The following is a 230,686-nucleotide window of genomic DNA, read 5'->3' on the forward strand; positions in this document are numbered from 1 at the left end:
CATGGCTGGTGCAAAGCAATGGCTCCTCTCCAACGTGCGCCGCTCAATCGTCCGACGTATCGCGGCCCAATCGGACGACGTAGCAATTCGCCCAGATCGGTCATGGAATGCTCACAGGCACATCGTCTGTTTCCAATGCCTAGGATCGAGGCCGAGGTGTTTTGGGTGTTTCGGGCGGCAAGATGGGATATGTGATCTCCGGTCGCTTTCCGGTCAGCGAATTAAGGTAGGCAACGATCCGATCGATTTCGATATGCGTTAGCTCTTGGCCAAGCTGGGTGGTTCCCATGATAGCGACCGCCTCTCCCAGGTCCCAGACCTTGCCCGAATGAAAGTATGGCGCGGTGACTGCTACATTGCGCAGCGACGGCACGCGGAAGACATAGGAGTCCTCTGGTACATTGGTGACGGCAAATCGTCCCTTGTCGTTTTCCGGCAGAATTTCGGCGGTAGGCTTCTCAACGAGGCCGAATGTATAATAGCCTTCCCCACCAAGATTGACACCGGAATGGCAGGACGAGCAGCCCTTTTCCATAAAAAGGGCCAGGCCCTGTTTCGCTTCGGGGCCAATGGCGGTGTCATCGCCATTGAGGAAGGCGTCGAAGGGGGCCGGCGTGACCAGTGTCGCCTCGTAATCTGCGAGTGCGTTGGCTAGGTTATCGAAGGTGATGGGTTCGGCCTCACCCGGGAAAGCTGAATGGAACCACTCCACATATTGCGGCATCGATTTGAACGTGTCGACCACTTGCTGCGATGTGTTGGCCATCTCGGCACCGGCCTGTATCGGCCCTTTGGCCTGAGCTTTCAGGTCTTCGGCGCGACCGTCCCAAAACTGTGATCTGTTGAAGACAGAGTTAAACACCGTCGGCGCGTTGCGCTGTCCCTTCTGCCAACCATGGCCAATCGAAGTTTCTCGATTGTCGTCGCCTCCGGTGGCCAGGTTATGGCACGAGTTGCAGGAGAAAACGCCTGAGGACGAGAGGCGTGGATCGAAGAACAGGGCCTTGCCGAGGGCAATCTTCTCCGGCGTGCTCGGGCTGTTGGTGACCCCCGGCATAGACGGCAAAGGCTTGAAGATGGCCAGTGCCGTTCCTCTGAGGTCTGGCGGCATGGACTGCTCAGCAAAAGCTGTGGCTGCGACAAGCGCAACAGCTATCGCAGGGGATAGGATTTTCATAGGTGGAGTCCTTAAGATGTGCACGGAATCCATTCTCCACATGCGGCCCGGGAACGCCCTGCGCTAGATCAGCGGATCGAGGGAATCGTGCCTCCGACCAAGCCGATCGAGCGGCGGAACAGTGACTGCAATTCGTCGCCTGACTGCGCGTTCCAATGGTGGGCGCGCGCAATCGCTGTTTGTTCGCCTGAGGGTTTGGTCGGTTCGTGGGCTCTCGCCACATGCTGCCGCAACGACAACCCCTGTGCGCAAGCTGCCCCATCGAGTACACGGCTCATGGTCTACAAGCTTTGTACGTCTTCCCTCTGCGATTCAGACGGACGAGATCGGGACTGAACGGCGGATACGGGCGCATTTATGGAAAGCGATTACCGCGCAGATCAGTGTCACGACTGCGTGAAGTGGGCGCTATAGACCTCACTGTTGGACGAGCAACGAACAATGCTGTCGCGAGATTTGTTGCTTTCATCGGAAATCACCCCTAGAAGCGACCGCTCCGCAGACCAATCCACCGGAGAGTTTCATGCCAGAAGAAGACTTTGAAAACGCCAACAACCTCATCGACCTTACCGCGGATGTTGTGTCAGCCTATGTTTCCAACAATCCGGTTCCGGTGGGCGAACTGTCTGCCCTGATCGGCCAAGTGCACGAAGCTTTGAAACGCACGGCATCCGGTCGCCTCTCGGCACAAGAGCCGACGGTGTTAACGCCGGCTGTCCCGATCAGAAAATCGGTGACGCCGGATTACATTGTCTCCCTTGAGGACGGCAAGAAATTCAAATCGCTGAAGCGCCATCTGTCGACCCACTACGGTCTGACCCCCAATGAATATCGCGCCAAATGGGGCTTGCCGGCCGATTATCCCATGGTCGCGCCGAACTACGCGGCTGCGCGCTCCGCGTTGGCCAAGACAATGGGACTGGGCCGCAAACCTAAAGAGCCTGAGGTCTCGGCGCCCGAGAAGCGGTCTAGAAAGTAGGTGCCAGCGTGACTTCCTCCATCCAGGCCCCTTGCGAGGCTGGCGGCTCGATCATCATGATGTGATCGAAACAGTCGAAAAGGCGGGATCAAATCCCGCCTTTTCCTTGCACGGTGTGATTACACGCGAAGCGAAGCGAAATGCAATTGACATAGCGCAGGGACGCAGGAGACCGCCGCGGTAAAAAGACCCACCTTCAGCTTGGGACAGAAACCGTTGCAGACCTCCATCCTGAAAGAATATCGCGAGGCTCTCCTGCCTTCGCTGGGTTACTCGGCCGACACCTGCAAATCCCTGATCGGTTTCGGGGCGTCCTCTGTCGGGACGGTGAGGGTTACATCCAGAACGAGGTGACACGCGACCTACAGCCTGCGCATAGCAGCTGGCCGCCTGGCAACGTCTAAAGGCTGCCGACTTACAGAAGAAGACCGCGTGCGAGCCGCAATCATCGAGCGGCTCATGTGCGATTTGCAGGCCGAGTTCCGGCAATTTGTGCGGCCCATGGATTTGATCCAACTCGCCTTCTCGATTCGGCTGCTGAACGCCTGACGAAGCTGGCTGAGGATAGTGGACATCGAAAATGGACTCATCCGGGTGCGGCAGGAGCATCGCTACGTAATTCGCGCTGTTGCTGCCTGGACCGGGTTGGCTCGTAAGGACAGCCAAACAGCGTCAAGGAAAGCCAAAGGGATGACCTCTCGTCCCATGTCGTGCTTCGATAAAGCACGGCAAGTGCCGGTGACGGCGTCTTGCGGCTGAGGAAGTGGCTGCATTTCCAAATGGACGAGCGTTGTGGCCTATGAGCGCGTCACAATCGGCGGGATCCATGCCGCCGGCCAAGGATTCCTCTAATTCTGCCCAGGACCATGTATCCTGTTGCATATTTCACTTGGAAAAGCCCTGGCGAACGTCCGCGTTTCTCGATGCCAGCGCGACGCGCAAGCACCGCCCAATCTGTTCTGGCGGTTGCGGCCGATTGGTCCAATAGGGAAGGAGGAGGCCAGTGTGCCCACTGCCCCCTCGACTCGAAGACCAATGAGCCGCGTACGCCACCCCCAGTGGCGCGACAGGTCTTGATTATGGCTCGAACCTAGCAGGGGTGCCAAAGACTAGAGCCAAATCCCAGCTTTTCATTGTAGCCACCGCAGCATCCCAATCTGGTGTGGCCAGAACTCTTGAACCACGGCTGTTGCCCATCAAGAAGTCATCGTCCACCATTCTCGGGAGAGTCTCATTCGGGTCCGACAACTCAGCGCTACCTCGGCCCTCATTTACGACAACGTTAGAAATGCGACACAAACGTTAGAAATGCGACACAGCCGGTTCGATCTGCCTGTATTTAAGCCCCTTTTTTTGGCCCGCATATTGCGTCGGTCATCCGTAAACCCGCCACGAACCAGCGAGGTCGCGCGGAAGATGTCGAAGTGTTGGCACCTTGATTTCGGTGGAGGGACATCCGGCCGTGCTGCCAGAAGGAGACTGCAGATGCAGAAAAGAAAGCGGCCGTGCTCGCCCAGGAGTAGTTCCAGTCAGGACGCCGTTGGCGAGCTTTTCGTTGTGGTTATCAGCGCGTAAGCCAACGTTATAATTCTCACTCGACCAGTTCCTGGACAGTGGCTGCATCGGCGCGCGCTTCCTGCAAAGGAGACGCTCGGCGCCGCTGCAGCGCGATCGAACCAATCCCACAGCAAGTATTCCGAGCCGAAAAGGGTGAACTATATATGCATACGATCGGAGCTTTGACGCTCGCGCTTTTAATTCAGGGCGCATCGGGAGGGCCAATCGGTCAGGCACCGACCAACGGTTCGGATGGTGTACGTCCGCAGCTAGTGCCGGCCGATTTCGAGCGGGCACTAACGATCAACGATCGTTATGGCCAGCTGACTGTCAATGTCCCCGAAGTGCCGTTTTGGCTCAGTGATGCCGACGCGTTCGCCTACCGCCGAACTAGCCACGGCCAGTATCAGTTCATGCTGGTCGATGCTGCCACTGGTGTGAAGCGCCCGGCTTTCGATCATGACTCTCTGGCAGCGGGACTGAGCAGGGCGAGCCACATACAGTATCAGGCCGGCTATCTTCCCTTCGAGCGTTTCGAACTGACCGAGGATGGTCGCAGGCTCGACTTCCTGATTGAGCAGGTCCAGTGGAGCTGCGATCTTGCAAGCTATGAGTGTGACAGCATCACATCGGATGCGTACGACCCGGACAATTGGCAGCTCGGCCACACCTACATGTCGCAGGCGCAGAGCAAACCCGACAAGAGCAGCACGTCGCCCGACGGGAAATGGATGGCTCATATCAAGAACTACAATATCTTCCTGCGCACCAAGGACGGATTGCAGGATGTCCCGCTGAGCAGGGACGGATCCGAAAACAACAGCTACGTCTTTTCCACGCTCAGTTGGTCGCCGGACTCGCGCCACCTCGCTGCTTACCGTGTTCGCCCCGGCTACAAGCGGGAGCTCCACTACCTCGATTCGTCGACGGACCAGTTGCAGCGCAAAGATTCAACACTGGTCTATCCCAAACCGGGTGATGTCCTTCCACTGCCCCAGCCGGTCCTGTTCGAGATCGCCAGCCAGCGCCAAGCCGCGATTGACGACGCCCTGTTCTCGAATCCCTTCGAACTTTCCCCTCTCCTATGGCGGGCGGACAGTCGCAGCTTCACTTTCGAATATAACCAGCGCGGGCATCAGCTCTATCGGCTGATCGAGGTAGAGGCTGCCACGGCCCGTGCGCGCTCGATCATCGACGAGACCAGCAAGACATTTGTCGATTACCATCCTCTGGCGATGGATCAGGAGCATACCGGGAAAACCTTTCGTTACGATGTCGACGACGGGAAGGAGATCATCTGGGCGTCCGAGCGCGATGGGCACGAGCACCTGTATCTGTTCGACGGCCAGACGGGCGCGCTCAAGAACCAAATCACCAGCGGTGAGTGGGTGGTTCGGGCGGTCAACCATGTCGATCCGGTCAAGCGCCAGATCTGGTTCCAGGCGAGCGGGAGGAACCCGGGGGAGGACCCCTATTTCGTCCATGCGTACCGCATCGGCTTCGATGGTGAGGGGCTGACTGAGCTCACGCCCGAGCCGGGCAACCACCATGTCGAGTTCTCCCCGGACGGCCGCTATTATGTCGATCTCTGGTCACGCATCGATGTGCCGCCCCAACTGATACTCTACCGCGCCAGCGACAATGCCAAGCTCACGCAGGTGGAGACCGCCGACGTCTCCGAGCTCGTTGCCGCCGGCTGGCAGCCGCCACTCAGCTTCCATGCCAAGGGGCGCGACGGCAAGACTGATATCTGGGGGGTGATCCACCTGCCCGCCAATTTCGATCCGAAGAAGACCTACCCTGTGGTGGAGAATATCTATGCCGGACCCACCGGCTCCTTCGTCCCAAAATCCTTCTCAGGGCGGACAGAGCCGCTCACGCAGCTGGGCTTCGTCGTTGTGCAGATCGATGGCATGGGTACGAACAACCGCTCGCGCGCCTTTCATGACGTTGCCTGGAAAAATCTGAAGGACGCAGGGTTTCCCGATCGCATCCTATGGCACAAGGCGGCTGCCGCGAGCTATCCGTGGTACGATATCTCCAACGTTGGCATTTTCGGCGGGTCCGCAGGCGGCCAAAACGCGGTGAGCGCTCTGCTCTTTCATCCCGAATTTTACAAGGCTGCGGTCGCCAACAGCGGCGTTTATGACAACCGGATAGGCCAGATCTGGTGGAACGAACTGTGGATGGGGTGGCCGGTCGGCGTTGAATATTCGCAGTCTTCCGCCATCGACAATGCTCATAGGCTGCAGGGCAAGCTTATGATCGTGGTGCCCGAAATGGACGACAATGTCGACCCGTCGGCCTCGTTGCAGCTTGCCGACCGGTTGATAAAGGCGGCAAAAGATTTCGACATGGTCTACGTCCCCGGTGCCAATCATGGCGCGCCGGGCACCTACACCGAACGCAAACTCCTGAACTTTTTCGTTCGCAACATTCTCGGGCAGACCCCGCCCAACTGGAACACCACTCCGACCCAGCTGCAGAAAGAAAAAACTTGACGACGACCGCCGCAGGCCCGGTCACTGCGCCCCTGCGCGGATTGAAGTGTTTGAACCTTCCCGAATGGACGAGCATGCCGCCAATGACGCTTCACCGTCACGACTTGTTTGCAAGATGCCCGGCCGTCACATCTGCGCCTATGAATACTGCCGTTTCGCAGGCAAGAACTGGCGGGGTCGACAAGCTCGTGGGCGCGATGATCTGGTCCATGGCCGCGGCATTATGTGTACGCATCAAGTTCGATGCGGCAGCCCCTAGTTCATCGTGATGAGGATCTACAGTTTTGGAGTTATTGACGGAACTAGCCTGGCCATAGCTAGTAGCGACGTGGGTAGGACCCCAGAATTCTCAGGCCATCAAACTCCGCCAACGCGTCCAACCGCGGGTGAGTCAAAACGTGTCCAGCGACATCGATGACGTATTGATGGGTGTCCAGCTGCTCGCATGTCGGACGCTGATAGACACTTAGAACGGCTAAATCGTCGTTCGAGAACCTGTTCAGGACACAACTGAGATTTTGCTCTGAAACGCGGAGGTGAAGTGTTGTCCGCTCAAATCCTGTCGGCGCAGGGTCCTGCGCCCGAGCATCCACCACCCGTAACGTTATGCAGCCCTTCTTCAATTCCTGTTCGCAATATCTGCAGATTGTCCAGCTTGGCACCAAGCGCAGGACCAATTGCCGCTATGGAGGAAGAATTTTGCTTCGCGACGAAAGCTGTCGCTCCCGTACGGCTCTCTCGCTCGACGTTGGGCATGTTCTCGTCGAGCCACCCGGCCACCTCCTGCAGGGCCACGGGGTGGCCTACCACCTTAGTAATCATCGAGAAACTCGCATCCTTTCTGGCAATAAGGCTGTAGCTCAGGACCTTCGGGTACTCGGCTCTGGTCTTGGGGGACCTCAAGCGCAGGACTTGGTCGAGGCAGGGAGTGTTCCAAACAGAGAGGTCGTGGCTGGGACGCATGCAACGTCGACGCAGCCATTCTCATATGCTTCGAACAATCCGTCGCTTAACTCCAGCGAGGCTTGATGGGTCCAGGTCCCCTCCGGCCCAATGTACCCTGCCCTGTTGATCCCGAAGGTGTCTATGGCTGGAGGCTGGCTGAATAGCTCGTTCATTGCCCAGCCAAGCTCGATCGATAATACGTCAGACCCTCATTCATGAAAATCACACGCACGGGGTTCATGATCGAAACATTTTGGTTACAGATTCGAGGCTCGGCTTTGGCCATTCCCTGGCTTAATCTGTTGGCCAATGCTTTTGCTCCCTTGGTGAGCGTTTGGTTTTGCGGACCCTTTTTTGATCTCGGAGATCTGGGCCTGCTTGCTACATTCGGTCCTGTGCAAGCAACTCGCGATCCCTGCTGTTTTCTTGCTGGCCGGCACGCGTCGACTTCCAGCCTGCCAGATCTCTGATTTTGACACTGGAAGCGCCACTCGCGCCATTGTAGACTGGCTCGCATTCCGTGAAATGCCGAGTCGTTCAGACCTCATCGGCGGAACTATCACCACCGTCGAGGTGGTCGGCTATCTCGTGGTGATGACGAGGTCCATCAGATCGGAACGCTAAGGCTCCGCAAGCCAGCATTTGATCCTGCATAGCGGCTGGACCCGCGAGCAGGTCGCAGCTTTGAAATTCGTTCTGACGCGCGCAGCTGCCAGATACGCATCTGCTGCAGAAAGTAAGAGGGCTGGGACCCGCCCCCTTCACTTGCAAACATCTTGCTTTGGTAGAACTTAGCAGCTTCCCGCAATCCGCGCGGTCAGCGGGAGATCCGTGTTCTTGCCGGCTCCTCGTCGCGGTCAGTGGCACTTCTGCCCGGCTCTTGCCGGGCAAAAGCAGAAAAAGGTCAGCCAGCTTTGCTGAGACTGCCCGCGGAGGACTTGCCGGTACGGCGGTCCTGTTCGACCTCGTAGTTGATCTTCTGTCCCTCATTGAGGGTCGAAAGGCCCGCTCGTTCGACAGCGGAAATGTGGACGAAAACGTCCTGACCTCCGTTGTCAGGCTGGATAAAGCCGAATCCCTTGGTGCTGTTGAACCACTTCACCGTTCCTGTCGCCATGGCGTGTTCCTTTGTAACCATTCAATGTAGGCTGACTATAAGCCAGGTCCGCTTCATATCCGAGATTTCAGGGGCAGCAAAAGCGAAAATAGCAAAAGCCCCGGTCAAATCGCAAATCGGCTCGCAAGCTCCATCGTGACCGCCGTCGCGGCCGCGTCTCTCGCGCTGGCGTTACGATAGTCTGCGACGCATCTTAAATTCCAGAACCGCGCTATCGCTGGTTTGGAGTCCTGTCATGGATCTACAATCGGCCGATGTGAGCAAGAGTACTCTAACGACCAGCAACTACGGGCGTGCTAACGCCACCATGTTCGCCGCTGTCCTGAGGGTATTTTCACGTAGTCACCTGTTTAAGCGGCAAGCGCTCCCCATTCGGCAGTGTCGGATGTCGGACAATGTCGGAGGTACGCAACACGGAGTTCATTGAAACGCATCGTCGAAACGGCTTTCTCATCTGGCACGGTTCCTGCGCGGCCATGCAAATGCGCAGGAGAGACGTCCCATGATCCCCACACAGAAAAATGCCGCCCCAGCTTTCGGCGACCTACTCAAAACTGACATGAGAGCCGGGCTTGGCAGCATCGTGAGGGCTCGTCTGGACCGGTGCTGCTCACCGATACACCGTCTCCCACCGGGGGCGACTGGGGCTCAGCACCTTCAAATTGAGGGACAACTCACTTCCATGCGAACCTTGTCCATCGCCCCGTCACCACAACCGAAGCCACCGTCTGCCTGGCTGCGGGGCGCACTTTTTGCGACCGCGCTGGCATTTCTGACGACCGCGCCGACTCCGGCGGCCGCCAATGACATCAAGGCAGCAAATTTCCTGCTCGACAACGGCATGGAGGTGGTCGTCATACCCGATCACCGCGCGCCCATCGTCACCCATATGGTGTGGTACAAGGCCGGCAGCGCCGATGAGCCTCCGGGCAAATCCGGCATCGCGCATTTCTTCGAGCATTTGATGTTCAAAGGGACGGCCAATCACGGCGCCAGCGAGTTGGACCGCGCGGTGGCTGAGATCGGCGGCTCGCTCAACGCCTTCACCTCTTACGATTACACTGCTTTCTACGAAAGAGTTGCGCCCTCGGCATTGGAGCAGATGATGAGCTTCGAGGCTGATCGCATGCGCAATCTCATCCTCACGGATGACGCTATCAACACCGAGCGGGACGTGGTCCTTGAGGAGCGGCGCTTGAGCGTCGACAACGATCCGGAGCCGGTTCTCGATGAGGAGGTCGTCACGACGCTTTGGCAGAGCCAACCCTACCGAATCCCGGTGATCGGCTGGATGCACGAGATCGAGAAGCTGAACCGCAACGACGCCTTGGCTTTCTATGACAATTACTACCAGCCGAACAACGCAGTGCTGGTGGTGGCAGGGGACGTCGAGCCCGAGGCCGTGAAGGCGCTGGCTGAGAAGACCTATGGCAAGGTCCCGCGTGGACCAGATCTGCCGCCACGCGAACGCCCGTCTGAGCCGGTGCAGAACACCAGGCGCACATTGACGTTAAGCGATGGCCGCGTTTCGGTCCCCATCTTCTCCAGATATTGGGTGGTGCCGTCCTATCGCACCGCCGAGCCCGGCGAAGCCGAGGCTCTGGACCTGCTGGCCCAGATTCTCGCCGGGGGCAACCGCAGCCGGCTGTACCAAGAGCTCGTTGTCAAGCAGGGCATAGCCGCGGCGGCCTCTGCTGATTTCGAGGGCACCATGCTGGATGCTAGCTACTTCAGCATCCGCGGCTCGCCGCGCGGCGACGTCAAGCTCGCGGACATCGAGGCCGCAGTCGACGTTGAGATAGCACGCATCGCCAGGGACGGCGTCACCAGCGACGAACTGGAGAAGACGAAAGACCGCTATATACGCTCGGCCATCTTCGCCCACGACGAGCAGGACTCCGTGGCTAATATGTATGGCGCCACGCTTGCCACGGGCGGCAATGTGAGAGACGTCGAGGAATGGCCGGACCGCATTCGCAAGGTCACCGCCGATCAGGTTAAGGCCGTTGCCGCCCGCTACCTCGTGTCCGACCATTCGACCACCGGCTATCTTCTGCCCAAGGAAAATTGATGTGATGACGAACCCACGCCGCCGCGCCATTTCACAAGTATTGCCCTCTCCTTTTGGAGAAGGGAGGCGCCTCGCCTCTTGGCTGGCTGTCCTTTGCCTTGCTATTTTCTCCCTCCACTTGCTGGCGCTCACCGCGCGTGCTGCCGTGAACATCCAGGAGGTGAAATCTGAAAAGGGGATCACGGCCTGGCTGGTGGAAGATCATACCCGGCCGATGGTCACGCTCGACTTGGTCTTCGACGGCGGCACCAGCCAGGACCCGGGCGGTAAGGAGGGGCTTGCCAATTTGATGACCCGCTTGTTCGACGAGGGCGCCGGCGATTACGACAGCGATACCTTTCAGGTGCAGCTCGATGGAGCCGGAGCTGAGATGAGGTTCTACGCAGAGCGTGACGGAATCCACGCGTCGATGCGCCTGCTTTCCGAGCGCCAGGACGCTGCGTTCGAACTCATCAGGCTCGCTGTGAACAGGCCCCGCTTTGATCAGGAGCCAGTCGAACGCGTCCACGCGCAGCTTCTCTCCGAAATCACGGCCAGGGAGCGCGAACCTCAGACCATCGCCGAGCTCGCATGGCGGCGCAAAATCTACGGCATGCACCCGTATTCGAGGCCGCCCGAGGGTACCAAAGAAAGCCTGGCCCGCATAACGCCCGCCGATCTAAGCGCCTTCCACAAGGCCGCTTTCGCCCGCGACGGGCTGCACGTGGCGGTCGTGGGCGACATAGATACCAAATCCCTGAGTGCAAGACTCGACCAGTTGTTCGGCGATCTGCCCCAGAAACAGGCGCTGGTGCCGGTACCTGATGTCACTCCGAAGCTCGGCCAGTTGAACTTGGTCTCATACGACCTGCCCCAGACTTCGCTCCAGCTGGCTTTTCCGGGCATCGGACGCAGCGACCCGGAACTCTATGCCGCGTTGCTGATGAACGATATACTCGGAGGCTCGCCATTTACCTCACGACTGTGGGGGGCGGTGCGCGAAAAGCGGGGCCTTGCCTACGGTGTGTCCTCTAGCTTGGAAACCTACCAGCATTCCAACACGCTTGTCGTGGCCACGTCGACGCGCGCCGACAAGGCGGGCGAGACGCTCGACTTGATCAGACAAGTAATCAAGGAGCAGGTTAACACGGGGCCAACAGCGGCCGAGCTCGCAAGGAGCAAGAAGTATCTGATCGGCGCCTATGCAATCGACAATCTGGGTTCCTCCAGCTCTATTTCAGCCACCCTTGCCGGAATGCAGCAAGACCAGCTCGGCATAGACTACATCCAGCAGCGCCCTGCCCTCATTGAGGAGGTGACGATCGACCAGGTCAGGGCGGTGGCGAAGAAGCTGCTTTCGGCCGAGCCCGCCATTATGGGTGTTGGCCCGGGGCTTGCCGCTGTCCCGTGACGACGAGCAGTCTCGCGCCCTGCCAAGGTCCGCGCTGATCATCGTCATTTACTGCGCAAATGTGATCGACCAACGTTGGTAAGCATGGATTTCCAACTTTCCCGTAAAACGCGAAAGTTTGGATCTCTGTTCACTTTGGACCCGATCGGCAGATTGAAGAGCGCCTCGCAGGCAAAATAAGGAGCCCGAGGGGCGCAGCGCTTGTGCCGAGGCCAAAGGCCGAGACACGGACCCGGCTGCAAATGGCAGGCAGTCGCCGACGTGCCAGTATAGACCCAGAAGGCGGACACGAGACTCCACGGCCCCGACGAGGAGTGCTGTTTTCCAACTAGAGATCCTCAGCTGCTGGGCCTAAGCGCACCTTGCGGTTGGGTTGAGCCTGCCGGCGTATCCGACATACTCCGCAACCAGCTTTTAAGTATTTTATGGAGTCTTTGATTGGGTAATGCCGCTTGTCTCACCGGTTCAAGGTCATGTGCGGCTGCAGGCAGTGCTCTCCTCGCGCAAGGGTGATGGCGCCAACTTCCGCAAGGAGCAGCGACTTTACTTAGGCTCAAGGACATCACGGCTTTCAACACAAAGCCTCAAACGCGCTGAGAGATGCCCAAAAGAAGCTCGGAAGAAAACCAACTTCTTTGGACAGGACCTTCCGGCCCCAGTTTGTCCAGCGATGTTAAAAATGTCTCACTTATCGTCGCATTCGCGGAGGAGTCCTATCGTGATGCGCAAACCAGGCCGCCTTGGGGAAGCCGATGTCCATTCTTGAGGTTGCAACTGGCGAGAACCGCAATCGCTCGACCAGAACAGTTCAAAATTCTGGCTTCAGGGTGAGCACAATGGTCTACCGACCCTCTGGCCGAGGCCCTATCAGGACCGTCAGGGTGCGCAGTAAACACAAACGCCCTGTCGACCTACATATCAGCCGCATTTTGAGAGGAATACGGTATTGTCCCTGTGCCTGCCGATGATCCGCCACCTGAAATCCCCGGACCTGTTTGGCGCGATCGATAGCCTGCCGGCGCTCGGCACGCCGATTAGCGAGCGGACATTCGAGGTCCTCAATCCGTCGAGCGGTGAAGTCCTGGCGGTGCTTCCCGACATGGGTATGGAGGAGACACGCGCTGCGATCGGCAAGGCCTATGTAGCGCAGCCTGGATGGGCGGGGCTGACCGCCCGAGAACGCAGTGACGTTCTGTGGCGGTGGCATGAGCTGATCATTGAGCACGCCAATGATCTTGCCGCGATACTCACTGCAGAGATGGGCAAGCCGTTTGCCGAAGCCAAGTCGGAGGTTTCGCACGCGGCTGCGTATCTGCAATGGTATGCCGAAGAAGCTAATCGCATCTATGGTGAGACGATCCCCGCACCGTCGACAGACCGTCGCATGCTGGTGATCAAGCAGCCCATTGGTGTGGTCGGCACGATTACGCCTTGGAATTTCCCGGCGTCAATGGTGGCGCGCAAGATCTCGCCGGCTCTGGCGGCGGGCTGCACGATCGTGCTTAAGCCTGCTGAACAGACGCCGCTCGTGGCAGGTGCAATGTTCGCCCTCGCGGACCAAGCCGGCTTTCCCGACGGCGTGGTGAACTTAATTTATGCGTCTGAAGGTGATAGCATTGGACGTGAACTTTGCTCCAACCCGAAGGTCCGAAAGATCAGCTTTACAGGCTCGACTGAGGTTGGCAGGCTGCTCATGCGCCAGTGCTCGGACCAGATCAAGAAGGTCAGCCTCGAGCTCGGCGGCAATGCGCCGTTTATCGTTTTCGACGACGCCGATATCGACGCTGCGGTTGACGGTGCTATCCAGGCGAAGTTCCGCAATGCCGGGCAGACCTGTGTTTCAGCGAACCGTCTTTACGTCCAATCTCACGTTTACGATGAGTTCGTCGAAAAATTCGTGGAGAAAGTCCGGTCCTTGTCGGTTGGCGACGGGTTCGCTCCGGGAGTGGACGTCGGACCGCTCATCGACTTGCATGCTTTGGACAAGATCGAGTCCCACATCGCAGATGCCGTTGCCAAGGGTGGTACAGTTCGATGCGGGGCCGAACGTATCGGCAAGAATGGGACCTTCTTCAGACCCACAGTTCTCACCGAAATTTCCAGCAGCATGGCGGTTGCGCAAGAGGAGACTTTCGGGCCGCTGGCTCCGATCATTCGCTTCCACGATGCGGATCAGGTAGTGCGTGAGGCCAACGACACAATCTACGGCCTCGCCGCCTATTTCTATGCCTCCAATCTGAAGCGTGTCTGGCGCGTTGCCGAGGCATTGGAATACGGCATGGTTGGCATCAACACGGGGCGTATGTCTTCGGAAGCGGCGCCCTTTGGCGGCATCAAGCAGTCCGGCATTGGGCGAGAGGGTTCCCGCCACGGGCTCGAAGACTACCTCGAAATGAAATACCTCTGCATGGGCGGCATCTGATCTCTAGGGGATGGATACCTTAGGCGCAGAATGGACCAAAGGCATGATCGAGCGCTTTGGCGAACCTTCTGGCGGCTTGTTTCCGGGTCGTTCACCGCGACCGTGGGCCTGCGCGCCTTAAGTGAGATCTAGACGCCCAGCTACGTTGAACCGCCTCTACGGCGACGAGGCAAGGCGCCGCTAGCGGATGGTAGGTTACTCATTCTGTCCAGCGCGGCACGTCTCGCGAGGCTAGTGGTTCGCTGTAACTACGCGATTGTCCAGGCGCGCTGACACTGCGAATGTGGTTAAGCGGACGGTCCAGGGCATCCGCACGTGAGCGGGTGCCACCGACACGTTTACGCCGCAGCCTCCTTATTGCCGCACGGCCAACTGAGCGCCCTTCGCGCATCGCTCTCAATCGGTACAGTCGCCGGCATTCTCGCCTGGAGAAGATTCAGTGACACCAGACGTGCCCAGGCCCTGCATGCACGAAGACATTGAGGGTTGAGATCGAATGATTACAGCGCATCTGCTCGACATGGACGGGGTCCTGGTCCGGGGCGGCCAACCGATTGCTGGTTCGGTCGGCTATGTCGCCGGGCTAATCGCCAGGGGTGAGCCGTTTCAGATCTTCACCAATAACTCGCGCTTCACGCCCGAAGATCATGCCGAGCGTCTAAGAGCGGTCGGCTTCGCCGTGCAGCCAGAGCACATCTACACCTCGGCGCTCGCCACGGCGCGGTTCATGGAACTGCAAAAGCAGGGATCATCTGCCTATGTCATCGGCGACCACGGTCTCGTCGAGGCCCTGCGGCAGGCAGGCTGCCGGATAACGGAGGTTGCCCCCGAATTCGTGGTCCTCGGGGACACGATTTCGTACCACTACGAGCAGATCGCAACTGGCGCCGAGTTTGTGGCGAGGGGCGCGCGTTTTCTCGCCACCAATCCGGATGCGACTGGCCCGAACGAGCGGGGCTCCCATCCGGCGTGCGGGGCAGTCGCGGCAATAATCGAGAAGGCCACCGGCCGTCAGCCCTATTTCGTCGGGAAGCCTAACCCGTTCATGATGCGCAACGCGCTCGACCGGCTAGGAGTGCGAGCTGTCGATACCATTATGGTCGGTGACCGCATGGACACCGACGTGCTCGCCGGGCTGGAATCGGGCCTGAAAACAGCCCTTGTGCTTACTGGGGTGACCAAACTGGCTGACATAGAGCGGTTTCCATTCAGACCCGACTACGTGGTCGAGTGCCTTGCCGATCTGGGCCAGATCGTCGGGAACCAATAAGCCGAACGACCCCTACACGAAGACTGAACGCTCCCGCTAGTTTCAGAATGGCGGCCTTTCAACCTCGGCAATTTTCCGGAGGAACAGCTGGCCGCAAAGAAAGTGAAGACAACTTAGTCGAAGTACACCCATGTAGTCCAATGCAGGCCGGTCCTGACCTCTATGAAGCAAGAGTCTTCGGCCGAACACTCTCGTGCGCCGAGTAGGCTGCGTCCAGCGAATGGGTTAGGTTGGATCGAGCCAGATGCGTTCGCTGCGAAACTCACGCCCGACCGTTTCTGTCATGGCTTCGAACAACGAGACGGGTGTCATTCAACCACTCTGGAGTTTTGACTGATTTCGTCGTCGCGTCGCTCCGGAGGCGATCCTACACGTGGAGGCCACGCAGGTTGTTGGTCGTATGCGCATCGCTCTGACAGACGAGTTCGTCGAAGTCGATCTGCTCACCCATTGGCGCATAAATTCCACGGCCCATAAGCCGTGGGGCGCGTTGCACATTAGGGAGGGGTTGCGCCTCGCTTTTTGTGGTGAACAGGAGGACGGGCGACGGCGCGGCCGCTGAACAGCGCAGCCGCCGGCGGACTGGCGAGGAATAGGCGGCTCGGCGGCTGCGGGTAGTGAGCGGCATCAAAGCGCTTCCAACTTGAACGGAGCAATCCGCCTGACGCGGGTATTGGGTTTCAAGCATCGCGCCTTCCAAATACGTGCTCCTTGACCATCCCATGGTGTGACACCGATGCGATGCGCGGAACCTGTCTCTCCACAGGTTCCGCCTGCCGCGCTCACGCTCCGTCGCGTGTGCTGACGAGGATCAGCTATGAGGTGCCAAGACTACGCTGCGAGTGAGCCTTTCCGCATTTACTTCAAAGGCGGATCTCGAGTTGGCAACGGCCGAAATAGTCGTTGCCGTGAACACGGAGCCACAACGACCGCGCTCGAAGTCTGATAATTATTTAGGCCTTGCGCTTCATTCACGTAATCATGTCAGACGCAGCGCCAAGTTCCGCCACCTCAACTTTCGGCACCAAGCCCGCATAGCCGGACGCGAAACATTGCGTCTCTAATTTAAAGTCCTAAACGCAAGCACGGCTGAACCCGCATGCCCGGCAGGAGACTGAGCTCGCTGCCGGGCCGGGTACGCCTTGGGAGGTGGCGTAAGTCCGCGACCTTCGTGGCGGGGGGAACCACTCAGTCCGCGCGTTTTGCTGAGCGTGCATGTACCGTGCCAAGGCAAAAAGCGTTTTAAAACACCCGACGCGATAGCTTTTTTCTCTGTTGCGTACTCGACATTGTCACCTATCGGACAATGTCTAACGTGCCTCTCAGCATCGACCCACGCCTGCACCAGAGCGCACCTGAAAGGCCGTTCCTCTCCAAGTCGACCGGGCGAACTGGCGGTGACCGGTTCTAGCTCCGAACTGTTCGCCGGCTGATGTACCGGTCGGACTGTCCCTTTTCAAAGAAGGAAATCCCTGTACCCTCCATGCATCAGGGCGCGGCCACGAGTGACAGCGCGGCGAATGCGGTCGCGCAGATGATCGCGAGGATCCCTCCAGTCGGCATGGACGCGCCCTTGACCAATCAGCGCTTCAGCGAGCTCGCGATGTGACGCCCCAGCAAGCGATCCGTCGAGCGCACGAAGAACGAAGGTCAAACGGGGACCGCGTTTTTCCGGCGGAAACAACCGGGCGGGCAGGTGTTGACCAAGACTTAGAGCATTGAGGCGCTCGAGCGCCCTCAGACGGGGCTTCGAAAGCATCGCGGGCCAGATCGCCTCGGTGCGGAGGCAAACAGGGCGCAAGATGTCCGCGCCAGAGATGGCGAGTTGGAGCGTATGCTCCGTATCGCGAAGAAGAAGATGCTGGCCCTTGTCGGGCGCCAGCAGGACGGTCGCACGACATGGCAATGCCGAGAGCTCGAACGACGCTGTCGCCGACCAAGCAGACAGCTGTTCTGCAATGACGGGAAGCACATGAGCGCACCATAGCGGAGACCAGAATACGACCGAATTGCGCCCGTAAGACTCGGCGAAACAGGACACCCCACCGTGACAGGTTACCGGTCGACGTGACTACGTCGAGAGAGGGTCCGTAGGACAAAGTATTGGCCTGCTGGCTTGCAGCGATCACGTCACGCTGGAATGCTGGATTGCGACGTAAGAACTCCCAGGCCCACTCGCGCGGCGTCAGACCAGCAGTGTAATCGTATGATCTTTCATCGTGCCAGTCAGCCTCGTCCGCGCCAGTCACGAGAACTGCAGGCATGAGTGTGCTCCCCTGCCCGCCTCCACCGACGTCGAAACGTCACGCCACCTGGCAAAGCGCCGGCGCTGAAGGCACCAGACCTCGACTAGGCCATTTCGTCGAAGCGTGCGCCATTGGCATTGTCGAGGGCGGAAGACGCGCTCAAATAGCAACCAGGTCGTCGAACCCGCGCAGCGGCAAGCAGCGCGGCCTGAGCACGGCAAGGCAATCGAAGTGATAGCGCTGATCAGCTCCTCCATCCTATTCGAGACGTGCCTTGAAGGTGCAGTGGCGTGGCTGTCGATTGCACGCTCAGTGTGGGCAAGTTGTCGTCGTGGCGCGGGCGCTATAGGCTCGGTCATCGGAGGCCTCCTTCGAGGAAATTCCCGCCATTGGAGGCCAAGTTTCACGCTATGGCAGCCTGTATAGGTTTACAGGTTGGGCCGACTGCTCAGCGGACCTCGAAAACTTGGGCATCGCTTTGGGTGGTGTTCACGCTGGGCTTTTTGCGAGCGGAATGGAGGTGGAGCGCAGTGGCCGGGCCTCCCCGTGCCCTGCCACCAATTGATTCCGGATGCGCTCAAGCGCTGTGGCGCGAAGATGTTCCGGTCCAGCCAAGTATGAGGGTCACTGCCGAGTTCTGGACGGCGCCACCGAGCTCGCGCCGGAGGTTGATCCGGTGGGGTCCGCTCGTTGTCGGATTCTCGACGATGTCGGACATGTGACACAGCGCTGCCAGCGCCATCGCATTGTTTCGAAACGCTCTCCCCGGTTGGCACGACAGATGCAGTTCTGAGCGCAAGACCACTGTGACGCCTCGGACTGAGAAGAACCCACCTAATGATCGCGCTTTTCGAACATGCCAGCGCAGCCGCCAACACTTGGGTATTCCCGAGCCGGAAACCATCGCGCCGTCATTCGTCCGGTTGTCGGGACATGACCGAATTCAATTTCCGGCCAACTGTGAATGCACCCGACGATGCCCCCCATCTTTGGCTTGAAGATGTAAAAGGCGAACGGGCACTTGCAAGGAGGGCTGGTCAGTCGGCAAAGACCCTGAAGTGCTTCGGTGGAACGCAGTTCGAGCGCGACCGAGCGGCGCTAACGGCGATTTTCCAGCGCTCCGTTGGGATTCCCCTGGTTACGCGCCGGGGTCAGTACCTCTATAATTTCTGGCGAGATGCCGGAAATCCGCGCGGACTGTGGCGCCGGACCACCCTTGCCGTCTACCTGACGGCGGATTCCCAATGGGAGCTACTGCTCGATCTGGATGCCCTCGCGGCTAACGACGGAGAGGACTGGATCTGGGGCGGGGCGTCCATCGAGCCGGAGAAACGGGAAAGAGCCATTCTGCGGCTCTCGCGCGGCGGCAGCGACGCGGTCGTGCATCGTGAATTCGGCTTAGGGCTGAGCTTTGTCGCTGACGGTTTCAATCTTCCAGAGGCCAAAGGCCACATTCCTTGGCTCGACCCCCGACCCGCTTCTGCTTTCCGGTGCCCTGCGCCATCGGCTGCGGAGAGCGCTCATTGACGACCAGGAACCCGACAAAGCACACGAAAAAACCAGTGACTATAGGTTTTGGCTGCGACAAATATGCAAATGCAAAGCCGCACCTTGACTAAGTGCATGTCGCGATTTTGCGGGTATCAATAAGCATAGTTAATATTCACAACAGTCCACGATTTCTGACAAGAAAAGAGAGAATATTATGGTGACAACGCTAACAAAATTGGGACGCAATGTAATAGCGGCCATCACTACCCTTATCCTGGTCGGACAGCAGGCGGTCGCGGCTGACGTTCCAGAGGTCCCGTGCGACCCCGACGAGGGTGCCTGGGTGCCGGAATGGGCTAACCCTTGGCAGATCCGCCTGCGCGCCTTGGGGGTCATTACTGAGGATTCGGGCTACGTTAGTGCGGTGCCCGGCTCCGGTCTCTCCTATTCGAACACCGTGATTCCGGAACTCGACATCTCGTACTTCTTTACGGACAATATCGCCGCCGAGCTTATCCTCGGTACCACATATGCCAATATCACGGGCCAGGGTTCGATTAGTGGGCTTGGCAACATCGGCAAAGCTTGGCTCCTGCCGCCGACGCTGACATTGCAGTACCATTTTACCGATTTTGGCGCCTTCAAACCCTATGTCGGCGCGGGCGTGAACTATACGATCTTCTATCATCAGCAAGCCGGCAGCGCCGATGATCTCAAGGTTAAGAACACGTTCGGCACCGCACTGCAGGTCGGGTTCGACTACATGGTGGACCAGCATTGGGGCGTCAACTTCGACGTGAAGAAGCTCTTTCTCAAACCAGACTTCGATGTTACGCTGGCCGGCGCCAACCTGACCGGAAAAGCGGCGCTCGATCCATGGCTGATAGGCGCAGGTGTCACCTATCGTTTCTGACGCCTCGCGCGTGCTTTTTACGGTCGTCCCTGCAAGGGAACAAACCGCTGTCGAGAGGGCGGGCACTGTCCTCCGGTGGGCCAAGAACCCTACCCACAGTTAAAGGGGCCTCAACTAGGGTCAGGACTCATTGATCCAGAAGATGAATGTGGCGGCGAAAGCGATAGCGGACAGGAAGGTGTGAGCGCAGCGGTCGTATCGGGTATAAATGCGTCGCCAGTCCTTGAGGCGGGCGAAGGTGTTCTCGATCTTGTGGCGTTGGCGGTAGAGAACCGGATCGTAGTTATGCTTGATGCGGTGCTTTGTATGGGGCGGAATGCACGGAGTGATGCCGCGCTGGACGAGGGCATCGCGGAAGCCGATCGAGCTATAGGCACGGTCGGCGAGCAGATGGCGGGCTGGCGGCAGGTGCTCGAGTAGCGCGGCGGCGGCTTTGTGGTCGTTTGCCTGGCCTTCGGTCAGGTACAGCAGCAGTGGACGACCCTTGCCATCGCAGACCACCTGTAACTTGCTGGTCAGGCCGCCTCGGCTGCGTCCGATACATCGGGGTAGAGCCCCTTTTTGAGCAGGCTGGCGGCGGTGCGATGTGCCTTCAGGTGTGTCGCATCGATCATCAACCGGTCCGGGTCACCGGCCCGAGCCGCCAGTTCGGCCAGGATGCGGTTGAACACGCCCATCCGGCTCCAGCGGATGAATCGGTTGTAGATCGTTTTGTGTGGCCCGTAACCGGCCGGAGCATCCCGCCAGCGCAACCCATTGCGGATGACGAACGGGACTGTCAGGAATTCTGTGCGCGAGGCCATGATGATGGAAAGGAGAGAATCATCACATGGCTATCGAGAAAGAACTGCTGGACCAGCTGCTTGCTGGTCGCGATCCCAATGAGGTGTTTGCCCGAGATGGGCTGCTTGACGATCTGAAGAAGGCGCTTTCGGAGCGCATTTTGAACGCCGAACTCGATGAGCACCTTGAGGACGAGAGCACCGAGGGGAATGCCAATCGCCGTAACGGCCATTCGCGAAAGTCGGTGCTGACGGGCACATCGAAGATGACGCTGACGATCCCGCGTGACCGTGCCGGAACCTTCGATCCGAAGCTGATCGCCAAATATCAGCGCCGCTTCCCAGACTTCGACGACAAGATCATCTCCATGTATGCGCGCGGCATGACGGTGCGCGAGATCCGCGGCCACCTGGAAGAACTCTATGGTATCGACGTATCGCCGGACCTGATCTCGGCTGTCACCGACGCCGTCCTGGAGGAAGTGGCCGAGTGGCAGAACCGGCCGCTGGACGCGGTCTATCCGCTCGTCTTCTTCGATGCCATCCGGGTCAAGATCAGGGACGAGGGCTTCGTCAGGAACAAGGCCGTCTACATCGCGCTCGGCATCCTGCCGGACGGCACGAAGGAGATTCTCGGCATCTGGATCGAGCAGACCGAGGGCGCCAAGTTCTGGCTGCGTGTCATGAACGAGATGAAGAGCCGTGGCGTCGGCGACATCCTCATCGCCGTCGTCGATGGGCTGAAAGGCTTCCCCGAGGCAATCAACGCCGTCTTTCCCCAGACCGTGGTTCAGACCTGCATCGTGCACCTGATCCGTCATTCCCTGGAGTTCGTGTCCTGGAAGGACCGCAAGTCCGTCGTGCCGGCGCTGCGCGCGATCTACCGGGCCAAGGACGCCGAAGCCGGCATGAAGGCCCTTGAGGACTTCGAAGCCAGCTACTGGGGGCAGCGATATCCGGCAATCACGCAAAGCTGGCGGCGCAACTGGCAGCATGTCGTCCCATTCTTTGCTTATCCCGAAAGCGTGCGGCGGATCATCTACACCACGAACGCCATAGAGGCGCTGAACTCGAAACTGCGCCGCGCCGTCCGCACCCGGGGACACTTCCCGAGTGACGATGCGGCCATGAAGCTGTTATACTTGGTCCTGAACCACGCCGCCGAGGAATGGAAACGACCGCCGCGCGAATGGTTCGAGGCCAAGACCCAGTTCGCCGTCGTCTTCGGCGAGAGGTTCGTCAGCCAATGACGAAATCGGCCTCGCGCACAGAATTCCTGACAGTCCCATGACGAACAGGATCCCGCTGAGCACCCGCCGATCATCTACCCGAGGCACGCCGTGCGACAGCGGGAAGTACGGCTCGATCCGCCGCATCTGCTCCGGCGATAACATCAGCAAATCATCCATCGTGGCACCTCCGCCAACAATGAATCAGCCACTCACCATCAACTCAAGCGGATTAATAGGTCCTGACCCTAGCCGCCTGAGATGGAAGTGCTTAGTTGGCGGTCGATCAAGAAAGCTTTTCGTATTGTTGACGAAACGCTGAAGTCAGCCGTTGCCGGCATCGGTCTCCCGAACTTCATGTCTGAGCCTAGGCGCCTGCGCAAGCAAGCACGGACCTCCTCGACACCCACCAGGTGCTTACGTCAGCGAGGTGAGAGCTGCCAGCTCCTTACTGCAGCACCGCTGGCTGGCACCTGGAAAGCATTCTCGGCCGCCTGAGCCACCCTTGCCTTGCCCCGGCACCCACGGAAGGGTGCGAGCTACAGATGGGCAATGATGACGGTCTGTGATCTCCTGGTAGAGCCTAGCGTCAGAGCCCCGCCCTCACCTGTGGCTCCGCTGGCGGTTGGCTCCTGTCTTGCATGCATCATTTTGTCTCAGCTGCTGATCGAGGGGGGCGAGCCGGAAAGGCAGCCGTCCAGACGGAGTGCATCCGAAGAACCGGAACAAAGAGACGGACCCTGAGCGGCGAAGATTGCGGGACGCCTCGGCGGGCCCAGAAGGGGTGCCGCCTGCCTGAAGCCATCGGGAGGCTCAAAAAGAAGAGCTGCGCGCGCCTGCGACCCGCTCCAGGGGGCGGGAGGCGAATACTGGCTGAGACGCCCGGGATTGCGAAGAAAACGGGGGCTGGTAGCCCGGCAACCGGTGGCTCCGGGAGGCGCGTTGGCCCAGCTACGTTCGCAGGCTCAACAGAATCTCGCACGGGTCAGCGTCAAGCACTGCAGTTACGTCGAGAAATTCAATGACATCGAGACGCCGCTCTCCACCCTCGTATTTGGCCACGAAGGATTGGGGACGGCTAAGCTTCTCGGCCAGTTGCTCCTGGGTGAAGCCCTTGGCCTTGCGCAGTGATCTCAGCTGGTCCAGAAACCTCTGGTGGCGGGGAGATCGGAGAGATTTGGGCATCTAGGCGAACCGGACGGATAAAGACCGGCTCAGCCACTAATCCCTGTTCCGGATAATCCCATTTTGGGATATTCTGTCTTGAATCCAGCGATCAACATGCGAGGTTTCGCGGCAGAGATGAATCGATCAACGGGAACGAACGGTACTCAGAGCTCAGCACTGCGCGACGAGGTTCCCTGGTCGGAGAGCCTCACGAGCTATGACCGGGAGCATCTCAACATCTATCTGAGGATTATCGACGCTTGCGCGGACAATGCTAGCATAGAAGAGATGGCAGATCTCATCCTCGGCATCGACCCCGTCCATGAACCGGTACGCGCCCGCAACGCTGTCCGCAGCCATATCGATCGGGCCAACTGGATGGTGACGACCGGCTACAAGGAACTGTTCGCCGCTGGATGAACGAGCTGTGCGCTCCGTCACGCGTCAGGCGAACGTACCAGACCGAGCACGGCTAGATGTTTGATCCCAGGCTTTGATGGGGCATCCTTATCCTCCGAATCGAGGGATGCACTATGGGCCAAGTTCTTCATGGGAGCGCCACGACGACAGAGGCAATCCGTCGAGCGATACAGCATAGTCAAGAGAGCCTGAGGACGCTGGCCAAGCGCTACGGCATCAATCAGAAGACTGTCGCCAAATGGCGGGAGCGGACTTCGGTGACCGATCTGCCGACCGGTCCGAAAGAGCCGAGATCGACGGTTCTATCTGTCGAGGAAGAGGCCGTCATCGTCGCCTTCCGCCGGTACACGCTGCTGCCGCTGGACGATTGCCTCTACGCCTTGCAGCCGACGATCCCGCACCTGACGCGTTCGTCCTTGCATCGCTGCCTGCAACGCCATGGCATCGGCCGGCTGCCGGATGTCGAAGGCGACAAGCCGGCAAGAAAGAAGTTCAAAAGCTACCCGATCGGCTACTTCCACATCGACGTCGCCGAGGTGCGCACCGAACAGGGCAAGCTGCACATGTTCGTCGCCATCGACCGCACCTCCAAGTTCGCTTTCGTCGAGCTGCACGAGAAGGCCACTACCGCTGTCTCTAAAGAGTTTCTGCTCCGGCTGATCGGCGCAGTCCCCTACAAGATACACACTGTACTCACTGACAACGGCATCCAATTCACCACGCCCGGCGCCGGTGGCTCGGCCGTGCCGCTGATCAAGGAAGCAATGGCAAACGGCGAGCTGTTTCGGGCGCACGCCTTCGAATACACGTGCGCCAGGAACGACATCGACCACCGCACGACCAAGGTCAGGCATCCATGGACCAATGGCCAAGTCGAGAGAATGAACCGGACCATCAAGGACGCCACCGTCAAGCGCTTCTACTATGAGAACCACGATCAGCTCCGGCAGCACCTCACCGACTTCGTCGCTGCGTACAACTTCGCCCGCAGGCTCAAGACCCTCAAGGGCCTCACGCCCTACGAGTTCATTTGCAAGGCATGGGCTGCGCAGCCAGAACGCTTCAAGCTTGATCCGCTCCAGCAAATGCCGGGACTAAACATCTAAGCCGGTCGTCAATGGATGCATGTGCCGAGCGCGCCTTCCGTCTGGATGCTGTTGTTTATGACACCAAGCCGCAAAGCTGGTTAAGCGGGGCGACGAGACTGCGAATCCACTTTTGTTCGCTCGTTGGCCAACCAAATAACAGTAGAAGCTTGCCAGAGCGAAGCCGCGCCAGCGGATTCGGGGGCTTTGCAAGGCGTCCGCCTCAATTGCATTCGGCTGGAGACCATCTATCGCCACTGTCGGAAGCACCCGCCCCACCGCCGTGCTTGCCGGTCGTATCGAGAACGGCTTCATCAGTCCCGCTCAAGCTGCCTCAAATCCTCTTCAGTGCAGAGCGACTCATGTTCGCCCCTCTGTGATGAAACCGTGAACTGCCGCTACATAAGTTTATACAAGCTTCATGAGCGCCAATCGCTCGGGGTTATGTGGCCGCAACTCCAGGCCGTCAAAAAGAGGCTGACGCTGCTTGTGCTTGAGCGCCACAGAGCTCTGTCGCTCGTGTATCGCCAAGAAGAGAGTGGAATCATGTCTTTATTGTCACTGCAGCGAGACCCAGTGACAGCGGCGACAAGATCGATCCAATTATTTTCGGCTCAGCGGCTAGTGGTCAAGATTGGCTCGGCACTGCTCGTCGATGAAGTGACCTGCGATAAGCGCATTGGCTGGCTTGAAACGCTGATTGCGGATGTAGTGCGCTTTTTCTCACGTGGGCAGCAGGTGATCATCGTCACGTCCGGTGCAGTCGCGCTTGGATCTGCTCAATTCGACGGTCTGGGCAGACCGCTGCGAATGCAGGAGAAGCAAACGGCCGCCGCGATCGGTCAGGTTCGGCTCATCCTTGCTTACGAACAGAGTTTGAAGCGGCATGGTTTCGCTGTGGGACAGATGTTATTGACCGGCGAAGATATGGAGAACCAGCATCGCCGCCATAACGCATGGTCGACACTTTAACAACTTCTGAAAATTGGCGTTGTACCTGTCATCAACGAGAACGACACCACTGCAACGGCAGAGATCTGCTTTGGCGACAATGACCGGCTGGCGGCACGCGTCGCACAGATGGTAGGCGCCGACCTTCTCGTTCTGCTTTCCAACGTAGATGGCCTGTTCACCGAAGACCCACACGACAATCCGCTGGCTCGTCTGGTTACAGAGGTGCGATGTATTTCCCCCGAGATAGAGGCCATGGCGGGCCATTCCCACACCTGTCATAGTTCGGGTGGCATGGTGACAAAATTGATGGCAGCAAAGATAGCCATGGACGCGGGATGTAGCATGCTCATTGCGAGAGGAAACGAGGCTTACCCACTCGCCGCGATCGAGAACGGTGCGCCATCAACGTCGTTTGTTCCGCTCGCCAGGGCCACACGCGGGGAACATTGATGAAGTCCTCGCCGCTTGAACCATTGCAGCCACTGTCGATCCTTCGATCCGAAGGCAGCTTGCAATCCACCGGACGCAATAAGTTGCATCACAGGCCACAATGACGCCTGGGCTCGGGGCCAGTGTACCAACGCCGAAATGACTTTTGCCCAGCATAGGGCACCCAAGGCAGGTCGGTTTTTAGAGGAAAGATCGTGAGGAGGCCAGCAGCGCCACCGCTTGGTCTTTTGTGCGCACGCCGAGCTTGCTCCTGGCATTTTCCAGATGGAAAGCGACAGTGCGCGACCTGATGCCTAGGATGCAGGCTGTGTCCGAGGCGGACTTGCCGCGGGCCGCCCACTGCAGGCATTCATACTCACGTGGTGTCAGCAGAATGCCGTCCACCATTCGACTGGTCGAGAGCTTGCGTCGGACATGAACGTGAAAGCATGTTGCCATGAATTGGAGCGCCTGCTCATACCGCTCGGCAACGCGCAGCAAACCGGACGGCTCACGCGCGGCAAAGGTCATCGCTGCAGCACGTCCCCTGAGATCAACAATGGGGATCGTCAATCCACAGCAGATGCCGAACTCTGCCGCTTCGACGAAGAGCCTTTGCTGAACCTGCGATATTTCAACGCCACGAAGATCCGAATCCCATAGGAAGGGGCAACCGGCAAGGCGCGCACGCATGATGACGGGATCGACTCGCTGATACTGGTTTCGGAAATAGTGCGCGGTCCAATGGGGCGGATAATTGGAGATCAGCTTGGGCTCGTCGGAAGGTCGCGACGGAAGGGATAAATAAGCGAACGTGAGTAGATCTAGTCCCGAGACAGCGCTGGCCAAGGCTTCCCGGAAATCTGTTTCGTCGACACTTTCCGACAGCTTTTCCAGGAGTGTCTCGAACAACCGCGGTATGCCTTCCGTCATTGTCCTTACTTAAAATTCCAACCTATTACGACCGATAACATCGTGCCGTCTCTTTCTGTCGATCGCGGGCTAGACCACGGAGGCTTCTGCGGCAATAGCGCGGTCGCGGCGTAAGGACAGTAACCTGCGATCATTCGGTCGCTTCCTGCGACATCGCGCGCTCTCCCGCCACGTCAGCCAGCTCTGGCATGCCGTCAGGATGCGCCTCCGCCAATGAAAGAACCGGTGTCACGCAAGCGTCGCTATCCGCGAAGACTTCGCTCCAATCGTCCAGCGTTCGAGCCTTGAAACGCTCGGTCAGGCCTTTTCTTGCCTCCGGCCAGCCTTCCTTCCGCTCCATCAATCCGGTTAGTTCGGGCCAGCCGAGCTTCCGCCCGATCTCCGCAATGAACTTCGGCTCCAGCGCACCGGCCGCGAGCCAGCGGCCGTCAGAGGTAGCATAGGTGTCGTAGGTAGGCATCCCGCCGCTCAAGGATTCACGCCAGGATTCCTCCGGGTGACCGCCGAGCACGGTCGCAGCCGAGATGTCCGACAAAAGATAACGGACGCCGTCCGTCATCGAGAGCCAGATGCGCTGCCCCTGGTCCGTGCGCCCGCGTTCGAGCAATGCGGCCAGGATCGCGCAGACGGTGAGGGTGCCCCCTGCCGCATAATCCCCAATGATGTTCTGGGGGGCGACGGGCTTGCCCTGCCGATCACGGATCATGGAGAGCGCGCCGGCCAACGCTAGATAATTGATGTCGTGGCCTGCCCGCGTCGCATCCGGTGCCTTACTGCCGTAGCCCCTGATTTCGCATAAAATGAGGTGGGGGTTCTCTGAGCCGAGAACGTCCCATCCGAGCCCGAGCGCCTCAAGCTTTCCTGGACGCATCTCGCTGATAAAGACGTCCGCAGTCCGAACGAGTTGCAGGAGGTCGGCACGCCCCTCTTCCGACTTCAGGTCCAGCGGCAGCCGCGGCTTGCCCCTGGCCAACACGTCGTTCGGACCTCCGCGTCCGGCGAGCATCGGGTCGTCGGCGGCTCCCGTATAATCCGGCTTCGTCGCCATCGGGTTCACGACCGCAATGACTTCCGCTCCCATGTCCGCGAGCACCATCGACGCGAACGGTCCAGGCGCGTTGACAGAAATGTCGATAACCTTGATGCCTGTCAGGGCTGTCTTCATCCGCGAGCGTCTCCGGCCCCGATCATGATCTCTTCACCGATCTTGGAGGTGGTGATATGCACGAGGGACACTCGTCCGTGCCGGAGTGGATGACCCGCGGGATCATGGCTATGGCTCCCGCCTCCTTGACACGACGCATTGGCTATTACGTCGCGCCTAGACGGCGATCAGGATGATCGACCTTGTGCACGTGCATGCGATTACCGAGCCATTGGCGGAGTGGACCGGCAGGCCTCCAGTCTATCTTCGGCCGGCTGCTCGCCAAGCCGCTGGAGTGTAGAGCGGCCGGTCGCGATCGCACGCCGGACCTCTGCGGGGCTCCTCGTAGGTCATGAATGGCTCTCGGAATCTGATTGGACAGCTGCTGGATGATCCCTGGCCGAGGCTGTCCCGTCATGCCTGCTGGCTCCCAGAACCACGACGGCATCACCAAGGATCGCCTCGTTAACGCTTTGCCGATCAGTTGATTCAGCTTTCAGCGCGTTCGATCTTCATGTCCCGGTCGATCGGGAAGATCGGCCGCGGCACGTTTCGATAAGGCAACCTCTCTAGATGGGTAGTGCAGAGTGCGCCACTATCGCACAGGATGACCTTGCCGGCGATGGGCGCGAAGGCGGCACGGAAATGCTGCTGGGACTTGAGCGCTACTATGGTTTTGGCGGCGGGGTCGATGCCGAAAGCGCGAAACTGTTGCAAGTCCAGCATCTGTCCGCCCCCGCTCACTACCAGAATCTGGATGCCGCCCACCTGCAGGACCGCGGTTTCGCCAAAGGACATATGCAACCCGCCGATCTGCGGACCGTCGCCGGTGTAAGAGCCGTCGCTGATCAGACGGACCTCTCCTTCGAGTTCCAGCGGTGGGCCGCCAAAGCCCGGATCGGACTTGCCGCCCAGCTTCACTTTCACGAGGTCGCCCGCCTTGTGGCGATGGAGCTGCTTGGCGGTTTCCGGATCGAACATCGGTCCGAAAGCGGCATCAGTGATCCCGGCATCGAGGAGCGCCTTCAGCAGATTAGTTGAGTCGCCATAGGCGCCGGCACCCGGATTGTCGGCGTAATCGGCGATTATAAGAGGACCCTTGTCACTCTTGTAGCCCTTGGCAATCTCGGCCGCCTCCTCGACTGGCATGAAATAATCAATTATGTCGAAGCGTTTTTCCCAAATATCGTCAGCAATTGCCTCGGCGAAGACGCGATGCTTGGCTTCGTTGCCGTCAAAAGTGACGGTGACTGTCGGGCCGACCTCGCGGATATCGGCACAGCCGAATCCAGAATTTATGCTGACGGCAAAGACGCCGGGCTCCTTTTCATAAGCGATGGCTTTGGCTATCCGATCGATCATCGGACCGACATCCGTCCGTCCGCTATTCGCCTCCCGCAGCATCGGCGGATGAACGCGCAAGGTGCGTGGGCGAATCTCGCCCTTCATCGCGCGCTGAAGGATGTCCCCAGCCTGGCGGCCGACTTTGCGCATCTCGACATGAGGGTATGTTTTATCGGATACGACGATAGCGGCGAGTTCGCACATCTTAGGCGTCACGTTGGCGTGAGGATCGAGGGTGATCGCAATAGGAATATCCGGCCCGACTACTGCGCGCAGTCGATCCAAGATCTCACCCTCGCCGTCCTCGCAAAATTCCGTCACCATCGCACCGTGAAGGCCGAGTAGGATTCCATTAAGTTTCGCTTTGTGCTCAGCGGCCGCTGCAACGATGGCCCCGCCCAGGCGATCGAAAGCGTCGCGGGTCACGACGAAACAATTATCGGTAGTAGCGCTGAGCACATGAATTTGTTTCCAGCCGTAGTCGCGCGCGCAATCGCCGAAACCGGCAAGCTCGGTGTTGGCGTGTCCCCGCTCTTTAATAGCATCGTCGCTGAATAAACATTCGAAGGCAGCATAGTCGACGCGATTCTTATTGAATGTGTTAGATTCAGTCGAGAATTCAGCGGTTAAAATAGTGAATGTCATGAGGAAGTGAGTCCTTTTGGCAGGTGAGTACAACGGTTTCTGTCACCGGGAGAAATAGGGTCATCGAAGTAGAGGGCGCGTAGGCTTAGATTTCGCTCAGGCACAGATGACGGCGGAAATCCGGGACATGGAAGGAGTCGCGACGGCTGACATTTCGGTTCGGTTTTACCTTCGAGGAGATTGGCTGGCTGGGCCTCCACGTCTGTGGCCGGGGCGCGCACGTGGCAGGCCACAACGCGCCCATCTGACATCGGCACCAAAGGTGGTACCTCGATGCGGCACCGATTAACCGCGAGTGGACAGCGCGGATGGAACGCGCATCCGCTCGGCGGATTGATAGGGCTTGGCACCTCGCCCTCTACGGACAGCTCCAACCGAACTCGCGTCGGATCCGGCAGCGGAGCTGCCGCAATCAGCGCCTCTGTGTAGGGGTGGACCGGGTTGGCGAACAGCGCCTCGCATTGCGCGAGTTCCACGATCCGCCCCAAATACATGACCGCCACGCGATGACCGATATGCTCGACGACGCCAAGGTCATGTGAGATGAAGACGAAGGCGATGCCCATCTGCTGCTGGAGATCCAGCAGCAGATTCAAGATCTGCGCCTGCACGGAGACGTCGAGGGCCGACACCGCTTCGTCGGCGATGATGAGCGAGGGGTTGAGCGACAGGGCGCGTGCAATGCCGAGCCGCTGGCGCTGACCGCCCGACAATTCAGATGGGAGCCTGTGCATCATCTCCGGCGACATTCCGACCTTTCGGAGGAGGTCTGCGGCGAGTGCCTGGCGCTGCCTTCGGCCGAGGCGCTCAAAGTTCTCGACGGGTTCGGTGATGATCTGGCCGGCGGTGAGGCGCGGGTTCAGCGATGAGTAAGGGTCCTGAAAGACCATCTGCATGCGACGGCGCCAAGCGTGAAGGGCGTCCTTCTTAAGACCTGCGATGTCGGTCCCGTCGATCAGCACGCGACCAGACGTCGGCTCGACGAGTCGCATTAGGAGGCGCGCCACGGTGGACTTGCCGCAGCCCGACTCACCGACGATACAGAGCGTCTCACCCGCCTCGACGGAAAACGACACGTCCTCCACCGCCCGAATCACCGGAATGCTTTTCTTGAAGATTCCCGAGCCAAGCGGATAGTGCTTGGTCAGATTCTCGACTTTCAGCAGAGGAGCGTTCATGCGTTCATCACCTCTTCGGCGCGCCAGCAAGCCGCGGCGTGGCTCGAGCCGACATCACGCAGGGCCGGCGTCTTCTCGCGGCAAATGTCGATCGCGAACGGGCAGCGAGGCGCAAAGCTGCAGCCGACAATGGGCTCGCGCAGACTTGGCACGATACCGGGAATTTCCGGAAGGCGGCGCTGTCGGCCGCGCCGCCGGTCAGGCACCGATCGCATGAGCCCTTGCGTGTAGGGATGCGCCGGACGCGCAAACAGATCGAATACGGTCGCCTGCTCAACGATCCGGCCAGCGTACATCACAATCACGCGTTGGCATGTCTGGGCCACAACACCCAAATCATGCGTGATGAACATCACGGCTGTTCCCGTGCGCTCCTTCAGATCGACGATCAGCCGCAGGATCTGGGCCTGGATGGTGACGTCAAGGGCGGTCGTAGGCTCGTCGGCAATCAATAGCTCTGGCGAGCAGGCCAGGGCCATGGCAATCATGGCGCGCTGGCGCATGCCGCCCGACATTTCGTGGGGATAGTTGTTGACCCGCCGTTCTGGATCCGCGATGCGGACCAGACGCAACATCTCTTCGGCCTTGGACATTGCTTCTGACCGGGAGGCGTTGGCGTGGATCTGCACCGCCTCGGCGATCTGGTGGCCGACCGTATAAACCGGGTTCAGGCTCGTCATCGGGTCCTGGAATATCATGGCAATCCGGTCACCACGGATCTTGCGCATCTCCCGATCGGACAGCTGAAGCAGGTCGCGACCCTGGAAGCGGACCTCGCCGCCAACGGTCCTGGCGCCCGGCTTCGGCAGCAGGCGAAGGATCGACAGCGCCGTTACGCTTTTCCCGCATCCCGATTCGCCGACAACCCCAAGTGTTTCGCCTTTCTTCACTTGGAAGCTAATGCCGTTCAGCGCACGGGTGACGCTGTCTTCGCCAAAGAAATGCGTTTCGAGGTCTCGCACCTCGAGCAGCAAGTGGTTTCCGAGCCTTTGATGCATCTGCATGTCAGCGCCTCTGCCTGGCGCGAGGATCGAACAGGTCGCGCAGGCCATCCCCGAGCAGGTTGACGGCAAGGACGGTGACGGCAAGGCAGATGCCGGGGGCAAAGATCGTCAACGGCGCGATCGCCAGATAGAGCCGCGAGCTGGCGATCATGTTGCCCCAGCTCGGAATCTCGGGCGGCACCCCCACGCCAAGAAAGCTCAGCCCGGCCTCCGTAAGGATCGCACTGGCGCAGACGGTGGCGCCCTGCACCATCAGTGTCGGAACCGTGCTCGGCAGGATATGCCGCCAAAGCACCCTCGGCAGGTGCGCCCCGCCGCACAGCGCGGCCTCGACATAGGGGCGCTCGCGAATCCCCAGCACCACCGAACGGACCAGCCGCGCGACGGCTGGCGTCTCGGGGATCGCGATCGCGACGATCAGGATGCCGAGCCCCGGACCTGTCAAGGATATGAGCGCAATCGCCAGCAGAATCGTCGGGATCGACATCAGCCCGTCCATGACCCGCATGATGACATTGTCGAAGCTGCGGCTGTAACCGGCGATGACACCGATCAGGAGCCCGACCATGGCCGCGCTCGCCGCAGACAGCAGCCCGACCAGGAGCGAGATGCGGGCACCGAAGATCGTTCGCGAAAACACATCCCGCCCCAGATTGTCGCTCCCGAACCACATTTCGGGGGAAGGCGGCTGCAGCCGCTTGAATGGATCCATGTTCCCCGGATCGCCGGCGTAAAGCGGTGCGGCGAGCGCTAGGATGATCAGAAGCCCTAGCAGGCCGCCGCCTGCCATGACCAGCGGGTGACGCCTTGCCAGACGGGGAAGGTCAGAGATTCGCAGGCGCCCCGTCGGGACGTACTCAACTGGTGCGGAGAGGAGCGTCATAATCAGTACCGGATTCGGGGATCGATCAGCGTATAGGCAAGATCGACCGCGAGGTTGATAATGACGTACAGACCCGCAGTCAGGATGAGCACACTCTGGATAATCGGATAGTCGCGCTTACTGATCGCATTGACGACCAGACGACCGACACCGGGTATGTTGAACACCGTTTCCGTGATGACGACACCGCCGATCAGACCTGCGAAACTTAAGCCGATCACGGTGAGGATCGGGACACCCGCATTCTTCAGAGCGTGGTGGAAAAGCATGGCATAGGACGAGGCGCCCTTGGCAGCGGCTGTTCGCATATAGTCTTCCGACAGCACCTCAAGCATGCTCGCCCGCGTAATCCGAGCGATGAATGCAATGTAGCCAAGACTTAACGCCACGGTCGGCAGGATCAGGTGTACCAACCATGGTCCCAGGCCACGGTTGATCGGCACATACCCTTGGATCGGTAGCCAGCGTGCGCTGACAGCGAAGAAGTATATGAAAAAAAAACCGACGACGAATACCGGGACAGAAAAACCAAGTGCCGAGAACGCCGTGAGCGAGCGATCAATAAAACCGCCAGTTCGCCACGCCGCAAGGATACCGAAAGAGATCCCGATCGTGGCCGAAAGGATCATCGTCAAGATCGACAAGGAAATAGTCGGTTCCAGTCGCTGCGAGATGAGTTGGAGGACGGGGGTTCCCGTGAAAACCGAGGTCCCGAAGTCGCCGCTGAGGATGCTGCGAGCCCAATTGACGAACTGAACGGGCAGCGGCTGGTCGAGTCCCAGCTGTTCGCGGATTCCAACGATCATCTCGGGTGTCGCCGCGTCGCCGGCGATTTTAGCCGCTGGGTCTCCGGGCGCCAATCTGAGAAGCAGGAAGATGAAGATGCCGACCATCGCCATGACGGCAATGGCCGAGACCATCCTGCGCAGGATGTAAGCAGCCATTGTCTTCAGGCCTTCTGCATGTTCCACATTGCCAGAAACGAGGGCACGCCGATAAGGCCGGTCAGAGTTTTCCGACGCCCGATTGGATTGACATATTGACCCAAAGGAACTTCGGGGACGTAGTCCCACCAAATCTGTTGCATCTTACGGGCTAATGCCTTGCGCTCTTCGAGCGTATCGACATCCGCCCATTTGAGCCGGAGAGCCTCATATTCATCGTTCTTCGGCCAGCCGAACCACGCACTGTCCCCACTCATTTGCATGCTGAATGAGTTGATAAGATTACCACGGAGGTAGTCACCTGCCGATGATATGAAGATGCTCCAGCCTCCGTCCTCCACGGACCCCTTCTTCGCGCGGCGCGCAACCATCGCGCTCCAGTCGCTCGGCGCAAGTTCGACGTTGACCCCGATCTTGCGCAGCGAGGCCGCGATCAGTTGCGCTCCGTTATTGGACGTCGCCCAGTCCGTAGCTTGGAGAATAACGACCTTTTCGCCGGAATATCCGGCCTCCTTGAATAGTTGCTTGGCTCTTTCCGGGTCGCCGCCCTTCTTGTACCAACCGGTATTGTCGTCATTTGAGGTCGGTGCAGTGTTCCCGAACATCGAAATAACGGGGCGTCCGAATTTCGGATCGGGAGACAAAACTTGGAGGAACGCCTCTTGATCAATCAGATGAAGCATCGCCTGGCGCGCCTTTACGTTGTCGAAAGGCTTCTGCAGGCAATTCATGCGCAGGAACGCGTCCTCGCCCGCACCGTCCAGAACCTGGAGTGCAAGGCTGGAATCGCTCTCAATCGCTGGGAAAAGATCGGCCGGTGGCTGGTAGACAAAATCGATCTCACCCGACTGCAAGGCTGCGAAAGCAGTCTGCTGATCGGACATATTGTCCCAGATGACACGATCGACCTTGACGATCTTCCCGCCGGCCAATAAGTTGGGCAGTTCTTTGCGCGCGACATATTTCTCGTTGCGATCGTAGGTGACGCTCGCACCCGGCTTCGCGAGTGTCTCGTTGAACTTGAACGGTCCCGATCCGATATTCGCGGTAACCTGCTCGGTTGCGGGACGATTTGCGTCCTTCTCGCGCATCATGAATGGGCCTTGGTAAGCCAGAATGTCGAGCAGAACCCCCAAGGGTTCCTTGAGCGTGATCGCAAAAGTCCTATCGTCCGTTTTTGAGATGTCGCTCGCCCGCGCCATGATCAACTTCCCGCCGGGCGCTCCAGGTGCCCAGCGACGGATGGATGCCACACAGTCCGCCGCGGTAACGGAAGTGCCGTCGTGCCATTCCAAGCCATCGCGGAGCTCGAACGTATAGGTCTTCCTGTCCTCGGATAGGCCCCACTTACCCACCATTTGCGGCTGCGGCATAGACTTGGAATCGACCCCGAAAAGCGTGTCGTAGATCGCGAAGCCATGAGACTGGGTGAGGGCATCCGTCGTGACGACCGGATCGAAAACCGTGAGGTCACCCACCACCATTCGGACTGTCTGAGCGTCGGCTGGAGATGTCTGGGCCCTCAAGATCGACGGGATCGATAAAGCCGCTGCACCGGCTATGCCTGCTTTCATGAGGCCACGGCGAGAGATATTGCGTTCAATCGGATTCATTCGAATTCCCCTGTGGTTGCTATTTATCTTCTCACTCCGCCGCTTCGTCGGGGTATCCAACGCCACGTGCCGATTATGCAATACGCATTATTGCATAATGAACCAGAGTGTCAATCGGTTGATGCATACGGTGTCGGTAGAACACGATATGTTCGGTTTAGATCTCGGGGTCCATTGAGGTTTTGAGATGCGTCGGACGGAAGCCCTTCAGGGTGTCGCGTATGATCAAGTTTGTGAGCATTTTGAGCCGCTACGAAGCGGCGGAGTTGAACCAGCTGGAAGCAGCGGAGATACTTGGGGTTGGCGAACGGACGTTCCGACGCATGCCAGCGCTTTTAGGATGACGGATAGCGGGCCTTTTGGATCGCCGACTGGGCAAGGCTTCGGGCAAGCGGGTTCCGGTTGACCGGGCGGACGAGGTCGAAGCGCTCTACCGCACGCGTTACGCCGGCTTCACGGCGAAGCATTTTCACGAATCTGGTGAAGGACCATCAGTTCCACTGGAGCTACACGTGGACTAAGAAATTCCTACACTCGAAGGGTTTGCTGGTGAAGGCCAAGCGGCGCGGCGCGCATCGCCGCAAGCGGGTGCGCCGCCCTCTGCCAGGAATGATGCTGCACCAGAACGGCTCCCGGCACGAATGGCTTGCCGGCCAGCCGGCGCTCGACCTGATCGTCACGCTCGACGATGCGACGGGGTCGCTCTATTCGGCCTTTCTGGTCGAGGAGGGAGGCACGGATTCAACCTTCGGGCACTTGGGGAAGTGTTTGGCCGCCACGGCCTTCCGCTGAGCCTCTACATGGATCGCGGCAGCCATTATTTTCACACGCCGCAGTCGGGCGCAAAGGTGGATCGAAGCAACCTGACGCAGGCCGGTCGGGCGCTCGCTCATCTGAGCATCGAACATATCGCGGCCTATTCGCAGCAGGCGCGCGGGCGCTCAGAACGGGCTTTTCGCACGCTCCAGGACCGGCCGGTCAAGGAACTGGCGCTGGTGGAGATATCGACGGGTCGCGGCCGCCGACGTCTTCATCCGTGATGTCTATATTCCCGCTTACATCGCCCAATTCGCCGTCAAGCCGGAACAGGAAGGCTCGGCTTTCGTGCCTTCGGGCCGCGGCTGGTTGGGTCCGCAGTTTTGCCCATCTCCAATTCCACGGCAGCAAATCATCGATCCGCTGGGCCGGATAGGCGGGCAGTCGAGCGAGGACGTCGGCGAGCAGGCCTGCGGGTCGATTCTGTTCATCTTGGTTATGCCGACACGCCGATCTCCAGGCTGGAGCAATTGCTCCCGTGGAATTGGGTGGCACCGTCAGTACAAGCCGTTGCTGCGTAGGATCAACTGACCGCTCACAAAACCGACAGAGATCAGTCTGACCAAAAACCGAGCTCTTGTCCGCGATATGTTGCTTCGCGATTGGGATCCGATCAGCGTATCTGGCATTCCCGAAGCTAGGACGAATATGACGACTATGCCGACGTCGTGCTCGGGATGGTGGTCAACGAAAACCCGACGGCGGAAGACATCGCCGGCGATCTCTTCAAAATCGCCACCGAGGATATGGCGCTGTCCGATCGCGAGATGGCGAACTCCCATGAACACCTCACGATTGTCACGCTTGAATTTGATGATCATCCCATTCCACGCATTCCCGCGCTTGACGTTTTCGAGATCCTCATCTCCGCGACGACAGCGGATATCCTCAACTGGCCATGCCGTTCTTGCTGGCTGGCGGCACTCATTGTGTTTGGGTGCCACATCATACGACGATCAGCGCGGGAGCTTCATACCAACGTTGATTGCTAAGGCTTTCAGGTAGAATTCGCTGGCAACCACGAGATCAGCCAGAGCGAAGCCAGGGTACAAAAAAAGTATTCGGTCGGTCGCTCCCCGGCGACCCATGACAGTTCCACTCGCAAGTTCCGACAAATCCGCATCGAAGGGTCCAGAATAAGCAAGCGTTATGCGATTGTCAGAATCCTCAGCTTGCGACCGGTCATCTGTCGCATAGTAGTCAAATGATCCAAGACTTTCAGGCAGCCACGAGCGGCCCATATCCACAGCGATAACCAAGCTCCCTGGTCGGAGCTTTCGAGCATCCAGAAACGGACCCATTCCTTTGATGCTGGGGACGGTCGAGATTACGATGTCGCAATTGAGGACTTCGTCGACGTTTTCAGTCGCACGACCTTGGATTCCCATAGTGCCTGCGTGCTTTGCCAGCCTTTCTGATGATTCCGCTCGGCGGTCGAGACACACAACATTGGTAATCTTTGGAAGGACATTATGAAGGGCTGCAACATGTCCAACGGCCTGAGCACCGCAACCGACGAATCCGAGGGAGGCGGAGTTGTGAGCGGCAAGATATTCGGCCCCCAACGCTGACATAGCCGCCGTTCTAAGAATCGTGAGGCGGTTACCGTCTATCACGGCCAGCGGCCTTCCCGTTTCGAACTCACTTAGGATCACGAGGCCGTTGACATTCGTCAACCCTCGTTGGGAGTTAGCACCGTTGAGACCGACCCATTTCACGGCCGCAAACGCCGGTCCCGTGGAGACAGCTGCCATCGCCTGGAAGTAGTGATCCGGCGTGACTTTCAACGTTTGCTTAGGCGGAAGTTTGATATCACTTGAACCATAGTTTCTAAAGCCATCTCGGATCGCGTTCCGGATGATAGAGGGAGCGAGGGTGACTTTGTCTAGGTCAGCGCCGCTCAAGTACAAGATGGGATCGTCCATGGTTTCCTCCTCGTCCTTGCCGCTTCGTTCTCTACTCACGCGCTTGAGGAGAGCGCTTTTGATCGGTCGAAAGCCGCGTTCGTTGTGCGTCGAATGAGAGACAGGAGTTGGTCCTCGGCAGTAAGCTGCGCGAGCGCTGCTTCTGTCGTACCTCTTGGGCTGGTAACCTGTCGTCGAAGGTCCGCCGGCTCGTCATCGGTTTGCATGGCTAGGGCGCCGGCGCCATGAACCGTCTCCTTAACGAGTATCCCGGCGAGTTCCGTCGGCAGACCGAGTTCGTGAGCGGCCGCGGTGAGGCACTCCATAACATAAAAGATATAGGCGGGGCCGGAGCCGCTGATCGCCGTCGCGGCGTCCACTAAAACCTCATTGTCCACCTTGTGTACCCGAGCCTCCCGCAGCAAACAAGAATATCACCTTGTTTAGCGTCACCTCCGGAATACGGTCGCCCGGAAAAACAATCGTTGAGCCCTTACCAGTCGCGGCAGGAGTGTTAGGGATCGCCCGAATCACGCGCGCCCCCTCGAGCAGTGCAACCAACCTGTTGATTGTTACACCGGCTGCAATACTGACGAAAATCGCGTGTTCTGAGAAACGACGATAAACCGGAAGCACTGTTGCCAGTGCCTGGGGCTTTAGAGCGAGAACGACCAGATCGGCCTGATCGGGCAGACTGCCCGGACTCTCATGTGTTGTGACCCCTAATTGTGCCGCCCGGATGCGAAGGCCGACAGCCGGCTCAACCACATGCACGTTCTTCGGATCAACGGCGTTTGCGTCCAGCCAGCCCCTTATCAGCGCATATCCCATATTGCCGCAGCCGACGAGGATCAAACGATCGGTTATTCCGCTGATGCCGTCCCAACCATCTGTCTCTCCTTTCACATGTCACTCTCATCTCGGACGCTGGGTTCTGCGGCACTTTTTCGGATCATGCCGAGGCTGCCCTGTGAAGCTGGGCGAGCCTACACCCGAGCCCGTTCTTGGGCTGCCCATCGATCCCAGCAATCGTCCAAGTCCCTTGGAAGCAGATGCTTCTTGATCCTATGGCTTGGCGTGCGCTCGAAGTCGCTAACAACCGCGATATACCGAGGGTTTTGATAGGACGCGAGACGTTCGGCGAGCCACCAGGACAAATGTACAGGATCAATTGACTTACCGCTCTTTGCCTTCACGAACAGCTTGATGTCCTGCTCGCCAACATCTGCAGCCACTCCGATCATCGCGCAGTCCTCGACCGCAGGATGAGCGGCCGCTACACGCTCAACCTCCCAAGCCGAAACGTTCTCGCCTCTGCATCTAACACTGTCAGTCATGCGCCCGTGGAACCAGAGATTTCCATCCGGATCTAGAGTGCCGGCGTCACCGGTGCGAAGAGCTCCGTCAACAAGAGCCTTGTCGGTTGCCTCCTGATTATTGAGGTATCCTTTGAACAGCGCCCCATCCAATGATGAGCGAACAACAATCTCTCCCCTGTTGCCAGGAGCCACGGGATTGCCGTACTCGTCTTCAACATCAACAGTGTACCAAGGCGTCGGTTTCCCGACTGACCCGACCAGGCCTTCAGTGTTGCAGGTAGTGATGCTCGAGGCTTCGGTCATGCCATAGCACTCTCGGATTTCCACGCCGAAGCGGTCGCGAAATTTTTGCCAAATGTCCTCGGGGCACCCGCCCCCCCACGCAATGCGGACAGCGTGTTGCCGGTCAAGAGGGTTTCGAGGCTGCTTGAGCAGGATTTGCAAAATTCCGCCCAGATAGTGAATGTGTGTGGCACGGAAGCTTCGCACCTGATCCCAAAAGTGGCGCGCACTGAATCGAACGACCAGCGCCAGTTTGACATCTTCGATGATCGGCAAAATCAACAGCTGAGCGCCGCCGATATGAAAGAACGGCTCCCATACAAAAAAAACGTCACCTGGCGCCATAGCCGTCAGTGTGCGCACAGCTTCCCCTGCAAGCCGCAACATCCCATGTGTGACCAGAACGCCCTTCGGTCTTCCGGTGGTCCCGGATGTATACATTATTGCGAACAGGTCATGCACTTCGAGCGGCGAGTCAGTGAAGGTTAATTCCTTCTGCAGAACAGTCTCGAACGAGCGTTGATCAAGCGGCTCACCGATCGTGATCACCGCGCCCAATGAAATCTCCGCACCGCAATCGGCGACTGTCGGGAGAAAATCCCGATCGCAGACAACGAGTTTCGGCTTACTGTGGTCTAGGATGTAGCGTAGCCCCTCGCCTTTCTGTTGAGCATTTATAGGCACCCAAACGGCGCCCGCTCGGGCGATTCCGAAAAGCACGGGCAGAGACAGCCGTGAATTGCGCATCATCACTGCCACACGGTCGCCTGCCTGCAGCCCCCTAAGCCGCAATTCTGCTGCGAATGTCGCCGATTGTTTCTTCAACGTGGCAAAGGTAATTGCTTCGGCGTTGAAGTGAGCAAAAATCTGGGTTGGGTTATGGTCGGATTTCGCAAGGAAGTCCGCAATAAAACCCTTCAGGGTATAAACCATTGCAATGTCACGCCTTTCTGGAGGCGCGCTCTGTCAGGAATTTTTCCATCATCTGAGCTGTCTCACCTGACGCGTAAGCTTCTCGATGGATCGGCACCGCAGCGTCGAGGCACTCCCGGAACCCGATTTCGGTCATCTCGCGAAGCCACTGCTTATCCAGACGCATGGCCACGGGCGGCTTCGCTGCGAGTTCGCGCGCCAACGAGAGAGCGGCCTCTAGTACACCTTCCGCTGGAACAATCTTGTTGATTACTCCGATTGCGTGGCACTCGGTCGCGTCCATTAGACGGCCGCTGAGCGTCAAATCGGTTGTGCGGGCAAGCCCAAGGATTTCCCGCATGATCCACGGTCCAGTAACGCTTGCGATTCCTGAATTGATTTCAGGCTGACCCATCCGAACTCCTGGATGGCCGATCCGGAAGTCGCAAAGGAGCGCAACTTGAAATGCCGAACCGGCGGCAACACCATTTAAGGCCGCAATAAGCGGCTTGGTGAGCGATCGTATCGCGGTATACAGACGCTCCCACTCAGCAATCCATTTGGATCCAGTGTCACCGTCAAACGTCTTCGCTTCGTTTAGATCTTGACCGGCACAGAATGCGCGGTTTCCCGCTCCCGTCAGCACGATCGCCCGGACTGCTTGATCCCCTTCAAGTTCCAAACAGGCATCAACCAGTTGGCTGCGCATTGGCGCGTGCCAAGCATTCAGGATTTCCGGCCTGTGCAGTGTTATGACAGCGACCTCATCTTGCCTGTCGATGAGAATGTAGCGATCCATGGCGCGCCTCCGATACAGATATTGAAATACAATATCTAATATCGCATAATGTGCTGACGTCGCTGACGTAAGTCAACCCCCTTCCGCTCGTTGCAGACGAATCCGGGTCGGCCGACGTGGACGGAGGTCATTGATGATCGACTTCCCACGCGCCGACCCTCAGGAAACCGAGGATGACTACTTGCTTACATACTCGCCTTGGCGCTGCGAGCTCCTGACCTGGATGGCTTCGACAGTACGCTTCCGAATGGAAGTGCCACTTCGGATGCGGTAAACTTAAATTTCAGGCTATGGTCGCCTATACTGCGAAGCGACTTTAGTCATTTGCCGCGCAATCTCAACAGTTATGGGGCTGAGCTCAGCTTCCACCTTCTCAACCGTCCATTTTGCAGCAGAAGCTGCAATGTTAACAGCGGCTACCACTTCGTTGTCATACCCAAAGACTGGCGCAGCCGTTGAAATATCTCCCAGCATCGCCTCCTGATTGGCTATGGCGAATCCCTTTTCGCGTACTTTTTCCAATTCTTCGACAAGCTGTTGTCGATCGGTCACAGTATGCGGAGTGATTGCCGAAAACCTCGATATTTTTAAGATCTGGTCTATCGCTGTGGCGTTGAGGTTCGCTAAGATTGCACGCCCTGGAGCAGTCGCGAATGCTGGAAGACGCGTGCCGATTGTCACGTATGAGCTCATTACGCTCCTGCTAGGCACACGCGAGATGAATATGATATCAGCACCATCAAGTTCCGTGAGATTTACTGTTTCCTGCGATCGCTTGTTCGCCTCTAACAGATACGGATAGGTTGCCTCGACGATCGGATTGCTGCGCAGATAAGCATTCCCAATGTCCATAGCCCGCACCGATAGCGAATATTGCCGCGTCGTTTCGCTATGAGACAGATATCGTAGCGCCCGTAGCGTATATAGGACTCGTTGAGTTGCACTCTTGTTTAGCCCGGATGCTGCCGAGACCTCGGCAAGTGTCATCGGTCGAGGATTGGCACAGAAGGTATCTAGGACAAGCAATCCCTTTTCGATCGTTCCCAAATAGAGCCGCTCGTCAATTGTGGGCTTGTTGAATGACACTGGAGAGTTAACTCCAGTCCTGCTCTTGCCGCTGTTCTCGAGCATCGAGCCCCTCAATTTTCGCCAGGTATGCGGTTCTGCATATTGCTATTCAATGCGCCTGTAAAGCCGCTTTCCGCGGCAGAGCCCATCCTGCATGGCGGAATACGGGTCCTAGTGCACTGGTTCTGGGCTCAGTGTTGACCGCGATGTGGAGCTAGAGCGAACATCCTGTTGGACGCTTGACGCCTGGCAATGCCGGCACTCGGGCTGGCTTTGCGATCGAGCGTCAGGGCGAAGACCGTGGAAATAGCATCAGCCGTACAAGGCGCCGGAACCAAGTGTAGACTGCGTGCCAGTCATCGGAGCATAGCCATGATCACAATTCGATGTTACGTCGAAGGGAGCCTGTTATGGCTCCGAGGGAAGGTCAACGATAATCCAGGAACGCAACCGACGCACATGATCGTGGCTTCTACACGCAATGGGCGGCAACTGGATCTCGTGGCCGGCAGCACTTGACCAGTTCGTGCAAAATGGCGAGGAGAACGTCAGTTCCTCGGTCATCGGCGAAGCTGCGCGCCCTGCGGCTTTTTTACTTATCGCATGCGAAATGGCCCGGCGTACGCATTCAGATTTCCGCCTTAAGCTGGCGGACTTGGTCCGTAGGCAAGCAGCAGTGACCTCCAGACTATGCGAGCACCTTTGCAGTTGACCCGTATTATTTTCCAATGTATGATATTGGATATCGATTTTTGGTATATCGGATGGCGGCGACTCCGATGCAGCTAGCACGGGAAAACGGAGAGAAGGGCGCGGATGAAAGTTGTTGTGCTTGGTGCCGGCGTCGTTGGTAGCGCAACTGCCTATATGCTTGCGAAGGACGGTCACGACGTCACAGTGATTGACCGTTGCGATCGACCAGGAATGGAGACGAGCTTCGCAAATGGTGGTCTAATGAATCCTAGCGATGCCAGCCCTTGGAATTCGCCTGGCACATTCAAGCGCCTTGGGAAAATGCTTTTTTATAGCGACTCGCCTCTGACAATTAAACCGTCGGCGATACCTTCTATTATGGGTTGGGGCCTCAAATTTCTGGCTAACTCAACTCGTGAGCGCCACAAAAGCAACATGATCTCAAATATCAGGCTTGCGAGCCTTAGCTTGGACACACTGCGCAAAATTCGCGCAACAGGTAGGCTCAACTACGATGAGACGACAAGGGGAACAATGCGAGTGTTTCCTCGCGGTGGCCGGATGCCGGAGTTTGTGCAAATGTGCCGCGAAATGCAGGAGTGGGGCGTCCAGTTCGAAATACTCGATCAAATGCAAATTCTCGAGAAAGAACCCTGTCTTACTCCCGTTATCGACCGATACATTGGAGCTGTGTTCTTCCCCGAGGACGAGAGCGGCGACGCTCATAAGTTCACGAATGAAATAGCTCGTCTTGCGACCGAGTTGGGTGCCAAGTTTTTGATGAACACCAGTGTATTGGGAATAACCAAAGCCTCTTCGACACAGATTTCCCATATTGTGACTTCACGCGGAGAGGAACGAGCGGACGCGTTTGTTCTTTCATTTGGTAGTTACAGCCCACTCCTCGCACGTGGTCTTGGTATCAAACTACCGATCGTTCCCGTCAAAGGGTATTCTGTTACCGTATCACTAAATGGCTGGCGAGAGGGTCCCACTCGCCCCGTCATGGACGACGGTTATCACGCAATGATGGTGCCTATGGGAGATCGTCTACGCATGGGCGGGCGAGCCGAATTCGCGGGCTACAACACGCACATAGACGTCAAAGAAGGACGGCGCGTTTTGAACGATATCCTGAAAATCTTACCGGCCTTGAGTTCCCACACCGACCCAAGCGCGGCATTGCATTGGTCTGGCTTGCGCCCGATGACCCCTGGCGGTCCTCCTCTCGTTGGACCCACCCCTTACACTAACCTCTTTCTGAACACCGGACATGGCCCCCTGGGTTGGACGATGGCATGCGGCTCCGCAAAATTAATTACCGATTTCATCACGCGCGGCCGCGGGTCGTGCAATTCGGTCGATCCAGCAAACTATGCACTTTAGCTGCTGATACTTGCTCTGTCCGGCTTGGGCGTGGGCAGAAGTTGCCGCAAAACTCCCCTCAACATCCGGAGTCACAACTCACAGGCTTTATAGCGCGTCGATGTCACCAATTGTGCCGAGTTATCGAGGATCACCAGAGCACGGTAATTCGGTTTGGTCGTAGTGCTTCTAATTTCCAACTTCCGTTTCTTTATAATCCATAACATGTAAATTCTCGATTTTTACAGCTGTCTCTGGAGTAACTTCAAAAATCATCCTCCTCAGGTTACCATAAAATCGGTCCTCGACATAGAAAAACCCGATCTTCTGATTTTTTCGAAGCGAACGCGTGTTTGTTGGGCGGATGACTACGGTCACTTTCTCCAGCTTTAAACGCTCGAAAGCAAATTGGAGTACTGCCCTGCCGGCCTCGACTGCGACCCCCTTTCCCGAGGCCGCAAGGTGGAGGCGGGTTGCCATTTCCACGTAATTTGGACCTTCGGGCAGGTATAGCCCGCTGCACTTCAATCCACAATAGCCAGCGAATTGTCTGGCTTGCTCTACGTTTTTGACGAACACCATCCATAAGCCAAAACGATTGTGCTGCCAATGATTGATGAACTGAAGCAGTGCAGCTTTCGACTGCTCTATCGTCGGGTAGACTCCATCCCCGATGGCATTCACGACGAATGGATCGCTATCAAGTCCATGTAGAAGAGGCTCGTCGCTGTGCGACGGCGGCCTTAGGATCAGGCGCGGCGTTTCCAGGATGTGCATGACCTTCCCTCTAAGCGGCATTTTATAATTGAGCGGAGACTATCACATCACAGAGTGCGCATTCCTTGGGTTAAATTTTTACCAAATTTCCAATAACCCTGTTTCCGGATGCTGAGGTATGAATTTGCTGAGAGGCGCGGGCGTTTCATGCTGACAATGTTACTGAAGTCCCCAAAGGGGGGTTGCATACCTCGCCTGGGCGCTAGAGGATCATGACGCCCATCGTCCAGGTCCACAGGCAAGCAGAATTCTCCCACGGGAGTTGACGGGCAACGCGGTTCAGTCGCTCTGGCGCAAGTTTGCCAGCATGTTGGCGCGGAGATTCATCCACAAGAAGCGCCTGAACATGGGCCACCTTCGCCGGGTCTATGCACGGCGCTGAACGTTTTGGGTGGCCTGAGGTGGTCGCCGTTTTGGTTCATTTAACAAGCTGGTTGGGCGCCGGCGGTGATCCGTCGTGATGGAAAGCGCCGGGGACTGCAGTAGAGGAGGATGCGCTGGTCGGGACAGGATGTCGGCAGGTGCAGGCTGAATTGGGTTTTCATCTCAGCACGACGCGGCGATCTTGATGAGGCGCAGTTGCCGTCGATCTCGCCCTGGTCGGCCACGGGCGCGTCAGGCGCTCAAGCGCCTGCGGCATGCGCACCCGACCAAGCTCTTCCTGATCTGTCGATCGTGGATGGGTGCTTGGTTATCGCGGGCTCCCGCGTCGGCCAGCAAGGCGACGACCTGTGGCCAACTCAAGCTTGCCACACGCTACACCACGGATGAAATAGATAGGCGTGCGGGGCATGGCTCGCCCGAGCTTGCTGATGCGCAAATGCCGGGCGGTACCGAGTCTGACCGACACACAGGCGGGTTGAGGCCGAAACAGCTGACCAGCTGCCGTGGGGATCGGCGGATCCGCTCTTCGAGGCGCGAGAGATCGGCGTATCTGGCGCAAAGGGACGCTGTATTCTAGGCAGCGGACCCGCTTCTGATGTGTCTTCTTTGTCGGGTCCGCGACACAGCCCTATTTACGGATGAAATAGATAGGCGTGCGGGGCATGGCTCGCCCGAGCTTGCTGATGCGCAAATGCCGGGCGGTACCGAGTCTGACCGACACACAGGCGGGTTGAGGCCGAAACAGCTGACCAGCTGCCGTGGGGATTTGAACCGGGCGATATCACGGCGGATCCGCTCTTCGAGGCGCGAGAGATCGGCGTATCTGGCGCAAAGGGACGCTGTATTCTAGGCAGCGGACCCGCTTCTGATGTGTCTTCTTTGTCGGGTCCGCGACACAGCCCTATTTAGCCAATCTGTTGTTTTGGCTGGGACTAAATAGTTGAGACGCAAACAGAAGGGTCTCTTCTTCGGTTGGACCAGCGAAGTTGGCACAAGTTTTGGGAGCCTTCGTTGGAGGGCGGGACTGCCCACCCGGCATCCGTGTCGCGCGTGCATCGCGATTCGATGGGACGAAGGAAGGAAGGCTGCATGCCGCGTCTGCGTCAGATCGCCATCGATGGGAAGGGAGGCATCGGCAAATCCGCCCTCTCCCCGGATTGGCTCGCCGCCCCTGGCTTCAGGCGCAACACCTTTGTCGTTGCCCGCGACCCCCAGGCTGACCCCACCCGCCTGAATCCGACAGGAAGGGGCAGATTACCGTCCTGCCTCTCGCCGCGCGGAATAGCACGGAACGGTCGCTTTCGGTCAATTCATGGTCGCAGCGCCACAACTGCTACATCGACGTGCGCCAGTTGGGCCTCGAAATGCTTCGGAAGCCGCCGAGTCTGGCACGAAACTGGTCTACGACGCGCTCGCAGCCGTCGCCGCTTATTGGATGTGCCGCTGCCCTGTTGGAACAGGTTTTCCAGAAACGGAACATGTCAACCCCCTGAAGAACTTCGAAAGACGGCCCGCAAGCTCAGTCGCGTGCTGGGGTTGCGAAGGCGAAATTGCATAACCTTGCCGAGGACATCCCGGCCGGCCGGACCGAGATCAATGCGGTGGCCGAGAGAACATTTGATGCTCTTGCCAAGCTGGACGCGGCAAAGCGAGAACTCGCAAGTTTGGAAAACGCTCGATGACGATCCCTCTTTCCACCCACGACGGCTCCAGGTGAGTGCAGGAACATCTGACCGATATCAACGGCCCCACGTTGCGGACAGGGCAGCGTCCCATCTTGTTGTCATCGACGATTGTCGCAGCAGCCCGGAAAATGCAGCCCCACCGAGAGATGGCTATTCGCAATGATTACCTCCATCGCGGAATTCAGGTGTGTTTGGTGGCCGTCTGCTACGGCGTCAACAAGTGTTCCCCGGGGTTTGCTGCTCAACGACTCGAGATCGATGTCCGCGGCGACAATGTCTGGTATATCTTCATCTGGTATATCTCCATCGAGGGCATTGCTCGGTTCGAAAGTATCACAAGAAAAAGCACTGCAAGCCATCCAGTCGATCGTATTCTGCTCAGGCGCGGCACCCTATCTCCATGTTGACGATCAGTATCGCTGACATGGGCAGACTTTCTTCTCAAAATGGGAAGCATCCTGTTATTTCCTACTGGCATCGTGTTGCAAACTGCGACGCTTCATCCTTTCGCGAGCGCCCGCTGACTTTAATAAGCCTTGTGAGTCGAGGAGGTCCTGAGATTTCTTCCTGGCCGATCGGGCGTCGCAATCCCAAATAACTGCCCGCAGAAAAATAGTTGAATCGGAGACCTGGTACGATGACCACAACAGCCGCAGTAGACACACGAACCAGCGACTGGGATGACTGGCGTTGGCAACTTGCTAACAGCGTGACCACATTCGAAGCGCTGAAGGACTGGATAAACATAACACCCGATGAAGAAGAAGCTTTCCACAAGGTGGGTGAGCGGTATGTTTTCCGGGTAACGCCGTACTATCTCTCGCTAATGGATAAGAACGATCCGAACGATCCGGTTCGCTTGCAGGCTATTCCTAACATCAAGGAGCTAGATGACGTCTTCCATATTGATCAGCTTCCCTCATTCCACCAATCAGGCGTTGATTCCGAAAACCCTCTCTGGAAGGAGGGAAAGACCGACGTGAGTTGCATCGTCCACAGATATCCGGATCGCGCACTTTTCCATATCACTAATCTGTGTGCGAACTATTGCAGACACTGCTCACGCAAAGTTCACACGGGCCAGGGCTCAATTGTCAGCGATCGAGATCTGATCGACAAGGGCATAGCGTATATTGCCGAGCGACCGGAGATTCGGGACGTACTGTTAAGCGGAGGTGATCCGCTGACGATGGGCGACAACAAGATTGAGTACGTACTGTCACGCCTCCGGCAACTTCAGCACGTTCAAATCATTCGGATCGGCACGCGAACGCCTGTGACCATGCCACAGCGGATCACACCCGAATTCTGCCTAATGATAAGAAAGTATCATCCCATCTGGATCAATACTCACTTTAATCATCCCAATGAGATCACGCCTGCAGCGAAAATTGCTATCGAGCGGTTGCTTGAAGCAGGTGTTCCGGTGGGCAATCAGTCCGTGCTGTTGAAAAACATCAACGACTCGGTCGAGGTTATGAAAGACTTGGTCCGCAAACTCGTTATGGCACGTGTACGACCGTATTATTTGTATCACGCCGATTTGGTGCGAGGCGCTGAGCACTTCAGAACGTCAATTGATACTGGGATGCACATTATGGAGAATTTGCGTGGCCACACCACCGGCTTTGCCGTGCCTCAATATGTAATCTGCACGCCGCTCGGCAAAACACCACTCAATCCGAACTACCTGATAGGATCTGGCCCAGGGTATATTGTCATACGAAACTACGAGTGGAGAATTTGGAAAGACCCAAATATATCTTCCTAATAAGTATCTGAAATATATCTTCACAGCTGCTTTGTCACCTGATATAAACCCGTGCAATTCATATCGAATTTGCAATAGTAAATTTCGTCTGTTCTAGCATGTTAGTTATTCCATTTTCGAATATGGTCTCCGTTGCGCAACATTCATCTTCACTACAAGCTCGCTACGCGCGCGGGCGAAAAGAGAAAGATCGAGAGATTTTATGACACCCACCGAGCCCAGCCTGACAGAGCTCCTGCGCCAGAAGGCCGCCAGTGACCCTTGCGGCCTCTTCGCCATTTTCAACGGAGCGCCGATCACCTTTGCAACCCTTGAGGACCGGGCCAACTCGATGGCCGCCGAGCTTGTGTCACGAGGTCTCAAGAACGGCAAGCGCGTTGCGGTCATGATGCGGAACAGCCCGGAGTTTATGGCTGTCGTGTTCGGCCTCGCCAAAGCCGGCGTTGTTTGGGTGCCCATTAACGCGAAGCAGCGCCGTCAAGGTCTCCGCTACATTCTTGAACACGCATGCCCTTCCCTTGTGATAGCGGATGACGACCTTGCAGACCTCATTTTGGAATCAGGCGCCTCAATTCGGACTGGTCAGGTCGTGGTACATGGCGAGCGTCATTCCTATGCACGCCTTTCCGATTTGCTGAGCACTCGAAGGGGTTTCTGCGGGCAGGCTCCCGCCCCTGAGGCGCCATTCGCGATTATGTACACATCCGGTACGACTGGCTGGCCAAAGGGTGTCATCGTCTCCCATGGCATGATGCGGTTGGCAGGGGAGGGGGTTGGCTTCGTTTCCGCAGCTGGACGGGGCGACATTATGCTGGTCTGGGAGCCTCTCTACCACATCGGAGGCGCACAGCTGTTAGCTTTGCCGATGACGCTTGGAGTCACCCTTGCTATTGTGGATGGCTTCAGCGCGAGCCGCTTCTGGGATCAGGCCCGCGAATACCGAGCAACACACATACACTACCTTGGTGGAATACTGCAGATGCTTCTGAAGCAGCCCACTTCGACCCGTGATCGCGAGCATTGTGTCCGCATCGCCTGGGGCGGGGGTTGCCCAGCCGAGATCTGGACCGAGTTCCAGGAGCGATTCGGCGTCGAGATCAGGGAATGCTACGGCATGACCGAAGCGTCGAGCATAACCACCTTCAATGATAGCGGCGTAGCGGGCTCAGTCGGCAAGCCGGTGCCATGGCAGGCGGTTGAATTGTTAGATCAGGATGGCGCACCGGTTCCGCAAGGTGATCGTGGTGAGATCGTCGTACGGACAAAGATGCCTAACGGAATTTTCCGGGGCTATTTGGATGATCCTGAGACCACGGTCAAGGCTCTGCGCCAAGGGGCATTGCATACGGGCGACCTCGGCTCCTTTGATACTATGGGTAACCTCTTCTTCCACGGGCGCATGACCGACAGCGTACGCTGCCGCGGCGAAAACGTCTCTGCCTGGGAGGTGGAGCATGTCGTCGCCCACCATCCTACAATTGAGGAATGCGCAATGATCGGAGTTGCGGCCGACATCGGTGAGCAGGACATAAAGCTATTCGTAAAGCCACGGAACCGCAATCAGATCGATGTCGCCGACTTGTCGAACTGGCTCACCAGTCGACTGGCCCCATATCAGAGACCCCGCTACATCGTCATTGTCGACGATTTCGAGCGGACGCCAAGCCAGCGCATCATGAAACACAAACTTTCGCGCGCCCTCGATGACTGCTGGGATCGTCTCGCTGAGTGAAATGCTAAACTCTGGTGCGGATTCCGACGAAGCCGGCCATGCACTCGAATCTGAAGCGGACACTTTATGGTCTGCTATTCGGTGGTTTTCGACCGTGTATTGGGTTCAGACGAAGATAAAGTATGCGAAGAACCCGGTGGTGGCATGGAGCGCGTTGTAGCCTCTCCCTGACCTGATTTGTAGACGGCTTCCGCTCCCGGCATCGCAATCTGCCAAAGTGTGGCTGTCGAAAGTCACATGAGGGAGAACCGTCGCTTAAAGAAGATTGCCACAATTGGTCTGGATACGACAAGCCACGGGGGTCAATAACGCTGATGCTGTCGTTGTCCGTCGCAAGCTTCGCCGCGATGACGTCGCCGGTCCAAATCATTGCCGCCGTTCCCAGTTGGAATCGCGACGGGGCACCACTGGGCTTGGGTTACTACGCGAACTCTTGTCAGCCGGGTCGGCAAGCTAGAGCTGCGGGTTCCGCAAGACCGGGCGGCCGCTTCTCTACCGAGCTGTTCGAGCGCTGCCAGCGTTCGGAGCGAACCCGGGTCGTATGCTTGCGAGATCTATGTGCAAGGGGTCTTGACCCGGAAGGTCAAGACGATCACCGAAGAGCGTGCGGCCATGCCTTCTCGGCCTCGTCGATCTCGGTCATCAACAAGCGCCTGGACGAGAGCCTGAAGGCGCTTGGCGAACGCGCGCAGGAAGAACCGTTGCCTAACTCACCCTCCCGTCACGAGAAGGTGCGCGAAGCCGGAACTGCCGTTGAGCCAGGCGGTGCTGATCGCGGTCGGCATCAACTTGGACGGAAGGCGCCAGATCCTGGCCGTGGGGATGGCCAATCGTGAGAGCCGCTTGGCCTGGAACGACCTTCTCGTCGCCTTGAAACGACGCGGCCTCAGGGGTATCGAACTGGTCGTGTCCGAAGACCATGCCGGCCTCGTGGCGGCGATTGGGTGATCCCGAAGGCGGCCTGCTATGTGCATTTGCTCAGGAACGCGCTCGACCACCTGCCGAGAAAGCATGACGACGATTGCCTGCAGTAACTGCGCTGGCTCTATGACCGGCGCGATCTAGCCGAGGCCAAGGCCGATCTCGCCGCATGGCTTTCCAATTGGTCCGCCCGCCAACCGCGGCTGACGATCTGGGCAGGAGATGCCATCGGCAGCACGCTGACCTTCTTGCGCCTGCCACGCCAGCACCGCAAGCACCTGAAGTCCACGGATGACATCGACAAGCGTGATTTCGGCTCTCCTGTGCGTTTCTTTGTTCGGCTTCAGGTGAGCTGTTTTTTCGCCCCCGCCTACAGGATTTCCCGTGCGAGCGTGTCGAGACGCAGTCAAGGCTGGCCGGTGCGATTGGCGGCCGGCTGCGAGGTCTCCAGGCCACGCCTTGACGGATGACATCGACAAGCGTGATTTCGGCTCTCCTGTGCGTTTCTTTGTTCGGCTTCAGGTGAGCTGTTTTTTCGCCCCCGCCTGCCCGCACTTGGCGTGCTCCCGGTGCCCCTGTCCCGGATGGTCGCACCATACGCCGAAAATCGATCATCTCCAGCGGGGATCGGATGGCACCGTCATGATCATACCGGTTACCAACATGCTGGAGCGGCTCCACGAGGAAATCCGCCGCCACACCTGTGTTGTGCGCCACTTCCCAAATTCCCAGAGCTGCCTTCGCCTCGTCCGGGCGCTCGCCGTCGAGACCAATGAAAACTGGATGGAGGCAAACCGCTACATCAAAATGGACGATCTACGAGAGCACAAGAAACTCGCTTTGCGCCAAGCCGCACGACCGACCACCATGGCCGCCCTTTTTTGCAGAACTTGACGCACACAACCGCGGCGGGCCGCTTTCGGCCGGGGTGAGCAGTCGAGAGGATGCCGGTGTGATGACGGGCGGTCAAGGCGGGACAAACCCGCTCAGTGGGTGTCGCGTAAAGCGCGTAGATCTCTCTGGGATTCGGGGCGAGCGCCTGTTCGGTATCAGCAAACGCGGCGATCGCTACCTGCGCACATTGATGATCCATGGCGCTCGCGCTGCGCTTGGTAAAGCAGCCGGCAAGCAAGATCCCCGAAGTCTCTGGCTCGGTAAGCTGCGGCAAAGGCGGCATCCCAATGTCGCGGCTGTCGCGCTCGCCAACAAGAATGCGAGGATCGTGTGGGCCATGCTCTCGGGCAGCACATTCTACGAGCCCGCACCCTCGGTAGAAGCAGCTTGAGGCGAAGCGGCAAACGAAGGAATAACAGAAGGAGGTCTCACCCTGGCAATTGCAGCAAAATGGTAGGAGATGGTGAAACGGTCATTCCGTCGCTTCCCGAACCTGGTGTGTGGACCGGCTTGGCTTCGGCCAATGTCTAGCTAGTGCGCGTCCATAAACGGCTGTTTTCCCGGAGTTTTCAGCGGTCTTTGGCCTGCTGAAGCGATGTTTTTGGGGACGCGTGATGGTACAAGTGCATGGAGGTTGCGGCCGGGGGTCGATCTGGCGGCAATGGGGTCATAGGGGTATCGGCCGGCGCTCGCCGGCGTGCTCCTGAACGCAGCCCGATGACTGGGGTCAGGTCGATCTGAGGCGGGTGAAGAGGGCGAGATTGTAAGCGACCACCGAGGACCAGACGTAAGCCTTGAAGTGGTTGAGCCCGCGCCAGGTGCAGCGGGCCAAGCCATAGGCGCGCTTCAGGCAGGAGATGCTGGCCTCGATACCAGCGCGGAAGTTGCGCAGCTTGCGATAGACCCAGCGGCTGCTGACCATGTCTTCGATCCTGAGGGCGCTCTTCTTGTGGAACGCCATATCGCGCACGCCCCACGCCTTGGCTTGGCGCAGATTGGCGCGGCTGGCATAGCCGCCGTCGGCCGCCGCCTGACGCGGCGGCTCGCCGTAAAACGCGATGTGGCGCTCCAGCATTAGCAGCAGACGCTCGCTGTCGGCTGGGTTGCCCGCTTCGATGACGAGATCGAGGATCAGTCCGCTGCGACCGGTGGTCAGATTGATCTTGTGACCATAATCGACGTCGCGGCTGCCCTTGACGATGATATCGGCATGCGGCTCGAACAGGCTCACCAGCTTCTCGCCGGCCGGGACCGGCTCGCCTGCCAGGACCCGCCGTTCGGTCTGGGCGATGATCCGCTCGATCAGCGGCCGGTAATGGCGGACTTGGGCCTGCCACAGTTCAATGGCCGGGCTCGCCGTCAGGGTCAGCTGCTCAGCCGCCTGATGGAGATAGCCCAAGGTGGTGCGTGTGATCCTGAGCAGCTCGCGGTAGTGCTTCACCCGTTTCGGGCGGCCGCGGGTATATTCGATCGACCGGGACCGCTTCTTCGCCGCGCGGCAGTGATCGTGCCATGGGATGGCGCTGCCCAGTGCATCCGCGTGCTGCAACAGCCGCACCATCACCCGCACAGCGTCCCATAACAGGCTGCTGTCGCTCGGCTCGTGGACGAGTGCGGCGGTGACGGTGCTGTCCACGCGCACGACCTTGCCGCCTTCCAGCTTCTCTCGCCTGGCGCTTGCCAGCAGTACTTTGTTGATTTCTTCCCAGGTCGGCGCCTGGATCGCGCTGATCGTCTTGTGCAGGACTGATTTCTTTGGGCTCCACCCCCATGGCAGCCGGGCAAAAGCCCGGAACGAGGCGGAATCCTCCAAGTGAAAGGCCAGTTCCTGATAGCTTAGTTGGCGGTGCTGCTTGAGCAGCGCGCAGCGCAGCACAGCCTCCGCCGGCAGGCCCTCGCGGCCGGTCTCCTTGAGATCGTGCCGGCGCAGGTCCCGCGTCACCAGGCTCAGAAGCTCGCGATGCTCGTCCAGCCATTGCGACATGGCTTTCAATTCACAGCCGATCTCGTGTCCGGCGAAAAGATCAAATACACTGGATTGGACGGTGCGTTCTTGGCGCATTGTCGGCCCCGGCGGTGGCAGAAACGCTTTGGAATCAGTGGCTTGATCTCGAAGTGTATCTGAACCCGCCGGGCCTTGCCTACCCAAAATCAGGATTCATTCAATAATATCAGCAGCTTGCCGTTTATGGACGCGCACTAGCTAGGGGCCGATGAGGTGGAAGCGCGCGAAAATCCATCGGGGCTCGCGGCGAAGACGTTGTCCAGCCGCATTAGGAAGCCGGATATACGTCAGCAGTTGTGACCAACGATCCTGATCCAGCCGACCTGTTGCAATCGGGCGGGGCCATATACGTCCACACATGCGACTGAACTTCATCCAGTGGCGATTAGACTCAGCCGTTTCTGCTCCGATACTTTCTTTGGACCGCTGGAAGGTAGGGTTCCCGGGCGTTCACGATAAGCGGGCTGGCTTGAGCAACAGATCGGGAACTTGTGCCCGATGGCACAATGCCGGCGCACATCGTTCTCCTTCAGCAGGCAAGCATTGCCAGCTCGGACTGCACGACCTCCAAACGAATGGTCCCACCAGCTTGTCGGGCGATTCCATCTACGCTGTTCTCGATCAGTTCGACGAGGGTATCGAGAACACCACAGGGTTTTCGCCTCTCCCGGCCGCGGTCAAATTTCCCCAGCAGCAGCAAGGCGCAATTTTTGTCGGGTCGGACGCAGAAAACCAAAGCGCCGCCGTCCTCGACTCCCTGGACCAGGAATGCGTCGTTGGAGGCGATGCCGGAAAGCAACTCATACCGCTCGATCAGTCTTGTTCGAATTGTCACATACTCCTCAGGAGTTTCCATGACGCCAGCAAGGGACAGATACGGCAACTTTGTCGAGCTCTGCAGCCACACCTCAGTTCCGTCCGCTTTAAGAAACATCGTGATCTCTATTTAAGGAGTCATGCCGGCGATATGCCTTGACCGCTGTCAGATCTTCTTGCGGCCACCGATCGAGAGGGGATCTTTGCTGTCACAAGGCTCCAGTGGAACCTCTGTTCGCGATCCAATGGAATTCGTGCCGGCGGCTTTCCGGAACCCGAGTTCGACGTGCTCAGCCTAGGTGAGCCCGATGCCGAAGTACCGCGTGTGAGCGACGTCGAGGATACGATTGACCAAGCTCGCGTAGCTGTGTCCGGCAGTCATCGCGGCTCGCACATACGACGAGCTCATTTTGAGCCCCGGATTGGAATTGATCTCCAGGACAAAGGGCTGGCCGGCACGGTCGATCCGGAGGTCGACGCGGGCATAGTCCCGGCACCGGCAGGCACGGAAGGTCGCAACTGAAATATCCCTCAGCACCGTCGCCAGGCTGCTCCCAATTTGCGCCGGGCAAATCTGCGGCGGCATCTCCGCCGCCACATACTTCGCTTCCCAAGTCATAAGACGCGTGTCGCGGTCGCCGAAGTCGTGCTCCACGGGCGGAAACACCTCTAACTCTCCGTTTCCCAGGAGCGCGACGGCGACTTCTCGCCCGTCGATGTATTCTTCCACTAGCGCATCCTGCGCATATTGCGTGACGATCTCTTCCACGGCCTGCCTCAACTGAGCGGGTTCATGTACCAGCTGCAATCCGAAACTACTGTGTTCCCGACAGGGCTTCACCACCACTGGGAATCGCAGGTCGCCGATGTTTTCGGTGCCGCGACACAGCACGCGAAAGTTGGGCGTCGGCACCTGATCGCGCATGAGGGCCTTGGCGACGACCTTGTCGATTGACAGCCCATACCCGAGTGCGCTCGCTCCAGTATACGGTACGCCTGCCATCTCCAGCATGGCAGGAACGTGAATGAAAGGGCACTCGCCCTGAATTCCGTTCGCCCGGTTGAAGACCATTCCGGAAGGGCGGGCTTGTGCGTCTGGGGGCATGAATTGCTCTAGCTTAGCGAGAAGTCCTTTATCGCCTTCATACAGCAGCGTCTCGTGGCCGCTCTCTTGCAATGCCGCCAGCACGCTCTCGGTCTCCTCACGATTGCTGAACTCCTGACTGCGCTGACCAAACCGGTTGATCACGCCCGTATGGTCATGATTCCAGACGACTGCTACCCGCATGAGCTACTCCTTGGAATTTGCCCGTTGTCAGTTCATAGGCTCGGAATCAATCGACTGGTTCATGGGAGCGGACGGGCTAGACCGCGCCTGCACCGTGTCCAATGCAATCGGCGTGCCGCCGAAGAGGTTGTGGAGCAAGAGGAGAAAAACGGTGTTTTCGCACGGCGCAACGGGATACTTGTGCCTCAGCGTGTCGGGTTCCAGACGTAAAGACGTCAACCAGACAAGGCTGAACACGGCCACATGGAGACTGAATGACGACGGCGCCTCTCGTGCCAACTCGAATGTTCGCTCGAGAATCATTCCTAAGCGCATAGGTCGCCTGAATAGTTCTTGGATGTTGAGCCATTGCTTCATCTGATTGCTACCGCCGTGAACGCCAGGAGCAAATCAGACTGAGGGCAAGCCGCGATGCGCCTTACGAAAGGACCGCAGGCGGGCCGTCGGCCGCGGCCGGAGTGGCGCTGTATCACGTTGCGTCGGTGATGCGCTGACGGAACTGTGGGGGGTCTCGCACCGGATGTGCGGGACACGGCTGAAAGCGTTGGCGCGCGGATTTTCCACGAGCCTGCGCAGGTTCATCCGTAGGTCATCGTTGGTCCTTTTGAAATGAGGGCGTCAACAACCAAATCCGACCGGAAAGAGCGCCGATGACCACCGTCGCGCCGCTCACTCGCTACAGCGCTGCTAACGGCGCGCTCGCGCGCGGCTTCGTTTGCCGACCAGCTACACCACCCAATGGGACACGACCCAAGCTGATGACGGCCAGGTAGTTTTCCGCCAGTTTGCCGTAGCCTGTAGATGCGACGGACGTGTTTGACCTAGCTGAAGAATCGCTCTACCAGATTACGCGCCTTGTAGAGGTGTTGGCCGAAGCAGGTCGATCGGTCCTTGCGGGTGGTCAGATCCGCCAGGGCCGCCAATTCTGCAGTTCGACATGACGACCTATCACTACAAGTCCCCGCCCGGAATCACAGCTCGGATCAAGGGAATCCGCGCGGCGCGGCTGCGCTACATGGCAAGCGCCGGGTGCACTTGTGCTCACGCGCGAAGATCCCAACATGAGGCGAATCTGTTAATTTAAAGCTTGGACCTGCAGCTCAGGAACAAGACGCCGAAACAACGCATTAGGGCGAAGCTGCCCCGCTCAAGCCCATTCGGATATCCTCGCGACTATCCAGAGTTTCGTTGGAGATAGGGCGCATAGAATCCCGCCAAGAGCAGTGGATGATCGGGAGGCAGCGTGGAAAACCCTCCGGCTGCTTGTCGGCAATTTACCGCTGCACAAAGACAAACTGGGACCGCTATGCTCTCGAACTCGGAGGTGGCATAGTCCCACGTCAGCTCGGCGCCAGGAGAGATTTCCTGAACAGCGATAAAGTCGTACGCTCGGAACCGGTTCGGCACGATCGCTAGATTGGGATCACAGGAATGGTTTACAAAAATAGCCGGCTCCTCAAATAGAGCATGAACATTCCAATCCATCTGGATCGAGTATATCGTCCGAGCCTTTTCCAAGCGATCAACAAGTCCGATCATCACAACCTCGCCGGGCAGGAAATCCCGAGCGGCGAAAATCCCCCGCCCTTTATCGCCAGCCGTATCGTAGACAGTAACGTTGCGAGCATTGATCCGTCTTGCGCAGCCGACATCGTTATCTAAGATAGAGGCGCCATTCTCTAGTGGATTTAGCACGGTCATTTCCTTCCATGACTAGGGTCCGGAACTTAGTTAGCAAGTTATATTCTATGCACCTTTCATCGTATTCTGAAATTTTTCTTCTGGGCTGACGATCGCATCCCCTGAAAGATACCGCGTAGGCAATTATCCAAACTGGACCGGCGTTCCCTGATCATGGATGATTTTGATCCATCTTTCCCCGTTGAATGAATGCCCTCAAGATTCGTGCCAACTTAGGATTAATTCCAGGCTTGGTGCCCGCGTTTGAATGCTGCTATACATCGGGGTGTGCTTCCAGGCAATTTGCCGCAGTTGGACGGCCTACGGCTCCGAGGCGAATCCCATCCTCGGCACTTTCTTTATCACCATCGAGCGGCTATCCCCATCCGTGGAGCACAAGTCCGGTCCAAGGCCGCATCAGACCTCTCAAGGAAACGGACGGGCGTAACCGCTGTTCTCAGGCCACCGCCTTGAGCGGCATGGGTCTGTAGGCCCAAGGGCAGCGGATCGTCGATCTGGCTTTGTGGATGGCCGGCGACGATCCGGGCGATCACGTCAGCGAGGTAGGTGTGAGGCTCGACGCCGTTGAGCTTGCATGTTTATGCCGACTGCCGAACTATGCCGAGCGCCTCTTCCGATCATGGCGGTATGAAGCGCTTTGCCCGCCATTTCGACCAAGAACTGGTCGTTGACACTCGGCATAGTTCTCATGCTCAAAGCGCGTTCAGGAACTCAAGAAGCCGGTCGTTTGGTCGAAATTTTCGGCCTTTGCGCGTTCGTATGGCTTCAGCTTGGCAAGTGCGGATTCCTTCAGCTCAAGATGTGCGTGAAGATAGGTCAGCGTCGTTTGAGCCAGCCGCGAAGGGAATGTCGGCCAAAGCCGCCGAACTGTTCGAGGAGATCGAGCGGGCTGCCTTGAAGCCGCTGCCGGCAGCACCGTTCGAATACGCCGAGTGGAAGTCGGCGAAGGTGCATCCTGACTACCATTTCGAAGTTGACAAGACCTTCTACTCGGTGCCGCACCGGCTGATCGGGCGCACCGTCGAGGTGCGGCTTACTCATCGAGTGGTCGAGATCTTCCACGATCACCAGCGTGTCGCCAGCCATGTGCGTCGCTCACAGCGTTCCGGCCATATCACCGTCAACGAACACATGCCCAAGGCGCACCAGCGCTACGCCAACACCACGCCGGCCAGCCTGATCAGCCGGGCGGCCGGGATCGGTGCCGCCATTCTGGTCGAGCGCATGATGCGCGACCGGCCGCATCCGGAACCGGGATATCGCTCGGCCATGGGCATCCTGTCGCTGGCGCCGCGCTATGGGCCCGAGCGTCTCAATGCCGCCTGCGAGCGGGCGCTGCTGATCAACGCGATCGCCTACTCCTCCGTCACCGCCATCCTCAAAGCCGGCCTCGACCGAGCCAGCTCCGCAGAACCGGCAAAGCCGACATCCCAGCACGCCAACATCCGCGGCTCCACCTATTACCAGTGAAGGAAAGGAAGAAAGAATGCTGACGAACCCTACCCTCGACCAGATGCAGGACCTCGGTCTGGCCGGCATGGCTGCCGCCTGGCGCGAACTGGCCGAACGGAACAACGCCAACGAGCTCAGCCGTGACGAGTGGCTCGGCCTGATGCTCGACCGTGAGGTCGCCATACGGGCCGACAAGCGCGTCCGGAACCGGCTCGCCTCAGCCAGGCTGCGCTTTCCCGAAGCCTGCATCGAGGACATCGACTTTGCCGCGCCGCGCGGGCTCGGCCGGCGCAGCACCATGGCGCTCGCCCAGGGCGAATGGCTGAAGGCGCCAGTGTCGGCGGCGTGGTCAGCGGAAGCCGCAGCCGCACCTTGCCGGCGACCTCCAGCTCGATCACCGCTGGAGATGCCGCCGGTCGCGAAACGGCGACAGGCTCGTCGAGAGCCACGACAACTTCGGCAAAGCCCGTGTCGCGGGCTCTCACCGTGCGGCGCCACTTGTAGATCAGGCTGGTCGCGACATCGTACTGACGCGCCACCGCCGCCACTGTGGCACCGGGCGCGAATGCCCCGGCCAGTATCCGGCACTGATCCTCTTCACTCCAACGCCGCCGCCGCTCCGGCCCGGTCAATAACGTCACATGGCTCATGCTGTGCTGCTAACTTCGCTCGTAAGGACGACCTTAAGAGCGCAGCCTCGCTACCGTGCCATCTTCTCGCAAGGCGGCCTTCGCCGGAGGGTAACCTCACGCCGCCGACCCGAACCTGTGAAGATCTCAAGCCGACGGACCGGCTCCTCGTCCTTGGACTTAAGCGTAAACTCTGAAATCGTCATATGTCGAAGCCCTCAAAGGCCTCGAACATCGACCCTTACATCCACGCGCGAAAGGTGCCGCCGGGACAGCACTTACGGACGGGCCCGGGTATCTCGCGTCTGATGCCCTCGGCCATAGCATGCCGGTTACACTGGTGACCCATTCATTGAGCGCGGCCTATTCTGTTACATTTGAAATACTGATTTTGCAATAGCAAATTTTACCAGACTATTATTGTTTGCTTTTGTCAGCAAACGTTTTGGTTTGGCGACAATGTTACAGGACAGTGTCAAGCAGTCGAGCACGCAGATGATCAACAGCCTCGGCCGCGAGAGGATCGTCAGCTGCTACTCGAGTGAACCGTCGTCGTTGGTTGGCCACGAGCGTGGCAGCCGAGACGAACTGGACGCTATGCTTCTTGGATCGCCTCGTGCCACAAGCTCATTCCTTCCTAACCGTTCACCCGCTCTTTCCGAGGCGCGCAGCACTTCGATCATCCTGGAGCGCGGTCTGATGTGCGGGATAGTCGAACAACTGCTCCTGCAGCCAAGGCAGGTAGCGCATGGTCCAACTCTTCGTGCGCGCCTAGCTACAACGTACGCCTCCGGCGAAGGCCGCCTTGCGGGAACATGGCACGGTAGCGAAGCTGCGCTCTTAAGGTCGCCCTTACGAGCGTAGTTAGCAGCACAGCATGAGCCATGTGACGTTATTGACCGGACCGGAGCGTCGTCGTCGTTGGCGTGAAGAGGATCAGTACCGGATACTGGCCGCGGCATTCGCGCCCGGGGCCACGGTGACGGCGGTGGCGCGTCAGTACGATGTCGCGACCAGCCTGATCTATAAGTGGCGCCGCACGCTGAGAGCCCGCGAGACGGGCTTTGCCGAAGTTGTCGTGGTTCCCGATGCGCCTGTGGCCGCTTCGGTGCCGGCGGCGCCATCAGCGGTGATCGAGCTGGAGATCGCCGGCAAGGTGCGGCTGCGGATTCCGCTGACCACGCCGCCGACACTGGCGGCGGCGATGGTGAAGGCGCTGGGCGTTTCATGATCCCGGTTCCGAGCCAGGTGCGGATCTGGTTGGCGGTCGGCCGGACCGATATGCGTCGCGGAATGCAAGGCCTCGCTCTGCAGGTTCAGGAGACGTTGGGCCGGGATCCGCATTTATGTGTCGGGCGAGATTATGTGGCGGAGCCGCCCTGACCCCTTTCGGGCCGGCCAAACCCAGCTTGCCTCCGCCACATAATATTCAGATGGAGTTCAGCAGTTGCAGAACGGCATCGGTGGGCCGGAAGCGCGCCCCGTAATTGCCCTCGATGCCCGCCTTCTCGAGTCCATTGCGCATCATCTCGACATCCGCTGTGGCATAGCGGTGGGTCGTGGCGACCTGTGCGTGCCCGAGCCAGGCTTGGATCGTCAAAAGGTCCACGCCGGACTGAAGAAGCTTCATGGCGAGGGAGTGCCGGAAGATGTGCGGCGATATGGGCTTGTCGGCCAAGGCCGGCTTGGTAGGCACGGCCTCGGTGGCCGCACGCCGCACGATATGGGTCGCTCCGAAACGAGTCAGACGCTCGTTGCGGGCGCCGACGAATATCGGTCGCGGCTCGTGATGGGCGATCCCGCGCTCGCTCAACAAGGATGTCAGCGCCCGCGCCAGGTCCTTAGCAATGGGGACGACGCGGTCTCTGCGCCCCTTGCCGCGCAGCAGCACTTGTGGGTGCGGCCGCTCCAACTGAAGGTCGTTTGCGTTGACGCCGGTGGCTTCGGAGACCCGGGCGCCGGTCCGTGCCAAGAAGAGCAGAAAGGCTCGGTCGCGCCGACCACGGGGCGTCTTTGGATCGGGCGCCGCGATGAGGGTGTCCACTTCGGCCTTGGTGAGGTGGTACGTCACCTCAATGTGCGTCCGTTTAATGGGAATCGTCAGCACGCGTTGGGCGACGCCGAAGGACGCCGGGTCGGCGGCAGCGACGTGGTGGAAGAAAGATCGGATCGCGGCCAAGCGGGCGTTGCGCGTGGTGACGGAATTGTTCCGCTTCTCCTCGAGTTCGTCGAGAAAAGCGAGAACGAGGTCTCGATCAAGCTCTTCGAGCGCCAAGGCGGCGGGCTTCTTCCGCAATCGGGCGGCGGCAAAGAGGATCAGCATGCGCAAGGCGTCCCGATAGCTGGCCACGGTCGCGGGAGTCGCGTTCCGCTGCTTGGTCAGGCGCCGGCGGAAATACGACTCCAGGAGCGGCGCTAGGAGCAGGTCTTCGCTCATGCTGCGCCTCCATCGAGGGCGGCACGCTCAGCCGCGATGGCGAGGAGTTCCGCCGAGCCCGTGACGTAGTAGGCCGTGTCGCTGTAACTGGCGTGGCCGAGATATGTGGCGAGCAAAGGCAATAGCGCCTGAACGTCTAAGCGCTGTTGGTGCCAGAGGCTGAGGCGGGTCACGGCAAATCGGTGCCTGAGATCGTGCGGCCTTAACGGCTTACCGCGATCAAAGTCGGCGAGTTTACGGACCTCGGCAAAGCCGTTTTGCAGGCCGGTCGCCGAGAGGCGATTGCCCCGGGAACTGAGGAAGAAGCCCTGATCCTTGGGTATGGGGAAAGCGGCGTCGCGCTCACGGGCATAGCAACCAAGGGCAGCCTGGGTTGTCGTGTGAACTGGAACGAGACGATCCTTGCGGAACTTTGTCTTCCGAACGAGGAGAACCCCGTTGGTGAGATCAACGTCGGATCGATCAAGCCCGACTACTTCGCCCGATCGCAGCCCCGAACTCGCCAACAATCCGATCAGCGTCGCCATCGTCCGCCCTCGCAGAGGAATGCTAGGCGAAATGCGGGCGCATGCGTCGATGAGTGATGCCAACTCGGCCTCGCTGAGAATACGCGGAGGCGGAATCGCTCTGGATCTGGGGAAAGCCCTGCGCTCCAAGACTTCGGTTCGCGCGTCGTAGACGGCGAGATACTCGTAAAACCGGCGGAGCACGCCGTGACGAGTGACGCGGCTGTTGGCGGCACCGCTGAACGACAGCGCGAAATCCAGCGCCAACGTTCGAGTGGCGGGCCCATCGAACTGAGCGCGCTCAACGTACCTCACGAAGGCCCGCAACGTGCCGGCTTGCTTGCTGAAGGCATAGCCGAGGGAGTGGCGTAGCTCGATGTAACACTCGGCCTTCTCGCGGAGGAATCGGGCAAAGGCGGTCATGCCACGCCTCCCGGAAAGGGGAGTGCGACCTCGGCAAGTTGCGAGGTCGCGACCTTTACGTACAGCGCCGTTGTATTGATGCTGCGGTGTCCCAGGAGATCGGCGACCTCGTTGATCGGCCTTCGCTGCTTGACGAGCTGGGTGGCGAGACTGTGGCGCAGGAGATGCGCACCTGCGACCTGCCCGAGTTCAACCCCGCCATGTCGCAACCGCTTCCGCACGATCCTCGAAACAGGCGACGCGCATTTGAACGGTGCCACGGGCGGCGTGAAGGACAGGAACAGATACGGACTATCCACTTTCGGTCGAGCGCGCAGGACGTAGTCGGCGAGCGCAGCGCCAGTCTCCTCGAGCAGCGGCGCCACCCGATCCCGCTTGCCCTTGGTGCGCCGGACAGAAACCTCGCCAGCACGCCAGTCGATATCCTGCAGCTGAATGGCGCGTAGCTCACCGTTGCGAATGCCCGTGGTGGCGAGTAGCAGCAGGACGGCTCGATCGCGGATGTCGACCGGCGTCGTTGCACCGATCGCATCGATTGCCCGCCGAACGTCATCCCATGCAAGGCGCGGCGGCAAATGCGCCAAACGCCAATGAGGCGTCCTTGGGACGACGCGGTCGAGATCCTGATCATGGTGGCCAGCCCAACATAAAAACTGAAGAAATGTTCGGATGTGAGAAGTCGCTGCCGTGCGGGTGCCGGTGGTCGCCGATAGCGACAGCCGATGCTCGACAGCAGCGAGTACGTGCTCAGCCGTCAACGCCTCGAGGTCTTGACCGGGATGGTGATGGCGGAACCAATCCAGAAAGCGGCGGCCTCCCAGAAGAACGCCTTCGCGGGTCTTCAGCTCAAGTCCTCGCACCTTGCGCAAATAGTCGGAAAATGAGGTCAGAAGCGGAGTATCCGGATCATCATCTACCTTGGGAGGGGAAGAAATGAAGCGCTCCGGAGCCACTCGCCGTGCATGTCCCAGCGCCGATGCTGCCCCAATGCGTGGAGAATCCGTAGTAAACGTGCATAAATAGCTGTCGACGACATCTTGATGGATCGGCATCCGACCACAGCGCGTTGCGGCAAACTGGCTAAAGCGCGCAATCCGGCTCAGGTAAATCTTGGCGGACGCTCGCTTATAACCGAGGGTGAAAAAATGCTCCGCGAGGCGATCCATCTCGCCACCGAGTGCACCGCTACGCAGGCGCTTGAGCACCCCACAATAGGAAAAATAGAACTCGAGCATTCTGCCCCTCCGGCGTTGTGGCACAGGGGAATCCCGCGCCATGAGAGAGGCATGAAATATTATGTGGCGGAGGCAAGCTGGGTTTGGCCGGCCCGAAAGGGGTCAGGGCGGCTCCGCCACATAATCTCGCCCGACACATAAGAACGGTTATGTGGCGCGCCACATAACCGTTCGCCGGCGATCTTTATGTCTTCCGCGGCCGCAGCGGCAATCTGATCAAGATTATCTGGCATGATGGACTCGGCATGTCGCTGTATGCAAAACGGCTCGAGAAGGGCCGGTTTCTATGGCCGTCGCCGGCGGACGGCACGGTTTCCATAGCACCGGCGCAGCTCGCCTACATGCTCGACGGGATCGATTGGCGCAACCCGCGCCACACGTTCCGCCCGCAGCGCGCGGGCTGAGTTTTTCTTTGAGTTTGCGCCATTTTCCGCGAGTCAGCGGAGGCGTTTTATGATTCACTCCAGGGCATGGTTGCCACCGCCCAGGATGCTGTTCCGGACGATATCGGCGCGCTGAGAGCAGCGCTGAGCGCGGCGCTGGCCAGAGCCGAAGACGAGGCCGCGCGCGCTGCGCTGGTCGAGGCCGAACTGGCGGTCGCCAGGGCCAAGGCATCGGATGATGCGGCGCTGATCGCACATCAGGATCTGACGATCCGGAAGCTGCAGCGGGCGCTGCATGGTCAGCGTTCTGAACGCTCAGCCCGCCTGCACGACCAGATGGAGCTCACCTTCGAGGAACTCGAGAGCACGGCAACGGAAGACGAGATCGCCGCCGAACAGGCCGCGGCCCGGACCACCGAGGTGGCGCCTTATGTGCGCAAACGACCGGCGCGCCAGCCATTTCCCGAGCATCTGCCGCGCGAACGCGTGGTCGAGCCAGCGCCGACCGCTTGCCACTGCTGCGGCGGTCATCGGCTGCGCAAGCTGGCTGAGGATATCACCGAGACGCTGGAGGTGGTGCCGCGGCAATGGAAGGTGATCCAGCACGTGCGGGAGAAGTTCACCTGCCGCGACTGCGAGGCGATCAGCCAGGCTCCGGCGCCGTTCCACGCCACCCCGCGCGGCTGGGCCGGTCCCGGCCTGCTGGCGATGATCCTGTTCGAGAAGTTCGGACAGCATCAGCCGCTCAACCGCCAGGCTGAACGCTATGCCCGCGAAGGCGTGCCGCTCAGCCTGTCGACGCTCGCCGACCAGGTCGGCGCCGGCGCCGCGGCGCTGATGCCGCTGTTCAAGCGCCTCGAAGCCCATGTGCTGGCCGCTTCACGTCTGCACGGCGACGACACGACGGTGCCGGTCCTGGCCAAGGGCAAGACCGATACCGGCCGATTATGGACCTATGTGCGCGATGACCGACCGTTCGGCGGCGCCGATCCGCCGGCGGCAGTGTTCTACTATTCCCGCGATCGTCGAGGCGAACATCCCGCGGCGCATCTCGCCGGCTGGAGCGGCATTCTGCAGGCCGATGCCTTTGGCGGTTATGGCGATCTCTATGCGGCGGGTCGTCAGCCGGCGCCTGTTCTGGAAGCCAGCTGCTGGGCCCACAGCCGGCGCAAAGTGTTCGAGCTGGCCGATATCGAAGCGGCGGCGCGCAAGAAGGCGCGCGGCGACAAGCCCAACCTGGTCTATCCGCTAGCGGTTGAAGCCGTGAAGCGCATCGATGCCCTGTTCGATATCGAGCGCGCGATCAACGGCCTGTCGCCAGAACAACGCCTCGCCGTGCGCCAGGAGCGGAGCGCGCCGCTGATCACCGAGCTCGAGCGCTGGATGATTGAGACGCGCGACAAGCTCTCGCGCGGGCACGATTTGAGCAAGGCCTTCAACTACATGCTGCGCCGCTGGTCATCCTTCACCCGGTTCCTCGACGATGGGCGCATTTGCCTATCGAACAATGCCGCCGAGCGAGCCCTGCGCGGCATCGCTCTCGGCAGAAAGTCCTGGCTGTTCTGCGGTTCCGATCGCGGCGGACAGCGCGCTGCCGTTCTCTACAGCCTGATCGTCAGCGCCAAGATGAACGATATCGACCCGCAGGCCTGGCTCGCCGACGTCTTCGCCCGACTGCCCGCCTATCCGGCCCATCGGATCGATGATTTGCTGCCGTGGAATTGGATATCCGCAAAACTGCGGACCCAACCGGCGGCGGCCTGATCATGCAGCGCAATAAGGTGCATCACGTCTACACCGTCGAACGTGTCGCCACGGACCTCGGCGTCAGCGAAGCGCTCATCCAGGAACTGACCCTCGGTCTCGAGCCCGAGGACGGCGTCATCTGGGTGTACGGCGCCAACGATGACGACGGGATCTTGGCCTTCACCGATGAAGGCATCGAGGAGGTCAAACTCCTGCTCGAAGAATATCATCGCGTCTCCCCATCAAAATCTTGACCCCAGCACCACGGTGCTCAGGTGCTCATGGCCACCGGATAGGCCAGTCTGCGGTCTTCACCGGATGCGTACGCTACAACCATGACTGAGCATTAATACGAGGGCTTCGCAGACAGGTCCCTGCGATACACCGTCGATCAAAATTTCGGCGGTGATGAGCCTTCGCCGAGGATCAACATGATCGGGAGCGGCAGCCACAAGCATTACGTCGCCTAGCTCCCCAGGTTGCAGCGTAATGCTTTCAGCCTCTCCGTCTGAGGCCCAACCAAATGCCGGATGGAGACGCGCACTGTACACAGCAGATCGCTCCAAGTTATTGCGGACCTTCACAGTGTATACAAGTTTGCTGTTCGGCATAACGTGCGAAAGATAAGGAAGCATTCGCGCCCAGAATAGATCAATGAACTGATCGGCCGGCTCATCTACTATATCACGGAAGGCTGCTTCCTTGCGCTCGATATAATCCGTGTACTCGGTGACCCTCGACGGATGCATCTCAATCAGCTCGCCATGCCCAGGGCACACAAGATGGGGGTTAAGCGCCCGCATTACACTCGCGCAGCGACGATGCATCTCCAACTGAAAGCTGTTGCGAAAGACCGTGCTCTGGACCGCAATCTCCCGGTCAATCCCTCCAGCGCCTGGATTGAAAAGAAAAAGATTGTCGCCGCCAAAAACGACCCGTTTGCCATCGATTTTACTAAGAATCATCGCGTGATACTCGGTTTGACCAGGGGCGTAATGCACCTCGAAATGATATCCTCGCCAACGGAAAGCCTCCCCATCAATCAATTTCCGTTGCACCTCGATTGGTTTGTGGAAGCAGCACGGGGTGCTTGCCCAAGCGGCTGGGTTGGCAATGACCTCTGCAATACAATCTAGTGCCCAGCACTGTGTGCCGAAATGTCGCTGGAGGTATGGGATGCCACAGACGTGGTCATCGTGAATGTGCGTTGGCACGACGAGTTCGATATGCCGGACCCCATGATCATCGCGAAGCTGGTCTATATGATGCTCTACAAAACGCAATGCTTGCAGCCCATCGGAGTCGGCGCCAGAATGGCAATGCCCATATGAAGCTAGCCCGTAGTCAATAAACATCGCGTGGCCGCTTCCACTCAGCACTATGTAGAAGTTTGAGCAGGTGTAAGGCCCGGCCCACAGCAGATGTTCGCTGATCGACTCTAACCTACTCTCTCGGACAACATGTCTTTCGTTGAAATTATTGTCACGGCCCGACGTAAAAAGCCTGCCGATAGTAGAGAGTGTTTCGAGCCTCGACTCGAGCCTTTCGATATCCGCCTTAACCTCGTTGATTGGCGCCCCGTGAGATGGAAAGGCCCTCTCAACCCTTTCCTTTTTTAAGGCGAGGATCGACTGCATAGTAAATTCCACCCCGAGCATATCGCCGTAACCATACTCCATCGCGTGCAATTGGTAGAGCTTCCCGCCGACGGTCATCAAATCGCCTGTAAAGGCCACCTTTTTGCCATCAACATCTACAATTAAACTAATCATTCCGTAAGTGTGACCCTTCGCCGGAAGTACTCTGAATTGGTAATCCTTCCAAACAAAGGTCCCGTAATCTTCAAGAACCGCATCGACTGACATATTCTCGCCCAGCGAGAAGAAGGTATTACTATCATTATAGTTGTCATAGATGCGGCGCGCTTGCCAGTAGGCCTCGACATTGTCGAACAGGTGACGTTCGTATTCCGGCACGGCGATTTTCGCCCCTGCCATTTGAACGACAGGCGTCCCCCAGCACTGATCTCTATGGTGGTGGGTATGTAGAACCCAGTTGACTTGTTCGATCCCTATTGTGTGCAGATGCCGCAAAACAGCACCCGATCCTGCATCTATCAGCAGGCACTCCGAGCCGCTTTTCAGAACGTAGACGGTACACGTATCTTGATAAGCCCAAAGGTGTTCAGAGAGCTGGATGAGAGACATTTGTAATTCCTTCTCAGAGCGCCCACATGCTTGTGCCGAAGACGTTCTTGGTCGCAAGCTGCCCGGCACACACGGCCTTAGTGTTTGCCATCACCTTGGATCCTGCAAGCGCTTCGGCGCCCAGCCCGCCGCCAATGCAAAGTGTTGAAGACGCAGTAACCCGAACCACCTATCGACGGAACGTCGTAGGCGTCTGAATAACCTTAAACGCATTCGTGGCGGACATAGCTCTTAGCCCGGAATGGATACCATAAATACTGCTGGCCTAATGTTGGTAACAGCTTAAGCTCGAAGCTCTTCTGGACTGATGATTCGTACCAAGAATGTTCTCAGGGCATTGACAGTCTGTCCGCCCCGCTCACCATCCGTTGCGAGGTTGCGAAGCCCCTTTGTGGGGCTCTCCGCTCGCTTAGTATTCGGTGGCAATCGTTTGTCCGTCTATGGCGATCGACTGGCCGGAAATGATACGGGCATGAGGACTGCAGAGATACAGGATCATACTTGCGATCTCTTCGACATCCACAAGCCTACGCATCGAGTAGAGTTTAAGCTCACGCTCTTTGATTTCTTCGATAGACACGCCACGCGACTGCGCGGCCATGGCTTGGACCCGCTCCATCCTAGGTGAGTCGACAGACCCAGGGCAAATAGCATTCACATTAATGTTGTGCGGCCCCAACTCCACCGCCATGACCGCAGAAAGGCCTATCACGGCATATTTGGCCGCACAATAAGGCGAGCGGAGCGAATACGGCAGCAAGCCGGCCGTCGACGACATGTTGACAATCGTTCCTCCCCCGGCCGCTTTAATAAGGGGCACAGCCGCTCTGGCACAATAAAACGCGCCGTCTAAATTCACGCCGAGAGTGCTTCTCCAATCTTCATCGCTCACGGCTTCAACCGGCTTCGAAGGCCCAGAGATACCAGCGTTGTTCACAAGGATATCAAGCCCACCGAGACGGACCCCAATCTCCGCAAAGAGCTTGACCACCGCCTCTGACCTCGAAACATCTGCGGCTACTGCACCTATGCCTGTGCCTGGCTGGACACTTTGAAGAGCCCTGGGGTCGACGTCACAGACGAGCACTTTTGCTCCCTCGGCCGCAAAACGCTCCGCTACCGCCCTTCCGATACCGGCAGCGCCCGCTGTCACCAGAACACGTTTGTTCTCTAGCCCCAAATCCATGTCAATCTTCCTTTACATCATGAATCTTGTTCGCAGCCACTCTTCGCGAGTCAATATGTGAATGTACGCGCCCGACGTATCGTAGGCGGCGGGATAGAGCGCCTCGATCAGGTTTCGCATTTTCGAGCAGTGCGGACGTGGAGGGGTCATATATCCGCTGGCAATAGAATTCGTTTGGCATCTGACGGGTCCGCTCTCTTGTTGCCGCTAGCCGGTTTTGAGTCCGGCGAAGGACGCGACGTTATGCTGATGAGTTCCCCAGCTGATGAACATTAAATCCAGTACCTAATCGAAGCGCTTTTGTTCTCCTCAAGTGTGCAATGCCTGTCTCGATTTGACCGAGGCCCAGAGTGTCCCAATAGTCGGCGAATGAGCGTCACTCTACCGCCGCATCCGAACGTCTTAATCATCGTAAAAACCGTGGCTACGCTCCGTTCTGGCATCCCATTGGAATTTGCAATAACCGGATCGTTTCTGCAGTTGAGGATTAAGCCTTGAACCGGAAGCAGCACCGCGAGAACGAACGCGATCGGCCCTTGCGGGGCGAAAGGTAATCAAGGGCCGGATCTAACGGCCCTTCACCTTTGTTATTAAGCCTGCAACCAACACTCGATTAGCGCGCGACCATTGCTCAGTTCCTGCGCCGGGTTGTCGACCCAGCCCTGGACGCCCTTGCCCGTCGCATCGACGAACTGATTGAAGAACGGCACGATCAGCCCGCCTTCGTCGCGCATAATCTCGCCCATGTCGCGGTAGATCTTCTTGCGCTTGACTTGGTCGAGTTCTCCGCGCGCTGCAATTACCATCTTGTCGAAATCAGGCCGCTTAAACCGGGTATCGTTCCAGTCCGCTGTAGAGAGGTAGGCGGTCGAGTACATCTGGTCCTGCGTCGGTCGGCCAGCCCAGAAGGAGAGTGAGAAGGGCTGCTTATTCCAGACTTCAGCCCAGTAGCCGTCGCCGGGTTCGCGCTTGATCTCGATTTTGATGCCGGCCTTCGCGCAGCTCTGCTGATAGAGCTGGGCGGCGTCCACGGCGCCAGGGAAGGCCACATCGGAGGTCCGCAGCAGGATCGAGCCACTATGGCCAGACTTCTTGTAAAACACTGCCGCCCTTTCCGGATCGAACTTGCGCTGCTCGAAATCGCCTGCGAACAGCGGGTATGCCTTGTTGACCGGCATGTCGTTGCCGACCTCGCCGTAGCCCCGCAGGATTTTGGTCAGCATCTCCTCACGGTCCATGGCGAGCTTCAACGCCATTCGTAGATCGTTGTTGTCGAAGGGCGCGGTGTCGCAGAACATGTTGAACGGATAGAAGCCACGGCCCGATGCGGCGCGGATGGTTACGCCGGGCAGCCGCTTGATCAGCTCGACGATCTTCGGCTCGACGCGGTTGATCATGCTGACCTGGCCGCCTTGCAATGCCGCCATCCGTGCCGTGGGGTCATTGATGACAACGATCTCGATCTGGTCGGCATGGCCGTATTTGTCGGGCTGCCAGTAATTCGCGAAACGTTCGCCCCCATGGCGAACACCTGGCTCGTTGTCCAACACCTTGTACGGTCCAGTACCGATTCCGGCGTCAGGCTCGTCCATGCCGCCATTTGGCTGGATAACAAGGTGGTAGTCCGCCATCAGGTAAGGCAGGTCGGCGTTGGGGTCTTTGAGTGTCACAACGACGCTGCCGCCGTCGACCTTCATCGTCTCGATGCCTTTCAGAACGCCGAGCGCTCCAGACTTCGACTTTTCGTCGCTGTGGCGCTTCAACGTGGCAACGACGTCGTCCGGCGTCACTTCCCTGCCGTTGTGAAACTGAATGCCCTGGCGGATTTTCATCGTCCACGTCTTGGCATCCTTGGAGCTGCCGATCTCCTCGGCAATCAGATATTCGATGCCGCCGCCCGGCGCGAGGTCTACGAGCGTCTCACCCCAGCACTTGGAAAACACAAACGGCACTTGGCTAAGCATGATCGCCGGGTCGAGGCTGTTGGTTGACTCCCCTCCCTGAATGCCGGCCTTGAGTATGCCGCCTCGGACCGGACCGGCAGCACTCACAGCGCTTGAAAGTAGCGAGTCGGCAATTATAGCTGTGACACCGAGGGTGGCAGCGCGGCCAAAAAAATCGCGGCGGCTCAGTTTGCCTGAGGCAACGTTGTGGCTAAGGAAATCAAGTTCGTTTTGCACGTAGATTTCTCCCTCGGATGGTTCGATTTGCCCTATCGATTTTCCTACTCACGGCATGAGGGCTTAAGGCTCCTCCCTTTGCCTCATTCGGACAAATACGACTGACCGTCACTCACCGGCCGGCGCTGACCACTAGTTGTACGTCCGTGTCAATAACAATTTGCTGCCTGCCGGCGAGACCTTTTTTTGTTAAACAAGATTGCGCCGTGACAGTGTCGTCGGCAATGCAGTCCGTGGTAGAAGATTAATCGGTGAATCCGATTAGGCCTATAGCCATTAGGCTGGCTAGCCGTTTTGGAGGTCGTATGCAAATCGAGTTGCTCGATACATTCCTCGATCTGGTCGAGACCCGAAATTTCAATAGGTCCGCGGATCGGCTGGGCGTTACTCAGTCCACTGTTTCGAGCCGCATCCGAAGCTTGGAAAGTGCGCTAGGAAAACAACTTTTCATCCGCAACAAAAGTGGCACCGAGCCAACTGTGGCAGGGTTTCGATTTGTGGAACATGCGCGAGCCGTACGGCTAAGTTGGTTGGATGCACAACGTGAAATTCAGGGTGTCGGCAAGTTCGAAAGTCACATCCGGGTTGGCATTCACCCGGACTTGTATCAGCGTGTTCTGCAGGGATGGTTAGAATGGGTGAGAGCGACCATGCCCAAATTGGCGATCTATATTGAAGTCGACTACTCGAACCAGATGATCCAGGACCTCACGACCGGGAGCCTTGACCTCGCGGTACTGTTCTCGCCCCAACATTTCCCCGACATGCATTACCAGCAGATCGCGGAGGAGAGTTTCGTGATGGTCTCGACACGTCGGGTGAGTTTGAAAGGCATTACGCCGACGGACTACATCCGCGCCCATTACTCTGCCTTCTTCGATCAGGCCCACAAACAGATGCTCCCCGAGCTGGAAAATAGTCCCGTCTCAACAGGACATGGCGGCGCGGTGGTCTACCTTCTGAAAAACCAAGGCGGGACAGCATTCGTCACCGAAGCGGTCGCCACGGAGTTGCGCCACGAGGGCGTGGCGGAAACCGTCCCTGACGCCCCAAGAATCTCGCATCCGATTTATTCGGCTGTGCATGTTCGATATAAGCACTCCCATACCCACGCTCGGCTGCTCAAAGGGCTCAAACTTATGACCGAATAATTCCGTCTCGAGCTTAAACTGGCATGAGCCACATCCAGCGCTCCCATTCATTGGACGAGGGCTTGACGATCGGCGCTTTGCCTCATCAGGCAAAATACCTAATCGACCATCGCTGAGATCCGCCCCCCTCCGACGCCTGGTGCGGGCGATCCGGAGCAACTGGCCGAACACACGGATCCCGATCCGGGCCACGGGGCAGCCGACCGGTCATCAATGGTGCCGCGCCAACGATCGACTCCATCCCTCGGGCTAACGCTCGCCACGATGCGGCGCAAGCAGGTCGCGGATCTGGAAGCCAGCTCGCCGGAGCGTTTTGAGGCATCCGCGAAAATGAACAAGATCGGCCGCTTCAAGGAGTTTTTTTGCGGCGGGGCCAGTTGGAGCCTTGCGAACCCAATCAGTCCAGGTTGAGGTTGGTGCCCAAGGGTACTGACACCGCTTCGTCGTCACCGATCTGGCCGGTGGCAAGGTGCTCTACGCGGACCTTTATCGCTGGTGCGGGGCCGAGAACCGCATCAAATCTTGGAAAACGCATGTCGCCGCCGGCGCACATCCTGGACCAGAGCCACAGCCAACCAGTTCCGGCTCTTCCGCATGCCAGCGCCATCTAGCAGGCTTCTCTGATTGGGGTCGTTGAGGTCAAGCTCCTGCTGATATTTTTCCGGACCATGTCGCCCCGCGGGTCACTCGCTTCTCTTCGCGGTCGACGTTAGGCCGCCGCATGATGGGGTCAGTAGAGCGAGGCGGCTCATTCGCTGCTCGTGCTCAGCAAGAAATGGTCGAGCCTCAGAGCGTGGGGCATGAACGTCGCCAAACGGCGCGGTATGGCTCGAGCCCGAGTTGCTGTTGCCCGCAAGCTCGCTGTCATCCTGCATCGCATGTGGAGTGATGCAACAGAATTCCGCTTCGGCAAGGCACCCGGCCGCGTATCGGCATGAAATACGGGATAACGGACCAACCAAGGAGGAGTTGATTCCGCCCGAAAGGGCGTGATCCGGATCGTTCCCGTGGGGACGATGGGCAAGGTGATCTCGTTAGCAGGCACGATCCTGGGCCGAACACAAGGTCGTTCAACAGATTGAGACGTCTCGCTCTACTGACCCCATCATGCGGCGGCCTAACGTCGACCGCGAAGAGAAGCGAGTGACCCGCGGGGCGACATGGTCCGGAAAAATATCAGCAGGAGCTTGACCTCAACGACCCCAATCAGAGAAGCCTGCTAGTGGATGATCTGGTGCCGCGCGCCGCAATGCCGAAGCGCTCGAGCTTTGCGGTCGCCCAGTTCGACACGCTTAGTCTGCGCATCGCAGATCGCCGCGCGTTTAGTCGAGATGAAGACGCAAATCAACCTAAACTGCCGACATCCTGCCCCAACCAGCGCATCCTGCGCATAGCCCTCGATCGATCGCATGCCGTGGCCAGTGACATAGCCGACGCGGCGCCGGCGCCCCGAAAAAACCGCCACCGCATCCGCAAACCCCCGCCTTTCATCACAACGGCTCACAGCCGGAGCCCGAGGTCGGTTAAAAGCACTGCGCGTGCACGATCTTGAGCCCGATCACTACGGGCCGTCCTACTGGTCACCGATAAGGTGGACGAAGCCCTGACGCGAGCGCCGCAGCCTGGTGCGAACACAGACGCGCATGGACGAGAGGAGATGCGATCGGCACAGAACCTCGTCGAGATTCACGACAGGCCTTTCATCCGGCGCTGCTGTGGGGTGCGATCCGCCATAAGCCAATTCCAGCGGGACACGGCCCTCTGATGAAGGAGGCGAAATGCCGCCGGACGCAGCCGAAGCAAAAGCGACCTCGGCGGAGGGTCCGCTGGGCCGAATTTGCTCCCGTTCGCCCTTCGCGCTTAAGACAGTGTGCGATTCGCGACCCAATTGGATTCTTTTTGTAAAAAGCCTGACAAAAAATTGGGCCGTGACGGCCAGGTCCGAAACAGAAAATAACGGCTTTAGTCAAGATTACATCGCTTTCTGCTTGGCATGGCTCTTGCTGATAAACGGTGACGTTTCACAAGGAGCAGGACCGTTCGATGTCCGTACCCATGATTTGCTTTAGAGCCTCACTAGCACGATGTTGGTCGAGCCGTTGTAAGTGGCGGCCATATCCGGGACCCGCGGGTGTTCAATCTGCGGCCTGTCGGCAACACCGGACGACGCGCATTTTGGCTTATGTTTCTACGGCGATGTCCTCAAACTACGCCGTATCCGCTTCCAGCGTTGGGCAGGGGCGCGAGCGGGGGGACAGTCTTCGTTCCGGCCCGTCCTTGCATAACGGCCCTCTTGGCGCGATGGCCTTGCCGCCAAAGAAACAGAATCCCCGCCATCGGCCCGCTCTGGGAGCAAGGCAACTCCCATGATGTGTCTAGGTGTGCATTCCGAGGTCGCCCGTCTGCGAGAAGTACTGGTGCACCGCCCAGGCCTTAGCCTACGCCGCCTCACGCCGCGAAACTGCAAGGGCCTTCTTTTCGACGACGTGCTTTGGGTGGACCGCGCCGGACGGGAGCACGATATGTTCGTGAAGGCCCTGCGTGATCGTGGCGTGTTGGTACACTGGTTGGACAAATTGCTTGCTACAACGGTGGCCTTGCCCGAAGCGCGTCGTTGGCTCCTCGACCGTCGTGTTCATCCTTCCGCTGTGGGGCAAGATATGGTCGATGAACTTCGGGGCTGGCTTGAGGAGATTCCTTCTGGTCAGCTCGCGACCTATCTGATTGGCGGGATTTTGGTTGCGGAAATGCCATTCAAACCGCGCGGCCTGACGGGGCAGACGCTCGCGCCGGAAGATTTCATACTGCCGCCATTGCCAAACCAGCTTTTTACACGTGACAGTTCCTGTTGGATCTATGGGGGCGTCTCGATCAGCGCCATGTATTGGCCCGCAAGACAGCCGGAAGCTGCGAATATCGAGGCGATCTACCGCTTCCATCCGCGGTTTCGCGAGGCCAGCTTTACTTACCTGTCGCCCGATGGGATAGACCCCATTTCCAGTCTCGAGGGCGGAGATGTGATGCCGATTGGCGGCGGCGTTGTGCTGATTGGAATGGGCGAACGAACCACACCGCAGGCAGTCGAGGCTCTGGCACGCCGCCTGTTCAGGACAAAGGATGTGATCAGAGTCATCGCAGGGCTGATGCCGCGCAAACGCAGCTATGTGCATCTTGACACAATCTTCACCTTTTGCGACCGGGACCTCGTGACGGTCTACCCGCCGGCGGTTGAGCTGTTGAAGACGTTTTCGCTGCGACCGCGCAACGCTGACGGTGAGCTCGAAATCACTAAGGAGATTCGACCCTTCTTGTCGGTGGTGGCCGACGCGTTGGGGTTGAAGGCTATCCGCACTGTCGCTACCGGTGGCGATAATTTCGGGGCCGAGCGGGAGCAGTGGGGTGCCGCTAATAATGTGATCGCCGTCGAGCCCGGCGTTGTGATCGGTTACGAACGAAACGTATACACGAACACGCTGTTGAGGCGCGCCGGAGTGGAAGTGATGACCGTCGACGGTGCAGAACTCAGCCGTGCGCGTGGCGGCGCGCACTGCATGACTTGCCCCTTGGTGCGCGATCCAATCTGAGCAGAGGGCATAGCGACTTGACCGCAAGGCAAAGCAACAAGATTGTTCACAATCTTCATGATTTCCGCACCGTCGTCTCCTATAGGTCTACGGAGGGGTCGTGAACCGTACATATCCGCTCCTGCACCTGCCAACCAGACAGCATAGACTCCCAGCGCCATGACTGCACAGCACCAGGCCAGCGCGACGCGGTACTCCCCCTGTTCGACAGCTTCGAAACCAAGACATTTAGGCGTACCTAATAAAAGCGGCTTTCCGGAAAGGAGCTGTTAGCATCTGCGCATTGATCGATGAAGCCACATGAGCGGCCCTTGCGGCGTGCACATTACGCTCACTACCCGTTGGAGTCTTTCCCGTGATAGCATGTTCAGAATTCTCGGTTCAGGCCCCTTCCGCGGTCATTATGGTCCGGCCGCATCATTTTAGGGTCAACAAAGAGACGGCGGCCGATAATCGCTTTCAAACCTGTGACAATGACGCCGGTGATCTTTCGCCACTTGCCTACTTGGAAATCACACGCGCCGCTGCGCTGCTTAGAGAGCAGGGTATAACGGTGCATTTGTTCGAGAGCGAGAGCGGCGACACTCCTGATGCAGTGTTTCCGAACAACTGGTTTTCGACCCACGCAGATGGTTATGTGGCGGTTTTCCCGATGAAAGCCCTGAGCCGTCGGCGCGAGCGTCGGCGCGATATTATTGACATGCTGAAGAGCCGATACAGGGTGCATGAAGTGATCGACTATTCTGGCCTTGAGTTGGACGGGCTTTTCTTGGAAGGTACGGGGTCGATGGTACTGGATCATATCGATCGGGTCGCCTATGCTGTCAGATCTGAGCGTACTGACTCAAGTGTGCTTGCAAGGTTCTGTCGCCAATCAAATTTTGAGCCGATGGTCTTCTCGGCGAAGGACCCAAGCGGGTTCGACATCTATCATACAAACGTGCTGATGTGTGTCGCTACCGATTTCGCAATGATCGGGCTCGACATGATCACCGAGTCCGGGAGACGGCGCGAAATTGTCCATCGGTTCGAACGCACCGGTCGCCGGGTAATCGGGCTCACCAACGCACAGATTGAGAAGTTTGCAGGCAATGCAATTGAGCTCCTGGGCGGCAACGGGCGGATCTTGGCCCTGTCTACGACCGCACTATTGGCATTGAGCAAGGAACAGATTGACATCATCGCCGAGAGCGCTCGGCTGCTGCCGATAGCAATTCCTACAGTTGAGCGGGCCGGCGGTTCCGTGCGATGCACGATGGCTGGCGTGCACCTCACGCCGCGGGATTAGAAGCGGTTCCTGTGCTATGAACATCATTCACGAATCCGGGCTACGCTGCGAAGTTGATCGAGACCGCCTCAGTAGCTAGCTCGGTAGCTCCGCACTTTCAAGCTACAGCAGGATCGTCGCACCGGAAGAGCAAGACGGCAAGGAACAGCAGCGCGTCGCCTTGAACGGTCCAGGGGCTGGCGGCATGTCAAACAACTCTTTGACTCGACCCTATTTACTGAGCGCCGCATGGTCAGAGTTCTGAACCCTCAGCCCGCCTGCACGACCAGGGGAAAAATTTGACAATGTTGCAACAGCCTGCGAAGGCCCGGCGCGTGGAATTGATCGGTGGCAGATTATTCTCGATGGCCGGCGCCCAGTGCCTTCACCATCGCCGCCGCCAGTGTCGACGGCGTGGCCAGCGGAACCCGCAGCAGCACCTTGCCGGGGTTCGCCAGCTCGATCACCTCTGTTGGCGCCCGAAGCGGCCATAGGCTCATCGGAACACGAAAACTTCGGCAAAACCTGTCTCGCGGGCTCTCAGCGTGCGGCGCCACTTATAGATCAGGCGACATCGTACAGACGCGCCACAGTGGACCCGGGCGCGAATGCCACGGCCAGTATGCGACACTGATCGTCTTCACGCCAACGACGACGCTTCGGCCCGGTCAATAACGTCACTCGTTGAGCATGGGTTCGAGGCTTCGGACTGACACTAGCCGGGCGATGGTCGATTCGAACGGTTCAGCACGCTGCTCCTTTCTATCCACTCACTCCATGAGGGGGCCGCCTTTGAGGAGATAATAGGCATCGTTGATCACGAATCCGTCAAGACCAGCGACCCGTGCATACGTCAACAAATCGCTTGCGCGATTGATGAAGCCGGTGCCATTGAAGTTCAGCGATGTATTGCAAAGAACGCCGACTCCGCTTTTCGCCTTGAACGAGGTAAGCAATTGAAAGAGACGCGGGTTCTGCTTTCGCGAAACTGTTTGGGCACGCGCAGTGCCGTCAGCGTGCGTGACAGCCTTCAACCGACTATCGAGAACCTTTTGGAAAAGAAGCATGTGGGGTGACGGTCGTCCCAAGTCAAAGTGGAGTGCAACCTCTTCTTCCAGGCAGACCGGCGCGATCGGGCGGAAACCCTCCCGGTTTTTGATGCGGTTTAGCCGCTTATGGGTTGCGTTTGAAAATGGCGCCGCGAGAATTGACCGGTTGCCCAGCGCCCGCGGCCCGATTTCGCAATTCCCCTGTACCCAGCCGATCACCTTGTCATCGAGCAACGCCGAAGCTACCTGACCGTAGTCGAGTGGATGGATCTCGAGCCCGGTGCGGTCAATTTCGTCATATGTGAAGGGCTGGCCTGAATAGACGTTCCATTTGATTTTTGCGTTGCCTGTGAAATGTCGCATCGCGTCGACTGCGGTCCCGATTGCGGAGCCTGTGTCGTTTGCGCATGGAGGAATGAAAATATCCGAAAAAAGGTTTGTTTCGAGCCATCTGCGGTTCCACTCACAATTTAACCCACACCCACCGGAAATGAGTAACGGGTAGCCCTTTGCCAGATTCTTCTTCGCGAAAGCGTGGAACGAGTCGAAAATGGCATCTGAAACTCTCCTAGCGAGGTTGGTGAATTTCTGATGGGTTACGCCAATGTTGTAGTAAGGCGAGTCCCGCGAATCCTCCTTGCTCAGAGGATACACATCGCTCGGGAGCAGACGATCGATTAGCGCCTGCTCGTCCCTGTCGGGCGATCCGGTCTGCCCATAGGCGCAAAGCGCCATCAGCTTGCCAGCGTCTACCAGACGCGTTGGTCCTGCGCCCGGATCGGCTAGCGCATAAAGGAAAGCATATTTGTGCCCGGGATTGGCCATCACTTTACCCAAATGCGTGATCTGGAGGTACTCATCTATTTCATAAAAATCGCCGCACCATCCTTCCCAGATCAGAGCGTAACAGGGCGTCCCGGCGGGGAACGGCGACATGCCGTAACACCCCCACAGATGGGAGCGCTCGTGCGTCGAGGAATAGAAATGCACCTTGCGGCCAAAGACGGTCCTCTCGCCGACAACATCCGATCCCTGAGTTATGCCATAGTATCCTACCGGGTCGTGGTTGAATCCTGTGTCCCACCCACCGACAGCAAACACATCCGGAATGGCATCCAAGCGCCCAGCGGCTTCTAGGATAGTCATCGGATTAATACTCGAATATCTAGGAAAGCTATCCTTCTCAGCCTCGTAGGAATAAATCAGCTCGGCTGCTGACGCATCCAGCGCTGCGATTGCTCCATCATGGCCAGGTTTCATCGAAATTATATTCACAACAGTACTCCTTCGTATCCACGTTGATTCTATACCTTTGTAACTATACTATATCAAAGTACAACTACTATTCTGTTATTGCAGCGGCGCGACACCTCTACCCGATAGCGCGCGAACTTCGGTCGCCCTTCAGGCGACCGCGGCCGCGATCCTGGCGAAGGCGCTCGCTGAGCTATCCCACAATCTCGACGGGACCCGCGCGGCAATCAAAGCCCACGCACGTTGAGGGTCCGTCGCGAGCGATTGCTTTTGCTAGGCCCCGAGTAATGCGGTGCTTGATCATAGAGAGACGTCCGCTGCTGCGTTCGGGAGGATCCCTGCATCGATCGTGCCAGAGCAGAAGATTTGCAACGCCACGGGTAACAGATTGCGATCCTGTCGGGTATCCGACATTGGGGCCGAAACCTTGCAGGGGCGCCGATTTTGGACGTAGTTGTACTTTTCTGCTTCATAGCGTTGCAGGCGCACTCGGTGCTTCCGCGACGCCCCGCGCCAACAAACTGCCCGTGCGACGTGCAAAGGCCCAGGCCGTCGATGACACGCAGCTGCCAGTTCGTCCACGCTGGCATCAGCATCCAGCCCTCGAGCTGCAGCTCCAGCTATTCAAAAAGCCGGGGCTTTCTGCGAGCGCATTTGGCGGCCGTCGTTGACCAGATCGGGCCGACTCATCAACAAGGCGAGCCCGCGTTTGCCTACACGACTTCTGAGACGACGCACCCGTCGAGCCGCTCGGTGGCGAGATCAAGTCGCGGACATCATCGACCCTCTGCCTGGCTATGGATCGATAATCCCCAGTTGTAGGGCCTTTATAGCAGCCACCGTTCTGCTGGTCGTATCTAACTTACGCTTGACGTTTTTCAAGTGGAAATCTACGGTATTCACTGATCGTCCTAGGATCGTTCCTATCTCCCACGACGATTTCCCTCGTGCAGCCCACAAAATGCATTCGATCTCTTTAGAGGAAAGGTTATGAGCTTGCCTCGAAGCCACGTCACTAGTGAGTTTCGCAACCCTCAGGTGAAACTGGACAGCGGAAATTTGCAGATAAGTGATCGCTCTATCTTGAAATTCGCTGTCCGGTGGTTGGGCAAAACTCATAATAGTAAAGCAGTTACCCGGGCCATGTAATGGCAGGCCGACCCCTGACCTCAAGCCGAACGTCGCCGCTTCGTCTAGAACGCGGCGTTCGTCTTCAGTCGTGCTTTCATCAGAATACGCCTCACTCCACCGAAAGGCCCGCGCCTTCTTTCTACCTTTCTTGACGATTGGGTCTATTCTGGCATAATCCATTTTCGAATAACGCTCCTGCCATTCATCGGGGTAATTCCACATGACCGCTGTGTCCGCTCGGGCCGGTCTCAAAACCATTTGGTCTGGGGCAAGGACGGCATAGGCGGTCCACGGGCAATCGAAGATTTGCGCAAACTCAGACATCAGTTCGAACAGCTGTTCGGATTCGACGACATCAGCGGTCGTTTCGAGGAACAGGCCTAACTCTATAGCAACCCGCGGGAGTTCCATGATCTCTCCTTCAGTTGCGTCATCGGGCGCACTTGCTCAGGCCAGGCGAATCCGAGTCAGCTCCTGCAGGCACCTGAAGGTGGAGCTTCAAGAGTTGTGCCAGCTTGGCAGCAAAGATTTTATTCGATTGTTAAATCGAATAGAATGCCCGAGAGACGAACCAAGGGCAGCGTGTCGCAGAGCGTACAATTCGAGAGTATGAGGTCTATGCTGGTACTAGAAGTATGAAATCAGGACCTAAGACCAGACACTGGCGTTGTACTTGACCGTTGCCTGAGCTCCGATCTGACTGCCCAGCGGTTCTGCGCGTGGGGAGTGAGCGCTTGCAGACCAGCGCTGGTCGCGCCGACGGGATCGGCCGAACTGTCCGCCGGGCGGCGCGCCGAGGGAGGTCGGCTCGTCGGGTCCCAATTTCGCCTCGTAAGGCGATCTCGCGAACGTCTGCGGGCTGTCGGCGGCCATTTGGGGTAGGAAAGGAGCGGGCTCATGCAGCATCGATGTCGCGAAATTGCCCGCCGCCTTTCCGGTACAACGCTGACCCACGTTATGGACCTGTCCGGTACCGTAGGACGTTGAAACGGTAATCTGCCGAGCCATGATTGCCGATCCCGTGGGTGCTCTACGCGCATCTCGGTGGCGCGCCCCGCGATCAAATATGGCCATACTTTTCGCAACGGTTGACTGCCTTCAAGCGGCGCCCACAGACGGATCGCTCTCTTGGTTTCCTCGAATGGAATGCTATAACGCGGAAACGTGTAGTCCTCGAGTAACACTACGTCATCTTCGAGGCTTCCCTTTCGGGCTCGACGAGCATCGCTGTATGTTGGGCAATGCTAAGCACCTGCGTCTTTGTTTTGGCGGGAGTCGCAGAGGCATCTACACCGATCACCTTGCGCTGTCGACCGTCCGCGGCGAACCCGACGATCATGCCGGCATGCGTTGAACCGGTAACCGTGCAAACGACAATGTAGTCGAAGGCAAACCCAAGCTGTTTCCCCTAGATGTTTAGTCCCGGCATTTGCTGGAGCGGATTGAGAGTAAAGCGTTCGGATTGGGAAGCCCAAGTCTTGCAGATGAACTCGTAGGGCGTGAGGCCTTTGAGGGTCTTCAGCCTGCGGCCGAAGTTGTAGGCCGAGACGAAGTCGGCAAGGTGCTGGCGGAGTTGGTCGTGGCTCTCATAGTAGAAGCGCCGGACGGTCGCATCCTTGATGGTCCGGTTCATTCTCTCGACCTGGCCGTTGGTCCACGGATGCCTTGCCTTGGTCGTCCGGTGCTCGATGTCGTTCCTAGCGCAAGCGTACTCGAAGGCATGGGCGCGGAAGAGTTCGCCGTTTGCGATGGCCTCCTTGATCAGTGGCACGGCCGAACCGCCGGCGCCGGGGGTGGTGAACTGGATACCGTAGCACCTACGGAAAGAATGATGAGAGGCAACCGAGACATCGGTGCGCGCAGCTTTTCGCTGCAGGCGCGCACCGATCGAGGTGGCCATAGCCAGTCGAAGGATCTCTAGAATGTGAATGTTCACAACCCATTCCGGAGAGACCGACCATGACCAGCCCAAATGTTATACCCGCCGATGCGGTGTTGGTAGCGATCGATATCGCCAAGGTGCGCAATGAAGTCTTGATTGAAACCCCCGGCCATAAGCGCTGCCGCCGGCTGCCGGTTCTCAACACTCGCGCAGAGCATGACCGGCTGATCGAGATTCTGCAGGCGTATGACCAACCGGTGGTCTGCGGCTTCGAAGCGACCGGGAACTATCACCGGCCGGTAGCATGGCGCCTGGCTGAAGCGGGTTTTGAGGTGCGGCTAGTGTCGTCGCTGGCGCTTGCCCGAACCCGCGAGGCCTTGCACAACAGCTGGGACAAGAACGATCCAAAGGATGCCCAGGTGATCCTGCACATGCTCAGGATCCAGGCGACGCAGGTCTACCATGATCCGCTGCGGGCCGGCATCAACGACGTGCAGGAACTGTCGAAGACACATGAAGCGATCGCCAGGGCCAAGACCGAGATCCAGCACCGCATCCTGACACACTACCTGCCGCTGTATTTTCCCGAGATCGATCGCTTCCGGGGAAACAGCCGCAGCGATTGGTTCTTTGCCTTCCTCCATGCCTTTCCGACCCCAGCAAGCATCACGGCGCTGACGAAGGAGGAGTTTGTGGCGGCAGCTTGGGATGTCGTCGGCCGCAAGGTCAGCAAGACACAGATTCTGATGGATATTTTCGAGACGGCGCGCTCATCGATCGGATTGCCGCTGCCACTCGATGCGCCTGCCATTTGCATGTTCCGGATGGTCATTGACGAAGTACGCAGCCTGATCCGGCAACGCAATGAGATCGAAGCACAGGCCGACGATCTGCTGCGGCACAGCCAGGATTACCAGCTCCTGCGGCAAGTCCCGGGCATCGGACCGATCAACGCATTGACCATCATTGCCGAAGCCGGCGATCTTCGCCGTTTCGGTCATCATCGCCAGTTTCTAAAGTTCTGCTGGCTGGACCTCTCGACACAGAAGTCCGGCCAATATCGAGGCCAGACCCGCCTTTCCAAATTCGGCAATGCTCGTTTGCGCCGCACTCTGTGGATCGCCGGGCAAGTCGCCATCCGACAGCGTGAGAACGGATTCCGGCACAAGTTCGAACGCTACATCGCGAGAGATCGCGACAATCCAGATCTGCGCCGCAAGGCGATGACCGCAATTACCGCCAAGATGGCACGCGTCGTACACGCCGTCGTTAAGAGCGGTTCCGTCTACCGGCCCTTCGTTGAAGGGCGGGTGCCAGGTGGAAGAACCTCTGTCAGCTAGGGCCGTAAGGGCATCGCTTTCGATGACCCTGTAGATAATGCTTGGGTCTTCCACCTGGATCAGAAGCTCGTGTTGAGGACGGTGAGGGCCGCCATCGTGCGTACCCTGTGTTTGCTATGGACGAGACCTTTTCCTTTGCCAGTGGAAGCCGCCTGGTTCGACTATGCAACTTGACGAGCGTCATGCGGCGAGAGCATGCTGACGAACAGAGAGACTTTGACTGTCGCCTCCATTTCCTTCCGCTCTTAGGACGTTGTCGGTGAGCACGGTGTGGATCTTGTAGGGAACAGCCGCGATCAGGCGCAGCAGGAAGTCTCTCGAGACGGCTGTGGTGGCCTTCGATCGATGGCAACGAACATGTGCAGCTTGCCCTGCTCGGTGTGTCATCAGACGCTGGCCTCCGTCCAGCCAGCATCTTGAATCACAAACCGCCTCTTTGGGAATCCTACGATTCTCTCAAGACATGAAACGCTCTAAGCGCGCACCTCCTCGGCTAACCCGACATAGCCGAGGCCGCCGTATTTGTGGACAGAAGCCCCGGCTGGTATCGCATGCCGCCCCTTGCGTTGACATCAGAGAGAGCTTTTTCCCAACTTTGGCGGATGCCGATGTCAAAGCCCTCGTCGACCAGGCGAACCTCTGCCCCCATGATGCGGCTCAAGAGAATATTGCCGACCCGGTCGTAGACGGCATCGTCATGTGGAACCCAGCTCCCCTGAACCAGGAGGCATTTCATGCCGATTTTGGCGGCGACCGCTGCTACCATCCGGGTGTGATTGGACTGCACGCCGCCGACGGTGACGAGCGTGTCGGCATCTGACGCGATCGCATCGGGGATGATGTATTCAAGCTTACGCAGCTTGTTTCCGCCGAATGCGAGACCAGAGTTGCAGTCCTCGCGCTTGGCGTAGATTTCCACCCTGCCGCCCAGATGCTTGCCGAGCCGGTCGAGCTTCTCGACGGGGGTGGGTCCGAAGCTGAGCGGGTAGCGTGCGAACCTTTTCAGCATGTTTTCTCCGGTGGTAAAGTGATCGCGCTGAAACTAGCGGTGCACGAACGCTTCTAAGAGGGCCAGCTGCGTTTCCAAAAGAGCGCCACTTTTGATGCTTTTCGGCGCTTCGTTAGCCGTCGAGACGAACCACCCGGGAGCTGGTGCCCGCGAAAGAATGGGCGAAACTGCGTTCGATGGCAGTGTGACCACCAGAACGCGTCGCATCCGATTGTCTCACGCAATGATCAACTCAATAGGGTGCGCCGAATTTGCAGGAAGCTGTGCTTTATATTGCCACGGCGCATCAAGGGAGGAGCAGCGCTATGCCGAGCATTTGATTGCGCTGGCGCAGATCTGAACGTTCATTCCTAACCTCATCATTATCTGGCGACGGGAATCGAGCTTTCTGGGAGCCACGGAAAAGCTCAGCCGTTTGCTCGCCGCGAACGCCGCTGGACCGCCAGATTAGAATTAGAACGCTCGTGAAATAGGCCACCTGGAGAACCAGCCAAAGGGCCAGCGTCGTGAAGCCGGCCAGACGGATGGAATCCGACGCAAAGTACACCGTCACAGCGTTGCCGCACAGGACCATCCCCAGGAGCCGACAAAAGATGATTAAGCGCAATGCCGTTCTCCTGATTTCTCGCGTCAATCGTGCAGCTCAGGCCGAGATCTGGTCGGCCGCGACATGAGTCTGGCAGTTCTTTGGGCAGACACGGCCGCAGGCTCCGCACCCAATGCATCGGCCAGCATGGTCCACCACCATGATCATGCGATTGAGCTCACCATCGAAATCATCGTCACCGCCGTCGCAGGCGCCGAGGATTTCACCCGTGTCATCTACGCCGTAAAGGTGCATGACCTCCCGCGAGCAGACCTTGAAACAGCGCCCACAGCCGATACAGATCTGGCCATCTATGGTCGTCAGATATTCCGGCATCCATTTGGAGCCGTCGCGGGTGATGAATGCGCTCCTCATTGCGAAGTCTTCATTTTCGCGAGCTCTCTCCTGGCACCGTGCAACTCCGCATAAACGGCGTGCGCCTTCTCGGCCACTTCCTCTATCTCAGTCCATTTCACCGGAAGACCCTCGGCAAGGTCGCGCAGGTTCGTCTTAGCAATTGCTGCGCGCAGTTGAAGCTTTCGGACCTTCTTCACCATCTCATCCAAGCTTGACATGATCCTTCCTTGAAAATCGGTCTTTTCACGCCCGCGCGACATCGCAATAGCTGCAGTCGCATCATCGACCAGTTTGGTTCCGTCCGCGACTTCCCTGGAGCCTCGAAGCCCAGCCGCCGGACGCCTCGACAGAACGAACAACTGCCGTCCGCAAAAAGCACGAGCCAGAGGCCCAGAAACTTTCAATTCTATTGTGGCGTTTCATCACGCCTGGGCTCACCTCGATCGCTATCTCCGCCGGGGTGAAAACATAGTGCCTCCACATCCGGATCCGGATCGCGAATGATCGGATCTTCCGGCGCAGTTCCTTGGACGATGAAGCCGGCCAGCAGCTCGGTCCCCGATTTCCCTTGCATGAGCCCTGGGAGTCCTGAGCATCGGATAGCCGCAGGAGCCATTGGTTAAACACGGGCAAGTCGCTCCTTTTTGACGGCAGACCAGGCGCCGTGAGAAATTTCGTTTCCTCAAATTCCGGTCCTCGTCCGCAACGGAGGATTTCTGCTTTCGGGTACGCCGAGCTCGGGCACACCTGCGCAACCGGCGGCTCGCGTGGGGCACCCCATTCAGGGTAATTGAGGTCTTCATGGCCGATCTCGAACACGTCCTGGACTGAGATGCCTTCAAGGACAAAAACGGCTCGAACTTCTCCTCCACGCCGTGTCCGCTTGTTGGTCACTAATGTCTGAGCCTTTATTTGCAGCAAACGATCCCGCCTCTAATGCTTGGGGCATACTTCCTGCCGGCGCCGCCGCAGAAAATCGACCAGGTTCAATTCCACGTATTCCTTTGTGATCTTTGCTCATCAGGCGGCTGCGGTTTGAGTTTCCGGAGCCTTAGTTTGTGGAACCACGCAGAGATCCGCGTAAGAGGCGTTCTCACCCGTGTAGTTGGCCAAGGCTTGGAGCAAGGGGGTAAGGTAGTACTGTTTGATGTGGTCCGGCATTGGCTCCGGAAGGTCGAGCGATTTCAGCGCAACCTCGATCAGCTCGATCGCGCGAACCTTGTTGCCACACTTATAATGGTACTCAGCGACTGGAACGTACCAAACGAATTTAAGGGGGCCGTCGTTTTCTGGAGGACTCAGGGCCAAGATTTGTTCAGACAGCTCTTTGCCCATCGCGAAGCGCTCAGCAGGGGGAAGATGGGAGTTGTTCGTCGAGGGATCAAAGAGTTGCTTCAGGGCCATTACCATCCAGGACACGGCCTCAAACTTCTTGTCGATAGCGTCTCCGACTAGTTGGCGCATAACTGGCAACCCGGTCTCCATGTCGCGCATCTTGTGAAGCAGAAGATCCACATGAGTATGCCGGAACCCGTAATTGTCTGGCATCAAAGCGAGGCCTTCTTCGACGGCCGAGAGTGCCGCCTTCCATTCCTGCGCCTGCATCGCCGGCTGGAGTTTGGCGTATATCGGTTCGGTCAGCGCCAGTTCGCGCGCTGTGCGCTGGTTCCCATCGATCCGCCCTTTGTCAGCGGCTTTCGCTTCGTCGCTGCTGCGCCAGCTTCCTCCTATAACTCTGGGTAAAATGTCATCGAGTTCCGATAGGTGGCCGATGAATGCGATACGGCCGTCGCGGTCCACCAGGAACGAGGCAGGGATCCCGAGAGAAGAACTCGCCTTCATCCAAAGTCTGTTCATTTCGCCTGTGTAATCGAAGGCAATCCGATAATTTAAATTGGGGAATCTCTGAACCAGCCAAGCATCCAAGTTCGTCCGCGTCTCCTCCGCGGTCGGGCCATCTTCGCTAGCTGCGACTCCGACCACCTCAAATCCGCTGTCCTGATATTTCTCTTGCAGCTGCATCAGATGGGGCATCGCCGCCACACAAGGTCCGCATCCAGTCGCCCAAAACTCAACAAGGTACACCTTGCCGGGTTGAAAGTTCGCGAGGGGCTTGCCACGGAGCCAGTTGCTGACCTTGATCGGAGGAGCCGGGGACTCGATACGCAACACCATCTTGTTCTCCAAAAGCTTCTCGGACCTCGTTGGCGTCCGTAAGCGATCTGGCTCTACCCTCAGGAACGGAACACACGGGAGGCCATCACACCTGTGGCGTGGTCTCATGCGGGTCAACCCACCATCGCCGCCCCTCAACGAGCAAAGGCCGTGCCAGCGCGCCTGGCACGCTGCAAACGCTTTATTGGCTTCGATAAGTCAAACAGAGCCAAGAGGAAGGTTGTTTCCATCCCGACATGTTTTCTGCCGGCTGTCAGGTTTTGGACACGCATCTCTGGTGCGTAAATCGCTTAGAACAGCGAACAGCGCCGGGTCGATGAGGCCGGGCATATCGGGTGCGAGCTGCCGGATAGTGCGTATGCTGTTTCGCTAGACGGCGGATGCCGCATGCACCTTCCATTATTTTCATGACAGAGGTTCGGCAGCGTTGCAGATTCCAGTGCCTCGACCCATGCGTATTTGACCGGCGCTCGGACGGCAATCCCCGCATGCCGGAGCGGTTGCTTAGCGCAGAGCCCACACCGGCATTTGCAGCAGTAAGGACTGGAAGGTCGGCGTCAACGATTCGCTGGTTGAGTTGGCCAATCTGGTCTCAAGAGTTTGGTAGCGGCCTTCGGGCGCCAGCGGCAGCGAGTAAAGACATTGGTCTTTATCGGCTTTGATTGACGCGCACCGCCGGTCGAGGTTCGGGTAGCTCATATGCTCGCTGTTCATTTAGGATTTTCTGACTTGGCATAGAACGCTAGCACGGGTCCGAGATCAAAGATCGTCCCTGGCGCAAGTCGCCGCACGGACGTGGGCCATGTTTCGGTTGAGACGCCATCGATGCATCGCGCTAGCGTTCTGGCAAATCGGGGCATCAGCGGTGCGAGCGTATGCGCAAGGATAGCAGCGGCTGTTGTCTGAAGCGCGAGGGAAGTCCGGGTGCGGGCGGGATAGAGACGTCGCGCCACTGCATAGTCTTGCGCCTGACGATAGATTACGCAATCGCGCACGAAATCGCAGGCCTGCACAGCCGCGCGACGGACCGAGAAGCCATCGTCCGAATAGGCGCGTTCCATCCCCGCGCAATGCATCTCTATCCGAGCAAAGAAAGCGCGATCTGTGGGAGCCCAGTCGCCTGCGTCGGGCACACAGCCGCCAAAGTCTTCCTTGATTTCCCGGTGCAGCATGGCAAGCCAATTCAGCCAGATCCCCTGAAACACCTCATTCTCGGTGCGACGTAGCGCGTCCAGCGTGAAGTTCGTCTGCTCACCTTCCGGGCGTGTCAGGCCCAAATGAAGACGCACGACGTCGACTGTCTTTGGTCCCAGAACCTCCCTGCCCCAGACCGCATGGCGACGGCTGGTCGAGAACTTCTGGCCATCGAGCAGGTAGAACTCATTCACGTGATACCGGACCCGCGGCGTCCAGTGGGAGAACACCTCGGCATAAACAGCGGGGTAGAGTAGCGCGTGGTAGAAGGAATTGTCGAAACCGAAGAAATGGACAATCTGCCAGTCGTTGCTGGGCATCGACGCATTCCAGTCGCGCCCAAGCATGCGAGCTAGAGCCTGGATGTTGTAAAGAAATCCGAAAGCCATCTCCGGCCAAGCCCAGATCACCTGCCCAGGGAGCCCTTCGGCCGGCAGGCCCCAGTTCGAGGGGTGGGTAATAGGCACGGAAAGGTCGGCGCGTTGGCGTAGACGCGCGAACAGGTCCAGGATCCGAACGGGGGCGCCCGAGGCCCTTAAATGCCGGTCTATATTGACGTAGCACCGTTCCAGAGCAAGTTCGGGGCGGCGCACGAAGCCGACCAGCGGCGCCTCGGCCGAGAGCCGCGACCGGACTGCACCCAGGTCGTGGCATAGGTTCGGCGCACCGCATTCCTCGCAGACGTTGCCACCGGCGGAGGCGCCGCAATCGGGACAGAGGCCGCTAACATCCGGTTCGTAAAGGTAATCGCCTGTCACGGCGTCAAACAGCGCAGGGCTCTCGCTCGAATCTACGGCCGTGCTGCTCAGAAGACCACGGAAACACGCGGCTTGAAATTCGCCATAAGCGGCATCACCCATCGTGTGTAGGAAGCTGTGGATCTCGCAGTCAAGAAGACCAAGCGTGATGCGAATCTCGTGCGCGTAGTGGCGAGCCACCCTTGCGGGCGTCGATTGATCGGCATCGGCGCGCGTCGCAACGTAGCTCTGGTAATCGTCGCTCCCAGTCAGGTGGTAGGCTTCGGCCCCTTTCATGCGCAGGAAACGCGTGTAGACATCGGCACCAAAATAAGGACCAGAAAGATGCCCCAGATGCAGATCGCCATTAGGCGTCGGCGGCGCGGAGAAGACGAAGATCGGCCGGCGGGGAGCCGCGACCTGTGCAGCGGCATCGAGGGCGGCCTTGCCGTCACGCCAGTAGACATCGACGAATTCTAGATCTTCGTCCCCATCGTTGCACAGTACATGCGCTTCGAAGGGGTGAAACAGAACGACATCGCCGGCTTTGATCGAGATTTCCCCCAGGTCGGTCCTGACCTTGCCCGCGCCAGACAGGACCACGAAAGCCTCGATTTCGTCGTGCCGATGGGGCTCGGATGTGACGCCCGGTGCCACCTTGCCAAATGAAAATCCGGTGCCCGCGCTTCCCGTTCCAAGGGTGGCCACGTCAATACCGAACGCCCGCGACAGTTCCGTTCGAGAAAACGTGGATTTGCGCACAACGAACCTCAGCTATTCAAGCAGTGGTACCTTCGGCCGCCAACGCAAAGCCTCTGCCGAAAGTCGCGAAGAGAGGCGGCAGCCCGGACCCGTTGGCGCTCCCGCCAGAACAATCCAACTCTAGCCCTAGGCGGGCCGAGACGGGCACGCCAGTACGGCTTTAGACGTCACGGAAGACCGCCCGGCGACCACCCCACAAATCGTCGTGCCAAAGCCTCGTGTGACGGCTGCGGCGCTGCTCCAGCAGCCCACAATCGAAAACGCAATGCTCTCCGCATTTTGAGCAGCCGATCAGTTTCCTGTGCATGCCTCGCCTAGCTGCTTGAGTTCAATCGCGATAGAAAATGCCGTTCGGCGGCTTGAGATTGTCTAGATCGGCCACTTTGCCCTCTGGCGGATTAACGGCGCGCTTAAGCACATTATATTCGGCGCGAGTCGGTCCACCGGTTGAAGCACGCTGGAAGACCAAATAGAGCGTCCGCCGCGAACGGTTGCTTTTGTTCGGTTGCGAGTAATGCGGTGCGTAGTCGTCGAAGATGAAGATGTCGCCAGCCTTCCATATTACGGGTTCCCAGGAGAACGTTTCGGCGACCTCAGGATCAATCACCCCACCGGCATCCATGGGAAATATCCCCCTCTTGTGGTTGCCGGGGCTGAAGAAAAGCCCGCCGTTGCCCGGGTCGGAGTCGTCGATGCCTATCGCAACGACCGCATGCACCATCCGGTCGGGCAGTCCGTGTGGAATGTGATAGATGTCCTGATGCGGGCGATAGCCGCCGCTGTCGGGATAGTGGAAAATCAGCAACTCCTTGAGCCTGCGCGACCGTTCATCGAGCAGTTCCTCGACCGCAGACTCTATGCGCTGATCGTCGAGGAGTAGATGACGCAATGGATCATGGAACTCGAGAATATTCTCGGCTTTAGAGGTGATCTTTCGATTATCCGTCGTCTTCTCGAACCACATGAGCCATTTATCATCGCTGACCTCCCAGCATGATACGTCTTCAACAAAGCTGGAAATGCGTTCCACAGCCGTTGGATCGAAGAACCCTTCGAGCCTGACATAGCCGTCCTTCTGCCACTTTTCTCTTTGTGCATCAGTCAACATGCGGAAAGCCTCCTGTTGGTAGGACGGGGGTCTAACATCCCGGTTGTGGCAGTCGGGCGGGCGAGTCAGGCTGTGCATCGACGCAGACGGTACTCCACGGCATCTGGGACTGCGGTGCTAAGCAACGTTCCGCTCCCGATATGTTGCGGGGGCTTATTGTCCCTCCTCACTGGAGATCGTCGAGGCTTGTAAACGTCCGCGAGCGGTACGTCTGAACGGTAGACAGCCGACCATGCTATTGATGACGCGGCTGTTCGGTAGGCGACCTTTCGGGTGGTCTGACCCAGCGCAAGCCGTGCCCCGCACGAATTTCTGCGACTCGGTCCCATTGAGGCTGGGCAATCAGGGCCGGCACATCCGCGACATGAGCTCCACCGATGAGCCATGACACGCTCGACTACGGGTCGGAACCCTCCGCTGAGCGTCGACCCAGCAATGGCCACCAGGGCCACTGCGCAGTTTCGAGTAAGCGACCTAGAGTGTTTGCGGCCGAAGGGGAAATGCTCGCCCGCGGAGTAATGTGATGGGCCGCTGAGTCCAACCATTTCAGGGATTTCGGAGAAGGCTCCGGCTTTCGCTACGGCGAAGGCCGACATCGTTCCTTGGATGCCACCGCTGATGACCCGCAGTCGGCGGGTCATATCCCGCCGCCCATTTCTGCAACGGGGTCGAACCAGCTGTCGACGGAGGTAGGACTGATGAAGCCGGGATGCTCACATGCGGCGCGCGGCGCGCGCCCCAGAAGGCTGTCGAGGATGCGACGCGCTCGCCAGGCCAGTAGGCTTAGATTCGGATCGGCCAGCCCGCGCTGCCCGAGGCTCGCGTTTTGTACGAAGATGCGTCTGTCAGACGGTCCGTCCCAGTTCACCGAAAAATCGTCGCCAATGGCCAGTTCATTGTCGATCTTTTCCAGCCGGTCCGCCATCGGTTCCAGGAATGCTGGTACCGCGTTCTCGTAACCGGTGGCCAGGATGACGATGTCGGCCGTGACTTCTTCGACATCGCCCAAACCGCGCTGTAGGGTCAGCCTGTGGCCCGCGCCGGCGTTATTGCAGCGCGAAACGTTGCACCCGGGGCGCAAGGCGATGTTACACAGGTCTAGCTCGAGAAATTCGTGGCGATACAGCGCCTGATAGACGGCGCGTACAGTGCGGTCGGAAATGCCGTCGGAGGCAAGCACGAAACGCTGAAGGAACAGCTTGCGCTGCGTCTCGCTCATTGCCGCGAAACGATCCGAAAAGCAGGGCATGAACAACTCGTTTGTGAACGGGCTGTTGTCGATGGGCAGGTAATTCTCTCGCTGCGAAACCCAGGTGATCGAGACGGGCCGCCGTTCTCTCGGGGCACTAAGAAGGTGCAACAGCACCTCGGCTCCCGACTGACCTCCACCCACGACGCATACGTGCTTTTGCTGCACCTCGGGATGGATGTGCAGCAAATCGGATGAATGGAACAGGTTTCGTCCGATCCAACCCTGAAATTGAGATGGAATGTGCGCCTGCTTGCCGATGCCGATTACCAGGTCTTTGCCACTGAAATCAGCGTTGTCTGTCCGCACTCGAAATTCGCCATCATAGCTTATTTCACGCACGGTCTCATCGCCGCGGACGAGTGGGTTCCTGCGGAACGCCCAGTTGAAATAGTGTTCGAACTCAGCCCTGAGCACAGAGTCGAACTGTGCATTCAGGAAGTGATAGAGACGTCCGTTCTCGTGCAGATAGTTTATGAACGTGTAGGCGGACCGTGGATCCACCAGCGTGACCAGATCCTTGAAGTGGCTTACCTGGAGTTCCGAGGACTCGAATGCGCTGCCTGGGTGCCAGCGGAAGTCGACTTGCCGATCCAGGAATAGTGCCCCGTGCCCGATTTGCTCGTGTATCTGACACGCCAGGCTCAGATTGGACGGGCCGGCACCGATGCCAATGCAGGAGAGCTCCAGTGGTCCTGCTCCTAGTGAGGTTTCCTGATCGGACGCTGCGCGCCGCGAACATCGCCCATGGCCGTTGGTCTTATCCGTCCCGCAGGGTTGGTCGGCGCCGCCCGATCTGCAACAGTTTGTCCGCCCGTTTGTGTTGTCAGGTGTGTTCCACGCTGACCGCGGCTCTGCGGTGAAGTCGGCACTCATGCCGGCGCCATGTGGCGCGTAGCTGGCGTGGAGGATCCACCCGCCTCGACGACCCCGGTGTGGCTAGCGAGGCACTTTCGTGGCCTATCCCTCTTGCAATTGGGGGCGGTGGCCCGCCTGGTTCGGTGAGCCGCCCTTCGATCGGCCTGACGACCTGCGAGGGGGCGGCCATGAATTGGGCGACAGCATTTTTCGGTGGATGTCATCATTGAAAGATCCGCTGCTGTGTTTGGGGGGTCCCCCGCATCGAACGTGCCAGAGCAAACAGCAGCAATGCACCGGGCAGCAGCTTTGCGGCCTGTCGGGCATTCGACACTTTGTCCGAAACGTTGCACCGGATTTTGCACGTGGTCGTACTTATACCTCATCGAGTCGCAGCCGGGTGCTTCCAAGATGGATTGTGCTGGTCGAGGAATTGTCGAGGCTGCCTTCAGGCGCATCGAAAGGAGATCGTCTGGGAGGGCGAAGGCGTGGACGAGGTGGACAGTGAACGGATGAGCAGCCAAGCGCTGATCCGCCTCGATAAAAGCTATTTCCAACCGAGGTTGACCTGCTGAGTGGGGTCTTCCAAGGCAGCCGACAAGCTCGGCTGGAAGCCGAAGACCACTTTCAACGAGCTTGTTTCGGAAATGGTCGTGGTCCGCGCCTACGGGATCATGCTTTCGTGACGTGAAATGCGGATGACTTCGCGGGGCATGTCCATCTCGCAACATGCGACCCGCACTCGCAGGCACGCCCTTTCAGGCGATCGGCCGGCCCGATCAGGCGCGGTCGATTGGATCGGCAAACTCACACCTCCTGCAAACCAGAAAGCCATCGACTCATTCATGCGGTCAACGATTTCGCGAAAAGCCGGCTTTTCAAACAGGTCGGCGTAGCCATCGCGTAGAAGGTTGCCCAGGACGTGGCGGCGATCAAAATCCACGGAGCACATGGTAATGTCGCCGTTTGGCAGAGAACTCCGATATTGTCGTTGATCCACGCAGGTCAGCGCTTCAACCACCGGCCGGCGTAGTGCACGCTGTCAGGGTCCACGCTTCCACCCTGCTGCTCGCGGGCCGCGCGTGAATGAGCCTTTCGGCAGCGATGCTGTCAGCCACATCCGGGTGCGGCTCGCCCAAGATCACGAACAGGAGCGAAGGACGTCCGCGTAAGCAAACCGCGATGCTGCGACAAGGCGGCTGTTCCACCATTTCGGTGCAGTCCGAGTTGAGCCAAGGCTCGGAACAAACCGCAAAACCAATGTCGACCGACGTCGGGACGCGCGCCAGACACCGTTTGAAGTCTCAATGCTGAGATGCATGGCATGAGATACTTGTCTTTGCCGATCCGCAAACTTGTCCTGCGGACAATAGGAATATCCAACGTGTATTCGTGGTCGTCGCTATCCTCGAATATCCTGCCGGCAGGGAGTGCTGAGCGACGTTCCCGCGAAGTCATGACTCCGCCCTTTCTTTCCTCCTGCAAGCGGCGGCGTGGTGTGCTTTGGCTCTCTTGACACCACATGTCGGACCCCGCTGGCCATCTACCTTGGTGCCTAAGCAGTCGGGCGCCGCCAATTTCCGAGCCGTCGCTTCACAAAGCGAGCGCATGCCGCAAGGGCGCATCGCTCTGTCTTGCATCAGCCATCTCGAAACATGCAGCCATAGGCATTGATCGCCGGGGCGCCGCCGAGATGCGCGTACAGCACCCTTGATCCGGCCGGAAAGAAGCCTCTCTGGATGAGGTCGATCATGCCTTGCATCGATTTGCCCTCATAGACGGGATCGGTGATCATGCCTTCAAGCCGCGCACACAGGCGGATCGCCTCTTTGGTTTCATCGGATGGAATGCCATAACAGGGGCCGGCGTAGTCCTCGAGCAAAACGACGTCATCCTCGACGATTTCCGTTCCGAGCTCGACGAGCATCGCTGTATGCTGCGCAATGCCAAGCACCTGCGCCTTTGTCTTGGCGGGAGTGGCGGAGGCATCGATACCTATCACGTTGCGCTGTCGACCGTCCGCGGCGAACCCGACGAGCATGCCGGCATGCGTTGAACCGGTAACCGTGCAAATGACAATGTAGTCGAAGGCAAACCCAAGCTGTTTCTCCTGGGCGCGCACCTCCTCGGCGAACCCGACATAGCCGAGGCCGCCGTATTTGTGGACAGAAGCCCCGGCTGGTATCGCATAAGGTCTGCCGCCCCTTGCCTTGAGATCAGAGAGAGCTTTTTCCCAACTTTGGCGGATGCCGATGTCAAAGCCCTCGTCGACCAGGCGAACCTCTGCCCCCATGATGCGGCTCAAGAGAATATTGCCGACCCGGTCGTAGACGGCATCGTCATGTGGGACCCAGCTCCCCTGAACCAGGAGGCATTTCATGCCGATTTTGGCGGCGACCGCTGCTACCATCCGGGTGTGGTTGGACTGCACGCCGCCGACGGTGACGAGCGTATCGGCATCTGACGCGATCGCATCGGGGATGATGTATTCAAGCTTACGCAGCTTGTTTCCGCCGCATGCGAGACCAGAGTTGCAGTCCTCGCGCTTGGCGTAGATTTCCACCCTGCCGCCCAGATGCTGGCCGAGCCGGTCGAGCTTCTCGACGGGGGTGGGTCCGAAGGTGAGCGGGCAACGCTCGAATTTTTCCAGCATACTCTCTCCCGCGATGTCTTTCAGCTGAGTTGGCCACGCAATACTAGTTCCATAAGCGCTGCTTAATTGGTCGGCCGCGCTCTCCGACCACCTGTCAGAGCCTTGGGGATTTCCAGCGCTTTCCTTGCGATTGAGACGAAGCGATCCACCTGTCGGCATGCTGCGATGAGGCGACCATCGCCTCGGAAACGTACGACGGCACCCGATCGACATCTGCGTTTTGCCGGCTTGCGATTGGACCGCGTGGTTTCTGGGGCGAATTCTGTGAAGCGATTTTGTGGCTCTGACGCCTCACAGAAAGTTTAGCTGCTCAATCGCATGCACGTCTACCTGATCGAAACGGGTGCCAGTGCCCTCGAAAGACTAGCCTCCCCGTGACCATAAGTCAGCGCATCGTAGTTGACGAGCGTATCGGTCCTGGCTGTATCCAGCAGCTGATTGGTAATCTGCGTCGGCGTTGCGGACGTGAACTTGCTGCCAAGGATAGCGGCATAGCCTGCAACCACAGATGCCGCGACAGACGTTCCGGATAGGCGAGTCTTGTCCCTCTCGACCCCCACCGTCAGGAAGTGGTTCTGCACCTCCGAATCTGAACCGGCGTAATTCGAATAGGAGGCGAGCTTTGCCTTGTTTTCGGGAGTGCCATTGCGCTCTAGCGCACCCACAAAGATTGCCGATTGCTTCCCAATCAGGTCGAGAGCAAGGAAATCTATATCCCCATCGGCAAGGGTATCTACCGCTACGGAGCCGTTGCCGGCTGCCTTTGTGAAGACCGCAGCACCCGCCCGAGCCGCATCGACAATCGACTGCTCAAGCCGGTACCCGCTCACTGGTTCGTCAAGGCCATAGCTCAGATTAATGACATTGAGGCCCTGCTTCAGCGTGAGCGGAACTTGTTGCGAATAGTCAAGCTTGGTTATGTTTGCGCCAGGCGCGACCATGCCGGCTGCCTGAGCGACCCACTGCCCATGTCGCCGCCATTGGGAGCCATGGCCGAGATCCCCCACCTGTCCCATGTCACCTGTGAAGTCATCTATGATAGTTACCGACACGCCAGACCCATTATAGCCCGAGGCCCATGCTGTGCCGACATCCGGGCTCATCCAGCAAAAGGTGCCATCGGCATTTTGTGGGCAACGCGAGCTGCTGCCCTCCATGGCTGGCCTTGCAGCCGCTCCGTCGCCGGCGAGCCTGGATTGGAGGTCATCGGCGAAACCGGGTGGTGCCGACGTCCATAGGACAAGACTGGCAAGGTACGCCACCGGCAATAATCGCTTTATCTGCATTCAACTCTCCTGTTTGAACTGTTCTTCATCAACAAGACGAAGCATTTCACCCTGGCTAGAACGACCTCTGAACCAGAGACCGATGTTCAGCGGATTCAGATGAGCTTTTGCCAGGTATTTCAACGTGTCCGCCAGCCGGAGCAGCGACGCCACAGACGGCAATTCAAAGCCTGGGCGCCGCGATCCACCCACGCTCGGACGCATGAGGGTAGGATGGCAGTCTAGTGAATCGAAACGGGTGCCAGCGCCCTCGAAAGGCTGGCTTCGCCGCGGCCGGAAGTCGCCGGATTGTAGTTGACGAGCGTATCGGTCCTGGCTGTATCCAGCAGCTGATTGGTAATCTGTGTCGGCGTTGCGGACGTGAACTTGCTGCCCAGGATGGCGGCATAGCCTGCAACCACAGGTGCCGCATGAGACGTGCCGTATAGGCCAGTCTTGTCACCCTCGACACCCACGGTCAGGAACTGGTTCCGCACCTCGAGGTTTGAGCCGGGATAATTCGAGTATCGGGCCAGCCGCGTCTCGTTCCCGGGAGCGCCATTATGGTCGAGCGCACCCACGAAGATTGCCGATGGCGCCCCGATCAGCCCGAAGGTTAGCTCATCGAAATCCCCTTCGTGCGGCAAACCAACCTCTTTGCTGCGGTTGTCGGCACTCTTTGTGACGATGGCAGTGCCCGCCCAGGCGGCATTGACAATCGCCTGCTCGCGCGGATGCTGGCTCAGTGGCTCAATGATGCGGTAGCTCGCATTGATGATATTGAGGCCGTCCTGCAGCCTGATCGAAGACCCCTCGAGATAGTCATACTTGAATATGTTTGCGCCAGGGGCGACCATGCCGGCAATTTCAGCGACCCAGTCTCCATGTCGCTGCCTCTGCGTACCGCGACCGAGGTCTGCATCAAATGGCTGTTCCTTGAAGTCATCTATGACATTTATCGATACGCCGGAACCGATAAAGCCTGATGTCCATGCTTCACCAATATCCCCGCTCATCCAGCAGAATGTGCCGTCGGCATTTTGTGGACAGCCCGAGCTACTGCTTTCCGCGGCTGGAGTACCGGTGGTTCCTTTGCCGTTGACACCGACATCGACATCATCCGCGAAACCGGGTGCAGCCAACAGGCACGCTATAAGACCGACAACGAAACCTGCCGGGAACAATTGTGTTTTGTGCATAATCAACTTCCTGTCTGATTGTTCTTCATCAACGAAAACGGCCTTGCCTTTCACCATCGCTAAAATTCACCCCTGAACCGAAGGTCGAGTTTCCATCGGCTTGGCTCGAGGTGTATCATGTGTTTCAACGTGTCCGAGGGCCGCAGTTGCGAGGCGGCCAGACGGCAATTCACTGCGTGAAAGCCGCCGACGGCGCCATAGTCAGCCGTGCAAGGCCGTTCCGTCAGGTTCCCGCCCAAAATCGAGCTGACGGTGAAAGAAAGCGTCGTGAACGGCGTCGGTCGCTTTTGCAGAATGAAGCCGAGTTTAACACTTGGGTCGATTCGGACCTTTTCGGCGCGTTGACCAGTGCTCGCGCCCCACAGGAGACCGAAATCCTCCGACAGCTGCGTCAACATTACAAATCGCATGTCGATCCATTTGCTGTGGTACCACTTGTCGAAAGACACTTTGGCACCACCCGACAGCACGTATCCGCCTTGTCCCAGATGGTTGGCGGCCGCGGTTAGCTCCGAACCCTGGTAAATGCCAACAAGGCTGGTCTCCTGTCCGTTCGCTGTCATAGCGCTGACGAAGAATGTCATCACGAACAGGACGTAGCTCGCAAACCGTATGCACATCTGCAGCGCCCGTTGTTGGTCCCGCCAGCAAATCATGCAATCGACACGCGCCTTGCAGCCCCACGCCGCATCTTCAAACCGCACGGAGGCTCTAGCCGCAGACGCAGGGCCGCCAGCGGGCAACGTATTCATTCGCAACAAATCTGTGATCCCCCGTCCTTCAATTTTGTCGAGCCCTCTCTTCGCTCTTCGCTGGCAAGCTGCTCCCGCCCCATCTGCGGAATCAAGCAAAATTCATGCCAATCTAGATATCGGCGCAGGAGAAGACAATTGTACTTTGGTTTCAATGGCTTATATAAAAGCGTCCAAGATGCCGGCCAACCAAGGCTATGTCCTCAAACCGACAAAGCCGACACAATTTGACGGATGTCGACGAACACGCTGAGCGTGAACCCACCCGCACGGGCACAGGAACACTCCCTTCGCGCTCCGGCCATTACATCGGAGAGCCCACGAAACGGCCTCCATTCCTCAACGCAATCCTCTTCAGCCGGGCATTGCGCCGCCCATTTTGAAGTTCTGAACGCGAGTCGCCTGAAAAAACATGCCCGGCAGAGACGGAGCTCCTTATGCGCGGCGAGGAGCGCTCGCCGGGCGGAGCTGGTCGGGTTGCGTAGCCCCGGCGTGCGGATTGTTTGTCGGCGGTCGCCGGGGCCGCGTTCCGGCCCTGGCGCTTGCCGAGCAGCTTGCATTTGTCGGCGAAGGTCATCAGCGCGGCGTGCCCAGGAGCAGCGCATGAAGGGCTGGGTGGCGCTCGGCGGCGAAGCCGCCAGCCGATATCCTTCTGGACATGGGCAGGCAGATCGTTGAGCGCGCGGATCGCATTGTTCCTGGTATGAGCCTGCCTGATGGTGACACCGAAGCGCTGAGATTATCGAACATCCTTGAAGCGCAGCGACCGAGGACCATCCCCAAAAACCGCAAATTGGGCGACATGCATGGCTTCGGCGCCGTGCGAAGTCCGCTAAATGCGTCACGTATGTATCGGCGATTTCACGAAAACAGCGTTTCGGTATCCGGATAGATCACGCCAATTCGGAAACATTGCATAGAGACGAATTGAGAGGGCCGGCGTGCTGGCTTTTATTCGGACGGCCGTCATCAGGGGTAGACAGCTGGCCGGCTGCATTGTATTTGCTGCAATGCAGCGTGGGGGCGTGTGCACCGCAGCATAATGCGGTACGGGTCAGGGTTCGTGACGAGCATCCACAGCATCCAATATCTGCGGGGCCTCGCCGCATGCGCGGTGGTTTGCTTTCACGTCAGCGAGCAGTTCGGCGGCCCGTTCGACGTCGGAGCAGTCGGCGTAGACATCTTTTTTGTCATCAGCGGCTTCCTCATGTGGGTGACGACGGCCGGCAGGTCGGCCGATCCGTGGCGCTTCATGGGGCGCCGCATCACCCGCATCGTGCCTCTGTACTGGATCGTCACGTCGCTGACCGCGGCGGGCATCTTGATCAAGCCGCAGTTCTTCTATGGCCATTTCTTCAGTGTCCCGAATTTCGTGGGCTCACTGTTCTTCCTGCCGGTCCTGCAGGAGAACGCGCTGCACCCGATCGTCATACAGGGTTGGACGCTTTGCTATGAAATGATGTTCTATCTGGTTTTCACCCTGGTCCTGTTCCTCGGCGAACGCTGGCGGTTCGGCGTGCTCACCGGCGCCCTCGTGGCCATCGTCGCGCTGCATTTCGTCTTCCCCGCAGGATACGCACGTGCCTTCACCGATCCTGTCGTGCTCGAATTCGCTGCCGGTGTGGTTGTGGCGCGCTTGTGGCTCCAGGGTGCCAGGCTCCCGCTCGCAACAGCGCTGGCGACAATTGGCGCCGGATTTCTTCTCCTCGCGGCCAGCCAGCTGTTCAATGCCGACCTGCCTCGCCCTTTGCGCTGGGGGCTTCCGGCCACACTGATCGTGGCGGGCGCGGTTTTTGCCGAACGGACCCGTCCGTTCAAGCCGGCTGCCTTGCCCAGCTTTCTCGGCGATGCGTCCTATTCGATATATCTATGGCATCTCGTGGCCGGCGTCCTCACGACCGGCGTCGTCTTGAGGATCGGAATCCCGACGGCGTTGCAGCCGGCAACGATCGTTGTCATTTCGCTTGCGTTCTCGGCATTGCTCTATCTGGCCATCGAAAAGCCGTTGATCCGGCTGCTGCACCCGCAGCGCTCCAAGGGCGTCGCGAAGGCCAGAGGTGCCGCGACGGCAGGCGCCGCGGAATGAGGTCGAAAACCTAGAATTGCTCTAGAATGGCTTCGAAGGCGGGGATGCGGGTCGCCAGCGCCGGCCAGATCATCTCTCCAACAGCGGCCAGTCGGGCCCGACATCATGGGGGAATGGAACGGCGGGGCGGTCGCCCTCTTCCTGTTCGGCGCCGCCGGTGATGTGGAGCGAGCATTCCGGTCTGATGTAGATGCCGTCGGATCGACCAGCAGCGGCATGTCGTCATGTCTCTCGCGCGCCTCAAAGATGAAGAGATTGCGCTTGCGCAGTTGCGTCGGCAGCAGCGTTTTTTTGCGTTTTAGAGCACGATCCCGAAAGCCAGTTTTCGCAAAGTTCGTGCTCCAATTCAAACAACCGGCAGAATGATCTCGAAGCACGTAACGCGCTTCCAGGAGGCCAGCACGATGCCGAGGCAGGCATGCCCGTGTCGCGGAAATCACGACATGTGGTGAAGAATGGCTCGAGAATGCCGGCGCCTCGTCATTCACCGGAACAATGCATTGCCGTCCCGTTGCCGCTGTGATTGAAACCAGCGTGGCGCCATGCCTCGCCGAATTGTCCATGAGATTGGCGAGCACGATCGCCGCATTCTCGGCTGGCTGCGTAGGCCGATCCCTCCGCCTGCCTCGACGCGAAGTGCCAGCCTGCCCTGGGGCCGCGCAGTGCCATGCGCACTGCTCGGCGGAAAGGCGAAATGCACCTGGGAACATTCATCGTGCAAATGATGAGCATGACGACAATCTATCACAGCGATGACCCGACTAGCAATATAGGGAGATGTTTCGTCGCGTGGTGGGGGAGAATTGAGATCAAAAAACTCATCCTACAGCTGAAACGGTTTCTCAGCGGTCAACCAGCTTCCGAAACCTTCGGGAACGAGCGTCACGATGTTAGCCTGGATTCTAGTGGCATCGATCGGATCGCCGATTGCGGAGGCGACGACCAATCTTTGACCCTGAAAAGCGATCACGGATCCTACGGCGAAAAGGCATGGGACGAATTCTCCGGTAACAATGGCGGCGACGAACCGCGCATTGTCGGGAGGGACAATGACAAGCTCTGCGGATCCGGCGCAGATGTTCTCTACCTTCGAAGCAGCAAGGATTATTCCACCGCGGGCGTTGACTCACGGCTCCAGGTTCGGATGGGCGGCTTCGACCCGAGGTTCGGGTGGAAGTCGCACGTCATCGCTCTCGTCGATGTCGAACGAGATACCTTCATCTTTCATGAGGTGGGATACTACAGAGACGGTTTGGGCCCGAACTACGGCAAGCCACGTACGGCCTTTGCCTCGGGCGCGCCGGACAGCGGCGCACCACTGCGCACTCCAACCATGCCGGCCGTGGCCGGAGACCAGACGGATTTACCTCCAGCGCTACCTTGCCCCTTTAAACGAGCGTGATTCCGAAGAGTGACAATCGGTGTCGACCATTAGACGAGCTCATCAAAAGTCGTCTTGGGCTTCCCGTGCTTGGTGGTCGCCTTAGCAGCCTCGCCAATCGGCAGGTCCACCTCGGCCTGGGCCGAAATAGCCGCTTCTATCCGGATCAGCGCTGTTTTACTCCTGCGTTCGCAGCCTACCTCGTCAATGTTCCCCTGCCAGACGATCTCCCTCCCAATACCCCTGAAGCCAGCCTCGACAAAGGTGCGGATCGGATGCGTACCGCGGTCGCGAGCACAATCGTCAGCCGTGGTGCTGCAGGATGCGCCAGGAAAGCGAGCGGTTAAATTGAGAGTGTACCCTGGGCATCACAATTTGGAGGACTCCCTTCCACTTTCCGGCTTCTGCATTACTGGAGAGATTTCCTGCGGGCGTCGCCTCCCGAGCAATGCTTTTCATGTTCCATGATTGTTTCGATGGAGCGCATCTACGGTATGTATGCAGGCATCACGGTAGGGCTTCGAACAAATCCGTGCGCTTCGAAACCGTCATCGAGCTAAAAACAGCGGCAATGTCGGCTTTTCAAAAATCCATCGCGTCACGCCGCCAAAGAGCCGCTCACGCAATCCACGGCTGCCATAAGCGCCCATGACGATCATTTCGGCAGACGTGTCGATTGCGTGCTGCGCAAGCACCGTGGCAGCCGATTTGCCGGCACTTGGCAATACGTCAACGGACACCCGAACACCATGTCGAGTGAGATAGGCAGCGATGTCGGCTCCAGGCTCAGCGCCCGTCCCGTTGTAGTTCGCCGGATCAACCAGGGCGACACGAACGTCCTCAGCAACGCAGAGGAGACCCAGCGCTTCCCGAACCGCACGAGAAGCCTCGAGGCGCGAATCCCAACCGACCAGGACACACCGTGGCCACAGGGTCGCCTCAGCCCCCTTCGGCACAACGAGCACAGGCTTTCCCGTATCGAACAAGCAGCCGTTGACTACAGGAGGTCCGAGAGTCTCGTCGTTGAGAAGCCCCGGTCCGATGATCGTGAGGTCGGAACAGCGCGCCCGTTGTCGTACCAATTCACCCAGGCTAGCCGGATCGCAGCAGTCGGTGTCGAGGTCAAATGAGAGCGACATGGATCCCAGCAGCTTCTGGAGATCTTTGGAGCGTCTTTCCAGTCTCGCCATGTCGTGACTAAATCGGTCGATTTCCCGAAAACGATCGTTCAATCGGGCAATTGCCAGTCCACGTCCCACAGGCCACTCGGGGACACCATCTCCGATCGACGGATAATACGACATGAGGAGCATCGGAGGCGGCAGGATTAGCACGGAAAGGTGCGCACCGACTTCGGCACACAAGCCGGCGGCAGTTCTGACGTCCTGATCGGAACCGTCTGCGCCGGTCACACAGAGTAAGCTTTTGAAACCCATTTGCCTGCTTCTTCCCGAGTATTCGTTGAGGGGTGTTCAAGCCGCGAACCGACTCACAGCGAGGAAAGGGCTGTGGGACCAGACCTGGCAGGTGATTTAGCCGTCCGGATTATCGAGCGAGTAGCCGGCCGACCTGACGGTTCGAATGACGCTGCCGGGCGAAGCCGCTTGAAGGGCTTTTCTGATCCGGCTGATATGGACATCGACGGTGCGTGCACCGACATGGATGTTGGGCGGCCAGGCCGCCCGGATAAGTTCGTCCCTGCTGAAGACCTTCCCGGGGGCTTTGATTAAGAGCCGCAGCACGTTGAACTCGATGGGTCCGAGATGAATGTCGTGGCCGTTGCCGCGAACCCGGTGGGCATCGAGCTTCATCTCGAGGCCGCCACAGGAGAGCCAGCCGCCGTTTTCAAGACCATTTTCGCCCCGTAACGGCAGCGCCAGCTTCGCCCGCAGACAGTCCAGCAGCTTGGCCGGCGCGATCGGCCGCACAAAGCTCTCGTCGATGCCGGCCTTGAGGAGGCTGAGGTGCTGGTTCTCGGCGCCGGGCGCGATCAGGGCGATGACGGGCAGCCCGCCGGTCCGGGGTTGCTGTTTGAGCCGGGAGCAGATTGGGGAGCCGGATATGCTCGCTGGCCCGCAGTCCAGCACCACGGCCTGAAATTCCCGTTCGTCCGCCAGTGCAAGCGCTTCCTTTGCGCCGCCTGCCGGCTCACTGTCGAAGCCGTCCGCCTCCAGTATGTGGCTAAGGAACATATAGAGCTCGGCATCTTGCGAACAGATCAGGACGAGTGGCTTCATCGTCGCTGCCTCAAGAGCCCATCGGCCAGGACCGTATCGGCTGAGTAGAGGCCTTCGCGCCGCTCAAGACCTGTCATGAGCTCTTTGCTCAAAACCCGTCTCCATTACGCACGCGCCACCTCGGGATAGGTGTCGATGGCTGCGATTGCCTCGTCGACCAGTTTCGTACCGGCCGCGGCGAGTTTGCAAAACGTCTCGGAGCCGAACCGATGGACGTCACGCAGGGTCTTGGACAGAACGACCAGCCGCCCGGCGGTGAAAAGCACGCGCCCGAAGCCCTCATGGCTCATTTCGATCATAGGCGATGCCATCAGGCCGCAGCGCTCCTCGATTGCAAGGGCGACGGCAGTGTAGAACTTGTCGAGTCTCCACAGCACGTCGGGATCGGGATCGCCGATGATTGGAATCGTACGGCGCTGCTCCTTGCTGACGATGAAGTCGGCCAGCAACTCAGCGTCCGCTTTGCCGTCCCATGACCCGTGGGAATCCTGAGCACGGATTAGCCGCACGAGGCATTTGAGAAATGGGCTGGCAAGCGCCACCTCGTCGCCGGCGACAGCAGGGGTAACCGAAGGGTCGGACATTTCGCCTCCTTATTTCAGTCGTCTTCCTCAAAGGACGGTTTCCGTTTCGCGACGCCGGCTTCAGCCAGGACCTTGCGCAGCCAAGGTGGAGGGCAGGTCCTGAGCATGGTCTGCGTCCGAAACAGCACCTCTTGAATGCTTTGAGGCTGCCGAACCTTGATCGGATGGATTTTTGCCGAAACAAGTTTGGCTGCCGAAGGTCCGCCGATCGCTAGGCAAAACAGGAGGTGGCAACCCTTCAGCGCCTCTACCTTCGGTTTGATGCGGTCGTCCCTCTCGGCCCGATGTCTCCCTTTTTCGTCGGATACGTCGTCGAACTCGATGACTTCCACGAGCTCCCACTCCTCGCGCGTCATATCGTAGATGACAAAGCGCTTGGCCGACCCGAAATGGGCATTGAGGTGCTTGAGGTCCTGAGTAGCGATTGCCACCCGCAAGGCGCCTGCTTGTCGTTCACCCATCGGACCGTGAACCTCGTCGGTGACGAGTGAGAGGCGACGAATCGGGCGCACCTGGCGTTTCCCGCTTGCGGAATGGACCAAGCTCCTCAGGCGTCGGCGCGTGCTGGTCGGCTTGGAAAATGTTGGCGACCTCGAAAACCAGATCACGCGTCCCTTGATAGAGGATCGAGAGTTTGTGCTGGCTGCCGAGCCGGTCGAAGACGGGGAAGCCGATGCGCATGAGCGGAATGCCAAGGCGTTGCGATGCCTGGCGTCCATGCGAATGGGTGACCAGAAGATCAGCGCCGCCAGCATGCGCTTCCAGATCACCGAGATCGCCGACCTGAATCGACTCCGCCGGTACCTTTTCCAGAATTTGCGACATATCGGTCGTCGTGATCGCCGCCGTGATATCGGAGCCCAGGTCGACGAAGAAGGTTGCCAATTGGTAGAGTTGGTCTGGTTCAGCAGCGATCGCAATTTTCTTGCCTCCAAAATGGAAATGTCCGTCGAGCAACGCATCCTGCAATTGCGCCCGCCGGCGGCGGACACTTGCCGGCGCAGGCTGGCCAGAAATAGCAGACAGCAGAGAAACGAGCTGATCGGCGCCCTTCAATCCGGTCAGCGACTGAAACAGCACGTAAGGCACGCCGGTCGCCCTATACAGAACCTCGGCCGGGCGGCGCATATGCTCGCCGATGGCGATGCAGTGCCCAGCCGTGCCGAGCTCGCGGATATCCTCGATGCTCGTACCGCCATAGGTGGTGGAGACCCAGTGGTCTGGCACGGTACCGTCGAGCGAGCTTGAGAGGTCTGGCAAAATCACCGGCCGCAGCCCAAAGCTTTCGATCATCTCGCGCAAATGCTCGATGTCAGCCACAGTGAGGTTCCAGCCGGGCAGGATTGCGATCTTCTTTGACTGGCGCGCCCGTTCGCCAGGTCGCGTAATGCCTTCCATCATCGCGCCAACAGCCTTGGCCCAGCCCTCTTCGAGGGCGCCGGCGAGATCCGGCGTGTTGGCCAGGACGATCTCCGTACCCGCGAGTTCTCCCGCCCGTTTCAGCCGGATGTCGGCGAGGTCGCCTGCGCAATCTTCGCCACGGGTTTCCACCAGGGCCGTGGTGCAGACCCCGATCAGCTTTGGCTTCGTGCGGGTCTTGAGATTGAGGATCGCCTCTTCCAGATTGTCCGAGCCGCCGAGGATGGTTGTTACTTCATCCAGCGCGGTGGTCTGTAGAGGGATCGTTTCCTTGAAATGCCGCACAAGCAGCACGAGGGCGAAGCTGGTGCAGCCCTGGGCGCCGTGGAACAGCGGCACTGCGCCGTCTATGCCGAGAAAGGCCAAGGCTGCACCCAGCGGCTGTGACGATTTCAGCGGGTTGACCGCGGCTGATTTGGTCTGGGGAAGGATACGGGTCATCGCATCTCCTCAACGTCCACCCAATTCGGAGGCGCCTTGCCGGCGGATTCCCGGACGGCGTGCAGGCTCTCGGTTTCGTTGCTTGTGCCCGGCGGTTCGTCCTTCACGTAGGGTGGGCAATCCCACGGAGCGGGCTCGCGCACCTGCGGCCAGATCGGGTTGTGGATTGCGAGGTCGATCTGCCGTACGAGCTCCACCATGCCGTCATAACCGGCATAGGGGTGCTGGCGCTCCTGGTTGATGTCGAGCCAGGGCATCTTGGCCTTGAGCGCGACGAACTGCGTGCGTCCGCCCGACAGCATGATATCGGCCTTGCCTGCAGAGAGCATGGCGTAAAGGTCGCGCGCTGGCATCTGCTCGAATGTGTGCTTGTCGTCCTTGAGGACCTGCTTGATCCGCTCCTTGTCTTCGACGGTCGATTTCTTGACCGAGGTGCCGACGATCTCGATTCCGATCTCCACCAGCGCGTGGACGACCGACCAGGACTTGACACCACCCGTGTTGAGCAGCACGCGCTTGCCTTGAAGGCGGGCTCGGTAGGTCTTGAGCTTCTTCCATGCAATCGCCTCCTGCTCGGCAATCAGCGTCTCTGTGCGGTCCAGGATCTCCGGATCGGCCCCCTTCCTCACCAGCAGCTCAGCGATTTTGCGGAGTGCTTCCGAAGTGTCCGAAATCCCGTAGAAGGAGCCTTCGAAGAAAGGGATGTCCCAGCGCTCGTCCATCTTGCGGGCTAGATTGATGAGGGCCGTCGAACACACCACCATAGCCGCGCGAGCGCAGTGCGCGGAAGCGATGTCGAGATAGCGCGCGTCGCCCGGAATGCAGGCGCGAACCCGGATTCCGAGCCGATCGAGGAGCGGCTTTATCAGCCAGAATTCGCCGGAGAGGTTGAATTCGCCAAGGACGTTGATGTCATACGGCCCGGCGTCATCGGGTTCCACCGTGCCGATGACATGGTCGAGCAGCGCCTCGGCGGCGAGCTTGTTGCCAAGGTTCTTGGAGCCGGCCAGGCCCGGCGCATTGATCGGAACCACGGCCAAGCCGAATCTTTCTGCGGCGCGTTTGCAGACAGCTTCGATATCGTCGCCGATGATTGCCGTCACGCAGGTCGAATAGACAAAGACTGCCGGTGGCGCATACGCTTCCTTGATTTCGCGGATCGCCTTGAAGAGCTTCCGCTCGCCCTGCCCCATCACCACCTCGAGTTCGGTAAGGTCGGTCGTGAAGCTGGTGCGCCACAAGCTTGGCCCGGACGAAGCTGCACCGCGGTTGTCCCAGGAATTGCCCTCGCAGGCGAGCGGCGCATGGACCAAATGCGCAACGTCGGTGATCGGCTGCAGGACGATCTTGGCCCCATCAAAGGCGCAGCCGCCCGCTGCCGCTCCTGGCGTCAGCGGCCTTGTGCAGCCCTGCTTGCGCGCCTTGGCATCCTTGCCACCGTTCTTGTCACAGGCGGGCTCGTCGAAAACGTCCTGGATCTTGGCACTGAGCGAGCTCATCACGTCAGTCCCCAAGCCAATTCAGTAATGAACCGCCTGGGGCGAAAAGCCGGTCGGTGTCTTCTAGCGCGTGAGGTCATAGGAATAGTCCGTCACGCCCGTCTGGCTCGTCTCGCGATCGAGCTTGTCGAAGATCTTGTCGAGGATCGTGGTCAGAACGCGTAATCCGCCCTGATAGCCCATGAGCGCAAAGCGATGGTGGTGGTGCCGGTCGAAGATCGGAAACGCCAGCCGGATCAGCGGCGTGCCGGTGTCGCGCTCCAGATACTTGCCATAGGAATTGCCGATCAGCAGGTCGACCGGCTCGGTGAAGAGCAGCGACCGCATCGCCCAAAGGTCCTTGCCCGCCCAGACCTGAGCATCCTTGCCGAAGGGCGAGGATGCAAGCAGTTCCTGCAACTCCGCTTGCCAGGCCGAGGAGCCGTTGGTGGCCAGGCAATGGGTCGGCTCGCCGCCCGTTTCCATGACGAAGCGGGCCATGGCGTACACGAAGTCCGGATCGCCATAGATCGCGTATTTCTTGCCGTGCAGCCAAGACTGGCTGTCCGCCATGGCATCAACCAGTCGGCCGCGCTCCAGCCGGATTGCCTCGGGGATTTCCTTGCCAGAAAGCGCCGAGACCTTCATCAGCAATTCGTCAGTCGCCTGGACGCCGAGCGGATAATGGAAGGAAGCCGTGGCCTGCCCAACCTGCCCGCAATAGTCCAGCGTTTTTCGGGTGTTGTAGTGTTGCAGCGAAAGCGTCGCCTCGGCGTCGAGTGCCCCCCTCACCTCTTCGATCTTCGTGCCGCCGTCGTACATGCGGTATTCCCCGTCCGACGGCGTGTCGAACTGGTCAGACGCGTCCTGGATGAAGGTGTAGGACACACCCATCACATCGAGCAGACGTTTGAGCTCCCGGTTGTTGCCAACGCAGAAACCGTCGAAGCCCGGAATGACGTTGATGCTCCCCCTGGCCTCCGTTCGCTGCTGGCCCTTCCAGAAGTGCTCCAGAATACCTTTGAGCATGCCGTCATAGCCATCGACATGGCTACCGACGAAGGCTGGCGTGTGGGCAAAGGGCACGTCAAAGTCGGGCGGGACCGAGTTTTCGTCTTTGGCGTTCTGGATGAAGCTGTGCAGGTCGTCGCCTATGACCTCGGCCATACATGTCGTCGACACTGCGATCATCTTCGGGTCGTAAAGCTGGTATGTGTTGGCAAGCCCATCGACCAGGTTCTTCAGGCCGCCGAACACTGCCGCGTCCTCGGTCATCGAGGAGGAAACCGCCGAAGCAGGTTCCTTGAAATGGCGGGACAGGTGCGAGCGGTAATAGGCCACGCAGCCCTGGCTGCCGTGGACGAAGGACATGGTCCGCTCGAAGCCCGCGGCCGCGAACACGGCACCAAGCGGCTGGCAGGCCTTGGCGGGATTGATCACGAGCGCTTCCCGGGCGAGGTTCTTGTCGCGGTATTCCCAGGTCTTGGTAAATTCGCCTTGATCGGTAACGATCTGATCCGGGTGCGGACATTCGAAATTCAGCTTCTTCTCGGCGAGCATTTGCCTGTATTCCGGCTCGCGGAACAGGGGAGCGTGGTCGAGAATCTTTTCGGCCGACTGCGGCATTGGTATTCCTCTTTTTAATCTGGCCCCGGCATTCGGCAGCTCAGATAGTCGAAACGTTTCCAATCCCGAGGCTCATAAGCTCGCGGGGTTCACGGTCTCTCTGGGGAGACCAGGCCAAGGACTGAGCGTCTATTCGGCAGCTATCGCCTGCCCACTACGCGGGCGTTCTTTCCAAGGCGCGTGGTAGAGGTCCCAGACCGGATTGTTGATGGCAAGATCCACGTCACGTGCGAAAATGGCAAAGCCGTCATAGCCGTGATATGGTCCCGAATAGTCCCAGGAGTGCATCTGACGGAACGGAATGCCCATCTTCTGCACCGGGTATTTTTCCTTGATGCCAGAGCCCACGAGGTTGGGGCGAACTCCCTCGATGAACTTCTCCAACTCGTAGCCGGTAACGTCGTCATAGATCAGCGTGCCGTTCTTTACGTAATGACCGGTGCGCTGGTAATCATCGTTGTGGCCGAACTCGTAGCCGGTGCCGACGATGACCATGCCGAGGTCCTCGTAGGCTGTGATTACGTGGCGGGGGCGCAGGCCACCGACGTAGAGCATGACGGTATTGCCTTCGAGGCGCGGCCGGTACTTGGAGAGGACGGCGTCGACAAGCGGTCTGTACTTGGCGATCACCTTCTCGGTTTTCTCCTCGATTTCCGGCCCGAAATGCTTGGCTATGTTGCGCAGGGAGGTTTCGATCTGGGACGGTCCGAAGAAATTGTACTCCATCCAGGCAACGCCATACCTTTCCTCCATATGCCGGCAGATGTAGTTCATCGAGCGGTAGCAGTGGATGAGATTGAGCTTGGCCTTTGGCGCGCGTTCGATCTCGGCCAGTGTTGCGTCGCCCGACCAGTTGCCGACCACGCGCAATCCTATCTCCTCAAGCAAGATGCGCGAGGCCCAGGCGTCTCCGCCAATATTGTAGTCGCCGATCACGTTGACATCATAAGCACCGGCCTCGAAGTCGATGTCCTTCTTGTCGAAGACCCAGTCGCGGATCGCGTCATTGGCGATGTGGTGTCCGAGTGATTGCGAAACGCCGCGGAAGCCCTCGCAGCGGACCGGCACGATGGTCTTTTCGTGCTCCTTGGCCTTCTTGCGAGAAACTGCCTCGGTGTCATCACCAATGAGACCGATCGGGCATTCGGATTGCACGGTGATGCCGTTGTTCAACGGAAACAGCACCTCGATCTCGTCGATGATCTGTTCAAGTTTCTTGTCACCGCCGAAGACAATGTCTTTCTCCTGGAAATCGGAGGTGAACTGCATCGTCCCGAACGTGTCGATGCCCGTTGTGCCCACATAGTAATTGCGGCGCTGTGACCAGGAATATTGGCCACAGCCGACGGGTCCGTGCGAGATATGAACCATATCCTTGACTGGACCCCAGACCACGCCCTTTGAGCCGGCATAGGCGCAGCCACGGATTGTCATCACCCCGGGGATGGACTTGATGTTCGATTTGACGTCGCATTCGGAAAGGATCTCACTTTCCCCGCTAGCCTCATCCCCGCTCTTTGCGATGTTCAGGTGTTTTTTGCGGCGCTTCGCCGCTTTATCGGGATATTGCGATAGCACCTCCTCGATGAGCTTTGCATGGAGAGCACCATCATTCTCGTATTCCAGGCTCATGGGACCCCTTTCAAGGTGTCTGATAACGCCTCACCGACGAGGCGCCGTTCTTGACAGGACGCCCCAACTCGAGAGGCGACCAACCGGTCGTTACTGGGCGGCCGTTTTGGCCGCTTCCTTGGCCTGAAGCTCGGCAAGCATCTGCTCGTCGGTTTTCATGATGCCGAAGTCGAGCAGCATGTCCTCGAGCTCCTCCATGGTGATCGGCGTCGGGATGGTGCCCTGGCCAGAATTGGCATGGATCTTCTCGGCCAGCGCGCGGTACTCCCCGGCCTGCTTGGAATCTGGCGCATACTGGATAACTGACATCTTCCTGAGCTCGGCGTGCTGAACGATGTTGTCGCGCGGCACGAAATGGATGAGCTTGGAATTGAGCCTGGAAGCCAGGGCTTCAGCGAGGTCGAGCTCACGGTCGGTCTGACGTTCGTTGCAGATCAGGCCTCCGAGCCGCACGCCCCCCGAATGGGCGTATTTCAGAATGCCCTTGGCGATGTTGTTGGCGGCATAGAGCGCCATCATCTCCCCGGACATGACGATGTAGATTTCCTGCGCCTTGCCCTCGCGGATTGGCATCGCGAAACCGCCGCAAACCACATCTCCGAGCACGTCGTAGGAGACATAGTCGACATCGTCATAGGCGCCGTTCTCCTCGAGAAAGTTGATTGATGTGATGACGCCTCGGCCGGCGCAGCCAACACCCGGCTCCGGGCCGCCGGACTCCACGCACTTGATGCCTCTGTAGCCAATCTTGAGCACGTCCTGCAGCTCGAGATCTTCCACCGAGCCTTCCTGTGCCGCCAGATGCAGGACAGTATCCTGAGCCTTCGAGTTCAGGATCAGGCGGGTGGAGTCGGCTTTGGGGTCGCAGCCGACGATGAGGATTCTCTGGCCGAGGTCGACCAGGGCGGCGAGCGTGTTTTGGGAGGTGGTGGACTTGCCGATGCCGCCCTTTCCGTAAAAGGCGATCTGACGCAGACCTGACATTATAGATTTCCTTCCTTTTTCATCCGTCGCGGCTGCCCGCAATATGAATACCGATGGGCAGCTTTTGCAGCCTCACACCGAAAGGGTCTCAAGACTCGTGCCAAGTAGACTGGGTTATAACCAACAGGGATTTTTCTTTTGTGCCTCGCGATTTAGCCTGATCTCCAACAAGTGTTTGCTGCCAAGCAAGTTGATTGTCGGAACGAGCCATGTAGCGGACCCGACAATGCCCGACACAAGACGTCACCTTCGAGACCACTCGCGGAAATAGGCTGGGTCTTCGAGCTAAGACCCGAGTTTTGGCACGCCTACAGGCGGCGGCAAAGCGACCGGCTTTCCGTGCCGCCCGTCGCGGGACATCCGACGTGCGTGCAGGTCGCTGGTTGCGCATGGCTGGTTCGAGACTGACCCGCGAAGTCGGCAGGGAACCTGCGTGATGCGGCGCCTTCCAACGATCGCATCCTCGTCCGGCTCGGAGAACCGGCACTGATATTGCAGGCGGCGCTGTCACAACATGTCGGGCAGCGATGAACATTCCCTTCGTGCGACGCCCCGGCAACGGCGTGCTTCTGGCATGAATGGGTCAATGCAGCCAACCCTTGTTGCAGTTGCACGCAAGCTGGCGAGCTTATTCATGACCCAATCCGCGACAGGCTTCATGGAGACTTTTCTGCCCGGCCCAGAAAAGCCGGATCGACGGTCTCGTCCCGCGTGGGGCGCGGTCATATCGCTTGGCCTGGGCACCTTCGGGCTTGTGGCGGCAGAGCTTTTGCCTGCCAGCGTGCTGACGCCGCTCGCGCATGATCTGTATATCACAGAGGGTGCGGCTGGACAGACGATGACAGCGACGGCGATTGCCGCGGCGATTTCGGCGCCGACCATCGCTTTCATAACAAAGCGTCTGGACCGCAGAGTCGTCTTGTGGGCGATGATGCTGCTTCAGATCCTGTCTAACGTTCTGGCGGGGGTGGCCTGGTCGCTGCCGGTTTTCCTGGCGGCACGCGTCGTGCTCGGCATTGCGCTTGGAGGCTTCTGGTCAATTTCGGCGTCGCTGGCGATGCGGCTGGTTCCAAATCACCTTCTGTCGCGGGCGCTATCCATTATCCTCACCGGCGTTTCGGTCGCGATCGTTTGCGCGCCTCCGATCGGCGCCTATGTCGGCGATATCTGGGGATGGCGAGCCACCTTCATGATCGCCGCAGCCGTCAATGCCGTTACGTTGCTGGTGCAACTCGTAGCCATTCCGACGTTGCCGCCTGTCGGAATGGCTGGATTCCGCGGTCTGCTGAATGTGGTCAAGAAGCCAACCATCAAGGTCGCGCTTTTGGTGGTGCTGCTGGTCGCTTCTGGGCACTTCGCCAGCTTCACCTATGTCCGGGCTTATCTCGAGAAGATTCCTGCGCTCGATATCGAGACGATCTCGCTGCTGTTGCTCGTTTCGGGGGTATGCGGATTCTTCGGCAATTTAGCCGGCGCATACCTGGCCAAACACAGCCTCAAGGCAGTCGCGGCGCTGCCGCCGCTGCTCATGGCGATAGCCGCTGTCTCGTTGCTGATGCCTGGAGCATCGGCCTCCGCCTCGGCCATTGCGGTTGCTGTATGGAGCTTTGGCTTCGGTGCGGTGCCGGTGGGGGTACAGACTTGGATGGTGCTGCGCGCCGTTCCCGAGCAGGCCGAAAGCGCCGGTGTGCTGATGACCTCAACGTTCCAAATTGCCATCGCGGCCGGCGCGATCTTCGGCGGAGTGCTTGTGAATAATGCTGGCGTCGCCAGTGTGTTCGCCTACAGCGCGGTTGCCACTTTCCTCGCTGCCCTCACAGTGTTCCTATTCGGCCCGAAACGCGCAACCTAGCCTCTGACGGGCGAGACCTTCAGCCGCGCTTGCGATGCAGCCGCACCAGCCGCGCGGCGCGATCCCGCCCACGACCAGTTGTCGGTCAGGCCTGGTCTCGCCAAGGAAATCCGCCGCAGGAAACGCCGGGCCGGCCCGTAGCTCAACTGTTGCGCCCCGCTTCATCGTGCGCAACAATCGCTGAGAGGGCGGCATTCCCGACAGCACGCCTGCTGATCCGAAAGTCGATTCCAACCCACGATGGGCTGCGCGAGTGCCGAAGGCCAAAGAGAAAGACGCACGCAGGATGCGCGTCGCTCGCCGAAACGAACTTGCAGGGCGTCAACTCACTGTCGGCTCGTTGCACCACCTCTCTTTGAGAGCGACCTGACAAGCCTGCCGTCGAAGGCAAGCGGATGCGATGTACGGTCCATCGGTGGCCCGTCAGCAAGCTTTACCACGCCAGCGGTATGGTCGACCGAGGGCGACAGCTTTGGCAAGCACTTGCGCGCATGGCGTACCTGATCGCAAATGCGAGTTCGTCCTCAGCGTCGGAACGGCGCCTATTCGCTGGTTCAACAAGCTCCGTGGAAATCGACAGGGCTCCTTCGGTCCGAAATTGCGGACTTTGCGCAGATGCATCAAACGCATCGCGCACAAGCGCCAGCATACTCGAATTTCGTCTCGTCAAAGCCTCGCCCAGGGCAATGGTTGCAGGGCTCGGCGTTGCCCCACGATGTACCGAGCAGGCGCGATATTTTAGTTGTCAGCTATGTCGACCCATCGATCAGGTTCGTTTTGTTTGGCGAGCGCATCACAGTCGATCCGAAAGTCGGGGCGATGTGATGTTAGCGGACGTCGCGTTGCCGATCTGCGATCCAACCCATCAGCGCTTCCACCGGTCCTCGCTGGAAGAAGCGCAGCCAAAGCACCGCGAAAACGCTTACAACCACGATAAAGCCAAACAGCGCGGACAGCGAGTGAGGTTCACCAAGCATATATATTCCCTGAATGTGCAGAAGATAGGCCGTCAAAGGCATCGAGCCCACCGATATTATTGGCGAGACCAGGTTTCGCACAAGCGGAAGCGCATCCATGGCAAGCGAGCAAGCTGCCACGACGATCATTGCGCAACCGGCGCTGCCAAAAATCCAGAACGTCGTCTCGGTATGAGGTGAGGCAAGCCATAGCCAATTCGCTGTGAGATCCAAATCCAGCGACCACCAGAACTCGGGAGTTAGGTTAGCCAACTCGGCGCTTACGCCTGGCATCAAATTCAGCGCGAGCGAGGATCCCCCGAAGCCCAACACGGCCAGCCCGACGCCGGCTATACCAAGGCACAAATGCATTGCGCGCGTGCGGAGTTCAAAGCGCGCAATGGCCATGCCTGCGATCAAAAAAGGAACCCAGGTCAAGGCGGGATAAGTACCGCTGACCAGGAGGTTGAACACCTCCGAGTTCGAGCTCTGGGAGCCAAACATTTTGAGAAGGAGGAAACGCACCTGCGGGAGAACCAATGCTGTCCCCGCCGCGAGCAAACCGAGCCGCTGTGCGCTGAGCCCATATAGCGGCAGGACCAACAGGAAGCAGACCCCGTAGTATGCCAGGATGACGTCGACCGGCGCCTGGACATAGGTCAGGATTTCGCCAAGGGCGAGCAGGATAAGGGCGCGAATTGCTACCTTGGCAATGGCTTGTCTACTGGATAGCGCCGATCTCGGCGGGTTGCGGCCGGCAATCAGGATGAGCGAAAAACCCGTTAATAGGGCAAACAAAACGGACGAGCGCCCAAAGGAGAAATCCATCACATGCCCAACCAGGCCTTCGCTGTCGAGGGGACCGACATGGACGGCATACATGCCGAAGACAGCTAAGCCGCGAGCAAGGTCGATGCCGATCAGCCGAGCCGCAGGCCACCGATCTCCTGACCCGCTCTCCAAGATGCGGTGCGGCAGTGCCATGGTGGGTTCCTTCGTTGGTTGTGTCCATCGCGGGACCCGCGGTGTGAAGGGCCTGTCGGCTGCTGCCGCCCTCTCGCCCCGGGCGCAAAGCTCGTGCCAATGGCGGATCAAGCCTATAGCCCGCCCGCAAATCACGGACTTGGGTCCGCCTAGCCTGTGGCGGGGACTCGACAACCGGCACAAGTGTCACGGAGCCGACGTTTTGCACGGATGAGCGGTCCGAGAGATCACTGAAGACGGATTATCCGGCCAGCACGCTGCCGGGCCTCAGTGATCGCGGCCAGCTTCAGCCGTTTGATGAACCGCTGGCCCGACCCACGGTCGCCAGACGACCTTCAAGATTCGCCGAACAGCAGCGGATCGGGTTTCGGCGCCTCCTGGACCTGGGAAGCCGGCGGCGGAAGCGCTTGCGCCTGGTGCGACCGAGGCAAGCACAGCTGGCCGCAATTGAGCCCATCGGCTCACCGGGCCGGTCCCACCTCAGTTGGCATGGGCTACGCCTAGATGGAAGCGTGGTGCTCGACAAGGGATTGCGAGGGAGACTTGCCGGAGGACGCCTGAAGGGCCGCACCTATATCGATGTCCTGATGTTGCAAGGTGTCAGCGCAAGGGATTCACCGTCGCAATTGCCATCGCCGACAGCTTCACAGCATCGAACTCGTCCCACGGGAGGAGCCGACGAGCTTAGGAGATAGGGCGTCTTCTGCTCTTCAATGATCGTTTGAAAGTCAGGAAGCGTACGTGCACACAGTTCGGCGCGAGCCGGCGAGACCGCCAATCATCGGCAAATGCCGAGTCATGGGCTCAGCCGAGGCTCTCGCTCGAATTGCGGACGTCCCACCGACATATCCGCGACCGCAATTTGCGTGCCCAGTTGGCAACCCGTTTGCGTTCCGCGCCTCCCCCTAACCAGCGGCGGCTTGGCGACCTGTCAGTCGGCCTTGTGACAATTCCGGTCCGCTTTGCGACACAGAAGGTTTGAGGGGCGCGCGCGGCGAGATCGTTGGGACGCCAAGCATGTCATCATCGTTGCCGAGCCGAATTCGATTTCATCAACTCTGACCATGGCGGTTGCCGACGTGTGGCCGCCATGGATTGCTGCCAGGCGTGCGTTCGCGTCAGTCATGCCTCTGCGCACACAAAAACACCCTGGGGGCGCACACTTTGCCCTCGCTGCGGTGCCCGAGCCTGCGCCCTCGGCATGGGCTTGCGCTGTGTGCTGCGTCGTTTGCAAGCCAGCGCGGAGCGTAAATATCCGGGCGTTACACGTGACGACTATGGCACGCATCGGCTTGGTGAGCGACGTCGTCCTGAGAGCGAAGCGTTGGTGCGGAGCAGCTTCATTGCAATGGCATGCCGCTTGCTCCTCATGGTCAGAGCCCATCGAACACGATGAAAACGGACAACGAACCATGGCTGGCACGCGAAGCTCTAAACGATCGGCACAGGCGGCCTTGGTTGTCCTCGCTGAAGACCGCGCATCGCCCGGTTTGGAGATCCGAGGATCTGGATCCGGGCCGTTTCCCATACACCCGACGGGGGAAAGAGTGGGAAGCCGCGTAGGCATCGTCTCGCACCCTGGCAGCACCCCAGCGCGGCAATCCACCAGCCTCAGTAAAATCCAGTGCGCCAGTTTCTTCAAAAGGAGCAAGTTGATGACCGGTCGGAAGAAGGTCCCCTTCGTCACGTTTCTCACGCGCGTTCGCGATGATTCCATCCAGGGGCCAAATCCGTACCGTTGGGAAGAAAAAACGTCCGACGACTACTTTGCCGGCAAGCGTGTCATCCTGTTCTCGCTGCCTGGCGCTTTCACCCCGACCTGCTCGACATACCAACTGCCCCATTTCGAGGATCTCTACGAGGATTTCAAGAAACAAGGGGTCGACGCGGTCTACTGCCTCTCGGTCAACGATGCCTTTGTCATGAATGCATGGGGAAAGTCCTTGGGGCTTCAGAAGGTCGAGCTGATCCCGGATGGGTCTGGCGAGTTCACGCGCAAAATGGGCATGCTGGTTGCCAAGGACAATCTGGGTTTCGGAATGCGCTCCTGGCGCTACGCGGCACTGCTCAACAATGGCGTGGTGGAGCAGTGGTTTGAGGAGGAGGGTTTCTCCGACAACTGCGAGACCGACCCCTATGGCGTCTCATCCCCGCAGAACGTCCTTCAATCGTTGAAGGATGCTGCGTGAGCTGGTTCAGATCGACCATCCGCAACTGCCTTTGGACGACGCAAAGGGCGAACCTCTGACGTAGGCCCCGTGAGGTCGTTCAAACGCCAGGCGGCTTAGAAGCGTCGAGCTGCGAGAGACCCATCAGACGGCCAAGAGAGCTTCTTCGACAGGAATACCGGACAGACCATGACATCGTCCTTCAGCCTCCTTCAGAAACAATCCCTTGCGGCATCGCCTCAACTCATCGAGTCGATTCGTCTGCTGCAATTGACGCATGCCGAACTGCATCAGTTCGTGGACCAGGAGCTCGAGAAAAATCCGCTGCTGGAGCATGCGCCAAAAGACGAAAGGCTGACCGGCGAGGTTGAAGGACCAACCTGGGCAGGGTCCACGGACCTGCCCAGGCAAGGGAAATCCCAGCCGAACGCGACAAACGCCACGCCGGGCGAACGTCCTGCCTACGAGGAGTTTGTCGCCCTAGCCGAAACGTTGCACGACCATGTCGCTGGTCTGATCTCCCTAACCGCCTTCACACCGCACGAGCGGATGATTGCTCATCAGCTCGCCGGTCATCTGGATGACACTGGCTATCTTCGGGTGAGCCCTTCGGATCTGGCTGTGACCCTAAACGTCAGGCTGGCTGAAGTGGAACGGGTGCTGGGCGTCTTGCAGGGCCTCGATCCTCCGGGAATCTTCGCACGATCGCTCAGCGAATGTCTCGAGATACAGTTGCGCGAGAAAAACCGCTTCGACCCGGCGATGGCGGTTTTGGTTGCCAACCTTGAGCTGCTTGCGCGACGCGATTTTCAGACATTGAAGCAGCGCTGCGGCGTCGATGAAGAAGATCTTCTCGACATGCTGCAGGAAATCCGCGCGCTTGACCCCAAGCCTGGAAACACATTCCAGTCTGGAACGCCGGAATGCGTCATACCGGACGTATGGGTCCTGCGCGCGCCCGGAGGTGGATGGCTGATCGAACTTGATCCGAACACGCTGCCCAAGGTGCTGATCAACCAAAGCTATGTCGCGGAGGTCTCCTGCCGAGCCGCCAAAAAATCGAAGGACATGACATTTCTCAATGAATGCTTGCAAAACGCGAACTGGTTGATCCGCAGCCTCGATCAGCGCGCCAAGACGATCCTTAAGGTCGCCACCGAAATCGTGCGCCAGCAGGATGCTTTTCTGGAATATGGCGTCGCCCACCTGCGGCCGCTCAACCTCAGGACGGTCGCTGAGGCGATCAACATGCACGAGTCGACTGTCAGCCGAGTGACTTCGAACAAGTACATGGTTACCCCACGCGGTGTGTTCGAGCTCAAATATTTCTTCACTGTCGCGATCGCCTCCTGCGAAGGCGGTGACGCGCACTCCGCTGAAGCTGTCCGCCATCGGATCAGAGCGATGGTCGCCGAAGAATCGCTTGATAACATGCTCTCTGACGACGACATCGCTGACCGGCTCAAGGAATGCGGCATAGATCTCGCTCGCCGCACGGTCGCCAAATATCGCGAGGCGATGAACATCCCCTCCTCCATACAGCGGCGCCGGGAAAAGCGCTTGTGGCGCGACGGCGATCAAGGCCTCAAGGCCTCGTGACCAAGAGTGGCCCCTAAATCAAATGTGATGCGCTCTTCGCGTTCGTCCTCCTCAGGGCCGAAGCAACTGTCGAAATCGCGGCATTCCCGGCAATTGGGCGCAGTACATAGCGAGAGCCCTTCGGCCTCACAGAGTTTGCGGTAAAAGTACTTCTTCCATTTCATGTTTCGGGTGTTGCCGGCCGCGAGCATCGGAAAATGCGTGGCAAGCAGGCGGTTGAGCTCGGCCCGATTGAGAAGTCCAAGATCCTGCCACAGATGGTTATCGTGCATGGCACGCCGGGCGACGATCTTGGCAAAGCGCGCGCTCGCCGGGTCGCTCGACCGGGCGTGCGCCAGCAGCAGGTCGCGCAGAAGTTCTTCCTCCATGCCCGGCTCAGGATCGCTGACCTCTTCCAAGGCCAAGGCTGCCATAGGGGTTGCGGACAAACCCCCGTGCAGGACCTGGCGCAGCTCGGCGAGGGACAGGCCTGTCGACTCCGTCGCAGTCGCTTCCCCAGCCTCGACCTCCTTGAGCGCACCCGAGAGAACGCAGGCAAGAACATGCTCGTCGAACCCCCTCTCCGGCTCGATGGTGGGGCATTGGACGGCGCCAACACATGCGTCTTTCTGGGCGGACATGGTCCCGTTCTCCTGGTTTGTTTTCGCGATGCAGCGGCCCTGCCGAGAGCACATGGGATACCGGGCACACGTCGGCGCGGGCTCAACCCCAATACAGCGGGTTTTGGGTCGACCGCATGACCAGGCCTCGAGCTGCCCTTCGAAATCACCGCGCTAGACCATGACCCATAGCGTTGTTGATGGGGGGATAATCCGGTCTCCCCCGGTTCGGTCTGGCAGCATTGTCCCTTTTCGAAATCTCTCAACTGGGTCCGTAAAGCGATTGGGCCGGTACAGGATCGATGAGGGGCTCTGCCGAGCTCCAGCAAATGCCACGGCGTCCTCGGTGCGCTCACGGTTCCACACCAGAGCGTTGCCGCTCTCACGCCGGGGTTCCTGCCGGCCCATCTTTCCCTTGCAGATGTCGCGGTGGCGTTGGAAGTTTCACAGTCCGCAGTCATACTGATCCGGTTCCGAGACGCTTCCCGAGCGCATAGACCGGATCGTCAGGATACGGTGCTCCAATCGGCTGTCGCGTGCCGAAGCGTTCTGCCTCCAGGACCAAGGATGGGATCTGCTCCTCCAGCCAGTCATAGACAACGGTCCGTTCGGCAATCCGCCACTCCCCTTCTCGCTTTTGAAACAGATCGCAGTAGCGCCCGCATAGAAACATCTGACGCACTTCTCCGTCTTTGTCCGGTCCGCGTTGCAGCGCGGTGAAATAGCTTTCGACTTTGGCCTCCGCCGCGTCGATGAATTCGATCAGGATGTTCGTGATCTGATGGATGTTGCGGGGTCGGGTCTTGAAGACATCGAGCGCAAACCGGATGAAGCCCTCGGCCGGACCCCGATACTGTCCGTGGCTGTCATGGGCGTCCGGCCAGTACGCGCTGCGCAGCACCGCCTCATCGGCACGGTCTGTCCCGCGGCAATACCGATAGAGGCAGTCGCGGATCGCCTCACGGTCGAGCAGTTCGACGATTCTTGCGTGGCCCGACGGGTCTGTCGCAGATTCGGCGGTTCCGACGTGTTCCGGGACCTCTGTCTTCGGTTTGAGGGTAGCCTCCGAAGCGGTTCGCGCAGCGGATTGATCGTCGATTTCCAGCGCAAGTTCGGGGCAGGATCGCACCCCATGCGACGCAAGCAGTTGCTCCGCGTCCGCAACTTCAATGTCACCGGGCAGGATGTAACCCGCCTCGTCCAGCTTGAAGACTGCCGGCGCTCGCGCCGCGCATTGCGCATGACCCTGACATCTGGCTTGGTGAACGATGATGCGCAAGGCGACCTCCAACGTCTGTGCCCCGTCTCAGGCCGGGCTATGTTTAGCCCCACTCCAGGATCAGATTTTCAATCCCGAACAGTTGGCCGCCATGGGTGATGGGTGCTGTTCCCTCCTTGATCCGAAAGGGCGGCAGGCGCGCCAGCCACTCCTCCAGGCCAATGACAATCTCGCGGCGGGCAAGATGTGAGCCAAGGCAACGGTGGGGACCATAGCCAAAGGCGGCGTGGCGGATGCCTTCTCGGGTCAGATCAATCGTGTTGGGAGATTCGAATTCCGCCGGGTCACGATTAGCAATCATGGTGGCACAGGAAACAAAGTCCCCCTTGCGGATCGGCGCGCCTTCGAAGTCGATATCTCTTCGTGCCACACGGATTAGATGGACGGTCGGAAAGGCGCGCAGCAGTTCTTCGGCTGCGCGCACGATCCGGTCCGGTTCTTTTCGGAGCAATTCCTGATCTTCCACATTTCGCGCGAGATAGGCCAAGTCAAAGCCTATGGCTGTAGCGACCGTGTCGAGCCCGGCCACCAAAACCAGCACGCCAATGCCACGCACCTCCTGGTCTGTCAGCCTGCGGCCCTCGACCTGCGCCTGCACAATGAAGCTCATGAAATCGTCCACGGGCTTTTTGCGGCGCATCGCCGCCAGCTCGTCTATGAACGCTACAATCGTCCGAGCCGCCGCCGGCCTTCTCACATTATCGCCGTGGAGCAGATCTCTCGCCCAGGCAACAAACGTCTCAAGACGGTGCTCCGGCAGTCCGACGAAGCGAAGGAAGATGCTGACCGCGAAAGGAAAGGCGAAATCCTTCATGACATCGCAGCTTGTGCCCGACGAGGCGATCCTCGTGATGAGCGCTATCGCTCGGTCGCGGATGGCGGGCTCCAGTTCCGTTACACGCTTAGGCGAAAAGAGCGGATTGAGCAAAGAGCGAAAGACTGCATGCGAAGGGGGATCGAGTTCGAGCGGGATCGTCGGCCAATCTTCGCCCAGTGCGGATGCGAAGACGTTGCGATGACTGGAAAAGTTTTCGGTCTCCTGCAGTACCCGGCGCTGATCTGCGGCGCGAGTGATGACCCAAGCACCGTGCCCGGTACGCGTGTTCCAGGGCGAATAAAAGATTCGCGGTCCGGCATGCACGCAAGCGATTGCTGCGTGCGGGTCGCCGTTGGGCGCCGGAGACATGCCTGGCGAGGAGAAGAGGCTGAAGTCGCCTACCATTTCTGGCGGGACATGATCTGGAACTGGGTTGGTCGCCATTTGGTTCTCCTGAGTTCAGGCGTTTACGCTCGGTTGAGATCGCAAGGCTGTTCGCCATCGCTGGGCTCCGCGACGCACCGCCCGACACGCCTCCGATGACAAAATCGAGCAAGTTGCGTGCCGAGCAGGCGCACCATCGGCACCCCACTCATTCTGCGTTGCGGCGGTCCTATGAGGCTACCATTTGGCGGGCATCAGACATTCTTGTCCGTTCCAGACACGACAGGATGGCGCATGAAGATCGACGGGGAGCCTAGTGACCGGGCCGAGTATCGATCGAGGTCACCTGCCACTCCGGACGCAGCTCGGCGGCAGAAAAGCCGCTCGCCGCGCGCCCCCCACAAGCGCCGTAGCGAGCGAGCGGCTTTGCGTCGTCGTCGACACTTGCTCGATAACTCGGATTGCTGAGACCAATCCGAGGGAGGCTCGAGGACCGACCTCGAGACGCACATTGCTGGCTGAGGTCAAATTAATAGGGCAACCCGTCAGGCTCGCGACGCTATTTCCCAGCTACTGCGGTCAGCCGCGCGGCCTAACGAAAAGCAAGCCGTCTGATTTTTATACCCCATTCTAACGCCGCAGACGCGGGACATCTGCACCGAACTCGGCATTAATTTTCTGGATTTCGAGGGAAATTGCCACCTGACGGGATCTTTGTCGAAGGCATCGTGCCAACAAACCCCAATTTGGTGAAATGCCGTCTACAGAATTTCATTATAATGCCGGCTTTCGGCATTTGCTGAAAACACGTACAGCAGTGAAATACTAGGCGGAGGGGCGCAGTTTGGATGAGGAACTGCCTGCCCGCCGGAGGCGATGATCTCCATCGCGAACTCGTCAGGCACGAGTTCCGCGTGAAATGCGCCCGCAAGCTCCGATAACCAGTCTCTGACAAAAACGGTTTACCCAATTCAACGGCATTGGCGCTGAAATTCATCCACCAGCTGTAACGCGCACCGGTTCCGAACATGCCGTCCATATCGATGCGAACGCGCATCTAACCGGGGGGTAATGCGAACGACCCAGACGCTCATAGCAAGTACCATGTGGAACACCTCGTGTGTGTGTGGCACTCGGGCCGGCCTAAGCCCAATTTGCTTGGCCAGAGGCGGAAGAAGACCTATGCCGGGCCGCGCATAAGCATCCGGACGCTAGACTAAGACTAGCTGTTCGAGCTCGGCATCAGCCGCCGGGATCCCTGCTGCTGATGGAAAATTCGAGGATGCCTTTGTGGAGGCCGTCCTCTGGAAATTTGACCCAGCCGCCAATCGACTTCACCTGGATCAATTCCTGCCGCCGCTGCCGTACATGACGGGCACCCGAAAAATTGACTGACACATACCCGCCGGCGGCCAGCGGACACGTTTGCCTGCATTGAGCAGGTTTACCGCGGGGTTCGGGTTGGGGCTCACCGCAATGGCAGCGATGGCGGCGATTCTCGCCAAACGCGGAAACGTCGTGGGAATGGAGCCTGTGCCTCGAGGCGATCCGCGGCGGACCCCAATCGCAGCTGTGCCCTGGTTGGCGTTCGAGGCACAGCGATGGCAGCAAAGTTAGCGGCCCGCACACCGCGGGAGAACGGAAATCAAGACGCATCGGTGTTGCCTCAAGCAGCGGTCGAACGGGGAATGCGCGGGAGGTTCTCGGCTAGTAATCTCCAGTCATCGCGCTCGGGTGCGCCTTCCTCGCGCATCCCAAAGAACTGGATGATCATCTTGCCGTCAGCGCCATAGGCTTCAAGTGACGTGAGGTGGCCATCCCGGGTCGGCTTGCGCACGGCCCAAACCTCGCGGATGTGGTGGGTCCTGAGATGCAGGCGGAAGGTCTTGTCGAGCACATTGATCCACGACCCGATCTGCTTGATCGTCTTGATTGGGCCGGAATGGATCTGGATGCAGCCACGATTGCCGACGAAGCACATGATGGGCATCTCGTCTTCGGCCGCACGATGGAACATGGAGCCAAGCGCAGCATGGTCGAGCAGCCAGGCGTAGTCCTCGCCGACCATGCGCACCGCCTGGCGGCGGCTGAGATTGAGCGCCTTCAGCATGCCAAAGAACTGGTGCACGTCGGTCAGCTGACTCCAGTGCTCGCGCAGATCCTCGACCGTAGCGGCTGGGTTCGGAATCTTTGCGTCGTTGTCGGCCGACCTCGTTTCAACCGAGATGATCGGCTCCTGGTTGGAGGATTGGAGCTCGTCTATCAGTTTTCGATAGGCATGGAGGTTTGAGGACGGTCTCAGATATACCTTGTGCACTGCCTCGCCTGCCGCGTCGAAGAACAGCAGCCCGCGGCGGACTTCCTCGGCTTCGCGTGTCTCCACGGCAAAGCTATGCGTCCACACCTTCGGGAAGATGCGCAAATCAATGTCATTGCCGAGCACCATGGCGCGATGGTTGCCGGTGAACACCTTGTCGTAGATGCCTATCTTCTCATGCATGGCACTGTCATTGCGAGTCAGCGCCATCACCTCGCCGACGGCCTCGAGACCGGTAAGCACATCATTGACGCGCGGCTCGATACGCAGCGCGCCGAAACCGCAATGTGCCGCGTAGAGCTCCGCTTCCGAAATGCCCAGTTTGCCGGCGAGATCGCGGCCGCGGATGGTGGGACAGTCTTTGCGTGCACGCCGGATTGTCTCCGGCGAAGGTTTCTGGCGCTGGTGCATGTTTTAACCCCTGCGTTGCGCATAGTGTCGGTGTTGAGAGACTTCTCAAAAGGCGTACCAATTCCTGGAATCATCCCGGAAACCTCGCCTGCATGCAGTTCGACGAGGAACTCGGGTCCATGCAGGTGTGGCGGAACCGACAAATCCGACAATACGCGTCGATGCTCGACGTATATGCGGCAATTCCGAAAGCGGACTCCTGGGGGTGTTGGGGATGTCCGCTGTTCGAAAACGGCTTTTCCCATTGGCACGGTCCATGCACGGTAATCCGCAATTCGTCCGCATCGAGGAGAAACGAGCCATGATCACGCTCACCGACAAGGCCGTTGCCGCCGTCAAGACCGCTCTGTCCGCCGCTAGTGAGCCCGCAGACGGCTTTCGCATCATGGTTGAGGCCGGCGGCTGCTCCGGCTTCAAATATTCATTGGGCCTTGAGAGCGTCCCGCGCGAGGGCGACGCCATTGTCGAGACAGATGGGATCAAGGTGTTTGTTGACGCCGACTCCCAACCGCATGTCGCTGGCATGGCCGTCGACTTCATCACGGGTCTCGAATCCTCCGGCTTTGTTTTCGACAATCCTAACGCTCGGGAAAAGTGCTCCTGCGGCAAGTCATTCGGCTGATCGTCGAAGAAGGAGAGAGGGCGCCTTCGGTGAGCTTGGCGGTGGCCCTGGTCCCGGGCCTGCGTTCAATCTGTGGAGACTTGCGCAGACTCTGGATCGCACTCTCAACGGCGCAGGCTCGATGCGATCAGGCCGCGTTTAACGGCATTCCGCTCGATGGGAGACCCCCGATGACAGTTGTCTATCTCGACAACAACGCAACGACCCGGGTCGATCCCGCGGTCGTTGAAGCGATGTTGCCGTTCCTTACCGATCAATTCGGCAACCCTTCGTCGGCGCACCGTTTTGGGGCATTTGCCGGCGCTGCGTTGGCAAAGGCGCGCCGTCAGTTGCAGGCGCTGATCGGCGCGCAGTTCGATGATGAGATCACCTTCACCTCGGGTGGAACGGAAAGCGACAATGCGGCCATTCTTTCGGCGCTCGAGGTGATGCCGGACCGAACGGAGATCGTGACTTCCGCTGTCGAACATCCGGCTGTGCTGACCCTGTGCGCTCATCTTGAGGAGACGCGGCGCGCTAAGGTGCACAGGATCCCGGTGGACCGCCATGGCCGGCTGAACGTCGACGCTTACCGGGCCGCGCTTACCCCAAACGTGGCGGTCGTCTCGATCATGTGGGCCAACAACGAGAGTGGTACGATCTTCCCCGTCGCCAAGTTCGCCGAATTGGCCAAGGAAGTCGGCGCCCTTTTCCACACTGATGCAGTGCAGGCAGTCGGCAAGCTCCCGATCGACCTGAAGTCAACCGCTATCGACATGCTGTCGCTCTCCGGCCACAAATTTCATGGGCCAAAAGGGATAGGCGCACTTTTCGTCAAGCGCGGCGTGCCGTTCCACGCTCTGATCAAGGGCGGTCACCAAGAGAGCGACCGGCGTGCGGGCACCGAAAACACGCCCGGCATAGTCGGGCTCGGCATGGCCGCCGAACTTGCCTTGAAATTCATGGATGACGAGACCCCGCGGATAAAATGCCTCCGCGACCGACTGGAGACCGGGCTTATCCAGCGTGTCCCAAACAGCTTCGTCAACGGCGATCCCCTGGAGCGTTTGCCGAACACCGCAAACATCGCCTTCGAACGTATTGAAGGGCAGGGAATCCTGCATCTCCTAGACCGCGAGGGTATCATCTGTTCCTCGGGGTCCGCCTGCACATCGGGCTGTGCGGAGCCCAGCCATGTCCTGGGGGCAATGGAAATGCCACATGGGGCGGTCCGCTTCTCTTTCGCGCGTGAGAACGGACAAGAAGACGTGGACCGGGTGCTCGAGGTCTTGCCTTCGATCGTGGAGAAGCTGCGCCACGCCCACAGTTCCGGGTCGAATAGAAGCCGCGCATAGGCTCTCCAATGCGTTCCAGGTCTCAGCGGCAGAAGCACCGGCGTCCATTCGTGAGCAGCCGGGTGTTCTCGAGGATGCCACCCTGCGCGGGGTCGAGCAGGCACCGCGTTGCCTCGAGGTTGGCGGAAAGCTTGCGACCGCCCTGCTTGCGGCAGCCGGCTTGCCTGGATGGAGATCGGCACGCGATCATGGGGACTGACAGGTTCGAAGCAATTTGCGCCGTGGTCGCACGGAGTGTCTCGGTGCGGCCCAGGGCATCGTGCCAGATGACCTCGCATGATCTCCATGTGTCCGTTCGAGAGCGGCGTCTGCGGCTTTCAATTTATCGTCCATCGGAAATGTGGAGCTGCCACCAAGCTGGCTTGGGGGAAGCAGCGCTACAGCTCATCGAGCATGTCGGGCGCGCGGCCGCCAGCGGCTCAAGGGTCCGGCCTCTCCTGTCACTGGTGCTCGCGCCAGACCTCGGTCGAGCCGAGCGCCAGGCGCCGGATAGACAGTCGAGTCGACGAGGCGATTGCCAGCGCGTTCGTCATCAAACTGCGGATACGGGGCTTTCTTCGGGGCCTCATGTCCAATGTGCGACGAACGCACCAGAACCACCGTTTCCGACAAGGGAGAATGCAATGAATTGTTACGCTGACAACAGTCCCATCGACGTCACCAACATCCTCGAGCGCCTGAAAGGCTTGTCATCCGCCGAGGAGTTCTTCGCTGTCCTTGGCGTCACGTATGATCCGAAGGTGCTCAATGTCTCACGGCTGCATATCCTCAAGCGTGTGGGCCAATACCTTGCCGATGAAGACTTCTCCGGCCTGCCCGACCAGGTGATTGCCGCGCGCGTGCGCGCCATGCTGCAACGCGCCTACGAGGAGTTCGCGGCTTCCTCGCCGCTCGCGCAGCGGGTTTTCAAGGTGCTCAAAGACCATGATCCGGACAAACCTCACACGCCAGGCCGCACATTCGTTCCGTTCGACTTGGTCCTGAAGCGGTTTGGCGAATAAGCCACATAGTTGCGACGCGACAATGTCGACAATCCGACAATTCGGACGTCAAAACCGGAGGCTTCAGAAATGATCAATGGAATTACAAGGCACGGGCGCCCGCAAAACGCCTGGCACGAATGATGCAAACAAGAACGCGCACCGCCAGCCCGCATCGGGATAACGCAGAGAACGCCAATGCATATCGTCGTCAGCATCAAGCAGGTGCCGGACTCAGCACAGATACGGGTCCATCCGGTGACGAACACCATCATGCGCCAGGGTGTGCCGACCATCATCAACCCTTACGATCTGTTCGCCCTCGAAGAAGCACTCAGGCTACGCGACGCCTATGGTGGGGAGGTCACCGTGCTGACCATGGGTCCACCTATGGCCGAGGACTCCCTGCGCAAGGCGCTCGGCTACGGCGCCGATCGCGCGGTGCTTTTGACCGACCGCTACTTTGCCGGTTCCGACACGCTGGCCACCTCTTTTGCTCTTTCCCAGGCAATCGCGAAGATCGGGGAGACGTTCGGCACGCCGGACGTGGTCTTCACGGGCAAACAGACGATCGACGGCGACACCGCCCAGGTGGGGCCCGGCATCGCCAAGCGTCTCGATCTGCTCCAACTCACCTATGTCGCGAAAATCGGCTCCATTGATCTTGCTGCAGGCGAGATCACGGTCGAGCGCCGCTGCGAGGGCGGCACCCAGAAGCTGAAGAGCAGGCTGCCGTGCCTCATCACCATGCTGGAAGGCACAAACGAGATGCGCCGGGGCTCGATCGAAGACGCGCTTTGCGCCGCGCGCAGCCAGATTGTGAAATGGAGCGCGGCCGAGGCCGGCATTGAAGATCTCACCAAATGCGGCTTGCGTGGCTCGCCGACGGTCGTCAAACGCGTTTTTGCCCCTAGCGCCCGGTCGGAAAAGGCCGCGCAAATTGAGACCGCGGAGAAGACGCTGCGCAATGTCGCCGACGAACTGATCGGTGCAATCTTCACCCGCCAGCCGGCGCTGGAACCGGAACTCGCCTTCGAGGGCGCGTGACGGCAAGGAGCAGACCATATGTCGAGCACGAACTCAGACGCCCCTCGCCAGCCCCCCGGCCGTGCCGGGATGAAGAAAGAGCTTCCCGAGCGCTTCAGGGACTATCGGCATGTCTGGGTTTTCATCGAGCTCGAACGCGGCCATGTCCACCCGGTATCCTTCGAGCTGCTGGGCGAGGGCCGCAAGCTGGCGGACGAACTTGGCGTCCAGCTCGCGGGTGCTGTGCTCGGACCCCCGGGAGATGCCACCCAGAACGCAGTCGCCGAGGCCTTCGCCTATGGCGCCGATCTCGTCTACCTCGTTGAGGCGCCGCTGCTCGCCGACTATCGCAATGAGCCTTTCACCAAGGCGATGACGGATCTGGTTGATACTTACAAACCCGAGATCCTGCTTCTGGGCGCAACCACGCTCGGCAGGGACCTCGCCGGGTCCGTCGCAACCACCTTGCTGACAGGACTAACCGCCGACTGCACCGAACTCGACGTGGATGCTGACGGTTCGCTCGCCGCGACCCGCCCGACTTTTGGCGGTTCCTTGCTATGCACGATCTACACGCTCAACTACAGGCCGCAGATGGCGACGGTGCGACCGAGGGTCATGCCCATGCCGCAGCGGACCGACAGAGCGATCGGGCGTGTCATCCCGCACAAGCTGTCGCTCGCCGAGGACGACATCGTCACCAAGGTGCTGGGATTCCTTCCGGATAGCCAGTCGGGCATCGCCAATCTCGCCTATGCGGACGTGGTGGTTGCGGGAGGGCTTGGTCTCGGCGGAGCGGAGAACCTGCAGCTTATAAAGAGTCTCGCGCGCGTGATAGGCGCCGAATTCGGCTGTTCGCGGCCGCTGGTTCAAAAGGGCTGGATGTCGGCCGATCGGCAGATCGGCCAAACAGGCAAGACAATCCGGCCAAAGCTTTACATAGCGGCCGGCATTTCCGGCGCCATCCAGCACCGTGTTGGAGTTGAGGGAGCCGATCTTATCGTGGCCATCAACACCGACCCGAACGCGCCGATTTTCGATTTCGCTCACCTCGGGATCGTCACCGACGCGGTGCGCTTCCTGCCGGCTTTGATCGAGGCCTTCACCCGGCGGCTGTCACCGCACAGTCGCGACAAGCTTGCGAGCTAAGGCAGATGCAGATGATCAAGGAAGAGTTCGACGCCATTGTCATCGGCGCCGGAATGGCCGGGAACGCAGCCGCCTACACTATGGCAAGCGACGGCTTGAATGTGCTCCAGTTGGAGCGAGGTGAATATCCGGGTTCTAAGAATGTCCAGGGTGCTATCATGTACGCGAACATGTTGGAGAAGATCATTCCGGATTTCCGCGATGATGCACCTCTCGAGCGGCACCTGGTTGAACAGCGGCTATGGGTTATGGACGACACCTCCCACACCGGAATTCACTACCGGTCTGACGATTTTAACGAGGTGAAGCCCAATCGCTATACGATCATCCGTGCCCAGTTTGATAAATGGTTTTCGCGCAGGGTGCGGGAGGCCGGTGCGACCGTTTTGTGCGAGACCACGGTGACGGACCTCGTGCGTGACAGCAAGGGCAAGGTGATCGGCGTCCGCACGGATCGGGCTGGCGGAGTGATCTACGCGGACGTGGTTGTTCTTGCAGAGGGTGTCTGCGGACTGCTTGGGACACGGGGCGGCCTGCGCAAGATGCTGAAGCCGCAATCCGTTGCGCTCGCAGTCAAGGAAATGCATTTCCTGCCCGAAGAGGTCATTGAGCAGCGGTTCGGCGTGAAAGGGGGTGAAGGCTGTGTGATTGAGGCAGTCGGCACGATATCCCACGGCATGGCCGGGCTCGGGTTCCTCTATACCAACAAGGAATCGATCTCACTGGGCATCGGCTGCCTCGTCTCGGATTTCGCCGCCAAGAGGGAGAGCCCGTACGACCTTCTCGACGCATTCAAAAACCATCCTTCGGTCCGGCCGCTGATTGCCGGTTCGGAGGTGAAAGAATATGCGGCGCATCTCATTCCTGAAGGCGGCTACAAGGCTATTCCGCAGCTCTTTGGCGACGGCTGGGTGGTTGTCGGCGATGCCGCGCAATTGAACAACGCCGTTCACCGCGAGGGCTCCAACCTTGCCATGACCTCGGGCCGCATGGCGGCGGAGGCTATCATCCAGGTCAAGAGACGCAACGATCCTATGACCAAGCGCAACCTCGCCCTTTACAAGGCAATGCTGGACAAATCATTCGTGATCAAAGACCTGCGGAAATACAAAGACATGCCGGCTTTGCTCCACACGAACGCCTCCAATTTCTTCACGACATACCCTGGGTTGATGTCGCAAGCTGCGCAGAATTTCATGCGTGTCGACGGCACGCCAAAGATCGAGAAGGAAAAGGCGACCACGGCAGCTTTCATCAAGGCGCGCTCGCGCTGGGGGCTGATCAGCGACGCGGTTCGCTTGGCATTGGCGTGGCGGTGAGGCACTGACGACATGACGAACCCGGTGACGAAATTACGTGTCGAAGACAAGCTTTACCAGAACCGTTATTTAGTGGACCCCGGCCGTGCGCATATAAAGGTGCGGCCGCACGAGCAACCGAGCGCAAGTCTGCTCGCACTGACCCACGTCTGTCCCGCGAAATGCTATGAGCTGAACGACAAAGGTCAGGTCGAAATAACCGCCGATGGCTGCATGGAGTGCGGCACCTGCCGCGTTTTGTGCGAGGCCAGCGGCGAGATCGAATGGAACTATCCGCGTGGTGGCTTTGGCGTGCTCTTCAAGTTCGGATGATCGGCCTTGGCACCGGTTCAGGGCAGCTGTGCACTCCCAAAGTTATGACAAAGCGCAATCTTGCCGGCACCATCGCGCCAAGTGCGGAGGGAGTGAACGTCCTGAACTGATGAAAAGGCGCTTGGGAGGAGCACCCCTGACCACAACCGCTGAGGTCTTTCCATGGCTCACATATCCCCGGATCGGGTCAACGAAGCAGGACGTCGAGACACATTCCGCAAACCCGCCAGTGAGAGGAACGAAGCAGATGACTGGCACAGGGGAATCTATGAGGTCTCGAAGGCGCTGATGGCTCCCGCTCGGCTGGAGGTTACGCTCACCAACGTCGTGAGCACTCTCCCGTCCTTCCTCCAACTGCGTTATGGAGCAATCTTTGTCCTCGGCTCTGAAGGTGAGCCGGAGATCGCTGCGAGTGCAGGCAGCGCAGGCACTCACCCCATCATACCAAAGGCCGCAATAAATCAAATCCTCGCAACGGGCACGCGGCTCGTCATCGCGGACCTCAGGACGTCCGAGTTTTTTCAGAGCGACCTTCAAACTCGTCCTGGCGTCAATCCCCTCCCGATGGCCTTTATCGGCGTCCCGGTTAAGGCCGAGGACAGGGTCCTTGGGACGTTGTCGATCGTAAGAGACAACGACTACGGGTCCCGCTACGATGAGGACATCTGCTTCCTGACGATGGTTGCCGACCTCGTCGGCCGGGCTATTCGCCTGCATCGCGCCTTGACTGCCGATCGTGAGCGGCGCGTCGATGAGCACTGGCCTGCGGAGAATTCGTCCAACGAGGACCGGACCGGCCCCGTCGCGCACGCGCCTGTCAAGATGGATGGGATCATCGGGGAGAGCCCCGCACTCAAGCAGGTGCTCAAAACCGTCTCCATTGTAGCAAGGACGAATTCCACCGTGCTTCTGAGGGGCGAAAGCGGCACGGGCAAGGAGTTTTTTGCGCAAGCCATTCACAAGCTCTCGCGCCGGCGGACGAAGTCTTTCGTCAAGTTGAACTGCGCCGCACTGTCGGAAAGCGTTCTGGAGTCGGAGCTTTTCGGACATGAAAAAGGTGCCTTCACAGGGGCAATTTCCCAGCGCGCCGGCCGTTTTGAACTGGCAAACGGGGGAACGCTGCTGCTGGACGAAATCGGCGAGATCTCGCCTGCCTTCCAAGCCAAGCTGTTGCGCGTCTTGCAGGAAGGCGAACTGGAGCGTGTCGGCGGTAGCAAGACGCTGCAGGTCGACGTGCGACTCATATGCGCCACCAACAGGGATCTCGAGTCGGCTGTCGTAAACGGGGATTTCAGGGCCGACCTCTATTTTCGCATCAATGTGGTGCCAATCATCCTGCCTCCGCTCAGGGAGCGGCCGGGGGACATTCCTCGCCTTGCGAACGCCTTCCTCAAACGATTCAACAAGGAGAACCATCTCGAACTCGCCTTCTCGCCGTCGGCGCTCGAGTTTATCTCGCAATGCTACTTCCCTGGTAACGTCCGCGAATTGGAGAACTGCGTACAAAGGACGGCCACTTTAGCGCCCTCGAGGACAATCACTGCATCGGATTTTGCCTGCAACAATAACCAATGCCTGTCTTGGCTCCTTTGGAAAAGAGCTGATCATTTGCACAGCGGCAATCCCGGCAACCAGCGCTTTCGAAGCACTATGATGCCCGGCGGATTGGCGATGCCGGGCGGGCGTTTCGGCGCCCCGCAGGACAACGTGCGACCCCATACTGCCGACCCTGCAAAGGAGGATTCCGCTCTCCCCCCAATAGGCCCGCGCCTGACGGAACGCGACCGGCTGATCGATGTGATGGAGAAGGTCGGCTGGGTTCAGGCCAAGGCCGCCCGTGTCCTCGGCGTCACGCCGCGACAAGTCGGATACGCTTTGCGCCGACACGGCATCGAGGTGAAGAAATTTTAGCATTCTCATGACGTGAAGAACGAGAACCCAGCGACAGCTGCGCGAACTGTGTCGGAGCCCAGGCCGAAGTTGCGCGAGCGTGTGATGCTGTCACACCCCCTTCATACATCTGCGTCTTGCCGATCGCAGAAAGGAGTTCCCCACCCTCCTGAATCGGAACCCTTCAGACCCAGTTGAGCAGTGCCAACTTCACCACGGACGAATGCGCCTGGCCGAGGGCCGGCTGAGCGGTCGACGCGCGTGATCGCCCTCGGCACAGCTGCCGACGGTCTTCCGACGAGGATGTTGTCTTTCTTGAACTGATTGTCCGGCCGCAGTCGTCTTCCTCACGTTCTAAGTGTGCCCCTGTAAGAAGTCCGACAAGCTATGTCGGAGCAACTCCATGATATCCGACGGCGAAGCCAATTGGGTGAGCTAGCGCCACCTTTTCAGTTGGCATCGCTCTTGCGCTTCGAACGGCGACATTAACCCGTAACGGAGCCGTTCAATGGCCGCACCGGCTACTTCAGTTGAGAGCCTGACCGGCGCGAGGGTCTCGGACCAGTTGCTGGTGAGCGCCAAGTCGGATGGCTGCGCATCTTCCCCCTGCGGAGCGTCGACAGGGCTGGACGATGTGGATCCGGCCATCTGGGGCAAGATCAAGGACCACCCGTGCTTTTCAGAAGAGGCGCACCACTATTTCGCGCGTATGCACGTCGCTGTCGCTCCGGCCTGCAATGTCCAGTGTAACTACTGCAATCGCAAATATGACTGCGCCAACGAAAGCCGGCCCGGGGTTGTCTCGGAAAGACTGACGCCCGATCAGGCAGTCCGCAAGGTGATCGCGGTCGCCAATGAGGTGCCGCAGCTTTCGGTGCTTGGCATCGCCGGGCCGGGTGATGCCTGCTACGACTGGGAGAAGACGAAGGCCACGTTCGAACGCGTAGTCAGGGAAATCCCCGACCTCAGGCTTTGCGTCTCCACGAACGGGCTCGCGCTGCCGGAACATGTCGACGAGCTTGCCGACATGAATGTCGATCACGTGACGATCACAATCAACATGGTCGATCCGGAAATCGGTGCGAAAATCTATCCCTGGATCTTTTACGGTCACCGCCGCTATTGCGGCGTCGAAGGCGCCAGTATCCTGCACGAGCGGCAGATGCTCGGGTTGGAGATGCTCAGCGCACGCGGCATCCTCACCAAAATCAATTCGGTCATGATACCCGGAGTGAATGACCAGCACCTGATTGAGGTGAACAAGTGGGTCAAGCAGCGCGGCGCGTTCCTCCATAACGTCATGCCTCTGATCTCGGACCCGGCGCACGGCACCCACTATGGATTGACTGGGCAGCGTGGCCCAAATGCAATGGAGATGAAGGCTCTTCAGGATCGTCTCGAAGGCGGCGCCAAGTTGATGCGCCACTGCCGGCAGTGCCGGGCAGATGCCGTCGGCCTGCTGGGTGAGGATCGTGGCCAGGAATTCACGCTCGACCACATCCCCGGTGAGCTCACCTACGATGCCAGCAAACGCGAAGCCTACCGTGGGTTGGTCGCGGACGAGCGCCGCGATCACCTGGCGGCCAGGAGCGAAGCGATCGGAGTGGTGAAGACATCGAGTTCCGGAAAGTCCCTTCTCATCGGGGTGGCGACTAAAGGCGGCGGTCGCGTCAACGAACACTTCGGCCATGCCAAGGAATTCCAGATGTATGAAGCCTCGGCGCGGGGGATCAACTTTGTCGGTCACCGCAAGGTTGAGCAGTATTGCCTCGGGGGTTGGGGCGAGAACGCCACTCTCGACGGGGTCATCGCCGCGCTGGAAGGCGTAGACTTCGTGCTTTGCGTCAAAATCGGAGATTGCCCCAAGGATCAGCTCGCGGCCGCCGGTATCCGAGCAACCGACGCTTACGGCCATGACTACATCGAAACGGCAATCGGCGTGATTTACGCCGCCGAGTTCGGCGTCCCGGCACGCGCGGCAACGGCCTGACCTATCTCACTACTCGAATCAGGAGTCAAAATGGCTTTCAAGATCATCGCATCCCAATGCACACAATGCGGCGCCTGCGAATTCGAGTGTCCCTCGGGTGCGATCAAGTTCAAAGGCGAGAGCTACGTGGTCGAGCTGCAGAAGTGCACCGAATGCGAGGGAACTTTCGAAACGCAGCAATGTGCTTCGGTGTGTCCTGTGCCGAAGACCTGCGTTCCTGCCTGAGTCCACTGGTTACCCGCACAACTGGCTGCTCCGGGGGAATGCCTGCGCGCCTCATCAATGACAGTGGCCAAAGAGAACCAAGGATCCGCCATGTGGCTTGCACGCGAACAGGAGGTGGAAGTCCGCAGACCTCCTCAATTTCAGCCGGGAGAGCGGGTTCGTGCGACTCGTCACGTTAGGAATGACGGCACCTATCCTGGCAGGGAGATCGGCGAAAATCTCGTGCGCAAGGGCGAAGACGGTTATGTGCGCGACGTCGGCACTTTTCTCCAGCAGTTCTTCATCTACGCAGTCGAATGGATCGACCGCGGGACGGTCGTGGGCATGCGAGCGCGTGAATTGATGAGCCTCGACAAACCCGACCCTCTCTTCAACGCCGAAGAAAACGCCAAACAAGGAACGGCCGGATGAAAGTAATGATCCGCAGGATCGATTCGGGGCTGTCGGCGTATGTCCCCAAAAAGGACCTCGAAGAGCCGATCATCAAATTCGAGAACCAAGGCCTCTGGGGCGGGGTCGTAACGCTCAGGAACGGGTGGCGGCTCCTCCTACCCGATCTTCCGCCACATACGCGCCTGCCAATCACCGTCGAGGCAAGGAAGCTTCCCAGCGAGGACTGATGCTACCCCTCGATGAGAGGATCAAGAGGAAAAGAGCATGAACACGATCCCGACCTCCGGCCACCTCGTCGTCGTGCGGGACAGTTTCGCCCGAAAGCTGCTTGAGCTGGCTAGACAAGCGCTTGTCTCGGATCAGGTGATCCCATATCTCGGTCCGGGTCTCCTCCGGCTAAGCTCAGGGGAGTCGCCTGTACCGTGTACCCCGGAGGCCGTCGCCGCCGCACTCAATACGCGGGCGCCGGCCCCCTCGAAGATCCGCACCAACATGTGGTCCGTCGCGCAATTCATCGAGCAGCGCCGGCATCGCCGCACACTTCAAACCTGGATGACAGATATATTCGCGGGGCCGACGACGCCGACCCTCCTCCACAACTGGCTCGCAAAGCTCCCGCTCTCGCTCATCATCGACAGCTGGTACGAAGGCGCCATGAGGGCGGCGCTGGCTGAGGCCGGGCGAACCGACGTCGCCGAGATACAAGGCGTCACGCGGGCGAACGAAGTTCGCGACATCTGGACCAGAACCTACGACTTGTTCGGAAGGGAGCTTGAGGCCGGAGCAGCGACAGAGACGGTTCTCTATGCGCCTCACGGCAGTATCAGGCCGGCCGGAAATTTCCTCATCGCCGATTCCGATTATGTCGAAGCCCTGACTGAGATCGATATCCAGACGCCCATTCCTCACGTGGTCAAGGAACGACGTGTCCACCGAGGGTTTTTCTTCGTTGGCTGCCGCTTCAACGATCAAATGCTGCGCACTTACGCCAGGCAGATCATGAAGCGCTCGGGAGGCCCCCGTTACGCGATCATGGATGGTCAAACGCTGACAAGAAACGAAGCCCGTTTCCTGGCGGCAAGCGGAATCACGGTGATCGACATGCCAGCGAGCGAAGCCGTCGCACAACTCGCCGGATCAGCGTCTTGAGCCGATGGCGGCCCGGATCACCTTGGAGGGCGTCTTTGGTGTGAGTCGACCGGCTCGGTTCCGAAGGCACAAAATTCAGTCGGGGACATTCTGTGGGCAGTGATGCTGTTGGCACTACCCTTCTCAAATCTTCCGCGCATTTGAAAGCGGCCGGGTGGGGTCGGGGCTTAAACATACTACTGCGCATTACGCGCATCAATTTGAGGCACCCGTGGCAGGTCGCACTTGCTATCGGTTCGACCATCATAGCCGTGGTCCTGCAGTTGCTAATTCCGTGGCTTCTCGGCTGGGCTGTCGACCAGACCCAGGTGGCAATCGGGAGGGATCTCACGGGGAAAGCTGCAGAACAAAAGCTCTGGATTCTGGCTCTCCTGCTGCTGGTAGCGAGTTTGCTGCGCGGCCTCTTCACCATGGCGCAAAACTATTTTGCCGAAGCCGTCGGGCATCACGCCGCGTACGAACTGCGACTGGCTTGTTATGAGAAAGTCCAGCGCCTGAGCTTTTCCTTTCACGACCGGGTGCATTCAGCCGACCTGATCACTCTCGGCATTCTCGATCTCGACGGCGTGCGCATGTATTTTTCCACCGCTCTGGTTCGGTTGCTTATGCTCATCATGCTGATTGGGATCGGCGCCTGCATGATGATTTCTACCGACCCGGTGCTCGGTCTCATCGCCCTGAGCTTCATGCCTTTCGTGGCCTGGCGGTCGTCGGTCACACAGCTCAAGCTACGTGCCATCTGGCTGGATCTGCAGGAGCGGCTTTCCGTCTTGGGTCGCGTGATGGAGGAAAATCTCGCAGGCATCCGCGTTGTCCGGGCGTTTTCGGCGCAAGCCTATGAAATGGTAAAGTTCGACCGCGCCTCGAAAAATGCGCTCAAACTCGCCCACGAGCAGGTTAACGTTTACGTGACCAATACGTCGGCAATGACCCTGGCCTTCTTTTTCGCCATGGGGTTGGTCCTCTGGATCGGTTGCAACAAGCTCATCGCCGGCCAGATCAGCGTTGGCACTCTCACGATGTTCCTGACGTTCATGACCATACTGCAAATGCCCGTCCGCCAGATCGGGCTGATGGTGAACGGCTTCGCCCGCGCTTACACTTGCGGTTCGCGCGTCTTCGGTCTGCTCGACCAGGACACCACGATAAGGGATGCTTCCGGTGCAAGACCACTCGAAATCGGCGAAGGCACCCTGCGGTTCGACAATGTCTCGTTTGCATATCCCGGCGCCGAAAACCGCGTTATTCTGAAGAACATCACGTTTAGCGCCCATAGGGGCGAGACGATCGCGATCGTGGGTCCGCCGGGTTCGGGAAAATCGACAATCGCTCACTTAATTCCTCGCTTTTATGACGTCACTGGCGGCACCATCATGCTTGACGGGCAGGACGTCCGCGGGGTGACCTTGGCTACGCTTCGCAAGGCGGTCGCCATCGTACAGCAGGATGCATACCTGTTCACCACCACGATCGAGAACAACATCGCTTATGGCGACCCCTGGGCGAAGGAACAGCGGATTGAACACGCCAGCGAAGCCGCCCAGTTGCACAATTACATCCTTGGCCTGCCCGCGGGCTACAAGACGGTCGTTGGCGAACGTGGTGGATCTCTCTCTGGTGGGCAGCGTCAGCGTCTCACCATAGCTCGCACGATGATGTTGCGCCCCTCAATCGTCGTTTTCGACGACTCAACGGCCGCGATCGACGCCGCCACAGAGCAGCGCATCCGCGCGGCGATAGGGCATTTCGCCAAAGATAGGGTGACAATCATTATCGCGCACCGGCTGAGTTCCCTCAAGCACGCCAGCCAGATCCTGTTTGTCGACAACGGCGAGATCGTGGAACGCGGCACTCATCAAGAGCTTTTGGCCAAGCGAGGACGCTATAAGGCCCTTTATGATCTTCAGTTGCGCCCTGGACATGACTTTGCGGCCACGTTTGGAGGTGCGCCCTGATGGCCAAGCAGCACGCCGACGAGCTCAAAATCGAACCGAATGATAGCGGTAGGCGTCCTCCGCGCGCGGTCGTCGGGTCCCCTCGCATCGAGGAGGAGATCTTTGGCCGAGCTTTCGACAAGAACATCATTCGCCGCATATGGGCCTTCGTTCATCCCTACCGAACCATGGCGGGCGTCTCACTTGCCGCATTGCTAATTTTCACTGGCACGCAGCTTCTCATCCCGCTGATCATCCGCTACGCCATCGACCACGCCATAACCCCGGCAGGCGCTGATGCCTCCGCCCTGCTTGAGGCCGCAGTCGCGTTTGCGCTTGCCATTCTGGTTTATTTCGGCGCGGCGTACGCGCTGGAAACCGTGGTAGGGAAAATGGCCGAGAACGTCCTTTTCGACATCCGCCGCGCCATGTTTGCCCATCTGCAGAAGGTATCGCTCTCCTTCATGGACAGGACCGAGGTAGGACGCCTGATGTCTCGCCTTCAGGGCGACGTCAACTCTATCCACGAATTTCTCGAAAACTCGATCTACTCCGTAGGCGACATTGCGCTTCTCTTCGGCATCATTTTCGTAATGCTGTCGGTCAACTTCAGCCTCGGCTTTCTGACGCTTTCGGTCTTACCGGCCCTGTTGATTATTCGAATCGTGTGGCTGCCGCGTGCTCGCGAAGCCTTCATGGCTGCGCAGGAGACCAATTCAGTCGTCAACGGCGCATTGGCCGAAGCGATTCAGGGCGTGCGCACCGTCCAGTCCATGGACCGCCAGTGCGTAAACTTCGTATTGTATGACGAAAAGGCACGTGCCGATCTCAGGACTCACCTGACTGCTGCCAGGTATGCACAGGTCATGGTCCCGATCGTCGATGGCCTCACCGGTCTCGCCATGGCGGTCGTTATTGTGGTCGGCGGCTCCATGATTATGAATGGCCGCATCGGTGTAGGCGTATTGGTGGCATACATATTCTATATTCAACGCTTCTTTGATCCAATTCGCTCCCTTACCCTGCAGTATTCGGTCATGCAGCGCGCGATGGCCTCCGGCAAGCGCCTGATCGATGTGCTCGACGTCAAGGTCGAAGTCCAGGACAAGCCAGATGCGAGGGTCCTTTCGCCGGAAGTTGACTGCTCGGTCGAGTTCAGGAACGTTACGTTCGGCTACGAGCCCAACCATCCGGTGCTGAAAAACGTCTCCTTCCGGGTCAATCCCGGCGAGACGGTCGCATTAGTCGGACCGACCGGCTCTGGCAAATCGAGCGCGATGGCCCTCGTCCACCGTTTCTATGAAGCTCAGCAAGGCCAAGTGATGGTCGGCGGACATGATGTGCGCGATCTCACACAGGACTCCCTCGGCAACCAGATCGCCATGGTGCTGCAGGAGCCGTTTCTGTTTACCGGGACGATCTTCGAGAACATCCGCTACCACAAGACGGAAGCTACACGGGACAAAGTGATCGGGGCGGCCAAGGTAGTCGGAGCCCACGATTTCATCATGAGCCTTCCCGGCAGGTATGAAACTCAACTCGGCGAACGCGGCGGCAATCTTTCTCTCGGCCAGCGCCAGCTTGTCAGTTTCGCCCGCGCTCTCGTCGCCGACGCCAAGATCCTTGTTCTAGACGAGGCCACCGCCAGCATCGACAGCTACACGGAAATGGTGATCCAAAAGGCTCTCCGAAAGCTCCTCGAAGGCCGGACTGCACTTGTCATCGCCCACCGTCTCGCCACAATCCGTGGTGCCGATCGCATTATCGTGCTTCAGAATGGCCAGCTTCTTGAGAGCGGCAACCATGGCAAGCTGATGGCGAGGGGCGGGCTCTATTCCAAACTCTACGATCTGAACTACTCGTCGTTCGACGACATTCCCGAAGAGGATGTCGATCCTACCGGACACACCGCCTCTAGTACCTGATGCTCCTTGCGAGCCATATCCAGCCGTCCACTCGTCTGAGGGGCACCTAGCCGCGGACGAACCGTTCAACAAGCATCTCGGGTGATTACGAGCAGGATGGCCCCGTATTTCGGTCAGCCAGCCTCTGTACCTCAAGCGAGACCGAAGCATTTCTCACCAGGCGACGTCATTGCTTCGATGCCTGCATCAGAGACTTTTTTGGCTCATCCCGTCACGGTGTTTCCAGTAATTCGCGGACAGCCTTTGCGCTTTAGCCGAACGGCGCATGAAACCTGACCATCACTGGCCAGACCGGAACGGGCTGGCCTCGCCTCGGCCAACCGGCCCGGTTCGAGAAAACTTGGGAAGTAGCTTCCCCTCCTGGTCGCGATAGCCGTTGCCCTGGGCCGTGTGCAACAGGTTCTGGTCCCAGGAGTCCTCCGTCTCCTGGAGGCCCTCGTCAACCCGTTCATCGATCGCGGACCCCTCGCTAAGCGAATATAGATATGGCGCACTTTGTTGACCGCACTCGTAGGTACTCTTCGACATGCACTCATCAGACGAGCAAGAACGTCTCGAATTCTTCCATTTCATGCCGGGGGGTGCCAATGCTTTTTACGCTTGTACCCGATGCGAGTCGACGGGAAGAAAGCCTCATGATGGCTCGGCCAGCTCCCATCAATCTCGCAGGCTGACAAGTCGACCAAAGACGCCCATTCGACGTGATCTGGATCAGCGACACGAGGACCAGAAACAGCCCAGATCGACGTGCAATGGTTCACGACACCAGACGTTCAGGTGCGGAGCTCCGGACGGCCTTGCGCCGCGCCGGGTGGCGGTGCGAAATAGAGCCCCTGCACCGGCAGCGGGCGTGAGCGGAGATAGCGCAAGACCACCCTCCCCATGAACCTCAGAAAAGCCCCGCGCGAGGCGCGTATTGCTACCGACCATGAGCCGCCTCATGATTATTTCGCCTGAGCATCCGGCAGATCGACAAGGGTGTGGAGATGATGCTGCACGAAGTCATCGCCAAAGCTGGCAAACATCACCAGGAACGCGCAGCAGCTAAGACAGAAACATCGACTTGTGTCGCTCTCGCGAGTTGCCCACTCCCATGACAAGCCCGGTATTGGTTAGGCGCGTCTGCCCGCGAGGTTAGGCAATATAGCGGCGAGATCGGATGCACGCCCAGCCCGGCGTGACGAGCCGTTTCAGCCAGCACCGCTTCGCCTGATCTCGACAATTCGTTGAACCAAATGACGAGATGCAGTCCAGCTTCCCCTTTCAATGGTGATGCGATCGCCGAAACGCCGCTGCAACGAGCTCAGCAATGCCTGCCGGCGGCCGACCTCCTCCAGGGCACGCGCGAGATCACAGGCAGGACATATGGATCAATCTCATCTTGCTTCACCGCCAAGTCGCCAAGGGCACATTGGTGATGGCGACCTGCGTTCTCCTGCTCAGCTTGCACTCAATCATCCAATCACATCGGGCCATCTCCGACGCAACGAGCTCACTCGTAGTTATAGTGCTCTGAGGGCTTCTCTAGGCTTGACATCCACCGAGACGGCCTCCTGAACCGGCTTTCTCGCGGATACATATGGCGGCCGTTCTCTCCATTGATGAAGGCTAGAATCGGTTTTCATGCTGTTTTTTTCCTCACAGCCATCCAGTTCCAGGGTGATTGAGAATTCATTGGAGGACGCCCCTTGCAACGGAAGCTGCCGCGCCGGACCGTTATTTGCGCCCCGCTGGGGGTTTAACTCAGGGAAACGCGCCCTTGAACGCAAACCCTCGCAAAGCCCCTCGGCGAGCTTGGTAACGAAGCCTGGAGTCGGGGCGGTGGTCGGCGAAACAGGTTTGGCATCGCCGGCCTCGGCTGGCAGCGCTGTGGTGAGCAGTACGCACAGCACCGGCGCGAGCGACGAGCGAAGATAAAAATCAGGAAGCATCGGTGTTACCTCATGCGGCTGTGGGGATTGGGATACGCGGCAGGCTCTCGGTTAAAAACGCCGGTCGCTGCGCTCGCCTCAGCCTGCACGGCGAGCACTGAATAGCTGGATGATAATGCTTCGTCGGGGCCATACGCTTCAAACGACGTCCACATGGCCGTCCGATTTTGGTTTGCGCACGGCCCAGAGCTCGCGGTCGTGTTGTCTTGAGATGCAGATGGAAATTCGGGTCAAGCACATTGGTTCGAGGCGCGATGCGCTTGGGGGTTCAAAATCTTCAACACGTCGAAAAATGGATGCGGATCGCGCAGCCGAATCCGATGCTCGCGCAGGTTCTCGACCGTGGCCGCTTGGACGGCACTCCTTGCCTCACTCTCCTTGTCGCTCTGCTTGAGCCAAACCTTGGGGAAAATCCGCAATTCGATGCCGTCGCCGAGCATCATGGCACGCTGGTTGCCTGTCGCTACCCTGTCGTAAACGCCGACTTTCCAGTGCACTGCATTGCCATTATGGGTTTGCGCCATGGCCTCGCCTACCGCTTCGAGGCGGTCAACAAACGTGGACACGCGGCTAGAGATCCCGGTATTCGCCATTCTGTTTTGATGATGGAAAACGATTGGCTAGGACTTCGCATGTTGGTTTGCTCCCCCGGGGCATCGATTTGGACAGGGTGTCAGGCAGCTGTTTTTCCTGCCTAAGGTACGCAACAAAAGTCGTGCCAGACGAGTTCAAGCAATCGCAAAGAGCATCTTGAGCAGGCTATTCAAGGTCTGCAGCGGCAAAGTAAGCACTCGCCCAAAACGCCTTGCGTCGCTCATCTGACAAATCTAACAGGACGTGTCGGTAACACGACGTTCTTCCAACGGCTACCAGGTCAGAGCGATTGCGAGATGCCACACTGTACATGGATGGAAGACGATTTCGCCGGTCTGCCCGATCCGGCGATCACCTAGCGGATGCGTACTACGCTGGAACGCGCATACGGAGACTTCGTTATGTCCTCGCCCCTGACGCGACGGTGTTTAAGGTGCTCAGGGGAAACCCGATGTGCTGGGCCGCGCCAAATCTTTCAGACGCATGAGCCTTAACCAAGCAGAGTTGCCTCGCTGTACGGGCAAGAAACGGTCCGATGAGAGTGTGATCCATAGGACGGGTGCCGGTTCTTCGGCATATAGCCCAGTAAGGTTTTTGAAGAGCCGGTTGTCAAACTCGACAATTAAGATTCGTGGGGTGGGGACAAGGACGGCTCTGCGCGCCCGAGGCTAAGTAGATCCGGGGATCACGTCTCGGGGCGAGCCCTAGCCTCAGAGGAGCGAGCCGCTTTTCGGCGAAACTGTCCTGAGCGACCATCAGGTGGTTCATGCTCGTTCACCCTCCGCGAGCCTTGTCACGCAACCACGGTTTTCCTGTAGGTGCAGCTGCGGCCTGCTCATCTCACAGACCGGCAAAGCGGATGCTGGCCTGTGCTAAAATGTCGTGGCTTTGATGGTGAGCTGTAGCTAGCGCATTCTTGGCCTGAGACCATACCGATGAGCAGCAATGCTGTTGGGGTCGGCTGGCTTTCCTTACAGGCCGGAATCCGGTGCCGCGGCACTCAACGAGCGAGCGCATTGTGGAAGGGAAATGGGCTGGCTGATGGAAGTCTATGAGTTCATATGTTCTCCGGCAGGTGGATGTCAAACGGCAGGATTGTCTGTCCGGGTGTATTCGAAGCTCCAGTCTCGATCGCCCTGGCCATCAACGTCACCAGCTCCTCACAAAGCCGGCGCAGTGGTGTACCAACCGCCATCGTTATGATGTTGTCTTTGAGCGCCGCCCTTGATTCATGTGTGATTTCATTAACAATGGCCACGAGGTTCTGGTCTGTGCCCTGCTCGCGGAGCGCCAAGATGGCGCCTTCCATACCACCGCCGGCTACATACAAGCCAACGAGCTCAGGTTGCCGCTGCACTAGGTTCAGCGTCTTCTCGTATGTGATCTCCCGCTTGTCGAGATTTACAAGTGTTTCGAGCACCTCGAACCCGGGAGCATTCTCACGAAAATAGGAGCGAAAGCCGAGTTCGCGGCGCTTCTGCCCCAGGAACCGGTGGCTGCCGACCATTACCGCCACTTTGCCAGGTCGCTTTGCGGCCCTGGAGAATATCCAAGCAGCCGTTCGCCCGACCTTGCGATTGTTGAGGCCGACGTAGCCCTCGCGCACGCCGGCCGCAAAGTCGGAAAGTAGCGAGAAAACCGGGATGCCCCTCGCCTTGAGCTCCTCGACCGCCGCTGTTATTTTCGGGTGGTCCGGCGCAACCATGGCGAGAGCATGGCAGCGTCCGCCAAAGTCCTTCAAGAGACTGACGGTTTCTTCTGGCATGTTTGACGAGGTATATTCGATGCGTGCAACGCCATGGAAGGACTGGGCCAAACTGACCGCCGATTCGACTTCGCGCGCGAAATCTTGATAGAAGAGGTGGTTGGGTTTTCTCAAAACGAACCCCAGCCGATATTGCGGCAGATGATGTTGGAGGCGTTGTTTGATCAGACCGGTGCCATGATACCCGATGGCGAGGGCGGCGTCGTAAACGCGACGCGCAGTTTCCTCCCGGACCGGCTGGCGAGCATTGAGAACCCGATCGACTGTAGTCACACTCACCCTGGCTTCTCGGGCGAGATCGGCAATTGTGGGACGCTTTTCCATGTTCCAATTCTATCTTCACAGAGTAGATGCTTGCCCAGCGCTGCAGGGCCTGCGCTGCACGAGAGCGAATACGCGAACAGCGCGCCTGCTGCGTTTCACCCCGAGAAGTTAGGCCTCTGATTCTCAGGCTGCGGAATGTTCTTTGGAGCTTGAATGTTGAGATGTTCCGATGAAAATTTCCCGTTTAATTAGCCGGCGCACAGCGGATCTGCTTGGCGCCGGCTCTATGTTTTAATGGACGAGCCAGGGCTGTCGGAGCACATCCCCAACACCAGTAGCAGCTCTCGCGTGAGTAGCGGAGGAAGAAAATAGAGAATCCGTTAATGGCCCGACTGCTCCAACAATGGATGTTCACAACTCGGTTTTCAAGCTCAATGCCATTCTGATGAAAGCCGCACCGATCCTCCAAGTGGACGGAGGCGTCGGCGATCTGGTCAAAAGCCCATGTGTAAGAGCGGCAGGTCAGCCGGCTGTGCGAATAGATCGACGGCGGGCTTACAAGGTTGCTTGGAGGCCCAATTGAGGGCTACCGGCAATATCTGTGGACCGACCGATCGGCCGCGGGCGCGGCGTCGGGATGGTTCGTCGCTGTCGGCGTGAACGCGGACGGACCGGTGCGAGGCGCTGGTATGGGATTGGCACGTCCGAGGCCGAGCTGATCTGGACGGAGCTCCTGGGCAACACGTCGCGGCCTGCGTGACGTCAAGCTGTGTCTCCGCTACCCATGAAGGCATTAACGCACAGATGCCCTCCAGATGTGCAGGGGTGTGGCACCACCTGCGTCTTAACAGCATGTAGGATCTGGTGTTCCGGGATCGAACATTCCGGAGCTCGGTCGCGCAGCTGGCCGAAATTGCCAGGTCGGATGATTTCAGGTTGAACGATGGCCAATTTTTCGAAATAGTTGGCGAACCGGTTGCGGTGACGGTGCCGAGGTTCACCTCTTCGCTGTCAGAAATATCAGCGGTTCGCGGCGCGGCCCCCGAGATGAACTCTTTGTTACGCTGCCATTACAAAGCAGCTGGCACCGATAGCCGAGCCGGCGCCGTGGGAAAAGGCGGCACCCTCACATGTTGAAAACGCTCGCCTTAGATAGCGCACCTCAATATGCCATGTCGGATCAGATCGAGGCTGGCGGCAAATGGACCTGCGAAGTCATCAAGCGCATGGACTTCTTCGACAAGCTCAACTGAGAAGGGTCCTGAATAGCCGCCGTCAAGCAGGGCCTGGATTTGACTGCCATTATCAAAACCTCCTAGGAGGCGATCCGGGTAGATCCAGAACGTCGGATCGTTTACCGCTGATATGTGCACCAGACCTGTCAGGTCGGAGAAGAAGAATGTCTCCCCGGCCAGCGTGTGGTGAAACGTGTTGTGCACGATGCGGAAAACGGACCGGGAATCAACAGCGGTAATGGCCTTGGCCGCTTCTTGCTTCGATCGAAGCGAGGAAGTCTGGAAGCCCAGCGGTTCGATGAGTCCGATCAGACCCCGCGCCTCAAGGATCGGCTTGAGCGCCTTCAAGGCGGCGCGAAGATTGTCCTGGCGCTTATCGTTGGCAGGGCACGAGCCATCGTTGACAGGCATTAGCATGAGCGCCTTGGCTCCACAGGCCGCCGCATAATCGGCCAGTTTGCACGCCTCGGCCTTGCGGGCGGGAGTCCAGTCATTGAAGCGCTGTAAGGCATTGACGGAGATAATCGTAACCCCCGCTTCAATGGCGGCAGAGCTGATCTCGGCTGTCGACATGCCGCGAGCACTTGCGTTGGTGCAGAGATCACGCCGGATTTGAACCTCGGTCAAACCGAGCTCGCGGGCGAGCGCGAAGAACGACATGACGCCCAATCCGGGCGCCGCCATTTGGTCGAGTGCAAAGCTGAGTGGTGCCTGGCGCATGGCGTCGCTTTCCTTCTATGAAGTCCGGCCGTCGTTCCGACTGACAGGCTTGTTCTGTGGGTTCATTTATGAGCCGAAATGATCGGCATGCCGGGGCAAGTCAATTGAACTTGCCCCGGTTCTGTTCACACTATTTTTCGTTCATTTATCAGAAGCTTAGGCTAACGGGGCCGCGGCGCCGGCTGAAACATGATAGCACCGGCGCAGGGCTTAACGCTGCCAGTTTCCCACAGATAAACGGGCCTCGATGGGAGCTGCCCACGGGCCGATCATTATGTAGCAGGGCGCTAGGATAGGGCGAGGCCCACGCCGAGCGCGACCGCGCCGCCGAATATTAGGAACTCCTTGCGCTGCAAGTCACATACTGGCGGTCTGGCTTGCTGCAAACAGCCAGTTTAGAGCGATTTATGTGGTCCAGCATTGAAAAAAGGACATGATCCCCGGACATCACGACTGAAGAGCACATCCACAAGGGAGCCGGGACGGGCCTGGGCTGCCCAGCTGAGTGGGGGTCCTGCCATGTAGCCAGCTCACCGCCGGAGCAGCTGAGCCCCCCGCAACGCCGCCCCGCAGTAGCCCAAATTGCTCGATACTCCAGCTATGCTGATGCCCTTCAGTCTGTTGAGTCGACCACTCTCAGATCCCGCATAAATCTTGCGGGCCGGCGGTAGAGCAACCATCCGGTTTACGCATTCCAGGGGCGGCCCGTGACGGCGGGTTTACGGTGGCTGACTCCGATGAGCCCAATAGGATGATCGGACCACAGTGGCTGCTTTACATCCCGCAGAAGTGAACGGCACGCGCTCGCCAAGGACGAGTGAGGCAGCCGACCGCTCCCTAGGTGAACCGACTGTCTCGTGACTATATCTGCCCGAATGCCAGAACTGCGTTCGTGCCTCCCATTGCGAAGGCGTTGCTCAGAGCTGTGCGCACCTTGCGCTCGCGTGCTACATTGGGGGTGATGTCGAGATCGCAATCAGGATCGTGCTCGCGGTAATTCGCCGTCGGCGGCACGACATTCTCGCAGATCGCCATCACACAGGCGATCATTTCAATCGCGCTCGCTGCGCCGAGGCAATGCCCATGCATGGACTTGGTCGAGGAAATGGAGAGTGTACGTGCATGCTCGCCGAAGACGCGCTTAATCGCCGCCGTCTCGACGAGGTCGTTTGCATTGGTCCCAGTGCCATGCGCGTTGAGGTAGTCGACGTCCTCGGCGTTCAGTTTGGCATCGGCAAGGCAGGCGCGCATCGCCATCTCAGGTCCTTCTACAGCTGGCGCAGCGATGTGGAAGGCGTCGGCGGAAAGGCCGATACCGACGATCTCGGCGAGTATGGTCGCACCGCGCGCCCTCGCGTGCTCATAGCGTTCCAGAACGGCTATGCCCGCACCCTCACCTAGTACCAGACCTTTCCTGTCGGCGGAGAAGGGCCGACAGGTGTCCGACGCAAGCACGCGCAGCGCCTCCCAAGCCTTCACGACGCCCCAGATCAAGGGCGCTTCCGCGCCGCCGGCAAGCATCACGTCGGCGCGACCGAGCTTGATTTGATCCACTGCGGAGGCGATCGCATGATTTGCGGAAGCACAAGCTGAGGTGACGCCAAAGACCGGCCCTTTCAGGCCGAGGCTCATGCTGACATGGGCGGCAGCTGCGCTTGGCATCACCTTTACCGCAGTTAATGTTTCAGCACGGAACGCATTGCCCAGAAAGAAGGCGCGGTAGTTTTCCTCGATCGCATCCCATCCGCATACGCCGACTCCCACTGCCGCCCCGAAGCGAAGGGCATTTCCTGCCTCGCAGGAAAGTCCGGCCTGTTTCATGGCTTCGCGCGCTGCTAGCACAGCCAGGAGGCTGAAGCGGTCCATGGATATGAGCTGCCTAGGGTTGATGTCGTGTTCCGGCAGCGCTTTTATTTCGGCGCCTATAACCCCCTTCAGTTCATGAAGCTCGGATTTTAGGACCGGGCCGATGGCGGAGCGACCTTCACGCATTCCCGTCCAAATGGAGGCAACGTCGGATCCCAGTCCGCACAGTCCGCCCATTCCGGTGATGACGACACGGCCGTCCATTCAAGCCTCCCCCGGCAGCAAGCCGCGGACAGCTTTCACCACGTCTCCTACACTCTGTAGATCTGCCCAGGCATCGGCCGTGTTCATTTCGATTTTGATACCGTAGGCTTGCTCTAAGTCCCAGAGCATGTCAGCCATTGCCAGTGAATCAAGGCCAAGCGAAGTCAGCAACGTGGCACTCGTCATCTCCTTGCCCCCTGGCGCGGGCGTGATCCCCTCCGATGCGGCCCGTTTTTTGATCATCGCGATGATTTCGGCTGTGAGTTGATCTGTCATTTTGTTCCTTTCCAGCTTGCATTCGACGTAGCGGGTGGCCAGTACCTCTCGCCTTGCAACCACACGATGATAGATACGGATGAATCGCCGCCGGTCAGCCGAGTGGGCACAGCCCTACAGCAGCCGACGCGGACCAGCAGATCGAGAATTTGCGAAGTGTAAAAAGGCTTGGGACGTCAAATAGACCTCGGACTGCCTGTCCCATAACCGTAGGGTGCCTGCAGTTCGCTAACGTGGTCGAGATATTTCATAGCTCCGGGCCATTCCGGTCTATCAGGGTTCCGGATGGCCACTCGCTGATGGGCCGTGAGATCGGCATGACCACGACGAGGACGTCCTCAACGCGCGTGGGCGGCAGGTCGAGATATACTTCAGGCTGGGTCGAACGTACGTGAACCCCTGGCATTATGGTCGCAAGGCCGCCTCGGCAGAGCCTGTCAAAATGGTTCCGCATCGCGTGCCGAACCGTGCCGAACGCGAATGGAACGTCAAGTTGGCGCAGTACTGGGTGCATGGCCCGCAATGAAAAGCTGATACCGAGTCCCTCAAGATCCGGGCGCACGCCGTACAGTCCGAGTTCGCCGACCAGGAGATCAGCTTCACCAATCCTGATGAAGCGGCGCAACAATCCGATGTGGGCCGCTACCCCTTGGGAGTCGTAGCCGATTGCCCGCAGTTCGGGCCTTGCCCGAGCCCAACTACGAGCGCCTTGGAATAGCTTTCCGTTCGAGGCCCCGGTCGGTTGATACGTGTTTCGGAAAAATTCAGCGAGTTCGACATGGTCGGCCAGCTCCAACTCATTTTCCCAACATAACCTCCAGCGCAATTGAGAGATTTCCTTCTTCGAGCTCTTATTAAGGCACTCTTCACGCAGTGGAAGCGATCTGTGCACGTCAGACTCGTCCATTGCGAGATTCTGGGAAATCGGTAAAATTGATTTCTTGCATGTAGCGCATTCACTCTATGGATATTAGAAAATATGCGTTTCAGAGGGCTTGATCTAAACCTTCTCGTCGTGCTTGACGCACTGTTGAGCGAGCGCAACCTCACGGCAGCGGCAGACCGCATTAATCTGAGTCAGCCGGCCATGAGTGCGGCCGTCGCCCGATTGCGCCATTATTTCCACGATGAACTGTTTACGATGAGGGGCCGCGAACGTGCTCTAACGCCGCGAGCGGAAGCACTCGCCCCCGCAGTCCGCGAGGCTCTCTTGCACATCGAGTGCTCGATCATTTCTTCGGATCCGTTCAACCCAGCTCAATCCGAGCGCCGATTCAGGATTTTTCTTTCCGATTACGTCACGCTCGTGTTTCTGGAAAAGGTCGTGGAGCGTGTTTCACGCGAAGCACCCGCCGTTAGCTTTGAATTGCTGCCTCTTGACGATGCCCCCGATGAGCTTCTCCGGCGCGGTGATATCGATTTTCTAATCATTCCGGAATCGTTAATGTCGAGTGCCCACCCAAAAGTGGCGCTGTTCGACGACACGCTCGTGTGCGTGGGCTGCCCTACGAACAAGCAGCTGCCGGCCCAGCTTTCATTCGAACGATATCTGTCGATGAAGCACGTCGCGGCCAGGGTCGGGCGGACGCTGAGGCCCTCCCTCGAGGAGTGGTTTTTGCTTGAGCATGGTCTCAAGCGACGTGTGGAGGTCTTCGTACAGGCCTATGGCATGATCCCGCCAATGGTATCAGGCACAGCTCGCATAGCGACGATGCCCTTCCGGCTGGTCAAGCATTTCGAAACACGGTTCCCTCTGCAGATCGTCGAACTTCCGCTGCCACTTCCCGCATTCACTGAGGTCGTCCAGTGGCCGGCCGTTCACAACGGCGATCCAGCGAGTACCTGGATGCGGGACATAATGTTGCAGGAAGCCTCTCTCATGGCCACTCCGCGCAAACCGGGCGGTCGACGCTCCTAGCAAGCTGTTGAAAGCGCCCGCCAGACGAGGTGACCATTGGCGTACGGTCGAAATGGTATCTGAGACATGGATTCCTGGACTTCGTTGAAGAAGCGCATCTGACGTTCAAAGGCGTGGCGGACGGCGAGATCAACTTCTCCGCTACGGCGCGCGAGACGGCTCCTAGGCCGAGTTCTCGTGGGGAAGGTCACGACGAAAGCGATTCCGCGGGGGGACGGGCGATGATCGGCACCGCGGATCGCCTCTCTGGCCAGTTCTGCATCCACAATGCCGACGACTCACGTTCATCTACGAACGCGCTGACATCTGTGGCCCGACAATCTATTGCGCCGTCGAGTGCCTGCGATTGAGACCGCCCATGACAGAAATGTGCTCCAGGCGGTCAGAAAGAATAAGACCTCCCGGCAAAGGTGTGGTGGAATGGCTCGTGCACGAGGCGGAACACAGAGTGGTTCCCATCCCGGGATCACGGTCGTGTGTTCTGCAAAGCCACAAAGCGCGATCATGACCGGTTGGTGATGCTCAATGTCACGTGATCGCGCCCAAGACAGAAGATAAATTCGCCGCCGCCAAAAGATGTGCTGCAAAGCCCGACCGGTAGCGCGAATTCGTCCGAATGGATGCGGGATGTCCGCGAGGCGGAGATTGACGAAGCGCGCAGGGGTGGGAAATTTTGTCTGGCGCTGGACTACAGTTCAGGGCTTCCACCAGGTGGTAGTCCCTTGGAAGATTAGGGTTCTGTATGTGCGCGCGAAGCCTCTTAGCAGAGGCGCTTATTGGTCCAGGCGCATCGACTGATTCCATGTGGGAAAGCCTGCTCGATTCTTCGAGGTCGGATGGGTAAGGCGCCGAGTACCCTGTCGCGGCGGGTCAATTGGGACATGTTGGTCTGGATAGTCTTAACGGTCCGGATTTGCATCGGGCGCCATAGGCTATAACCCTTTGGAAAAATCGCTGCGTACGATGCCGTGCCGCTGCAGCTTGTCGTAGAAGGTCTTGCGCGGGATACCGAGTGCCTCGATCGTGCGCCGGACATCGCCATCTTGCGGCCAAGTGTCTCGCGGATCACACGGCCTCATAGCGCTCCAGCCGTTCCGGCAGCGAACCGGCGTCTTCCATTTCCGCCGATGCGGAAGGTGGCACCTGACCAACTTCCTCCAGTGACTCACTGGCTCACCTACGAGCAGTCTATGAGCGCCTGAGACGTCCTGAGGGGTCACAGGGAGATATCCGGGAGGCCTCTTCTAACAATGTCTGTCTCATCCAGATACTTGCCGGATCACTATTGTGAAGTGACGGCCATTGAACGGCCTCGGTGAATACGGGCAGCGGCAGCGGGAGCTCTACGATGCGCAAGGGGAAGTTTTTTTTGAAATGGTCAACCAGCCGAAAGGGTATTGTCCCTATTCTAGGGGTGCCCGAGACCATCGGCGGAATCATGCTAAACCCCTGCACAGCCACCTCGACACGTCTCTTTAGGCCATGCTCAACGAGAAACCGTTCTTCAATCGAGGGTTTGAATGTCCGGCCAAACGTGACCGCAACGTGTCTCATTGACATGTATCTCTCGAATGTAAGCTGCCTCGGCAGTTTCTTGTTGGTCGGGCAGCCCACGCACACGAGTGTGTCCTCGAACAAGGCTGCTCTTGGATGAGCCTCCGACATGAACAATTCCGGAATGATAAGAAAGTCGACGTCACCACGGCGGAGTAGCTCGTTAGGGTCATCGTCCAGTGGGGATACCTCGAAGCTGATGGCGGGTGCCTCACGTGCAACACGCTCCACTACCTTTTCCAAAAACACGAGCGTAACGAAATCGGAAAGAAGAATCCTGAAGCGGCGATCGGATTGAGCGGGGGTGAACGGATCCCAAGAAATGATTGAGCACTGGATGTGCAGAAGTGCATCCCGAACGGCAGGGGCGAGTGTTTCCGCGCGTGGCGTCAGTACCCGTTCGCGGCCGCTCATCGCAAACAGTTCATCATTAAAGAAATGGCGAAGCCGGGCGACTGCCGCGCTCATAGCCGGCTGACTCAGATTAATGCGGGTCGCCGCCGCCGTGAGGTTTCGCTCAGTCAGCAGTGCGTCGAGCACGACGAGAAGGTTCAGATCAAGGCCCTTGAAACGCATCGGTCATACATATCCGCAACCTGAATGCCTGTCATTGAAACAATCGATTTCACAGACTTTGCGAAACGTCGCATAGGGAGGAGGTCCAGATGCAGCGGTGGGGCACAGTCCATGTATGGCTTTGACCGAGAGGCAATTTCTGTCGCTCGCGGCCGGTTGCCTGGAACAAGCGATCAGCATATCGCTTGCAGTCATGGGGTCCGTCGATGCGGGGAGCGAACGCACGGGTTTGAAAGCGCAAATTGCGCCTTTAGCCTAGGAAAGATTTAGAAGATGAGGTTCATGCCTTTTAGAGTGGACATTGTGCGGACACCACTCGCAAAAAGCTAAGCCTTTTCGGCCCTCCCAGATGCCCCAATCGGACAGGTTCAAGCTAAGGCCGCAGGCTTTTTCCAGCGCTTGTTCTGCTCCTTGGGAAGGTGACCGCTCGGTACGTGACGAAGGCGAACGCCGCTAAATGCCGCAAACACGTAAGGCGAACCTTGAATATGGCTGGACAATCTCGGCTACGCTTGGTGGGGAACGCCAAACTCGTTGAGTGGAGTGCAGGGACCCGTGAGTTCTTTCTCCGCAGCGGGAAACCCGTAGGTAGATACTGAACGGCGCACTCTGGTATCCGTGCGCCTTGACTGTGCTGAATTTGCATGTGGCGCGGCACTGCAGTCGCGTTTCATGCAAATTTTGCGCTGAATGAGTCGTTGCAATGGTCTTACCTTCGGCGAAGCCTGCAAAGGCGGGGCACATATACAGCAGCACGTCGGAATGCATCCCGTGGAACTGCGCCGCTCGACGAATATTTGGAGTTCTGATTTGCACCTTAGAGAAGCCGAACCAGCTCAACGTCTACCGCGCCATGTAAGCGCCAGGGATCAGCGCCTCGATTTCGCAAAGTCTGTGTTAATGGTGCTGGTTATTGTGGGTCACCTTCTGCAAAGCGTCGTATATAGAAGCGATGCCTACTTCTGGTACTCCCCATATTTCAAAGCTATATATATGTTTCACATGCCGCTATTCATGGCCATAAGTGGATATTTAGCCTCTGGCTCAATATTACGGAAGACTTTTTTCGGGAGCGTTGTCAGCCGTGCAATGCAATTGTTGCCGCCGATGGTATTTTGGTGCGGCGTAGTGGCACTAATTCGGCTCGTCGCAAATCATAATTCGCGCAGTGCGGCTGGTGGTCTAGTTGTCTTTTTGTCGGAAGAAATCATTGGGACCTACTGGTTCATATGGGCCACATTTATTTCCTTTGCCCTCGTCAAGGCCTTAATGTCATTCGGCCGTCTTTCGCCGTGGCTCGTTGTAGGGTCCGCCTTTATATTTGCGTTGTTGCCAATCACATCCTCCATAGCCCCCCTGGTGAGATACACTTATCCGTTCTTCTGCGTGGGATTTCTGTTCGCGTGGAAAGGTGATTCGGTGCGCCATGTCGTGACGGAACGGTACTACATCTGGACACTCCTAACTGGCATTGTCACGGTGTTGTGCTTTATCGCCTGGGATCGGGAGACTTACGCATACATTAATGCAGTTTCGATTCATGACTTGGCTTCAGCAAAAAAAGTTCTTGTCATGTTTTCCGGATCAGCGGCAGCTTCCGCACTGGCGCTGGCGGCAATCTTGGAGATATGGAGGCGTACTGGCTCATCTCGAATTGCTCGGTTTTTAGCCGTTGAAATTGGTCAGGGCACGCTTCTGCTTTACCTGGTGCAGGGTGCCGTTTTCCGCATCATGGACTGGGTAGTATTAGGGCAGCTTTGGGGTATCACGAACAGAATCGCGGTCGCGGGCATGCTCGGCGCGGTCACGGTTATGACAGCCATTGTGGTTAGGAGCGCAGTGAACGACCTTGGGTCCGTGGCGCGGACTATTGTTGGAGCGGCGCCACGAGCAGATCAGTCGCTCGTTACAGCGAGTCCCGGACGACGCCGCTGATCATGGACAGCCTGCGAGCTTCACAGAAATGTCCTGACGTGAATGCGGTACACTTGTGCGATCGTCCGAGTTTAATACTCCGCGATCAGACGACTCATTGGTTCCGCATCGCTGTCCTGTCGGAGCGGCCTCGTGAGCTAGTGGTCCCAGAGGTGAATGCGCCGCTAGGGTAAGGGCCGGCGGGCGGCCGGCTCCTCCTTGCCAACTGGATCGCGTCATTGCTTCAAGCTTGGCAGCCTGACGCAAGGAGTTTACAATATACGCCCGGCCGCCGTCCAAGGCGAGGCAAGGATGTCCTTGCCCTAATCTGCGCGATGCGGTTGACAAACTTCGTCCCCACCGACGAAGCGCTAACTTCAGAACTCCGATGATCGGCTCTCGCAACGGCTTCGTTTGTCTTGGTCCTCTGATGGGCGGAACGAACTTCAAGCCGGATTACATCGCAGGGTCGGCGCCGGCCCCGGAGAAGGCGGCATTGCTGACCCGGAGTCATCCGGCCCAGAAAAATGGTGGAATGCCATCTGCGGTGCCGAGTTTCCTTTCATAGATGGAAGGTTGCCTCGATTGACTATCCCCCCTCGCTCCGGAATGTTCCCGACGTGCCATGCGCTTGGGCAGAGGACTGAAAACAGCTGGTCGGTTGAGGAGGAAGCCAAGACATTCGTCAAGCAGCCCGATTGGCATTTGACCATGCGCCGCTCCAACTTCACGTCAGAGGGTTTTCGCGCTTCTCTGCGACGCCGCAGGTGCACCCTGCCAGGTTTTAATTAGGCGCGGCATCGAGGATGACATGCACCACAACATCGGCAAGTTGGGACAAAGCACCAAGCAGACGAAACCATACCAAGCATTACTTGGAGTTGCGAACGGAAATGTCATTAAGTCCGAGACGGAAGGCGCGGTCTCTGCTGTTCCGCCTTACGAAAGCGCGCTTACCGGGATTTTAGAGATATCCAAAGTTGTCACCGCCTCTTATCGCCTAGAAGTCGCATTCACTAAAATAGTCGCTCAACTACGCTCATTTTTGCCAATGCGGCACTGCATCATCTCGGTCTTCCGTGCTGACGGCGCACTTGACATCGCCATAGGCAGCGACTGGGACGAGAGCAGCGGCGAGTCCGACCGAAAACGCCTGCCGCGGCATGCAATCGACCAGATCGTGGCGACCGGCACCCCGATCGTAGCCGAAAACGCAGCCGTAGATTCGGCGTTCAGTGCCGCCGACTTGGACATTCTCGGAGCTTCTGACTCCGCAGGAGTGTCGTTCATCGGCATTCCCATTCGCGTCGATGCGAACGTGGTGGGGACGTTGACCCTCGACCGTATGCTCGACCCTATGTCAAAGTGTGCCCTCGATTTCGATGTCCAAGTACTCACTCTAGTTGCCATCTTGGTGGCAAAAATAGTCAAGTCACATCGTTTGCCGGCCGGCGACGACAAGCCACCGATGTGGGAGAGGGAGCGGCTGCAAAGGCGGGCTGCGCGGGAACCTTGCAGGGTGGCCGTCAAGGGGATGGTCGGCGAGAGTCCGGCCTTCCACTCCCTCCTTAAAAAGATCGCCGTTGTAGCCCAGACGAAGACGACGGTTCTGCTGCGGGGCGAATCGGGTACTGGGAAGGAGCTTGTTGCCAAGGCGCTTCACGAGCTGTCGTCTCGCGCCAAGCGGCCTTTCGTCAAACTCAATTGCGCTGCGCTGCCCGAAACAGTTCTAGAATCCGAATTGTTCGGACATGAGAAAGGTGCCTTCACCAGCGCGTTCAACTCACGCAAGGGACGCTTCGAGCTCGCCGACAAGGGAACGTTGTTTTTGGACGAGATCGGCGAGATCTCGGCCTCGTTTCAGGCAAAGCTGCTGCGGGTTCTGCAGGAGCAGGAATTCGAGCGCGTCGGCAGTAACCAAACACTCAAGGTCGATGTGCGCGTGATTGCCGCCACCAACAAGAACTTGGAAGAGGCGGTTGTAAGAAACGAATTCCGAGCTGACCTTTATTATCGCCTTAGCGTGGTCCCGTTGCTGGTCCCGGCGTTACGCGAAAGGCGCAGTGATATTCCACTGCTCGCCGATCAGTTTCTCAGGAATTTCAATGAAGAGAACGGTCGCACGTTGACGTTCGATCCGGGCGCCATTGACGCCATGATGAACTGTGATTTTCCGGGCAACATCAGAGAGCTCGAAAATTGCGTTCAGCGGGCGGCCGTCTTGGCGGCGGGTCCATCAATCGCCAGGTGTGACCTTGCCTGCTATGGGAATGAGGGCTGTGCCGCCGCACTGTGGAAGAGTGGATCAGGTAAGATCGCGCAGCCGCCTGGGCTAACCCCTACGGCAAGCACGTCGGCCGCTGCACTTCCGTCTGGTCTCGGCGAGCAGGCGCCGTTGTTTCCTACTGGCGCACCTTACGTCAATGGCGCTAGACTGACCGATGCCGACCGTGTCATTGAAGCCATGGAAAGATCTGGCTGGGTGCAGGCAAAGGCAGCGCGTCTGCTCGGATTGACACCGCGGCAGATTGGCTACGTTCTCAGGAAATACAACATCCAGATCAAGCGTCTGTGAAAGGACGACTGAGGCGAATATCTAAATACAACAGCGTTGTTGATGACCGCCCCTTGGCCGGACGCCTTCACGCGCACCCGGCGTCGGCGTTCAGTTTGATCGAGGAGGAGAGCTTCTCAAACCTCTGACAGTCGGCGCTCCTAAGGTAATCGAAGCCTAACACAGATATGGCCTAATCGTCGTCTCGGCTTACGATCGTGTATGGGCTCAATGCAAATGTCCGCCCGGCCATGAAAAGCCGAATGATCTTTTGGATCGTTCTGCCGAATAGCAACCTGCTGCGGCGACCAAATGTCAGTACCTCGGCACGGCGACAACATCAGCCTGAGGCAAGCGGCCCTCAGAGAGCCGACGCGTTTCGCCAAGGATTACATGATTGCCGGAAGAGACTCTACCGGACCTCCCCTGCCCCGGGGCGATCGTGTGCCGATGATGCTTTGTGGCGAGTATGTAGAGCGCACTCTGATAATTGCTGCACAATCGCGTAACCTGGGGGCCACCAAATTGAGTTTGTAGCGACTGGCGGAGTTTTCCAGCCGGCCCCGCCCGCGAATGGCGGCGAGCCGTTCAGCTTGCCAGCGCCCCTCGTTCAGCCAGTCAGCCCACGCATACCGTATCCAGCGGTTGTCCTTGAGCTTTCCGAATTGGACAGCGCCTGAAGCTCGGCATTTGCGTGGAGGTTCTGTTTTGTAAGCGTGCAGCGGCAGCTGCAAAGCCAGTAAGATCGAGTGGATCAACGTCACCATGGGTGTATTCGCGCCTAGGACGCTGGACCAGCATCGCGACAAGCCCACGCACACTTTATTGCTTTCGGCGGCAACCAGCATCATGAAGCGATCCTTCGCCGACTTTGTGTCAGGGCGTCCGGAGATTTCTTTTGATAGAAGAAGCCAACATTAACATCGACGACCTCATTGAGCTCACCGCCAAGGTCGTCTCCGCCTGTCTCCAACAATCCAGTTCCCGCGGGGGATCGCTCTACCCTGATAAGTCAGGTGCATACGGCCCTTAAAGGCACCGCCGGAAGCACCGCCGTAGAGGAATCTGTCGCCACAAAACTTGCCGTTCCGATCAGGAAGTCGGTGATACCGGACTACATCGTCTCCCTTGAGGACGGAAAGAAGTTCAAATCGCTAAAACGCCATCTGTGGACTCATTATGGGCTGACTCCGGACGAATACCGATCCAAGTGGGGTCTGCCGGCGGATTATCCTAGGTCGCGCACCGAACTAAGCAGCGGCGCGATCAGCCTTGGCCAAGATGATGGGGCTCGGCTGCAAACCGACAGAGCCCGCAACACGGGCGCCGGCGAAGCGATCCTGCAAGAAGGCCCACCCTTGAGTTCATTAGACACGTCTGCAGCTGCCATTGGCGGAGTTCACGCAGAGTAAGAAAGGTGGGACAGGCCCTAATACCCTTCACTTACTCAGACCCAAGCCGGAACTGGTAGGCCCTACCGGACAGGATGGAGATTCGTTTCCATCCTGTTCGTGTTTTTGACATGCCAGATCGCATGGGACATACAGCCGATTTGTCGGGCCTTTCGGGTGCAATTGATTCCGAATGCAGGTGGTGGCACGTTGATCTGGTGCTGCCCGATGAGATCAACCCGATATTGGCAAGAGTGCCTTGACGTAGGCCCGGCAGCGCTGAATTTAGGCTAGGCCTGCTGCCCCGCAACAATAAATTGGTTCCACTGGGGCAGGCCGCAGGCTCCCTGCGGGTTTGTGCCGGCTCATTCGGAACGTCGCTGGAACCTCAGCCGAAGCCTAGGATGAAGCGACGATTGGGCGAACGTATGGGCCTGGCGTTCAACGGATAGAGCTCGGTAAAACGCTGTATATCTGCTGGGTCGACCTCGACCGGCTCCATGGCCACCATCCAGTCAACGTTTTCCGTGCAGGGCGGGGTTGTCAAAGATCCTTCATAGCTCCAGTACGCAAGCGAGGGAGGCAGTAGTCCATTGGGATCGACGTCCTCCACGCCCGTCTCCTCGCCTGGGCGCCCGGGAAAGGCTGCGGCAAAGCCAGCAAAGCTAGCATTTGTCGCGCCTGGCGCCAGAAAGACACCGAGCACAGCCAACGTCTCGCCTCCTGCGTCTTTATGGACGAAATGCACTTCCATGGGAAACTTCTTGCCCGCCACATGGTGTTCGCTCGGCGCATGAAAATGAAACTGTATCAGTTCGTACACACGATCCCCGCGGGTCAACGTGCTGCCTTGTGGCATATTGACTTGAATGGTGTGGCCGTTGTTCACCATCCTGCCGCCACCCCTGTGCCAAGCGATGCCAATCTGCGGAATGTCCGCCCTGATCGGACTCTTGATATCGACCGGTGATTGCTGCGTGCCGGCGGAACAGACGAAATTTTTCTTATCCTGTTCACCCCAGTGCTCCGGTCCTTTCGGACCCGCGTATCCCCAATGAATGCTTGCCGCACGCGCGGCTTGAGCGCAGATCGGGCATGTGCCGAGGGTGACTAGCCCTTTCATCAGATTCCGACGGTCCATATTGATTTGACTCCTTAATGCGAGGTGCGGGTATGCGAAATTCCCGAGCTTGTTCCATGCCCTGTGCGCCCAAACCAGCCGCGAGCGATTGGTCGAGCGCGGCTCGAAGCCGCGGGCTGCCGCGGCAGAAGGCGGGTCCCTTTCAAAACGTATGCAAGTGGTGGCCCGATAGGCCGCCCTTCATGTAGGCTTTTCAGCGATCGGCGCGGCCGCACGCGTTTCGCTTGAGCCACATTCGAAATTATGAGGACTCTGGCAGCAACCAATCTGCCTCTTCCGGCATGTTCTCCCCTGCCAGAGCGAATTTTGCTGGCCGAACTGATGCGGCGTGACGCAGACGATGTCGCTCCGAAATGTGCTCGCCCGTTCTGCGTTGATTGTCTCTTGATAAATCGCGGATTTTTTAGCTTATCATGCCGAGACTTCAACAGAGTTCCATCTGCCAACGTCTACGAATTAGAGCAAAGCAGATCCGCAGCAGCCTTACTGCTGTTCGGGTCGGGCGTTGTCCTAGAGGCGTGGCCACTGCTATCCCAATTTACGCCCCGGAAGATGCAGCTTGTTCTAATCTGCTTTTGGAACTTCAGAATGAGCCGCATCATCTGGTCCAGCACGTCATCGGTTAGAAAGTGAGGTTTCAGACCCAATTCGACCAAACCAGTATGTGCAGGATTATAGTAATGCTCCTCCAACTCCATCCTCGGATTTGGCAGATTATCTATCTGTACTTCGAAACCCATGCGGCTGCCTGACTTTTGCACCATACTGGCAAGCTGATTCACCGAGAATGTTTCGACGAACTGGTTAAAGATACGGAGTTCACCCGCGCAGGCTGGATTTTCAATAGAAAGACGCACGCATTGCAAGGTGTCTTTGATGTTTAGATATCCGCGTGTTTGCCCGCCTTTCCCATAGACGGTCAGTGGGCAACCGGCCACAGCCTGAACCATAAACCGATTGATCACCGTGCCCCACAGTTCGTCGTAGCTAAGGAACGGATACAGTTCCTCGCATCCGGCGTTCTCGTCGGTCTCCAGGCCGTAGACAGGACCTTGCATGAGATCGGTAACCCGCAGTCCCCAGGCTCTAACGTAAAACCAAAGAAGATCGGTATCCAGGACTTTGGTCGTATGGTAGAGACTCCCGCCAGCCCGAGGGAATAGGAATTTTTGTTTGCGAGCTTTATGTTCTACTTCTAGCCAACCCTCTTCAATGTCTATATTTGGCGTACCATATTCCCCCATTGTTCCAAGCTTGACAATATGGCACTCGGGGGTGAATTCATGAACTGCTTGAATGACATTAAATGTTGTTGTGAGATTGTTCTTGAATGTTATAGTGGCTGACTTACGATTTTTCATTGAATAGGGCGCTGACGGCTGCTCAGCAAAGTGGATCACCGCTTGCGGCTGATGCACGCAAAACAGCTCGGCGACGAAATCCCACTCGCAAAGGTCCCCTATGGCAACCCTGATGTCTCTGCCACTCTTTGCCTTCCAAAGCTGCGTTCGCCGATCGAGATTCGGTACTTCAAACAGTGGCTCCGAATCCTCTTGGCGACTCAACTGGCGCCTCAAATAGTTGTCCGCAACTGTCACTTCATGGCCATGCTCAGATAGGTGCATTGCCGTTGGCCACCCGAGGTAACCGTCTCCGCCTAGAACGAGAATTCTCATGCCGCCTCGCTCTGCGAACGTCGGACCCTGGGGAGCACCATGGCTCGCACTTCACTCGGCAAAACACCATCGAGCAGAAGGAAGTCGACGATTTCAGCCTTGGACAATTTGGGCTCGGTGTGGCTGTTGTAGACACGGACCGACCGCTTCAATTTCAACGCCTCGTATGTGCCTTCAACACCGGCCCCTGCAATCTTATCAGCTGGCAGAACACACAAGTAGCGACCTCCTTCCAGGAGCCGACGACTTTCTTCGTCTGTACTTAACTCCTCCCAAAGCTTTTCACCCGGCCGCGCGCCGACCATTTTGATGTCGATTTCATCTGACACATAACCGAATACCGGACCCAACATATCGACGAGAACTTCAGCCAGGTCAGCAATTCGCAAGGCCGGCATCTTTGTTATGAACGTGTCTCCGCCTTGCGCGTGAACCATGCTTTCGACCAACAGTTCGGCGGCTTCTTTCAAGCTCATGAAGAACCGAGTCATCCGCTCATCGGTCAGAGTAAGCGGACCTCCGCACTGCAACTGGGTGCAAAAAAGAGGAACTACGGAGCCCCTGGTGCCCGCCACGTTACCAAAACGTGTATTGGCAAACACTGTGCCATTGTTGGGACCAACAGCCATATGATTGGCAGCACCGACGAGGCGTTCACCCAACAATTTGGATGCACCCATCACGTTTGTGGGGCTTACGGCTTTGTCAGATGACGCAAAGAGCACTTTTTTTACGTGGTTGCTTTGTGACGATCGAATCACGGACTTGATACCGTTGATATTGGTGTCAATCGCGCTAAAGGGATTTCTTTCGCAAGAGGGGACATGCTTAAGTGCCGCAAGATGAAATACATAGTCTACTCCCGAAAAAACCCTGAGGGTTTCCCATTCGTTCGTAATGTCACCTTGGAAGGCCTTGAACCGCGGTTCTTTTGCGTACTTTTGTTCGGCTTCAAACAGCGCTGACTCATTATGGTCTAGCACTCTTACTTCGGCGACATCCATCTCCAACAGTTGAGCCACGAGTTCGGTACCAACACTTCCGACCCCCCCCGTGACTGCGACCACTGAGTTATTATAAAATTTGCTGACCATGTTTCGACTTGCGACGCTATCGTTTCGGCCTAGATCGGACAGTTTGAAGCTCATAAGCGCTACCTTCACAGGCTCCATGCCGATAGGCACAGAGGGACCCTCTCGAGCGATCTCTTTCACGCCATTCATTCATCGTAAAATCGATTGTTCTGATGCCCCGCATCCAGACGATGGATACTCCGACTATATGTCGACACCAGGGTAGCTCCGGATATCGGCCGAAACCGGGCTTCAATTGTGTGCAGGGACGATAAGGAGGGACCGGCCGCGCTCTAGTCAACGCGGCTTTCTGTTGGGATTGTGCTCTCCGCAGGATTACGCAGGCAAGGGATGTTGAGCATCACAGCTGTGGAATTCTCCGGCAAGCCCCTCCGGCACAGGGGAGCACTGGCAGGATTAAGTAACGTTTGCCCTAAAGCGGAAATCCACGGTGTCACAATCGAGCGCCTCGTTTAACGAGCGCAAGCGGACGAGCTTTGCGCGAGTTCAGGAGCCGGCCTCCAGTCCCGGCCGAGGCGCCACTCACAACCATCTATATCGCAGCTGCGCGACTGATTGCCGGCTAGTTGAGCGGAGCCGTGCTTGGTGTTGCTCCCACAGGAGGCTTATAGATGTCCAAAATCAGCCCTTTCCTGCAAATTCTATCGAAATGGCGGCAATCGTGATGGCAAGCCCACTTGCGACCGCAAATCTGGTCGTGGCGCAGAATTCCTCAAAGCTGTCTCAAATGTGGTGCGAAAGACGGTATCCGCGACCCTGGCGGACAGCGAACTCCTCTGGCCGAGCCCTTAGACCCGACAGCAACCGCTCGCTCCACATATTAGCACATGGTCTGGCGCGTTTTATCAATCAAGATTAAACGCGCCGGATCGTTCAATTTGAACTCGATTACGCGTGGCACGAAGAGCCGGGCATAGCGCGAGAAGGCGCTAGTGGGCGGGAAACGGATCACGGTGTCACATCGTCCAAGCAGATACATTTCGACCAAAGCAGAAAAACCACCCTCAATCCCAAGTGCTGCACTATGTAAGGCGCCGCCCCGATCCGGCAGTAGGCGCTTTGGAATCGTGAACAGGTCGGGAAACCGGCCTGACAGATATTCAACCACTTGCGCATTGTCGGTACACAGCAACACCCGCACTGGTTTCGAATACGATAGTACTTTGGCCTTCTCAATCGCTGCACATACCTGTCCCAGCGCCAGTTCCGTGTCAGCCCAATAGGGCGTGTGCTCCATAATATCTTCACCGTTGCCGTGCCGGACGTGTACCCCGATTATGCTGTGCTCCTTGAAGTACTCCTGGTACAAAGCTTCAATCCGTGCCTGAACCTCAGGCCTCGGCTTGATAGTCTGAAAGACCTGCCGTTCGGCATCCTCCCCGCAGCGCCACATCATGCACGCATCGCACACCACGGTGTTAGCGTCACTGTCATTTTGCCCTTCGAAGAGTTCCTGGAGCTCCTCCCGCTCCCGTAGAATCTGTTCATCTGGGCGGTAAACGCAGTCCATCGCTGGCCTATTCCACCACGGGGGGAAGAAAGGCGAAGGAAATGAGAGCTCGTTTAGCTGATCGTCGCAGATGACTCGTACGCCAGCGATCTCCTGAATTGGCTCGAAGAAAACCGGAAAAGCATTCTTTAGAGGTTCATCAAGGTAGCAGGAGCCGCGCCAATCTATTGCGAGTGTCCGATCAGTCCGCTGCGCGTAGGACCAAGCAGCCGCCAAAGACCACAGGCAATCACCGAAGCCGGTGCGCCGTCGAGACACGACGAATCGGTCCATTATTGAGTCACCCAAAAGCATGTTGCATCTCGTCCGAATAATAAGGGAGCAGCAGATGCGAACATCGACGGCTTAGCTTGATCCAATCGTGAGAGGTCGCGATTCTGGCCAATGCACCGAGACAACTCTTAGGAAGACCGGATGGAACGGAAATAGTCATTTACGGACCGGTTATGCTTCGTCACGAGATTTATCGAGATCGTGACGGTCGCGAGCAGCTTGTGAGGGATGCAAGCGAACACAGCGCTGTTCCCATAATTGCCTCAGCTCCTTGACGAGGCCTTCATGCTTAATCCGATCCGACGTGGATGAATTGAGGAGATCCTCAAGCAAGGCTTCGCCCTCGATGAGCATCAGCAGGTCGAACAGGTCCTCCGAGACACGCATACCCTCACTAGCGGACTGGGTCATACGGATCTCGCAGATTGTCTCCTGGCGATCTCGCGCCGTGTAAGTACGGGCCTGATGGAGGGATACATAGGGCGGCAATGAAACCGCCAGCGCGGTCCAATCTTCCAACGTTGCAGCCCGTTTCTTGACTAGGAACGGTCCGACAACAAGCCCGTCCAACTCGGTCGTGAGAAATGCGGCAACCGAATCCGCAACGGAATCCACAATCGGCTCGGCGTTGTTGTTAAAGGACGTATTAAGCAACATCGGGACACCCGTACGCTCTTTGAAGGCGTTGATGACGTCCCAGTAAGCCGGATTAACCTTGCGCGATACTGTTTGAAGCCGAGCTGTACCATCGACGTGCGTAATGGCACCCAGCAAATCACGCTTGCAGTCGCGCACGCGAACCACAAAATTCATGAAAGGATATTCGCACGAGCTATTCGGGAGCTCGAAAAACTCGTGGGCATCCTCCTCCAGCACCGATGGCGCGAACGGTCGATAGCCTTCACGCTTTTTAACCATTGCATTGATCCGGTCCTTGTTCGTGGCGGGTCTAGGGTCGGCAAGAATGCTGCGGTTGCCAAGCGCACGTGGCCCAAACTCCGAACGACCTTGCACCCATCCGATCACCGCGCCGCTAGCCATCCAGTCGGCTGCATCGCTTGCCACGTCATCACTGCGCTTGACGTCGAGATGCCCGGCCCATGCATCCAGTTCCTGCTGCACGATTCGGTCGCTCCCGAGATCAGGACCCCAATAGACTTCCTGCAATCGCTTGCGCGGCGCGGGGCAGCCCAGTTCATTAGATACGATCAGTGCTGCGCCCAATGCGCACCCAGCGTCATGCGCCGCAGGTTGTACGAAGATGTCTTCGAAAAGCCCTGAATACAGTAGTTTGCCATTCATGGAACAGTTGTGGGCTACCCCTCCAGCCAGGCACAGCCGCTGCATGCCGGTGGCCTCACGATGATGCTGCAGAACGTGAAACACAATCCGCTCCAGCGCTTCCTGCAGCGAGGCACTCACATCTCGATGCTGCTGTGTAAACGGCATTCCCTTTCGCCTAACCTGGATGTGGTGGAGCAACGTTGGACCGATGCGGTCCAGGTGGAGGCGGTAGCCACCGTTCGGGCAGAGCTCGTAGAACTGCTCAAACAGCTCGCGATAGGGAACCGGGTCACCGTAGGGGGAAAGCCCCATCACCTTGTATTCATCGAACAAGCCGTAGCCAAGGTACCGGATCGTCTCGATATAGAACCGCCCGAGAGAATTATCCTCTGAGAACGTCGCCAGTTGCGAAATGTCGGTGCCAGATCCTACCGCCAAGAGGCCTGAGAGGAAATCACCAGAGCCATCAATAGCGAAGATCAGGCTTTGTTCGAAGCCCGACATTGCGAATGCGCTCACGGCATGCGCCTGATGGTGACTTACGAAGGAGATGCGCGAACCGTCGAGTTCGGTACCGAACTCCTGCCCTATCAGCTTCTGCACCAGCAATTTAGCATCCAGCGGAATGGCAGCATCTGGCTGGTCAACAAGCATGTTTTTGAGCATGGCGTTGCAATAGTCTTCAGTAGCATAGAAGGCTATATGATCGATGTCTTTGAGCTGAACCCCAGCGGCTGAAAGGCAGTATTGAACCGCCCCGATTGGGAGTTTGTTAGAGTGTTTGATCCGATTGAGGCGCTCCTCTTCAACGGCCGCTATTACTTGTCCGTCTCGGACGAGCACCGCAGCGCCATCGTGCATAAATGTGTCCGGAACCGCGAATCGGTTTTCATAAACTTTGTCTAATCCGCCGCTCACTCCTAGGCACAACATCTCGTTCTCCTTTTTGATTATGACAGGAAGAGGAATAGGGCCTGGCTCGAGGCCGCTCCAACTAACAGGGTGCGTTATTGTTCGCTGCTGCGAACCCGATCAGAAATCGTAATCTCAAAGAAACTCTCATAGGTCGGCCGTCATCAGCATGAGATCCGTCGATCAAGGGCCGGTGTTTCGTCACTTGCAGAGAGATCGCCCTACCGAACGGCCATCATTGGCATGCTGACTTCCATGCTGGCGATCTCGCTTTTCGCTTGCACCCTGAAGTACCGCCTCCGAAGGTGCTTGCTCTGACCGATCGGCTGCTTGCGATAGCGCACATGTCGCATCCTTCGTTACTGCAGGACGTCGCATCAGCGCATGAGGCGCCGCCCGAACAGCGCCATCGAGACAAAGAATGGCAACACCGCGTAAAGGCAAAGCGTACCGATATGAATCGCGATGCCGCCGACCGGGCGGTCAAGCATCGCCGGACGAATGAGGTCGATCGAATGTGCCAGCGGCAAAAAGTGCGACACCTGCTGAAAAGCGCTGGGCAATTGGGTGACCGGGAAAACCGCGCCGGATAGGAACAGCATGGGTGTGAGGAAGAGCGTCTGATAGAACACAAAATAGTCGTAGCTGGGCGCGAGCGCCGCGACGATCATCGCTAGGCTCGCAAATGCCAACCCAGTAAGAGCGATCACTGGCAGTGCGTACAGCGCCGAGGGCCAGATCGCGTAGCCAAGCACGGTGGCGACAATCGTGATTGCCGTACCAGCCAGAAAGGCCCTGGTGGCGGCCCAAGCCAACTCACCGAGAATGATGTCGCCTAGGGTAAGTTGTGTGAACAAAATTGCTTCCCAAGTGCGCTGATCGCGCATGCGAGCGAAAGCCGCATAAATGGTTTCGAAGGTCGCCGCCGTCATTGCGCTTGTCGCGACCATCCCGGCTGCCAAAAAGGCAATGTACGAGGTACCATCAACGCGACCTAACATTATACCGAGCCCAGAGCCGAGCCCAAAAAGGTAGATCATCGGATCGGCGAGGTTACCGAGAATTGACGCAAGTGCGACCTTCTTCCATGCCAGATAGTTGCGGCGCCATACCGCAGCCCAGTTCCACGCGTTGGCGGGTAGAGCCGCTGCAAAACCTTCACCCATCGTTCACTTCTCCATCTCGCGCCCGGTCAGCCGCAAGAAAACGTCCTCCAGATTAGGTGGACGCTGCAGAATGCGCAGACCCGCGTACTCGCGTAGCCGCACGTGCACCTGCTCCGGGTCAGGTGCATAGCAAAAGAGCGTCTCGCCGCTCACCTCGACGTGCTGAACGTATGGGCTGATCAGCGAACGCAACTCATGTGGGTTGCCGCCGAAGATCTCAATCACGTGGCACCCGATATACTTCTCAATCAGAGCGTGAGGGCTGCCTTCGGCGATATTGCGTCCATGCTCAAGTACGCACAGCCGATGGCACAGCCGCTCAGCCTCTTCCATAAAGTGGGTTGTCAAAATGATGGTCATGCCACGCGCCAGCAGGAGACGCAGACGCTCCCAGATTAGGTGGCGGGCGTGCGGGTCGAGGCCGGTGGTCGGTTCGTCCATCACGAGTAGCTGCGGGTCGTTGATCAGGGCACGCGCCAATGTCAGGCGCCGCTTCATGCCGCCAGATAATTCGGCAACCCGTGCATTCGCCTTGCTCTCAAGGCGGGCGAACTGGAGGAGCGATGGGATGACGGCTTCAAGCTTGCGGGCGCTCATGCCAAAATAGCGTCCGAAGACCATCAGATTTTCGCGCGCTGTGAACTCGAGATCAAGGTTGTCGAATTGCGGGACTACGCCGACGCGCGTTCGGGCCACGCGAGCACGTGACGGGACGGGTTCACCAAGAACCGAAATCTTGCCCGCGTCAGGAGACACCATGCCGAGCATCATGCGTGTGATTGTGCTTTTGCCCGCGCCATTCGGCCCCAGGATGCCGAAGCACTCTCCTGGCGCAACGGTGAACGACAGCCCGTCGACAACGATTTTGTCGCCGTAGGACTTTTTTACTGCGGTAAGTTCGATTGCGACTGCAGACATGGGCTTTCGTCAGCCTTAAGTTAGCGGCCGACCTATCTCCGTTGCGAGGTTGTGTAACGCTAAGTTATCGGGCGCGTATCCCCGTCGTCGGTGTGATTGCAGCAGGAATGCCGAACAGGGCATCAGTCTTCGGCGGAAACCGCATCAGACGTCACCAGCCTCGCTGAAGCCCGTGGAAGATCCGTTCTGTGGATTGGTCCGGTAATTGGCGAGCCTGCAGTAGTATTTGTATCTTCCACGAGGCTTGGAAAACCGAATTTGTTGCTCTCCCCGTCAGATTTCGCAGGAATCTTTCGTGACAGCCAATCACTGTTGCTCAAGGTAAACAGCGCGTAAACCTTCACTGGAATTATCAGGAAAATATGTAGAAATGTGTGCAGTGCAAAACCCAGGAACCGAGGCTCACGAGCACGAAGCGCAGCGACGCTGCAGCGGATCAAGGTCATTGATGCAATGATCAAAAATGTCCACCATGGGAAAGTGCCCGTGAATGCGAGCTGCGCCATCCCAGTTAGTACCGAAAGGGCGAGCAATAGCGGACCGAAATTCTGTCCGACTACGTCCAACGTGAGGTAGCGATCGAGACTGGGCAGTAGGTGCAGCCCTAGCAAGGTATCCCGAAACGTGCTGCGCGCCCACCGGAGCTGTTGCCGCAGATAAGGCACTAGCCTATCCGGAACTACTGTCGCGGCGATGGCGTCCGCAACATATTCGGTTTGAAAGCCTGCCTTCAGCATGAGGATCGTAAGGTGACGATCCTCACCGAAGTCACTTGGCTGCCCCCGAAACAGTTGCGTCTCGTACTGATCAAGCAGCGAAACGAGCGCGGTACGACGGTACATCGCACAGGGCCCGCAACAGCACATAACCGCGCCGAAACGTGCCTGGGCCGCCCGTTCCTCATTGCAAGCGAGCCAGTACTCCATGTCGATCAACCGGGTTAACCAGGTGTCTCTCCGGTTGCTGGCGGTTAACTGCCCCATCGAGGCGCCGATCGCTGGATTTCGCATCTTGGATGCAAGTTTGCTGATGACGTCGGATGCAATTGTCGTGTCGGAGTCGATGTTAAGCACCAAATCTCCGGATGAGCGGCGTATCGCAGTGATCTGCGCTTTGCGTTTCCCGACGTTTTTTGGAAGAACAATGAAGCTGAATCTCGGATCTCCAGCAAAAGCGTTATGTACGGGGAGGACAGCTTCGCGATTGCCAGAACCGTCGTCAATTACATACACTCGCAGTTTTCCAACGTATTGTTGACTTGCTATGGAAGCAAGGCACGCCGAGAGCGTGTGCGGGTCCTCATTATAACAGGGGACGATGACATCTACGCTCGGCCAAGGCTCAGAGCCGATCAGTTGGTCCGATGCCGACGAAACGTTCGATTGCAGGGCATAAACCGCCTGCAGGCCTTTATAGGCTGCGGAAAACAGCGCATAGGCGGAGACGACAAAGGTACTGGCTGGGGTAAGCAGATCCATGGGTTCTCGTATGCTTTCAGTGATATTGTGGAAGGGGGCGAAATTCGTATCCGGAAGCATGTAACGCCGGGATCAGGTAGGACAGCGCCGTGGCCGTCTGGTCGCGCCTACCGGCGAGGTCTCCCCGTCTAAAGACTTCGGGAGGACACCCGTCGTGCAAGAGCACGATTGCGCCCGGCCGGACAGAGGTGAGCACTTCATCGACTATCGCGCCCACGCCAGGGCGAGACCAGTCTCGCGGGTCTACCGACCAATGAACTGCCGCCAGTCCAGCGATTTCTGAGGCGGTGAACACTTCTTCGCTCCACGCCCCATACGGCGCGCGAATGTGGCGTACCGAGGCTTGGGGGCACGCCGCCATGATGGCGCCGTTCGCCTCAAATATCTCTCGCTGCACTTCGTCGAGGCTGCATTCGGACAGATCCGGATGAGTCATCGTGTGGTTGCCCACCTCGTGGCCTTCCGCGATCAGACGCCGGACGAGTTCCGGCTGCTCTACAGCACAGGCACCGACGACGAAGAATGTCGCCGGCACCCGATGTTGGGCCAGCACATCCAGAATTTGCGGTGTGTAAATAGGGTTGGGACCGTCATCAAACGTCAGATAAATGCTGCGACTGCCGGCGCCGTGCCCCCACTCTGTTTGCAGTTCGCATATGTGATCGAGATATTTCATAGCTCCGGGCCATTCCTGTCTATCAGAGTGCCGGATGGCCACTCGCTGATGGGCCGCGAAATCGGCATGACCACGAGGAGGACGTCCTGAATGAGCGTGGGCGGTAGGTCGAGATATACTTCAGCCTGGGTTGAACGTACGCGAACCCCTGGCATTATGGCCCCTAAGCCGCCTCGGCAGAGCCTGTCAAAATGGCTCCGCAGCGCGTGCCGAACCGTGCCGAACGCGAATGGGACGTCAAGTTGGTGCAGAACTGAACGCATAGGTCGCAATGAAAAGCTGATACCGAGTCCTTCAAGATCCTGACGCACGCCGTACAGTCCGAGTTCGCCGACCAGGAGATCGACTTCGCCAATCCTGATGAAGCGGCGCAACAAACCCACATGGGCCGCTATCCCCTGGGAGTCGTAGGCGATTGCGCGCAGTTCTGGTCTTGCCCGAGCCCAACTACGAGCGGATGGGAACAGCTTTCCGTTAGCGGCGCCGGTCGGTTCGTACGTGTTTCGGAAAAAGTCAGCGAGTTCGACATGGTCGGCCAACTCCAACTCATTTTCCCAACATAACCTCCACTGCACTTGAGAGCGCATGGGCGGACCTCACCTTTGTTGTTGTTGTTTGAGGCCTACGCGATCTGGAGCTTGTCGATGCAGCTTGCGCAGATCACCTGCGGATCTTGACCGTGAACATGCGACCGCTCATCTTCGGCGCAAACCAGTCGGACGTCCCTCGGAGCCAACGCAAACATCAAATTTCCCTTACCGGCTGCATTCAGAAGGTGTTCCTATGCAAGGTTCCAAAATCGGTAAAATCGTTTGTTTCAATGAAACGCATCCACGCCATGGATTAGTCGAAGACGCGCGTTTCAAGGGCTGGCTTTGATCTGAATCTTCGTACTCGACGCACTGGCGTGCCGAGCGCAACCTCATGACGGCGGCAACCCGCATCAATCTGAGTCAGCCGGCCATGAATGCGGCCGTCTCCCGATTGCGCCAGCATTTCGACGATGAACTGTTAACGACGAGCGGCCGCGAACGTGTTTTAACACCGCGTGCGGAAGCACTCGCTCCGGCAGTTCGCGAGGCTCTCCTGCACATCCGTTAATCCGGCTCAATCCGATCGCCGCCTCAGGATCATCATATTCCGATTTCAACACACTCAGGGTTTTGGAAAACGTCGTGGAGCGTGTTGCCTGCGAAGCCCCCTCAGTCAGCTTCGAGGCGCTGTCCGCTGTGCTGTCTGGCTTCCTGAGGCCCTGAGAAGCGGCCGTATGAGGATCTCGACGGCGCGGCCGGCGATTCTCATCGACCGGGATCCAATGTGGCTCTGTCGAGGAAGATGCAGATCAGGCGCGGGCGGCGTACGACCCCGATAACCCCTATCGATGTTGACCTGCGCCTCTCGCATGAGCCGGCGGTCATGCACAATTCCAATCAGAAACCGGCGAGCATCAGTCGGACCCGCAACCTCAGATCAATACCAGGGCGGCCATTCTCAGTGCAGTAAGGGCTCGCCACCTCGTCACCCAGCCAGGACAGATCAGCACACGAACGACCCGCGCGAGGATATGATGATTAGGAACAAGCTGTCACAATGAGCCAGCCATGAATAGCTGGAGCTGATCGCGCTCCTTGGGTCCCCCATCGCGAGCCCCCTCCCGAGAATCAACTACATCCTAATTGAATCAGTGGGAGGAGACTTCTTCAACCCTTCGCTCGACACTACCGAGGAGGCACGGCGACGACTGGCTCCAGGAGGTACGTCGACCCTAGACCGGCGCGATCTTGCCGAGGCCAAGTTCGATCTCGCCGCATGGCTTGCCAAATTGGGCGGGCCGCCTATCCGCGGCTGACGACCGTGGTTGGGGGAGACCATCAAGTACACGCTGACCTTCTCCGCCTGCCGCGTCAGCACCATAGGGGGCGTCATTGCCGTGGCTTCAGGTTCTTCCTTGCAAACGGCTGGCATCCACACAAGGACTTGATGCACACAACCTTAGTAGCCAAGCCGCCCCAAGTGACCACTGCATTCACTAGGCCAAGTTCGACGGCTGCCGCTCGCAGATCGACGTCAAACTCAATCCCTTAGGGTCAGCTGGAGCGGTAGCGCGAATCGAAGCCGCGCGTTCAGCTTGGGAAGCTGACAGTACCCGCGCAGCGGCCCCGAACCACGCAGGCCGGCGTCCGGGCAATGGTTAAGCGTGCACTCGTGCCTTGCCGGCCTCCGGCCGTTATTTCGTCGTGGCAACGGCCTTGTCTGTGCCAAAAGCCGGCCAGTATTTCGAAACCGCCAGAATGGCCCCGATTGAGGAGAAATGGCCATAGTCGAAATAAAGGAACTGGCCTGCGTCGGCGTAGGAGCAGCGTCCTGCACTACAGAGGAAATTGAGCGGATCGATAAAGGTGGCGCCTTTGGTAAATGCGCGCACACGGTTGTTGATGTCGGGATCCATGGCCATTGGCCAGGACGTATCATCGAGATTTTCGCGCTTTGCGAAGAACGCGATTTTCCGAACGTCGGTTATGAACTGTGGAGACTGGCCGATGACAAACACGCGCACACCCAGACCACGAAGCGTATCGATCGTTTGCTGGAGACCGTCGAAACGTCTGGCCTCGTAGTCGGTCCACCGACCGCTGAGTACAACCGTCTTGATGCCGGCGTCCTGGACGATCTTCACGGCATGCTGATTGAACCGCATGCAATCCGGGCGTGCATAGGAGAAGTAAGAGAGGATCGGGGGACAGCCTGCGTAGGTGTACTCCACGATGTTGGCCTGGAGCTGATTTATGTTGGCGTCCAAGCCTGAAACATAGTGGGCGGCGAACGAGTCGCCCCACAATAAAACGGTTGTAGGGAAGCCGCGAGTGCGCGTGCAATCCTCGATATTCCAGCTTTCGATCCGGCTGGAGCCCTCGTTGAAACAGGTGCCATTGCCCCAGTCCCCGACAGGAATCCGCTGTAGGGAATAGTCCGGAAACCTTTGCGGAAAGCCGTTGCCGAGCGCCCCGGCCGCCCCGGCAACGCAAAGAAGAGCGATCGCGCCCGCTGAAAAGGCGAAGATGGGCACCGGGGCGGTGAAGCTCCTTTTCTGCCGAAACGGCTGCTCGATGTACTTCCACGAAAATGCAGCCAATGCGAAGCTTGCAACCGTCATCGCAACGGTCATCGACGGGTCGAGTTTTTGTAACGAAAGATAGTGCGCGAACGCATTGATCGGCCAGTGAACAAGATACAGCGAATAGGAGATGAGGCCGATCCAGACCAGCGGCCGAACTTCGAGTATACGGCTGGCGATCGTCGAGGGGCTGTTTTGGCCGACATAGATAAGGAGGGCCGTTCCGAGGCACGGATACAAAGCGTTGTAGCCTGGGAAGGGATCGCTCTCCGAGATCGCAAAGAACCCGATGGCGAGAAGGCTAAATCCGGCCAGCCCGACCAGTTCCATGAGGAACCGGTTGCTCAACGGCGGGGGCCGTTTCAGCATGAGCACCGCGCCTAGCATGAGTTCCCAGACTCGTGTCGGCAGCAGATAGAATCCTGCGGTTGGCGCCAGCGATGTCGCCATGACCGCCAGCGCGAAGCTGCCAAGAATGATCGGCAGGAGTATCGTCAGCCAGCGCCCGCCAAAATAACGATAGATCAGGAACATCAGGATTGGGGCAAAGATATAGTACTGCTCCTCGACCGAAAGCGACCATGTATGCAACAGCGGTCGGAGCGCGGCGTCGATTGAGAAGTAATTTGACGTTTTCCAAAAATAGATGTTCGACCAGAAGGTCGAGGCCGCAATGACGCTAAGGCTGAATTCGTGCAAGTCTGACGGCAGAAGAATGAACAATGCCGCAATGCACGTGAGAAGCATGACAAAGATCAGAGCCGGCAGAATGCGCCGGGCACGGCGCCAGTAGAAGCTGACGATCGAAAACCTACCGCGTTCAAGGTCGTCCAGAAGGCTTCCACTGATCAGGTAGCCGGAAATGACGAAGAAGATGTCGACGCCGGTAAAGCCGCCGGGAATTGCCGAGATTCCGAAATGGAAGAGTACGACCGGCAGTACCGCAATGGCGCGAAGGCCATCGATATCGCGCCTGTATTTCATTCAATAAGTCCTGTGTCCGCAGGTCACGGTGAGACGAAGCAGTCCGTCCATAGCTGGGCGATACGCGTGAGTCTGGCAGATCGATATCAACTGGGCACCCACAAAACGAGGCCGTCCCCTCTATGACCGAACAATGTTTGCAAGGCCATGAATATCGATGTCTGGGGTCGGGCACGCAGCCAGATTAGGTGCTACATTGGAGCCGTGGACAAAGCTGGCGTCATCCGACAGGAGAAAGATGACGGGTCCAACAGCTTCGTCGCACAGGTCGATGGGCCTGATAAAACGGCCCACCTCCCGCTCAACTGGTTCTCGGCCGCGCCTTGTGAAGAGATCCCCGAGTATGTGCAAGTCAGGTTCAGGCGCCACCGTGTTCATGCGGACGCCCCGCCGCATGTAAAGGTCGAAGCTCGCGCTGGCCGACCATACGATCAATGCCTCCTTGAAATACTGGTAGCAGGTTTCCTGTGGCACTGGATGCGCGGCGAGCCAAGTTAGTCCATCTCCAAAACTCTGAACGTTGGCGAGATCCTTATGCAGATGAAGGCGGTTGGGCCACTCGGTTTCAGAGAGGGAGGCGAAATTCACGATCGAAGCGCCCTTGGGCATGCGGCAAAGAAGTGCATGTGACAAATGGCGTATCCCGAGATAATTCACACGTGCAACAATGTCACGATCCAGCATGGCGGGGACGCTGGCGGCGTTCACAAGTCCGTCTATGCGTCCAGGAAATTGGGTAAGCGCTGCGTTAATGTCTTCGGGCGCACTCAGGTCGATCTGAATGAAGCCGTCCAGCGTGGCCATAGCGTAACCTTCATCGACGCCGATGACCAGCGCGCCTTCGAGCCGGGCGAGACGGGCGACTTCGCTGCCTACGCGGGAGGAGACACCGGTTACGACAATGGTTTTACCTGTAAGTTTCATGGGACTTTCCAAGTTGACGGCCGAGCACGGCGCTCTCGTCGAGTAGACGTCCCAAACCAGTTGGGCTGTTAAGGCGTCGCGTTCCCTAACCCAAGCCGCCGCCTCGCCGATGAAGTCCTAACTGGCCTCCACGCCCGCCCCGCGCGTGCCAAGTTAGGCAAGCGCGATCGAAGCCGCGGCAATCGACGCATGTTAGGCGCTTTCGTTTATGAAGCGTCGGGCGAGATTGACATAATTGATTGTTTCTATGGCGACCATCCGTGTTATGGATGCATGCGTAAAGCCGCTTTAACTTCAATCTCCGTCAAAGACAGCCTCTGAGCCGTCCGGTGCCATTGCCGAGATGTGCAGGCCTCAAAATCCCGATGGAAGAGACCCATGTCTGCCAATGATAAGTGAGCAGTCGTTTACAAAGGAGTAGACTCGATCCACCCGAGGCGATTGTCGCCTCCCTCGCAAGGTGCGCCCCTTGGCCGCGAATCGTTTTGGAACCGGCCGTTGACGCCGACGATGGACCGGCAGTCCCTTGCCTGGCGGTCGTCTGCATCGACAGAGGGGATGTCTCAGGTCCTGAAGGGGCATTTGCTCCCGCACCGATCTCTTCAAGCCGGCACTGAAATGAACTGCGGCGTGTGCCGTTCACGCGCTGTGCCTCAGGAAGCTGGTCGTGCAACGGATCATGCTCGATAATCAGGTCCGCGGTCTTGTCGTATTGTTCGGTGTCCGCCTGCCGCGGAGGCAGCGCTCTAGCGGGGGGTAGCCGGAGTGTCCTTCAGACATGGCCTATGGGACGGCCGACTGCGATTCAAGCGAAGCGCTCCACACGAGCTTTACTCACCAAGTGCAAAGTGAGCACGGCAACACGGTATACGGCGCCCCCCGGAACGGTAGGCAATTTAATGGAGTTCCGCACTCGGCCAGAGCTGTTGCTATGCGGACGTGGCTGCCAAGCATATCTTTGACCCATTCAATTGGAGCATCTTCCACATTTGACGGCAGCCCGTACAGATCCGAACGAACAGCGACGTCCCGCTATAGTGGCTGATCTGGTCGCGACACAGCAGAAGACTGCCGCCATGAGAAGCGAACAGATATGCACATGTAGCCGATCCGTAAGAATGACCTTGCCACGGTCAAATCTGCCGAATGCCGCGTAGGAAGCGGTTATTGGCCGCAGCATCCAGTTTACGCAACCGCACTTCGGAGGGGCTGAGATGCAGCAATGCAGATGCCGCACCAAGCGCCTTTACAACGCGCACCTTCGAGTGGTGCTCGGTAATCCAGTCCTACTTGGGATATCGGAATAGGCAGAGAAATCGATCGTTCCGACCTGCTCTTTGTCCTGGCGAAGCATCGCTAGCACGGGAAATTGCGGCGCATCAGGCTTCACGCTGCCTATACAGAAAAGCCATGTCCGGGCAGAGATACACCTGGCAATCAAACTTTTCCGGGGCGAACTGACGAGATTCCTCGTCGCGCACCAGCAGCACGAAGTTCTTATGTTTGCTGATGGCGCGTCTGCTTTGCTCAAGCGGTGCCGGAGACTTGTAATGGATCGATTGCGGAAACTGTACAATCTGCCGGTCGGGAGACAGCCCCATTATGTGTTCCCGGAAATCCTGGTGAGACACCCACACGTCGCCGAAATTGCCGCCCCCGCAAATGAATATAGGACCACTTGGTAGCACCCCCTTGAGTTCATCAGGCGAAAAATCGTCGATAGTGCAAACATATGAAGGCCTCTTTGCGTAACGGTCCTTCGATTAGGAAATCTCTCCCATCTATATTGCCGAGTCCCCACAGTGTCTTGATATCAGGAAAGTCCAAGATTGCTATCGGCTCATCGGGCCTGACGAACTTTTTAAGCAATCGTGAGTTACTTCCTGCAGCGTAGCGATAAGTTCTAGTTCCTGAGAACTCGGCATCGTACCTCTCTTTTGAGATTGAAAACGAGCTAGCGATCACGCATGGCTGACTTTGGACAGCACCTTGAAAGCGAGCTTTCTCACTTCGGTCTCAGGGCCATCTGGACGACCCATGATGATCCAGAGAAAGAGACTAAAGCCGCAATAGAGAAGTCCGCCGAGGCAGATGAGGAGGGCGAGTTGTAGAACCAGTCCGGCCTGCGTGGTCTCAACGCCAAAGTAATGATCGGCGAGCGTGACACCCGTGGCCAGAACGGCCGAGCTGGCGAGTGCCCTGAAATTTGCCAACAACTGAGCCCTGACCGAGACATTGATGAGGCGCTCCACCAAGACCATGTTGACGACAGCGCTGAAGAGACCGGTGAGCACGCGGCTGAATATCAGCCCCGGAAGTCCCCAGAATACCAAACCGATCGTAATCACCGGAATTCGGACGACAAGCATCTGCGTGTCGCGCATGAAGAGGGTCCGGGTCTGCCCCAGCGCCATGCCGAGAGGCTGATTGAGAGAGCCCAATGTCTGTAGCGCGTAAACTGACGCGAGCGCCTGGATGATGAAAATAACGGGAGTCCATTTTTCGCCGAGCACCAGTCTCACGAGGGGATCTGCGATGACAGCCATTCCTATGCCGGCGGGCAATGCAGCCGCCGTCAGCAACGCCTGCGTTCGCGAATAGGCTGCCGCCAGACGCTGAGAATCATGCCGCACATTGGCGAAGGCGGGATAGATGGTTGCGGTCAGTGGCGCAGTTGCTTCACGGGTGGCCATCATCGCGAGCTGTCCACCAAGCGAATAATATCCAAGGGCAGAGCCATCTAGCAGCTTTCCTATAAGCAGATAATCGAAACGCCAATTGAGCGTGTTCACGATCTGCCCGGCAGTAATCCAAAGCGAAAACGAAAAGAATTCCCGCACATGGGAGAAGGTCACGCGGGGACGAAATGGCATGACAAGGTACGACGTCACAACATTTGTCGCCTGCATCACCAAAGTGCCGACCACAAGCGCCCAATAACTTTGGTAGACGACCACCACGCCGATGGTAGCTACGAATCCGGCCACTTTCTGAGCGACATTCAATACGAACTCTTGCCAGAAAATCAGCTCGCGCTGGAGAATGATTTTTCGCGGGTTAACGAGTCCGCCGATAGCGAGGCTAAGGCTCAAAGCGAGTAGAACGCCCAACAGGCGCGGCTCATTGTAAATGAGGGAAGCGGGATAGGCGAACGCCGCGAATAAAAAGCATAGTATCAGGCCCCGCGTCGCACCCAACGTCCATGCCGCGCTGAAATGCGATTCTCCCGGTGCTTCATGACGGATGAGCGCTTCATTCAGGGAAAGATCGGTAATCGACGTCACGACCGCCAGCATTGTCGTCGCTAGTGCCACCACGCCAAAGTCCGAAGGCAAAAGATACCAGGCCAGGATAATCGTACTGATCGTTGAGAGCCCGTTGACGATTATTCTTGAAAGAGTGACCCAGAGACTTCCCGCTACCAGCCGGTCAGCGATGCTCATGGCTGACCTCCGCGCAAGTGCTCGGATAATTGCTGTCGCCAGTGACGCGCTTCCAGAGCATCCAGGCACCAACCGGCAACGGATAGTGGCCGCAAAATATCCAGAAACTCAGGCTTCCGCTGCCCGCCAATTTCCGGCCCACCTTCGTCCGGATCAGCAGTCAGCATTGGTCTCCGGTGCACGAGAAAGGCCAGAAGCGGCGACAGGAGGATGCAAACGAGCAAGTCGCGTAGGAAATGGAGGGGGACATTAACTGGCAAGCCCTCCAGCGCAAGCGCCTGTCGCAGCAACTCCCGTGGCGAAGCAGACCACAGATCTGGGAAATCACGAACACCAATGCTCAGGCCCTGAAGCAGCAGCCCAGCTGGGGACAAACTCAGATTCCAGAGGAGGAAAGATGCCAACAGGGTCATGAAGTTGGAGCGCAAAGTTCGTTGATAGTTGAAATCCCGACGACCGCGCTGGAACAGGAGATAGCGCTCAGGCAGGGAACGCACATTAGGAACAGGCTACCCCCGAGGAATATCCTCAGCCAATCAAACCAAATGAACTCGCCGCCAAAGGGACTGGTCTGGTGGTGTAATGGCACGTGAACAAACACGATCCCAGATATCAGGAAGATACGTGTCAGGTTGATGCGGGAGGATAAGTTCTGATCGACTGCCAACAGAGTCTACCCTATTTTCGGCCGAGCCTGTCTCGCTGCCATAACGTCAAAGCTACGTCGCACTAAAAGGTCGTCAGGTCCTTGGGCGGATGTCCCGCCCAAGGCACCTTTTCGCCAAGCCTCAGCAACAATTGGAGTTCCAGGAATTTCTGCCCGGTTCACTACAATCGCTGAGTTTCTATCACGGCGGGTCTGTTCAATCGCGCGACCTCGTTTTGGGGAGCAACATGCCCGGCACAGTTTCAGTACCTGCTGGAGGGTCGCGTCGTTTAAAGGTAGTCTTTGCGGATATCGTTCAGAACCTCCTGGAAGCGACTTTTTAACCCATCAAGGGAGCCATCGGGACTAAGTTGCGGTTCCCGGCGGCTCGCTTGCAACAGACCAGCGGCGGATGGTATAGCCAGAAATTTCTTGATCTTCGATCGAACTGCGGTCTGGGATGTCACCGGGAGTGCCGGACCCTCCGTTGGGACCGGGCCGATCATCATTGATTGCGAGCGGTCGCCAGTGAATTTGAGACCCCAAAAGCGCTTCCCTTTCGCAGCGGCTTCCGCCCGCGAGGACACGGGTATGAAGTGGGGCATGTAAGTCGCGCCGACACTAATCGCCCAGTCGTTCCACTTGAAGTCATTGATGGAGGCCGATGTGGCCACCGCGACCCAAGGAACTCGAAAGGCATCGGCGATAATCGCGCCGTGCATCGATTCCGCGACGATTAGCTCCGATTGCGCGATATGGCGGATGACCACCTTCGCGTCACCGCGCGGATCCAGATAGGTCAGTCCAGCCAGCTCGCAGGCGGCTCGCCACATGCCGGATTCGGCGGATTCCCAGTGCGGAACGAAGGTCCTCTTGTACCGCTTCGGCAGCTTGTGGAATTCCGGCATCTCAGCAATCATGACGGCTGGATCCACGATACCCTTGTTGCTAGCAAGACCAAGCCGCTCCGCTGTTTTCGGCCCTCGCACGCAACGAATGTCCCATTCCAGGCTGTCGCTGATATCGGGCGGTATGCCGTACCCATACCCGCTTCCGACAACCAGCTTGTGCACACCGCGCGGCAGAAGGGCGGGATTCAGGACAGTGCCGACGCCCACGAGCATGGTGCCTTGGTGTACCTCCCGAAATCCCGGCAGCAGAAAGTCCCAGAGCCAGAGATTGAGGTCATCGCCAAAATTGCCGTGGTGAGATTCCCAGTGATATGGCTTCATTCCGACTCCGCAGGACGCACGAGAACAGGCGAATTTGGCACTATTTCCCGCCCGCAAACTTAGCTGTCCCGAGTTCTCTCAGTGTGCATAGCAACTCGGGGTCACGCCACGCCCAACGCGCGAGTAGGCCGAGGTTTGGCACTTTGCCGCTGCGAAGAAGTCCGACCTGGCCCCACAGCGCCTGGCGACGCGCTCTGCCCTTATAGGCGGCGATTGACGCGATTTCGTGTGGCCTTCGGGCAAAACAAGTTTGGAGCGCGTCGAGCGCTACCCAGACGTTGAATTGCTGCTGCAGGAATTGGCGCGATTTACTGTCGATGCTGTGGAAGATATTAAGGCCCAATCCGCGTACGACACCCGGATCATCGCAGAGGAGGCTGCGCCGAGAGGCCAGGATGCAATCGCAGAAAAAAAGCACGTCCTCTGCGGCGCGGCGAAGAGTGGCGTCGAAACGGATTTTTTGGAAGATGGTGCGGCTGATGATCATTCCGGAAAGATGGAGAAAGCTCCAGTCCTTCAACATTGCGCTTGCAAGATCAGGTACTTCGATAACAAGTGGCTGTTCCGACAGTCGAATGGCCCCGTCCGTCTCGAGGAGTTTAGATATGGGGGCGTGGTAATGGAATTCTTCGCTCGCCTGAATCGAAGCCCAATAACAGTCTCCTCCAAAGCGCAACATGCTCTCAAGCGCGTTGTGCAGATGATTTGGAAGCCACATGTCGTCTGAATCGAGAAAAGCGACAAAACGGGTCGAAGAAGAAACGTTCTCCAGTCCAGTGTTGCGAGCGCCACCCGGTCCGGCGTTAGCCTGCCTTATCACGGTGATCCGCGATCTCTGATCGCTCTCAAGCGACTCCAGCTCGACATCGGCTGAAAGCGGGGACCCATCGTCAATGACCACGACGTCGAAGTCCTTGTGTGTTTGGCTAAACACGGACTGAAGCGCCCGACGCAGAATGCCCGCTTCTCTCTGGTAAAATGGGATTACTACTGTGAACTTAGCCAATTCTCACCGTCTTTTGAAAATTTGGGTTGCTCATTCAAACCCCGATTAGCGCATTCCGTGCGGATTAGCCCAAGTGATTGTTTGGATGGAGACCCATTTACGGTATGGATGCCTTAAGGGTCTGGGTAAAACCGTCGAACTGACGCATTTGAAGGAGTTAAAGGTCGAAACCGGCGACGGGGAGTTCGTCAGCAGCCGGAGCTGTCTAGGCACTGGCCGTTTGTCGTTTGCTTCGGAATTGATAATCTTCACAATGACATTTGACCGGATTCTCGTTGACGGGCAGCTCAAGATAAACGCCGTCATCCACCGCGACGGAGCGACCTGACGAGTGCCGATGAAGCGCAGATGGGGTTTGATCGTTTCAAGACTGATGGCACGTTCCATTTGGTGACATCAGGTTGCGACGTGGAGCATAAGCGCGCAGCCGTAGCCGCATCGAGGGGAGTTGAACTATGGCGAGAAAGTTCTCGGCCAACTTGTCGGATCGAGTGGCGATGCGGCGGAAGTGCTTCGACTTGGAAAAGAAGCGATCGACAAGGTTGCGCTAACGGTAGAGCCATGGGGTTCGAAGCGACTTGGCCCGCTCACCCTCCTCGAGTTGGGAAAGACCTTTTTCTTAGTGTCTGCAATTTCCGACGATCCAGTCAGGCTCTTGGTGAGATGCTGGTGGACTTGAGCCGGAGGCAGCGGACCGATCGCGCGATCCAGTGCCCGCCGCATCGCCTCAAAACACTGGGAGGGAGATCCGCATGAATCGGGAACCGAAGAGGTAGTCCCATGAAACAGGGCATCGGCTGAACGAACTTGGCCTTGGGTCCGCTCACCTGCGCAGACAGCCACCCAAGCAGCGGGTTTCTCATGCCGGCCATTCAGCTTTCCAGCAGCCACACCTGCATCGCGCCTTTCGCCCGATTGTTCCAGAGGTAATATGGCAGGGCGGTTAGCCGGCAGTCCGAGGCGATGGGGGGCGCATTCCGGTACAGGCTATCTCCCCAGCCTTGGTCTTCGACGCGCTGCGCGGAAGCGGTTAGCGTGACCACGCCATCGAAAAGATCGCCCGTTCCACCATTTCGATCTTAGCCTCTCGCGGCAACTTGATCTGCTGCACGCGCGCCCCGGGATTGTCGACCTCTTCAACGCAATAAACCAACGGCCCGCGCTTGAGCGACACGCGGCCGATATCCTGCTTGAGCGAGGGATGAGCATAGATGCGCTCAGGAGGCATCGGTAGCTCGAGGGCGATCATGTCTCCTGGAGTCCATAGCCGCCAGATCGAAAGGTAGCCATTTCTGGTGCATGCTGCCACGTCGACCACATGTCCACCGACCGAGGCTTTGGCTTCATGCGCCCAGGCAGGAATGCGCAGTTTGACGGTAAACTCGGCCGGCGCCTCAGGGCTGACCTCTATCCTGATCGAGCCGTATAGTGGATAGGCGCTGGTTTCCCGCAGGAACACATTTGACGCCGCGAGTTGGATGTTCGTCGAAATGCCGCCGTAGAGATGGAAGGCGATTGCGTCTTCGCTAGCCGAGACGAAATAGCCTCCGACCGAAGCAATGAGACGAGACAAATTCATCGTGCAGCATGGGCATGTATGCCAGGCCCATCGGCTGTGTCGCCCATCGCTGTCCAGCGGATTGGTATAAAAATAGTGCTGGCCATCGCGCGACAGGCCGGTCAGCGCCGTTGAACAACGCCTGTTCCATAACGTCGGCGTAGCGGCCGTCGAGATCGAAATGCAGCATGCGATGCGCCCAGAAGATCAGCGCTATCGAAGCGCAGGTCTCCGCTTAGGCGGTATCGTTGGGCAGGTCGTAGTCCTCGGTAAAGCCTTCAATCCCGCCAGCCGAACCCAACCCGGAGGTGAGATAGATCTTCGAGGACGTGGCGTCGGCCCAGAGCACCTCGCATGCTTTCTTGAGGCTGTCGTCATTCAGTTCCGCCGCGAGGTCGGCCATGGCAGAAAACATGTACATCGCGCGGACGGCATGTCCGACCACAATGGTCTGCTCGCGCACCGGCCTGTGCGATTGGCTGTACTCAAATCTCTCCGCCCAGAAATCCTGGGGGCTCTCCCCGCGCGCGACCGCTTCCTGATCGAAGTAGTGCGGCTGGCGCCCCCGCTCGTTGATGAAATAGGCTGCGAGGTCGAGATGCTTTCTCTCTCCCGTCAAGCGATAGAGCTTAACAAGAGCCAGCTCGATCTCCTGATGGCCGCAATAGCCGCGCTTCTGGCCGGGGTTCGGGCCGAAGGTCTTGCTCACATGGTCGACATAGCGCTCGAGGATACCAAGGAGCCGGCGCCGGCCTGTCGCGACGAAGTAGGCGATGCCGCCCTCAAGCAGATGTCCAAGATTGTAGAGTTCGTGATTGTCGCGCAGGTTGGTCCAGCGCTTGTCTGGCTCGCGCTGCAAGTACCAGCAGTTCAGATAACCGTCGGGAGCCTGCGCCTTTTCGAGATCGTCGACGTTCTTTTCGATGCCGGCCATGATGTCGGCGTCGCTCCTATGCGACAGCGCATAGGATGCCGCTTCGATCCACTTGCCAACGGTTCGGCAGGGTCAGGGATTGCAAAATACCGTGCTTGCCAAGCTGGGCGTGCTGGCTGGGGATGGTCCTTGTCAGCACCGTCTCCAGCCGCTCGCGCCAAAATTGCCCCTCCAGCGCCACATCGACGAACCGAACTGGCTTGAACTCGTTCATTCGAATGCATCCTTTCCTGCAACGAAGTGCACTGGCGTGCTCATGGCTACGACGATGCCCGCCAGGACCAGCGAACACGGCCAGCGGGTGACACCGCTCAGCAAGCCCACGCATGTACTAGCGGGCAATCAAGCGCAGCGGGTCGGACGCCCCGGACGATCTGATCGTTGCCGCAGAGGATCGCGGTCAGGGTTTGCTCCCAAGAATTCGGCCGGCGCTCGCGCACCCGCGCCTCGGCTCACCTTTGGCTTTGGCCGTTCTTCGTGTGGGCATTGATGCAGACCGACCGCCGATTTGGATCGGCGGGCGATTCATCGACGCAGGCTTCCCCTTGAAAAACTGGCCGATGAAACCACACCGATGAGGAGATAACCGTGATCTGGGTCAACTGGCGCGACGAATCCGGCGAAGATTGTGTGCGTCAAGTTCTTGTGTGGATGCCAGCCGTTTTACAAGGAAGAACCTGAAGCACATGTGATTAGTGCTGTCATGTGTCAGGAGGGGTTTGTCGTTGGAGAACCAGCCGACTTGGTTAGCGCCCACTGCACAAACAATTGGGCGGCGAGCGTCGAGACGGCGAGATAAAAGCCGCGCAGCCGCAGACTCGGCAAGCCGAACAGGATGCCGATGCCGGCGGCCGAAATCCCGGCCAGGATCATGATCGCCACCAGCGGGAGTCCTTCGACCCGCAGGGCGAAATTGTAGGCGGCGAAAGCGCCAACCGCCATGAAGGCGGAGGAGCCAAGGGCAAGCTGGCCGCAGTAGCCAGTCAAGAGGTTGAAGCCAACCGCCGCCAGGCTGAGCGCCAGGAACGGCAGCAGGATTGCCTCGACCAGATAGCTCGACGCATAGGCGGGATCAGGCCGTACGCGACGGCGATCAGCACGGCCGGCACCGTCAAAGCCTTCAGCACTATCAACGACAGCGAGAACTGGACGCCGAGGCGCGCCCCTCAGCAGCCCCTCAGCAGCCCCGCGACCAGCGCCACGAACCCCGCGGCCGGCCACACCGCTGCCCATATCCGGCCATTGCCCGGAAGCCAATGCAGCAGGGTTCAGGCGTTGGGCGGAGCGGGCCTACCAAAAAACTCCTGCTTTGTAGTCTCGCCGACCAGCCGGAGCTTGGCCAGACTGCGAAGCATGCGTCTTGGCCGCTTGAGCGCCTGCCAGCTCAGGAAATACGTGACCAGGAGGCTGGGAGCCTTGCTGTGCGACCCTCTGTGGGCGACGCGGTAGACGGCGCCGCGAAATGGCAGCGGCGTCAGCGGCGCGCCACGCTCGGCGAGGATATTGGCGATGCGGACATGACTGCCGAGCATCGACTTAATCCAATCGAGGGACGCGTCCTCGAAGCGCTCCGGCAGGCCATAAAGATCCGATCGGATGATCAATGATGTTCCGCAGAGATGGTCGAAATCGTCATACCCCAGCAAGAGATTGCCGCTGTCGTCCCATATATACCCGCGATTAATCGCCCATCCGTTCGCATCGGGATTTTCCGACACGTATTGGACGATCCTGGCGCTTACGAAATCATCGTCGTCGACGATCATGAAAAAGCGGCTGTCGCGGGCGCTGAGCATTCCCTTCAGCACGCGGCGTCCCTTGTCGGCGCGGAAGGCGTCGTAGACGTCCTCGATGCTGCCTGACTTGCCGATCTCGTGCCTGTCGTTTGGGGGAAAGGCGACGCGCTCGACGCTGAAGCGTTCGGGCAGGTCTGGGAGATCGGCGCCCTCGTTCGCCACGATGATGCCTCGCCAGTGGTCGTTCGTCTGGTTCGAGATCGAGGCGATGGTTTGGGTCAGATTTGCCCTGAGAAGGTTCCAGTCGCGGGCATTGTCCTGATGGCGGACGGGAATGATGAAGGTGACGAGCGTCATCGAATCCCGCCTCCGCGAACGCCTGTTTGCATTGGCAGCCGCCTCATGCGGCGGCTCCCATGCTGGCCTGATGGCGCGCCCAGGCGATCCCGTCGTCGAGCGACGCCGCTTTGTAGGACAGGTCGGTTCCGCCGGAAAACGCGGCCATGAATCGCCGCACCTTGCCGTAGCTGTTGTCGAGCACGGCGTGCGGCCGTCCGAGCAGCAGCGCACAGATGTGGACGTGCAGGCGGTCGGTCACGATCGCGCGCCCGCGCGAAATCTGCCTTATGCCTCGCCGGAAGCGGTTGTGCGCCGCAGCATCGAGCTTGGCGCTCCTGATCCGCTCGGGATTGAGCGAAACGGCCACCTTCGCCGCGCCGAGCGCCTTGGCGATGCGGACGGCAGTACGGGATTCGCTGATCCAGTCCTCCGCCGGTACGTCGGGATAGGCGGAGAAATCATAGTGCGAGGCCTTTTCCTGATCCGCCCGCAGCATGGCCAGCACCGGAAATTGCGAGGCCGCCAATGGTTGGCTCGGGCCGATGCAGAACGCCATGTCCGGACAGAGATGCACCCGGCAATCGAAGTGCTTTTCAGCGAATTCCTTCGATTCCTCGTCGCGCACGAGCAGGACGAAGTTCTTGTGGCGCGCGATCGCCCGCGCCATCCGGTCGGCGTGTACTTGCGACTTGTAATGGATAGACTGCGGCAGTTGTACCACCAGACGGCCGGGCCAGCGCTCCAGAATGCTCTCGCGAAGCTCCTGGTGTCCTGGCCAGATGTCCCCGAACGTTCCTCCCCCGGTTATGAGGATCGGCCCGTACGACATCGCCTCGTCGAGCTTGTCGTGCGAATGGTCCTGCAACGACGAGATGTATGACGGGTCCTTTTTGAACCGGGATGAAAGGTAGGCTATCTGGCCTAGCCAGATAGCGGAATCGCCGACATTTTTGTAGTCTGGGAAATCGACCATCGCCACCGGCTCGTCGCCGGAGACATAGTCTTTCAGGCAGTCGTGTATGACGGTCTGCAATCTGGCGATCACATCCAAATTTGATTCTGCAGGCATTTTTCTCTTCTCCATCTGGCTGGTAGCGCGGGTCCGCGGCGGCAGGAATTGCCCTTTAGTCGTGAAGCTGTGCGAACTTTGGACAGGATTTGCCCAATATCTTCTGGATCTCCGTTTCGGGTCCGGCCGGGCGCCTCACCATATCCAGAGCAGCAAAGTCGACCCCCAATAGAGGACGGCGCCCAGCGCAACCAGGATCGTCAGTTGCTCCGCCAGCATGATTTTCTCGGTGGTATGGGGCAGACAGCGGGACGCGAGCGACACGCCTGCCGCCATTACCGCGATGCTCGTCAGCGCCCGCATATTGGCCGAGAGTTTCTTCAATACTGTGACGCCGATGAATCGCCGCACAAGGATCATTTTGACCAACGCGCTGAACAGCCCGGTGACCACACGGCCGATGATCGTTGCGAATGCTGGAGAAGCCGGGATAGATCGTCTGCACAAGCGGCGCGGTCGCCTCGCGCGTCGGCATCATGGCGAGGTTGGAGCCGACCGAATAATAGCCGAGCGGCGTGCCGCCGAGCATCTTGCCGACCAGCAGAAAATCGAAACGCCAGTTGAGCGTGTGATCTGGCCGGCCGTCAGCCATGCGGAGAAGGAAAAGAACTCTCGTACGTGCTGGAAGGTGAGCCTGGGCCGGAACGGCAGCACGAGATAGGAGATGATGACGGTTGTGGCTTGGGTCACCAGCGTTCCGAGCACCAGCGCCCAATAGCTCTGATAGATTATCGCGATCGCCACCGCGGATGAGGCCGGTCAGCTTCTGAGAGATGCTGAGCACGAACTCCTGCGAGAAGATCAACTCGCGCTGAGGCATGATCAGGCGCGGCTTGATTAGGCCGCCCAGCGGCATGCTGATGCCCGGTGCAACCAGCTTCGGCTCCTCGAACAGCCTGGACGCCGGATAGGCGCAGGCCGCAAAGAGAAGGCAAAGGAGCAGTCCGCGTGTGGCGTTGAGCGTCCAGGCGGCGCTGAAATGCGATTCCGTGGGCGCCTCGTGACGGATCAGCGCCTGGGTGAGCGAGAGCTCGGTGCTGACGATCAGCAGCATGGACGTGCCAGCGCGACGACGCCGAAATCGGCGGGCGCCAGATACCACGCCAGCACGATCGTGCTCAGCGTCGCCAGCCCGTTCACAATGGCGGGGACAGGCTTAGCCAAATGCTTTCCCTTGATTAGCCGGCCGCTGATGCTGGTCATACGAAGGGGATGGCCTTGTTGCTGATCACACCGACAGCAGCGCGGACCACCGAGAGAACGGCTTTAGTCCTTAAGTCGACATTCATGAGAGGGATGTCCGCTGCGCCAAATCGTACTCCAATCGGAACGTGATCCGACGGCAATCCGCACGCCCGGAATTCCTGCACTCCCCTGATAGCGCCTACCGACCACGCCGCTGACCGAAGCTGCCGCGAACTTAATTGCGCCTATGCTGCACTGCAATAGGAATGAGATCACGGTTCGTTTCAGGTGTTTTCGATAGCTCTAATATCGATTGCGACCGTGACCTTGAGCGATGGACAGCGACTGCTCGCCGACATTGGCCAAGCCGGTGGTGGCCTGCCGAACGGCGAACTGATGCGCCGAACCGATGCTTACCTTGCGCGGCATCTCGAAGAACTTTGGTGACGTCGAAGCTCTAAGCGAGTCGACGTCACTATACGCTGAAGCGGTTGCAGCGGGACCGCGCCATCACCATGGTTCTCGTCTCCCACGATCTCGGTGTAATCCGGACATGGCCGATCGCGTCATGGTTATGCGTCGCGGCAAGGTCGTGGCGCATCAGATCTTCCAGGACCCCCGGCACGCTTACACCCAGCAGCTCGTCCACGCCAAGCTTTGAGAGTGTCAGACATGATTATCGAGGTTTCTATCCCCAAGAGGCCGGCGCCAGTGTTGCGCGTCGAGGGCATTACCAAGCAGTTTGAAATGCACCACCTCAAGCGCACGCTGTTTGCCTTGGGCAATATTGATTTTGAACTTCGTGGGGGCGAGTTCATTCTGCTTAGGGTGAGAACGGCGCCGGCAAGTCAACGCTGCTGCGGCCCCTCAATGCTATAGGAGTAAAATCGAAAGACGCTCTCTGCGCCATGCCAGGCAAAGACGAAAGGTCAAGTTTGAAAACGGTCGATTGAAAGCAATATTCCCACGGGGTAGCGGCGGTGCACCTTCGACTCGATCCCGGCGCTATATGCGTGATCGAGGAAACCGATCTGGTCCTTGGCTACGGTTAATGAGAAGAGCGATCAGGTTCTGAGTGGGGATGCGGGTGCATTTCATTTGCAATGGTCGGGAACCGAACCAATCCACAGAAATATTCTGTTGGTATTTCTGTTGATTGGCCTGTCGGTGCGCGAGTTCCAAGCATTTGAAAACAAAAACAGATTTTTTTGATTTGGATTCCGCCTCTGGGCACCATCCCCTCCTGGTCCGTTCTGGGCACCCCCGTCGCGTCGCCGCCTGCATCGCCAAGTGGAATCACTTTGCGCACATTAGCCCGCCGGCGGATTTAATTTGCTTGGCCACCCCTCAACCCTAGGGCAAACTGCCCGTTGGGGCTGCAGGAGGTGAAATGAGAGCACGCGCAGCAACGCTTGGGGATCTGGAGGATGTCTTTCGCGGTCTGTCCAAGCGGATGTCGGACGAATACGTCGCTGCCGGCAAGGACAGCAAGATCGCCTACGACAACCTTATGATGAATTTGAAGGAGGGCCGCGCGCACGCGCTTGTCGAGGGCGACAAGGCCGTGGCGATCATCGCCTGGCATGAGAACAGCGACGCCGCCGACACGCTGTTCGCCGCACGGGAGGACTTCTTCCGGGCCACGACCGTCCGTTTCTGCAAGCGGCATATCAGGCATATCCAGGCGCTCGCCGGCAACCTCGCCATCCATTCGCGCAGTTGGCTCCAGGGGCCGGATGTCGCAAGATGGTTCGGCGTCATCGGCTATGTCGAGCGCGGCCGGGAGAACGGCGCCACTTTGTTCGAGCTGCCGCCGGCTCGCATCGGCTAGGAAACCCTGGGCTGGTCAAGATCCCTTGCCGCAAACACCGCCACCCTCTCGCGATCGCCCGCACAGGTTCGTCGATGCGGGTCACCGTCTTCGGCTCCGGGATCCCTTGCTCGGCGGCCTTCTGAACTGCCTTAGCAAGCGGCTTGCGCCGGGCGCCGATTGGCGGGATGTTATGGGAGGGCAACCGGGGGCAAACCGGCACGCCGAGACAGATATGGCTGCTGGAAATGTCACGAGCTTGCTTCGCCTTTCTTGCCTTTGTTGCCTTGGTGAGGCCGGTAGGGGCAGGCGAGTGGACGTCTCATCTGCTTGACCGCCCAAGCCTGGCAACCGCCTATTTTCGCCAAGCCGATCTTGTGACTGCATACGCGACCGCAATGGCGCGCTTCCGTCTGCAGCTCGCAGGGCGTGCCGGCGAAAACAACCTTGCGGTCCCTCTCGAACCACTGCTTTTGCGGGCGGAATTCCGTGCGCGGACATGGCGCTCGGCGGACGGCAGCCTGTTGCAAGGCTTCGCCGGCAAGGGCGGCTTCCGGCTGACTATCGGCAACTGCCTGGCGCGCATCTGCGCTGCCAGCGAATGCAGCGATGCCGGTTGGCCGGTTTACGCCTGCAGCGACGGAGGCAAGCGCAAGATGTCCGTCACGGATTTTGTGACGGCAAACTTCGGCGGCGTCTCCTACCGCCGATTGAGCGCCTCCCCTTCACAGGAATGACAGCGCCGACCGTCTTGCTGCGGCGTTCAGCAAAGGGCGGTGTCCCTCCTCACCGCAAACGCCGCCTGCACCGCGCGATTGACGGTGACCGGCAGGATCGACATGTGGTTCTCGCCGGCATGCAGTTCGAAACTGGCGCGCACGCCCGGGAGCGCGTCAAGACGCTGCGCCATTGCCCGCGCGAATGCGTCGGTGCGTGTCACCTTTTTCTGCTTCAGGCGCTTTTCCTCGTCCTCGGCGCCAATCTGGAACGGCGCCAGCTTCTCGGTCTCGTACTCGCCGGCCGACAGGATCATGGTCGCCGCCAGACCATCGGGAATGGCGGCCTCGAAGGCTTCGAGAAAGCGGTCGATGGCACGGTCTTCCCAATAGATGGCGGGGCTCGCCGCGATCCAGGTCTGAAAGGAAGAAGGCCGCGTGAACAGGGCGTAGAGCGCAAACAGGCCACCGAAAGAATGGCCGTAAAGCGCCTGGCGGCTGGCATCGACCGTGACCCGGCTGGCGACCCACGGCTTCAGCTCATCCTCGATGAAAGCAAGGAATTTCCCTGCCCCACCGGTCCGGACTTCGGACGTGCCTTCGTGGAAGGGCGGGTAGGTCTTGCCTGGCGGCGGGCCGAGATCCCATGAGCGGCGCAGCGGATCATAGGCGCCGTCGACGGGATAGCCGATGGCGACGATGACGCCCCAGCCGACATTGGTGCCCGTGGGATAGAAGGCCTGCGCGCGCATGGCGTCGACCGCCGTGCCGATGACGGCGTTGCCGTCGGTCATGTAGAGGACCGGCCAGCCGGCCTCGGGCACCGGCCCGGACGGCACATGCAGGAATATCCGCCAGGGCGCGCCGCCCTGCGCCGGAACAAGATCGTGGACCGCCGTGTTGGCGATCAGGGCTGGCGTCGCGTTGGACATGGATATCTTGGACATGGATATCTCCAGGCAAAACGGTCAGCGGCGGCGCAGCAGCCACATCAGCACCGGGCCGCCGATCAACGTGGCGACGAGACCGGCCGGGATCTGGCGCGGGAAGATGGCGATCCGGCCCACCCAGTCGGCGGCGACCATGATCAGCGCGCCGGCGAGCACCGCGCCAATGGCCTGCGGCAGCGCACGGGAAAGGCCAAGGCGACGAGCAAGATGCGGCGCCATAAGGCCGATGAAGGTCAGCGGACCGACGATCAACGTCGAAGCCGCGGTGAGTGCCGCGACGGCCAGCAGCACGAGAAGCCGCGCCCTCTTCAGGTTGATGCCAAGGCCCTGAACGGCGGCGGAGCCGAGCGGCAGGATGTTTAGCCAGCGCACGAAGAAAGGCGCGAGCGCGAAGAGGCAGACCGCGATACCACCGGTCAGCAGGGCGTCACCGACATCGACGCCATAGGTCGAACCGGTCAGCCAGTTGAGCAGCAGCATGGCGCGAGGATCGCCGGTCGCGGTGAGCACCAGGATCAGCGCGTCGAACAAGGCCGTCAGGGCAACGCCGGCAAGCAGCAGCCGCTCCGGCGCATAGGCGGCACGACGGCCGATCGCCAGCGTCACCAGCAAAGCGGCGAAGGCGCCGATCGTTGCCGCCGCCGTCTGAACCGGGCGCCCGGCATCGACGAGCGCAAACAGCGCCACCATCATGCCAAGGGCGGCACCGGCACTGATGCCCAGCACTTCGGGGCTGGCCATCGGATTGCCGGTCAGCCGCTGCATCATCAGCCCGGCAAGCGCCAGCATCGCCCCGGCACTCAGCGCGGCAAGCACGCGGGGCCACCGCCACGACAGCAAAGGCTGCAGCTCGTCGCCGAAGGCGAAGGTCCAGCCATGCGGACCCGGTCCATAGAGCAGGGCCAGCCCGAGCAGCAGAAGCAGAGCCAGGCCGAGTGCCATCAGAACAAGGCCGGGCCGGCTTGCGCGCGGCAGGCGCACGGCCATCAAGGTCGGGGCTTCCGAGCCAAGCGCAAGGCGCGGCAGCAGCCAGAGCAGCAGCGGCGCACCGAGAAGTGCTGTGATCGCTCCGGTCGGCAGCAGGTCGCCTTGCGGCCCGGTGGCGATCTGCACGCCTTGATCGGCGGCCCACAGCAACGCGCCGCCGATCAGCGGCGCCATCACCAGCTGTTGGCCAAGCCGCCGGCCACCGCCGATGCGCGCGAGCGTCGCCGCGGCCAGGCCGACGAAGCCGATGACGCCGACAGCGGCAACGACAAAGGCGATCAGCGCGACGGCGGCCGCCAGTCCGGCGAAGCGATAGGCGCCGAGCGGCACGCCAAGGCTGCGCGCGCCTTCATCGTCGAGGCCAAGCAGGGTCAGGGGCCGCACCATGAAGAAGATCGCCAGCGCCGCTGCGCCGATGCGGGGCAAAAGCCACAGCGTCGTCGACCAGTCCTGCTGGCCGAGCGAACCGGCGCCCCAGATGAACAGGCTGGCCAGCCATTCGTGCCGCAGCACGATGAGAGCGGCACCGATGGCGCCGGCATAGAGGCTGACCACAAGCCCGGCCAGCACCACCGAAAGCGGCGACAGGCCCTTGTGCCAGGACAGAGCGATGACGGCGGCAAGGGCCATAAATGCGCCGGCCAGCGCCACCCATTCGCGGCCGAAGGCAAGCAGGGACGGTGACAGAAGCGTCGCCAGTGCCAGCGCCAGATAGGCACCGGCCGAGACGCCGACGGTTTCAGGCGAGGCGAGCGGGTTGCGCAGAACCTGCTGCAGGACAGTTCCGGCAAGCCCGAGCGCCGCACCGCACAAAAGGCTGATCGCAAGACGGGGCAGGAAGGCATAGTGGACGAGCACCTGCCGCATGTCAGCGATGTCGGGAGCGGCGAGCGATTGGAGCCAGAGCGCCGATGGCAGTTGCACGGTGAGGTTCGAGACGGTTGCCGCTGCCGCAGCCGCGAGCAGCACCGCGCAAAGCAGGATCGCGCCTACCGGCTGATTGCTGGAAAAGCTCCACACGGGAGCCCGGCCGGCCGACGCAGGCTTCCCCCTTTGGGCAATGGCAGCATCCTCAGCCATGGGCGGCCTCCGCGGTCATCGCCGATGCCAGGACCCGGGCAAAACGGCTCGCGGATGGAAGCGCGCCAAACATCAGGACGGCAGGAAGGCGCATGATCGAGCGGTTGCGCACGAAGGGCATGGCATTCCAGACCGGACTTTCGGTCAGCGTGCCGCCGGCGCCCTCAGGCAAGGGTTCGAGATAGGCGAGGCGCGCATCGCTGGATGTCGCCAGCCCGTCGATGCCGACGGTCGAAAACCCCCAATAGTTGGTCTCGGCCGTCCACGCGTTGCTGAGCCCGATGCGGTCGAACACCTCCTGAAACAGGCTCTTTGCGCCGTAGACGCGCACATTGCGCGGGTCCAGGAAGCTGACGACATAGATCGGCCGTGCCGAAAGCGGCGCCAACTGCTGGCGAACCTCCAAAAAATACGCGTCTGTCGCCGCGATCAGCGCCTCGCCTTCGCTTTCCTTGCCGACAAGCCCGGCGAGCTGGCGCGTCGCCTCGAGCGCGCGCCGATAGGGCTGCCCGGCCTCGGTATAGAGCCCGATCGTCGTCACTGGAGCCACCCGTTCGAGCAGCGGCTTGATGCCCTCGAGATACGGCATGGACAGGATGATGTCGGGCCTGAGCTGCTGCAGGAATTCGAGATTGGGCTCGAGCAGCGTGCCGAGATCGGCGACGTCGGGCGGCAGCCGCGGCTCGACCACCCATTTCTCCCAGACCTCCCGATCGGCAATGGCGACCGGGCTGACACCGAGCATGAGCAAGGTCTCGGTCAACCCGTCATCCAGGCAGACGATGCGCAACGGACGGGCTTCAGCCGTGGAGGACCCCATGCCGGCGAACGGCAGCGAAAAAAGCCCGAGCGCCTGGCGCCGGGTCATTCGGCTGCGCAAATGATCGGGCGCGGCTCTCGACTGGGGCTCTTGGTCTCTCTGCAATGCGGCCGGCCCTGCTTTTCGGGGGTTGGTCTCCAGTGACCACTGCCCGGTGACTATGAAACATGAGTATACTAGTCAACATTTAAGATGCCTGCCCAGTCAACTTTCACGCAACCGCATGCCAAGCGCAGACGCCCACTGGCCGCAAGGCGATTCGCCCGTACAACAACCCTGTGCGACGTCACCGTCCGAATCACGGTTTGCGAAGCCCAATCCGCGCCCCGCATCATTTTTCCTCCACGAATGCATTCCATGATAGAGGGAGCTACGGTCGCCTTTGGGCAGCCGTTTCCTGGATTGCCTGAGAGACCAAAGACGGCCAAGAACCAAAAGCCGGCAGCAAGCCGCCACCTGAAGACGTCAAGGACCGGTCGAACGCATCAAGGCAGCGTGATCGGGTTGCACTCGGCAAGGCTTGATGATTTGTTGCCGCTATACGGAGAACGAATGATGCGAGAGCCTGCCGGTCAAGACGAATACGGGTCGACGAACCCTTTCGATCCGGACGACCTGCCAACCTTGAACGCAATCGGCCCGAGCATGGGAAGCGGCAATGATTTCGAGAGATATGCCGTTGCCGTGATCATCGTGTTCGGTGCGCTGATCATCGGCGGGCTGATGGCCGCATCGATGGTCTTCGGGCACCGCAACGGCTTCCTCTTCGCGCTTGGCGGCGCCACATCCGCCTGGATCTCCGGAAATGCGCTGCTGCTCGACCGGCCGCGCATCTATGCGCTGTTCGTCGGCATTGCCGCCTTGATGCTGGTTGCGTCCACCCTCACGCTCGTCTTGTGACGGTCAAGTCGGTGTGAGCCGATCCACTTGAGCAGCGGGCGATCAACCCGAATCGCCACGCTGCTCCAAGCTGTCAGTATCCGAGCGCCTCGCCAGAGGCCGCGCGGCTGTCGATGGCGCCGTTGTAGCGCGCGCCGCCGCCTTTCTCGATTTCCGCCAGGCTCTTGCCGCCGACCAGGATGCCGGCGGCCTGACCCCAGGTCTGGTCGGCGAGATCGAGGTGATATCCCATGCCGGCCAGCAGCTTTTCTGTGTCCGGCGACAGGCCGAACGGCTCGACATACACCTTGTCGGGCAGCCATTGATGGTGGATGCGCGGCGCGTCGATCGCCTCCTGGATGTTCATGCCGTGGTCGATGACATTGACGATCGCTTCCAGCGTGATGGTGATGATGCGCGAACCACCGGGGCTGCCGATGACCATGAACGGCTTGCCGTCCTTGGCGACCACGGTCGGGCTCATCGACGACAGCGGCGTCTTCTTCGGCTGGATGGTGTTGGCCTCCCCCTGGACCAGGCCATAGAGGTTGGGCACGCCGGGTTTCTGGGTGAAATCGTCCATTTCGTTGTTGAGCAGGATGCCGGTGCCGTCGGCGACGACGCCGGCTCCAAAGGAACCGTTCAACGTGTAGGTGACCGCGACCGCATTGCCCGCATCGTCGATGATCGAATAATGCGTCGTCTCCTTGCTCTCGCCAAAGCCCTTCGGCATCAAATCCTGCGACACGCCGGCCCGGAACGGGTCGATCTTGTCGCGGATATCCTTAGCATAGGCCTTATCAAGCAGTTTCGAGACCGGGTTGTCGACGAAATCGGGATCGCCGAGCGCTGAATTGCGGTCGACATAGGCGTAGCGCATCGCCCCGACCATGACGTGGACCGTCTCGGCGGAACCTGCGCCGAGATAGGACAGCGGATAGCCCTCCAGCACGTTGAGGATTTCGCAGATGATGATGCCGCCGGAGCTGGGCGGCGGCGAGGAGGTGATCTCGTAGCCGCGATAGGTACAGGTCACGGGCTTGAGCTCACGCACCGCATATTGCTCGAAATCCGGCTTGGCGAGAATGCCGCCCTTGGCGCCGCTCGCCTTGATGATGGCGTCAGCGATGGCGCCTTTATAGAAGGCATCCGTACCCTTTTCGGAAATGGCGGCGAGCGAGGCGGCGAGGTCGGGCTGGACCAGCCGCTCGCCGATGCCATAGGGCTTGCCGTCGGGTTTCAGGAATATGGCGGCGGCCGCGGGGTCCTTCGCCAGCCTGTCGGCACTGCCGGCAAACGAGGCAGCGTCGCCCTGGTTGAGGATGAACCCGTTCTTGGCGTAGCCGATTGCCGGCGCCATCAGATCCTGGCGGGACAATTTGCCGTATTTTTCACGGGCCATCTCGAAGCCAGCCACAGAGCCCGGTACGCCGACGGCGAGATAGCCGTCGAGGCTGGCGCCCTTCACCGGGTTGCCGTCCTTGTCGAGATACATGGTTTTTGTCGCCGCCAGCGGCGCCCGCTCGCGGAAATCGAGAAAGGTCGATTTGCCGTCCTTGAAGCGGATGGTCATGAAGCCGCCGCCGCCGATATTGCCGGCATTGGGGTAGACGACGGCGAGCGCATAGCCGACGGCAACCGCCGCGTCGACAGCATTGCCGCCCTTCTTCAACACCTCGATGCCGACTTCGGACGCCAGATGCTGGGCCGTCACCACCATGCCGTGCTCGCCCTTGGCCGGCGCCGGCGAGGCGGCGAAGACACTCGTCAACGGCGCCAGGACAAAGGTGATGGAAAGACTGGCGGCGATCAGTGTCCGACGGTTGAGAGGCATGGCGGTTCTCCGGGCGGGGGGATGCCTAGAAGACCGTGTTGGACGGATCGAGTCCACTAACAATTAAGGGAGCACGAGAAAGAGCCCCCTCACCCGGATTGCCAACCGAATTGCGAAGGGCAATTCGGGGCAATCCGACCTCTCCCCGAGGGGAGAGGAGGTGTCAGCGCTGACGCCAGTCTCTTCTCCCCTGCGGGGGTGAGGCGTGGTCCGCGCAGCGGGCGAAAAGCCAACTGCTTGGCTTTTCGAACAACGAACGCCCGGAGGGCGGTGGCCCGCAAAGCGGCCGGATGAGGGGGCCGGCTCGGCCTCAGACAATCCCGCCCGAACCGCCAGCGACTGCAGGGCGTTCCGCTGCAACCTTGGCGCGGTAACCCGCCGCTCGATAGGCGGCGACCGGGTCGATGGCGCCGCCGGTCTTCAGCCGCGCCATGGCGAGGATCGGCTCGACATCGGTGCGGTAGGCCGCTTTCAGCGTCTGCGTCGCCATCAGCGCGTCATTGCTATCCTGAAAAACTTCCAACGCCTTGCGATCGACCAGCAGCGCCTGCGCATAGGCGCGCTGCACCTCGACTGCCGACAGCATCAGGCTTTCGATCGGATCGGTGACGTTGTGGCTCTGGTCGAGCATGTGGGCCGGGTCGAACCCCTCGGCGCCGGAAAGTTCGGCATCGACCAGTTCGTTGAAGACGAGAAACAGCCGGTAAGGATCGATCGAACCGGCGTCGAGATCGTCGTCGCCATATTTCGAATCGTTGAAGTGGAAGCCGCCGAGTTTTTTGAACTGGATCAGCCGCGACACGATCATCTCGATGTTGACGTTTGGGGCATGGTGGCCGAGGTCGACGAGACAGAACGCCTTGTCGCCCAGCTCCTGCGCGATCATGTAGTTGGTGCCCCAGTCCTGCACGACGGTGGAATAGAAGGCCGGCTCGTACATCTTGTGCTCGCTGAACAGCTTCCAGTCGGCGGGCAGTCCGGCGTAGAGCTCTTTCATGGCGTCGAGATAGCGCTCGAATGCCTTGGCGAAATTGACCTGGCCGGGAAAGTTCGAACCGTCGCCGATCCACACCGTCAGCGCCTTGGAGCCGAGCGTCTTGCCGATCTCGATGCATTCGAGATTGTGCTCGACCGCTTGCCGGCGCGTGCCGGCGTCGGCATGCGACAGCGAGCCGAATTTGTAGGAGAGCTTCTGGTCCTTGGCGTCGGAAAAGGTGTTGGAGTTCATGGCGTCGAAGCCGAGGCCAAAGCGCGAGGCCGCTTGCTTCAGCCGGTTCGGATCGGCCTTATCCCACGGAATGTGCAGGGAAACGGTCGGCGTCGCCTGCGTCAATTGCTGGATGACGGCGCAATCCTCGATCTTGTCGAAGATATCGCGTGGCTCGCCGGCACCGGGAAAGCGGGCAAAGCGCGTGCCGCCGGTGCCGACGCCCCAGGACGGGATCGCCACCGCGAATTTCTCGACCTTGTCTCTGATAGCGTCGATGGCGATGCCGCGACGGTCGAGCCGCTCGCCGAGCGAGGCGTAGTCGCGCTCGAGGTTTGCCTTGCGCGCGGCGTTGTCCTTGTCGACGAGGCCGGCGGAGATGATGTGTTCCATCGTCCCCTCCGCTCAGCGCGTGAACGACTGGGCGTTGCCCGCGTCGACATTGATGATGTTGCCGGTCGACTTGGCCGACATGTCGGACGCCAGGAAATAGATCGCCTCTGCGATGTCTTCCGGGAAGACCGAGCGCTTCAGCATCGAACGCGAGCGATAGTGCTCCTCCAGATCGTCGGTCGACATCTTGTAGGCGGCGGCGCGCTGTTCCTTCCACTCGCCGGTCCAGATCTTCGAGCCGCGCAACACCGCGTCCGGGTTGACGACATTGACCCTGATCTGCGCCTCCGCGCCCTCCAGCGCCAGGCAGCGGGCGAGATGGATCTCGGCAGCCTTGGCGGTGCAATAGGCGGCGGCGTTCGGCGATGCGGCAAGGCCGTTCTTGGAGGCGACGAAGACGACGTTGCCGCCAATCTTCTGCGCGCGGAACAGCCGGAACGCTTCCCGCGAGACCAGGAAATAACCGGTCGACAGGATGTCCATGTTCTTGTTCCACAGCGCCAGCGTCGTCTCCTCGATCGGCGCCGAGGAGGCCAGCCCTGCATTCGATACCAGAATGTCGATGCCGCCGAACTCGGCCGCTGTCTCGGCAAAGCCCGAAATGACCTGCTCCTCCGAGGTGACATTGATCAGCACCGGCCGCACGAAGTCCCTGCCGTAGACTTTCGCCAGTTCGTCATTGGCGCTGGCCAGTGCTGTCTCGTCGATGTCGGCCAGCACCACGCAGGCGCCTTCGCGCAGCAGGCGGTTGGCCGTGGCGCGGCCGATGCCGCCGGCGCCACCCGTGACCAGGGCGATCTGGCCGGCAAGCGACTTCGGCTTCGGCATACGCTGCAGCTTCAGGTCTTCGAGCAGCCAGTACTCGATGTCGAAGGCTTCCTGTGCAGGCAGGCCGACATAAGACGACACGGTGGAGGCGCCGCGCATGACGTTGATGGCGTTGACATAGAATTCGCCCGAGATGCGCGCCGTCGCCTTGTCGCCGGCGAAGGTGAACATGCCGACGCCGGGCATCAGGTAGACGACGGCATTGGGATCGCGGATGGCGGGCGAGTCCGGATGCTTGCAGCTGTCGTAATAGGCCTGGTAGCCAACGCGATATTCGGCGATGTCGTCGGCAAGACGCGCGATGACGGCATCGACATCGGGCTTTGCCGGATCGAATTCGATGACCAGCGGGCGGATCTTGGTGCGCAGGAAATGGTCGGGGCATGAGGTGCCGAGTGCCGCCAGCGGGCGCAGATCCCTGGAGTTGACGAATTCGAGCACAGCAGTGGAATCGTCGAAATGGCCTGTTTTGTGGCTCCTTTCCGAGATCAGGCCGCGAATCCTCGGCATCAGTTTGGCCGCGATGGCACGGCGCTCAGTGGCGTCGAGCGACTTGACCGCTTCACCGCCGAAGATAGCGACACCCTCGGAGCGGCGCTCGAACCATTCGATCGCCTGGTTGATCACCGAGATCGTCGTCTCGTAGCATTCCCTGGGGGTGTCGCCCCAGGTGAACAGGCCGTGGCTTTCCAGGATGACGCCCTTGGCGGCCGGGTGTTCGAGGCAGAATTTCTCCAGCCACAGGCCAAGTTCGAAGCCAGGGCGCTTCCACGGCAGCCAGCCGATGGCCTCGCCGAAGATTTCTTTGGTCAGCGCCTTCGAATCCTTCGCCGCGGCAATGGCGATGATGGCATCGGGATGCATGTGGTCGACAAAGGGCTTCGGCACGTAGGCATGCAGCGGCGTGTCGATAGAGGCCGCGCGCGGATTGAGGTTGAAGGTGCAGTGCGGCAGGAAGCCGACCATCTCGTCTTCGTGCTCGACGCCGCGATAGAGGCCTTTGAGCGCGCGCAGCTTGTCCATGTAGAGCGTGGCAAAGCCGTCCAGCTTGATCGAGGCGCTGTCGCCGCCCGATCCCTTGACCCACAGCACTTCGACATCCTCGCCGGTGAGCGGGTCTTTCTGCCAGATCTTCGACGACGTGTTGCCGCCGCCATAGTTGGTGACCCGCTTGTCGGAACCAAGTGTGTTCGAACGGTAGACCAGAAGTTCCGGCCCGCTCATGGCGTGAGCCTTGGCCTCGTCCCACAGATTGGCGAGGCGCGCGCCGGTGCGCTTGTCGAGCATAAGAAATCCTCCCGAAGGCACGCAAAAGGCGCGGCCATTTGGCCCCGAATTTCCACGGAAGCGGTCGGCTTGTCAATCACAAACGATCAATATCGATCATATTGCACTGCACAATGAAATTATATGATCGGAAATGATTGACACTGCGCGTTTTGGGTGCCTAGATGCCCGGGCAGGGAGGAACCATGCACGAAAAAGAGCGCCACAGGATCATTCTGTCCGCCGTCCAGGAAAAGCCTGTGGTGACGGTGCAGGAGATGGTCGACCTGACGGAGTCCTCCGAGGCGACGATCCGGCGCGATATCGCGGCTCTCCACGTCCAGAAGCGCCTGCGCCGCGTGCGCGGCGGCGCCGAGGCAATCTCGCCGCCGCAGTTCATCGGGCTGGCCGGCCGGCCCTTTTCCGTCAACGAAACCATCAACGCCTCGCAGAAGCGGGCGATTGCGCGTGAAGCGGTCGAGCTGTGCAACGACGGCGAACCGATCATCATCAATGGCGGCACCACCACCTTCCAGATGGTGCATTTCCTGACCGGCCGCCGCATGCCGATCTTCACCAATTCGTTCCCCATCGCCGAGCACCTGCTCAAGCACTCCAAGAATACGGTGATGCTGTCGGGCGGCACCATTTATCGCGAGCAGAACATCATCCTGTCGCCCTTCGACAACGACGTGACGCGCAATTTCTATGCGCGCCGCATGTTCATGGGTGCGCAGGGTCTGGGGCCGCTCGGCCTGATGGAGGGCGATCCGCTCTTGATCCAGGCGGAGCAGAAACTGATCGACCAGGCCGACGAGTTGGTGGTGCTGGTCGATTCCTCGAAATTCCGCAAACGCTCCAGCCTCATCCTGTGCGGCCTGTCGCGCATCGCCACCGTCATCACCGATGACGGCATCGAGGATCGTGAAGCCAAGATGCTGGAGACCGCCGGCGTGACGCTGATCGTCGCCCGCACATCCGCAACCAACAAGGAAGAATCTTCACTGCAGGCCTGAGGCCAACTCGCGCTCGCAGCGGCGATGGAATGCAACGCTCAAGGGAGGAAATTCGATGAGCTTCTTGAAGAAATTGATGGTGACGGCTGCATTCTCAGCCGCCATGTTCGTGAATGCCGCCTATGCCGAAAACGTCAAGATCGCGCTGGTGGTGAAGTCGCTCGGCAACGGCTTCTTCGATGCCGCCAACAAGGGCGCCGAAGAGGCGGCCAAGGAACTCGGCGATGTCGACATCATATACACCGGCCCGACCAAGGCGACCGCCGAAGCGCAGATCGAAGTGGTCAATTCGCTGATCGCGCAGAAGGTCAACGCCATCGCCATTTCGGCCAATGACGCCGACGCTCTGGTGCCGGTGCTGAAGAAGGCCATGGAACGCGGCATCACCGTCATCTCGTGGGATTCGGGCGTCGCCAAGGAAGGTCGCCAGCTTCACCTCAACCCGTCCGACACCGGCCTGATCGGCGAGACCATCATCAAGCTCGCCGCCGACCACCTGCCGGAAGGCGGCGAGGTCGCCATCCTGTCGGCCTCCTCGACCGCGACCAACCAGAACGCCTGGATCGACGCGGCCAAGAAGATCCTGCCGGAGAAGTTCCCCAAGATCAAACTCGTCGCCACCGTCTACGGCGATGACGATTCGGCCAAGAGCACCGACGAAGCCAAGGGCCTGTTGAAGTCCTATCCGAACCTGAAGGCGATCATCGCGCCGACCACCGTCGGCGTCGTTGCCGCCGCCCAGGTCGTCACTGACGAGAACCTGATCGGCAAGGTCAATGTCACCGGTCTCGCACTGCCGTCCGAGTTCAAGAAGTTCATCGACAACGGTTCCAGCCAGGCGGTTGCGCTGTGGAACCCGATCGACCTCGGCTACTCGGCCGTCTACCTCGCCCATGATCTGGCGGTGAAGAAGGAAGAGGCCAAGCCCGGCGCCACGCTGTCGATCGGCCGCGTCGGCAAGGTCACGCTCGACGACACCAACTCGGCTGCAATGGCTCCGCCCTTCCAGTTCGACAAGTCGAACATCGAAAAGTTCTCCAAGATCTATTGATCTGGAGTTCTCTAGAGCTGACGCGGCGGGGCTCACGTCCCGCCGCGGCTTTAAACGAACCTTGTTTCAGGGCTTGATACGACTATGGACACGACAGCCCAACACGGCGCGGTGAAGGAGCGGCCTCCGGCCCCGGCTCCACGCCTGACGCTGTCCGGCATCTCCAAGAGCTTTCCCGGCGTGCGCGCGTTGCACAATGTCAGCCTGTCGCTCTATCCGGGCCAGGTGACGGCGCTGATCGGCGAGAACGGCGCCGGCAAGTCGACGCTGGTCAAGATCATGACCGGCATCTACCAGCCCGACGGGGGCACGATCAGCATAGACGGCCACGCCGTCACCCTGCCCAGCGCGCATGCCGCCTTCGGCCATGGCGTCACCGCCATCCACCAGGAAACCGTGCTGTTCGACGATCTGAGCGTCGCCGAAAACATCTTTCTCGGCCACGCGCCACGCACGCGTTTCGGCACCATCGACTGGCGCACGATGCGCAAGAACGCGCGCGAAGTGCTGGACACCATGCATGCCGGCCATATCGACGCCGACGCGCGGCTGAAGGACCTCGGCATCGCCAACAAGCATCTGGTCGCGGTTGCGCGTGCCATGTCGATCGACGCGCAGATCGTCATCATGGATGAGCCGACCGCCGCGCTTTCCATGAAGGAGATCGAGGAGCTCTTTTTGCTGATCGAGTTCCTCAAGAGCGACGGCAAGGCGATCCTGTTCATCAGCCACAAGTTCGACGAGATCTACCGCATCGCCGACCGCTACACGGTATTCCGCGATGGCGAGATGGTCGGCGAAGGCCTGATCAAGGATGCCGGCCAGAGCCAGATCGTGCGCCTCATGGTCGGCCGCGCGGTCGATCACATCTTCCCGCAGCGCAAGGCCGAGATCGGCGCACCGGTGCTCTCCGTTTCCGGCCTGTCGCATCCGACCGAATTCAACGATATCGGCTTCGAACTGCACAAGGGCGAGATCCTCGGCTTTTACGGCCTTGTCGGCGCCGGCCGCAGCGAGGTGATGCAGGCGATATCGGGCATCACCCGCACCTCAGCCGGCACGATCACGCTGGAAGGCAAGACGATCGCGCCGAAATCGGCTGCGGATTCGATCGATGCCGGCATCGTCTACGTACCGGAAGAACGCGGCAAGCAAGGCGTGGTGATCGGCCTGCCGATCTTCCAGAACGTCTCGCTGCCTTCGCTCAAGCGCACGTCGAAGTCCGGCCTGCTGCGGCTGTCGGAGGAGTTCGATCTGGCCCGCTCCTACACCGAGCGACTCGACCTCAGGGCCTCTTCGCTCAGCCAGGATGTCGGCACGCTGTCGGGCGGCAACCAGCAGAAGATCGTCATCGCCAAATGGCTGGCGACGTCGCCCAAGGTGATCATCCTGGACGAGCCGACCAAGGGCATCGACATCGGCTCGAAGGCCGCCGTGCACGGCTTCATGGCCGAGTTGGTGGCGCAAGGCCTGTCGGTGATCATGGTGTCGTCCGAGCTGCCCGAAATCCTCGGCATGTCCGACCGTGTCGTGGTCATGCGCGAGGGGCTTGTCGCGGCGGTCTACGACAACAAGGAGCTGGACGCCGAGACGCTGGTTCGGACGGCAGCAGGGATCGCGGCATGAAGGCTTTCCTCAAATACCGCGAAATCTGGCTGGCTGCTGCCATCATCGTCTTGATCGGGCTGATCTCGACGCGTTTTCCGGCCTTCGCCGATCCGGCCAATCTGCGTCAGGTGTTCAACGACACCTCGATCCTGGTGATCCTGGCGCTCGGCCAGATGGTGGTCATCCTGACCCGGTCGATCGATCTGTCGATGGCGTCCAACCTCTGCTTCACCGGCATGGTGGTGGCGATGCTGAACGCAGCACATCCGGCGATCCCGATCCCGCTGCTGATCGTCGTCGCACTGCTGGTCGGCCTTGTGCTCGGCGCCATCAACGGCCTTTTGGTCTGGCGGCTGAACATTCCCTCGATCGTGGTGACGTTGGGCACGCTGACCATCTATCGCGGCGCGACCTTCGTCCTGTCCGGTGGCGCCTGGGTCAATGCCGACAAGATGAGCCCGGACTTCATCGGCTTCCAGCGCGCGGCCTTCCTCGGCATTCCGGTGCTGTCGTGGATCGCCATCCTGGTCATTGCGCTGTTCTTCGTTGTGATGACACGCACCGCGCTCGGCCGCTCGATCTACGCAATCGGCGTCAACCCGACGGCGTCGGTCTATGCCGGCATCGATGTCGGCCGGACGAAATTCATCGTCTTCTGCATCTCCGGCATGATTGGCGGCCTGTCGGGCTATCTCTGGATCTCGCGCTACGTGATCGCCTCGGTCGAGGTCGCCAATGGCTATGAGCTCAACATCATCGCCGCCTGCGTCATCGGCGGCATCTCGATCGCCGGCGGCATCGGCTCGGTCGGCGGCGCGGTATTAGGGGCGCTGTTCCTCGGCATCATCTCCAACGCGCTGCCGGTCATCAACATCTCACCCTTCTGGCAGATGGCGATTTCGGGCAGCGCAATCATTCTGGCCGTCGTGCTCAATGCGCGCGGCGAGCGCCAGCAAGGCCGCATCATCCTCAGAAAGGTGGAGGCGTGACCGACATCCCTGCCCCGCGCCACATTCCCGACCGGCTCGACAAGCCGCTGCGTTCGGCGATCTTTTCCTGGGAAGCGCTGCTGGTCGTGGTGGCCGTCGCCATCTTCGCCATCAACAGCTTCGCCTCGCCCTATTTCCTCGATCCGTACTCGCTGTCCGATCTGACCTTCAATTTCACCGAGAAGGGCCTGATCGCCTTCGCCATGGCGCTGCTGATCATCTCGGGCGAGATCGATCTGTCGGTGGCCGCCATCATCGCGCTGGCGTCGACCATGATGGGCATGGCGGTGCAGGCCGGCGCCGGCACGCCCGTGCTGGTGCTGATCGGCATCGTTGTCGGGCTCGGCTGCGGCGCCTTCAACGGTCTGCTGGTGACAAGGCTCGGCCTGCCCTCGATCGTCGTCACCATCGGCACGATGAGCCTGTTTCGCGGCATCGCCTTCATCATCCTCGGCGACCAGGCCTACAAAGGCTATCCCTCAAGCTTCGCCTTCTTCGGCCAGGGCTATGTCTGGTGGGTGGTGTCGTTCGAGCTGGTGCTGTTCCTGATCGCGGCTGTCGTCTACTGGTTCCTCTTGCACCGCACGAGTTTCGGCCGACGCGTCTTCGCCATCGGCAACAATCCGGTCGCTGCGCAATTTTCCGGCGTGCGCGTCGGCCGCACCAAGTTCATCCTGTTTTGCCTGACCGGGCTGATGTCGGGCATCGCCTCGGTGCTGATCACCTCGCGCCTCGGTTCGACGCGGCCCTCAATCGCGCAGGGTTATGAACTCGAAGTCATCACCATGGTGGTGCTCGGCGGCGTCAGTATCCTCGGTGGCGCCGGCAGCATTCTGGGCGTCGTGCTCGCCGCCTTCATCATGGGGCTGGTGACCTTCGGGCTCGGCCTGCTCAATGTGCCGGGCATCGTCATGTCGATCTTCATCGGCCTGCTGCTGATCATCGTCATTGCCTTGCCGATCGTCTGGCGGCGGCTGCGCGGAGGGCGTTGATGGCCGAGAAATACGCGTTCAAGATGAAGCTGAAGCCCGGCATGAAGGCAGAGTACAAGAAGCGCCATGACGAGATCGGGCCGTCGCTGGTCGCGCTGCTGAAGCAGGCCGGCGTCTCCGATTATTCCATCCATCTCGACGAGGAGACCAATATCCTGTTCGGTGTGCTGTGGCGGCAAGACGACCACCGCATGGACGAATTGCCCGGGCATTCGGTGATGCAGCGCTGGTGGGCCCACATGGCCGACATCATGGAGACCAGGCCGGACAACGAGCCGGTGGCCGTGAAGCTGGAAACAATGTTCCACATGGCATGAGTGCGATGCGCCACATCGCCGTCATCGACATCGGCAAGACCAACGCCAAGGTGGCGCTGGTCGACCTCGCTGCGTTGAGCGAGGTGGCGCTGCGCCGCATGGCGAATGCGCCGGTGCGGCAGGCGCCTTACCCACATCACGATGTCGAGGCACTGTGGGCATTCATCCTCGAAAGCCTTGCCGGCCTCGACCGCGAACAGCGCATCGACGCCATTTCGATCACCACCCATGGCGCGACCGGCGTGCTGGTCGACGCGGCGGGTGAACTGGTGCTGCCGGTGCTCGACTATGAGTTCGACGGCCCCGACGGGATGGCCGAGGATTACGACGCGATCCGCCCGCCTTTTGCCGAGACCGGCACGCCGCGCCTGCCGCTCGGCCTCAATCTCGGTGCTCAATTCTTCTGGCAGCAGAAGAGCTTTCCGGCGGAATTCGCCAGGGCCGCGGCGCTGCTGATGTACCCGCAATACTGGGCCTTGCGCCTGACCGGCATCGCCGCCAACGAGGTCACTTCGCTCGGCTGCCACACCGATCTGTGGAACCCGTGGACGGCGGATTTTTCATCCCTGGTCGACAGGCTGGAGTGGCGGAGCCTGATGGCGCCGGTGCGGCCGGCCAGCGATCGCCTCGGCCCGATCCTGCCCACCGTTGCTGTGCGAACCGGACTGGATCCGCACACGCCGGTGTTCTGCGGCCTGCATGATTCCAACGCCTCGCTGCTGCCGCATTTTCTCTCCGACAAGCCGCCTTTCTCCGTCGTCTCGACCGGCACCTGGGTGGTATCGATGGCGGTCGGCGGCAAACAGATTGCGCTGGATGCCGCGCGCGACACGCTGGTCAATGTCAACGCGCTCGGCGATCCCGTTCCCTCTGCGCGCTTCATGGGTGGCCGCGAGTTTTCGGTGCTGACAAAGGATCAGCCGGAGCCGTGGACCGAAGCCGATGTCGGCGCCGTGCTGGCGCGAAAGATGCTGCTGCTGCCGTCGACCCAGCAAGGTTCGGGGCCGTTCCCGCACCATGCCGCGGCATGGCTCAACGCCGACGGCATCAACAAAGGCCAGCGCTTTGCCGCCATCTCATTCTATCTGGCCCTGATGACGGCGACCTGCCTCGACTTGATCGGTGCCGACGGCCCGACCACGGTCGAAGGCCCCTTTGCCCGCAACCGGCTCTTTGCCGGCATGCTGGCGGCAGCCACGGCGCGCGCCGTGGTTGCGTCCGAGGCCGCCACCGGCACCAGCATCGGCGCGGCGCTGCTGGCATGCGATCGGCCGGCGACGCACGGCAAGGGCGAAAGAATAGAACGGCCTATAGACCCAGCCTGGGTCGACTACGTCAGCGCATGGCGGGCGGCAGTGGAAGTGCAGGGCTGATCAGAGAATCCGTTTGCCGAAGGCAGACATGACGAAGTTGACCGCGTCGGTGCCGATCCGCGGCTCCAGATCCGCCGTCAGGCCCGAAACATCCATCGACAGCAAGCCGCCGGAGAGCGCGATCGCCTCCATCGCCTGATGTGTTTCGCGCACGGTCAGCCCACCGGAGCCCGCAGCCCAGCCGGCGAATTCGGTCGCGGTCGGCGAATAGCTGACATGAAAGCCTTGCGTGCCTGATGTGGCGATACGGATCGCTTCATGCATCAGGTCGCGCATGCCCATGGCGTCGATGTCGGTCATGGTGAAGGCGGAGACGCGCGAATCCTTCAGCACCCGCGCCTCGGCCGGATCGGCGTGGCGCAGGCCGACGATGACGACATTCTCCGGCGACAGCTGCGGCTGCAGCGCGCCCGCCTTGTGATCGAGGCCGAGGGTGCGCGCCAGGACCGAGCCTTCCGGCAGGTCGATGCCGTCCTCGTCCTCCGGCATCAGGGCGGCGATGGAATCGATCCAGATCAGGCCGAAGGAATGCGTGGCTCGCGCCGTCGCGGTCAGCGCCTTGTGCGCGACGCAACGATCGGCGCCGGCGGTCAGCCGGACCAGTCCCGATGGCGGCCGCTCGATATCGGCCAATTCGACGACGTCGAAATTCATCGCCTCCAGCCGCGCGCCGGTGCCTTCCCGGGCCAGGATGCCGGCGGCTCCAGGTTCGGCCGTGATCTGCACCATCTTGCGGCCGGAAAAATCCTCGACGTCGTGCATCGGGGCCTTCTCGACATATTCCGAGGTCATTGCCAAAAGCATGGCGCCATAGCTCATGCGGAAGGCGACGCGGTCGCCGACGGCCAGCGGCGGGTCGGCATCGGCGACGTCCAAAAGCAGATGGTCGCTGGAGGCGCCCAGCACCCGGATCCCCCTGGCGATCGGCGTCAGCCCCTCGACCAGCACGTCCTCGCGGCCGATATTGGCGATGGCGCGCAGCCTGTCGCCTTCGTCGGGGAAGACCGGCTGGTTGCCGAAGGCGTCGTAGCCCGATTGGCCGATCGGCCGTGACGGCTTGAGCTTGACCTCGATAATGTCGCTGGTCAGCCGGCAGGCATCGGGTTCGAGCTCGGCCCACGGCGCATCGCGGAAGGTCTCGACGCCACCTTGCAGGATCGCCTCGCCGACGCGCAGATTGTTGATGCCGGCCGGCAGCCTGCCTTCGAGCAGCAGCGGCAGCGACGACGAGGCGCCGCCGGAAATCACGTCGAGGCTTTTGCCGGACAGGCGCTCGGTCTTGTAGGCATGGGCGACGAGCTGCCCAAGGTTTTCCGGCGTCGGCATGATGGCGCCGAAGCAGCCGAGATTGGTGCCGATGCCGGCGATGCGCACGCCCTTGAACTGCAGGATCTGCTCAACCGTGGGGATCAGGTCGTTCGGCCAGATGCCTTCGCGGAGATCGCCGAGATCGATCATCAGCATGATGTCGTGGACGCGGCCCATGCGCTCGGCGATGCGCGAAATTTCGCGGATGGTGGCGAGTTCCGATTGCAGGCTGATGTCGACGGTGCGCACCACCTCCTCGACCCGCGCCATCGGCGGGCTGCGCAGCAGCATGATCGGTGCGTTGATGCCGCTGTCGCGCAGCCGGCGGATGTTCTCGAAACGCGATTCGGCGATGCCGGCGACGCCGCCGCGCAGCATGGCGCGTGCCACTTGCGGCATGCCGCAAGTGCCCTTGGTGACGCCGAACACTTTTATGCCCGACAGCGCGCAGCGCTCGACGATGGTGCGCGCGTTGCGCTCGATGCGGCCAAGGTCGATGGCGACTTGCGGTCCCGACATCCTAGCCCCCGTAGACCAGCCCCTGCGGGTCGATCTCCGGCTTGCGGCCCGAAACGAGGTCGGCGAGGAATTTTCCCGAACCGCAGGCCATGGTCCAGCCGACATGGCCGTGGCCGGTGTCGAGATAGAGATTCTTGTAGCGCGCCTGGCCGATGACCGGCACCGAGTTCGGCATCATCGGGCGCAGACCCGCCCAGAACACAGCCTTCTTCTCGTCGAAGGCACCCGGGAAAAGATCCTTGCCGGTGCTGATGATCGTCTTGAAATCGGCGGGCTTGAAAGTGCGGTCGAAGCCGGTGAATTCGGCCGTCGAGGACATCCGCAAGCGGTTGCCCAGCCTGGAATAGCCGATCAGCCGGTCCTCGTCGGCGCCGCCCATGGTCGGTCCCTTGCTTTCGTCCTCCAGGGGAATCGTCGCGGTATAGCCTTTTACCGGATAGACAGGCAGGTCGATGCCGTAACGGCGCCCGAGCAGGCCGCTTTCCGGCCCCATCGAGATGACAACCGCATCGCCGGCGACCGGGCCGGCCGAAGTCATCACCGCGCGCACCCGGTCGCCCTCGATGTCGAGGCCTTCGACTGTCGTGCCGAACAGGAATTTGACGCCGAGCTTCTCGGCCGCATAGGCGGCCAGCCTGTCGACAAACTGCTTGGAATCTCCGGTCTGGTCGGTTGGCGAATAGACGCCGCCGGCAATCTTGTCCTTGACGCCGGCAAGGCCCGGTTCCAGCTCGACCAGCCGGTCGCGGCCGACGATTTCGATCGGCAGGCCGTGCTTGGCAAGATAACGGTAATTGTCGGTGCCGGTGTCGAGGCTCTTTTGCGAGCGGAAGAAATAGAGAATGCCCTTCTTGCGCTCGTCGTAATGGATGCCGGTCGCTTCCGAAAGCGCATTGATGCAGTCGCGCGAATAGAGCGCGAGCCTGAGCTTGATGTCGGTGTTGGCGCGCAGGCGCGCCACCGTGCACTGGCGCAGGAAACGCAGGCTCCAGGCGAGGAAATAGGGATCAAGGCGCAGCCTGACCTTGATGCCGAGATCATGGTTGTAGAGCCCGCGCAGGAAGGTCTTCAAAGCCGCCGGCGAGGCCCAGGCTGTGGCGTCACCCGGTGACACCAGGCCGGCATTGGACTGGCTGGTGCCTTGTGCCGCCGCCGGATGGCGCTCGATCACCGTCACCTCATGGCCGTCGCTGGCCAGATAATAGGCGGCCGCCGTACCGACGACACCGGCCCCGAGCACCGTTATTTTCATGCCATTCCCCCAAGATCTCCTCGCGGCGCCGCGCCTCCGCGCCTTGCCGCGAACGCCTTCAATAGCGCTTCGCTGCCCGCCTTGCGAGCCCTTGGGAGAACCCGGCTCAGCCGCGCGCGGAGTTCTTGCCGGTCAGGATGCGCTCCCAGGCGAGCGCGTCGGCGACGATCTGGTCGAGATCGTCGCGTTGCGGGGTCCAGCCGAGCTCGGCGCGGGCGAGATCCGAATTGGCGACCACCGCCGCGGCATCGCCAGGGCGGCGATCACCCATCTTCACCTCGAAATCATGGCCAAAGGCGCGGCGCACGCTGTCGATGACCTCCAGCACCGAATAGCCATGGCTGTAGCCGCAATTGGCGACGAGGCTCTGTCCCCCGGCGCGCAGCCGCTGCAAAGCCAGGCGATGCGCCGCCGCCAGGTCGCTGACATGGATGTAGTCGCGCATGCAGGTGCCGTCCGGCGTCGGATAATCGGTGCCGAACACCTGCATGAACGACCGCTTGCCGAGTGCCGTCTCGCAGGCGACCTTGATCAGATGGGTTGCGCCCGGTGTCGACTGGCCGGTGCGGCCCTTCGGGTCGGCGCCGGCGACGTTGAAGTAGCGCAGCGCGGTATAGCGCAGGCCATGCGCGATCGATGCGTCGCGCAGCATCCACTCACTCATCAGCTTGGACAGGCCATAGGGCGATTCCGGCGCCAGGCGGGCGTCCTCGCGCACCGGCTCCAGCCCGGCGCCGCCATAGACGGCAGCGGTCGAGGAAAAGATGAAATTGGGCACGCCTTCGCGCACCGCGGTTTCGATCAGCGTGCGCGTCTTCGAGGTGTTGTTCTCATAATAGCTGAGCGGGTCGGCGACCGATTCCGGAACCACGATCGAGCCGGCGAAATGAATGATCGCGTCGACCTTGTTCTCCCTGATGACCGCGCCGACCAATTCCTTGTCGGCGACATCGCCGACGACCAGCTTGGCCTCCGGCGCCACCGCCCATTCGAAACCGGTGGAAAGACGGTCGAGAACGACCACGCTTTCGCCGGCATCCAGCAGCTCCCAGACCATATGGCTGCCGATGTAACCGGCGCCGCCTGTCACCAAAACTGTCATCCGCGTCCTCGCTTATCCAAGATTTATCGGAAACTGTCTCAACCCCGCTCTACTGGAAAGCCCGCCGCATGGCCATTGGACCCCTGGTAACCGGCATTGCCGGCCAGTGGCATTGTCCTGAAACAAAGTTCATCCACATCAAGGGAATAGGCCACGATCCGCGGTCGTTAGGAACAGGTCCGGGGCGTGGCATTTTGACCAAAAAGGCCAGGTGGACGACCAACAGGCCAATGATTATGATCCCGCGCAAAAATTGGGAAGTCGACATGAACTATCAGCGGTTCTTCGAGGAAGCGATCGACCAGCTCCATGCCGAGCGTCGCTACCGCGTTTTCGCCGACCTCGAGCGGATCGCGGGCAAGTTCCCGCGCGCCATCTGGCGTTCCAATGGCCGTGCCGAGGAAATCACCGTCTGGTGCTCCAACGACTATCTCGGCATGGGCCAGCATCCCGACGTCATCGCCGCGTTCCAGAATACCGCTGGCAAGATGGGTTCGGGCGCCGGCGGCACCCGCAACATTTCCGGCACCTCGAACCCGCTGGTAGAGCTCGAGGTGGAGCTTGCCGATCTGCACGACAAGGAAGCGGCACTGGTCTTCACCTCCGGTTTCGTCTCCAACGAAGCCTCGATCTCGACCATCGCGAAGCTTTTGCCCAACTGCCTGATCATCTCGGACGAATTGAACCACGCCTCGATGATCGAAGGCGTGCGGCGTTCCGGCGCCGAGAAGAAGATCTTCCGCCACAATGACGTGGCGCATCTGGAAAGCCTTTTGCAGGCGGCGGGGCGCGAACGCGCCAAGCTGATCGTCTTCGAAAGCGTCTATTCGATGGATGGCGACATCGCGCCGATCAAAGAGATCGTCGAACTCGCCGAGCGCTACAACGCCATGACCTATATCGACGAGGTCCATGCCGTTGGTATGTACGGGCCGCGCGGCGGCGGCATCACCGAGCGCGAAGGCCTGGCCGACCGCATCGACATCATCGAAGGCACGCTGGCCAAGGCATTCGGCACGCTGGGCGGCTACATCACCGGCACCAGCGCTGTGATCGACGCCGTGCGCTCCTATGCGCCGGGCTTCATCTTCACCACGGCACTGCCGCCGGCGATCGCTGCCGCCGCGACCGCGTCGATCCGCCATCTCAAGCGCTCGCAGGCCGAGCGCGACGCCCAGCAGCAGCAGGCCGCGAGAACCAAACACATCCTGTCGGCCGCCGGCCTGCCGGTGATGGATTCGCCGACGCACATCGTGCCGCTGCTGGTCGGCGATCCCGAGGCCTGCAAGATGGCCAGCGACCGCCTGCTCGGCGTGCACGGCATCTACATCCAGCCGATCAACTACCCGACCGTGCCGCGCGGCACCGAGCGGCTGCGCATCACGCCAACGCCGTTCCATTCCGATGCGCTGATCGCCGAATTGCAGGATGCGCTGGTCGAGACCTGGGATGCGCTCGGCATCCCCTATGGTTCGGCAGGTCGGCCTTCGGTGGCCAAGAGCGACCGCATCATTCCCCTGCTGGTGCCCAAGTCAGGCGGCTGATGCCGTTTGGAACTCTACTCCGGCCGCCATCTGGCTCGCCGGAGCGATTTCAATTCGGGCTTCGTCAGCGGCTCAGGCGTTCTTCATCCACTTCGCCAGCCGGTGTGCCGCTTCCTCGATCTGGTCGAGACGGCGGTGGAAGCACAGCCGCAAAAACGCCTCGCCGCCGGGGCCGAAAGCGGTGCCTGGCGCCAGGCCGACATTGGCCTTGTCAACGATGTCGAAGGCAGCGGTGCGTGAATCGGTGATGCCCTCGACGGTGAAAAACAGATAGAACGCGCCCTGCGGCACCGTAAACCCAGCGCGGCCGGTGGCGCCGAGGATGCCGCAGACAAGGTCGCGCGCCTTGCGCGCCCGCTCCACCTGTTCGGCAACGAAGGCGTCGCCCTCGTCAAGGGCGGCGACCGCACCGCGCTGCATGAACTGGGCGACGCCGGAGCTCGAATACTGGATCAGGTTCTCGAACACCTGCTGCAAGCTCGGATGCGTCTTGATCCAGCCGACGCGCCAGCCGGTCATCGCCCAGTTCTTGGAAAAGGAGTTGACGTACAGGATACGGTCTTCCGCCGACGCTATGTCGAGGAAGGACGGCGCGCGGCCGTGGCCATAGTGGAACAGTGAATAGATCTCGTCGGCGATGATCCAGAGGTTCTTCGCGCGCGCCAGAGCGAGGATCGCCTGCAAGGTCTCGTGATCGGCGGTCCAGCCGGTCGGATTCGACGGCGTGTTGATGAACAGCGCCTTTGTGCGCGGCGTGATCGAAGCGGCGATCTTCTCGACGTCGCAGGACCAGCCATTGCCGGAATGATCGAGCGTGACCGCGACTGGAACGGCTCCCGCTATCCCTGCTGCGGCATCGAAATTCGGCCAGGCCGGCGACAGGTAGACCACCTCGTCGCCGGCGCCGGCGAGCGCGTCGAGCGCCAGCTGGATGGCATGCATGCCGGAGCCGGTGACGATGAATTCTTCCTCCGGGAAATTCTTGCCGAAATGCCTGGCATAGTAACGGGAGAGTGCCTGCCTGAGATCGGGGATGCCCCTTTGCCAGGTGTAGAATGTCTCGCCGCCGGCCAGCGCCTTCGACGCGGCATCGGTGATGAAGGCTGGCGTCGGCAGGTCGCCTTCGCCGGCCCAGAGCGGAATCATGCCTTCGCGCAGGCGGCCGTAATTGACGACGGCGACAATGCCACTTTCGGGTGCTGCACGGGCCTCGGTGCGCAAGCTGTCGATCAGGGTCATGGGCGGATCCGTTTTTGGTCTGCGGTTTTCGTCAGCGGTCCTTACCAGATGCGAAAACAGAAAACCCCGGCCGCCAACGACCGGGGTTTTGGTCCAGCAAATGCTGCCCGTGGTCAGCGCCTGGCGAGCAGATCGCGAATTTCGGTGAGCAGCGCGACGTCGGCGGGCGGCGGAGCCGCCGGTGCAGCGGGCTTCTCGCGCTCAAGCCGCTTGCGCATGTTGTTCACCGCCTTGACCATCAGGAAAATGATGAAAGCGAGGATGAGGAAGTTCAACGCGACAGTGATGAAGCTGCCGTAGGCAAAGACCGCGCCTTGCTTCTTGGCGTCGGCCAGCGAGGTGGCGTTGACGGCCGAGGAGAGGCCAAGGAAATAATTGTTGAAGTCCAAGCCGCCGAAAATCGCGCCGACGATCGGCATGATGATATCGTTAACAAGGGAATCGACGATCTTGCCGAAGGCCGCGCCGATGATGACGCCGACCGCAAGGTCCATCACATTGCCCTTGGAAATAAATTCCTGGAATTCTTTCAGCATTCGACCCTCCTTGTCGTGACTGGCCGAGCTGCCGTTTCCGTCCTTGCGGCATCGACCTGAGGCAACATAACAAAAACCTCCTGACGCAACATGGGTAAAAGGGAGAAAACAACCGCTTTCTCCTTACCTTACGGCACTTTGGGCGGCAGCTCTGCCGAATTTGACGCGTTGCGTACAAGGGCGTGAAATTTCATATCCCCGCGATGCAAATCGACACAGATGCCGCCGAATCACTGCAAAACGACCACGCTGGACCAGATTGCCGCCGAGCACGGCATGGGCCCCTGGTTGTTGACGCGAGCGATCAATCGCTCTTTGCAAGGTTTCCCGCATTGACGGCACGGCAAAGCCAGCATTGAATTTCTGGAAATTATAGGCGTTTTCGCCTATAATGTTCTCATGAACATGCTCGAAACCATCAGCATTGATGTTTATCCGTGGGCGGCTCCAACAAAGGAGCAGCGCGCTTGGTTTGACGCGCTTTCGCCCGACGAGAAGCGGAAAGCGATTCAGGCGGCGATCAACGAAGGTTTTGAGAGCCCGGTCAGCGAAAAGTCGATCGACGACATTATTCGGAAAGCGCGTGCCGAACTCCCGCATGCGCCATAGGATAACGCATCGCGCCGAACGCGATCTGAAAGACATTTACCGACACACCTTCGAAAACTTCGGCCACACTCAGGCCGAAAAGTAACTGCGCGAACTCGACGCGGTGTTTGAGTTGCTCGGCGACTATCCGAGTATGGGCCGGCTCTATGAAGGCAGGACCCATCAGTTCGTCCACGGCAAGCACATCATCCTCTATCGCATGGGTTTGGAGGAGGTCGTCATTGGCCGTATTTTCCACGGCGCTCAGCGGCGATCTTCACCATAACGACACCGACGCGCCGCCCTGATAGCCGTCCTGCACAGCTCTGCAATGGACTCGGACGCCAAGCTGTGGTTGCGTCCGGGCAAGCCGGATAGAAAGACGGCAGAGGAGGAAAGTCCAATCGTGCAGGGCTTGTTCATCGTCATCATCGCGGTCGCCTATGTGACGCTGCTGTTTGCCATCGCCAGCCTCGGCGACCGCCGCTCGGCCATCTCCGAGCCGAGCCGGGGGCGGCCTTTCATCTATGCGCTCAGCCTCGCGATCTACTGCACATCCTGGACTTTCTTCGGCTCGGTCGGTCTCTCTTCCGAACGCGGCCTCGAATTCCTCGGCATCTATACGGGCCCGGTGCTCGTCTTCGTCTTCGGCTTCCCGCTGCTCAACCGTATCGTGCGGCTGGCCAAGACCGAGAAGATCACCTCGATCGCGGATTTCCTCGGCGCACGCTACGGCAAGAGTTTCACCGTCGCGGCGATCGCCACGCTTATCGCCACCATCGGCGCGGTGCCCTATATCGCGCTGCAGTTGAAGGCGATATCCGGTTCGGTCAGCCTGATGGTCGAGCACTATACGGGATCGCCGCCTTCGTTCGATCCCTTCGTCAGCGACATCTCGCTGGTCGTCGCCATGCTGTTGGCGCTGTTCGCGGTGCTGTTTGGAACCCGTCACGCCGACGCCACCGAACACCAGGACGGGCTGGTGCTGGCGGTGGCGGTCGAAACCGTCGTCAAGCTCGCCGCCTTCCTGGCGATCGGCCTGATGGTCACCTTCCTGATCTTCGGCGGCCCGGGCGACATGTTCGACAAGCTCGCCGAGAACGCGCAGGTCCGGCAGGCGATGAGCTACAACACCTCGCTCGCCACCTGGCTGGTGCTGACGTGCCTCAGCGGCTTTGCCATCATCATGCTGCCGCGGCAGTTCTACGTCACCATCGTCGAAAACCGCGGCGAGGCCGAACTGCGCACCGCGACATGGGTGTTCCCGCTCTACCTCGTGGCGATCAACCTGTTCGTGCTGCCGATCGCCTTCGCCGGCCTGTCGCTGGTCGGCACCGGAACCAGCAGCGATCTCTATGTGCTGTCGCTGCCCCTGTTCAGCGGCCATGATGTGCTGGCGATGGCGGCTTTCATCGGCGGCCTGTCGGCGGCGACGGCGATGGTGATCGTCGAAAGCGTGGCGCTGTCGATCATGATCTCCAACGATCTCGTCATTCCGCTGTTCGTGCGCCGCCTGCTCAAGACCTCGACCTCCGAGACCGAGGATTGGTCGACGCTGATCCTCAATGTGCGGCGCGGGGCGATCTTCATCCTGTTGTTCATCGCCTTCCTCTACTACCGCGAGAGCACCAACAGCGCGCGCCTGTCGTCGATCGGCCTGATGTCGTTCGCGGCCATCGCCCAGTTCGCCCCCGCCCTGATCGGCGGGCTGATCTGGCGCGGCGCCAACGGCCGGGGTGCGGCACTCGGCATGGTCGCCGGCATCCTCGTCTGGGGCTACACACTGCTCCTGCCGTCGCTTGCCGCGGCCGATACCGGCATCATCGTGCACGGGCTGTTCGGCTTCGAGGCGCTGCGGCCGCAGGCCCTGTTCGGCACCGTCGCCGAACCGCTGAACCACGGCGTGTTGTGGAGCCTGTCGATCAATGCGGTGTTTTTCGTGCTTGGCTCGCTGTCGCGCGCGTCGGTGCCGCTGGAACGCATCCAGGCGTCGATCTTCGTGCCGCGCGATGCCGGCCCGATGCCCAGCCTGCGCCGTTTCCGCACCGCCATCACCGTCAACGACCTGAAGGACACGATCGGGCGCTATCTCGGCGTCGAGCGCACCGAGCGCTCTTTCCAGTCGTTCGAAAAGACCAACGGAACCTCGCTGCACGGCAACGAACAGGCGAGCATGGACGTCATCCGCTTTTCCGAGCAGCTGCTGGCCAGCGCCGTCGGCTCCTCCTCGGCACGGCTGATCCTGTCGCTGCTGTTTCGGCGCCACGACCGCGAATCCCGAGATGCCTTCCGCTTGCTCGACGACGCCACCGAGGCGCTGCAGCACAACCGCGACCTCTTGCAGATCGCGCTCGACCAGATGGAACAGGGCATCACCGTCTTCGATCGCGATTTCCGCCTGATCTGCTGGAACCGCCAGTACCGGGCGCTGTTCGACCTGCCCGACGAGATGGGCCAGGTCGGCGTCTCGCTCGACCGCATCCTGCGCCATCTCGCCGAGCGCGGCGACATCCCTGCCGATCAGCGTGTGGCCATGCTCAACCGGCTGACCAGCTTCGTCAGTCCGTGGCAGATGGAGCTGAAAACCTCGGGCCGCATCCTGGAACTGCGTTCCAACCCGATGCCGGACGGCGGCATCGTCGCCACCTATGCCGACATTTCCGGGCGCGTCGAGCAGGACCTGGCACTGAAGCGTGCCAATGAATCGCTGGAGCAGCGCGTCAAGACGCGCACCATCGAGCTGACCCGGGTCAATGAGGAACTGGCGCAGGCACAGATGCTGGCCGAGGAGGCCAATCTCGGCAAGACGCGCTTCCTCGCCGCCGCCGGCCACGACATCCTGCAGCCGCTGAACGCCGCCCGGCTCTATTGCTCCTCGCTGATCGAGAAGGCCGGCAAGGGACCTGCCGGCAAGGCGGCCGTGAACATCGAATCCTCGCTGGAATCGGTCGAGACGATTCTCGGCGCCGTGCTCGACATCTCCCGCCTCGATGCCGGCGCGATGAAGCCGGATGACACCGCCTTCAACCTCGACGGATTGCTGCGCCAGATCGGCAACGACTTCCGCCCGCTCGCCGCCGAAAAGAAGCTCGAGCTGACCATCATGCCGTCATCGCTGACGGTGACGACGGACCGCAATTTGCTGCGCCGCCTGATCCAGAATCTCGTCTCCAACGCCATCAAATACACGCGCCGCGGCCGCGTGCTGGTTGGCGTCAGGCGGCGCGGCGATTTGGCCGAGATCCAGGTGATCGACACCGGCATCGGCATCGCCGGCGACAAGCTGAACACCGTCTTTCGCGAATTCACCCGGCTCGACGAGGGCGCGCGCGAGGCCGAGGGCCTCGGTCTCGGCCTCTCCATCGTCGACCGCATCGCCCGGGTGTTGCGCCTGGAGATCCGCATCTTTTCCAGTCCGGGCAAGGGCACGCGATTCTCCGTTATCCTGCCCGTCGCGGCCGTGCAGGCACGACGCGAGATCGAAGCCAGGGCTCCCGCCCGCGCGACGGCCTCGCTGGCCGGTCTGCACGTGCTGTGCATCGACAACGACGCCCGCATCCTCGAAGGCATGCGGCTCCTGCTCGAAGGCTGGGGTTGCAACGTCGACACCGCGTCCGGTTCAAAGGATCTGGAGACCGCGAAGATACACCGCCCGGACATCGTCCTTGCCGACTACCATCTCGACGGCGAAACCGGCCTCGAACTCGTCGTCAGGCTGCGTGCGATCCATGGCGACACTCTGCCGGCCGTGCTGGTCACCGCCGACCGCTCCAACGAGGTGCGCACGGCCGCCGGCGGGCTCGAGATTGCGGTGATCAACAAACCGCTCAAACCAGCGGTACTGCGCTCGATGATGGCCAGGGTCAGGCCGCTGGCGCCGGCGGCGGAATAGGGGTCTAACCCGCCGGCTGCAGCGGGTCGCTGCCGATCTTGGACAGCAGGATCACCGCCTGGGTGCGGCTGTCGACGCCGAGCTTCTGCAGGATGGCGGAGACATGCGCCTTGATGGTGGCCTCGGAGACGCCGAGTTCATAGGCGATCTGCTTGTTGAGCAGGCCCTCGGCCAGCATGCCGAGCACCCGGGTCTGCTGCGGCGTCAACGCCTGCAGCCGCTTGATCAGGTCGGATATTTCAGGGTCGCGCTCGATGCCGAGATCGACGCCGACGGGTGCTGCAATATCGCCGGCAAGCACCGATTGCACGGCGCTGCGGATTTCTTCCATGCTGGCCGATTTGGAGATGAAGCCGGAAGCGCCGAGGTCGAGCGCCCGCCTGATGGTCGCCGGATCGTCATGCGCCGACACCACGACCAGCGGCACCGCCGGATGGATGCCACGCAGCGAGATCAGGCCGGAGAGGCCGCTGGCGCCCGGCATCGACAGGTCGAGCAGCACCAGATCGACGTCCTCGTTGGCCACGACCAGCGCCTTGGCGCTCTCGAAATCGCCGGCTTCATGGATGGCGGCGACATTGCCGATGCCGGCGAGCGCTTCGCGCAGCGCACCGCGAAACAGCGGGTGATCGTCGGCGATGACGAAAGAATAGCCTGCCGGCAAATGTCCCTCCCCGAATCCCCGATGATTTTTGGCTTTTCGGGTTCAACTGGACGATTATGAGCGGCTGCGCGCTGTTTTCAAGCGGCAAAGCCAGTGCGCCGCCTCCCGTGGTTGAAACGCTCAGGTCTTCTGCGAATTGGGCTGGGCGCCGTTGTCCTTGTCCATATCCCTGACGATGCCCATGAAGCCGCGCAGGAAGCGCTCCATGTAGCCCATCGTCTTGTTGAAATCCTCTTCGCTCGGCAGTTTCGATTCGAGGCGGGCGGAGAGCGAATTCTCGAGCTTGGTGACGCGCTCGTCCATCGCCTTCATCGAGGTCTGCAAGCGGTCGACCTCGTCCTGGAAAGCGGCGCGTTCGTCGGCCGCCATCTTGCAGACGAGCTGGCCGGAGCGTTCGTCGCAGATCGACATGGCGCCGGTCTGGGTGTCCATGCGGATATAGCCGGTGGCCGACTTTTCCAGCCGGTAGCGGTCGGTTTCTTCCGAATAAGCTGAAGCCGCGACCAGCGAAACGAGCGCGGCGGGGATCAAGATGTGCTGCAGACGCATGTTGTCCTCCATGGCAAAGGCCTCAGATATCGCATGTTTGCGCCGGAAATGGGGAAGACCCTTGGCGTGGCCTTTCCCGAATGGCTGGTTCGGAATCTTTTGAAGCAATTCCCAAGGGAAAGCGCTATGCGCTTTTCCCAGGAAAACCGTTTCACACTTTTCCTGGAACTGCTCTATAGCGCAACCATGTCTCAGATTGTCTACAAGATAACCCCGCAGGCGCTTTGGCGCGAGGCCGAAACGCATGGCCGCTTCACCGGCGCGCCGATTGATGTCGCAGACGGCTTCATCCACTTCTCCACGGCGGCGCAGGTCAAGGAAACGGCGGCAAAGCACTTTGCCGGCCAGACCGACCTTCTGCTGGTCGCCATCGACGGCGCCAGCCTGGGTGCTGCGCTGAGATACGAGGTCTCGCGCGGTGGTGCGCTGTTTCCGCATCTTTATGGTCCGCTCGGCCTCAAGGCTGTGCTGTGGGTCCAGCCACTGCCGCTTGGCTCCGATGGTGTGCACCAGTTCCCGGCACTGGAGGGGCAATGAGCGTGCTCGACCGGCTCGGCCAGAAGCTGCTGTTCGCCTTCGATCCGGAAACCGCGCATGGCCTGTCGATCGCGGCCTTGCGATGCGGCGTTCCGGTTGGTGCACCAGCGATCCGCGACCACAGGCTGACGGTCAGCATCTGCGGCCTCGATTTCCCCAATCCGCTCGGCATGGCGGCCGGCTATGACAAGAACGCCGAAGTGCCCGACGCGCTGCTTGGCCTGGGCTTCGGCTTTGCCGAGGTCGGCACGATCACGCCGCTGGCGCAGGCCGGCAATCCGAAGCCGCGCATTTTCCGGCTGACGGCCGACGATGCGGTGATCAACCGATTGGGCTTCAACAATGAAGGCCATGCGGCGGCCGAAAAGCGCCTTGCCGCGCGCAAGGGGCGTGGCGGCATCGTCGGCGTCAACATCGGCGCCAACAAGGACAGCAGCGACCGCATCGGCGACTATGAGCGCGGCGTCGCCCGGTTTGCGCAATACGCCAGCTATCTGACCGTCAACATCTCCTCGCCCAACACGCCGGGCCTGCGCAACATGCAGGCGCGTGAGCAGCTTGGCGAGCTCTTGTCGCGGATCATGGCCGCGCGCGCCACGGCAACCGCCCAGCCGCCGGTGTTCCTGAAGATCGCGCCGGATCTGGTCGAGGCAGAGCTGGAGGACATCGCCGCCGAAGTCACGGAAAAGCGGGTGGACGGCGTCATCGTCTCCAACACCACCATCTCCCGACCGCCACTGCGCAGCGGCGACACCGCGCGCGAGAGCGGGGGGCTCTCCGGCAAGCCGCTGTTCGAGCGTTCGACCATCGTGCTGGCGAAGATGCGCAAACTGCTCGGGCCGGAGCTTGCCATCGTCGGCGTCGGCGGCGTCGATTCCGCCGATACGGCGCTGGACAAGATCCGTGCGGGTGCCGATCTGGTGCAGCTCTACACCGGCATGATCTATGCCGGGCCTTCGCTGCCAGGCCGTATTCTTTCCGGAATGGCCCGTTTCGTCGAAAAAGAACGGCTGAAGTCGATTTGCGAGTTGCGCGACAGCCGCCTCGACTTCTGGGCGTCCAGGCAACTCTGAACTGCTCTCAGGAGCGCAGGTCGCGGCTGACGGCCCGCTCGCAGATGGTGCAACGAACTCGGGTCGACGGGTTCCTTCGGAGCTTTCGCCGGGCGTTGGCTGACGGCGCATCAAACAAAAAAACCGCCAGTGCGGCGGGTCATTGGCGCAAATCAGCACCATGGGCAAAAATGTACCATAGCTGAGATCACCGAGTCAAGAAAAAATTCCTATCGCGAGAGCTGGCGTTCGGTGTCCTGAACGGCGCAGGGCCTTCCGGGGGCACGTCTAAAACGCCGTCCGTACCCTGAGCCGCAGGATCGTCAGCAGGCTGAAGCCTCGCACCAGCAGGAAGACGTGCAGCGCCGCCCACAGTCCATTGTTGCCGAAGGCGGGCGCAAGGGTCAGCAGCGCGGCCGCGAAAACCAGGAACGACAGCAGCATCATGTTGCGCATGTCGCGGGACCAGGTCGCACCGATGAAGACGCCATCCATCTGGAACGCCAGCACACCGCTCAGCGCCGTGAATGCCGCCCATGGCAGGTAGATGTCGGCCACCGAACGAACGTCCTCCGATGTCGTCACGAGGGCGACCAGATTGGCGCCACCAAACAGCATTACCAGCGTCGCGGCTCCCGCCAGCCCGAAACCCCAGAACAGCGTCAGCCGCACGGCCTGACGGAACGGTGCGGCGGCACGTGCGCCGACGGCACGGCCCGCCAGCTGTTCGGCGGCGGTGGCAAAGCCATCGAGGAAATAGCCGGCGACGAGGAAGAAATTCATCAGCACGGCGTTGGCGGCCAGCGTCACCGTGCCGAACTGCGCGCCCTGGCGGGTGAACAATGCAAAGGCGGCGAGCAGCGAGAACGAACGGATCATGATGTCGCGGTTGAGCGACAGCATGCGCAGGAAGGCGGTCATGTCGAGCAGGCGATGGCGCGGCAAGGGCGGGGCCGCGCGAAACCGGCGGATCACGATGGCCAGGCCGAGCAGCATGGCCAGGAACTCACCGGTGACGGTCGCCCAGGCAACGCCGGCGACGCCCCAGCCAAGTTCCAGCCCAAGCAGGAAGCACAGCGCGATGTTGATGCCGTTCAGCACCAATTGCAGCACCAGTCCAAGCCCGCCCTCGCCGCGCCCCAGCACGTAGCCGAGGATGGCGTAGTTGATCAGCGAAAAGGGGGCTGCAAGCAGCCTGATCCTGATGTAGACGCCCATCGCCTCGCTGACGCGCGGTTCGGCGCCCATGAATTTTTGCCCGGCGATGGCGACCAGCGGCGCAAGGGCAGCGAGCACGATGCCGGCGATAACCGCGATCAGCACGGCGCGCCAGA

The 230,686-nt window shown here is 59.3% G+C and carries 174 protein-coding genes and 31 pseudogenes (1 of these 205 running past the window's edge); 81 read left to right on the top strand and 124 right to left on the bottom strand.

Translation table 11 applies throughout. The annotated features are described in order from the left end of the window. Positions 1 to 139: 139 nt before the first annotated feature. Positions 140 to 1,177 carry a cytochrome-c peroxidase gene (locus tag AC0NIL_RS29125; RefSeq protein ID WP_473574283.1) on the bottom strand — a complete coding sequence of 346 codons (1,038 nt, stop codon included), beginning with the start codon at positions 1,175 to 1,177 and terminating at the stop codon, positions 140 to 142. Between the two features lie 523 nt (positions 1,178 to 1,700). Between AC0NIL_RS29125 and AC0NIL_RS29130 the strand changes: the two genes are divergently transcribed. From AC0NIL_RS29130 to AC0NIL_RS29140, 3 genes and pseudogenes are all read left to right on the top strand, one after another. Then, positions 1,701 to 2,156 (top strand): Ros/MucR family transcriptional regulator, encoded by a 456-nt coding sequence (locus AC0NIL_RS29130; protein WP_473574284.1) that lies wholly within the window; start codon positions 1,701 to 1,703, stop codon positions 2,154 to 2,156. 261 nt (positions 2,157 to 2,417) lie between these two features. Next, positions 2,418 to 2,792, top strand: a pseudogene (locus tag AC0NIL_RS29135) (coproporphyrinogen III oxidase); the annotation flags it as partial. 1,085 nt (positions 2,793 to 3,877) lie between these two features. Further along, entirely contained in the window at positions 3,878 to 6,214 is a 2,337-nt protein-coding gene (locus tag AC0NIL_RS29140) for a S9 family peptidase (protein ID WP_473574285.1), read from the top strand. 552 nt (positions 6,215 to 6,766) lie between these two features. Here AC0NIL_RS29140 and AC0NIL_RS29145 read toward each other — a convergent pair. Together AC0NIL_RS29145 and AC0NIL_RS29150 are read right to left on the bottom strand one after the other, a co-directional pair. Further along, positions 6,767 to 7,177 carry a prephenate dehydratase domain-containing protein gene (locus AC0NIL_RS29145; protein WP_473574286.1) on the bottom strand — a complete coding sequence of 137 codons (411 nt, stop codon included), beginning with the start codon at positions 7,175 to 7,177 and terminating at the stop codon, positions 6,767 to 6,769. An 886-nt stretch (positions 7,178 to 8,063) separates the two neighbouring features. After that, entirely contained in the window at positions 8,064 to 8,276 is a 213-nt protein-coding gene (locus tag AC0NIL_RS29150) for a cold-shock protein (protein ID WP_008874821.1), read from the bottom strand. 682 nt (positions 8,277 to 8,958) lie between these two features. Between AC0NIL_RS29150 and AC0NIL_RS29155 the strand changes: the two genes are divergently transcribed. From AC0NIL_RS29155 to AC0NIL_RS29170, 4 genes are all read left to right on the top strand, one after another. After that, positions 8,959 to 10,347, top strand: a complete 1,389-nt coding sequence (locus AC0NIL_RS29155; RefSeq protein ID WP_473574287.1) for a M16 family metallopeptidase — start codon at positions 8,959 to 8,961, stop codon at positions 10,345 to 10,347. 4 nt (positions 10,348 to 10,351) lie between these two features. Continuing rightward, positions 10,352 to 11,737 carry a M16 family metallopeptidase gene (locus tag AC0NIL_RS29160; RefSeq protein ID WP_473574289.1) on the top strand — a complete coding sequence of 462 codons (1,386 nt, stop codon included), beginning with the start codon at positions 10,352 to 10,354 and terminating at the stop codon, positions 11,735 to 11,737. 946 nt (positions 11,738 to 12,683) lie between these two features. Beyond that, a complete protein-coding gene (locus tag AC0NIL_RS29165; protein ID WP_473574291.1) occupies positions 12,684 to 14,159 on the top strand; it encodes an NAD-dependent succinate-semialdehyde dehydrogenase in 1,476 nt (491 codons plus the stop codon). A gap of 496 nt (positions 14,160 to 14,655) precedes the next feature. Beyond that, positions 14,656 to 15,429, top strand: a complete 774-nt coding sequence (locus AC0NIL_RS29170) for an HAD-IIA family hydrolase (protein ID WP_473574292.1) — start codon at positions 14,656 to 14,658, stop codon at positions 15,427 to 15,429. A gap of 1,456 nt (positions 15,430 to 16,885) precedes the next feature. On the opposite strand, the gene AC0NIL_RS29175 is transcribed toward AC0NIL_RS29170, so the two are convergent. Together AC0NIL_RS29175 and AC0NIL_RS29180 are read right to left on the bottom strand one after the other, a co-directional pair. Next, positions 16,886 to 17,401: a DUF2285 domain-containing protein gene (locus AC0NIL_RS29175; RefSeq protein WP_473574294.1), complete on the bottom strand. Its 516-nt coding sequence runs from the start codon at positions 17,399 to 17,401 to the stop codon at positions 16,886 to 16,888. Between the two features lie 115 nt (positions 17,402 to 17,516). Further along, positions 17,517 to 17,693 (bottom strand): annotated as a pseudogene (locus tag AC0NIL_RS29180) (transcriptional regulator domain-containing protein); the annotation flags it as partial. A 915-nt stretch (positions 17,694 to 18,608) separates the two neighbouring features. Here AC0NIL_RS29180 and AC0NIL_RS29185 point away from each other — a divergent pair. Together AC0NIL_RS29185 and AC0NIL_RS29190 are read left to right on the top strand one after the other, a co-directional pair. Continuing rightward, positions 18,609 to 19,173: pseudogene (locus tag AC0NIL_RS29185) on the top strand (prolyl oligopeptidase family serine peptidase); the annotation flags it as partial. Positions 19,174 to 19,380: 207 nt separating this feature from the next. Next, entirely contained in the window at positions 19,381 to 20,079 is a 699-nt protein-coding gene (locus AC0NIL_RS29190; RefSeq protein WP_473574295.1) for an OmpW/AlkL family protein, read from the top strand. A 120-nt stretch (positions 20,080 to 20,199) separates the two neighbouring features. Here the strand turns inward: AC0NIL_RS29190 and AC0NIL_RS29195 are convergent, their stop codons facing one another. Beyond that, positions 20,200 to 20,619: an IS5 family transposase gene (locus tag AC0NIL_RS29195; RefSeq protein ID WP_473574302.1), complete on the bottom strand. Its 420-nt coding sequence runs from the start codon at positions 20,617 to 20,619 to the stop codon at positions 20,200 to 20,202. Next, positions 20,595 to 20,882 (bottom strand): transposase, encoded by a 288-nt coding sequence (locus AC0NIL_RS29200; RefSeq protein ID WP_473574297.1) that lies wholly within the window; start codon positions 20,880 to 20,882, stop codon positions 20,595 to 20,597. Before AC0NIL_RS29200 ends, AC0NIL_RS29195 begins: the two co-directional genes overlap by 25 nt. A 26-nt stretch (positions 20,883 to 20,908) precedes the next feature. Between AC0NIL_RS29200 and AC0NIL_RS29205 the strand changes: the two genes are divergently transcribed. Then, positions 20,909 to 22,111, top strand: a complete 1,203-nt coding sequence (locus tag AC0NIL_RS29205; RefSeq protein ID WP_473574299.1) for an IS256 family transposase — start codon at positions 20,909 to 20,911, stop codon at positions 22,109 to 22,111. Between the two features lie 39 nt (positions 22,112 to 22,150). Here the strand turns inward: AC0NIL_RS29205 and AC0NIL_RS29210 are convergent. Both AC0NIL_RS29210 and AC0NIL_RS29215 read right to left on the bottom strand, forming a co-directional pair. Beyond that, a pseudogene (locus AC0NIL_RS29210) lies at positions 22,151 to 22,270 on the bottom strand (IS5/IS1182 family transposase); the annotation flags it as partial. Positions 22,271 to 23,041: 771 nt separating this feature from the next. Beyond that, positions 23,042 to 23,275, bottom strand: a complete 234-nt coding sequence (locus AC0NIL_RS29215) for a helix-turn-helix domain-containing protein (protein ID WP_473574301.1) — start codon at positions 23,273 to 23,275, stop codon at positions 23,042 to 23,044. Positions 23,276 to 23,392: 117 nt separating this feature from the next. Here AC0NIL_RS29215 and AC0NIL_RS29220 point away from each other — a divergent pair, with 117 nt between their 5' ends. The 3 genes and pseudogenes from AC0NIL_RS29220 to proB all read left to right on the top strand — a co-directional run bounded on the left by AC0NIL_RS29220 (position 23,393) and on the right by proB (position 26,166). Then, a complete protein-coding gene (locus AC0NIL_RS29220) occupies positions 23,393 to 23,677 on the top strand; it encodes a DNA -binding domain-containing protein (RefSeq protein WP_473574304.1) in 285 nt (94 codons plus the stop codon). 113 nt (positions 23,678 to 23,790) lie between these two features. Then, a complete protein-coding gene (locus AC0NIL_RS29225; protein ID WP_474048309.1) occupies positions 23,791 to 24,783 on the top strand; it encodes an IS481 family transposase in 993 nt (330 codons plus the stop codon). Between the two features lie 525 nt (positions 24,784 to 25,308). Beyond that, positions 25,309 to 26,166 (top strand): annotated as a pseudogene (gene proB, locus AC0NIL_RS29230) (glutamate 5-kinase). A 180-nt stretch (positions 26,167 to 26,346) separates the two neighbouring features. Here the strand turns inward: proB and AC0NIL_RS29235 are convergent. From AC0NIL_RS29235 to AC0NIL_RS29270, 8 genes are all read right to left on the bottom strand, one after another. Beyond that, entirely contained in the window at positions 26,347 to 27,078 is a 732-nt protein-coding gene (locus AC0NIL_RS29235; protein ID WP_473574244.1) for a LuxR family transcriptional regulator, read from the bottom strand. A 130-nt stretch (positions 27,079 to 27,208) separates the two neighbouring features. After that, a complete protein-coding gene (locus tag AC0NIL_RS29240) occupies positions 27,209 to 28,243 on the bottom strand; it encodes a CaiB/BaiF CoA transferase family protein (RefSeq protein ID WP_473574245.1) in 1,035 nt (344 codons plus the stop codon). A 468-nt stretch (positions 28,244 to 28,711) separates the two neighbouring features. Further along, on the bottom strand, positions 28,712 to 30,211 hold the full coding sequence (locus tag AC0NIL_RS29245) for a M81 family metallopeptidase (RefSeq protein WP_473574246.1): 1,500 nt from the start codon (positions 30,209 to 30,211) through the stop codon (positions 28,712 to 28,714). Continuing rightward, positions 30,208 to 31,389, bottom strand: coding sequence for an ABC transporter ATP-binding protein (locus tag AC0NIL_RS29250; RefSeq protein WP_473574247.1), 1,182 nt, complete (start codon positions 31,387 to 31,389; stop codon positions 30,208 to 30,210). Before AC0NIL_RS29250 ends, AC0NIL_RS29245 begins: the two co-directional genes overlap by 4 nt. Further along, a complete protein-coding gene (locus tag AC0NIL_RS29255; protein ID WP_473574248.1) occupies positions 31,386 to 32,393 on the bottom strand; it encodes an ABC transporter ATP-binding protein in 1,008 nt (335 codons plus the stop codon). The genes AC0NIL_RS29250 and AC0NIL_RS29255 overlap by 4 nt, the downstream gene beginning before the upstream one ends. 1 nt (position 32,394) lies before the next feature. After that, on the bottom strand, positions 32,395 to 33,276 hold the full coding sequence (locus AC0NIL_RS29260) for an ABC transporter permease (protein ID WP_473574249.1): 882 nt from the start codon (positions 33,274 to 33,276) through the stop codon (positions 32,395 to 32,397). 2 nt (positions 33,277 to 33,278) lie between these two features. Continuing rightward, the gene (locus AC0NIL_RS29265; RefSeq protein WP_473574251.1) at positions 33,279 to 34,220 is read right to left on the bottom strand and encodes an ABC transporter permease; all 942 of its coding nucleotides are present in this window, start codon (positions 34,218 to 34,220) and stop codon (positions 33,279 to 33,281) included. A gap of 5 nt (positions 34,221 to 34,225) precedes the next feature. After that, complete coding sequence (locus AC0NIL_RS29270) at positions 34,226 to 35,833, bottom strand: ABC transporter substrate-binding protein (RefSeq protein ID WP_473574252.1); 1,608 nt, start codon at positions 35,831 to 35,833, stop codon at positions 34,226 to 34,228. A 480-nt stretch (positions 35,834 to 36,313) separates the two neighbouring features. Between AC0NIL_RS29270 and AC0NIL_RS29275 the strand changes: the two genes are divergently transcribed. After that, the gene (locus AC0NIL_RS29275; RefSeq protein WP_473574253.1) at positions 36,314 to 36,625 is read left to right on the top strand and encodes a hypothetical protein; all 312 of its coding nucleotides are present in this window, start codon (positions 36,314 to 36,316) and stop codon (positions 36,623 to 36,625) included. 8 nt (positions 36,626 to 36,633) lie between these two features. Beyond that, on the top strand, positions 36,634 to 36,873 hold the full coding sequence (locus tag AC0NIL_RS29280; protein ID WP_473574254.1) for a hypothetical protein: 240 nt from the start codon (positions 36,634 to 36,636) through the stop codon (positions 36,871 to 36,873). 73 nt (positions 36,874 to 36,946) lie between these two features. Here the strand turns inward: AC0NIL_RS29280 and AC0NIL_RS29285 are convergent. Beyond that, positions 36,947 to 37,083, bottom strand: a pseudogene (locus AC0NIL_RS29285) (transposase domain-containing protein); the annotation flags it as partial. 243 nt (positions 37,084 to 37,326) lie between these two features. Here AC0NIL_RS29285 and AC0NIL_RS29290 point away from each other — a divergent pair. Then, a complete protein-coding gene (locus AC0NIL_RS29290) occupies positions 37,327 to 37,641 on the top strand; it encodes a hypothetical protein (RefSeq protein ID WP_473574256.1) in 315 nt (104 codons plus the stop codon). On the opposite strand, the gene AC0NIL_RS29295 is transcribed toward AC0NIL_RS29290, so the two are convergent. The 6 genes from AC0NIL_RS29295 to AC0NIL_RS29320 form a co-directional block, all read right to left on the bottom strand. Then, positions 37,606 to 38,574, bottom strand: a complete 969-nt coding sequence (locus AC0NIL_RS29295; protein ID WP_473574257.1) for an ornithine cyclodeaminase family protein — start codon at positions 38,572 to 38,574, stop codon at positions 37,606 to 37,608. The genes AC0NIL_RS29290 and AC0NIL_RS29295 overlap by 36 nt on opposite strands. Before the next feature lie 35 nt (positions 38,575 to 38,609). Continuing rightward, on the bottom strand, positions 38,610 to 38,951 hold the full coding sequence (locus tag AC0NIL_RS29300; RefSeq protein ID WP_473574259.1) for a pyrroline-5-carboxylate reductase family protein: 342 nt from the start codon (positions 38,949 to 38,951) through the stop codon (positions 38,610 to 38,612). Then, positions 38,941 to 39,459: a pyrroline-5-carboxylate reductase family protein gene (locus AC0NIL_RS29305; protein WP_473574261.1), complete on the bottom strand. Its 519-nt coding sequence runs from the start codon at positions 39,457 to 39,459 to the stop codon at positions 38,941 to 38,943. Before AC0NIL_RS29305 ends, AC0NIL_RS29300 begins: the two co-directional genes overlap by 11 nt. A gap of 80 nt (positions 39,460 to 39,539) precedes the next feature. Further along, the gene (locus AC0NIL_RS29310; RefSeq protein ID WP_473574262.1) at positions 39,540 to 41,087 is read right to left on the bottom strand and encodes a class I adenylate-forming enzyme family protein; all 1,548 of its coding nucleotides are present in this window, start codon (positions 41,085 to 41,087) and stop codon (positions 39,540 to 39,542) included. Positions 41,088 to 41,094: 7 nt separating this feature from the next. Continuing rightward, the gene (locus AC0NIL_RS29315; RefSeq protein WP_473574263.1) at positions 41,095 to 41,865 is read right to left on the bottom strand and encodes an enoyl-CoA hydratase/isomerase family protein; all 771 of its coding nucleotides are present in this window, start codon (positions 41,863 to 41,865) and stop codon (positions 41,095 to 41,097) included. A 288-nt stretch (positions 41,866 to 42,153) separates the two neighbouring features. Next, the gene (locus AC0NIL_RS29320) at positions 42,154 to 42,996 is read right to left on the bottom strand and encodes an IclR family transcriptional regulator (RefSeq protein ID WP_473574265.1); all 843 of its coding nucleotides are present in this window, start codon (positions 42,994 to 42,996) and stop codon (positions 42,154 to 42,156) included. Between the two features lie 753 nt (positions 42,997 to 43,749). On the opposite strand from AC0NIL_RS29320, the gene AC0NIL_RS29325 reads away from it, so the two are divergent. After that, complete coding sequence (locus AC0NIL_RS29325) at positions 43,750 to 45,012, top strand: D-amino acid dehydrogenase (RefSeq protein ID WP_473574266.1); 1,263 nt, start codon at positions 43,750 to 43,752, stop codon at positions 45,010 to 45,012. 168 nt (positions 45,013 to 45,180) lie between these two features. Here the strand turns inward: AC0NIL_RS29325 and AC0NIL_RS29330 are convergent, their stop codons facing one another. Further along, a complete protein-coding gene (locus AC0NIL_RS29330) occupies positions 45,181 to 45,768 on the bottom strand; it encodes a GNAT family N-acetyltransferase (RefSeq protein ID WP_473574268.1) in 588 nt (195 codons plus the stop codon). Positions 45,769 to 47,702: 1,934 nt separating this feature from the next. Here AC0NIL_RS29330 and AC0NIL_RS29335 point away from each other — a divergent pair. The 10 genes and pseudogenes from AC0NIL_RS29335 to AC0NIL_RS29380 all read left to right on the top strand — a co-directional run. After that, on the top strand, positions 47,703 to 47,834 hold the full coding sequence (locus AC0NIL_RS29335; protein ID WP_473574269.1) for a CCE_0567 family metalloprotein: 132 nt from the start codon (positions 47,703 to 47,705) through the stop codon (positions 47,832 to 47,834). Between the two features lie 35 nt (positions 47,835 to 47,869). Then, positions 47,870 to 48,244: a hypothetical protein gene (locus AC0NIL_RS29340; RefSeq protein ID WP_473574270.1), complete on the top strand. Its 375-nt coding sequence runs from the start codon at positions 47,870 to 47,872 to the stop codon at positions 48,242 to 48,244. Between the two features lie 230 nt (positions 48,245 to 48,474). Further along, on the top strand, positions 48,475 to 49,608 hold the full coding sequence (locus tag AC0NIL_RS29345) for a KamA family radical SAM protein (protein WP_473574272.1): 1,134 nt from the start codon (positions 48,475 to 48,477) through the stop codon (positions 49,606 to 49,608). A gap of 202 nt (positions 49,609 to 49,810) precedes the next feature. Beyond that, entirely contained in the window at positions 49,811 to 51,340 is a 1,530-nt protein-coding gene (locus AC0NIL_RS29350) for an AMP-binding protein (protein WP_473574274.1), read from the top strand. A gap of 369 nt (positions 51,341 to 51,709) precedes the next feature. Beyond that, positions 51,710 to 51,796 (top strand): annotated as a pseudogene (locus AC0NIL_RS29355) (hypothetical protein); the annotation flags it as partial. A gap of 44 nt (positions 51,797 to 51,840) precedes the next feature. Beyond that, entirely contained in the window at positions 51,841 to 52,176 is a 336-nt protein-coding gene (locus AC0NIL_RS29360) for a transposase (protein WP_473574276.1), read from the top strand. After that, the gene (locus tag AC0NIL_RS29365) at positions 52,094 to 52,288 is read left to right on the top strand and encodes a transposase (protein WP_473574275.1); all 195 of its coding nucleotides are present in this window, start codon (positions 52,094 to 52,096) and stop codon (positions 52,286 to 52,288) included. The genes AC0NIL_RS29360 and AC0NIL_RS29365 overlap by 83 nt, the downstream gene beginning before the upstream one ends. A gap of 86 nt (positions 52,289 to 52,374) precedes the next feature. Further along, positions 52,375 to 52,731 (top strand): transposase, encoded by a 357-nt coding sequence (locus AC0NIL_RS29370; protein WP_473574278.1) that lies wholly within the window; start codon positions 52,375 to 52,377, stop codon positions 52,729 to 52,731. After that, positions 52,721 to 53,155, top strand: coding sequence for a transposase (locus AC0NIL_RS29375; protein WP_474048313.1), 435 nt, complete (start codon positions 52,721 to 52,723; stop codon positions 53,153 to 53,155). Before AC0NIL_RS29370 ends, AC0NIL_RS29375 begins: the two co-directional genes overlap by 11 nt. A gap of 139 nt (positions 53,156 to 53,294) precedes the next feature. Beyond that, positions 53,295 to 53,546: pseudogene (locus AC0NIL_RS29380) on the top strand (IS110 family transposase); the annotation flags it as partial. Between the two features lie 336 nt (positions 53,547 to 53,882). On the opposite strand, the gene AC0NIL_RS29385 reads toward AC0NIL_RS29380, so the two are convergent. The 5 genes and pseudogenes from AC0NIL_RS29385 to AC0NIL_RS29405 form a co-directional block, all read right to left on the bottom strand. Then, positions 53,883 to 55,217, bottom strand: a complete 1,335-nt coding sequence (locus AC0NIL_RS29385) for an ISNCY-like element ISMlo5 family transposase (protein ID WP_473574393.1) — start codon at positions 55,215 to 55,217, stop codon at positions 53,883 to 53,885. Positions 55,218 to 55,689: 472 nt separating this feature from the next. Continuing rightward, positions 55,690 to 56,094, bottom strand: a complete 405-nt coding sequence (locus tag AC0NIL_RS29390) for a hypothetical protein (RefSeq protein WP_473574376.1) — start codon at positions 56,092 to 56,094, stop codon at positions 55,690 to 55,692. A 177-nt stretch (positions 56,095 to 56,271) separates the two neighbouring features. Then, positions 56,272 to 57,264 carry a D-alanine--D-alanine ligase family protein gene (locus AC0NIL_RS29395; protein ID WP_473574374.1) on the bottom strand — a complete coding sequence of 331 codons (993 nt, stop codon included), beginning with the start codon at positions 57,262 to 57,264 and terminating at the stop codon, positions 56,272 to 56,274. Positions 57,265 to 58,437: 1,173 nt separating this feature from the next. Further along, a complete protein-coding gene (locus tag AC0NIL_RS29400) occupies positions 58,438 to 58,965 on the bottom strand; it encodes an SET domain-containing protein-lysine N-methyltransferase (RefSeq protein ID WP_473574372.1) in 528 nt (175 codons plus the stop codon). Between the two features lie 476 nt (positions 58,966 to 59,441). Then, positions 59,442 to 59,543 (bottom strand): annotated as a pseudogene (locus AC0NIL_RS29405) (transposase domain-containing protein); the annotation flags it as partial. A gap of 286 nt (positions 59,544 to 59,829) precedes the next feature. On the opposite strand from AC0NIL_RS29405, the pseudogene AC0NIL_RS29410 reads away from it, so the two are divergent. Then, positions 59,830 to 60,435, top strand: a pseudogene (locus AC0NIL_RS29410) (Mu transposase domain-containing protein); the annotation flags it as partial. 67 nt (positions 60,436 to 60,502) lie between these two features. Continuing rightward, positions 60,503 to 60,685: pseudogene (locus AC0NIL_RS29415) on the top strand (ATP-binding protein); the annotation flags it as partial. A 127-nt stretch (positions 60,686 to 60,812) separates the two neighbouring features. Here AC0NIL_RS29415 and AC0NIL_RS29420 read toward each other — a convergent pair. Beyond that, positions 60,813 to 61,067: pseudogene (locus tag AC0NIL_RS29420) on the bottom strand (transposase); the annotation flags it as partial. 856 nt (positions 61,068 to 61,923) lie between these two features. Here AC0NIL_RS29420 and tnpA point away from each other — a divergent pair. Both tnpA and AC0NIL_RS29430 read left to right on the top strand, forming a co-directional pair. Then, a complete protein-coding gene (gene tnpA / locus AC0NIL_RS29425; RefSeq protein ID WP_473574370.1) occupies positions 61,924 to 62,277 on the top strand; it encodes an IS66-like element accessory protein TnpA in 354 nt (117 codons plus the stop codon). 62 nt (positions 62,278 to 62,339) lie between these two features. After that, positions 62,340 to 62,429, top strand: coding sequence for a hypothetical protein (locus tag AC0NIL_RS29430; protein WP_455707831.1), 90 nt, complete (start codon positions 62,340 to 62,342; stop codon positions 62,427 to 62,429). Positions 62,430 to 62,475: 46 nt separating this feature from the next. Here the strand turns inward: AC0NIL_RS29430 and AC0NIL_RS29435 are convergent, their stop codons facing one another. From AC0NIL_RS29435 to AC0NIL_RS29445, 3 genes are read right to left on the bottom strand one after another with little or no spacing between them, the layout of a single operon-like run. After that, on the bottom strand, positions 62,476 to 63,483 hold the full coding sequence (locus AC0NIL_RS29435) for a tyrosine-type recombinase/integrase (protein WP_064987198.1): 1,008 nt from the start codon (positions 63,481 to 63,483) through the stop codon (positions 62,476 to 62,478). Then, positions 63,480 to 64,412, bottom strand: a complete 933-nt coding sequence (locus tag AC0NIL_RS29440; protein WP_473574368.1) for a tyrosine-type recombinase/integrase — start codon at positions 64,410 to 64,412, stop codon at positions 63,480 to 63,482. The genes AC0NIL_RS29435 and AC0NIL_RS29440 overlap by 4 nt, the downstream gene beginning before the upstream one ends. Beyond that, entirely contained in the window at positions 64,409 to 65,647 is a 1,239-nt protein-coding gene (locus AC0NIL_RS29445) for a site-specific integrase (RefSeq protein ID WP_474048315.1), read from the bottom strand. Before AC0NIL_RS29445 ends, AC0NIL_RS29440 begins: the two co-directional genes overlap by 4 nt. A 224-nt stretch (positions 65,648 to 65,871) precedes the next feature. Between AC0NIL_RS29445 and tnpB the strand changes: the two genes are divergently transcribed. The 3 genes from tnpB to AC0NIL_RS29460 all read left to right on the top strand — a co-directional run bounded on the left by tnpB (position 65,872) and on the right by AC0NIL_RS29460 (position 68,030). Further along, positions 65,872 to 66,051 (top strand): IS66 family insertion sequence element accessory protein TnpB, encoded by a 180-nt coding sequence (gene tnpB, locus AC0NIL_RS29450; protein ID WP_474048818.1) that lies wholly within the window; start codon positions 65,872 to 65,874, stop codon positions 66,049 to 66,051. 66 nt (positions 66,052 to 66,117) lie between these two features. Further along, positions 66,118 to 67,794, top strand: coding sequence for an IS66 family transposase (gene tnpC / locus AC0NIL_RS29455; RefSeq protein WP_473573950.1), 1,677 nt, complete (start codon positions 66,118 to 66,120; stop codon positions 67,792 to 67,794). Continuing rightward, positions 67,746 to 68,030 (top strand): hypothetical protein, encoded by a 285-nt coding sequence (locus AC0NIL_RS29460; RefSeq protein WP_473573949.1) that lies wholly within the window; start codon positions 67,746 to 67,748, stop codon positions 68,028 to 68,030. The genes tnpC and AC0NIL_RS29460 overlap by 49 nt, the downstream gene beginning before the upstream one ends. A gap of 57 nt (positions 68,031 to 68,087) precedes the next feature. Here the strand turns inward: AC0NIL_RS29460 and AC0NIL_RS29465 are convergent, their stop codons facing one another. From AC0NIL_RS29465 to AC0NIL_RS29475, 3 genes are all read right to left on the bottom strand, one after another. Then, positions 68,088 to 69,983, bottom strand: coding sequence for an MBL fold metallo-hydrolase (locus tag AC0NIL_RS29465; protein WP_473573948.1), 1,896 nt, complete (start codon positions 69,981 to 69,983; stop codon positions 68,088 to 68,090). Between the two features lie 409 nt (positions 69,984 to 70,392). Then, complete coding sequence (locus AC0NIL_RS29470) at positions 70,393 to 71,169, bottom strand: SDR family oxidoreductase (protein ID WP_473573947.1); 777 nt, start codon at positions 71,167 to 71,169, stop codon at positions 70,393 to 70,395. Between the two features lie 590 nt (positions 71,170 to 71,759). Further along, entirely contained in the window at positions 71,760 to 73,349 is a 1,590-nt protein-coding gene (locus AC0NIL_RS29475; protein WP_473573946.1) for an ABC transporter substrate-binding protein, read from the bottom strand. 305 nt (positions 73,350 to 73,654) lie between these two features. On the opposite strand from AC0NIL_RS29475, the gene AC0NIL_RS29480 reads away from it, so the two are divergent. The 5 genes and pseudogenes from AC0NIL_RS29480 (at position 73,655) to ctlX (ending at position 79,372) form a co-directional block, all read left to right on the top strand. After that, positions 73,655 to 74,500 carry a LysR family transcriptional regulator gene (locus tag AC0NIL_RS29480; RefSeq protein WP_473573945.1) on the top strand — a complete coding sequence of 282 codons (846 nt, stop codon included), beginning with the start codon at positions 73,655 to 73,657 and terminating at the stop codon, positions 74,498 to 74,500. 740 nt (positions 74,501 to 75,240) lie between these two features. Beyond that, positions 75,241 to 75,438, top strand: a pseudogene (locus tag AC0NIL_RS29485) (IS110 family transposase); the annotation flags it as partial. A 302-nt stretch (positions 75,439 to 75,740) separates the two neighbouring features. Continuing rightward, a pseudogene (locus tag AC0NIL_RS29490) lies at positions 75,741 to 75,894 on the top strand (IS1380 family transposase); the annotation flags it as partial. 972 nt (positions 75,895 to 76,866) lie between these two features. Further along, on the top strand, positions 76,867 to 78,084 hold the full coding sequence (locus AC0NIL_RS29495; RefSeq protein ID WP_473573944.1) for an arginine deiminase: 1,218 nt from the start codon (positions 76,867 to 76,869) through the stop codon (positions 78,082 to 78,084). Positions 78,085 to 78,487: 403 nt separating this feature from the next. Then, positions 78,488 to 79,372, top strand: coding sequence for a citrulline utilization hydrolase CtlX (gene ctlX, locus AC0NIL_RS29500; protein WP_473573957.1), 885 nt, complete (start codon positions 78,488 to 78,490; stop codon positions 79,370 to 79,372). A gap of 749 nt (positions 79,373 to 80,121) precedes the next feature. Here the strand turns inward: ctlX and AC0NIL_RS29505 are convergent. From AC0NIL_RS29505 to AC0NIL_RS29520, 4 genes and pseudogenes are all read right to left on the bottom strand, one after another. Then, on the bottom strand, positions 80,122 to 81,675 hold the full coding sequence (locus AC0NIL_RS29505; protein WP_473573943.1) for a carbamoyltransferase C-terminal domain-containing protein: 1,554 nt from the start codon (positions 81,673 to 81,675) through the stop codon (positions 80,122 to 80,124). Positions 81,676 to 82,449: 774 nt separating this feature from the next. Next, the gene (locus tag AC0NIL_RS29510; protein ID WP_473573942.1) at positions 82,450 to 83,196 is read right to left on the bottom strand and encodes a LuxR family transcriptional regulator; all 747 of its coding nucleotides are present in this window, start codon (positions 83,194 to 83,196) and stop codon (positions 82,450 to 82,452) included. 683 nt (positions 83,197 to 83,879) lie between these two features. Then, positions 83,880 to 84,190, bottom strand: a pseudogene (locus AC0NIL_RS29515) (pyridoxal-phosphate dependent enzyme); the annotation flags it as partial. Positions 84,191 to 84,193: 3 nt separating this feature from the next. Then, positions 84,194 to 84,508, bottom strand: a pseudogene (locus AC0NIL_RS29520) (integrase core domain-containing protein); the annotation flags it as partial. Positions 84,509 to 84,744: 236 nt separating this feature from the next. Between AC0NIL_RS29520 and AC0NIL_RS29525 the strand changes: the two are divergent. Beyond that, a pseudogene (locus AC0NIL_RS29525) lies at positions 84,745 to 86,041 on the top strand (IS110 family RNA-guided transposase). A 218-nt stretch (positions 86,042 to 86,259) separates the two neighbouring features. On the opposite strand, the pseudogene AC0NIL_RS29530 reads toward AC0NIL_RS29525, so the two are convergent. From AC0NIL_RS29530 to AC0NIL_RS29600, 15 genes and pseudogenes are all read right to left on the bottom strand, one after another. Beyond that, positions 86,260 to 86,387, bottom strand: a pseudogene (locus AC0NIL_RS29530) (IS481 family transposase); the annotation flags it as partial. Positions 86,388 to 86,483: 96 nt separating this feature from the next. Beyond that, positions 86,484 to 87,016 (bottom strand): annotated as a pseudogene (locus AC0NIL_RS29535) (pyridoxal-phosphate dependent enzyme); the annotation flags it as partial. Positions 87,017 to 87,302: 286 nt separating this feature from the next. Further along, positions 87,303 to 87,623 carry an exopolysaccharide production repressor protein gene (locus AC0NIL_RS29540; RefSeq protein ID WP_473573941.1) on the bottom strand — a complete coding sequence of 107 codons (321 nt, stop codon included), beginning with the start codon at positions 87,621 to 87,623 and terminating at the stop codon, positions 87,303 to 87,305. A gap of 36 nt (positions 87,624 to 87,659) precedes the next feature. Then, the gene (gene fdxB / locus AC0NIL_RS29545; RefSeq protein WP_473573940.1) at positions 87,660 to 87,977 is read right to left on the bottom strand and encodes a ferredoxin III, nif-specific; all 318 of its coding nucleotides are present in this window, start codon (positions 87,975 to 87,977) and stop codon (positions 87,660 to 87,662) included. Next, positions 87,974 to 88,318: a CCE_0567 family metalloprotein gene (locus AC0NIL_RS29550; RefSeq protein ID WP_473573939.1), complete on the bottom strand. Its 345-nt coding sequence runs from the start codon at positions 88,316 to 88,318 to the stop codon at positions 87,974 to 87,976. The genes fdxB and AC0NIL_RS29550 overlap by 4 nt, the downstream gene beginning before the upstream one ends. 661 nt (positions 88,319 to 88,979) lie before the next feature. Continuing rightward, positions 88,980 to 90,134 carry a TlpA disulfide reductase family protein gene (locus AC0NIL_RS29555; protein WP_473573938.1) on the bottom strand — a complete coding sequence of 385 codons (1,155 nt, stop codon included), beginning with the start codon at positions 90,132 to 90,134 and terminating at the stop codon, positions 88,980 to 88,982. 504 nt (positions 90,135 to 90,638) lie between these two features. Beyond that, positions 90,639 to 90,848, bottom strand: a complete 210-nt coding sequence (locus AC0NIL_RS29560; RefSeq protein ID WP_473573937.1) for a hypothetical protein — start codon at positions 90,846 to 90,848, stop codon at positions 90,639 to 90,641. Further along, a complete protein-coding gene (locus AC0NIL_RS29565) occupies positions 90,845 to 92,827 on the bottom strand; it encodes a class I tRNA ligase family protein (RefSeq protein WP_473573936.1) in 1,983 nt (660 codons plus the stop codon). Before AC0NIL_RS29565 ends, AC0NIL_RS29560 begins: the two co-directional genes overlap by 4 nt. Positions 92,828 to 93,155: 328 nt before the next feature. Then, the gene (locus AC0NIL_RS29570; RefSeq protein ID WP_473573935.1) at positions 93,156 to 93,935 is read right to left on the bottom strand and encodes a phytanoyl-CoA dioxygenase family protein; all 780 of its coding nucleotides are present in this window, start codon (positions 93,933 to 93,935) and stop codon (positions 93,156 to 93,158) included. A 637-nt stretch (positions 93,936 to 94,572) separates the two neighbouring features. Further along, positions 94,573 to 95,874, bottom strand: a complete 1,302-nt coding sequence (locus AC0NIL_RS29575; protein ID WP_473573956.1) for a lysine N(6)-hydroxylase/L-ornithine N(5)-oxygenase family protein — start codon at positions 95,872 to 95,874, stop codon at positions 94,573 to 94,575. A gap of 832 nt (positions 95,875 to 96,706) precedes the next feature. Further along, a complete protein-coding gene (locus AC0NIL_RS29580) occupies positions 96,707 to 97,063 on the bottom strand; it encodes an SPASM domain-containing protein (RefSeq protein WP_473573934.1) in 357 nt (118 codons plus the stop codon). Between the two features lie 618 nt (positions 97,064 to 97,681). After that, complete coding sequence (locus AC0NIL_RS29585; protein ID WP_473573933.1) at positions 97,682 to 98,695, bottom strand: 1-aminocyclopropane-1-carboxylate deaminase; 1,014 nt, start codon at positions 98,693 to 98,695, stop codon at positions 97,682 to 97,684. 326 nt (positions 98,696 to 99,021) lie between these two features. Then, on the bottom strand, positions 99,022 to 99,981 hold the full coding sequence (locus AC0NIL_RS29590; protein ID WP_473573932.1) for a S8/S53 family peptidase: 960 nt from the start codon (positions 99,979 to 99,981) through the stop codon (positions 99,022 to 99,024). 221 nt (positions 99,982 to 100,202) lie between these two features. Then, positions 100,203 to 101,216 carry a S8/S53 family peptidase gene (locus AC0NIL_RS29595; RefSeq protein WP_473573931.1) on the bottom strand — a complete coding sequence of 338 codons (1,014 nt, stop codon included), beginning with the start codon at positions 101,214 to 101,216 and terminating at the stop codon, positions 100,203 to 100,205. Positions 101,217 to 101,218: 2 nt separating this feature from the next. Next, positions 101,219 to 101,815, bottom strand: a complete 597-nt coding sequence (locus AC0NIL_RS29600) for a hypothetical protein (RefSeq protein ID WP_473573955.1) — start codon at positions 101,813 to 101,815, stop codon at positions 101,219 to 101,221. Between the two features lie 1,159 nt (positions 101,816 to 102,974). Here AC0NIL_RS29600 and AC0NIL_RS29605 point away from each other — a divergent pair. Beyond that, a complete protein-coding gene (locus AC0NIL_RS29605; RefSeq protein ID WP_473573930.1) occupies positions 102,975 to 103,997 on the top strand; it encodes an acyltransferase family protein in 1,023 nt (340 codons plus the stop codon). Between the two features lie 25 nt (positions 103,998 to 104,022). Here AC0NIL_RS29605 and AC0NIL_RS29610 read toward each other — a convergent pair. Continuing rightward, positions 104,023 to 104,278, bottom strand: a pseudogene (locus AC0NIL_RS29610) (FAD-dependent oxidoreductase); the annotation flags it as partial. Positions 104,279 to 104,691: 413 nt separating this feature from the next. Between AC0NIL_RS29610 and AC0NIL_RS29615 the strand changes: the two are divergent. Beyond that, complete coding sequence (locus AC0NIL_RS29615; protein ID WP_473573929.1) at positions 104,692 to 105,399, top strand: hypothetical protein; 708 nt, start codon at positions 104,692 to 104,694, stop codon at positions 105,397 to 105,399. 29 nt (positions 105,400 to 105,428) lie between these two features. Here the strand turns inward: AC0NIL_RS29615 and AC0NIL_RS29620 are convergent, their stop codons facing one another. The 10 genes from AC0NIL_RS29620 to nifH all read right to left on the bottom strand — a co-directional run bounded on the left by AC0NIL_RS29620 (position 105,429) and on the right by nifH (position 115,779). Then, positions 105,429 to 105,650 carry a GDP-mannose 4,6-dehydratase gene (locus AC0NIL_RS29620; RefSeq protein ID WP_473575063.1) on the bottom strand — a complete coding sequence of 74 codons (222 nt, stop codon included), beginning with the start codon at positions 105,648 to 105,650 and terminating at the stop codon, positions 105,429 to 105,431. Positions 105,651 to 105,926: 276 nt separating this feature from the next. Then, complete coding sequence (locus AC0NIL_RS29625; protein WP_473573928.1) at positions 105,927 to 106,814, bottom strand: universal stress protein; 888 nt, start codon at positions 106,812 to 106,814, stop codon at positions 105,927 to 105,929. A gap of 96 nt (positions 106,815 to 106,910) precedes the next feature. Then, on the bottom strand, positions 106,911 to 107,615 hold the full coding sequence (locus AC0NIL_RS29630) for a response regulator transcription factor (RefSeq protein WP_473467630.1): 705 nt from the start codon (positions 107,613 to 107,615) through the stop codon (positions 106,911 to 106,913). A 104-nt stretch (positions 107,616 to 107,719) separates the two neighbouring features. Beyond that, positions 107,720 to 108,199: a NifX-associated nitrogen fixation protein gene (locus AC0NIL_RS29635; RefSeq protein WP_473573927.1), complete on the bottom strand. Its 480-nt coding sequence runs from the start codon at positions 108,197 to 108,199 to the stop codon at positions 107,720 to 107,722. Between the two features lie 14 nt (positions 108,200 to 108,213). Continuing rightward, on the bottom strand, positions 108,214 to 108,711 hold the full coding sequence (gene nifX, locus AC0NIL_RS29640) for a nitrogen fixation protein NifX (protein WP_473573926.1): 498 nt from the start codon (positions 108,709 to 108,711) through the stop codon (positions 108,214 to 108,216). Continuing rightward, on the bottom strand, positions 108,653 to 110,059 hold the full coding sequence (nifN, locus tag AC0NIL_RS29645) for a nitrogenase iron-molybdenum cofactor biosynthesis protein NifN (RefSeq protein ID WP_473573925.1): 1,407 nt from the start codon (positions 110,057 to 110,059) through the stop codon (positions 108,653 to 108,655). The genes nifX and nifN overlap by 59 nt, the downstream gene beginning before the upstream one ends. Beyond that, the gene (gene nifE, locus AC0NIL_RS29650) at positions 110,056 to 111,558 is read right to left on the bottom strand and encodes a nitrogenase iron-molybdenum cofactor biosynthesis protein NifE (RefSeq protein ID WP_473573924.1); all 1,503 of its coding nucleotides are present in this window, start codon (positions 111,556 to 111,558) and stop codon (positions 110,056 to 110,058) included. The genes nifN and nifE overlap by 4 nt, the downstream gene beginning before the upstream one ends. A gap of 63 nt (positions 111,559 to 111,621) precedes the next feature. Continuing rightward, entirely contained in the window at positions 111,622 to 113,163 is a 1,542-nt protein-coding gene (nifK, locus tag AC0NIL_RS29655; protein WP_473573923.1) for a nitrogenase molybdenum-iron protein subunit beta, read from the bottom strand. 129 nt (positions 113,164 to 113,292) lie between these two features. Continuing rightward, complete coding sequence (gene nifD / locus AC0NIL_RS29660; RefSeq protein ID WP_473573922.1) at positions 113,293 to 114,795, bottom strand: nitrogenase molybdenum-iron protein alpha chain; 1,503 nt, start codon at positions 114,793 to 114,795, stop codon at positions 113,293 to 113,295. A 90-nt stretch (positions 114,796 to 114,885) separates the two neighbouring features. Then, positions 114,886 to 115,779 carry a nitrogenase iron protein gene (nifH, locus tag AC0NIL_RS29665; RefSeq protein WP_404926324.1) on the bottom strand — a complete coding sequence of 298 codons (894 nt, stop codon included), beginning with the start codon at positions 115,777 to 115,779 and terminating at the stop codon, positions 114,886 to 114,888. 634 nt (positions 115,780 to 116,413) lie between these two features. Here nifH and AC0NIL_RS29670 point away from each other — a divergent pair. Next, a complete protein-coding gene (locus AC0NIL_RS29670; RefSeq protein ID WP_473573953.1) occupies positions 116,414 to 117,631 on the top strand; it encodes an MFS transporter in 1,218 nt (405 codons plus the stop codon). Between the two features lie 827 nt (positions 117,632 to 118,458). On the opposite strand, the gene AC0NIL_RS29675 is transcribed toward AC0NIL_RS29670, so the two are convergent. Next, on the bottom strand, positions 118,459 to 119,571 hold the full coding sequence (locus tag AC0NIL_RS29675) for a DUF418 domain-containing protein (RefSeq protein WP_473573921.1): 1,113 nt from the start codon (positions 119,569 to 119,571) through the stop codon (positions 118,459 to 118,461). Positions 119,572 to 121,226: 1,655 nt separating this feature from the next. On the opposite strand from AC0NIL_RS29675, the gene AC0NIL_RS29680 reads away from it, so the two are divergent. Both AC0NIL_RS29680 and rpoN read left to right on the top strand, forming a co-directional pair. Then, positions 121,227 to 121,760, top strand: a complete 534-nt coding sequence (locus AC0NIL_RS29680) for a redoxin family protein (protein WP_473573920.1) — start codon at positions 121,227 to 121,229, stop codon at positions 121,758 to 121,760. A 168-nt stretch (positions 121,761 to 121,928) separates the two neighbouring features. Next, positions 121,929 to 123,338 (top strand): RNA polymerase factor sigma-54, encoded by a 1,410-nt coding sequence (rpoN, locus tag AC0NIL_RS29685; RefSeq protein ID WP_473573919.1) that lies wholly within the window; start codon positions 121,929 to 121,931, stop codon positions 123,336 to 123,338. Here rpoN and AC0NIL_RS29690 read toward each other — a convergent pair. From AC0NIL_RS29690 to AC0NIL_RS29710, 5 genes and pseudogenes are all read right to left on the bottom strand, one after another. Further along, a complete protein-coding gene (locus AC0NIL_RS29690) occupies positions 123,317 to 123,958 on the bottom strand; it encodes a nitrogen fixation protein NifQ (RefSeq protein ID WP_473573918.1) in 642 nt (213 codons plus the stop codon). The two genes, rpoN and AC0NIL_RS29690, sit on opposite strands and share 22 nt — an antisense overlap. Positions 123,959 to 124,394: 436 nt before the next feature. Beyond that, positions 124,395 to 124,919, bottom strand: a complete 525-nt coding sequence (locus AC0NIL_RS29695) for a nuclear transport factor 2 family protein (RefSeq protein WP_473573952.1) — start codon at positions 124,917 to 124,919, stop codon at positions 124,395 to 124,397. Between the two features lie 174 nt (positions 124,920 to 125,093). Continuing rightward, a pseudogene (locus AC0NIL_RS29700) lies at positions 125,094 to 125,228 on the bottom strand (ferredoxin); the annotation flags it as partial. 31 nt (positions 125,229 to 125,259) lie between these two features. After that, positions 125,260 to 126,477, bottom strand: a complete 1,218-nt coding sequence (locus AC0NIL_RS29705; RefSeq protein ID WP_473573917.1) for a cytochrome P450 — start codon at positions 126,475 to 126,477, stop codon at positions 125,260 to 125,262. A gap of 1,606 nt (positions 126,478 to 128,083) precedes the next feature. Further along, positions 128,084 to 129,145: a hemin-degrading factor gene (locus AC0NIL_RS29710; protein WP_473573916.1), complete on the bottom strand. Its 1,062-nt coding sequence runs from the start codon at positions 129,143 to 129,145 to the stop codon at positions 128,084 to 128,086. Between the two features lie 301 nt (positions 129,146 to 129,446). Here AC0NIL_RS29710 and AC0NIL_RS29715 point away from each other — a divergent pair, with 301 nt between their 5' ends. The 15 genes from AC0NIL_RS29715 to AC0NIL_RS29785 all read left to right on the top strand — a co-directional run bounded on the left by AC0NIL_RS29715 (position 129,447) and on the right by AC0NIL_RS29785 (position 145,393). Beyond that, positions 129,447 to 129,767: a HesB/IscA family protein gene (locus AC0NIL_RS29715; protein ID WP_473467606.1), complete on the top strand. Its 321-nt coding sequence runs from the start codon at positions 129,447 to 129,449 to the stop codon at positions 129,765 to 129,767. Between the two features lie 170 nt (positions 129,768 to 129,937). Further along, positions 129,938 to 131,101, top strand: coding sequence for a cysteine desulfurase NifS (gene nifS, locus AC0NIL_RS29720; RefSeq protein WP_473573915.1), 1,164 nt, complete (start codon positions 129,938 to 129,940; stop codon positions 131,099 to 131,101). Positions 131,102 to 131,724: 623 nt separating this feature from the next. Next, positions 131,725 to 132,102 (top strand): nitrogenase stabilizing/protective protein NifW, encoded by a 378-nt coding sequence (gene nifW / locus AC0NIL_RS29725; protein WP_473573914.1) that lies wholly within the window; start codon positions 131,725 to 131,727, stop codon positions 132,100 to 132,102. A gap of 177 nt (positions 132,103 to 132,279) precedes the next feature. After that, positions 132,280 to 133,128 (top strand): electron transfer flavoprotein subunit beta/FixA family protein, encoded by an 849-nt coding sequence (locus AC0NIL_RS29730; protein WP_473573913.1) that lies wholly within the window; start codon positions 132,280 to 132,282, stop codon positions 133,126 to 133,128. Between the two features lie 18 nt (positions 133,129 to 133,146). Further along, complete coding sequence (locus tag AC0NIL_RS29735; RefSeq protein WP_473573912.1) at positions 133,147 to 134,256, top strand: electron transfer flavoprotein subunit alpha/FixB family protein; 1,110 nt, start codon at positions 133,147 to 133,149, stop codon at positions 134,254 to 134,256. A gap of 11 nt (positions 134,257 to 134,267) precedes the next feature. Next, the gene (locus tag AC0NIL_RS29740; protein ID WP_473573951.1) at positions 134,268 to 135,575 is read left to right on the top strand and encodes an FAD-binding protein; all 1,308 of its coding nucleotides are present in this window, start codon (positions 134,268 to 134,270) and stop codon (positions 135,573 to 135,575) included. A 12-nt stretch (positions 135,576 to 135,587) separates the two neighbouring features. After that, the gene (locus AC0NIL_RS29745) at positions 135,588 to 135,887 is read left to right on the top strand and encodes a ferredoxin family protein (protein ID WP_473573911.1); all 300 of its coding nucleotides are present in this window, start codon (positions 135,588 to 135,590) and stop codon (positions 135,885 to 135,887) included. Positions 135,888 to 136,049: 162 nt separating this feature from the next. Beyond that, positions 136,050 to 137,798, top strand: a complete 1,749-nt coding sequence (gene nifA / locus AC0NIL_RS29750; RefSeq protein ID WP_473573910.1) for a nif-specific transcriptional activator NifA — start codon at positions 136,050 to 136,052, stop codon at positions 137,796 to 137,798. A 487-nt stretch (positions 137,799 to 138,285) separates the two neighbouring features. Further along, on the top strand, positions 138,286 to 139,767 hold the full coding sequence (gene nifB / locus AC0NIL_RS29755; RefSeq protein WP_473573909.1) for a nitrogenase cofactor biosynthesis protein NifB: 1,482 nt from the start codon (positions 138,286 to 138,288) through the stop codon (positions 139,765 to 139,767). 30 nt (positions 139,768 to 139,797) lie between these two features. After that, positions 139,798 to 139,992 (top strand): 4Fe-4S dicluster domain-containing protein, encoded by a 195-nt coding sequence (locus tag AC0NIL_RS29760; protein ID WP_473573908.1) that lies wholly within the window; start codon positions 139,798 to 139,800, stop codon positions 139,990 to 139,992. A 90-nt stretch (positions 139,993 to 140,082) separates the two neighbouring features. Continuing rightward, positions 140,083 to 140,403 (top strand): nitrogen fixation protein NifZ, encoded by a 321-nt coding sequence (locus tag AC0NIL_RS29765; RefSeq protein ID WP_473573907.1) that lies wholly within the window; start codon positions 140,083 to 140,085, stop codon positions 140,401 to 140,403. Next, complete coding sequence (nifT, locus tag AC0NIL_RS29770) at positions 140,400 to 140,612, top strand: putative nitrogen fixation protein NifT (RefSeq protein WP_473573906.1); 213 nt, start codon at positions 140,400 to 140,402, stop codon at positions 140,610 to 140,612. The genes AC0NIL_RS29765 and nifT overlap by 4 nt, the downstream gene beginning before the upstream one ends. Positions 140,613 to 140,649: 37 nt before the next feature. Next, a complete protein-coding gene (locus AC0NIL_RS29775) occupies positions 140,650 to 141,534 on the top strand; it encodes an SIR2 family NAD-dependent protein deacylase (RefSeq protein ID WP_473573905.1) in 885 nt (294 codons plus the stop codon). Positions 141,535 to 141,626: 92 nt separating this feature from the next. After that, positions 141,627 to 143,489 carry an ABC transporter ATP-binding protein gene (locus AC0NIL_RS29780; RefSeq protein ID WP_473573904.1) on the top strand — a complete coding sequence of 621 codons (1,863 nt, stop codon included), beginning with the start codon at positions 141,627 to 141,629 and terminating at the stop codon, positions 143,487 to 143,489. After that, on the top strand, positions 143,489 to 145,393 hold the full coding sequence (locus tag AC0NIL_RS29785; RefSeq protein ID WP_473573903.1) for an ABC transporter ATP-binding protein: 1,905 nt from the start codon (positions 143,489 to 143,491) through the stop codon (positions 145,391 to 145,393). Before AC0NIL_RS29780 ends, AC0NIL_RS29785 begins: the two co-directional genes overlap by 1 nt. A gap of 1,502 nt (positions 145,394 to 146,895) precedes the next feature. On the opposite strand, the gene AC0NIL_RS29790 is transcribed toward AC0NIL_RS29785, so the two are convergent. From AC0NIL_RS29790 to AC0NIL_RS29820, 7 genes are all read right to left on the bottom strand, one after another. Next, positions 146,896 to 147,324 (bottom strand): hypothetical protein, encoded by a 429-nt coding sequence (locus tag AC0NIL_RS29790; RefSeq protein WP_473573902.1) that lies wholly within the window; start codon positions 147,322 to 147,324, stop codon positions 146,896 to 146,898. Between the two features lie 230 nt (positions 147,325 to 147,554). Next, on the bottom strand, positions 147,555 to 147,917 hold the full coding sequence (locus AC0NIL_RS29795; protein ID WP_473573901.1) for a ChuX/HutX family heme-like substrate-binding protein: 363 nt from the start codon (positions 147,915 to 147,917) through the stop codon (positions 147,555 to 147,557). Positions 147,918 to 148,975: 1,058 nt separating this feature from the next. Then, the gene (locus AC0NIL_RS29800) at positions 148,976 to 150,007 is read right to left on the bottom strand and encodes a LacI family DNA-binding transcriptional regulator (protein WP_473573900.1); all 1,032 of its coding nucleotides are present in this window, start codon (positions 150,005 to 150,007) and stop codon (positions 148,976 to 148,978) included. Between the two features lie 1,088 nt (positions 150,008 to 151,095). After that, the gene (locus AC0NIL_RS29805; RefSeq protein WP_473573899.1) at positions 151,096 to 151,902 is read right to left on the bottom strand and encodes a TIM barrel protein; all 807 of its coding nucleotides are present in this window, start codon (positions 151,900 to 151,902) and stop codon (positions 151,096 to 151,098) included. An 861-nt stretch (positions 151,903 to 152,763) separates the two neighbouring features. Continuing rightward, positions 152,764 to 153,972, bottom strand: a complete 1,209-nt coding sequence (locus AC0NIL_RS29810; protein ID WP_473573898.1) for a beta-ketoacyl-[acyl-carrier-protein] synthase family protein — start codon at positions 153,970 to 153,972, stop codon at positions 152,764 to 152,766. Continuing rightward, positions 153,973 to 154,248, bottom strand: coding sequence for an acyl carrier protein (locus AC0NIL_RS29815; RefSeq protein WP_473573897.1), 276 nt, complete (start codon positions 154,246 to 154,248; stop codon positions 153,973 to 153,975). It abuts the gene before it with no gap. Between the two features lie 247 nt (positions 154,249 to 154,495). After that, a complete protein-coding gene (locus AC0NIL_RS29820) occupies positions 154,496 to 155,155 on the bottom strand; it encodes a NodA family N-acyltransferase (protein ID WP_473573896.1) in 660 nt (219 codons plus the stop codon). A 72-nt stretch (positions 155,156 to 155,227) separates the two neighbouring features. Here AC0NIL_RS29820 and AC0NIL_RS29825 point away from each other — a divergent pair, with 72 nt between their 5' ends. Then, positions 155,228 to 156,166 (top strand): LysR family transcriptional regulator, encoded by a 939-nt coding sequence (locus AC0NIL_RS29825; RefSeq protein ID WP_473573895.1) that lies wholly within the window; start codon positions 155,228 to 155,230, stop codon positions 156,164 to 156,166. 932 nt (positions 156,167 to 157,098) lie between these two features. On the opposite strand, the pseudogene AC0NIL_RS29830 reads toward AC0NIL_RS29825, so the two are convergent. Both AC0NIL_RS29830 and AC0NIL_RS29835 read right to left on the bottom strand, forming a co-directional pair. Then, positions 157,099 to 157,273: pseudogene (locus AC0NIL_RS29830) on the bottom strand (helix-turn-helix domain-containing protein); the annotation flags it as partial. An 81-nt stretch (positions 157,274 to 157,354) separates the two neighbouring features. Next, entirely contained in the window at positions 157,355 to 158,296 is a 942-nt protein-coding gene (locus AC0NIL_RS29835; RefSeq protein ID WP_473573894.1) for a LysR family transcriptional regulator, read from the bottom strand. A gap of 810 nt (positions 158,297 to 159,106) precedes the next feature. Here AC0NIL_RS29835 and nolL point away from each other — a divergent pair. From nolL to AC0NIL_RS29850, 3 genes and pseudogenes are all read left to right on the top strand, one after another. Continuing rightward, positions 159,107 to 160,231 (top strand): nodulation factor fucose acetyltransferase NolL, encoded by a 1,125-nt coding sequence (gene nolL, locus AC0NIL_RS29840; protein ID WP_473575064.1) that lies wholly within the window; start codon positions 159,107 to 159,109, stop codon positions 160,229 to 160,231. 790 nt (positions 160,232 to 161,021) lie between these two features. Then, the gene (gene nifA, locus AC0NIL_RS29845; protein WP_473574382.1) at positions 161,022 to 162,785 is read left to right on the top strand and encodes a nif-specific transcriptional activator NifA; all 1,764 of its coding nucleotides are present in this window, start codon (positions 161,022 to 161,024) and stop codon (positions 162,783 to 162,785) included. A gap of 877 nt (positions 162,786 to 163,662) precedes the next feature. Next, positions 163,663 to 164,126, top strand: a pseudogene (locus tag AC0NIL_RS29850) (Ros/MucR family transcriptional regulator). Positions 164,127 to 164,543: 417 nt separating this feature from the next. Here AC0NIL_RS29850 and AC0NIL_RS29855 read toward each other — a convergent pair. The 10 genes from AC0NIL_RS29855 to AC0NIL_RS29900 form a co-directional block, all read right to left on the bottom strand. Then, complete coding sequence (locus tag AC0NIL_RS29855; RefSeq protein ID WP_473574384.1) at positions 164,544 to 165,296, bottom strand: carbonic anhydrase; 753 nt, start codon at positions 165,294 to 165,296, stop codon at positions 164,544 to 164,546. Positions 165,297 to 165,745: 449 nt separating this feature from the next. Continuing rightward, on the bottom strand, positions 165,746 to 166,972 hold the full coding sequence (locus AC0NIL_RS29860; protein ID WP_473574385.1) for an NAD-dependent epimerase/dehydratase family protein: 1,227 nt from the start codon (positions 166,970 to 166,972) through the stop codon (positions 165,746 to 165,748). Beyond that, entirely contained in the window at positions 166,969 to 168,120 is a 1,152-nt protein-coding gene (locus tag AC0NIL_RS29865) for a polysaccharide biosynthesis protein (RefSeq protein WP_473575058.1), read from the bottom strand. The genes AC0NIL_RS29860 and AC0NIL_RS29865 overlap by 4 nt, the downstream gene beginning before the upstream one ends. A 766-nt stretch (positions 168,121 to 168,886) precedes the next feature. Then, on the bottom strand, positions 168,887 to 169,870 hold the full coding sequence (locus AC0NIL_RS29870) for a nodulation protein NodZ (protein WP_473573180.1): 984 nt from the start codon (positions 169,868 to 169,870) through the stop codon (positions 168,887 to 168,889). A gap of 150 nt (positions 169,871 to 170,020) precedes the next feature. Next, the gene (locus tag AC0NIL_RS29875) at positions 170,021 to 172,066 is read right to left on the bottom strand and encodes a carbamoyltransferase family protein (RefSeq protein ID WP_473573181.1); all 2,046 of its coding nucleotides are present in this window, start codon (positions 172,064 to 172,066) and stop codon (positions 170,021 to 170,023) included. A 356-nt stretch (positions 172,067 to 172,422) separates the two neighbouring features. Beyond that, entirely contained in the window at positions 172,423 to 173,211 is a 789-nt protein-coding gene (locus tag AC0NIL_RS29880; protein WP_473469175.1) for an ABC transporter permease, read from the bottom strand. Between the two features lie 3 nt (positions 173,212 to 173,214). Then, the gene (gene nodI, locus AC0NIL_RS29885) at positions 173,215 to 174,129 is read right to left on the bottom strand and encodes a nodulation factor ABC transporter ATP-binding protein NodI (protein WP_473469173.1); all 915 of its coding nucleotides are present in this window, start codon (positions 174,127 to 174,129) and stop codon (positions 173,215 to 173,217) included. A gap of 122 nt (positions 174,130 to 174,251) precedes the next feature. Further along, the gene (gene nodC, locus AC0NIL_RS29890) at positions 174,252 to 175,607 is read right to left on the bottom strand and encodes a chitooligosaccharide synthase NodC (RefSeq protein WP_473573182.1); all 1,356 of its coding nucleotides are present in this window, start codon (positions 175,605 to 175,607) and stop codon (positions 174,252 to 174,254) included. A gap of 16 nt (positions 175,608 to 175,623) precedes the next feature. Further along, a complete protein-coding gene (gene nodB / locus AC0NIL_RS29895) occupies positions 175,624 to 176,283 on the bottom strand; it encodes a chitooligosaccharide deacetylase NodB (RefSeq protein WP_473573184.1) in 660 nt (219 codons plus the stop codon). Further along, positions 176,280 to 176,870: a NodA family N-acyltransferase gene (locus AC0NIL_RS29900; RefSeq protein WP_473573186.1), complete on the bottom strand. Its 591-nt coding sequence runs from the start codon at positions 176,868 to 176,870 to the stop codon at positions 176,280 to 176,282. The genes nodB and AC0NIL_RS29900 overlap by 4 nt, the downstream gene beginning before the upstream one ends. A 325-nt stretch (positions 176,871 to 177,195) precedes the next feature. On the opposite strand from AC0NIL_RS29900, the pseudogene AC0NIL_RS29905 reads away from it, so the two are divergent. Then, a pseudogene (locus AC0NIL_RS29905) lies at positions 177,196 to 177,506 on the top strand (LysR family transcriptional regulator); the annotation flags it as partial. A gap of 157 nt (positions 177,507 to 177,663) precedes the next feature. Here the strand turns inward: AC0NIL_RS29905 and AC0NIL_RS29910 are convergent. The 18 genes and pseudogenes from AC0NIL_RS29910 to AC0NIL_RS29995 form a co-directional block, all read right to left on the bottom strand. Then, positions 177,664 to 177,886, bottom strand: a pseudogene (locus AC0NIL_RS29910) (transposase); the annotation flags it as partial. 624 nt (positions 177,887 to 178,510) lie between these two features. Beyond that, positions 178,511 to 180,382, bottom strand: coding sequence for an acyltransferase family protein (locus AC0NIL_RS29915; RefSeq protein ID WP_473573188.1), 1,872 nt, complete (start codon positions 180,380 to 180,382; stop codon positions 178,511 to 178,513). Positions 180,383 to 180,502: 120 nt separating this feature from the next. Next, positions 180,503 to 181,306, bottom strand: a complete 804-nt coding sequence (locus AC0NIL_RS29920) for a coniferyl-alcohol dehydrogenase (protein ID WP_473573189.1) — start codon at positions 181,304 to 181,306, stop codon at positions 180,503 to 180,505. Between the two features lie 1,075 nt (positions 181,307 to 182,381). Further along, a pseudogene (locus AC0NIL_RS29925) lies at positions 182,382 to 183,231 on the bottom strand (polysaccharide pyruvyl transferase family protein); the annotation flags it as partial. Between the two features lie 36 nt (positions 183,232 to 183,267). After that, the gene (locus AC0NIL_RS29930) at positions 183,268 to 184,749 is read right to left on the bottom strand and encodes a lipopolysaccharide biosynthesis protein (RefSeq protein WP_473573191.1); all 1,482 of its coding nucleotides are present in this window, start codon (positions 184,747 to 184,749) and stop codon (positions 183,268 to 183,270) included. Continuing rightward, positions 184,746 to 185,246 carry an acyltransferase family protein gene (locus AC0NIL_RS29935; protein WP_473573193.1) on the bottom strand — a complete coding sequence of 167 codons (501 nt, stop codon included), beginning with the start codon at positions 185,244 to 185,246 and terminating at the stop codon, positions 184,746 to 184,748. The genes AC0NIL_RS29930 and AC0NIL_RS29935 overlap by 4 nt, the downstream gene beginning before the upstream one ends. 439 nt (positions 185,247 to 185,685) lie before the next feature. After that, positions 185,686 to 186,627 carry a polysaccharide pyruvyl transferase family protein gene (locus AC0NIL_RS29940; RefSeq protein WP_473573194.1) on the bottom strand — a complete coding sequence of 314 codons (942 nt, stop codon included), beginning with the start codon at positions 186,625 to 186,627 and terminating at the stop codon, positions 185,686 to 185,688. 40 nt (positions 186,628 to 186,667) lie between these two features. Next, positions 186,668 to 187,633, bottom strand: coding sequence for a glycosyltransferase family 2 protein (locus AC0NIL_RS29945; protein WP_473573196.1), 966 nt, complete (start codon positions 187,631 to 187,633; stop codon positions 186,668 to 186,670). 364 nt (positions 187,634 to 187,997) lie between these two features. After that, a pseudogene (locus AC0NIL_RS29950) lies at positions 187,998 to 188,180 on the bottom strand (hypothetical protein); the annotation flags it as partial. Positions 188,181 to 188,505: 325 nt separating this feature from the next. After that, complete coding sequence (locus AC0NIL_RS29955) at positions 188,506 to 188,676, bottom strand: hypothetical protein (RefSeq protein ID WP_473573197.1); 171 nt, start codon at positions 188,674 to 188,676, stop codon at positions 188,506 to 188,508. After that, a complete protein-coding gene (locus tag AC0NIL_RS29960) occupies positions 188,664 to 189,212 on the bottom strand; it encodes a hypothetical protein (RefSeq protein ID WP_473575065.1) in 549 nt (182 codons plus the stop codon). Before AC0NIL_RS29960 ends, AC0NIL_RS29955 begins: the two co-directional genes overlap by 13 nt. A gap of 27 nt (positions 189,213 to 189,239) precedes the next feature. Then, positions 189,240 to 190,173, bottom strand: a pseudogene (locus AC0NIL_RS29965) (glycoside hydrolase family 127 protein); the annotation flags it as partial. Next, the gene (locus tag AC0NIL_RS29970) at positions 190,142 to 190,339 is read right to left on the bottom strand and encodes a hypothetical protein (protein WP_473573199.1); all 198 of its coding nucleotides are present in this window, start codon (positions 190,337 to 190,339) and stop codon (positions 190,142 to 190,144) included. The pseudogene AC0NIL_RS29965 and the gene AC0NIL_RS29970, both read right to left, overlap by 32 nt. 507 nt (positions 190,340 to 190,846) lie before the next feature. Beyond that, positions 190,847 to 191,240 (bottom strand): annotated as a pseudogene (locus AC0NIL_RS29975) (ABC transporter permease subunit); the annotation flags it as partial. Next, positions 191,232 to 191,363, bottom strand: a pseudogene (locus AC0NIL_RS29980) (branched-chain amino acid ABC transporter permease); the annotation flags it as partial. The pseudogenes AC0NIL_RS29980 and AC0NIL_RS29975, both read right to left, overlap by 9 nt. Positions 191,364 to 191,393: 30 nt before the next feature. Next, positions 191,394 to 192,218 carry a galactosyl transferase gene (locus AC0NIL_RS29985; RefSeq protein ID WP_473573201.1) on the bottom strand — a complete coding sequence of 275 codons (825 nt, stop codon included), beginning with the start codon at positions 192,216 to 192,218 and terminating at the stop codon, positions 191,394 to 191,396. A 43-nt stretch (positions 192,219 to 192,261) separates the two neighbouring features. Then, complete coding sequence (locus tag AC0NIL_RS29990) at positions 192,262 to 193,269, bottom strand: polysaccharide pyruvyl transferase family protein (protein WP_473573289.1); 1,008 nt, start codon at positions 193,267 to 193,269, stop codon at positions 192,262 to 192,264. Between the two features lie 55 nt (positions 193,270 to 193,324). Beyond that, a pseudogene (locus AC0NIL_RS29995) lies at positions 193,325 to 194,472 on the bottom strand (oligosaccharide flippase family protein). Positions 194,473 to 195,844: 1,372 nt separating this feature from the next. Here AC0NIL_RS29995 and AC0NIL_RS30000 point away from each other — a divergent pair. Both AC0NIL_RS30000 and AC0NIL_RS30005 read left to right on the top strand, forming a co-directional pair. Next, complete coding sequence (locus AC0NIL_RS30000; protein WP_013533589.1) at positions 195,845 to 196,285, top strand: hypothetical protein; 441 nt, start codon at positions 195,845 to 195,847, stop codon at positions 196,283 to 196,285. A gap of 503 nt (positions 196,286 to 196,788) precedes the next feature. Next, positions 196,789 to 197,001, top strand: coding sequence for a hypothetical protein (locus AC0NIL_RS30005; protein WP_245463562.1), 213 nt, complete (start codon positions 196,789 to 196,791; stop codon positions 196,999 to 197,001). Positions 197,002 to 197,027: 26 nt separating this feature from the next. Here AC0NIL_RS30005 and AC0NIL_RS30010 read toward each other — a convergent pair whose 3' ends face one another. Genes AC0NIL_RS30010 through AC0NIL_RS30020 form a run of 3 tightly spaced genes read right to left on the bottom strand, consistent with a single transcriptional unit; the run spans position 197,028 to position 200,865 of the window. Beyond that, positions 197,028 to 197,927: an alpha/beta hydrolase gene (locus tag AC0NIL_RS30010; RefSeq protein WP_275954028.1), complete on the bottom strand. Its 900-nt coding sequence runs from the start codon at positions 197,925 to 197,927 to the stop codon at positions 197,028 to 197,030. A gap of 21 nt (positions 197,928 to 197,948) precedes the next feature. Next, positions 197,949 to 199,997, bottom strand: coding sequence for a Fe(3+)-hydroxamate ABC transporter permease FhuB (gene fhuB, locus AC0NIL_RS30015; protein WP_275954029.1), 2,049 nt, complete (start codon positions 199,995 to 199,997; stop codon positions 197,949 to 197,951). Next, positions 199,990 to 200,865, bottom strand: coding sequence for an ABC transporter substrate-binding protein (locus AC0NIL_RS30020; protein WP_275954030.1), 876 nt, complete (start codon positions 200,863 to 200,865; stop codon positions 199,990 to 199,992). The genes fhuB and AC0NIL_RS30020 overlap by 8 nt, the downstream gene beginning before the upstream one ends. 504 nt (positions 200,866 to 201,369) lie before the next feature. On the opposite strand from AC0NIL_RS30020, the gene AC0NIL_RS30025 reads away from it, so the two are divergent. Next, on the top strand, positions 201,370 to 201,717 hold the full coding sequence (locus AC0NIL_RS30025; RefSeq protein WP_032808338.1) for a hypothetical protein: 348 nt from the start codon (positions 201,370 to 201,372) through the stop codon (positions 201,715 to 201,717). 73 nt (positions 201,718 to 201,790) lie between these two features. Here AC0NIL_RS30025 and ggt read toward each other — a convergent pair whose 3' ends face one another. The 3 genes from ggt to AC0NIL_RS30040 form a co-directional block, all read right to left on the bottom strand. Then, the gene (gene ggt, locus AC0NIL_RS30030; protein ID WP_275954031.1) at positions 201,791 to 203,530 is read right to left on the bottom strand and encodes a gamma-glutamyltransferase; all 1,740 of its coding nucleotides are present in this window, start codon (positions 203,528 to 203,530) and stop codon (positions 201,791 to 201,793) included. Positions 203,531 to 203,840: 310 nt separating this feature from the next. Then, positions 203,841 to 205,130, bottom strand: coding sequence for an L-rhamnose catabolism isomerase (gene rhaI, locus AC0NIL_RS30035; RefSeq protein WP_275954032.1), 1,290 nt, complete (start codon positions 205,128 to 205,130; stop codon positions 203,841 to 203,843). A 12-nt stretch (positions 205,131 to 205,142) separates the two neighbouring features. Beyond that, positions 205,143 to 207,245, bottom strand: a complete 2,103-nt coding sequence (locus AC0NIL_RS30040; protein ID WP_275954033.1) for a bifunctional rhamnulose-1-phosphate aldolase/short-chain dehydrogenase — start codon at positions 207,243 to 207,245, stop codon at positions 205,143 to 205,145. 185 nt (positions 207,246 to 207,430) lie between these two features. On the opposite strand from AC0NIL_RS30040, the gene AC0NIL_RS30045 reads away from it, so the two are divergent. The 7 genes from AC0NIL_RS30045 (at position 207,431) to AC0NIL_RS30075 (ending at position 214,570) form a co-directional block, all read left to right on the top strand. After that, positions 207,431 to 208,240 (top strand): DeoR/GlpR family DNA-binding transcription regulator, encoded by an 810-nt coding sequence (locus AC0NIL_RS30045; protein WP_013533598.1) that lies wholly within the window; start codon positions 207,431 to 207,433, stop codon positions 208,238 to 208,240. Between the two features lie 55 nt (positions 208,241 to 208,295). Further along, on the top strand, positions 208,296 to 209,291 hold the full coding sequence (gene rhaS / locus AC0NIL_RS30050) for a rhamnose ABC transporter substrate-binding protein (protein ID WP_013533599.1): 996 nt from the start codon (positions 208,296 to 208,298) through the stop codon (positions 209,289 to 209,291). An 84-nt stretch (positions 209,292 to 209,375) separates the two neighbouring features. After that, entirely contained in the window at positions 209,376 to 210,917 is a 1,542-nt protein-coding gene (locus AC0NIL_RS30055; protein WP_024503128.1) for a sugar ABC transporter ATP-binding protein, read from the top strand. Continuing rightward, entirely contained in the window at positions 210,914 to 211,888 is a 975-nt protein-coding gene (locus AC0NIL_RS30060) for an ABC transporter permease (protein WP_473573205.1), read from the top strand. Before AC0NIL_RS30055 ends, AC0NIL_RS30060 begins: the two co-directional genes overlap by 4 nt. Continuing rightward, the gene (locus AC0NIL_RS30065) at positions 211,885 to 212,880 is read left to right on the top strand and encodes an ABC transporter permease (protein WP_127368687.1); all 996 of its coding nucleotides are present in this window, start codon (positions 211,885 to 211,887) and stop codon (positions 212,878 to 212,880) included. Before AC0NIL_RS30060 ends, AC0NIL_RS30065 begins: the two co-directional genes overlap by 4 nt. Beyond that, complete coding sequence (gene rhaM, locus AC0NIL_RS30070) at positions 212,880 to 213,197, top strand: L-rhamnose mutarotase (protein ID WP_473573207.1); 318 nt, start codon at positions 212,880 to 212,882, stop codon at positions 213,195 to 213,197. The genes AC0NIL_RS30065 and rhaM overlap by 1 nt, the downstream gene beginning before the upstream one ends. Beyond that, on the top strand, positions 213,194 to 214,570 hold the full coding sequence (locus AC0NIL_RS30075; protein WP_473573209.1) for an FGGY-family carbohydrate kinase: 1,377 nt from the start codon (positions 213,194 to 213,196) through the stop codon (positions 214,568 to 214,570). The genes rhaM and AC0NIL_RS30075 overlap by 4 nt, the downstream gene beginning before the upstream one ends. Here AC0NIL_RS30075 and AC0NIL_RS30080 read toward each other — a convergent pair whose 3' ends face one another. The 3 genes from AC0NIL_RS30080 to galE all read right to left on the bottom strand — a co-directional run bounded on the left by AC0NIL_RS30080 (position 214,571) and on the right by galE (position 218,751). Further along, positions 214,571 to 216,397 carry an alanine racemase gene (locus AC0NIL_RS30080; protein WP_473573211.1) on the bottom strand — a complete coding sequence of 609 codons (1,827 nt, stop codon included), beginning with the start codon at positions 216,395 to 216,397 and terminating at the stop codon, positions 214,571 to 214,573. It abuts the gene before it with no gap. 1 nt (position 216,398) lies between these two features. Then, on the bottom strand, positions 216,399 to 217,649 hold the full coding sequence (locus AC0NIL_RS30085) for a D-amino acid dehydrogenase (RefSeq protein WP_027161704.1): 1,251 nt from the start codon (positions 217,647 to 217,649) through the stop codon (positions 216,399 to 216,401). Between the two features lie 106 nt (positions 217,650 to 217,755). Beyond that, entirely contained in the window at positions 217,756 to 218,751 is a 996-nt protein-coding gene (galE, locus tag AC0NIL_RS30090) for a UDP-glucose 4-epimerase GalE (RefSeq protein ID WP_224618614.1), read from the bottom strand. 266 nt (positions 218,752 to 219,017) lie between these two features. Here galE and hemA point away from each other — a divergent pair, with 266 nt between their 5' ends. Further along, complete coding sequence (hemA, locus tag AC0NIL_RS30095; RefSeq protein ID WP_024503135.1) at positions 219,018 to 220,295, top strand: 5-aminolevulinate synthase; 1,278 nt, start codon at positions 219,018 to 219,020, stop codon at positions 220,293 to 220,295. Positions 220,296 to 220,367: 72 nt separating this feature from the next. On the opposite strand, the gene AC0NIL_RS30100 is transcribed toward hemA, so the two are convergent. Both AC0NIL_RS30100 and mscL read right to left on the bottom strand, forming a co-directional pair. Further along, positions 220,368 to 221,534: a pyridoxal phosphate-dependent aminotransferase gene (locus AC0NIL_RS30100; protein ID WP_013533609.1), complete on the bottom strand. Its 1,167-nt coding sequence runs from the start codon at positions 221,532 to 221,534 to the stop codon at positions 220,368 to 220,370. A 113-nt stretch (positions 221,535 to 221,647) separates the two neighbouring features. Further along, positions 221,648 to 222,070 (bottom strand): large conductance mechanosensitive channel protein MscL, encoded by a 423-nt coding sequence (gene mscL, locus AC0NIL_RS30105; RefSeq protein WP_013533610.1) that lies wholly within the window; start codon positions 222,068 to 222,070, stop codon positions 221,648 to 221,650. Positions 222,071 to 222,469: 399 nt separating this feature from the next. Here mscL and AC0NIL_RS30110 point away from each other — a divergent pair, with 399 nt between their 5' ends. From AC0NIL_RS30110 to AC0NIL_RS30120, 3 genes are all read left to right on the top strand, one after another. Next, a complete protein-coding gene (locus tag AC0NIL_RS30110) occupies positions 222,470 to 222,679 on the top strand; it encodes a hypothetical protein (protein WP_473540720.1) in 210 nt (69 codons plus the stop codon). Positions 222,680 to 222,812: 133 nt separating this feature from the next. Then, positions 222,813 to 222,944 (top strand): hypothetical protein, encoded by a 132-nt coding sequence (locus tag AC0NIL_RS30115; RefSeq protein ID WP_411970034.1) that lies wholly within the window; start codon positions 222,813 to 222,815, stop codon positions 222,942 to 222,944. 120 nt (positions 222,945 to 223,064) lie between these two features. Beyond that, on the top strand, positions 223,065 to 226,550 hold the full coding sequence (locus AC0NIL_RS30120) for a PAS domain-containing hybrid sensor histidine kinase/response regulator (RefSeq protein WP_337122825.1): 3,486 nt from the start codon (positions 223,065 to 223,067) through the stop codon (positions 226,548 to 226,550). Between the two features lie 4 nt (positions 226,551 to 226,554). Here the strand turns inward: AC0NIL_RS30120 and AC0NIL_RS30125 are convergent, their stop codons facing one another. Next, a complete protein-coding gene (locus tag AC0NIL_RS30125; protein ID WP_024503139.1) occupies positions 226,555 to 227,214 on the bottom strand; it encodes a response regulator transcription factor in 660 nt (219 codons plus the stop codon). 120 nt (positions 227,215 to 227,334) lie between these two features. After that, the gene (locus tag AC0NIL_RS30130; RefSeq protein WP_013533615.1) at positions 227,335 to 227,763 is read right to left on the bottom strand and encodes a hypothetical protein; all 429 of its coding nucleotides are present in this window, start codon (positions 227,761 to 227,763) and stop codon (positions 227,335 to 227,337) included. 186 nt (positions 227,764 to 227,949) lie between these two features. Here AC0NIL_RS30130 and AC0NIL_RS30135 point away from each other — a divergent pair, with 186 nt between their 5' ends. Then, positions 227,950 to 228,300, top strand: a complete 351-nt coding sequence (locus AC0NIL_RS30135; RefSeq protein ID WP_473573291.1) for a DUF952 domain-containing protein — start codon at positions 227,950 to 227,952, stop codon at positions 228,298 to 228,300. Then, positions 228,297 to 229,373 (top strand): quinone-dependent dihydroorotate dehydrogenase, encoded by a 1,077-nt coding sequence (locus tag AC0NIL_RS30140; protein ID WP_473573214.1) that lies wholly within the window; start codon positions 228,297 to 228,299, stop codon positions 229,371 to 229,373. Before AC0NIL_RS30135 ends, AC0NIL_RS30140 begins: the two co-directional genes overlap by 4 nt. 267 nt (positions 229,374 to 229,640) lie before the next feature. On the opposite strand, the gene AC0NIL_RS30145 is transcribed toward AC0NIL_RS30140, so the two are convergent. After that, positions 229,641 to 230,686, bottom strand: partial view of an MATE family efflux transporter gene (locus AC0NIL_RS30145; RefSeq protein WP_084652617.1) — the 3' portion only. Its footprint extends 328 nt past the window's final position; only the last 1,046 of its 1,374 coding nucleotides appear in the window; the start codon falls outside the window, past its right edge; the stop codon is at positions 229,641 to 229,643.

It is taken from the genome of Mesorhizobium sp. WSM1343 (assembly GCF_055901535.1).

What these genes read in the sequence shown, in the direction of transcription:
- AC0NIL_RS29125 (WP_473574283.1), bottom strand. Translation starts at nt 1,177, where the DNA reads ATGAAAATCCTATCCCCTGCGATAGCTGTTGCGCTTGTCGCAGCCACA.
- AC0NIL_RS29130 (WP_473574284.1), top strand. Translation starts at nt 1,701, where the DNA reads ATGCCAGAAGAAGACTTTGAAAACGCCAACAACCTCATCGACCTTACC.
- AC0NIL_RS29140 (WP_473574285.1), top strand. Translation starts at nt 3,878, where the DNA reads ATGCATACGATCGGAGCTTTGACGCTCGCGCTTTTAATTCAGGGCGCA.
- AC0NIL_RS29145 (WP_473574286.1), bottom strand. Translation starts at nt 7,177, where the DNA reads ATGCGTCCCAGCCACGACCTCTCTGTTTGGAACACTCCCTGCCTCGAC.
- AC0NIL_RS29150 (WP_008874821.1), bottom strand. Translation starts at nt 8,276, where the DNA reads ATGGCGACAGGAACGGTGAAGTGGTTCAACAGCACCAAGGGATTCGGC.
- AC0NIL_RS29155 (WP_473574287.1), top strand. Translation starts at nt 8,959, where the DNA reads ATGCGAACCTTGTCCATCGCCCCGTCACCACAACCGAAGCCACCGTCT.
- AC0NIL_RS29160 (WP_473574289.1), top strand. Translation starts at nt 10,352, where the DNA reads ATGACGAACCCACGCCGCCGCGCCATTTCACAAGTATTGCCCTCTCCT.
- AC0NIL_RS29170 (WP_473574292.1), top strand. Translation starts at nt 14,656, where the DNA reads ATGATTACAGCGCATCTGCTCGACATGGACGGGGTCCTGGTCCGGGGC.
- AC0NIL_RS29190 (WP_473574295.1), top strand. Translation starts at nt 19,381, where the DNA reads ATGGTGACAACGCTAACAAAATTGGGACGCAATGTAATAGCGGCCATC.
- AC0NIL_RS29200 (WP_473574297.1), bottom strand. Translation starts at nt 20,882, where the DNA reads ATGGCCTCGCGCACAGAATTCCTGACAGTCCCGTTCGTCATCCGCAAT.
- AC0NIL_RS29205 (WP_473574299.1), top strand. Translation starts at nt 20,909, where the DNA reads ATGGCTATCGAGAAAGAACTGCTGGACCAGCTGCTTGCTGGTCGCGAT.
- AC0NIL_RS29215 (WP_473574301.1), bottom strand. Translation starts at nt 23,275, where the DNA reads ATGCCCAAATCTCTCCGATCTCCCCGCCACCAGAGGTTTCTGGACCAG.
- AC0NIL_RS29220 (WP_473574304.1), top strand. Translation starts at nt 23,393, where the DNA reads ATGAATCGATCAACGGGAACGAACGGTACTCAGAGCTCAGCACTGCGC.
- AC0NIL_RS29225 (WP_474048309.1), top strand. Translation starts at nt 23,791, where the DNA reads ATGGGCCAAGTTCTTCATGGGAGCGCCACGACGACAGAGGCAATCCGT.
- AC0NIL_RS29235 (WP_473574244.1), bottom strand. Translation starts at nt 27,078, where the DNA reads ATGACGGAAGGCATACCGCGGTTGTTCGAGACACTCCTGGAAAAGCTG.
- AC0NIL_RS29240 (WP_473574245.1), bottom strand. Translation starts at nt 28,243, where the DNA reads ATGAAGACAGCCCTGACAGGCATCAAGGTTATCGACATTTCTGTCAAC.
- AC0NIL_RS29245 (WP_473574246.1), bottom strand. Translation starts at nt 30,211, where the DNA reads ATGACATTCACTATTTTAACCGCTGAATTCTCGACTGAATCTAACACA.
- AC0NIL_RS29250 (WP_473574247.1), bottom strand. Translation starts at nt 31,389, where the DNA reads ATGAACGCTCCTCTGCTGAAAGTCGAGAATCTGACCAAGCACTATCCG.
- AC0NIL_RS29255 (WP_473574248.1), bottom strand. Translation starts at nt 32,393, where the DNA reads ATGCAGATGCATCAAAGGCTCGGAAACCACTTGCTGCTCGAGGTGCGA.
- AC0NIL_RS29260 (WP_473574249.1), bottom strand. Translation starts at nt 33,276, where the DNA reads ATGACGCTCCTCTCCGCACCAGTTGAGTACGTCCCGACGGGGCGCCTG.
- AC0NIL_RS29265 (WP_473574251.1), bottom strand. Translation starts at nt 34,220, where the DNA reads ATGGCTGCTTACATCCTGCGCAGGATGGTCTCGGCCATTGCCGTCATG.
- AC0NIL_RS29270 (WP_473574252.1), bottom strand. Translation starts at nt 35,833, where the DNA reads ATGAATCCGATTGAACGCAATATCTCTCGCCGTGGCCTCATGAAAGCA.
- AC0NIL_RS29280 (WP_473574254.1), top strand. Translation starts at nt 36,634, where the DNA reads ATGGATCGCGGCAGCCATTATTTTCACACGCCGCAGTCGGGCGCAAAG.
- AC0NIL_RS29290 (WP_473574256.1), top strand. Translation starts at nt 37,327, where the DNA reads ATGGTGGTCAACGAAAACCCGACGGCGGAAGACATCGCCGGCGATCTC.
- AC0NIL_RS29295 (WP_473574257.1), bottom strand. Translation starts at nt 38,574, where the DNA reads ATGGACGATCCCATCTTGTACTTGAGCGGCGCTGACCTAGACAAAGTC.
- AC0NIL_RS29310 (WP_473574262.1), bottom strand. Translation starts at nt 41,087, where the DNA reads ATGGTTTATACCCTGAAGGGTTTTATTGCGGACTTCCTTGCGAAATCC.
- AC0NIL_RS29315 (WP_473574263.1), bottom strand. Translation starts at nt 41,865, where the DNA reads ATGGATCGCTACATTCTCATCGACAGGCAAGATGAGGTCGCTGTCATA.
- AC0NIL_RS29320 (WP_473574265.1), bottom strand. Translation starts at nt 42,996, where the DNA reads ATGCTCGAGAACAGCGGCAAGAGCAGGACTGGAGTTAACTCTCCAGTG.
- AC0NIL_RS29325 (WP_473574266.1), top strand. Translation starts at nt 43,750, where the DNA reads ATGAAAGTTGTTGTGCTTGGTGCCGGCGTCGTTGGTAGCGCAACTGCC.
- AC0NIL_RS29330 (WP_473574268.1), bottom strand. Translation starts at nt 45,768, where the DNA reads ATGCACATCCTGGAAACGCCGCGCCTGATCCTAAGGCCGCCGTCGCAC.
- AC0NIL_RS29345 (WP_473574272.1), top strand. Translation starts at nt 48,475, where the DNA reads ATGACCACAACAGCCGCAGTAGACACACGAACCAGCGACTGGGATGAC.
- AC0NIL_RS29350 (WP_473574274.1), top strand. Translation starts at nt 49,811, where the DNA reads ATGACACCCACCGAGCCCAGCCTGACAGAGCTCCTGCGCCAGAAGGCC.
- AC0NIL_RS29385 (WP_473574393.1), bottom strand. Translation starts at nt 55,217, where the DNA reads ATGCGCCAAGAACGCACCGTCCAATCCAGTGTATTTGATCTTTTCGCC.
- AC0NIL_RS29390 (WP_473574376.1), bottom strand. Translation starts at nt 56,094, where the DNA reads ATGTTTCTTAAAGCGGACGGAACTGAGGTGTGGCTGCAGAGCTCGACA.
- AC0NIL_RS29395 (WP_473574374.1), bottom strand. Translation starts at nt 57,264, where the DNA reads ATGCGGGTAGCAGTCGTCTGGAATCATGACCATACGGGCGTGATCAAC.
- AC0NIL_RS29400 (WP_473574372.1), bottom strand. Translation starts at nt 58,965, where the DNA reads ATGACCGTGCTAAATCCACTAGAGAATGGCGCCTCTATCTTAGATAAC.
- tnpA (WP_473574370.1), top strand. Translation starts at nt 61,924, where the DNA reads ATGAGCCATGTGACGTTATTGACCGGACCGGAGCGTCGTCGTCGTTGG.
- AC0NIL_RS29430 (WP_455707831.1), top strand. Translation starts at nt 62,340, where the DNA reads ATGCAAGGCCTCGCTCTGCAGGTTCAGGAGACGTTGGGCCGGGATCCG.
- AC0NIL_RS29435 (WP_064987198.1), bottom strand. Translation starts at nt 63,483, where the DNA reads ATGAGCGAAGACCTGCTCCTAGCGCCGCTCCTGGAGTCGTATTTCCGC.
- AC0NIL_RS29440 (WP_473574368.1), bottom strand. Translation starts at nt 64,412, where the DNA reads ATGACCGCCTTTGCCCGATTCCTCCGCGAGAAGGCCGAGTGTTACATC.
- AC0NIL_RS29445 (WP_474048315.1), bottom strand. Translation starts at nt 65,647, where the DNA reads ATGCTCGAGTTCTATTTTTCCTATTGTGGGGTGCTCAAGCGCCTGCGT.
- tnpC (WP_473573950.1), top strand. Translation starts at nt 66,118, where the DNA reads ATGGTTGCCACCGCCCAGGATGCTGTTCCGGACGATATCGGCGCGCTG.
- AC0NIL_RS29465 (WP_473573948.1), bottom strand. Translation starts at nt 69,983, where the DNA reads ATGTCTCTCATCCAGCTCTCTGAACACCTTTGGGCTTATCAAGATACG.
- AC0NIL_RS29470 (WP_473573947.1), bottom strand. Translation starts at nt 71,169, where the DNA reads ATGGATTTGGGGCTAGAGAACAAACGTGTTCTGGTGACAGCGGGCGCT.
- AC0NIL_RS29480 (WP_473573945.1), top strand. Translation starts at nt 73,655, where the DNA reads ATGCAAATCGAGTTGCTCGATACATTCCTCGATCTGGTCGAGACCCGA.
- AC0NIL_RS29495 (WP_473573944.1), top strand. Translation starts at nt 76,867, where the DNA reads ATGATGTGTCTAGGTGTGCATTCCGAGGTCGCCCGTCTGCGAGAAGTA.
- ctlX (WP_473573957.1), top strand. Translation starts at nt 78,488, where the DNA reads ATGGTCCGGCCGCATCATTTTAGGGTCAACAAAGAGACGGCGGCCGAT.
- AC0NIL_RS29510 (WP_473573942.1), bottom strand. Translation starts at nt 83,196, where the DNA reads ATGGAACTCCCGCGGGTTGCTATAGAGTTAGGCCTGTTCCTCGAAACG.
- fdxB (WP_473573940.1), bottom strand. Translation starts at nt 87,977, where the DNA reads ATGAGGAGCGCATTCATCACCCGCGACGGCTCCAAATGGATGCCGGAA.
- AC0NIL_RS29555 (WP_473573938.1), bottom strand. Translation starts at nt 90,134, where the DNA reads ATGGTGTTGCGTATCGAGTCCCCGGCTCCTCCGATCAAGGTCAGCAAC.
- AC0NIL_RS29560 (WP_473573937.1), bottom strand. Translation starts at nt 90,848, where the DNA reads ATGAACAGCGAGCATATGAGCTACCCGAACCTCGACCGGCGGTGCGCG.
- AC0NIL_RS29570 (WP_473573935.1), bottom strand. Translation starts at nt 93,935, where the DNA reads ATGTTGACTGATGCACAAAGAGAAAAGTGGCAGAAGGACGGCTATGTC.
- AC0NIL_RS29585 (WP_473573933.1), bottom strand. Translation starts at nt 98,695, where the DNA reads ATGCTGGAAAAATTCGAGCGTTGCCCGCTCACCTTCGGACCCACCCCC.
- AC0NIL_RS29590 (WP_473573932.1), bottom strand. Translation starts at nt 99,981, where the DNA reads ATGCAGATAAAGCGATTATTGCCGGTGGCGTACCTTGCCAGTCTTGTC.
- AC0NIL_RS29595 (WP_473573931.1), bottom strand. Translation starts at nt 101,216, where the DNA reads ATGGTGAAAGGCAAGGCCGTTTTCGTTGATGAAGAACAATCAGACAGG.
- AC0NIL_RS29600 (WP_473573955.1), bottom strand. Translation starts at nt 101,815, where the DNA reads ATGATTTGCTGGCGGGACCAACAACGGGCGCTGCAGATGTGCATACGG.
- AC0NIL_RS29615 (WP_473573929.1), top strand. Translation starts at nt 104,692, where the DNA reads ATGCACCTGGGAACATTCATCGTGCAAATGATGAGCATGACGACAATC.
- AC0NIL_RS29625 (WP_473573928.1), bottom strand. Translation starts at nt 106,814, where the DNA reads ATGGGTTTCAAAAGCTTACTCTGTGTGACCGGCGCAGACGGTTCCGAT.
- AC0NIL_RS29630 (WP_473467630.1), bottom strand. Translation starts at nt 107,615, where the DNA reads ATGAAGCCACTCGTCCTGATCTGTTCGCAAGATGCCGAGCTCTATATG.
- AC0NIL_RS29635 (WP_473573927.1), bottom strand. Translation starts at nt 108,199, where the DNA reads ATGTCCGACCCTTCGGTTACCCCTGCTGTCGCCGGCGACGAGGTGGCG.
- nifN (WP_473573925.1), bottom strand. Translation starts at nt 110,059, where the DNA reads ATGACCCGTATCCTTCCCCAGACCAAATCAGCCGCGGTCAACCCGCTG.
- nifE (WP_473573924.1), bottom strand. Translation starts at nt 111,558, where the DNA reads ATGAGCTCGCTCAGTGCCAAGATCCAGGACGTTTTCGACGAGCCCGCC.
- nifK (WP_473573923.1), bottom strand. Translation starts at nt 113,163, where the DNA reads ATGCCGCAGTCGGCCGAAAAGATTCTCGACCACGCTCCCCTGTTCCGC.
- nifD (WP_473573922.1), bottom strand. Translation starts at nt 114,795, where the DNA reads ATGAGCCTGGAATACGAGAATGATGGTGCTCTCCATGCAAAGCTCATC.
- nifH (WP_404926324.1), bottom strand. Translation starts at nt 115,779, where the DNA reads ATGTCAGGTCTGCGTCAGATCGCCTTTTACGGAAAGGGCGGCATCGGC.
- AC0NIL_RS29670 (WP_473573953.1), top strand. Translation starts at nt 116,414, where the DNA reads ATGACCCAATCCGCGACAGGCTTCATGGAGACTTTTCTGCCCGGCCCA.
- AC0NIL_RS29675 (WP_473573921.1), bottom strand. Translation starts at nt 119,571, where the DNA reads ATGGCACTGCCGCACCGCATCTTGGAGAGCGGGTCAGGAGATCGGTGG.
- AC0NIL_RS29680 (WP_473573920.1), top strand. Translation starts at nt 121,227, where the DNA reads ATGACCGGTCGGAAGAAGGTCCCCTTCGTCACGTTTCTCACGCGCGTT.
- rpoN (WP_473573919.1), top strand. Translation starts at nt 121,929, where the DNA reads ATGACATCGTCCTTCAGCCTCCTTCAGAAACAATCCCTTGCGGCATCG.
- AC0NIL_RS29690 (WP_473573918.1), bottom strand. Translation starts at nt 123,958, where the DNA reads ATGTCCGCCCAGAAAGACGCATGTGTTGGCGCCGTCCAATGCCCCACC.
- AC0NIL_RS29705 (WP_473573917.1), bottom strand. Translation starts at nt 126,477, where the DNA reads ATGGCGACCAACCCAGTTCCAGATCATGTCCCGCCAGAAATGGTAGGC.
- AC0NIL_RS29710 (WP_473573916.1), bottom strand. Translation starts at nt 129,145, where the DNA reads ATGCACCAGCGCCAGAAACCTTCGCCGGAGACAATCCGGCGTGCACGC.
- AC0NIL_RS29715 (WP_473467606.1), top strand. Translation starts at nt 129,447, where the DNA reads ATGATCACGCTCACCGACAAGGCCGTTGCCGCCGTCAAGACCGCTCTG.
- nifS (WP_473573915.1), top strand. Translation starts at nt 129,938, where the DNA reads ATGACAGTTGTCTATCTCGACAACAACGCAACGACCCGGGTCGATCCC.
- nifW (WP_473573914.1), top strand. Translation starts at nt 131,725, where the DNA reads ATGAATTGTTACGCTGACAACAGTCCCATCGACGTCACCAACATCCTC.
- AC0NIL_RS29730 (WP_473573913.1), top strand. Translation starts at nt 132,280, where the DNA reads ATGCATATCGTCGTCAGCATCAAGCAGGTGCCGGACTCAGCACAGATA.
- AC0NIL_RS29735 (WP_473573912.1), top strand. Translation starts at nt 133,147, where the DNA reads ATGTCGAGCACGAACTCAGACGCCCCTCGCCAGCCCCCCGGCCGTGCC.
- AC0NIL_RS29740 (WP_473573951.1), top strand. Translation starts at nt 134,268, where the DNA reads ATGATCAAGGAAGAGTTCGACGCCATTGTCATCGGCGCCGGAATGGCC.
- AC0NIL_RS29745 (WP_473573911.1), top strand. Translation starts at nt 135,588, where the DNA reads ATGACGAACCCGGTGACGAAATTACGTGTCGAAGACAAGCTTTACCAG.
- nifA (WP_473573910.1), top strand. Translation starts at nt 136,050, where the DNA reads ATGGCTCACATATCCCCGGATCGGGTCAACGAAGCAGGACGTCGAGAC.
- nifB (WP_473573909.1), top strand. Translation starts at nt 138,286, where the DNA reads ATGGCCGCACCGGCTACTTCAGTTGAGAGCCTGACCGGCGCGAGGGTC.
- AC0NIL_RS29760 (WP_473573908.1), top strand. Translation starts at nt 139,798, where the DNA reads ATGGCTTTCAAGATCATCGCATCCCAATGCACACAATGCGGCGCCTGC.
- AC0NIL_RS29765 (WP_473573907.1), top strand. Translation starts at nt 140,083, where the DNA reads ATGTGGCTTGCACGCGAACAGGAGGTGGAAGTCCGCAGACCTCCTCAA.
- nifT (WP_473573906.1), top strand. Translation starts at nt 140,400, where the DNA reads ATGAAAGTAATGATCCGCAGGATCGATTCGGGGCTGTCGGCGTATGTC.
- AC0NIL_RS29775 (WP_473573905.1), top strand. Translation starts at nt 140,650, where the DNA reads ATGAACACGATCCCGACCTCCGGCCACCTCGTCGTCGTGCGGGACAGT.
- AC0NIL_RS29785 (WP_473573903.1), top strand. Translation starts at nt 143,489, where the DNA reads ATGGCCAAGCAGCACGCCGACGAGCTCAAAATCGAACCGAATGATAGC.
- AC0NIL_RS29790 (WP_473573902.1), bottom strand. Translation starts at nt 147,324, where the DNA reads ATGCTTCCTGATTTTTATCTTCGCTCGTCGCTCGCGCCGGTGCTGTGC.
- AC0NIL_RS29795 (WP_473573901.1), bottom strand. Translation starts at nt 147,917, where the DNA reads ATGGCGAATACCGGGATCTCTAGCCGCGTGTCCACGTTTGTTGACCGC.
- AC0NIL_RS29800 (WP_473573900.1), bottom strand. Translation starts at nt 150,007, where the DNA reads ATGGAAAAGCGTCCCACAATTGCCGATCTCGCCCGAGAAGCCAGGGTG.
- AC0NIL_RS29805 (WP_473573899.1), bottom strand. Translation starts at nt 151,902, where the DNA reads ATGCGCCAGGCACCACTCAGCTTTGCACTCGACCAAATGGCGGCGCCC.
- AC0NIL_RS29810 (WP_473573898.1), bottom strand. Translation starts at nt 153,972, where the DNA reads ATGGACGGCCGTGTCGTCATCACCGGAATGGGCGGACTGTGCGGACTG.
- AC0NIL_RS29815 (WP_473573897.1), bottom strand. Translation starts at nt 154,248, where the DNA reads ATGACAGATCAACTCACAGCCGAAATCATCGCGATGATCAAAAAACGG.
- AC0NIL_RS29820 (WP_473573896.1), bottom strand. Translation starts at nt 155,155, where the DNA reads ATGGACGAGTCTGACGTGCACAGATCGCTTCCACTGCGTGAAGAGTGC.
- AC0NIL_RS29825 (WP_473573895.1), top strand. Translation starts at nt 155,228, where the DNA reads ATGCGTTTCAGAGGGCTTGATCTAAACCTTCTCGTCGTGCTTGACGCA.
- AC0NIL_RS29835 (WP_473573894.1), bottom strand. Translation starts at nt 158,296, where the DNA reads ATGCGTTTCAAGGGCCTTGATCTGAACCTTCTCGTCGTGCTCGACGCA.
- nifA (WP_473574382.1), top strand. Translation starts at nt 161,022, where the DNA reads ATGCACCACAACATCGGCAAGTTGGGACAAAGCACCAAGCAGACGAAA.
- AC0NIL_RS29855 (WP_473574384.1), bottom strand. Translation starts at nt 165,296, where the DNA reads ATGGACCGTCGGAATCTGATGAAAGGGCTAGTCACCCTCGGCACATGC.
- AC0NIL_RS29860 (WP_473574385.1), bottom strand. Translation starts at nt 166,972, where the DNA reads ATGAGAATTCTCGTTCTAGGCGGAGACGGTTACCTCGGGTGGCCAACG.
- AC0NIL_RS29865 (WP_473575058.1), bottom strand. Translation starts at nt 168,120, where the DNA reads ATGAGCTTCAAACTGTCCGATCTAGGCCGAAACGATAGCGTCGCAAGT.
- AC0NIL_RS29870 (WP_473573180.1), bottom strand. Translation starts at nt 169,870, where the DNA reads ATGCTTTTGGGTGACTCAATAATGGACCGATTCGTCGTGTCTCGACGG.
- AC0NIL_RS29875 (WP_473573181.1), bottom strand. Translation starts at nt 172,066, where the DNA reads ATGTTGTGCCTAGGAGTGAGCGGCGGATTAGACAAAGTTTATGAAAAC.
- AC0NIL_RS29880 (WP_473469175.1), bottom strand. Translation starts at nt 173,211, where the DNA reads ATGGGTGAAGGTTTTGCAGCGGCTCTACCCGCCAACGCGTGGAACTGG.
- nodI (WP_473469173.1), bottom strand. Translation starts at nt 174,129, where the DNA reads ATGTCTGCAGTCGCAATCGAACTTACCGCAGTAAAAAAGTCCTACGGC.
- nodC (WP_473573182.1), bottom strand. Translation starts at nt 175,607, where the DNA reads ATGGATCTGCTTACCCCAGCCAGTACCTTTGTCGTCTCCGCCTATGCG.
- nodB (WP_473573184.1), bottom strand. Translation starts at nt 176,283, where the DNA reads ATGAAATATCTCGATCACATATGCGAACTGCAAACAGAGTGGGGGCAC.
- AC0NIL_RS29900 (WP_473573186.1), bottom strand. Translation starts at nt 176,870, where the DNA reads ATGCGCTCTCAAGTGCAGTGGAGGTTATGTTGGGAAAATGAGTTGGAG.
- AC0NIL_RS29915 (WP_473573188.1), bottom strand. Translation starts at nt 180,382, where the DNA reads ATGAAATACAGGCGCGATATCGATGGCCTTCGCGCCATTGCGGTACTG.
- AC0NIL_RS29920 (WP_473573189.1), bottom strand. Translation starts at nt 181,306, where the DNA reads ATGAAACTTACAGGTAAAACCATTGTCGTAACCGGTGTCTCCTCCCGC.
- AC0NIL_RS29930 (WP_473573191.1), bottom strand. Translation starts at nt 184,749, where the DNA reads ATGAGCATCGCTGACCGGCTGGTAGCGGGAAGTCTCTGGGTCACTCTT.
- AC0NIL_RS29940 (WP_473573194.1), bottom strand. Translation starts at nt 186,627, where the DNA reads ATGAAGCCATATCACTGGGAATCTCACCACGGCAATTTTGGCGATGAC.
- AC0NIL_RS29960 (WP_473575065.1), bottom strand. Translation starts at nt 189,212, where the DNA reads ATGAATTTGTCTCGTCTCATTGCTTCGGTCGGAGGCTATTTCGTCTCG.
- AC0NIL_RS29970 (WP_473573199.1), bottom strand. Translation starts at nt 190,339, where the DNA reads ATGAACGAGTTCAAGCCAGTTCGGTTCGTCGATGTGGCGCTGGAGGGG.
- AC0NIL_RS29985 (WP_473573201.1), bottom strand. Translation starts at nt 192,218, where the DNA reads ATGACGCTCGTCACCTTCATCATTCCCGTCCGCCATCAGGACAATGCC.
- AC0NIL_RS29990 (WP_473573289.1), bottom strand. Translation starts at nt 193,269, where the DNA reads ATGCCTGCAGAATCAAATTTGGATGTGATCGCCAGATTGCAGACCGTC.
- AC0NIL_RS30000 (WP_013533589.1), top strand. Translation starts at nt 195,845, where the DNA reads ATGAGAGCACGCGCAGCAACGCTTGGGGATCTGGAGGATGTCTTTCGC.
- AC0NIL_RS30010 (WP_275954028.1), bottom strand. Translation starts at nt 197,927, where the DNA reads ATGTCCAAGATATCCATGTCCAACGCGACGCCAGCCCTGATCGCCAAC.
- fhuB (WP_275954029.1), bottom strand. Translation starts at nt 199,997, where the DNA reads ATGGCTGAGGATGCTGCCATTGCCCAAAGGGGGAAGCCTGCGTCGGCC.
- AC0NIL_RS30020 (WP_275954030.1), bottom strand. Translation starts at nt 200,865, where the DNA reads ATGACCCGGCGCCAGGCGCTCGGGCTTTTTTCGCTGCCGTTCGCCGGC.
- AC0NIL_RS30025 (WP_032808338.1), top strand. Translation starts at nt 201,370, where the DNA reads ATGATGCGAGAGCCTGCCGGTCAAGACGAATACGGGTCGACGAACCCT.
- ggt (WP_275954031.1), bottom strand. Translation starts at nt 203,530, where the DNA reads ATGCCTCTCAACCGTCGGACACTGATCGCCGCCAGTCTTTCCATCACC.
- rhaI (WP_275954032.1), bottom strand. Translation starts at nt 205,130, where the DNA reads ATGGAACACATCATCTCCGCCGGCCTCGTCGACAAGGACAACGCCGCG.
- AC0NIL_RS30040 (WP_275954033.1), bottom strand. Translation starts at nt 207,245, where the DNA reads ATGCTCGACAAGCGCACCGGCGCGCGCCTCGCCAATCTGTGGGACGAG.
- AC0NIL_RS30045 (WP_013533598.1), top strand. Translation starts at nt 207,431, where the DNA reads ATGCACGAAAAAGAGCGCCACAGGATCATTCTGTCCGCCGTCCAGGAA.
- rhaS (WP_013533599.1), top strand. Translation starts at nt 208,296, where the DNA reads ATGAGCTTCTTGAAGAAATTGATGGTGACGGCTGCATTCTCAGCCGCC.
- AC0NIL_RS30055 (WP_024503128.1), top strand. Translation starts at nt 209,376, where the DNA reads ATGGACACGACAGCCCAACACGGCGCGGTGAAGGAGCGGCCTCCGGCC.
- AC0NIL_RS30060 (WP_473573205.1), top strand. Translation starts at nt 210,914, where the DNA reads ATGAAGGCTTTCCTCAAATACCGCGAAATCTGGCTGGCTGCTGCCATC.
- rhaM (WP_473573207.1), top strand. Translation starts at nt 212,880, where the DNA reads ATGGCCGAGAAATACGCGTTCAAGATGAAGCTGAAGCCCGGCATGAAG.
- AC0NIL_RS30075 (WP_473573209.1), top strand. Translation starts at nt 213,194, where the DNA reads ATGAGTGCGATGCGCCACATCGCCGTCATCGACATCGGCAAGACCAAC.
- AC0NIL_RS30080 (WP_473573211.1), bottom strand. Translation starts at nt 216,397, where the DNA reads ATGTCGGGACCGCAAGTCGCCATCGACCTTGGCCGCATCGAGCGCAAC.
- AC0NIL_RS30085 (WP_027161704.1), bottom strand. Translation starts at nt 217,649, where the DNA reads ATGAAAATAACGGTGCTCGGGGCCGGTGTCGTCGGTACGGCGGCCGCC.
- galE (WP_224618614.1), bottom strand. Translation starts at nt 218,751, where the DNA reads ATGACAGTTTTGGTGACAGGCGGCGCCGGTTACATCGGCAGCCATATG.
- hemA (WP_024503135.1), top strand. Translation starts at nt 219,018, where the DNA reads ATGAACTATCAGCGGTTCTTCGAGGAAGCGATCGACCAGCTCCATGCC.
- AC0NIL_RS30100 (WP_013533609.1), bottom strand. Translation starts at nt 221,534, where the DNA reads ATGACCCTGATCGACAGCTTGCGCACCGAGGCCCGTGCAGCACCCGAA.
- mscL (WP_013533610.1), bottom strand. Translation starts at nt 222,070, where the DNA reads ATGCTGAAAGAATTCCAGGAATTTATTTCCAAGGGCAATGTGATGGAC.
- AC0NIL_RS30110 (WP_473540720.1), top strand. Translation starts at nt 222,470, where the DNA reads ATGAACATGCTCGAAACCATCAGCATTGATGTTTATCCGTGGGCGGCT.
- AC0NIL_RS30115 (WP_411970034.1), top strand. Translation starts at nt 222,813, where the DNA reads ATGGGCCGGCTCTATGAAGGCAGGACCCATCAGTTCGTCCACGGCAAG.
- AC0NIL_RS30130 (WP_013533615.1), bottom strand. Translation starts at nt 227,763, where the DNA reads ATGCGTCTGCAGCACATCTTGATCCCCGCCGCGCTCGTTTCGCTGGTC.
- AC0NIL_RS30135 (WP_473573291.1), top strand. Translation starts at nt 227,950, where the DNA reads ATGTCTCAGATTGTCTACAAGATAACCCCGCAGGCGCTTTGGCGCGAG.
- AC0NIL_RS30140 (WP_473573214.1), top strand. Translation starts at nt 228,297, where the DNA reads ATGAGCGTGCTCGACCGGCTCGGCCAGAAGCTGCTGTTCGCCTTCGAT.